General features: G+C 48.5%; 197 protein-coding genes, 5 tRNA genes and 1 pseudogene (1 of these 203 running past the window's edge). 119 read left to right on the top strand and 84 right to left on the bottom strand.

The window, feature by feature from the left end; translation table 11 throughout:
- Nucleotides 1-103: 103 nt before the first annotated feature.
- From DUW71_RS03415 to DUW71_RS03365, 11 genes are all read right to left on the bottom strand, one after another.
- Entirely contained in the window at nt 104-826 is a 723-nt protein-coding gene (locus DUW71_RS03415; RefSeq protein ID WP_199671136.1) for a sensor histidine kinase, read from the bottom strand.
- Nucleotides 827-920: 94 nt separating this feature from the next.
- Entirely contained in the window at nt 921-1352 is a 432-nt protein-coding gene (locus DUW71_RS03410; RefSeq protein WP_119393830.1) for a DUF6691 family protein, read from the bottom strand.
- A gap of 12 nt (nt 1353-1364) precedes the next feature.
- The gene (locus DUW71_RS03405; RefSeq protein ID WP_119393829.1) at nt 1365-1784 is read right to left on the bottom strand and encodes a YeeE/YedE family protein; all 420 of its coding nucleotides are present in this window, start codon (nt 1782-1784) and stop codon (nt 1365-1367) included.
- Between the two features lie 2 nt (nt 1785-1786).
- The gene (locus tag DUW71_RS03400; RefSeq protein ID WP_119393828.1) at nt 1787-2011 is read right to left on the bottom strand and encodes a hypothetical protein; all 225 of its coding nucleotides are present in this window, start codon (nt 2009-2011) and stop codon (nt 1787-1789) included.
- Nucleotides 2004-2894: a hypothetical protein gene (locus DUW71_RS03395; protein ID WP_119393827.1), complete on the bottom strand. Its 891-nt coding sequence runs from the start codon at nt 2892-2894 to the stop codon at nt 2004-2006. Before DUW71_RS03395 ends, DUW71_RS03400 begins: the two co-directional genes overlap by 8 nt.
- Nucleotides 2895-3058: 164 nt before the next feature.
- Nucleotides 3059-3706, bottom strand: a complete 648-nt coding sequence (locus DUW71_RS03390; protein WP_119393826.1) for an MBL fold metallo-hydrolase — start codon at nt 3704-3706, stop codon at nt 3059-3061.
- Between the two features lie 83 nt (nt 3707-3789).
- Nucleotides 3790-4752 carry a 6-phosphofructokinase gene (gene pfkA / locus DUW71_RS03385; protein ID WP_119393825.1) on the bottom strand — a complete coding sequence of 321 codons (963 nt, stop codon included), beginning with the start codon at nt 4750-4752 and terminating at the stop codon, nt 3790-3792.
- A 218-nt stretch (nt 4753-4970) separates the two neighbouring features.
- Entirely contained in the window at nt 4971-5939 is a 969-nt protein-coding gene (locus tag DUW71_RS03380; protein WP_119393824.1) for a calcium/sodium antiporter, read from the bottom strand.
- 165 nt (nt 5940-6104) lie between these two features.
- Nucleotides 6105-6350, bottom strand: a complete 246-nt coding sequence (locus DUW71_RS03375; RefSeq protein WP_119393823.1) for a DUF2798 domain-containing protein — start codon at nt 6348-6350, stop codon at nt 6105-6107.
- 72 nt (nt 6351-6422) lie between these two features.
- Nucleotides 6423-7961, bottom strand: coding sequence for a cryptochrome/photolyase family protein (locus DUW71_RS03370; protein WP_119393822.1), 1539 nt, complete (start codon nt 7959-7961; stop codon nt 6423-6425).
- Nucleotides 7958-9442, bottom strand: coding sequence for an FAD-binding domain-containing protein (locus DUW71_RS03365; protein WP_119393821.1), 1485 nt, complete (start codon nt 9440-9442; stop codon nt 7958-7960). Before DUW71_RS03365 ends, DUW71_RS03370 begins: the two co-directional genes overlap by 4 nt.
- Nucleotides 9443-9813: 371 nt before the next feature.
- Here DUW71_RS03365 and DUW71_RS03355 point away from each other — a divergent pair, with 371 nt between their 5' ends.
- Complete coding sequence (locus DUW71_RS03355) at nt 9814-12354, top strand: hypothetical protein (protein WP_158583850.1); 2541 nt, start codon at nt 9814-9816, stop codon at nt 12352-12354.
- A gap of 231 nt (nt 12355-12585) precedes the next feature.
- The gene (locus DUW71_RS03350) at nt 12586-13962 is read left to right on the top strand and encodes a DUF4397 domain-containing protein (protein ID WP_119393818.1); all 1377 of its coding nucleotides are present in this window, start codon (nt 12586-12588) and stop codon (nt 13960-13962) included.
- A gap of 1 nt (nt 13963) precedes the next feature.
- Here the strand turns inward: DUW71_RS03350 and DUW71_RS03345 are convergent, their stop codons facing one another.
- On the bottom strand, nt 13964-14605 hold the full coding sequence (locus tag DUW71_RS03345; RefSeq protein ID WP_119393817.1) for a YiiX/YebB-like N1pC/P60 family cysteine hydrolase: 642 nt from the start codon (nt 14603-14605) through the stop codon (nt 13964-13966).
- Between the two features lie 212 nt (nt 14606-14817).
- Between DUW71_RS03345 and nrdR the strand changes: the two genes are divergently transcribed.
- Genes nrdR through nusB form a run of 6 tightly spaced genes read left to right on the top strand, consistent with a single transcriptional unit; the run spans nt 14818 to nt 19085 of the window.
- Complete coding sequence (gene nrdR, locus DUW71_RS03340) at nt 14818-15282, top strand: transcriptional regulator NrdR (RefSeq protein ID WP_119393816.1); 465 nt, start codon at nt 14818-14820, stop codon at nt 15280-15282.
- A complete protein-coding gene (gene ribD / locus DUW71_RS03335) occupies nt 15275-16366 on the top strand; it encodes a bifunctional diaminohydroxyphosphoribosylaminopyrimidine deaminase/5-amino-6-(5-phosphoribosylamino)uracil reductase RibD (protein WP_119393815.1) in 1092 nt (363 codons plus the stop codon). Before nrdR ends, ribD begins: the two co-directional genes overlap by 8 nt.
- A 6-nt stretch (nt 16367-16372) precedes the next feature.
- On the top strand, nt 16373-17029 hold the full coding sequence (locus tag DUW71_RS03330) for a riboflavin synthase (RefSeq protein ID WP_119393814.1): 657 nt from the start codon (nt 16373-16375) through the stop codon (nt 17027-17029).
- A 9-nt stretch (nt 17030-17038) separates the two neighbouring features.
- Nucleotides 17039-18154, top strand: a complete 1116-nt coding sequence (ribBA, locus tag DUW71_RS03325) for a bifunctional 3,4-dihydroxy-2-butanone-4-phosphate synthase/GTP cyclohydrolase II (protein ID WP_119393813.1) — start codon at nt 17039-17041, stop codon at nt 18152-18154.
- Between the two features lie 14 nt (nt 18155-18168).
- Complete coding sequence (gene ribH / locus DUW71_RS03320; protein ID WP_119393812.1) at nt 18169-18639, top strand: 6,7-dimethyl-8-ribityllumazine synthase; 471 nt, start codon at nt 18169-18171, stop codon at nt 18637-18639.
- Nucleotides 18636-19085, top strand: coding sequence for a transcription antitermination factor NusB (nusB, locus tag DUW71_RS03315; RefSeq protein ID WP_119393811.1), 450 nt, complete (start codon nt 18636-18638; stop codon nt 19083-19085). The genes ribH and nusB overlap by 4 nt, the downstream gene beginning before the upstream one ends.
- 250 nt (nt 19086-19335) lie before the next feature.
- Here nusB and DUW71_RS03310 read toward each other — a convergent pair whose 3' ends face one another.
- A complete protein-coding gene (locus tag DUW71_RS03310; RefSeq protein WP_119393810.1) occupies nt 19336-21390 on the bottom strand; it encodes a diguanylate cyclase domain-containing protein in 2055 nt (684 codons plus the stop codon).
- Nucleotides 21391-21458: 68 nt separating this feature from the next.
- Entirely contained in the window at nt 21459-24785 is a 3327-nt protein-coding gene (locus DUW71_RS03305) for a hybrid sensor histidine kinase/response regulator (protein ID WP_119393809.1), read from the bottom strand.
- Between the two features lie 106 nt (nt 24786-24891).
- On the opposite strand from DUW71_RS03305, the gene DUW71_RS03300 reads away from it, so the two are divergent.
- Nucleotides 24892-26889: a HAMP domain-containing methyl-accepting chemotaxis protein gene (locus DUW71_RS03300; RefSeq protein WP_119393808.1), complete on the top strand. Its 1998-nt coding sequence runs from the start codon at nt 24892-24894 to the stop codon at nt 26887-26889.
- Nucleotides 26890-27031: 142 nt separating this feature from the next.
- Complete coding sequence (locus DUW71_RS03295; protein WP_119393807.1) at nt 27032-27658, top strand: LysE family translocator; 627 nt, start codon at nt 27032-27034, stop codon at nt 27656-27658.
- On the opposite strand, the gene DUW71_RS03290 is transcribed toward DUW71_RS03295, so the two are convergent.
- The 10 genes from DUW71_RS03290 to DUW71_RS03245 all read right to left on the bottom strand — a co-directional run bounded on the left by DUW71_RS03290 (nt 27645) and on the right by DUW71_RS03245 (nt 36765).
- Nucleotides 27645-28112, bottom strand: a complete 468-nt coding sequence (locus DUW71_RS03290; protein ID WP_119393806.1) for a hypothetical protein — start codon at nt 28110-28112, stop codon at nt 27645-27647. The genes DUW71_RS03295 and DUW71_RS03290 overlap by 14 nt on opposite strands.
- A gap of 94 nt (nt 28113-28206) precedes the next feature.
- Complete coding sequence (locus DUW71_RS03285) at nt 28207-29253, bottom strand: protein-glutamate methylesterase/protein-glutamine glutaminase (RefSeq protein ID WP_119393805.1); 1047 nt, start codon at nt 29251-29253, stop codon at nt 28207-28209.
- A gap of 9 nt (nt 29254-29262) precedes the next feature.
- Complete coding sequence (locus tag DUW71_RS03280) at nt 29263-29748, bottom strand: chemotaxis protein CheD (protein WP_119393804.1); 486 nt, start codon at nt 29746-29748, stop codon at nt 29263-29265.
- Entirely contained in the window at nt 29748-30545 is a 798-nt protein-coding gene (locus DUW71_RS03275) for a CheR family methyltransferase (RefSeq protein ID WP_119393803.1), read from the bottom strand. The genes DUW71_RS03280 and DUW71_RS03275 overlap by 1 nt, the downstream gene beginning before the upstream one ends.
- Nucleotides 30542-31063 (bottom strand): chemotaxis protein CheW, encoded by a 522-nt coding sequence (locus DUW71_RS03270; protein ID WP_119393802.1) that lies wholly within the window; start codon nt 31061-31063, stop codon nt 30542-30544. The genes DUW71_RS03275 and DUW71_RS03270 overlap by 4 nt, the downstream gene beginning before the upstream one ends.
- Before the next feature lie 9 nt (nt 31064-31072).
- Complete coding sequence (locus tag DUW71_RS03265) at nt 31073-32686, bottom strand: methyl-accepting chemotaxis protein (RefSeq protein WP_158583849.1); 1614 nt, start codon at nt 32684-32686, stop codon at nt 31073-31075.
- A 10-nt stretch (nt 32687-32696) separates the two neighbouring features.
- Nucleotides 32697-34931: a chemotaxis protein CheA gene (locus tag DUW71_RS03260; RefSeq protein ID WP_119393800.1), complete on the bottom strand. Its 2235-nt coding sequence runs from the start codon at nt 34929-34931 to the stop codon at nt 32697-32699.
- Nucleotides 34928-35248 carry an STAS domain-containing protein gene (locus DUW71_RS03255; RefSeq protein WP_119393799.1) on the bottom strand — a complete coding sequence of 107 codons (321 nt, stop codon included), beginning with the start codon at nt 35246-35248 and terminating at the stop codon, nt 34928-34930. The genes DUW71_RS03260 and DUW71_RS03255 overlap by 4 nt, the downstream gene beginning before the upstream one ends.
- Before the next feature lie 8 nt (nt 35249-35256).
- The gene (locus DUW71_RS03250) at nt 35257-35622 is read right to left on the bottom strand and encodes a response regulator (RefSeq protein WP_119393798.1); all 366 of its coding nucleotides are present in this window, start codon (nt 35620-35622) and stop codon (nt 35257-35259) included.
- A gap of 12 nt (nt 35623-35634) precedes the next feature.
- A complete protein-coding gene (locus DUW71_RS03245; RefSeq protein ID WP_119393797.1) occupies nt 35635-36765 on the bottom strand; it encodes a methyl-accepting chemotaxis protein in 1131 nt (376 codons plus the stop codon).
- 433 nt (nt 36766-37198) lie between these two features.
- Here DUW71_RS03245 and DUW71_RS03240 point away from each other — a divergent pair, with 433 nt between their 5' ends.
- The gene (locus DUW71_RS03240; protein ID WP_119393796.1) at nt 37199-38650 is read left to right on the top strand and encodes a DUF3360 family protein; all 1452 of its coding nucleotides are present in this window, start codon (nt 37199-37201) and stop codon (nt 38648-38650) included.
- Between the two features lie 31 nt (nt 38651-38681).
- On the opposite strand, the gene DUW71_RS03235 is transcribed toward DUW71_RS03240, so the two are convergent.
- A complete protein-coding gene (locus tag DUW71_RS03235) occupies nt 38682-39197 on the bottom strand; it encodes a hypothetical protein (RefSeq protein ID WP_158583848.1) in 516 nt (171 codons plus the stop codon).
- A gap of 207 nt (nt 39198-39404) precedes the next feature.
- Here DUW71_RS03235 and DUW71_RS03230 point away from each other — a divergent pair, with 207 nt between their 5' ends.
- Nucleotides 39405-39698 carry a ParB N-terminal domain-containing protein gene (locus DUW71_RS03230; protein ID WP_119393794.1) on the top strand — a complete coding sequence of 98 codons (294 nt, stop codon included), beginning with the start codon at nt 39405-39407 and terminating at the stop codon, nt 39696-39698.
- A gap of 119 nt (nt 39699-39817) precedes the next feature.
- Here the strand turns inward: DUW71_RS03230 and DUW71_RS03225 are convergent, their stop codons facing one another.
- The gene (locus DUW71_RS03225) at nt 39818-40135 is read right to left on the bottom strand and encodes a hypothetical protein (RefSeq protein ID WP_119393793.1); all 318 of its coding nucleotides are present in this window, start codon (nt 40133-40135) and stop codon (nt 39818-39820) included.
- Nucleotides 40136-40304: 169 nt separating this feature from the next.
- Between DUW71_RS03225 and DUW71_RS03220 the strand changes: the two genes are divergently transcribed.
- On the top strand, nt 40305-41858 hold the full coding sequence (locus DUW71_RS03220) for a methyl-accepting chemotaxis protein (protein ID WP_119393792.1): 1554 nt from the start codon (nt 40305-40307) through the stop codon (nt 41856-41858).
- On the opposite strand, the gene DUW71_RS03215 is transcribed toward DUW71_RS03220, so the two are convergent.
- Nucleotides 41859-42875, bottom strand: coding sequence for a pyridoxal-phosphate dependent enzyme (locus DUW71_RS03215; RefSeq protein ID WP_119393791.1), 1017 nt, complete (start codon nt 42873-42875; stop codon nt 41859-41861).
- A gap of 447 nt (nt 42876-43322) precedes the next feature.
- Between DUW71_RS03215 and DUW71_RS03210 the strand changes: the two genes are divergently transcribed.
- The 5 genes from DUW71_RS03210 (at nt 43323) to DUW71_RS03190 (ending at nt 47402) form a co-directional block, all read left to right on the top strand.
- Nucleotides 43323-44036 carry a hypothetical protein gene (locus DUW71_RS03210; RefSeq protein WP_119393790.1) on the top strand — a complete coding sequence of 238 codons (714 nt, stop codon included), beginning with the start codon at nt 43323-43325 and terminating at the stop codon, nt 44034-44036.
- A 1-nt stretch (nt 44037) separates the two neighbouring features.
- Complete coding sequence (locus tag DUW71_RS03205) at nt 44038-44886, top strand: hypothetical protein (RefSeq protein WP_119393789.1); 849 nt, start codon at nt 44038-44040, stop codon at nt 44884-44886.
- Between the two features lie 480 nt (nt 44887-45366).
- On the top strand, nt 45367-45675 hold the full coding sequence (locus DUW71_RS03200; RefSeq protein WP_158583847.1) for a hypothetical protein: 309 nt from the start codon (nt 45367-45369) through the stop codon (nt 45673-45675).
- A 184-nt stretch (nt 45676-45859) separates the two neighbouring features.
- Entirely contained in the window at nt 45860-46285 is a 426-nt protein-coding gene (locus DUW71_RS03195) for a hypothetical protein (protein WP_119393787.1), read from the top strand.
- A 139-nt stretch (nt 46286-46424) separates the two neighbouring features.
- Complete coding sequence (locus tag DUW71_RS03190; RefSeq protein WP_119393786.1) at nt 46425-47402, top strand: transposase; 978 nt, start codon at nt 46425-46427, stop codon at nt 47400-47402.
- A 446-nt stretch (nt 47403-47848) separates the two neighbouring features.
- Here the strand turns inward: DUW71_RS03190 and DUW71_RS03185 are convergent.
- The 3 genes from DUW71_RS03185 to DUW71_RS03175 form a co-directional block, all read right to left on the bottom strand.
- Nucleotides 47849-47925, bottom strand: a tRNA-Arg gene (locus tag DUW71_RS03185).
- A gap of 192 nt (nt 47926-48117) precedes the next feature.
- Nucleotides 48118-48558 (bottom strand): NfeD family protein, encoded by a 441-nt coding sequence (locus DUW71_RS03180; RefSeq protein WP_119393785.1) that lies wholly within the window; start codon nt 48556-48558, stop codon nt 48118-48120.
- A gap of 9 nt (nt 48559-48567) precedes the next feature.
- The gene (locus tag DUW71_RS03175; protein ID WP_233546009.1) at nt 48568-49479 is read right to left on the bottom strand and encodes an SPFH domain-containing protein; all 912 of its coding nucleotides are present in this window, start codon (nt 49477-49479) and stop codon (nt 48568-48570) included.
- Nucleotides 49480-49631: 152 nt separating this feature from the next.
- Here DUW71_RS03175 and DUW71_RS03170 point away from each other — a divergent pair, with 152 nt between their 5' ends.
- Nucleotides 49632-50375: a MerR family transcriptional regulator gene (locus tag DUW71_RS03170; protein WP_119393784.1), complete on the top strand. Its 744-nt coding sequence runs from the start codon at nt 49632-49634 to the stop codon at nt 50373-50375.
- Between the two features lie 30 nt (nt 50376-50405).
- Here DUW71_RS03170 and hisA read toward each other — a convergent pair whose 3' ends face one another.
- Nucleotides 50406-51167 carry a phosphoribosylformimino-5-aminoimidazole carboxamide ribotide isomerase gene (gene hisA, locus DUW71_RS03165; protein WP_119393841.1) on the bottom strand — a complete coding sequence of 254 codons (762 nt, stop codon included), beginning with the start codon at nt 51165-51167 and terminating at the stop codon, nt 50406-50408.
- Nucleotides 51168-51312: 145 nt separating this feature from the next.
- Here hisA and DUW71_RS03160 point away from each other — a divergent pair, with 145 nt between their 5' ends.
- Entirely contained in the window at nt 51313-52080 is a 768-nt protein-coding gene (locus tag DUW71_RS03160) for an HAD family hydrolase (protein WP_119393783.1), read from the top strand.
- A gap of 53 nt (nt 52081-52133) precedes the next feature.
- Here DUW71_RS03160 and DUW71_RS03155 read toward each other — a convergent pair whose 3' ends face one another.
- Nucleotides 52134-52931, bottom strand: a complete 798-nt coding sequence (locus DUW71_RS03155) for a YajG family lipoprotein (protein ID WP_119393782.1) — start codon at nt 52929-52931, stop codon at nt 52134-52136.
- Nucleotides 52932-53053: 122 nt separating this feature from the next.
- On the opposite strand from DUW71_RS03155, the gene DUW71_RS03150 reads away from it, so the two are divergent.
- Nucleotides 53054-53464 (top strand): YqaA family protein, encoded by a 411-nt coding sequence (locus tag DUW71_RS03150; protein WP_119393840.1) that lies wholly within the window; start codon nt 53054-53056, stop codon nt 53462-53464.
- 41 nt (nt 53465-53505) lie between these two features.
- Here the strand turns inward: DUW71_RS03150 and pykF are convergent, their stop codons facing one another.
- The 6 genes from pykF to DUW71_RS03115 all read right to left on the bottom strand — a co-directional run bounded on the left by pykF (nt 53506) and on the right by DUW71_RS03115 (nt 59931).
- Nucleotides 53506-54921 carry a pyruvate kinase PykF gene (pykF, locus tag DUW71_RS03145; RefSeq protein ID WP_119393781.1) on the bottom strand — a complete coding sequence of 472 codons (1416 nt, stop codon included), beginning with the start codon at nt 54919-54921 and terminating at the stop codon, nt 53506-53508.
- 625 nt (nt 54922-55546) lie between these two features.
- Nucleotides 55547-56260, bottom strand: a complete 714-nt coding sequence (locus tag DUW71_RS03135) for a response regulator transcription factor (RefSeq protein ID WP_119393779.1) — start codon at nt 56258-56260, stop codon at nt 55547-55549.
- Nucleotides 56245-57318, bottom strand: coding sequence for a hypothetical protein (locus tag DUW71_RS03130; RefSeq protein ID WP_119393778.1), 1074 nt, complete (start codon nt 57316-57318; stop codon nt 56245-56247). The genes DUW71_RS03135 and DUW71_RS03130 overlap by 16 nt, the downstream gene beginning before the upstream one ends.
- Nucleotides 57318-57695 carry a hypothetical protein gene (locus DUW71_RS03125; RefSeq protein WP_119393777.1) on the bottom strand — a complete coding sequence of 126 codons (378 nt, stop codon included), beginning with the start codon at nt 57693-57695 and terminating at the stop codon, nt 57318-57320. The genes DUW71_RS03130 and DUW71_RS03125 overlap by 1 nt, the downstream gene beginning before the upstream one ends.
- Nucleotides 57692-59221 (bottom strand): ATP-binding protein, encoded by a 1530-nt coding sequence (locus tag DUW71_RS03120; RefSeq protein ID WP_119393776.1) that lies wholly within the window; start codon nt 59219-59221, stop codon nt 57692-57694. Before DUW71_RS03120 ends, DUW71_RS03125 begins: the two co-directional genes overlap by 4 nt.
- Nucleotides 59222-59313: 92 nt before the next feature.
- Entirely contained in the window at nt 59314-59931 is a 618-nt protein-coding gene (locus DUW71_RS03115) for a YqiA/YcfP family alpha/beta fold hydrolase (RefSeq protein ID WP_119393775.1), read from the bottom strand.
- Nucleotides 59932-60175: 244 nt separating this feature from the next.
- On the opposite strand from DUW71_RS03115, the gene DUW71_RS03110 reads away from it, so the two are divergent.
- The 6 genes from DUW71_RS03110 to DUW71_RS03085 all read left to right on the top strand — a co-directional run bounded on the left by DUW71_RS03110 (nt 60176) and on the right by DUW71_RS03085 (nt 66328).
- Nucleotides 60176-61060, top strand: coding sequence for a LysR substrate-binding domain-containing protein (locus DUW71_RS03110; RefSeq protein ID WP_119393774.1), 885 nt, complete (start codon nt 60176-60178; stop codon nt 61058-61060).
- A 237-nt stretch (nt 61061-61297) separates the two neighbouring features.
- Nucleotides 61298-61837: a TetR/AcrR family transcriptional regulator gene (locus DUW71_RS03105; protein WP_158583846.1), complete on the top strand. Its 540-nt coding sequence runs from the start codon at nt 61298-61300 to the stop codon at nt 61835-61837.
- A 70-nt stretch (nt 61838-61907) separates the two neighbouring features.
- Complete coding sequence (locus DUW71_RS03100; RefSeq protein ID WP_119393772.1) at nt 61908-62126, top strand: zinc ribbon domain-containing protein; 219 nt, start codon at nt 61908-61910, stop codon at nt 62124-62126.
- A gap of 162 nt (nt 62127-62288) precedes the next feature.
- Nucleotides 62289-63713, top strand: a complete 1425-nt coding sequence (locus tag DUW71_RS03095; RefSeq protein ID WP_119393771.1) for a sodium-dependent transporter — start codon at nt 62289-62291, stop codon at nt 63711-63713.
- Between the two features lie 160 nt (nt 63714-63873).
- The gene (locus tag DUW71_RS03090; RefSeq protein WP_119393770.1) at nt 63874-64473 is read left to right on the top strand and encodes an NAD(P)H-dependent oxidoreductase; all 600 of its coding nucleotides are present in this window, start codon (nt 63874-63876) and stop codon (nt 64471-64473) included.
- Nucleotides 64463-66328, top strand: a complete 1866-nt coding sequence (locus tag DUW71_RS03085; protein WP_119393769.1) for a monovalent cation:proton antiporter-2 (CPA2) family protein — start codon at nt 64463-64465, stop codon at nt 66326-66328. The genes DUW71_RS03090 and DUW71_RS03085 overlap by 11 nt, the downstream gene beginning before the upstream one ends.
- Before the next feature lie 3 nt (nt 66329-66331).
- Here the strand turns inward: DUW71_RS03085 and DUW71_RS03080 are convergent, their stop codons facing one another.
- Nucleotides 66332-66928, bottom strand: coding sequence for an FMN-dependent NADH-azoreductase (locus DUW71_RS03080; protein WP_119393768.1), 597 nt, complete (start codon nt 66926-66928; stop codon nt 66332-66334).
- 119 nt (nt 66929-67047) lie between these two features.
- Here DUW71_RS03080 and DUW71_RS03075 point away from each other — a divergent pair, with 119 nt between their 5' ends.
- From DUW71_RS03075 to DUW71_RS03060, 4 genes are read left to right on the top strand one after another with little or no spacing between them, the layout of a single operon-like run.
- Entirely contained in the window at nt 67048-68226 is a 1179-nt protein-coding gene (locus tag DUW71_RS03075; protein WP_119393767.1) for an ABC transporter substrate-binding protein, read from the top strand.
- A 44-nt stretch (nt 68227-68270) separates the two neighbouring features.
- On the top strand, nt 68271-69872 hold the full coding sequence (locus DUW71_RS03070; RefSeq protein WP_158583845.1) for an ABC transporter permease: 1602 nt from the start codon (nt 68271-68273) through the stop codon (nt 69870-69872).
- Entirely contained in the window at nt 69865-70512 is a 648-nt protein-coding gene (locus tag DUW71_RS03065; RefSeq protein ID WP_119393765.1) for an ATP-binding cassette domain-containing protein, read from the top strand. The genes DUW71_RS03070 and DUW71_RS03065 overlap by 8 nt, the downstream gene beginning before the upstream one ends.
- Entirely contained in the window at nt 70505-71125 is a 621-nt protein-coding gene (locus tag DUW71_RS03060; protein ID WP_119393764.1) for a CDP-alcohol phosphatidyltransferase family protein, read from the top strand. Before DUW71_RS03065 ends, DUW71_RS03060 begins: the two co-directional genes overlap by 8 nt.
- 26 nt (nt 71126-71151) lie before the next feature.
- Here DUW71_RS03060 and DUW71_RS03055 read toward each other — a convergent pair whose 3' ends face one another.
- The 3 genes from DUW71_RS03055 to DUW71_RS03045 all read right to left on the bottom strand — a co-directional run bounded on the left by DUW71_RS03055 (nt 71152) and on the right by DUW71_RS03045 (nt 73988).
- Nucleotides 71152-71379, bottom strand: coding sequence for a hypothetical protein (locus tag DUW71_RS03055; protein WP_119393763.1), 228 nt, complete (start codon nt 71377-71379; stop codon nt 71152-71154).
- A gap of 514 nt (nt 71380-71893) precedes the next feature.
- Complete coding sequence (locus DUW71_RS03050; protein WP_119393762.1) at nt 71894-73105, bottom strand: DNA recombination protein RmuC; 1212 nt, start codon at nt 73103-73105, stop codon at nt 71894-71896.
- 70 nt (nt 73106-73175) lie between these two features.
- The gene (locus DUW71_RS03045) at nt 73176-73988 is read right to left on the bottom strand and encodes a mechanosensitive ion channel family protein (protein WP_119393761.1); all 813 of its coding nucleotides are present in this window, start codon (nt 73986-73988) and stop codon (nt 73176-73178) included.
- A 151-nt stretch (nt 73989-74139) separates the two neighbouring features.
- Here DUW71_RS03045 and DUW71_RS03040 point away from each other — a divergent pair, with 151 nt between their 5' ends.
- On the top strand, nt 74140-74484 hold the full coding sequence (locus tag DUW71_RS03040) for a hypothetical protein (RefSeq protein WP_119393760.1): 345 nt from the start codon (nt 74140-74142) through the stop codon (nt 74482-74484).
- 22 nt (nt 74485-74506) lie between these two features.
- Here the strand turns inward: DUW71_RS03040 and DUW71_RS03035 are convergent, their stop codons facing one another.
- The 4 genes from DUW71_RS03035 to DUW71_RS03020 form a co-directional block, all read right to left on the bottom strand.
- Complete coding sequence (locus DUW71_RS03035; RefSeq protein ID WP_119393759.1) at nt 74507-75670, bottom strand: DUF1302 family protein; 1164 nt, start codon at nt 75668-75670, stop codon at nt 74507-74509.
- Entirely contained in the window at nt 75667-76530 is an 864-nt protein-coding gene (locus DUW71_RS03030; protein ID WP_119393758.1) for an outer membrane lipoprotein-sorting protein, read from the bottom strand. The genes DUW71_RS03035 and DUW71_RS03030 overlap by 4 nt, the downstream gene beginning before the upstream one ends.
- A complete protein-coding gene (locus DUW71_RS03025) occupies nt 76527-78995 on the bottom strand; it encodes an efflux RND transporter permease subunit (protein ID WP_119393757.1) in 2469 nt (822 codons plus the stop codon). Before DUW71_RS03025 ends, DUW71_RS03030 begins: the two co-directional genes overlap by 4 nt.
- Before the next feature lie 164 nt (nt 78996-79159).
- A complete protein-coding gene (locus tag DUW71_RS03020; protein WP_119393756.1) occupies nt 79160-80398 on the bottom strand; it encodes a hypothetical protein in 1239 nt (412 codons plus the stop codon).
- A 177-nt stretch (nt 80399-80575) separates the two neighbouring features.
- Between DUW71_RS03020 and DUW71_RS03015 the strand changes: the two genes are divergently transcribed.
- The 49 genes from DUW71_RS03015 to rplQ all read left to right on the top strand — a co-directional run bounded on the left by DUW71_RS03015 (nt 80576) and on the right by rplQ (nt 115295).
- The gene (locus tag DUW71_RS03015; RefSeq protein WP_119393755.1) at nt 80576-81460 is read left to right on the top strand and encodes a LysR family transcriptional regulator; all 885 of its coding nucleotides are present in this window, start codon (nt 80576-80578) and stop codon (nt 81458-81460) included.
- A 2-nt stretch (nt 81461-81462) separates the two neighbouring features.
- Entirely contained in the window at nt 81463-82371 is a 909-nt protein-coding gene (locus DUW71_RS03010) for a hydrogen peroxide-inducible genes activator (RefSeq protein ID WP_119393754.1), read from the top strand.
- Nucleotides 82361-83323: a biotin--[acetyl-CoA-carboxylase] ligase gene (locus DUW71_RS03005; RefSeq protein ID WP_119393753.1), complete on the top strand. Its 963-nt coding sequence runs from the start codon at nt 82361-82363 to the stop codon at nt 83321-83323. Before DUW71_RS03010 ends, DUW71_RS03005 begins: the two co-directional genes overlap by 11 nt.
- Nucleotides 83307-83969: a type III pantothenate kinase gene (locus tag DUW71_RS03000; protein ID WP_119393752.1), complete on the top strand. Its 663-nt coding sequence runs from the start codon at nt 83307-83309 to the stop codon at nt 83967-83969. The genes DUW71_RS03005 and DUW71_RS03000 overlap by 17 nt, the downstream gene beginning before the upstream one ends.
- Complete coding sequence (locus tag DUW71_RS02995) at nt 83966-84655, top strand: hypothetical protein (RefSeq protein ID WP_119393751.1); 690 nt, start codon at nt 83966-83968, stop codon at nt 84653-84655. The genes DUW71_RS03000 and DUW71_RS02995 overlap by 4 nt, the downstream gene beginning before the upstream one ends.
- 123 nt (nt 84656-84778) lie before the next feature.
- Nucleotides 84779-84863: transfer RNA gene (locus tag DUW71_RS02990), tRNA-Tyr, on the top strand.
- Nucleotides 84864-84872: 9 nt separating this feature from the next.
- Nucleotides 84873-84946, top strand: a tRNA-Gly gene (locus tag DUW71_RS02985).
- 18 nt (nt 84947-84964) lie between these two features.
- A tRNA-Thr gene (locus DUW71_RS02980) sits at nt 84965-85039 on the top strand.
- 83 nt (nt 85040-85122) lie between these two features.
- Nucleotides 85123-85198, top strand: a tRNA-Trp gene (locus DUW71_RS02975).
- Nucleotides 85199-85228: 30 nt separating this feature from the next.
- The gene (gene secE, locus DUW71_RS02970) at nt 85229-85594 is read left to right on the top strand and encodes a preprotein translocase subunit SecE (RefSeq protein ID WP_119393750.1); all 366 of its coding nucleotides are present in this window, start codon (nt 85229-85231) and stop codon (nt 85592-85594) included.
- A gap of 24 nt (nt 85595-85618) precedes the next feature.
- Entirely contained in the window at nt 85619-86176 is a 558-nt protein-coding gene (nusG, locus tag DUW71_RS02965; RefSeq protein WP_119393749.1) for a transcription termination/antitermination protein NusG, read from the top strand.
- A gap of 95 nt (nt 86177-86271) precedes the next feature.
- Nucleotides 86272-86706 (top strand): 50S ribosomal protein L11, encoded by a 435-nt coding sequence (gene rplK, locus DUW71_RS02960; RefSeq protein WP_119393748.1) that lies wholly within the window; start codon nt 86272-86274, stop codon nt 86704-86706.
- A complete protein-coding gene (gene rplA / locus DUW71_RS02955) occupies nt 86706-87401 on the top strand; it encodes a 50S ribosomal protein L1 (RefSeq protein ID WP_119393747.1) in 696 nt (231 codons plus the stop codon). Before rplK ends, rplA begins: the two co-directional genes overlap by 1 nt.
- Nucleotides 87402-87625: 224 nt before the next feature.
- The gene (rplJ, locus tag DUW71_RS02950) at nt 87626-88120 is read left to right on the top strand and encodes a 50S ribosomal protein L10 (RefSeq protein ID WP_119393746.1); all 495 of its coding nucleotides are present in this window, start codon (nt 87626-87628) and stop codon (nt 88118-88120) included.
- An 81-nt stretch (nt 88121-88201) separates the two neighbouring features.
- A complete protein-coding gene (gene rplL / locus DUW71_RS02945; RefSeq protein WP_119393745.1) occupies nt 88202-88567 on the top strand; it encodes a 50S ribosomal protein L7/L12 in 366 nt (121 codons plus the stop codon).
- A gap of 190 nt (nt 88568-88757) precedes the next feature.
- Nucleotides 88758-92840, top strand: coding sequence for a DNA-directed RNA polymerase subunit beta (gene rpoB / locus DUW71_RS02940; protein ID WP_119393839.1), 4083 nt, complete (start codon nt 88758-88760; stop codon nt 92838-92840).
- A 51-nt stretch (nt 92841-92891) separates the two neighbouring features.
- Nucleotides 92892-97091: a DNA-directed RNA polymerase subunit beta' gene (rpoC, locus tag DUW71_RS02935; protein ID WP_119393744.1), complete on the top strand. Its 4200-nt coding sequence runs from the start codon at nt 92892-92894 to the stop codon at nt 97089-97091.
- Nucleotides 97092-97211: 120 nt separating this feature from the next.
- Entirely contained in the window at nt 97212-97583 is a 372-nt protein-coding gene (rpsL, locus tag DUW71_RS02930; RefSeq protein ID WP_119393743.1) for a 30S ribosomal protein S12, read from the top strand.
- Nucleotides 97584-97675: 92 nt separating this feature from the next.
- Entirely contained in the window at nt 97676-98146 is a 471-nt protein-coding gene (rpsG, locus tag DUW71_RS02925; protein ID WP_119393742.1) for a 30S ribosomal protein S7, read from the top strand.
- 18 nt (nt 98147-98164) lie between these two features.
- A complete protein-coding gene (gene fusA, locus DUW71_RS02920) occupies nt 98165-100273 on the top strand; it encodes an elongation factor G (RefSeq protein ID WP_119393741.1) in 2109 nt (702 codons plus the stop codon).
- 30 nt (nt 100274-100303) lie between these two features.
- Complete coding sequence (gene tuf / locus DUW71_RS02915; protein WP_119393740.1) at nt 100304-101497, top strand: elongation factor Tu; 1194 nt, start codon at nt 100304-100306, stop codon at nt 101495-101497.
- A 173-nt stretch (nt 101498-101670) separates the two neighbouring features.
- The gene (gene rpsJ / locus DUW71_RS02910) at nt 101671-101982 is read left to right on the top strand and encodes a 30S ribosomal protein S10 (RefSeq protein WP_119393739.1); all 312 of its coding nucleotides are present in this window, start codon (nt 101671-101673) and stop codon (nt 101980-101982) included.
- Nucleotides 101983-102061: 79 nt separating this feature from the next.
- A complete protein-coding gene (gene rplC / locus DUW71_RS02905; protein ID WP_119393738.1) occupies nt 102062-102691 on the top strand; it encodes a 50S ribosomal protein L3 in 630 nt (209 codons plus the stop codon).
- Between the two features lie 11 nt (nt 102692-102702).
- Nucleotides 102703-103308, top strand: coding sequence for a 50S ribosomal protein L4 (gene rplD, locus DUW71_RS02900; protein ID WP_119393737.1), 606 nt, complete (start codon nt 102703-102705; stop codon nt 103306-103308).
- Nucleotides 103305-103601, top strand: a complete 297-nt coding sequence (gene rplW / locus DUW71_RS02895) for a 50S ribosomal protein L23 (RefSeq protein WP_119393736.1) — start codon at nt 103305-103307, stop codon at nt 103599-103601. The genes rplD and rplW overlap by 4 nt, the downstream gene beginning before the upstream one ends.
- Nucleotides 103602-103614: 13 nt before the next feature.
- Complete coding sequence (gene rplB, locus DUW71_RS02890; protein WP_119393735.1) at nt 103615-104442, top strand: 50S ribosomal protein L2; 828 nt, start codon at nt 103615-103617, stop codon at nt 104440-104442.
- Nucleotides 104443-104463: 21 nt separating this feature from the next.
- Nucleotides 104464-104739 (top strand): 30S ribosomal protein S19, encoded by a 276-nt coding sequence (gene rpsS, locus DUW71_RS02885; protein ID WP_119393734.1) that lies wholly within the window; start codon nt 104464-104466, stop codon nt 104737-104739.
- Between the two features lie 10 nt (nt 104740-104749).
- Nucleotides 104750-105079, top strand: coding sequence for a 50S ribosomal protein L22 (gene rplV / locus DUW71_RS02880; protein ID WP_119393733.1), 330 nt, complete (start codon nt 104750-104752; stop codon nt 105077-105079).
- A gap of 12 nt (nt 105080-105091) precedes the next feature.
- Nucleotides 105092-105778, top strand: a complete 687-nt coding sequence (gene rpsC, locus DUW71_RS02875) for a 30S ribosomal protein S3 (RefSeq protein WP_119393732.1) — start codon at nt 105092-105094, stop codon at nt 105776-105778.
- 11 nt (nt 105779-105789) lie between these two features.
- The gene (gene rplP / locus DUW71_RS02870; protein ID WP_119393731.1) at nt 105790-106203 is read left to right on the top strand and encodes a 50S ribosomal protein L16; all 414 of its coding nucleotides are present in this window, start codon (nt 105790-105792) and stop codon (nt 106201-106203) included.
- Complete coding sequence (gene rpmC, locus DUW71_RS02865; protein ID WP_119393730.1) at nt 106203-106394, top strand: 50S ribosomal protein L29; 192 nt, start codon at nt 106203-106205, stop codon at nt 106392-106394. The genes rplP and rpmC overlap by 1 nt, the downstream gene beginning before the upstream one ends.
- 1 nt (nt 106395) lies before the next feature.
- A complete protein-coding gene (gene rpsQ / locus DUW71_RS02860; protein WP_119393729.1) occupies nt 106396-106656 on the top strand; it encodes a 30S ribosomal protein S17 in 261 nt (86 codons plus the stop codon).
- Between the two features lie 38 nt (nt 106657-106694).
- Nucleotides 106695-107063 (top strand): 50S ribosomal protein L14, encoded by a 369-nt coding sequence (gene rplN / locus DUW71_RS02855; RefSeq protein ID WP_119393728.1) that lies wholly within the window; start codon nt 106695-106697, stop codon nt 107061-107063.
- A gap of 37 nt (nt 107064-107100) precedes the next feature.
- Complete coding sequence (gene rplX / locus DUW71_RS02850; RefSeq protein WP_119393727.1) at nt 107101-107430, top strand: 50S ribosomal protein L24; 330 nt, start codon at nt 107101-107103, stop codon at nt 107428-107430.
- 11 nt (nt 107431-107441) lie between these two features.
- Nucleotides 107442-107981 (top strand): 50S ribosomal protein L5, encoded by a 540-nt coding sequence (rplE, locus tag DUW71_RS02845; RefSeq protein WP_119393726.1) that lies wholly within the window; start codon nt 107442-107444, stop codon nt 107979-107981.
- Nucleotides 107982-107993: 12 nt separating this feature from the next.
- Nucleotides 107994-108299 (top strand): 30S ribosomal protein S14, encoded by a 306-nt coding sequence (gene rpsN, locus DUW71_RS02840; RefSeq protein ID WP_119393725.1) that lies wholly within the window; start codon nt 107994-107996, stop codon nt 108297-108299.
- An 88-nt stretch (nt 108300-108387) separates the two neighbouring features.
- Nucleotides 108388-108780: a 30S ribosomal protein S8 gene (gene rpsH / locus DUW71_RS02835; RefSeq protein ID WP_119393724.1), complete on the top strand. Its 393-nt coding sequence runs from the start codon at nt 108388-108390 to the stop codon at nt 108778-108780.
- Nucleotides 108781-108790: 10 nt separating this feature from the next.
- Complete coding sequence (gene rplF / locus DUW71_RS02830; protein ID WP_119393723.1) at nt 108791-109324, top strand: 50S ribosomal protein L6; 534 nt, start codon at nt 108791-108793, stop codon at nt 109322-109324.
- 15 nt (nt 109325-109339) lie between these two features.
- Complete coding sequence (gene rplR / locus DUW71_RS02825; RefSeq protein WP_119393722.1) at nt 109340-109690, top strand: 50S ribosomal protein L18; 351 nt, start codon at nt 109340-109342, stop codon at nt 109688-109690.
- A gap of 12 nt (nt 109691-109702) precedes the next feature.
- Complete coding sequence (rpsE, locus tag DUW71_RS02820; RefSeq protein WP_119393721.1) at nt 109703-110203, top strand: 30S ribosomal protein S5; 501 nt, start codon at nt 109703-109705, stop codon at nt 110201-110203.
- Nucleotides 110204-110206: 3 nt separating this feature from the next.
- The gene (gene rpmD, locus DUW71_RS02815) at nt 110207-110392 is read left to right on the top strand and encodes a 50S ribosomal protein L30 (RefSeq protein ID WP_119393720.1); all 186 of its coding nucleotides are present in this window, start codon (nt 110207-110209) and stop codon (nt 110390-110392) included.
- Nucleotides 110393-110394: 2 nt separating this feature from the next.
- A complete protein-coding gene (rplO, locus tag DUW71_RS02810) occupies nt 110395-110829 on the top strand; it encodes a 50S ribosomal protein L15 (protein WP_119393719.1) in 435 nt (144 codons plus the stop codon).
- Between the two features lie 4 nt (nt 110830-110833).
- Nucleotides 110834-112186: a preprotein translocase subunit SecY gene (secY, locus tag DUW71_RS02805; RefSeq protein WP_119393718.1), complete on the top strand. Its 1353-nt coding sequence runs from the start codon at nt 110834-110836 to the stop codon at nt 112184-112186.
- A gap of 20 nt (nt 112187-112206) precedes the next feature.
- Complete coding sequence (gene rpmJ / locus DUW71_RS02800) at nt 112207-112323, top strand: 50S ribosomal protein L36 (protein WP_119393717.1); 117 nt, start codon at nt 112207-112209, stop codon at nt 112321-112323.
- Nucleotides 112324-112448: 125 nt separating this feature from the next.
- On the top strand, nt 112449-112805 hold the full coding sequence (gene rpsM, locus DUW71_RS02795; RefSeq protein WP_119393716.1) for a 30S ribosomal protein S13: 357 nt from the start codon (nt 112449-112451) through the stop codon (nt 112803-112805).
- A 31-nt stretch (nt 112806-112836) separates the two neighbouring features.
- A complete protein-coding gene (gene rpsK / locus DUW71_RS02790) occupies nt 112837-113229 on the top strand; it encodes a 30S ribosomal protein S11 (protein WP_119393715.1) in 393 nt (130 codons plus the stop codon).
- Nucleotides 113230-113241: 12 nt separating this feature from the next.
- On the top strand, nt 113242-113862 hold the full coding sequence (gene rpsD, locus DUW71_RS02785) for a 30S ribosomal protein S4 (RefSeq protein WP_119393714.1): 621 nt from the start codon (nt 113242-113244) through the stop codon (nt 113860-113862).
- Between the two features lie 26 nt (nt 113863-113888).
- The gene (locus DUW71_RS02780; protein WP_119393713.1) at nt 113889-114890 is read left to right on the top strand and encodes a DNA-directed RNA polymerase subunit alpha; all 1002 of its coding nucleotides are present in this window, start codon (nt 113889-113891) and stop codon (nt 114888-114890) included.
- A gap of 27 nt (nt 114891-114917) precedes the next feature.
- Nucleotides 114918-115295: a 50S ribosomal protein L17 gene (gene rplQ / locus DUW71_RS02775; RefSeq protein WP_119393712.1), complete on the top strand. Its 378-nt coding sequence runs from the start codon at nt 114918-114920 to the stop codon at nt 115293-115295.
- A gap of 35 nt (nt 115296-115330) precedes the next feature.
- Here the strand turns inward: rplQ and DUW71_RS02770 are convergent, their stop codons facing one another.
- Nucleotides 115331-115984: a ComF family protein gene (locus tag DUW71_RS02770; RefSeq protein WP_119393711.1), complete on the bottom strand. Its 654-nt coding sequence runs from the start codon at nt 115982-115984 to the stop codon at nt 115331-115333.
- A gap of 58 nt (nt 115985-116042) precedes the next feature.
- Here DUW71_RS02770 and bioB point away from each other — a divergent pair, with 58 nt between their 5' ends.
- From bioB to DUW71_RS02745, 5 genes are all read left to right on the top strand, one after another.
- A complete protein-coding gene (gene bioB / locus DUW71_RS02765) occupies nt 116043-117002 on the top strand; it encodes a biotin synthase BioB (protein WP_119393710.1) in 960 nt (319 codons plus the stop codon).
- Nucleotides 117003-117058: 56 nt separating this feature from the next.
- Nucleotides 117059-117307, top strand: coding sequence for a hypothetical protein (locus DUW71_RS02760; protein WP_119393709.1), 249 nt, complete (start codon nt 117059-117061; stop codon nt 117305-117307).
- A gap of 2 nt (nt 117308-117309) precedes the next feature.
- A complete protein-coding gene (locus DUW71_RS02755) occupies nt 117310-118047 on the top strand; it encodes a putative metalloprotease CJM1_0395 family protein (protein WP_119393708.1) in 738 nt (245 codons plus the stop codon).
- A gap of 237 nt (nt 118048-118284) precedes the next feature.
- Complete coding sequence (locus DUW71_RS02750; RefSeq protein ID WP_158583844.1) at nt 118285-118563, top strand: response regulator transcription factor; 279 nt, start codon at nt 118285-118287, stop codon at nt 118561-118563.
- Between the two features lie 66 nt (nt 118564-118629).
- A complete protein-coding gene (locus DUW71_RS02745; RefSeq protein WP_119393706.1) occupies nt 118630-118956 on the top strand; it encodes a hypothetical protein in 327 nt (108 codons plus the stop codon).
- Here DUW71_RS02745 and DUW71_RS02740 read toward each other — a convergent pair.
- Together DUW71_RS02740 and ubiT are read right to left on the bottom strand one after the other, a co-directional pair.
- A complete protein-coding gene (locus DUW71_RS02740; protein ID WP_119393705.1) occupies nt 118951-119325 on the bottom strand; it encodes a gamma-butyrobetaine hydroxylase-like domain-containing protein in 375 nt (124 codons plus the stop codon). The genes DUW71_RS02745 and DUW71_RS02740 overlap by 6 nt on opposite strands.
- A gap of 8 nt (nt 119326-119333) precedes the next feature.
- The gene (gene ubiT, locus DUW71_RS02735) at nt 119334-119678 is read right to left on the bottom strand and encodes a ubiquinone anaerobic biosynthesis accessory factor UbiT (protein WP_119393704.1); all 345 of its coding nucleotides are present in this window, start codon (nt 119676-119678) and stop codon (nt 119334-119336) included.
- Nucleotides 119679-119852: 174 nt separating this feature from the next.
- Between ubiT and DUW71_RS02730 the strand changes: the two genes are divergently transcribed.
- Genes DUW71_RS02730 through DUW71_RS02720 form a run of 3 tightly spaced genes read left to right on the top strand, consistent with a single transcriptional unit; the run spans nt 119853 to nt 122076 of the window.
- Nucleotides 119853-120821, top strand: a complete 969-nt coding sequence (locus tag DUW71_RS02730; protein ID WP_119393703.1) for a peptidase U32 family protein — start codon at nt 119853-119855, stop codon at nt 120819-120821.
- Nucleotides 120818-121657 carry a U32 family peptidase gene (locus DUW71_RS02725; protein WP_119393702.1) on the top strand — a complete coding sequence of 280 codons (840 nt, stop codon included), beginning with the start codon at nt 120818-120820 and terminating at the stop codon, nt 121655-121657. The genes DUW71_RS02730 and DUW71_RS02725 overlap by 4 nt, the downstream gene beginning before the upstream one ends.
- Before the next feature lie 38 nt (nt 121658-121695).
- Nucleotides 121696-122076: a hypothetical protein gene (locus DUW71_RS02720; protein ID WP_119393701.1), complete on the top strand. Its 381-nt coding sequence runs from the start codon at nt 121696-121698 to the stop codon at nt 122074-122076.
- Between the two features lie 39 nt (nt 122077-122115).
- Here the strand turns inward: DUW71_RS02720 and hslU are convergent, their stop codons facing one another.
- From hslU to DUW71_RS02700, 4 genes are all read right to left on the bottom strand, one after another.
- Nucleotides 122116-123438 (bottom strand): ATP-dependent protease ATPase subunit HslU, encoded by a 1323-nt coding sequence (gene hslU, locus DUW71_RS02715; protein ID WP_325048579.1) that lies wholly within the window; start codon nt 123436-123438, stop codon nt 122116-122118.
- Nucleotides 123439-123445: 7 nt separating this feature from the next.
- Entirely contained in the window at nt 123446-123973 is a 528-nt protein-coding gene (gene hslV / locus DUW71_RS02710) for an ATP-dependent protease subunit HslV (protein WP_119393699.1), read from the bottom strand.
- A gap of 74 nt (nt 123974-124047) precedes the next feature.
- Nucleotides 124048-124644 carry an SPOR domain-containing protein gene (locus tag DUW71_RS02705; protein ID WP_119393698.1) on the bottom strand — a complete coding sequence of 199 codons (597 nt, stop codon included), beginning with the start codon at nt 124642-124644 and terminating at the stop codon, nt 124048-124050.
- A gap of 62 nt (nt 124645-124706) precedes the next feature.
- Complete coding sequence (locus DUW71_RS02700; RefSeq protein ID WP_158583843.1) at nt 124707-126866, bottom strand: primosomal protein N'; 2160 nt, start codon at nt 126864-126866, stop codon at nt 124707-124709.
- Between the two features lie 132 nt (nt 126867-126998).
- Here DUW71_RS02700 and rpmE point away from each other — a divergent pair, with 132 nt between their 5' ends.
- The 5 genes from rpmE to DUW71_RS02675 all read left to right on the top strand — a co-directional run bounded on the left by rpmE (nt 126999) and on the right by DUW71_RS02675 (nt 133108).
- Entirely contained in the window at nt 126999-127217 is a 219-nt protein-coding gene (gene rpmE, locus DUW71_RS02695; RefSeq protein WP_119393696.1) for a 50S ribosomal protein L31, read from the top strand.
- A gap of 342 nt (nt 127218-127559) precedes the next feature.
- Complete coding sequence (locus DUW71_RS02690) at nt 127560-128801, top strand: malic enzyme-like NAD(P)-binding protein (protein WP_119393695.1); 1242 nt, start codon at nt 127560-127562, stop codon at nt 128799-128801.
- Nucleotides 128801-129442 carry a SanA/YdcF family protein gene (locus DUW71_RS02685; protein WP_119393694.1) on the top strand — a complete coding sequence of 214 codons (642 nt, stop codon included), beginning with the start codon at nt 128801-128803 and terminating at the stop codon, nt 129440-129442. The genes DUW71_RS02690 and DUW71_RS02685 overlap by 1 nt, the downstream gene beginning before the upstream one ends.
- Nucleotides 129443-129583: 141 nt before the next feature.
- Nucleotides 129584-131368, top strand: a complete 1785-nt coding sequence (locus DUW71_RS02680) for an acyl-CoA dehydrogenase C-terminal domain-containing protein (protein WP_119393693.1) — start codon at nt 129584-129586, stop codon at nt 131366-131368.
- Nucleotides 131369-131377: 9 nt separating this feature from the next.
- Nucleotides 131378-133108, top strand: coding sequence for an acyl-CoA dehydrogenase family protein (locus tag DUW71_RS02675; protein WP_119393692.1), 1731 nt, complete (start codon nt 131378-131380; stop codon nt 133106-133108).
- Nucleotides 133109-133339: 231 nt separating this feature from the next.
- On the opposite strand, the gene hepT is transcribed toward DUW71_RS02675, so the two are convergent.
- The 3 genes from hepT to DUW71_RS02660 form a co-directional block, all read right to left on the bottom strand.
- On the bottom strand, nt 133340-133741 hold the full coding sequence (hepT, locus tag DUW71_RS02670) for a type VII toxin-antitoxin system HepT family RNase toxin (RefSeq protein WP_119393691.1): 402 nt from the start codon (nt 133739-133741) through the stop codon (nt 133340-133342).
- Nucleotides 133734-134123: a type VII toxin-antitoxin system MntA family adenylyltransferase antitoxin gene (mntA, locus tag DUW71_RS02665; protein ID WP_119393690.1), complete on the bottom strand. Its 390-nt coding sequence runs from the start codon at nt 134121-134123 to the stop codon at nt 133734-133736. The genes hepT and mntA overlap by 8 nt, the downstream gene beginning before the upstream one ends.
- A 168-nt stretch (nt 134124-134291) precedes the next feature.
- Nucleotides 134292-135674, bottom strand: coding sequence for a Fic family protein (locus tag DUW71_RS02660; RefSeq protein WP_119393689.1), 1383 nt, complete (start codon nt 135672-135674; stop codon nt 134292-134294).
- Nucleotides 135675-135852: 178 nt separating this feature from the next.
- Between DUW71_RS02660 and DUW71_RS02655 the strand changes: the two genes are divergently transcribed.
- Together DUW71_RS02655 and DUW71_RS02650 are read left to right on the top strand one after the other, a co-directional pair.
- Complete coding sequence (locus DUW71_RS02655) at nt 135853-136887, top strand: P-loop NTPase family protein (RefSeq protein ID WP_119393688.1); 1035 nt, start codon at nt 135853-135855, stop codon at nt 136885-136887.
- 86 nt (nt 136888-136973) lie between these two features.
- The gene (locus tag DUW71_RS02650) at nt 136974-137426 is read left to right on the top strand and encodes an EVE domain-containing protein (protein WP_119393687.1); all 453 of its coding nucleotides are present in this window, start codon (nt 136974-136976) and stop codon (nt 137424-137426) included.
- On the opposite strand, the gene DUW71_RS02645 is transcribed toward DUW71_RS02650, so the two are convergent.
- A complete protein-coding gene (locus tag DUW71_RS02645; protein ID WP_119393686.1) occupies nt 137410-138810 on the bottom strand; it encodes an aminotransferase-like domain-containing protein in 1401 nt (466 codons plus the stop codon). The two genes, DUW71_RS02650 and DUW71_RS02645, sit on opposite strands and share 17 nt — an antisense overlap.
- A gap of 118 nt (nt 138811-138928) precedes the next feature.
- Between DUW71_RS02645 and DUW71_RS02640 the strand changes: the two genes are divergently transcribed.
- A complete protein-coding gene (locus DUW71_RS02640; RefSeq protein ID WP_119393685.1) occupies nt 138929-139810 on the top strand; it encodes a DMT family transporter in 882 nt (293 codons plus the stop codon).
- Here the strand turns inward: DUW71_RS02640 and DUW71_RS02635 are convergent.
- Entirely contained in the window at nt 139786-139986 is a 201-nt protein-coding gene (locus tag DUW71_RS02635) for a hypothetical protein (protein WP_119393684.1), read from the bottom strand. The two genes, DUW71_RS02640 and DUW71_RS02635, sit on opposite strands and share 25 nt — an antisense overlap.
- Between DUW71_RS02635 and DUW71_RS02630 the strand changes: the two genes are divergently transcribed.
- Nucleotides 139969-140484 (top strand): cytochrome b, encoded by a 516-nt coding sequence (locus DUW71_RS02630; protein ID WP_119393683.1) that lies wholly within the window; start codon nt 139969-139971, stop codon nt 140482-140484. The two genes, DUW71_RS02635 and DUW71_RS02630, sit on opposite strands and share 18 nt — an antisense overlap.
- Nucleotides 140485-140521: 37 nt before the next feature.
- Nucleotides 140522-140872 (top strand): DUF3147 family protein, encoded by a 351-nt coding sequence (locus DUW71_RS02625; RefSeq protein ID WP_119393682.1) that lies wholly within the window; start codon nt 140522-140524, stop codon nt 140870-140872.
- A gap of 91 nt (nt 140873-140963) precedes the next feature.
- Here the strand turns inward: DUW71_RS02625 and DUW71_RS02620 are convergent, their stop codons facing one another.
- Nucleotides 140964-141287, bottom strand: a complete 324-nt coding sequence (locus tag DUW71_RS02620) for a glutaredoxin family protein (RefSeq protein ID WP_119393681.1) — start codon at nt 141285-141287, stop codon at nt 140964-140966.
- A gap of 144 nt (nt 141288-141431) precedes the next feature.
- On the opposite strand from DUW71_RS02620, the gene DUW71_RS02615 reads away from it, so the two are divergent.
- Together DUW71_RS02615 and DUW71_RS02610 are read left to right on the top strand one after the other, a co-directional pair.
- Complete coding sequence (locus DUW71_RS02615) at nt 141432-143747, top strand: YgiQ family radical SAM protein (protein WP_119393680.1); 2316 nt, start codon at nt 141432-141434, stop codon at nt 143745-143747.
- A gap of 140 nt (nt 143748-143887) precedes the next feature.
- Entirely contained in the window at nt 143888-144157 is a 270-nt protein-coding gene (locus DUW71_RS02610) for a hypothetical protein (RefSeq protein WP_158583842.1), read from the top strand.
- 172 nt (nt 144158-144329) lie between these two features.
- Here DUW71_RS02610 and DUW71_RS02605 read toward each other — a convergent pair whose 3' ends face one another.
- Nucleotides 144330-144659: a helix-turn-helix transcriptional regulator gene (locus tag DUW71_RS02605; protein WP_119393678.1), complete on the bottom strand. Its 330-nt coding sequence runs from the start codon at nt 144657-144659 to the stop codon at nt 144330-144332.
- A 528-nt stretch (nt 144660-145187) separates the two neighbouring features.
- On the opposite strand from DUW71_RS02605, the gene DUW71_RS02600 reads away from it, so the two are divergent.
- Nucleotides 145188-146348, top strand: a complete 1161-nt coding sequence (locus tag DUW71_RS02600; RefSeq protein WP_119393677.1) for a metalloprotease — start codon at nt 145188-145190, stop codon at nt 146346-146348.
- A 120-nt stretch (nt 146349-146468) separates the two neighbouring features.
- On the opposite strand, the gene DUW71_RS02595 is transcribed toward DUW71_RS02600, so the two are convergent.
- From DUW71_RS02595 to DUW71_RS02575, 5 genes and pseudogenes are all read right to left on the bottom strand, one after another.
- Complete coding sequence (locus DUW71_RS02595) at nt 146469-147566, bottom strand: GNAT family N-acetyltransferase/peptidase C39 family protein (protein ID WP_119393676.1); 1098 nt, start codon at nt 147564-147566, stop codon at nt 146469-146471.
- A complete protein-coding gene (locus DUW71_RS02590; protein WP_119393675.1) occupies nt 147566-149014 on the bottom strand; it encodes a RimK family protein in 1449 nt (482 codons plus the stop codon). Before DUW71_RS02590 ends, DUW71_RS02595 begins: the two co-directional genes overlap by 1 nt.
- 105 nt (nt 149015-149119) lie before the next feature.
- A pseudogene (locus DUW71_RS18040) lies at nt 149120-149293 on the bottom strand (cysteine-rich CWC family protein); the annotation flags it as partial.
- A 109-nt stretch (nt 149294-149402) separates the two neighbouring features.
- Nucleotides 149403-149858 carry an SRPBCC family protein gene (locus tag DUW71_RS02580; RefSeq protein WP_119393673.1) on the bottom strand — a complete coding sequence of 152 codons (456 nt, stop codon included), beginning with the start codon at nt 149856-149858 and terminating at the stop codon, nt 149403-149405.
- Nucleotides 149859-149964: 106 nt separating this feature from the next.
- Nucleotides 149965-151362: a DEAD/DEAH box helicase gene (locus DUW71_RS02575; RefSeq protein WP_119393672.1), complete on the bottom strand. Its 1398-nt coding sequence runs from the start codon at nt 151360-151362 to the stop codon at nt 149965-149967.
- 240 nt (nt 151363-151602) lie between these two features.
- On the opposite strand from DUW71_RS02575, the gene DUW71_RS02570 reads away from it, so the two are divergent.
- Entirely contained in the window at nt 151603-152547 is a 945-nt protein-coding gene (locus DUW71_RS02570; protein ID WP_119393671.1) for a calcium/sodium antiporter, read from the top strand.
- 185 nt (nt 152548-152732) lie between these two features.
- On the opposite strand, the gene DUW71_RS02565 is transcribed toward DUW71_RS02570, so the two are convergent.
- The gene (locus DUW71_RS02565) at nt 152733-152843 is read right to left on the bottom strand and encodes a MerR family DNA-binding transcriptional regulator (protein WP_199671134.1); all 111 of its coding nucleotides are present in this window, start codon (nt 152841-152843) and stop codon (nt 152733-152735) included.
- Between the two features lie 82 nt (nt 152844-152925).
- The gene (locus DUW71_RS02560; protein ID WP_119393670.1) at nt 152926-153840 is read right to left on the bottom strand and encodes an alpha/beta fold hydrolase; all 915 of its coding nucleotides are present in this window, start codon (nt 153838-153840) and stop codon (nt 152926-152928) included.
- Between the two features lie 256 nt (nt 153841-154096).
- Between DUW71_RS02560 and DUW71_RS02555 the strand changes: the two genes are divergently transcribed.
- Genes DUW71_RS02555 through DUW71_RS02545 form a run of 3 tightly spaced genes read left to right on the top strand, consistent with a single transcriptional unit; the run spans nt 154097 to nt 156683 of the window.
- The gene (locus DUW71_RS02555; protein WP_119393669.1) at nt 154097-154378 is read left to right on the top strand and encodes a helix-turn-helix domain-containing protein; all 282 of its coding nucleotides are present in this window, start codon (nt 154097-154099) and stop codon (nt 154376-154378) included.
- Nucleotides 154368-155654, top strand: coding sequence for a type II toxin-antitoxin system HipA family toxin (locus DUW71_RS02550; protein WP_119393668.1), 1287 nt, complete (start codon nt 154368-154370; stop codon nt 155652-155654). The genes DUW71_RS02555 and DUW71_RS02550 overlap by 11 nt, the downstream gene beginning before the upstream one ends.
- A gap of 60 nt (nt 155655-155714) precedes the next feature.
- The gene (locus tag DUW71_RS02545) at nt 155715-156683 is read left to right on the top strand and encodes a hypothetical protein (RefSeq protein ID WP_119393667.1); all 969 of its coding nucleotides are present in this window, start codon (nt 155715-155717) and stop codon (nt 156681-156683) included.
- A gap of 82 nt (nt 156684-156765) precedes the next feature.
- On the opposite strand, the gene DUW71_RS02540 is transcribed toward DUW71_RS02545, so the two are convergent.
- The 3 genes from DUW71_RS02540 to DUW71_RS02530 form a co-directional block, all read right to left on the bottom strand.
- The gene (locus DUW71_RS02540) at nt 156766-157338 is read right to left on the bottom strand and encodes a PIN domain-containing protein (RefSeq protein ID WP_119393666.1); all 573 of its coding nucleotides are present in this window, start codon (nt 157336-157338) and stop codon (nt 156766-156768) included.
- Nucleotides 157338-157790 carry a helix-turn-helix domain-containing protein gene (locus DUW71_RS02535; RefSeq protein WP_119393665.1) on the bottom strand — a complete coding sequence of 151 codons (453 nt, stop codon included), beginning with the start codon at nt 157788-157790 and terminating at the stop codon, nt 157338-157340. The genes DUW71_RS02540 and DUW71_RS02535 overlap by 1 nt, the downstream gene beginning before the upstream one ends.
- 165 nt (nt 157791-157955) lie before the next feature.
- Nucleotides 157956-158816, bottom strand: coding sequence for a YicC/YloC family endoribonuclease (locus DUW71_RS02530; protein WP_119393664.1), 861 nt, complete (start codon nt 158814-158816; stop codon nt 157956-157958).
- A 110-nt stretch (nt 158817-158926) separates the two neighbouring features.
- Here DUW71_RS02530 and rph point away from each other — a divergent pair, with 110 nt between their 5' ends.
- Both rph and DUW71_RS02520 read left to right on the top strand, forming a co-directional pair.
- Entirely contained in the window at nt 158927-159646 is a 720-nt protein-coding gene (gene rph / locus DUW71_RS02525; protein ID WP_119393838.1) for a ribonuclease PH, read from the top strand.
- 53 nt (nt 159647-159699) lie between these two features.
- Nucleotides 159700-160893 carry a GAF domain-containing sensor histidine kinase gene (locus DUW71_RS02520; RefSeq protein WP_119393663.1) on the top strand — a complete coding sequence of 398 codons (1194 nt, stop codon included), beginning with the start codon at nt 159700-159702 and terminating at the stop codon, nt 160891-160893.
- 13 nt (nt 160894-160906) lie between these two features.
- Here DUW71_RS02520 and DUW71_RS02515 read toward each other — a convergent pair whose 3' ends face one another.
- Entirely contained in the window at nt 160907-161659 is a 753-nt protein-coding gene (locus tag DUW71_RS02515) for an exodeoxyribonuclease III (RefSeq protein ID WP_119393662.1), read from the bottom strand.
- Nucleotides 161660-161923: 264 nt separating this feature from the next.
- Between DUW71_RS02515 and pyrE the strand changes: the two genes are divergently transcribed.
- Nucleotides 161924-162568, top strand: coding sequence for an orotate phosphoribosyltransferase (pyrE, locus tag DUW71_RS02510; RefSeq protein WP_119393661.1), 645 nt, complete (start codon nt 161924-161926; stop codon nt 162566-162568).
- A gap of 32 nt (nt 162569-162600) precedes the next feature.
- Here the strand turns inward: pyrE and DUW71_RS02505 are convergent, their stop codons facing one another.
- Nucleotides 162601-163368, bottom strand: a complete 768-nt coding sequence (locus DUW71_RS02505) for a sulfite exporter TauE/SafE family protein (RefSeq protein WP_119393660.1) — start codon at nt 163366-163368, stop codon at nt 162601-162603.
- Nucleotides 163369-163410: 42 nt separating this feature from the next.
- Between DUW71_RS02505 and DUW71_RS02500 the strand changes: the two genes are divergently transcribed.
- The 4 genes from DUW71_RS02500 to DUW71_RS02485 all read left to right on the top strand — a co-directional run bounded on the left by DUW71_RS02500 (nt 163411) and on the right by DUW71_RS02485 (nt 166219).
- Nucleotides 163411-164061, top strand: a complete 651-nt coding sequence (locus DUW71_RS02500; RefSeq protein ID WP_119393659.1) for a DUF4124 domain-containing protein — start codon at nt 163411-163413, stop codon at nt 164059-164061.
- Complete coding sequence (locus DUW71_RS02495) at nt 164058-164906, top strand: DUF547 domain-containing protein (RefSeq protein WP_199671133.1); 849 nt, start codon at nt 164058-164060, stop codon at nt 164904-164906. The genes DUW71_RS02500 and DUW71_RS02495 overlap by 4 nt, the downstream gene beginning before the upstream one ends.
- Nucleotides 164903-165583 (top strand): TVP38/TMEM64 family protein, encoded by a 681-nt coding sequence (locus DUW71_RS02490; protein ID WP_199671132.1) that lies wholly within the window; start codon nt 164903-164905, stop codon nt 165581-165583. The genes DUW71_RS02495 and DUW71_RS02490 overlap by 4 nt, the downstream gene beginning before the upstream one ends.
- Before the next feature lie 75 nt (nt 165584-165658).
- Nucleotides 165659-166219, top strand: a complete 561-nt coding sequence (locus tag DUW71_RS02485) for an NnrU family protein (protein WP_119393657.1) — start codon at nt 165659-165661, stop codon at nt 166217-166219.
- Between the two features lie 2 nt (nt 166220-166221).
- On the opposite strand, the gene DUW71_RS02480 is transcribed toward DUW71_RS02485, so the two are convergent.
- The 11 genes from DUW71_RS02480 to coaBC form a co-directional block, all read right to left on the bottom strand.
- Nucleotides 166222-166983 carry a hypothetical protein gene (locus tag DUW71_RS02480; RefSeq protein WP_119393656.1) on the bottom strand — a complete coding sequence of 254 codons (762 nt, stop codon included), beginning with the start codon at nt 166981-166983 and terminating at the stop codon, nt 166222-166224.
- A 96-nt stretch (nt 166984-167079) separates the two neighbouring features.
- Nucleotides 167080-168450, bottom strand: coding sequence for an NAD-dependent succinate-semialdehyde dehydrogenase (locus tag DUW71_RS02475; protein WP_119393655.1), 1371 nt, complete (start codon nt 168448-168450; stop codon nt 167080-167082).
- Entirely contained in the window at nt 168443-169657 is a 1215-nt protein-coding gene (doeA, locus tag DUW71_RS02470; RefSeq protein WP_119393654.1) for an ectoine hydrolase, read from the bottom strand. The genes DUW71_RS02475 and doeA overlap by 8 nt, the downstream gene beginning before the upstream one ends.
- Nucleotides 169654-170928: an aspartate aminotransferase family protein gene (locus DUW71_RS02465; RefSeq protein ID WP_119393653.1), complete on the bottom strand. Its 1275-nt coding sequence runs from the start codon at nt 170926-170928 to the stop codon at nt 169654-169656. The genes doeA and DUW71_RS02465 overlap by 4 nt, the downstream gene beginning before the upstream one ends.
- Before the next feature lie 86 nt (nt 170929-171014).
- Complete coding sequence (gene doeB2 / locus DUW71_RS02460) at nt 171015-172172, bottom strand: N(2)-acetyl-L-2,4-diaminobutanoate deacetylase DoeB2 (RefSeq protein ID WP_119393652.1); 1158 nt, start codon at nt 172170-172172, stop codon at nt 171015-171017.
- A 26-nt stretch (nt 172173-172198) separates the two neighbouring features.
- Nucleotides 172199-173836, bottom strand: a complete 1638-nt coding sequence (locus DUW71_RS02455) for a methyl-accepting chemotaxis protein (protein WP_119393651.1) — start codon at nt 173834-173836, stop codon at nt 172199-172201.
- Between the two features lie 140 nt (nt 173837-173976).
- A complete protein-coding gene (slmA, locus tag DUW71_RS02450; RefSeq protein WP_119393650.1) occupies nt 173977-174567 on the bottom strand; it encodes a nucleoid occlusion factor SlmA in 591 nt (196 codons plus the stop codon).
- 5 nt (nt 174568-174572) lie between these two features.
- The gene (gene argB, locus DUW71_RS02445; RefSeq protein WP_199671140.1) at nt 174573-175472 is read right to left on the bottom strand and encodes an acetylglutamate kinase; all 900 of its coding nucleotides are present in this window, start codon (nt 175470-175472) and stop codon (nt 174573-174575) included.
- 51 nt (nt 175473-175523) lie between these two features.
- Complete coding sequence (locus DUW71_RS02440) at nt 175524-178019, bottom strand: phosphomannomutase/phosphoglucomutase (RefSeq protein WP_119393649.1); 2496 nt, start codon at nt 178017-178019, stop codon at nt 175524-175526.
- A gap of 62 nt (nt 178020-178081) precedes the next feature.
- Entirely contained in the window at nt 178082-178540 is a 459-nt protein-coding gene (gene dut / locus DUW71_RS02435) for a dUTP diphosphatase (protein ID WP_119393648.1), read from the bottom strand.
- Complete coding sequence (gene coaBC / locus DUW71_RS02430; RefSeq protein WP_119393647.1) at nt 178537-179727, bottom strand: bifunctional phosphopantothenoylcysteine decarboxylase/phosphopantothenate--cysteine ligase CoaBC; 1191 nt, start codon at nt 179725-179727, stop codon at nt 178537-178539. The genes dut and coaBC overlap by 4 nt, the downstream gene beginning before the upstream one ends.
- Before the next feature lie 93 nt (nt 179728-179820).
- Between coaBC and radC the strand changes: the two genes are divergently transcribed.
- The 4 genes from radC to DUW71_RS02410 all read left to right on the top strand — a co-directional run bounded on the left by radC (nt 179821) and on the right by DUW71_RS02410 (nt 183293).
- A complete protein-coding gene (radC, locus tag DUW71_RS02425) occupies nt 179821-180498 on the top strand; it encodes a RadC family protein (RefSeq protein WP_119393646.1) in 678 nt (225 codons plus the stop codon).
- Nucleotides 180499-180598: 100 nt separating this feature from the next.
- On the top strand, nt 180599-181495 hold the full coding sequence (gene rarD / locus DUW71_RS02420; RefSeq protein WP_119393835.1) for an EamA family transporter RarD: 897 nt from the start codon (nt 180599-180601) through the stop codon (nt 181493-181495).
- Between the two features lie 23 nt (nt 181496-181518).
- Nucleotides 181519-183093, top strand: a complete 1575-nt coding sequence (locus tag DUW71_RS02415; RefSeq protein WP_119393645.1) for a VRR-NUC domain-containing protein — start codon at nt 181519-181521, stop codon at nt 183091-183093.
- A gap of 44 nt (nt 183094-183137) precedes the next feature.
- The gene (locus tag DUW71_RS02410) at nt 183138-183293 is read left to right on the top strand and encodes a DUF2256 domain-containing protein (protein WP_119393644.1); all 156 of its coding nucleotides are present in this window, start codon (nt 183138-183140) and stop codon (nt 183291-183293) included.
- Here DUW71_RS02410 and DUW71_RS02405 read toward each other — a convergent pair.
- Entirely contained in the window at nt 183268-185229 is a 1962-nt protein-coding gene (locus DUW71_RS02405) for a hypothetical protein (RefSeq protein ID WP_119393643.1), read from the bottom strand. The genes DUW71_RS02410 and DUW71_RS02405 overlap by 26 nt on opposite strands.
- Before the next feature lie 237 nt (nt 185230-185466).
- Between DUW71_RS02405 and DUW71_RS02400 the strand changes: the two genes are divergently transcribed.
- Together DUW71_RS02400 and hemG are read left to right on the top strand one after the other, a co-directional pair.
- The gene (locus DUW71_RS02400; protein ID WP_119393642.1) at nt 185467-186837 is read left to right on the top strand and encodes a dihydrolipoyl dehydrogenase; all 1371 of its coding nucleotides are present in this window, start codon (nt 185467-185469) and stop codon (nt 186835-186837) included.
- 68 nt (nt 186838-186905) lie between these two features.
- Nucleotides 186906-186926 carry the start of a menaquinone-dependent protoporphyrinogen IX dehydrogenase gene (hemG, locus tag DUW71_RS02395; RefSeq protein WP_158583840.1) on the top strand. The gene runs 507 nt beyond the window's last position, so 21 of the gene's 528 nt are visible here — the first part of the coding sequence; its start codon is at nt 186906-186908; its stop codon lies off the right edge, out of view.

Here is a 186926-nt window from a genome sequence, read left to right as displayed (position 1 = left end):
GCGACGGACATATTGTTCGGTGGTGCCAATTTTTTGAGGATGGCTTCTTTACGTTCTGGTGCGTATCGGTTCATAGTTCTCTCTGCACAGGTTTATGTGAAAACTATGTTGACCTATAGGGATGTTCAACGTCTGCCATTTCTTGTTTGGCTCGCTGAGGATCAGCCTCGATCAGTTTATTGGCAAGTTCAGATTTAATCGCAATAGCACTAAGCGAGTGACCCATTACATCATGTAAATCGCGGGCGATGCGCTCGCGCTCAAGCTGTGTTGCTTGCGATGCCAACGCCGCCTGCGCATGCAATAGCTCATTTTCGGCGCGCATTTTACGAAAGAAAAAGTGCTCGCCCATGCCACCAATCAATACCATTGGCGCGATAAGTAATATGTACACCATAGGCATCTTAGTCCACCAGGCCACTATTATTGTGAGCACGGTAACGATGGCGAGGTTAATAATGGCTTTGCTGGTGCTTTGCGCCCATACCATAAAAGCAACGGCCGGTAGCTGAAAAGCAATGGCGCCCCAGTAGTCCAGATGCCCAAGCAAGCCTATGGCAATCATCAACCAATAGCCCAAGGTGCCATAGCGGCTATCAAGCAGCCAAAACGAGCCAATATAGAGTGGGATGTAAACTAGGCAAAGTGCGGTGCGAAACAATAGTGCCGACCAAGACGAGTCAATAAAGTAGCCAGCAAACCAGAACAGCAAAATGTAAATGAGGAATGCCCAAGCCAAGGCATCCCACAACATAAAGTGGTTGTCGGGTAAGAGTTTTATTCTCAACAGTTTGGCAAGCAGCTGCTTGCTTCGATTGCGCTGCACAATAAGATCCCCAAAACGAAGTGCAAGTATGCAGTATTGGGGAAACAGTGGCTAATCACTAGTGTTCTTGATCAGCCTTTTACCCTGACATTTGTCATGCCGCTGCAGTTGGCTTAAGCATTTGCTTAGTTAGCATGGTTAGCATGACGCCTAGCAGATAAGCCATTAGGCCTAATAATAATGGCAAATTACCTAGCGGGGCTGCAGTAATGGCAGGGCCTGGGCAAAAACCACCAATACCCCAGCCAATGCCAAAGATTGCTGCGCCTGCGATGAGTGGCGCATCAATTTTTTGTTTGGTTGGGAAACGAAAATATTCGCCATAGAGTGGCTTGCGCATGTCTTTCGACAACTGATGGGCAATGGTCATTACGATCAGAGCGCCTACCATTACTAAGCCAAGGGTTGGGTCCCACTGCCCAGTCACATCTAAAAAGCCGATCACTTTTTGTGGCTCTAGCATTTTTGACACAGCCAAGCCGAAGCCAAAAATAACGCCTGCAATAAGTGCAATTAAATTTTTCACTTTTAGCTCCGTTTAGTAATAAAAATATACAGTTAGGGCGGCAGTGCCCATGAAGGTCAGGGTGGCAACGATTGAACGGGTAGAAAATCGTGCTATGCCACAAATACCATGGCCACTGGTACAGCCATTGCCAATTGTGGCGCCTATGCCCACGAGTAAACCCGCTAGCATGACCATGGGTTCATTGGTTAGGGGGGCAACATTCAATGATTCTGTGCCAAAAAAGAGCACATAAGCACCCAAACCCAGCATCAAGCCAATAATAAAACTGACTCGCCAGTCCACTTCGCGTTTTTTCCAACTTAAAATACCGGTGATCATGCCATTGATACCAGCAACATCACCGCGTAAAAGCAGCAACACAGTTGTGGAAATGCCAAGCAAAATACCGCCTAAAAGCGCTTCAAAAGGATTGATTGATACGATTTGCATAATTAGCCATCAGCCTCGGTTGCAAGTTTAAAACAGCATTGGAATTGATTTAGGCATTCACCAGTGTCGAGCTCGATTAAAACTTGCCAAGGGGCATCGTTATCATAGCGAGTGACCTTGCCAAGTAGTGGGGTACTGAGATCGAAGTCTTTGATCACCACTACTCGTTTGTGTAGCCAAGCAGCATTTTGTATTGGCTGGCTTTGATTGGGCGTGATACTAAGCAAGTTGAACCCATCCTATATTGGTGACCTGTTTGCCAAACATCAGCATGGCACTCAAACTTGGTTGCGAAGTGTAGTACTCGATTGCCCGTTCGCTGCAATAGGGTGCAACGGCATCATTTAGTTCTATTTCACTGTTGTGAAAACAGGATCTTTGAACGTAGGGCATTAACAGTGTCTGCTTGCTAAGTTCTGTTTTTACCCAGTCGTATGCTTCACCTAACTCATTTCCCTGCCACACCAAGGATTGCTGGTTATTGCTTTGTTCCACCACAACAAATGCTGGTTTTTTAAAAGCAGGTAGTTTGATGGCTCGACCAACGGTTTTGCTCAGTTGCTTGCTATGTGCAATAGAGAAGTTGCGCGCGCCAGCGCACATCTTTCCCAATGGGGTTGCAGTGGGCTGCGCTGGTTTGGTTTTGCTTAATAACTGGTCAACTAGGGTTTGCAGTACCGATAAGCCGGCGAATGCGGTACCGCTCGGGTGAGACACTGCGCGCACTTGTGCTGCTTTTATACCTTGCTGGCGTAAATAGTCGTTTTTAGCTGATTTAATATTAAGCAAAGCCGACTGTTGATGCTGATACAACTCTGGAAAGGCTGCTTTATTTGGCAGTAGCAGGATATGAGAGCCTTGCTCTTGAAAGTGTTTTGCCAAACCGTACTCGAAGCTTTGATCGAATAATTCGAAGCAACCACTAGCCCGTTTATCTATCTCAGCTGAGGTATAAAACTGATTCAATTGTGCGACGTCACGTTGGTCGCGGCATTGATAGTCATTCCAAGTACACTGACTTGGATGTAGCGCATGGTTTGGCGAGCTAAGCAAACTAGACGGAAGTTCGCTTAACGCATCTGAATGAAGCACATAATTCGCAGTGGTCATTGTTTTTGTTCGCTGTTCGAATTTTGCGCGATATTAACAAAAACCAAACCAACTAATCGTATCAAACTGTAAAAATAATATATCGATAGAATTTTTAGTTATGAAATGTGAGCCAGTGCAAATTGGTACCAGTTGCAATCCCGAATCTATTTATTAGGCGGGACTTAAGATAAGCCTGCCTGCAAAATAAACGGGTTACTGCGGCGCTCTTTTCCTATGGTTGTTGTTGGGCCATGGCCGCTTACCACGGTCGTTTCATCCGGTAGCGTTAATAGCTGCTGTTGAATCGATTGCATCAATTGCTCATGGTTGCCTTGCGGGAAGTCAGAGCGGCCCACACCGCCAGCAAATAGCACGTCACCAACAAATACAACGCCAGTATCTGCATGGTAAAACACCATGTGCCCAGGTGTATGGCCAGGTGTAAAGCGAACCGTTAGTTTTTCTCCAGCCAGTTCAAGAACATCACCATGCTCAAACCACTTGTGCGGGACAAACTTGTCTACTTGCGGCAAGCCAAACATCTGCGCTTGTTGATCTAAGCCTTCTAGCCAGAATGCGTCGCCGACGCCAGGGCCAATGATCTCAACAGCGAACTCGTTTGCCAGTTCAGCACTACCTCCTACGTGATCTAGGTGACCATGGGTTAACCAAATGGCTTTCAGCGTTAGGCCTTGTTCGGCTAACACTTGTTTTAGCACCTGGGTATCACCGCCAGGGTCTACTAGTGCAGCGTCTTTTGTTTGATCGCAATATACAATAGAGCAATTTTGTTGGAACGGGGTGACGGCAATTTGAAGATGTTTAAGCATAAAAACTCTCAACAAAAAAAAGCGCTTCGAGTATCAACTCATCATAGTGATACTCGAAGCGCCTTGGTTTATTCGGTTAATGGTTAGGCTAGATCGTGTGCTAGCTTGTACGAATATTCATCGAAAGGACGGCGCATTTTAGTAATGGCTTCGATGATATCGTGGTGTACTAGCTCACCATTTTGAATGCCAACACAGCGGCCGCCGTGGCCTTCCATTAGCAGCTCAACGGCATAGGCGCCCATGCGAGAAGCAAGTACACGGTCGAACGCACTTGGTACACCACCGCGCTGAATATGGCCAAGTACTGTGGCGCGGGTTTCAACGCCCGTCGCCGCTTCAATGCGCTTAGCGAGTGCATTCACATCACACATTAGTTCAGTAATGGTGATGATTGCGTGCCCTTTGCCTTCGGCCATGTCTTCTTTGATGGTATTAACAAGTTCGTCTTCATCAAATGGCTTTTCAGGCACGACGCAGTATTCGGCGCCTGAGCCGATTGCCGCGGCCACCGTCAGATCGCCACAATGGCGGCCCATAATTTCTACTACCGAGATGCGTCGGTGAGATGAACAGGTATCACGCAAACGGTCGATTGCCTCCAGAACAGTGTCTAGAGCAGTGATATAACCAATGGTGTAGTCGGTACCAGCGATATCATTATCAATTGTGCCTGGCAGACCGATACAAGGGAAGCCTTGCTCAGTGACTGCTTTTGCACCCATATATGAGCCATCACCGCCAATAACGACTAGCGCATCAATGCCATGTTTCTTTAGGTTTTCTACACCCTTTTTTTGCACTTCTTTGTCGGCAAATTCAGGGAAGCGAGCAGATTTAAGTTTGGTGCCACCACGGTTAATGATGTCCGACACTGAGCGGCGCTCTAACTTTTCGATTTGATCGTGCACTAGGCCGTAGAAGCCTTCATAAATGCCGTAAATTTCAATGTCGTTTAGTAGGGCGTAGCGGCCAATTGCGCGTACCGCTGCGTTCATACCAGGCGCGTCGCCGCCACTTGTAAGAATGCCAATTTTCTTAACCATGGGATACCTCAGGTAATGAGTCGGTGCTGAACAATGCTTGGAAGTAATAAAACTACAAGTTCCATACTAAAGCAAAAGAAGATTGCCAAAGCATTGATGTCAGTCGGCTCTATCTCGTAATTTTGCAACAGATTGTACTGAAAAATTGCCAAAGAGTCGCTACCTAGGTCAAACAAGTTGCGGGTTGCCGCACCTTGTTTGACCGAGTAGAGCAGGATTTACATAGAAGTTAAGCCAACCCAGGTCATGTAGCCTGCGAAGGTTACTAGTAGCAAACCGCCTTCAAATCGGTTGATTCGACCTTTGCCTTTTAGGCCGACGGCCATTACGAGCACTGCTAGGGTGATACCAACATTTACTGGTAAGTCTCGGCTAACGAACTCTGGCTCGGTGGCGCCAATTGGGGTAATGACAGCGGCGAGGCCGACTACTGCCAGGGTATTAAATAGGTTGGAGCCAATAACGTTGCCAATAATCATATCGTGCTCGCCTTTGCGAACCGCGGCAATGCTGGCTGCCAGTTCTGGCAAAGAAGTACCAACCGCTAAAATGGTAAGGCCTATGACTAGTTCACTCACGCCAAATGACAAGGCGATAAACTCTGCACCCCATACTAAAACATGGGAACTGCCGACTAGGAGCACCAAGCCAGAAGCGAGCCAAAACCACGCTTTGCCAAGTGTCATATCTGGGATTTCATCAGAGTACTCTGCTTCCACCACATCGCCGGTTCCAGCATCACGAATGCCGGCATAAATTGACCAGCCCATCGTGGCTGCAAAGACTACTAACATAATGACCGCATCGATCCGGCTCACTTCACCATCGTAAAGCAAGCCTGTTGCCACCGCAGTGGCTGCCAATAATAGTGGAATTTCGCGGCGTATCACGCCACTTGCCACTAATAGTGGGGATAACACGGCCGCGGCACCTAAAATGAGCGTTAGGTTGGCAATGTTAGAGCCAAAAGCATTACCTAATGCCATGCCTGGGCTACCATTCAGGGCAGCATTAGCTGATACCGCAAGCTCTGGCGCCGAGGTGCCAAAACCTACGATGATCACGCCAATCAGCAAAATAGGCATGCCCAAATGCTTGGCTACCGCTGCCGCCCCTTCAACAAATTTATCGGCACTCCAAACGAGTATGACAAGCCCAACAATAACGGCGGCAATAGCTAAGAGCATGATATTCCTCAATGATGAAAATTTTCTCGCAAGGTAGCAAAACTGGGCTGATTAGGGTAGGACTTTGCTTGTAAAACACAAAAAAAAGCACGCAACCGAAGTTGCGTGCAACTGACAGATGACTCGTCACTCCGTGACGCGCAATAATACTTACGAGTATTTATCTTAGTTGGATGCTTCTTGATCAATTTGGCGCACGAGTGCTTTGGCTATTTTCATTGCGACGGGGCGAAACACTAGCATGGCGAACAACGCCAGCGGCCAAGCAATAATCCAAGCAACTAACCAGCGCATCAATAGTTGGTTATCAATGCCGGTATTGAGCATGGTGATAATGAGCGTCATAAATAACGCCATAAAACACGACATGAAAACCGAGACGATTAAATGAGTGTGTTTTGGGTGAAACATGGGTAACTCCTTCAACTAGGTGGCTAATCATTCCTTGCAAGTATGACACGCTAGGTGATGCCTTGCTGAGCGCTATTGTTGCATAGTTGGGTAAATAAGGTCGCGTGAAATTTCCTCTACTCGTTGATGGATGTCAGCTAACTCCTCTGGGCTTTTGCGATCAAGGTTCTTTAGGCTAAGTGCCATGCGTGGGTTGTTAGTGAACTTAGCGCGATGTTTGTCTAAGAAGTGCCAATACAACGCATTAAAAGGGCAGGCGTCTGCTTCGGCCGTTTTTTTGACGTTAAACTGGCAGCTTTTGCAGTAGTTCGACATCTTGTTGATATAGTTGCCACTAGCGCAGTAAGGCTTGCTAGCCATAATGCCGCCATCACCCCATAACGCCATGCCTAGGGTATTAGGCAGCTCTACCCACTCATATGCATCAACATAAATTGCAAGATACCAGTCGGTCACTTCCTGCGTGCTCAAACCAGCTAGCAATGAAAAATTGCCAATCACCATTAGGCGTTGAATATGATGGGCATAACCATGTTCTAGTGTGTCGCCAATGGCATGCTTGAGGCAGTTCATTTTGGTGTTGGCGTGCCAAAAAAACTCCGGTAACGGGTTGTCTGCTGCAAGCGCATTGCGGTTTTTGTAGCTTGGCATATGCAACCAATACAGACCCCGCACGTACTCGCGCCAGCCTAAAATTTGGCGGATAAAACCCTCTACGGCATTTAATGGTGCCTTATTTTGTTGGTAGGCCAATTCTGCTTGTTGGCAAAGCACGAGTGGATCGAGTAGGCCCATATTGATGGCCGCAGACAGGCGACCATGGAACAACCATTGCTCGCTGTCGTCCATCGCATCTTGGAAATCACCAAAGTTTGGTAAAAGGTGAGTAAAGAAGTGCTCAGCTAATTGCTCTGCTTGCGCTTTGGTAACCGGCCAAGCAAATTTGTCGAGCCGCCCAGGATGGTGCGCAAACTTTTCATTCACGTCACTAATCACTTGCTGGGTGATTTGATCAGGCTCAAATTCAACTGGGGCTGGCACTTGTGGCTCGCCATGCCAGCGCTTGCGGTTGTTGGCATCATAGTTCCACTTGCCACCAACGGGTTCTTCTCCTTCCATCAAAACCCCAGTTTGGCGGCGCAGTTGGCGATAAAAATACTCCATGCGTAGTTGCTTTTTGCCCTTTGCCCACTCGTTAAATGTTTCTTGTGAACTAATCGCATTGACCACTGGGAAAAAAGTCACCGGCTTTAGCTTGTTGAGCGCTGCTAATGACTGCTCGAAGCGGTATTCGCCACAGTGACATACTTGAATGCTGTCGATGTTATGGTCGTGCTCAGCAATGGCCTGCGCAACCGCTTGTTCAATGCTGCGGATGTTGTCACCAATTTTGAAATAACGGACCTGATAACCAAGGGTTATTAAATGCTCGGCGAAGTGGCGCATCGCAGAAAATATCATGGCTACCTTATGCTTGTGATGGCGCACGTATGACGCTTCGTCATGCACTTCGGCCATTACAATGATGTCTTGGGTGGTGGTATTCGATAGCGCTTTATTGGCTAAAGAAAGCTGATCGCCCAAAATTAGCGTTAACTTTTTTGTGCTCATTCGCTAAACAAGTCCGGTTGCTTGGTATTCGAGGATTTACGCTTGGGCTGGCGTCGCCGACTACCATGTTTTTGATAAACACGGCGGCTAATGCTGCGATCTACTTCGGCGGCTTTTAGTTTCGCACGTGCTTGGCGCGCGCCGATTACTGGATCGATAACAGGTGTTATATAGTGTCCACCTAGCCAAGGTTGGTGGCAAATAACTGCCGGTAGGTGGGCGAGTTCTGGAATCCAGCGTTTAATAAAGTGTGCGGCGGGGTCATATTTTTGACCTTGTTGCACTGGGTTGTACATGCGGTTTGGATTAATACCGGTGACCCCTGATTGCATTTGAATTTGTGACCAGTGAATGCCTGGCTCGTAGTCGACGAATAGACGAGCAAGATGCTCTCCCACTGGCTGCCAAGGTAGCCATAAGTGATAGGTTGCAAATGACGTTAACATGGCGCGCATACGAAAGTTCAGCCAGCCCATGGCAATAAGCGAGCGCATGCAGGCGTCGACCCAAGGCACGCCAGTATTGCCCGTTGCCCATTTCTGAAATACTGCATCATCAAAGCGCCTTTTTAATGCGTCATCTAGTTGTGGGTGCATGGCTTGGCGAGCAAGGCTAGGCTCATCCTCTAACTTTTGAATAAAGTGGCAATGCCAATAGAGTCGCGAGCGAAAGGCGTTACGCTGCCTTTTATGCTGATCTACTGCTTCAAGTCGGCGAATCACTTCTTTCATACTAATGCAGCCATAAGCCAAGTAAGGGCTAAGGCGGCTAGAAAATTCAGCGGCTTTAGCAGGGGAGCCAATGGTTTTTAAATAGCTTGGCAAATTTTGGCTAATAAACTTGTTCAATAAAGCGTCGCCAGCTCCCCGGCCGCCGTGTTGGCGCTGTGGTGCCGGTGTATGGTCATAGCCTCGGGCTATATTTATTTTGCTAGTAGGTAGCTGCAGGTCACGCAAAGTTTTTTGCGCCGATGCGGGCGTTGCAATAGGTGTGTCGATAATGGCCTGATAGTGCTTCAACCAATCATCGCGATTGCTAAGTCGCCTTTTAACGCCAAATTGCCGGTACTCATGCCAAGTAATTCCATGCCGTTTACACCATTTGCTTACATCTATATCACGTTGAAATGTCCATTCGTTACCCGTTTCTTCGTGGCTATATAAGGCGGTAATCTTAGTTTGCTGGTGGATGATGGATAACAGATCATCAGCCTTGCCGCAGCCTATATGTAACGCAATATTCAAATTGGCTAGCTCTGCGTGCAACGCCTTAAGCGACTCGACGATAAACCCCCATTGGCGAGTGCTGGTATCAGGCAGCTGCCAGTAAGCCTCCTCAATGGCATACAGTGCAACCACCGCAATGCCACGCTTGTTTGCATCCATACAAGCCTGTTGAAGTGCTTTGTGGTCATTAACCCTAAAATCGCGTTTGAACCAAATAACGTTCAACTTACGTCCCACCCCATGAGCTTCAGCCATGCCATAAACCTGCGGCGACTAATGCGCAAGTGAATACCATGTAGAACCCGAACCTGTTGTCGATAACCTGTTGCCGATAGGTATACGCAAGTGCTTGGTTTTTTAGTCAAAGATGGTGTTTTAGAGGTGTATTGGAACAGTGTAAGAGGGTTGGCTTGTTAATTGCTTTATGAAAAGCGAAATAAAAACTATGGTGCTTCCTGCCAAAAAAATGTCTGTAATCTAAAAAATACAAAAATTTAACGCGGTTCAGGTCACAAAACGTCAAAAAAGATGAAGTCTTCTTGCAAAGGTAATAAAATGTAATGCCAAACAGCGGTTGTGGCCGAGGTGCCAGCAAATGGGAAGGCAAATGATGGGAGTAGGGTGTAATGAAATATCAGCTTAAATGGATAGCATTAGCGGTATCAGCGGCAACGGTTACTGCATGCTCGGACAATGGTTCAACGACAACGTCGGCCAGTTTTGCCAATCAAACCGACAATGCTCTAATCGTTACGCAACAGCCCAACGGAAGCGTATCGCCAAGCCCATCTGTATCGCCAACAGATACTGCAGAGCCAAGTGCCACAGTAACCCCAAATACAACGGCAGAACCGAGTGCCACAGCATTACCAAGCACTACGGCAGAACCGAGTGCCACAGCATTACCAAGCACTACGGCGGCACCAAGTACCACAGCATTACCAAGCACTACGGCAGTACCAAGTACCACAGCATTACCAAGCACTACGGCAGAACCGAGTGCCACAGCATTACCAAGTACCACAGCATTACCAAGTGCCACTACAGAGCCAAGTACCACAGCAGTACCAAGTACAACTGCGGAGCCGAGTGCTACGACAGAGCCAAGCGCCACAACAGTACCTAGTGCTACGACAGAGCCAAGTGCCACGGCGGTACCAAGTACTACAGCAGTGCCGAGTACCACAGCAATTCCAAGTACCACGGCAGAACCGAGTGCCACTGCAGAGCCAAGTACCACAGCAGAGCCGAGTGCTACAGCAGTACCGAGTATAACGGCAGAGCCAAGTGCCACAGCATTACCAAGTACCACAGCATTACCAAGCACTACGGCAGAGCCGAGTGCTACGGCGGTACCAAGTACCACTGCAGAGCCAAGTGTCACTGCAGAGCCAAGTGTCACAACTGTACCAAGTGCCACTGCAGTACCGAGTGCCACTGCAGTACCGAGTGCAACGGCAGAGCCAAGCCCTACCCCTACACCAGTCGACTCAGATGGTGATGGGCTAACGGATGGCGAGGAAGGTGACATCGGCACAGACCCTAGTCTTCCAGACACCGACGGTGATGGTCTATCAGATGGTGAGGAAGTAGATCTAGGAACTGATCCTCTGGAACCAGATTCCGATGGCGATGGGGTTAATGATGGTGGTGATGCAGACCCAACTGATTCAAACTCTGACTCCGATGGTGATGGCTGGACTGATCTGTATGAGTCAACAATTGGAACGGACCCATTAAACTCAGACACCGATGGCGACTCGGTTACCGATTCAGCGGATGGTAATGATGACAGCGATGGCGACGGTAAAGTTGATGCTTTGGAGTCTAGTGTTGCTGATGCCGATAATGATGGGGTGAGTGATGAGTTCGATCGCGAAGATGCGAACCCAAACAACGACACGGACGCAGATGGCTTAGGTAATCTTAGCGAGACGCAAGATTATGGTACTAACCCTCGCAAGTTTGATACCGACGAAGACGGCGTCTCGGATGGTGAGGAAGTTGCTGATGGGACAGACCCATTAGATGCTTGGTCTTATCGTTTGTCGCGTTTATCCGAGTGTTCGGCGCCCCTTTATCAGCCGGGTACAAACTATGAGCTGAATGATGAAGTTGTGCTCAGTGGCCGAGTCTATGCCTGTATTGATGGCCATCTTTGTGGCAATGATACCTATGTACCTCGCCAAGGTAATGCTGATGCCGAACTAGCATGGCAGGGTATTGGCTATTGTTCAGTGCCAGATACGCAGCAGACCTGCCAAACAGCGCCTGAATATGTAGCAAGCCAGATGTATCAGCAAGGGGATCGTGTGCGAGCCGCGCAAGGTGTGTTGTTTGAGTTGATCGACACAACCTCAGTGCAGGCTCCAAGGTTAACCGATCCAAGTGGAGCGCAAACCGGATGGCAGCGCATTGCGCAATGTGGTCACGCGAAAGCGGTGTTCTGGAATGGCTTGGCGTCAGGGGCTGATTCATTGAATGTTTATATCGGTAGTGGTTACCAGTCGACAGATAGCACCCAGATCGCGCAAAACCTTCAGCCAGGGCAGACTGCTGAGTTGTTCTCGGTCTTTAGCGCTGATGCACTATGGACTGAGTTTAATACAGAGCAAGGGGCGCTAGCGGGCCCTTGGTATAGTGACTTCGGCGCTTCCACTACGCCTCAGCGTGAACAAAGCTTTTATGCCGATACATTTAGCGCACTCTACCAGTTGCCTCGTATCCAGCGCTCAGTTGGTGCAGTCGATGGTAACGCAAGCGCAGGTGGCGAAACTGGTTGGGTGGTGTTTAGTAGTGAGCCGGGCCTGGCACACCCACCAGCAATTCGAGTGTTGAACACGTCTCCTAAGGGTGTGCAACTGGTGTTTGGTAAGCAGGTAGCCGGCGAGTTTCAGGTGCTGTTTGCCTCCGACTCACTATCGCCAACCAGTGTTGACTTCACTGTTATGAACTCAGCCTTGCAATCCTTGGTTGGCGAAGTCGAAGTGCGGGTCATTCGCCAGCAGCGGCGGGTAACAGGTAACCTTCGTGATCAGCAAGCAGAGTTGCCAAATAATCTAGCGAACAAGCAAGCGCTTGCCTCTGCCACAGTCAACTTGGTGAACGGGGATACGTTAATTGTTATTTATGATGATCACCATGGGTTGAACTTGTTTAACAACTAGTACAACTGCGCCACATCACATCAGAGGGCCGCTATGTATATCGCATAACGGCCTTTTCGTTCAGTGATCGGCTGCTACGGTAGCTTTTTAAACCTGGTTTAACTCAATTTTGTACGCTTGCGACATCAGCCTATAAAACATTCATTACGGTTTTTTTCATCAAATCTTAGCAATCCGGCAGCTCGTAACGGCCAAAGCATCTCTCAATAATAACCACGAAGGAGAACAAAGATGCTTAAGTCTAAAATCGCTCTTGCCGTTGCAGCAGCAACCACCTTGGCAGCCTGTAACATGACAGTCGACACAGTTGACGACACCGGCGCCTTGTTAGCAGAAGTCCGTGTTATCCACGCTTCTGCCGATGCCCCTGCGGTCAATGCCTATCTCAGCATGATTGATAATAGTGCTGATGTAGCGAACCTTGACTACGCCGACTCTTCAAATTACATCTCGGTGCCAGCAACGGCGTACCCGGTTAACGTAACTGGCCTTAGTGCTGGCGGTGAAACGGGTGCGGTGATTAGCGTCGATTCGCTACCGCTAGAAGGTAATACCCGCTACGACATCATTGCTGTGGGTAGTGTGGCGAATGGCACGTTAGAGCCTGTTGTGCTGGCTGACTCTGGCAACTTGACCGATGCCAATAATGTTCGTGTTCGTGTTGCCCACCTAGCCGCTGGCGCACCAGAAGTTGATGTGTATGTCACTGCACCAGACGCTGACCTTGCCACATCAACGCCGCTAAACAACAACCCATTGCCGTTCAAGCAAGCGCTAGACGCCGTTGAAGTGCCTGCTGGTGAATATCAAATCCGTATCACAGCTGCCGGCAATGTAGATGCTGTTGTCTATAATTCTGGCGCAGTGGCACTACCTGCTGGTGCTGATCTGCTGGTTGGTGCACTTGATAACGTGCGCTCAGGTGACAGCCCAGTGCAGTTGGTCGCGTTTGATCAAGGCAATGAAATTGACCTCTTTGATACCTCTGCTGGCGCCGACTTGCGAGTAGTGCATAACTCAGTTGATACGCCAGCTGTAGACGTGGTGGCCAATGGTAACTACAGTGCGCCGCTTGTTTCAGGCTTAGGCTTCACTGAAGATGCAGGCTACTTAACCGTGCCAGGCGCAACCTACAACGTGCAAGTGGGTGCAGCAGGCTTCGATAGCGCTGAAGGTGCGGCGATCAATGCCGATCTAACGCTCGCGACTGGAGCAGAGTATTCTGTGGTAGCCGTTGGTCGCTTGGCGAACATTGAACCGCTTGTGCTAGAAGATGATCAACGCACGGTGGCAACACACGCCAAACTGCGTGTAGTACATGGTGCGACCAACGCCGCTGGCGTTGATGTTTACCTGACTGCTGCTGATGACCAAGACATTTCTGACGATGCGCCGGTGCTGAGCGATGTGCCATTCAAGGCAGATAGCGGCTACTTGCCGGTTGCCGGTGGCAACTACACGCTTACCGTAACACCAGCTGGCAGCAAAACTGCTGCGATTGGCCCTGTGCAAATATCGTTGTCGAACAACAATGTCTACACAGCCATCGCGCGTGATGATGGTGACTCGGCGGTCGCGTTAAAACTACTGGATGGTTTTGTTCAGTAAGTTAGGCCAGGCTAGCAGAGGGGTGCTCTGCTAGCACCTGCACAACGGCGATTAAGTTGAACTTATTTGAGTCGGCGAAATCGCCCGGTACTATGGTTCCGTTCGTGTTGAGCGGAACCTTAATGCCATAATCACTGAGCATGTCGCGGGCAAACTCAGAACATATGTATTTATGGTCGGCTTTGTAGTGGGTACGTACCTTCAGGCCTAAACCACGCTTGGCCCAGCGCCCAATAATGCGCTTAATCTCTTGCCAGTCATATGGCGCACCAAGCTTGTCCAGGGCGTTGGCCAGTACCTGCGAATGATTGTCGGCGAGCTGGGTTTTACTTCGAATCACACAGACTGTGCCGGGGTAATGCTTGCCAGCTTGCCCACAGTAGTGGCCAACATAATGGCGCAATGGCACCAAGCGAACACCGCCTAGCGCACCTTCTAATACCATCACCCTTTCTATCTGAGGCAGGCGAACCACTACCCCAACATGTGTCCAAATACTATTCATTCCCCACCCCGTCAGCCTAGCCACTAGTCCTTTCTTGCGGGTCAACAGCAGGTCGCCATTTTCTAGTCTGTTTTTCACTTCCTCAAATGCGATCGGTGGGCAGTTGGGTACTGTGCGACGGCAAATTTCTGTTTGCATGGCTTTAGTCCTTTTGGGTCAGGCGACGCTAGTGTATGGCAATAGACAAGGTTATCCAATGTATTGGTTGGCAACTATGTGTGTAGTGTTGTGGATAAGTGTGCCAGAGCGAGTAAAATCAACTACCAAGACGGTTTCGGTTATTTGCTGACCAAGCGCGCAAACCGGCTTAAAAACAGGTAGAATATTTGCACAGTTCAAGGGATACCCATATGCATTGTCCGTTTTGCCATGCACCTGAAACCAAAGTCATAGACTCGCGGTTAGTCGCTGATGGTGCACAAATACGTCGCCGCCGTGAGTGCTTGGCTTGTGGTGAGCGCTACACAACCTTCGAAACTGCCGAACTTGTGATGCCAAAGGTCATTAAACAAAACGGCACTCGCCAGCCCTTTGATGAACATAAACTCAGAGCCGGCATGCAGCGCGCCCTAGAAAAACGGCCAGTAAGTGTGGATGATGTGGAAGCGTCGATCGACCGTATTAAAGCGCAAATTCGCGCGACCGGAGAGCGTGAAGTAGACTCGCATTTTCTTGGTGAGTTGGTCATGAAGGCGCTTAGTCAACTCGATAAAGTGGCATTTGTGCGGTTTGCTTCGGTCTACCGAAGCTTTGAAGACGTATCCGAGTTCAAAGCAGAAATTGACCGACTAGAGAGCAGCGCGCGCAATGAATGATCAACAATGGATGGCGCTGGCCATTGCCGAAGCAAAACGGGGCCGCTATACCACCAAACCAAACCCTAGAGTCGGCTCGGTAATTGTGCGCAATGGTGAGTTGGTTGGCAAAGGGGCGCATTTGCAAGCTGGCACCCTGCATGCCGAGCGACATGCGCTAGCGGAAGCTGGTGAACGCGCTCGTGGTGCTACGGCCTATGTAACGCTCGAGCCCTGCTCGCACCATGGTCGCACCCCTCCTTGTGCCGATGGCCTAATTGAAGCTGGTGTTGCGCGAGTGGTCATGGCAATGCTCGACCCAAACCCTCAGGTGGCTGGCAATGGCAAAGCGAAATTAGAAGCAGCTGGTATTGAGTGTGTCGTTGGTGTTTGTGAACAAGATGCTTGGGCGCTCAATCCGGGTTTTTTCCAACGCATGCAAACAGGCCAGCCTAGGGTCACACTAAAACTTGGCGCTTCGTTAGATGGCAAAACCGCCATGGCCAGTGGTGAGAGCCAGTGGATTACCGGAGCAAGTGCGCGAGCTGATGTGCAGCGTGAACGTGGCGAGGCAGGCGCCATTCTTACGACATCGGCTACTGTTGTGGCAGATCAGCCCAGTATGGACTTTCGCCCCGAGCAAGCAGGCTTAACAACACCCGAGGCGCCTTGGGTTTATCCAGTGAAAGTGGTGCTAGATAGCCAAGGTAAATTAACCGGCAGCGAAAAAATATTTGCTACTGCTGGCGACGTTTGGCAAGCGGTTAGCGCTCCGAACGTAGACAGTCCAGCAGGTGTTGCTAACCGTTTTATTTGTGGCGGGCTCGATGGTCAAATTGATTTAAATTTACTGCTCGACGAGCTTGGCCGGCAAGAAATTAACGATGTTTGGGTAGAAGCAGGTGCCACGCTGGCCGGTAGTTTGTTAGCGGCGGGTCTGGTTGACCGGCTGGTGCTATATGTGGCACCAAAATTACTGGGTAGTGATGCTCGGCAGTTGTTCCAGTTGCCAATCGTTGAGCTAAAAGACGCAATTGAACTTAATTGGCAGCAAATCACGCAAGTGGGTGATGATTTGAAGCTCGAGTGTACTATTAAGAAATGAGACCCTATGTTTACCGGAATAATTGAATCGGTTGGTACCATCAAAAGTGCACAGCGCACGCCAGCAGGTGATCTGCTTTTGCACATAGAAGTCGGCTCGATGTCGATGGACGACGTTCGCTTAGGGGACTCAATCGCTGTTAATGGCGTATGCTTAACTGTCGTCAAGTTTGATGCACAGTCATTTTGGGCAGATGTTTCGAATGAGACCGTTGCCCATTCAGGATTTGCCCACATATCGAGCGGACAACAGGTAAACTTAGAAAAAGCGATGGCAATGGGCGACCGCTTTGGTGGCCATATTGTGACGGGACACGTTGATGCCCAAGCAACGGTTGTTGCCATCATTGCCGATGCGCGTAGTTGGCGTATCGATTTGCAAGTGCCAAAGGCGTTGCAACGCTACCTAGCGAGTAAAGGCAGTATTACCGTTGATGGCGTTAGTTTAACGGCTAACGAAGTAACTGGGCAGATTGTATCGCTTAACGTGGTACCACATACCGCGCAAGAAACCATCATCATGACTTACAAAGTGGGCGATAAAGTACACGTTGAAGTAGACGTTATCGCACGTTACTTAGAAAAACTAATGCTCGGTCAACAACAAGAGAAAGCGTCTATGCTTTCATCAGACTTTTTGGCTAAACATGGCTACTGGAAATAAGGGTGCAAGGTGGATTTAAATAGTATCGAAGAGCTCATCGCCGACATTCAGCAGGGTAAAATGGTAATCCTGATGGATGACGAAGATCGCGAAAACGAAGGCGACCTTGTCATGGCAGCCCAGTTTGCCACGCCAGAAGCGATAAATTTTATGGCCAAAGAAGCGCGTGGACTTATTTGCATGCCAATGACAGCCGAACGCTGCGACTATCTTGGTTTGCCAATGATGACCGCGGCTAACAACACGGTATATGAAACGGCTTTTACTGTGTCGATCGAAGCGGCAGAAGGAGTCACCACGGGTATTTCGGCTGCCGATCGTGCTCATACCGTGCGCACGGCCATCGACCCAAAAAGCAAACCAAGCGATATTGTTCAACCAGGTCACGTGTTCCCATTGCGCGCCCAACCTGGTGGTGTGCTAGCACGTGCCGGCCACACCGAGGCGGGTTGTGATATCGCAATGATGGCAGGCTGTTTGCCAGCGGCAGTCATCGTTGAAATCATGAATGAAGACGGCACCATGGCGCGACGTCCAGATTTAGAAAAGTTTGCCGAGCAACATCAGTTAAAAATCGGTACTATTGCCGACCTTATTGAATACCGGATGAATAATGAGCACACCGTTGCCCGCGAAGAGCAGGGCATGGTGCAAACCGCATTTGGTGACATGCAGCTCAATGTATACCGCGACTCAGTGCGTAATGGCACTCACATTGCGCTCGTTAAGGGTGAACCAACGCCAGACAAGCCAACCACAGTGCGGGTTCATGTAGCGAAGACACTGAGAGACTTGCTGCACATTAACCCAGGCCAGCAAGCGAGTTGGCCACTGCAGCAAGCGCTAGAAAATATCGCCAATGACGAAGCGGGCGTGTTGTTACTACTCGATGCCGATCAGCCATTGGACTTACAGAGTGAGTTGAACGCGATTTTTGGCGAAAAACAACGAGCTAAAAATACCGCGACCCATGGGTCATATACTCAGATTGGTACCGGCGCACAGATGCTGCGCGACTTGGGTGTAGGCAAAATGAAGCTGTTAAGCTCACCACTTAGGTTTGCTGGCTTATCAGGTTTTGGTTTGGAAGTGGTTGAAAACCAGGCCCACCCAACAACAGATTAATTAGGAAAATAGACATGCAAGTAAAGAAGATTGAAGGTGACTTTTGCGCCAAAGATGCGCGGTTTGCCATTGTTGTAGGCCGCTTTAACAGCTTCGTCGTTGACCACCTTGCCGAAGGTGCGATTGATGAGTTAACCCGCCATGGGGTAAGACCGGAGCAAATCACCGTTGTCAAAGCGCCGGGTGCATGGGAGATCCCACTGGTTGTTCAGCGTTTAGCGCAAAAGAAAGAGTTTGATGCGGTTATTGCATTAGGAGCAGTGATTCGCGGCGGTACGCCACACTTTGAATACGTAGCAGGTGAGTGCACAAAAGCCCTAGCGCAAGTGCAAATGGAGCACGGTTTAGTGGTAGCCAATGGTGTATTAACCGTTGAAAGCATTGAACAAGCCATCGAACGTTCTGGTACTAAAATGGGCAACAAAGGTGGTGAAGCTGCTTTGGCTGCATTGGAAATGGTTTCTGTGATGCGAGAGCTTGCATGATTCGTAAAGTAACGAGTGGACCAACCCCGCAGCAACGCCGACAGTCACGTAAGTTTGCTTTACAAGCCTTGTATCAGTGGCAAATGACCAAAAAACCAGCCAGTCAAATTGAGGCTGAGTTTGTTGCCGACAATGACTTTAGCAAAATTGATCGTGAGTACTTCTCGGAAGTACTTCGCGGCGTGCCGGCGAAGATTGAAGAGTTAGATGGTCACATCACGGAAGTACTCGACCGCCCGCTTGAGCAACTCACGCCGATTGAACTTGCCATTTTGCGAATGGGTGCTTACGAGTTTATGCATCGCATTGATGTGCCTTATAAGGTCATTATCAATGAAGGCGTTGATCTATCTAAGAAGTTTGGTGCCAATGAAGCGCATCGTTATGTAAATGGTGTGCTCGATAAGCTGGCGCATAAACTGCGCATGGCAGAAGTGAAACGCTAGACAAGAAAAAGCCCGCAGGGCATGCGGGCTAAGAGTCAGAGCATTGCAACCAATGAGCTTGGCGTTCAGGGCAGAAGGAGTGCCAAGCTAAAGGGTTTATCGCAGTCTTGAATAGAGTGAACCGAGGGAAGGAGGGCAATCTCGGTGGGCAGACACTGCTGCTCAAGACAAGATCTATATTAATTTAGCCCAGTTTTCTTATACTGACGGGTATCAATTGAATGAAGCCAATTAATTGATGGAGGTCAGATTAACCCTGCGCTGTTGCAATAATCACTCGATCATCACTATTTTTTGCCTGGTACAAGGCTTGGTCGGCAGCCGACATCAAGCGCTGCAACGATTTGCCATGGTTTCCAAATTCAGCCACGCCAACGCATGCCGATACCGACACAACGGATTGTGGCAGCTCAATGGGTTGCGAAATGCGATCCAGCAGACCAGACAATAACAGCTTGGTTTGCTCTGCCGAGCACTTAGGTGCCAGTAAAATGAACTCATCACCGCCGATACGGGCAACTAAGAGGTCTTTCTCTTTCGCCACTTGACGCATTCTTGCTGCTAAAACATTTAACAGTAAGTCGCCTGCTTCATGGCCAAACTGATCATTTATAGGTTTAAAGTCATTTAGGTCAATGTAGCCAATGCTAAACAACAAGTTATCATCGATCATTTGATCAACTTGGCGTTGCAACAATCGTCGGTTGGGTAGCCCAGTTAACTGATCGTGAAGCGCTAAGTGTTCAATGCGCTGATGTGCGCGGTCTAAGGCCGTTTTCTCTGCTTCTAGGGCACGGTTAAGTTGCTGAATTGATTCATGGCGCAAGGCATTGGCTAGTGCTGCAGCAATAAACCCTGCAAGGGCTTCTACCAATTCTACATCTTCGGTGAGATACGCATTAGCATCAGCCGATTGAATTGAGATGACCCCTAAGCATTCCTCACGGTTAATAAGCGGCACGAATAACATGGATCGTGGCAGTCCAATGGTGTTGGTGCCAAAGAAGCTTTCTTTGCCTTGGCCAATGGCGTCGTCTTCAATAATGGTTTGTTGGTTGGTAAAACAATCTACCGCATAAGAATCGCGCTTGCTCAAAGGAACCGCTTGCTCCGGTAGTAGCTGGCCAAAATCCATGGCAAATAAAATATCCAGCTGCGCTTGCGCTTCATTATGTAGCGCAATAAAAAACGCGTCAGCCGCCATATAAGGAGAAATGGCTTGATAGCTATGGCGCAACAAGGTTTGTGTGTCTAGCGTGCCAGTGAGGCCACGCGCCAAACCTAGCACTGCGTTAAGCCTTGCATGTGCACTTTTTAACTCATCATGCGCTTGCTTCTCGGCATTGAAGGCTTGCCGTAGCTGCTCAACACTGTGACTATTCTGACTTAATATCTCGCGGGTACGAATTGACTGCGCAACCTGCCGCTCACTCATATGTTGCGCGGTCTTCATTGCATCGAGTGCTTCGACATGTTGGCCAGCCTCTTCCAATATGTTGGCAAGCTCCAAGTAAAGCACCCTAGCAAACTCGAAACGTTCATGCGCCTCTGCTTGCGCAATTGCAAGTTGGTAAGTGTTAACGCCGGCGGTGTTCTCGCCGCTTGCTACAGCAAGTTTTGCCCGTAAGCGAAGCACATCTGAATCACGCAGTTCTGGTACTGGGCAGGCCTCTAATGTGCTAGCTACCTGTTGGGCTGCATCAATATTGTCGAGTCTTAAATGGCAGTCTGCCAGGGCGAGTAGCGCTTCCGTTTGTACTAATGCATTAGATGTAGAAAGCGCAACAGAGGTTTCTAGGTGGTTGACGGCATCGGCTAGCTTCCAATCACGCAAAGACAACCCTAACAATAGTTCTAACTCAGCGTTTTCTGCAATACTGCTGCTTCGTTCCGACAACGCCAGCAGTGAACGGGCATCTTCTAGCTGACCTGTGACTAAATGCAGCCTAGCTTGGGCAAACACCAAAGCGCGCTTGGCGCATTCAGCGCGAACTTTAACAATTTTTTCTAGGCATAAGCTGGCTTGTTCAAACTCACCGAGTTCGGTTAACACTCGACAGGCGAGTAACTGCTGGCGAGTAAACAAATCTGCTTGTTCAAACTTAGGGTCAATAGGTGTTTGCAAAATAGTTAAGGCTTGGCGCGGCGAGCCAGAGAGAAAGTGTGCTTCGGCTTCTAGCAGGCTAAGCTGTATAGCTTCTGTGCTGCCAGCTTTTTGCGTGGCGCGCTGTTGCCGCGCAAGTGTCAACGCTTCTCTGTAATTTGTCTGTATCAGATCGGATAATTTGTGTTGTTTTTGCGCCATGTCTGATTCCTAACACACTTGCCCTAGTTTGGCGCATTTTTCATGCCTTTGAAACCTGTCGAGATTAATTAATCATCGGTAAACTCTGTAAGCCAGCTTGATAACTGTGTTTTAGTTTCATTAAAGCCAGTAATTAAGCGTTCAAGTGCTGCTTGTTCCTGTTCGCTAGATAATGCAGCCAGATATTGCTGACATAACCATTGTAGCTTTGGCAGCTTAAGGCTTGCCGTTGCCCCTTTTAGGGCGTTCAGGATGTTAATGCGCTCACTGATATCGATAGTGGATTGCAAGACCTCTATCTGCTGCTTGGTATCGTCAATAAACAGCTTCACTAGTTTTTCAATCAGTACAATATCGCCAGTGAAATGCTCCATGAGGTCTTTGTACTGCCAAACACTTGTGTCGATAGCTGAATATTGCTTATTGTCATTAGGTAGCCATTTTGCAAGCGTGGTCGCAAGTTTTTCTGGATCTATCGGCTTACTTAAGTAGTCAGACATGCCAGCATCTAAGCACTTAGCGCGATCGTCTGCCATCGCATTTGCAGTCAAGGCAACGATGGGGACTGACCGGCAATAATCATTGCTCTGTGAACGAATGCTTTGGGTTGTTTGGTAACCATCCATAACTGGCATCTGGCAGTCCATTAGTATTAGATCGTAAGCAGGGTTGGCTTGATCTATCATTTCTAGTGCTTGCTTGCCATTTTCGGCAATGTCACAGGTTAGTGACAGTTGCTCTAGCAGTTTACAGGCGACATGTTGATTAATTTGATTGTCCTCAACCAACAGAATGCGTGCTGGCGTTATCGCAGTAGGGAAGCTTATCTGAGGTTGCGTAATTGTTTTGGCACGATTACTTACAAGCTGCATTGGCACATTCACTGTGAATCGACTGCCTTGCCCATAAGTTGATTGCACCGTGATTTCCCCACCCATCAACTCTACCAATTGTTGACTAATTGCTAGCCCAAGCCCCGTGCCGCCAAACTTGCGAGTGGTAGAGCTGTTGACCTGTGAGAAGCTTTGAAAAAGCCTGTCTAAATCGTTTTCTTTAATTCCAATGCCGGTATCAATGACAGCAATCGAGACCAGTTGCTCATTGTTTTCTTTTGCCTTGGTTGATGCAGTGAGCGTGACGCTGCCTTGATGAGTAAACTTCACTGCATTGCCAACTAGGTTTACCAAAATTTGACGTAGGCGAACCGGATCGGCAATCACGGTAAACGCATTGCCTAGTTGTGAATCTAATTCGAGCGTGATGGACTTGTCTTGCGCCTTGTAGCGCATGCTATTAACAACCTGCTCCAATAACTGGTTTAAATCCACTTCGATTGCTTCAAGTGTAAGCTTGCCAGCTTCAATTTTTGATACATCCAGAATGTCATTAATCAGAGATAGTAGGGAGTCGCCACTTTGTTTAGCAATGGTGATGTGCTCCCGTTGCTCGCCAGTTAACTCTGTTGTTTCAAGTAAGCTGAGCATGCCAATCACACCATTCATTGGCGTGCGAATTTCGTGGCTCATATTGGCTAAAAACTCGGTTTTTGCTTTGCTTGCCTCTAGCGCCTCTTCCTCACGCTGTTTTAGACTAGTAATATCTTGTAAAGCACCTTGTAAGCCTATGGTTCTGCCATGTTCACTTAATGGCGTTGCCGAGATTTTGGCCCAAATCTGCTGCTTACTAAGTGTTTCAAGAGGCAAAACTAGCTCAAACTCCTTGCCGGTTGCCAAGCAGTTCTCGAATGCTTGCCGAACTTCTTCTTGATTCACATTGGGCATCAACTCATTCAAGTCATGAGTAAACAGAGCTTTATCTGATGGCAGTGCTAGAATTCGGCGGAACATACTGCTTACTTCCAAGCGCTCGGTATCGGCGAACCACTTCCAGCCGCCAATCTTTGCCATTTGACCCGTTAGTTTTAGTAACTGCTGGTTTTGCTGCTGCTTGGCTTCAGATTCTTTACGCGGTTGAATATCGATAATGGTGCCAGCCACCAGTTTTGGTTCGTTGTTAGTGAATCGTTCTATGGTCGCACCTTGAACTTGCAACCAGTTCCATTGATTGTCGGCCGTTAACATGCGGAACTCGATAAGATAGCGTTCCGACAAACCATTTAGGTGATCACGCACGACAGGCAAGGTGTCATTCACATCGTCGGGGTGGATGCTCGCTTGCCATTCTTGGAAGCTAATAACGTTGTCATTTGCTGCGCGAAACTTGCTTAGCATTGGCCAAAGTGGTGACAGGACAAGCTGGTCTTGTTTAACCTGCCATTCCCAAACGCCAAGCTGGTTGCTTTCAATGAGGTGTTCAAAGCGACGTTTCTCTCGCTGAGCCTGTTCAGCGTTCGTGCGCGCTTTCGCTTCCAAATTTTCCGTCGCGAGTAACTGAGAGGTAAGCTGCCAGATAGCAGTGAACTCTTGTTGTGATTGCACCTCTTGGTCTGCGTTTAACAGCAACAGCGCACCGGTAAACTCGCCACAATCGAAAAACGGCTGTACCTGAATGCTCTCGATATTAAAACCAAACTTGCTGTGCCAGTGCTGTAAGTTCTGCAAGTGGAGGGCTTGTTGGGAGCTAACAGCTGGCTCAATCTCATCTCGATTGATCAGCTCGAAGCAAAGCGCCCGCCATGCACTAGCCGAGGATTCACTGTAGCTGGCAATTGTTTCCAGTTGCCCACTTTGATGTTTTATGACCAACGCCGCAGCAGGAAGTGCAAGCAACTGTGCAATGTCGGTCACTAAGGGTTGATAATTCATTCGTTCAGTACTGCGACGAATAAACAGTGACTGAGCATTGGATAAAACCCGTAGTACTTGGTTATTTCGCTCTGTCTCTATTTGCTGCGCCGCAAGCGTTTCGTTAGCGCGAACGATCGCTCGGTGGAATGTGTTAGAAATAAAAAATAGCGAGATGAAGCTACCGCAACTAGACACAGTAAATAGTATGACGTCTGTGCGCATCGGCAATGATTTAGCTTGCGTCATGCCTGCGAGTTCAGCGCCCGCCAGCCCCAAAACACTTACCACAACAATCGCTAACCAGATAATCGCTCCTTTAAATGGCAATAAGTGAATAGCGAGGACCGGTAATATTGCTAACCAAACAATGGTGCCGACTGTGATAGACCCTTGTGCTAATACCCCGCTGTAAATCGAAATAAATCCGGTAGCAATAATAAGGTGCAATATGTGTGAGTAACCAAACTGGGCTCGAAACTGGTATAGAGGTATGGCTATGGCAGTTATTAGCGCCAACACTATGGCTCTCGGCAAGTCTTGCTGATATAACGCCTGCAAGGCAAAAATGAACGATGTTAGAATAAAGATCGCGCTGGCACGGTCGAAAACATACTTACGTTGTGGTGACAGTGAAATAGTGTCTTCCATGGAAAATCCCTATTAAGCCTCACGCTTAAGTGTAGACATGTAAAACCAATGAGGAAGATTACGGTTGTGTCGGCTAAGCTTTTGTTAAACGATTTTGGAGTTCCCTATGATGCGTCTTAGTATCGTGCAGCGAGTGCTGTTAGGCTTTACCGCGTTGTTGATCGCGATTGTTGTGCTAGGCGGTTCGGCCTACAACCGATTGGCATCTATTTCAGCGAAGTTGTCACAATCGTATACTGAGTTAATGCCCTTGTTGCTTGCCACTCAAGAGGTACCGGCACAACTAAATAGCTTACAGGGGCTCACAGAAGACTATTTATTGTTAAACGATGCCGACCAGCTTGAAGCACTTAAAGTAGCGCGTGATGAGCAAGCGCAAGCCGCACAGCAATTAGTTAGCCAGCTAGAGCAAGATTTACAACAAGCACTTGGGCGCTCGGTGATCGATTTTTCTGAATTGAATAACCAGCTTGTTGCGGCTCAGGAAGCCTCGACACGGCTGACTGATTTTGCTGACGAGGCGAGGCTATTAGACGAGAGCATCCTGTTAACACGCACCACCTTCTACCGTGTTTGGGGTAGCCTTTCTGTTGACATGCTGCGCTTGCAGCAAAATGCTGACCGCGGTGTCGCGCGCAGAATTAGAGCCTTTGACCGAGCAGGTGCACCAGTTCTGGAGCTATTTGATGAGGCGATTGCGGCTATAGATCGGGAAACATTCGAACGCGCCCTAGCCAACTTACAGAACGCGCTTACTACCATGGATGGTTTGGTTGAACAAATTAAAGAAGACGACGAGCGTGCTGCAACCGCGGTGGGTTCTTATCGTGATCGTTTACGCAGCTACATGGAAGGTGGTGGCAGTTTATTAGACATGCTTAACCAGCGTGCAACGGTAACAGAACAACTTCAAGCCGCTGAAGCTGACTATGAAAGCATTACTCAAGAGATAAGTGAGCGCTTAGATGAGGTTGTGTTAGCCGTTCAGCGCTTTACGGAAACCGAGCAGAGTTCAGCAAGTCAGCTGGTGGTGGGTGCCAACACCTTAATTGTGACCATGATGATTGCGGCGGTGCTGTTCGCGAGCTTAATTGGCTTTGGTTTGGTTCGCTCTATCAGACGTTCTACCGAAGCGACAAGTACCGTGTTAGAAAAAATTGCCGAGGGCAATTTTACCGTCAGCGTCGATACCAGCAGGAAGGATGAGTTTGCCAAACTTGGCATGGTAGTAAATGGATTAACAGAAAAGCTTGCACGCTCGATTGCCAAGGTCGCAGAGGTTGCCGAAACCCTACAGCGTTCAGCTCAGCAAAGCTTGCGTATGGCTGACGAGACCAAAACCGATACGCATGAGCAAAAGCTGCAAGCACAAAGCATTGCAACAGCGATTAATGAACTAGAGTCTACTGTTGCCGAAATTGCCAATGCCTCAAATGAAGCTCGAACTTTGGTTACAACAATGGGCGAATTTGCAGGGGAAGGTCAGCGCTCAATGTCTGCCAATGCAAGAACCATTGGTGAGTTAGACGAACAAGTCGCTTCAGCGAACAAGGTAATGGAAGAGCTAACAGGGCATAGTCAACAAATTACTTCGGTGTTAGATGTGATTAGTGCTATTGCAGAGCAAACCAACCTATTGGCACTCAACGCCGCTATTGAAGCAGCTCGAGCTGGCGAGTCTGGCCGCGGGTTTGCTGTAGTGGCTGACGAAGTACGATCACTTGCAGACAAAACACGTCAGTCGACGGTAGAAATTAAAACCATGATCGACAAGCTGGTGGACTCGTCGCAACAAGTGTCCAAAATCATGGATGTTGCCAGTGAACAAATGCAACAGTGTGTCGCGCAAACAGAAGAGACACAGGGTGCTATTGAAAAAATTAGTAACGCTGTTGGGCAGGTGGAAAATATGAGCCATCAAATTGCTGAAGCGGCGAATCAGCAGACGCTAGCGGTACAAGAAATTAGTCATAATGTGGTACAGGTGGCTGAACTAGCTGACCGGTCAGCTAGCCGAGCAGACGATGGCATGCATGGTAGCGAGCAGGTGCAATCACTCGCCAACGAGCAAAAGCAGTTGGTATCTCAGTTTAAATACGACTGAACCAAACGCAAGGTAAAAGGTTTACAGTTTTCTTGGTGATGGAAATTATTTCTTACGCAGTCACCATGGTTTGCTTTCCTATGTTGAGTAGCAAATAAAGCCTATCTCTATATGCTCACTGCCAAATTATTCGGGGGTGAGCATGGAATTTTCAACGTGGCTGGTTTATTTGGGGGTGATTGTCACCTTGATCGTTATGCCGGGCCCTGTTGCGCTCATATGTATGACACATGGTCTGAAGCATGGTAAACGCAACTCGGTTGCAACGGTGCTAGGTGGCATGTTGGCAGCGCTTTGTTTGATGGCGCTGTCGTCGTTAGGCTTGGGTGCTTTATTGGCTGCGTCCGAACAGTTGTTTACCCTGGTTAAGCTCGCCGGTGCTGCGTATCTCGTTTATTTGGGTGTGCAAGCCTGGCGTTCAAAAGAAGCCAGCTTTCAGGCTGAAACAGTTGCGCCGCAACAGGATGCGAGTATGTGGCAGTTGTTTCGTAAGGGGTTTGCGGTGGGCATTGCCAACCCAAAAGACTTACTGTTCTTTGCTGCCTTATTTCCTAGCTTTATCGATACCAATGCAACGCAATGGAGCCAATTTTTGGTATTATCGTTAACTTGGACGGCCGTTGATGGGGTAGTACTGTTTAGCTATGCCCTGTTGGGCACCCGCATCCAGCCACTGTTGGCCAGCACGCGGCGAATGAAGTGGTTCAACCGCTCCACCGGCAGCTTGTTTATTGCCGCCGGCAGTGCCATTGCTATTACGAGCCGTTAGCCGCAGGCGAGCACTCTAGCGATTGACCACTGGCTGGGTAACTAAGTACAAGGCGGTTTTCAGTAACTGTGATACCTACACTATCAGGGTCTTGTGCAAGCAAAAACTCGGATAAGCTGCTCGCTTCTCGCGAGTCCGGGTTTACTAGGTCTACAACATTTGCTTCATTAATCGAGGTGGTGAGCATACCGTCATTTAGCTCCCATGAACCGACCGTGGTGACTTGTAAATCCATGATGCGTTGCTCGGGTTCCCCTGCTGGGAAAGCATAACTGCGAGCAACACTCAAGTGCTCACCACTGGCGTTATAGGTTTCACGTCGCTCAATAACGAAGGTATTGCCACGATTATTTAGCTCGGTTTCACACAACCAGCTGCCAACGATTGGTGCTGGTTGGGCAAGCACAGCACCGCTAGCAGCTAGGGTAAGGGCGAGGGTCACTACTCTTTTCATACAACACTCCAAATACACTAATGGCGACCAGTGTACCTGAGATTTTGCAAACTAACGTGAATGGCTCACAGTTTGGTCATTCGCAGTTCAGTTATTAAATATGTAGCGCTTCCACCGATTGCATGATGGCATTGGGGACCTTTTTCAGCGGAATAACATGATCTGCGCCATCCAGTGCGATGGCCTCTTTTGGCATGCCAAACACCACACAACTGGCTTCATCTTGGGCAAAGGTTAAGGCACCGGCATTGCGCATTAGCTTAAGCCCACGCGCACCATCGTCGCCCATGCCGGTCAGAATAAAGCCAACGGCATTACTGCCAGCTTGCTCGGCAACCGATTTAAACAAAACATCCACAGACGGTTTATGGCGATTAACCAAGGGCCCGTCTTTAACATGCACTATGTATTGTGCACCGTTGCGATGCAAACTCATATGTTTGCCACCAGGTGCAATGAGCGCTAAGCCAGGCATGACCCGATCGCCATGCTGTGCCTCTTTCACTTGAATATTGCAAAGTTGATCCAGGCGCTGGGCAAACATAGAGGTAAATTTTTCTGGCATATGCTGCACAATCACGATGGCAGGGCTAACACTTGGTAAGGCGGTCAGCACTGCTTCAAGCGCTTGAGTGCCACCAGTAGAGGTGCCGATCGCGATAAGCTTTTGGGTGGTTTGTTTAAGGGTTCTTGGTGCGCTAACCTGCTCGCAAACGGGTGCTCGCCGGCTATTGTGTAGTTTTGCTTTGGCAGCCGCTTTGACTGCCGAAGCAACATCATTGCCGCTGTCTTGCAGAAAGTCTTTCAAACCCGCTTTTGGTTTAGTGATGATAGACACCGCACCAGCTTGCATGGCTGAAAATGTAGTTTCCGCGCCCTTTTCAGTGAGTGTTGAGCAAATCACGACTGGCGTTGGGCGTTGGGCCATGATTTGCTTTAGGAAGGTAATGCCATCCATACGAGGCATTTCAATATCCAGAACAATGACATCGGGCCACTGAATTTGCATGCGCTTCTGGGCGAAAATTGGGTCGGCAGCAGCGCCTAGTACTTCAATGGCCGGGTCTCTTTGCAATTGCTCCGTTAGTACTTGGCGGACAACAGCCGAGTCATCAACAATTAATACTTTTATTTTTCCCATAACCGCTCCTTAGCTAGCCTCTTGATTGCCGTATGACAGCCATACATCACCGCTATCCAAATCGAAAAATAGTTTACGATAGCGGCTACCACCAACGGATGACGATACTAATTGCCAGCCTCTTTGTTCTATTAGTTGTTTACCACAATTAACATTAGCCACAGCGACATTGATCGAAGAGCTAAGTGACTGGTTAAACATATTGCCGCCACCAAACATTTTAAATTGCAGCTCTTCGATGGGCAGTTGATATTGTTTGATTTTATGGTCAAAAAACTTAAAGGCGTCGTTGGCAAAATAACCAGGTGGTAGAGAGCGAACATTGGGTTGTGGTTGGCGGTGGGCCAATAAATAGTGGCACATGCCGCCAAACTTGGTGCTTGGGTGCCATACTGTGACCGCCACGCAAGAACCCAGCAATGTGTAGGCTACATCGGGAGACCTGCCAAAATAGAGGTCGCCGGGATGAAGAACAACATCCGCTTGCGTACGCATTAGCAAACCTGATAGACAGCTGGTTGAACAAGGGTAAGCTGATGCTGCAGTCCATTGAGTGATTCAGCATGCCCGATAAACAGATAGCCGCCTTTTTTTACTTGGCTTACTACATTGTTTAGTACTTGCTGTTTAGTGCCTTGATCAAAATAGATCATAACATTGCGCAAAAAAGCGACATCGAACTGACCAAGCCCATTTTGCGGTGATTTAAGGTTGGCGTGTTGAAAACTGACATGCTGGCGCACGTCGGCATCAATTCTTAACGTACCGGCGGCATTGCCAACCCCTTTTAAACAGTACTTTTTCAGCAGTGCTTGCGGAATCTGGTCACTTGCTTGGATAGGGTAAACACCGCGCCTGGCTTGGGTTAGCACCGTTTGGCTGATGTCAGTGCCAACAACTTCCCAATTAATGCGCTTGTGTACTGCTAGTAGCATGGCAATGCTGTATGCCTCTTCGCCAGTTGAGCTAGCTGCGCTCCAAACGCGCATACTGCCTGTGTGCGTCATCGCTAGTGACTGTAAAAAGTCGAAGTGCTTGGGCTCACGGTAGAAGTAGGTTTCATTGGTTGTTAGTAAATCAATGGCGAGTTGTTGCTCCACAGCGTCAGGGTCTTTGCCAGCAATCAGCTGGTAATAGTCTGAATAGCTAGACAGGTTGTAATGACGTACACGCTTATGCAAGCGGCTACTCACTAGTGCGCTTTTACCATCATGCAACTTTACGCCAGCGTAGTGATAGATAAAGTCGCGAAAAAGACCAAACTCACGCTCCGACAACTCTACGTCTGTCATGCAGTGGCTTCCTGGCGATCCACCATTTCATTGATCATTGCCAACTCTTGGATAGACAGAACTCTATCTTCATCTAGCACAATCACAAATGACCCTTGGCTGAGCTGCACCATGCCCTTAATGAAGTCGGTACGGATATTGGCGCCAAACCCTGGTGCGGGTCGGATGTCTTTGTTCGAGATGTCCAACACCTCTGAAACACTATCCACCATAACACCAATATCTTGGCGTAAATCGTTGTAAGCAACTTCTACAATGATCACACAGGTGCGTTTATCGGCTGGTTTGGCTTTTAGACGAAATCGTTTTGCCAAGTTAATAACAGGCACCACTTCGCCTCGTAGGTTGATAACGCCTTGAATAAACTCGGGCATCATGGGTACGGGTGTCAGTGAGCCATACTCGAGGATTTCTTTTACATTTAAGATCGCCAGGGCATACATTTCATTGTTTAACAAAAACGTTAAATACTGCGCTTGCTCTGGGTTGTTTTCGTGATTAAGAAGTGCCTCAGCCATATCTACCTCCTAGAATTTGACATATTGGTCTTTGTCAGCCTTTTCACTCAACTCATCATTGACTGAACTTGTCGGTGTGTAGGCTGCCGGTATAGCGGTATTGGTTGCTTTGGACTGCTGGCGCGATAAGCGGAAGAACGCCATCAGCTGCTGTAGTTGCTGCGCTTGGCCACTCATTTCTTCAGATGTGGAGGCCAGTTCTTCGGATGCGGATGCGCTCTGTTGGGTTGTGGCATTGAGTTGCTGCATCGCCGAGCCAATTTGTGCCACACCCGTGCTTTGTTCTTTTGACGAGGCAGTAATCTCTTGCACTAAGTCGGATGTTTTTTGAATAGAAGGGACAATCTCGTTAAGTAGCTTTCCTGCCCGTTCGGCTAGTTCAACACTGCTTTGGGCAACTGTACCAATTTCTTGCGATGCGATTTGGCTGCGCTCAGCCAGTTTTCGCACTTCTGCAGCAACGACAGCAAAGCCTTTGCCATGTTCACCGGCTCTAGCGGCTTCGATTGCGGCGTTCAATGCCAACAAATTTGTTTGGTAGGCAATATCGTCAATAATACTGATTTTTTCAGCAATGGTGCGCATCGCAGTGGCTGTTTGGGCAACAGCCTCACCCCCTTCAGCAGCTTCATTGGATGCTTTGCTGGCCATAGTATTGGTTACCGTTGCGTTGTCGGTGGTTTGTTCAATGGCCGCCGACATTTGCTCTACAGCAGTCGTTGTTTGTTCAACATTGCTGGCTTGTTCGCTCGCACCCTGGCTTAGATTTTGTGCTGTAGCCGAGACTTCTTCCGAAGCCGAGGCCAGTGCATCGGAGGCGCCGTTTACCGATGCCACTATTTGCGAAAGCTTGTCGACCATGGTTTGCATGGCGTGTAGTAGGCGACCAAGCTCATCGTTGTTCGTTGTGGTCAATTGGCTCGTTAAATCACCTTCACTTAAGCGTTTTGCCAGCTGCACAGCTTGTTTAAGCGGACCAGTAATACCGCGCACAATGATCACCGAAAGGATCAACGCCATCACTAGCCCTATTACAATCGCCCCTATAGCAATGCTGCGGTTGCGCTGGAAGCCTGCTGAGGCCATTTCGTATTCTTGCCTTGCTACGTCTAGTTGTAGTGCAATGAGGTTCGAAATATGGTCGCTGATCGGATCGATGGTGAGGTATAGCGGCCCGTTGAAGGCATCTAACTTGCCTTCCACGCTCCCAGTTTGTGACTGCAGGAAGTTTCGTAGGCGAGCAATGTCGGCATCGGCTGCGGCAAATAAAACTTCTGCCTCACTGACCATGCGTGCTTCTTCCGCAGTTAACTCAGTGGCTTCGTAAGCTTGCCATTCTTGACGTATTTCTTGTTCGGCAGCGGCAACGTTGTTCAGTGCGGTTTGCCGATCAATCATGCCAATATTAGCCTTGTTGGCCGTGTCGATAATATTGACCGCGTAGGCATCGGCTATCACCTTTAGCCCTCGCAGTGGAATGACGCGGTCTTTATATACCGTTTCCAATCCTTGCGTCGTAGCTTGCATGCCAGTTAAGCCAACTGCACCAATGGCGACGATTAGCGTGCTTAACAAACCAACCAAAATACTGAGCTTAAGTTTAACTGATAAGTCCTTGAACATAATAAGTCCCTCAGTGGGTCGCCAGTTTGTTAACAGGCTTCGAGGCATGCTCGATTAAGCCCTGCACATCTAAAATAAGTGCTACCGCACCACTACCCAAAATGGTTGAGCCGGCAAGTGTTTCAGATTGGCCAAAGATTTGACCCAAGGGCTTAATCACGGTTTGTAACTCACCCATTAGGCGGTCGACAATAATGCCCGCACTTTGATGCCCAGACTGCACGACTACAACGCTCTGGCGTTTTGGCAGGTTGCCGCTGAGATCAAAGGTAGTGCGCAGATCAACAAGTGGTAAAACCTGCCCGCGTAAGTCTATGTACTCGGGGTGATTTTCATTAATATCCAACTCAACGCACTCGCTTACGGTATCCAGTGGAATAACAAAACTTTGGTCGGCAACGCCAATTAAGAAACCATCGATAATTGCGAGTGTGAGCGGCAGTATGATGCGCACTGTTGTGCCTTTGCCCAGGTCACTGTCGACTTCAATACGACCGCGCAGCTCTGTAATGTTGCGTCGAACAACGTCCATGCCAACACCACGGCCAGACAAGTTTGAAACGGCTTGAGCTGTGGACAAGCCTGGCTCAAAAATTAGTTGCAGCAGCTCGTGTTTTTCTAACACCGCCTCTTCGGCGATTAGCCCTTTACTCACCGCTTTGGCTCTTAGTTTATCCACATCAATGCCGGCACCGTCATCGCATACTTCAATAACAATATTGCCTGAGTCGTGGTAGGCATTTAATAGCAGTTCGCCATGTTCAGACTTACCAGCAGCCAAGCGTTTTTCTGGTGTTTCTAAGCCATGGTCCATGGCATTGCGCACGAGGTGCATTAATGGGTCGGCAATCTTTTCTACAACCGACTTATCCAGCTCGGTTTCTGCTCCCATAATGCTGAGTTCCACATTTTTGCCTAGGTCTTTGCTAACATCGCGTACCACGCGTTGGAAGCGCGTAAAGGTGGCACCGATTGCTACCATGCGCAAGTTAAGAGCCGCATCACGCACTTCTTCAAGCAGCGAGTTAACGGCCGCGATTGACTCCAACATGCCTGGATCATTGAGTGCTTGCGCATGCAGCGCGGCACCGGCCCCCGCTGTGACCAGTTCACCAACATAGTTAATCAATAAATCGAGTTTGTCGGCATCAACTCGTAGGCTTTTTTGTTCGCGCGCTATGCTTTCACGCACCTGCGACTGCTTGCGCACAGCCGCTTCTAAAACCGGACTGAGCTGGGTGCTGCTTTCAGTAATAATATCGCCTATTGGCACGGCTTGTTGATTATCACTTGATGTATTAGCGTGTTGTGCTTGTTGCTGCAGTGCGGCAGCTAGTTCGCGCTTGGTTAATGCGCCACACTCAAGCAAGATTTCTCCAATCTTCAAGTCGACATCCGGCATGGAGTTGATTAACTCAATATACTGCGACAACGTGCTGTGTGGCGGAATAATGGTGATGTCGCTATCTTCTTGTACAAACTCGAATACGTCTTCTATTTCTTGTTTGGCGGCTTGCGAGTCTAGGCGAATTTCGAAGCCTAGGTAGCAGGATTCGGCATCATAGTTATCAAGGGTAGGGAAGTGGTCCGCTAAGGTGCGAATTTGTTTGATTTTCCCCAACTTACTTAGGTAGCTGATAAAGGATAGTGGGTCCATGCCGTCACGAAACGAGTTAATGCCAAACCTTAGGGAGATATGCCAAAGGTCGTTTTTGACATCCTGATCGGCCATGCGCTCTACATTGGCACGGGCTTCATCTTCTTCCGTTAGATGTTGCACATAGCGCTGCATCGCATTGGAAGCCAAGCTAGTACTGGCTTGCACTTCCTCTTCAATTGACGCTGACGGCGGGGCTTCAGTTGTAGCCCCCAGATAGGCGTTAAGTTCCTTAAGCAGCGACTTCCCCAGTTCGTGGTCGGCTTGATGGGCTTCCTCTTGTTCTGCCTGCAACAGGCTTTGTATGTGATCGCGGCAGCGAAAGAGTAGGCTAACCAGTGCACTTGAAACGTTTAGTTCATGGTCTCGAAGTTTATCCAATACGTTTTCAACAACATGGGTAAACTCAACGATATCATCTAACCCAAAGATACCAGCGGAGCCTTTGATGGTATGAGCAGCTCGAAAGATAGAGTTGAGCAGCTCATCGGACGCATCTTGCTCTAGCGCCAGCAGGTCGTTCTCCATTTCATCAATTAACTCATTGGCTTCGCTGAAGTAGGTTTGTAGGGCGGCTTCCATACTCATTGCGCACCTCCGGTCAATACAATTGGGTCTTCAAACCAGCGCACTAGGTCTAGTTGGTCGAATACTTCAAGCACGGCTTGGCTATGCTCAACTATGGTGAGTTTGGTGGCTTGTTGGCGGGATTGCTGGCGCATGAGCATAAGTAATTGCACGCCACTGCAGTCGAGCTCGTTCACCTCCGACAAGTTAATTTCTAAGTCGTAGTCTGGTGATAGTTGCGGTAATAGTGCATCTGACACGTCTTTTATTTGATAAATGGTCAGATCGCTTTGTAACGCTACCGTACGCTTGTCTCCTGCTTCTGATATGGCCAGCATGTTGCCTCCTAACGCACAAGTTTGCTTACTGCGGCAAGCATTTGTTGCGGTTGAAATGGTTTAACAACCCAAGCTTTGGCGCCTGCGGCTCTACCTTGCTCTTTTTTACTTTGCTCAGATTCCGTGGTGAGCATAATGACTGGAGTAAACTTGGTATCGGGGCGCTTTTTAACCTCTTTTAGCATGGTGATGCCGTCCATATTTGGCATGTTGACGTCACTGATGATCAAGTTCACTCGGTTTTTATCAAGCTTCACTAGGGCATCTTTACCATCGCAGGCTTCCACCACTTGATAGCCGGCACCGGTCAATGCAATGCTGACTACCTGCCTAACCGAAGCAGAGTCGTCGACGATTAAAATAGTTTTTTGCATACTAGGCCCTTCCTAAAAAAAAGTGATTTCTTCAGCCGCTGGTTTAGAAACTGCGCGCCCGTCATGTGTGGCGTGTTGTTCAACCATGGTGTAGCGTTGGCGCATTTGTTCTAGCCAGCTAGCGCAGTCAAATGTTTGCCATGCATACTCGTTCTTTTGTTCAATCAGTTGTGCTAACTCTGTTTGACTTTGGTCTACTTGCGCTAGCACTTGTGAAATTCGATCTTGGTACTGCAAATCCACCATCATTTGTTCAATTGACACACTGACGCTCTGAGCCTCATGTTCTAGCCGCTGTTGATTGCCGGTAATGTCATCTGCCATGTCTTTGAACTTGTGTATGATTGTGTCCATCGTTGCTTCAACATGGCTAATTAACTGCTTTTCTTCTTCGGAGCTGGTGGCGACTGATTGGTTTGTTTTGGCGACTGCGTCGTTAACACCACTTACCTTGGCCGTCATCTGGGTTGCGGTGCTCCTAGCCCGCATCGCTAAATCACGGACTTCGTCGGCAACCACCGCAAACCCCCTGCCCATTTCACCGGCGCGGGCGGCCTCGATCGAAGCATTGAGAGCAAGTAAGTTGGTTTGATCGGCAATGCCAACGACCTGGTTGGCCATGCTAGTTAGCTGCGAGGTGTACTCATCTAATGCTTGTAACTCACTGAGAATTGACTCGCGCTTTACTTGCGATTGCGATAGTTCACTAATGGCACTTTGTAATCGGGCTCGGCATTGCGAAATGTTGTGCACAATCTGCTGCTCACTGTGGGCGTTGTCTTGGTTAATGCTGGCCCGCAGCTGTTGAACGAGTTGGGCAAACTGTGCTGACAAATCATTGGCGGCCTCGGTGCTGTGATCGACACAGAACTTAATGTGGCGTGACCAAATATTGAGCGACTGCTGAGTTAGGTTAAGTGCAGGGTGTTCGGTCTCTGCTGCGACCACAGGTTCAACCGTTGGTGTTGGTTCTTCCGGTGCTATCCAAAGTTGGTAAACAGCCATAAGAAGCGCCAATGACGCCACACAGGCAATCAGCCAGTACACTAAACCGCTAAAAAATAAAGATGAGCCTAACAAGCCAATGAAGCTGATTAGTACCACCAGTAATTGAATGCGTTTACCCGTTGCGGAGCTCTCCATACCTCTTGTCCTAGCAATCCAAAGTAACTGCAGTCTAGATAGCGGGTTGGCGGAGTTCCAAAAAATAATGTGTAAAAAATAGTCAACGCAAGCAGACAGCAACTCTAGCACTGATCACTCAGGCAAGCAGCGTTGATTGGTTTGAGCTGATTGGTCTGCAACAAAACGTCAGCTTTTCGGCCGAAGTTAGTACTTGCTGTCATTAAACTGCAATATCTCTTGTGACGGAATCGACATATTTATCGCGAGCAGCAGACCAATTGTGTGAGTAGAATACGCATCCGCTGACATACATCAGAGAATTGGTATGTCCCTTGGTTCTATAGCGATTAATTTATTGTTCAGTTTTGAAAAAAACTAGATGATGCGCGATGGAAACTAACTTTAGGTTAAGTTCGCCCTGATAAGGGAGCGAAATAGTATGAGGCTGTCTATGCAAGACGAACAATTGAGCTATCAAGAAGCGCATCGCCCTGCGAAAGAATTCGCCAGCCGGCAAGAATATCTTGAACACGAACTGGAGATTATGCGCCCAAAGCGTTGGCGCTTAAACCTACCTCAGCGTGACTTTCGAATTGAACTAGAAGATTGGGTGCCTGCACTAGCGGCAACCATTGGTAAAATTGTGATGGTTGCAGCCATGGTAGCGGCGTTTGCTGCTCAGTTTGGTTTGTCGCCAGAGTTTGTTGCAGAGAACGTGCGCTATGAGCTGCTTATCGCAGGTTTATTGTTTGTGGTGCTCTTCTCGGCATTTTTAATTCCAACCGCCAACCTAGCCGGTACCCACGGGCCAATGATTCCGCTCATTCCATTAATTGCCGCAGCCGGTGGACACCCACTCGCATTGGGCTTAATGGTTGGCTTTTTCGGATTGATTCTGGCGGCAACAAAAGGTGGCTCAAAGCTGGTCAAGCTGACTGGTGAGGGCACCCGTGGTGGCTTGCTGATTTATCTGGGTGCAGTTGGTTTGATTGGCCAAATTAGCAAATTTAATGCATGGGGTGAGAGCATTGGCATGGCTTACATTAGCTTTGCGGTCATTGTTATCACCATTCTGCTATATGCTTACCTTGCACGTATTAAAATGCGTTGGTTAGCCATTCCGTTATGCTCGGCCATTGCTGGTATCGCAGCGTTCGCCATGGGTGCGCCATTTGAGTTTGTCACCGAGCCTGGCTTGCCAAATATGAACCCAGCCTATTGGTGGGGTGACAACACTGGCTGGCAGCTTGGTTTACCAACGTTTGAGCAGTTTGTTGCGGTAGCGCCGTTTGCTATCTTGGCTGTGGCGATGTGGTCGCCAGACGTATTAGGTCACCGAGTATTCCAAGAACTGAACTATCCAAAAAAAGCGACCAAGGTATTGATGAACCCAGACGATACCATTGCGGTTGCCTCGGTTCGCCAAATTGTTGGTGTGAGTTTAGGTGGTGGTAACCTTGCGTCATCTTGGGGCACTTACATGATTCCAGCCGCGATTGCTAAGCGCCCAATTCCTGGCGGTGCGGTGCTAACGGGCGTGCTTTGTATTGCTGCCTCAATTTTAGGTTTCCCAATGGACCTAGCAATGTGGGAGCCAGTACTGCGCGTGGCGCTAATTGTGGGTGTGTTCTTGCCGCTACTTGAAGCGGGTATGCAGATGATGAAAGAGTCGAAGAATGCCGACAGTGCTGCCATCTGTATTGCTACATCTACAGTGGTGAACCCAGTGTTTGGTTGGGCAGTGACGATGTTCCTAGACAATACGGGTATGATTGGAGACAAAGAGCGTGCTAAGTCTTTGCCTGTGTTAGACCGGTTGGTGATTCCAGGCTTAACAGTATTTATTTGTGTGGGTGCATTGGCGCTGGTAGGCCAGCTACCTGGTATTCCTTCATTGCTATAAATGATGCGAGTAAATAGGCTGCTTCGGCGGCCTAATTACTTTCAGCCACAGCACCCTTGAGTGCTTCAATTTGCTTTTCCCACAAGCGTTCTTGGCGTTTCGCCACAGCATCTAGCACGGTAGATGCGTAGTCGCCATCTTCTTCTTTTATGCGAACCATATGAAAGCCGAAATTTCTGGCATTGGACTCAAGTACCTTGTCGTCATCGATATGAAAATCGATGTCGTAGCACTGTGGCATTTTGGTTGCCACCTTGTGCAAGCGCTCTTGAAAACGGCGTTCGTGGTCATACTGATTAATAATGAAATCGAGTTTTAATCCATAACACTTGAACAGTGTTTTGATGTAGTGCTTGCGTCGATACGAGGTCGTGTAAACGCCAATACTATGGCCCTGCTGACGTAATTGCTGAAATAGCTCCAACGTGCCTGCACGAAGCGGCTCATTGAGCCACCAACGCAACAAACGTGGAACACGATTTCGCTCATCAGCAATATGTGGCTGATGGCAGATCACGGTATCATCGAGGTCGAATGATATGCGCATTGCCAATCCAGTAAAAAAATTTTCCGCCGATAATACCACTGTTCGGCTGGTGAGAGCCACAAACCAGGTCGCAATCGCATCGCAACCTATTTGCAATAGCCGCCGGGGAGCGCGAGCGCTATACTATAGCTAGCTGCAACTAGTGAGCTTGCTCAATGGTCGAGGCAGCAATTTAAAATAACAAGAAAGGAGTGATTAATTTACACAGTGGACATTCAATACCCGCACGCCCCGTGGACCATGCGCTGGTTCACCCGCAAAGCAGACATTAACCTGCTAAAACCCAACCCGCTCGATGAAGCGACCACAGCCCCTGTGGGTGCCATTATTGGCCAACACGTGCATCACTACATCACCAACAAAAAGTTCTACGAGCCAATTACCGTGCGCCGCCGCGTAGAGGAAGGCTTCGATGGCTATGAGATAGTAAATGGCCACCACCGCTGGCATGCCGCTAAAAAAATGAACCTAAAAATAGTGCCGATTCATATTGTTAATTAAAATTCATATAAATCGCTTTTTTTAAAAAAATTACAAGAATTTTCCGTAGGCTTTACAAGCCAAAGGCTTGGGAAACAAACAATACTAGGGAAACAAAAAATGCTTGGGCAGCAAAACTGCTAGCTTAGAAAGCCAGTAACCATCGCAATTAAAACTGGCCCTCCCAAGGCAAAGCTGATCCAGTTTTCACGCTGGCGTTTTGCATGCTTAATGACCTTGTCGTCGCTTAATGGTTTGGTTTTTATATATTGCCAAAGGTGAGCATGTAACCAACCGTTGCCTCTACCCTGAAGCGATGCCTCCGTGATTACCTTCTGCCATGCTTCGGGGTAGGAACTAGCAAAATAATCAGCGAGCTTTAGATTGATAGACCTAACCCTAACGACTGTAAGCACCCAGATTACGCTGGTGGCGGCGAGATAAACTAAAATAGCCATAGATTTCATCCGATGAAATGAGTGGCTATGCACTTTACCCGCGTAGGGTCGACTGTGCCAGTTCGTGCTCTGGTTCCAGGCTTGATGAGCGGTTTATTTTTAATATCGTCATTATCCAAGCCTAATCCTTTGCTAAGCTTTTATAACTGCTAACAAACGGGTTGTGGCCATGACAATCGTACGCAAACTTACGCTAATTTTATCCAGCTTGCTGGTCATTATCGCGCTGCTTGGTGCCATAGTGCTGGGTGTCATTAATGTATTTATTGCTTCCATCAACTTCTATTCCAATGAGTTGATGGCAACCGAAGTGCATGTTCGCGAGGTGAAAATTGCTGCTAGTGAAGCGGCGATTGCATCTAGCCAGGGTGCACCCTCTAACCAAATTTCTCGATACCTGATAACGGGCGATGAAAGTTTTGCAGCACTTGAGACAATCTATCGGGAAGGTGAGGCGGCATCACAGAACAGAATCCAAGCATTTGAGGCCGCTAACGCCCAATGGAAAGAGTACAAGCAGGCTGTTGCCGGGCAAGATCAAGCGACGATTTATCAAACACTAGATACCCTACAAACCTCTATTAACACTTTAAAAGATTTAAATAGCGCCCTAACCTTAGCTGCCGAAGAGGCGATTGATGGCGAAGTAGCTCGCTTTGGCAATGCGGTCACTGTAATAGTATTGATTGCTTTTATTGCTGCAGTGCTGTTGTCCATTTATTTGCGTAGAGCGCTTAAAAAGGGTGTGAACGGCTTGGTGTTACCCATCACCAAGCTCGCAGCCGGCGACCTAACGGTACACTTCGATAGCAAAAGAAAAGACGAATTTGGAGAGATTGCCCGCCACCTTGATACTCTAACTGCTTCGTTACGTGATTCCATGCAAGTAATACTAGAACAAATGCAAAGTTTGTCCGGCATGTCTTCAGGGTTTAAATCCACTAGTTTGGCGTTTGTTGAGCGTGCCAAAGATCAGCATGATCGCTCATCGCAAGTGGCGGTGGCAATGAACGAAATGGCCTCTACCATTAAAGAGGTTGCTCGCAATGCAGATATGTCGGCCCATGAAGCAAATAGCACTGATGACATTGCCAAGCGTTCTATTGCCGAGTTAACTCGGTCAAGCGAGTCGTCAGACGCACTCAAAGCCAGTATGTCGAATATTGGCAAAGTGATGGATGAGTTAAACAGCCAGGTAGCCGAGATCACTTCGGTAATCGATATTATTCAAGGCATTGCTGACCAAACTAACTTGCTGGCACTTAATGCCGCCATTGAAGCAGCACGGGCAGGTGAGCAAGGTAGAGGCTTTGCCGTGGTAGCCGACGAGGTGCGCACCTTAGCCACTAAAACTAGTGAGTCAACCGCTAACATTATTGGCGTTATTGATGAGCTCAAACGTAAATCCGATTCCTCTCAAGGTTTGGTTACTCGTTCGGTTGAAGACGTTGAAAACAATAGCAAAGCAATACTAGTGATTAGCGAATCCATTGAAGAAATGGTGCGACAAATTAGCCATATCAATGAACTGGCAACGGGCATCGCCACTGCCACCGATGAGCAAAGCGCTGTGGCGGAAGATATGAATCAAAATATTACCGGCATTAGCAACCTAACAGAGGCCACCTCTAACGACTCGTTAAACATGGCAACCGAAATGGAAAAAATCGACGGCATGGTGACCCTTATCCGCGACCAGCTTAATCGGTTTGTCGTGCGTTAACTACCTAGTAGTTGACGCCACTTGCTGTAGCGCTTGCGATCTAGCTAAAAAGTCACTCATGCGTGAGGCATCACAATTGCTGCCACTTAAAACAGTGACCACGGTTTTGCCGGCAATTTGCTCTGTTAACTGGTCGAGTGCTGCTAACGCTAAAGCACCTGATGGCTCGGCCACGATGGCATCCTGATTAAACAGCTCAACCAGCGTTTGACTAATCTGGGCGTTGGTGACGGTAAGTGCTTGGTGCATATTGCGCTGGCAATAGGTAAAACATAGCTCACCCTTGCGCCTAACGGCAGTGCCATCGGCAAAGGTATCAACCGTTGCAAGCGTACTATTTTTACCGAGTGCTAATGAATTCTGAAACGATGCTGCCCCCTCTGGTTCTACCAAAATAATCTTGGTGCTTGGGCTTAACTGGCGAAACACCTCGCTGCACCCGGCCGCCAAACCCCCACCGCCCATAGGTAGTACTAAATAGTCGATACTGTGCTGTTGATGCAGTATTTCGAGTGCTAGGGTGGCTTGCCCGGCAATCACTCTTGGGTCGTCGAAGGGGTGGACAAAGTAGGCATTCTGGCGCTTACAGTAGTCTAACGCTTGTGCTTTGGCGGCATCAAAATCATCGCCAACGAGGCAGAGCTGAACATATTCGCCACCAAAGTGCTTCACTCGCTCTACTTTCTGCTTAGGCGTATTGATTGGCATAAACACTGTGCCTTGGCGCTCAAGTAAGGCGCAAGCAAACGCAAAGCCTTGTGCGTGATTACCGGCACTGGCGCAGACCAAGCTGCCCAATTGCGGCAGCTGCAAAATAGCGTTTAACGCACCACGGATTTTAAACGAACGAACCTGCTGTTGGTCTTCGCGTTTAATCAACACCTTTGCACTATAACGCTGGCTATAGGCATGGTGGTGTTGCAAATCACTTTCGTGCACATAGGCACTGATGCGAGCCTGGGCACGCAGAAAGTCGGATAGTTGTAGCGGCGAATAATGCTGTGCAGTAAACGTCACGGCTCATTTTCCTTTCAAAAATTCGCCGCCAACCGATACAAAAAAACCGCCAGCGGCGGTTTAATTGTTGTATACGACAACCTCCGCCTAGTGGTGGATAATTGCCATCATAATTCGTGCCACAGCAGAAGCGCTTACAGCAGTAGCAAAACAAAATTCACTCATCTTGTGCGCTCCTATGTGGGTGGATTCAACTTAATAAAATACTCGCAAAGACTGCGATAAGCCCTATTGTTGGCGAAAAACTATGCAGCGTCAAGCGCTTTCCTGAGGCTGGACACCCACCTATCTGAGGCTGGATATCTGAGGTTGGACACCCATTAGTTACAAGTCTGGCAACCTTAGAAAGTAGTGGGTGTCCACATAACTTCCACATAACTTTTACCAGAGCTTAACAAAGCATTAAAGGCAGTTAAAAATGGAGAGGTTCCTGACTTTGATGCTGTTATGGAAGAGTTGCGAGCAACTGAGCCGGGTCGCGAGTTATTGGGCCACGCTGCAAAAAGTGAGTTTGCGCAGACCTATATTGCTAACTCGACTGACTTGCTATTAAACGCAGGTAATGCATTAAGAGTGAGCGTTGCAGGCGGTGCAGAAACAGCGGTGAAGGCTGTTTCAGGGCGATTCCCCGGCGCTAGAAAAGTCGTAGATTTAATTGCGAACTATGCTAACGATCAGTTATCAAATGGGGGAGATAAGTCTAAGTTGGCTGGCATGATGGCCGAATTTGCTGCAGGCACGGCAATTTCAACCACAGGTTTGTTTGCCGAAGTTGGATCAGCTCAAAATAAATCTAATTGGGGGGTTGATTTCTTAACGAAAACTCACGACGGTGAGTGGGTGTCTTGGGAAATGAAAGCCAACACTTCTGGAATGAGCCGCAACCGTACCGATGCATCTGGTACAATGCGCTATGGTCAGCGAGCTGGCGCGACAGCTTACACCAACCAAAAGCTTGGTGAAGCGACCAGCCGTTACCGCAACTGGAAAAACACCGACGAAAGCACAATCGAGTTTGCTGAGCGGGTTCTGGATGAACAGGCAGATTACAATAGAGATCATCGCCGAGCTGAAGACCATTTTGATGGTTTTGTTGTGCGCACCAAAGATGTATTAAACGAAAATGGCAAGCTCAATACCACAATTAAAGCGTGGAAATAATATGGACAAAAAACTCAAAAAGCTGATAGATGAACAAGCATCGCATATAAACGAACGCTTGTATCAGGGTTCTTTGGAAAGAGCCAAGTCACTCAAAGCTAAGGCGCATAGCAAACCAGGATTGGTTGGTCGCGAGTATGCGACAACTGCAAGTGCAACAGCTCGTTTATCTAAGAGCTTATTTATGGTGGCTGCAGCTAAAGGGCCTTGCGTTGAAGGCATACAAGAGTTTGTCTCTGGTATGCTTACGACCTTTGTTGCCGACCAAACTGAGCGCTTGAACGACGCATATTATTATGAAGCCATCAAAGATGAGTTTTTGGTCAATCATTGGTTGCTAGCGCTGTACTTTGGTTATCAAAAGGCCGAGGTGTTTTACCGGGAAAAACTAAAAGCATTTTTAGCCGAGCCATTGGAAAACAGCCAGTTTAGTTTTCCCGAGCAGTACGACCCTATCTACTTCGCTTTTGTGCATAACATGCTGGCCAGTGTCGACAATCAACAACTCACCCTGGTGCAGCCTGGTTTTGCCTATGATGAGTTTTTCAGCCAACAGGTGCCGCTAGACGCCCTGCAAAAGCTGATGGACATTCACGTGCAGCGCGCGTCAAAGGGGAAAGGGGCCAAAGATCCGTTGGAGTACAATCCATGGACGGCCTTCCCGTTAGAAGTGCTCGCTTGGTACAGAGTGGCACAGCTAGCTGGCGTAGAGGTGAAACTAGATGACAGCTACGCCAGTCAGTATATACAGGTGCCTTTTGAGCTAAAAATCACCAACAAAGATTGCCTGCACTTATTGGGTGATGTATCGGAACTGATCGGCTTCGATGTGGTAGAGCGGTATCTTTAGAGGAAGGATGATGCAGGACACCCACCTCATCATCTAGGTTAGTCATCAGTCAGATAAAGGCGGCAAGCTTTCGAGCTTAGCCGCCTTTTCTTTTGCTTGTTTACTGGCAATTACAAGGGTTCACACTTGTTATGTTTAACTGATGCGCTGTATGGGTTGCTGGCAACACACGGCAAGCTAGATCGGTGTGCTTGAATGCCGATAAGAGGCGATTGGCAGGGTGTAACTCAATAGATGGCTCAGTGTTTTAATCGGCTTGGGCCTTTTCATCTACTGAGTGCTGTGACTTGTAGCGGCCTTCCCAAAATCTACCTACTTAAGCTGGACACCCATCTGTTGCAAGCCTGGTAACCCTAAAAAGTAGTGGGTGTCCAGATAACTCCAGGTTTGTTTGCCGAAGTCGGATCAGCTCAAAACAACTCTGGGTGGGGTGTTGATTTCTTAACGAAAACTCATGACGGTGAGTGGGTGTCTTGGGAAATGAAAGCCAACACTTCTGGAATGAGCCGCAACCGAACCGATGCATCTGGTACAATGCGTTATGGTCAGCGAGCTGGCGCAACAGCTTACACCAACCAAAAGCTTGGTGAAGCGACCAGCGGTTACCGAAACTGGCAAAACACCGACGAAAGCGTACTCGAGTTTGCTGCGCGGGTTCAGGTTGAACAGGAACTTTACAACAGGAATCATGGCCGAAGCTTGAACCACTTTGACGGTTTTGTTGTGCGTACCAAAGATGTGTTAAACGAAGATGGCAAGCTCAATACCACAATTAAAGAGTGGAAGTAACATGGACAAAAAACTCAAAAAATTAATTGATACGCAAGCTGCGGACATAAACGAGCGTTTTTATCAAAAGTATAAACTCGGACACCCATCAGTTACGTGTTTAAAACGTGCGAATCAGTAATGGGTTTGCTGCTTGCCGGCGTCCAGCTAGTTGGTTTCCGCTAACTGACCTCAAGGAAGGATAATGAACGCTCAATCAAACGACGCTTTAAGCACTCTCTCTCAGGAATGGGTGTTGCTGCAGCATCAATTTGATAGCTATGAAAAGCACAGTTTGTATATAAAGTTTGTGGCGTTGGCTTTGTTAACGACAGGCCTATTGAGTGGTTTAACTTTGTGGTTGCTAGTGCCAATTTTGGCTATTGTCTGGTTGCTGGATGGAATTTGGAAAATCTTTCAATCGCGCATTGAAGTTCGGTTATTAAAAGTCGAGCAAGCGTTTCGTCAACAAGAAGTTATTACTGCCTGTCAGTTTAACCGCGAGTTTCTCAACGAACGGCAAGGCTCGGTGGGGCTAATCTTTGAATACTTAAGAAGTTCACTGCGCCCAACAGTTGCCTACCCACACGCTTTGTTGATTGTTTTGGCGATTGCATCAATCTGGTTGTGAGCTGCTGAGTTTCTATTTAGCAATACGCTCTGGTTGTCACTTTCTAAGTGTGAGAGGCTCGCCTGAGGCTAAATTTGTACTGTTTTTTTGACCAGTATTGGTTCGTGGACTACCTTTAACTCACTAGGAGGTAGCCGCCATGACCATTGCACGATCCCAAATCATTCAGTTGGCCGAAACGCTTTTTTATCATTGCGTGTCGCGCTGTGTTAGGCGAGCATTTTTATGCGGTGTTGACCAGGTAAGCCAGCAATCCTTCGAGCATCGCCGTGCTTGGCTAATTGAACGCATACACCTACTGGCCAGCGTGTTCACCATCGACGTGGCGGGCTATGCCATTATGTCTAACCACTACCATCTAATTTTGCATGTGAATCATGCCGCGGCACAAGCGCTGTCTGATCGCGAGGTGGCTGAGCGCTGGCAGGTGTTGTTTAAGGGCAGTAAGGTCGTCGATCGATATTTAGCTGGTGAAGAAGGCGTTGCTGAACTAGCGCAAGCGACACTCGCTAAATGGCGGGCACAGTTGTTTGATATTTCTTGGTTTATGCGCTGTTTAAATGAAAACATCGCTCGCCGTGCCAATGCTGAGGACAACTGCACCGGCAGGTTTTGGGAAGGCCGGTTCAAATCACAACCACTTTTGGATGAAAAAGCGCTGCTTGCAGCCATGGTTTATGTCGATCTGAACCCGATTCGTGCCGAAATGTGTAAGAGCATTCCCGAAAGTGAGTTCACCAGTGCCTACGAGCGTATTCATGGCAAACCGTGTGAAGATAGCACTGGCGCAAGCAAGAAGCCGCTAATGAGTTTTATCAGCACAGATAGCAACCTCAATGAAGCATGTTTGCCATGCACTCAAGCGCAATATTTCGAGTTATTGGATTGGTCGAGCAGGGTTGTTAGAGCAGACAAAAAAGGTGTTATATCCATTGAGCAACCTCCGCTGTTACAACAACTAGCCTTTAACCAAAACCAATGGCAAATACTGTGCACAAGCCTTGGCAAGGTAACTCATGGTGCGATCGGTGCACTAAATCAAGTTGAACACTTTCACCAAAGCCGAGGTTGCAAGCGACGACCCCGTACCGACGTGGTTGTTCAGCTATTTGGTTGACTAAAAGTTTCCAATCTATAAACCCCTTCCATCGGAAATCAATTGATATCCGATGAACTGCTTCGCCTTCACTCTTGTCAATTATCCATTCTTCTTTAAATTACAGTGATTTTCGATCACGAGTTTTTCCTTACCGTTCTTGCTATGGGTTTGTGAAGCGTTATTCTCTTGGCATCTCTTTGAAGTCAGCGCGATAACTATGGCTACCTATTAAAAAGAGCTGCTCCAAGTTAAAAGACTAGTGGCTGTCCGGTTTAAAAAGGCACGTTAAAAGTGTTTGATCTGGTAAGTGTGCTTGGTACTAGGCTGCTGTGAAGCTGATAAGTTGGCAAAATACTGCTGTGAGTTGGTTTTTGCGTATGCTTTGTAAAAACTCATAGAATCATTCAATAAAGGAATAAAAAGATATATATTTCGAGTTTTTGGAAATAAAATATATTGATAGCTGGCGCACCCTACAGGATTCGAACCTGTGACCTTTGCCTCCGGAGGGCAACGCTCTATCCAGCTGAGCTAAGGGTGCGTGCAAGATGGGGCTTAGTGTATTGCCTTCAATCGTGAAAGTCTAGGCAGCTAAGTGATTGAGCTGCCTAGGTTTTTTTGCTGGCCTTCTTGTTGTATCTGCCGCCTTCGCCAAAAATTCCAGTCGAGCGGTGGCTGTCCAATTAAAAAGTCCAAATAAAAGAAGGGTGGCTGTCCCCGCAAGGAAGGAAAGTCAGTCGGCTGGCTCGACAATCAATAAGCTTGCGTCTTCGGCGCCCGTTACCTTTACTTTGCTGCCTTCGGGTAGGTCGGGGCCGGTTACGAACCAATTGGCGTCGTTTATCCGAATTTTGCCACGCCCATTGTCGATGGCTTGGGTAAGGGTGGCGGTGCGTCCTACCAGTTGTTCAGCGGGGCGGTTAAGGTTCGGCTGTTGCGACTCGCTACCATGGCGCACAAAGTACTTCCAAATAAGGTAAGCAGTAATGCAGGTGCTTACCGCGAATACCACCAGCTGGCCAATTAATCCGATACCAGGAAAGATTAGGGTAATCACGCCAGTGGCGAAGGCACCGGCGCCAATGCCTAATAAGAAACCGCCAGCGCCAAGCATTTCTGCAATCATTAGCAGCAGGCCAGCGCCTAACCAGTATAAGTAGCTTTCTATTTCCATTGCCTACCCTTACTTTTTAATGCCGTTTAGCAGTTCGCTTATGCCACCTAACGAACCCATCACATTTGATGCTTCTAGTGGCATAAAGACAATTTTGCTGTTGTCCGACGAACCAATATTATTGAGTGCTTCGACGTACTTTTGTGCTACAAAGTAGTTCACAGCGTTCAGGTCGCCTTTGGCGATGGCTTCCGATACCGTGTTTGTTGCATAGGCTTCTGCTTCGGCTTGGCGTTCACGCGCTTCAGCTAATAGTACAGCTTCCTGCTTTTCGGCCTCAGCACGCAGAATTTGCGCTTGCTTGTCACCATCTGCTTTTAGAATTTCAGCCCGTTGGAAACCTTCCGCTTCCAAAATATTGGCACGCTTTTCACGCTCGGCTTTCATCTGATTGGCCATGGCGTCAACTAGGTCTTGCGGTGGGGTAATGTCTTTAATTTCAATACGGGTAACTTTTACACCCCAAGGGTTGGTCGCTTCATCGACAATGCCCATAAGTTTTACGTTAATTTCGTCGCGCTTAGATAACATGGCGTCTAGTTCAATAGAGCCCAGCACGGTACGAATGTTGGTCATGGTTAGGTTGCGAATGGCGTTATCCAGCGAGTCTACTTGGTAGGCTGCTTTGGCGGCGTCTATTACTTGAAAGAAGCACACAGCATCTATGGTTACCATGGCGTTGTCGGCGGAAATCACTTCTTGCGGCGGTATGTCTAACACGCGCTCGCGCATATTGATCTTAAATCCTACACGATCAATCACCGGCACAATCATGCCAAGGCCTGGCGGCAGAGTTTTGGTATATTTACCAAAGCGTTCTACGGTCCACTCGTTCGATTGAGGAACGAATTTTACTGCCATCATTACCAGAATGATGGCGAAGGCGACGAGTATTGCAGCAACAATTAGCGAGGTAGGCACAGTGATTTCCTTTTTCTGTTGGTTGAAAGATGATCATGCTTGCCAGCTGCTATTTTGGCAAGTAAAACCCAAAATTTTACTCGCAGCCTTGACCTTAACGTAGCGTGATAGCTCAAGCTTGCTTTCGACAGTCTAAATGTGTGGAGATAATCATGCGCTATAGCATTCAGCAGTTGGCAGAGCAGTTAGGTATTAGCCGGCGAACGTTGCAGTACTACGACGACATAGGCTTGCTAAAGGCTAAGCGCCAATTAGATAACCAATACCGGTTTTATAACCAAGCTGATATGCAGGTGTTGCAGAAAATTCTGCTACTGAAGCAAGCTGGATTGTCGTTACAGCAGATTGACGGTGTACTGAACGATGAAAGCTTATTGCCAGAAATGTTAATGACTCAGCAAAGTAACTTGGCGTCAAAACAGCAAGAGATCTCCATACAGCAGCAGGTTGTTCAGCAATTAATATCACAGACTATGGAGCAAGTTATGGCGAATAGTATTTGGCAACCATTGAGCGAAGCCGAGCAACAGGCTTATGAGCAAGAAGCGAAACAACGTTGGGATGCGCAGTTAGTTGAGCAATCTAACAACCGCTGGCGCGCCTACAGTAGTTATCAGCAACAGCAAATATTGGCTGAAGGTGAAGAGATTTACCATGCTCTAGCAAAGTTGGTGAACGGTGAGCATGACACCCCCGAAGTGCTAGCAGTGTTGCAGCATTGGCACGAACATTTAAAGAACTTCTATGAGCCATCACAGGCGATGCTATTAGGCTTAGCGGAGCTTTATATGGATGACGAGCGCTTCTACAAAAACCTCAGCAAGTATGATGAAAAACTACCAGCCTTTTTAGCGCAAGCCATACCCGCTTATGTTGCATCGTTAAATATTGACTAATAATAAGGCGCTCATTGAGCGCCTTAACGTTTAACCTTGCTGGTTATTCCACTCAATACACTCAGCTAATGTACAGCCTTTACCGCCAAATATGTCTAATGCCGAGCCAATGGTGAGGTCCACCTTGCCGCCTGAGAGTTCGTCTACCAACTTTAGGTCATCAACATTGCGTGCGCCACCAGCGTAGGTCACAGGAATGCTGCAATGTTCGCCAAGCATTTTGACCAAGTCCTGATCTATTCCCGCCTGCAAGCCTTCTACGTCGGCGGCATGAATCAAAAACTCACAGCAGTGTTCAGCAAGTTGGTTGAGTGTTTCAGCATTGACTGGCGTACTGGTTACGGTTTGCCAACGGTTCGTCGCAATAAACCAACCAGCGCCTTGGCGGCGGCAAGACAAGTCCAATACTAGTTTTTCACGCCCGGTAATGGCTTTAATTTGTTCTAGGCGCTGCCATGAGAACTCATCGTTTTCAAATAACCAGGAAGTTACGATCACTGCGCTGGCACCGGCTGTTAGGTAGTGCTCGGCGTTGTCCGCGTTCACACCACCACCAAACTGTAGGCCATTCGGATAAGCGGCTAACGCATGCAGTGCTGCCGTCTCATTACCCGGCCCCAAAGCAATTACATGGCCGCCAGTTAACCCCTGGTTCCGATACAGTTCGGCATAATAGGCGCTGTCGTAGTCACTAACAAAGTTGGTGGTTGCGCCATCGTCATTGAGTGTGCCGCCAACAATTTGTTTTACTTGGCCATTGTGCAGGTCAATGCAAGGTCGAAAACGTGTCATATCAATGTGTCCTATCCAGTTACCGCCATTGTAACGATTTGCACTGCGCTCAGCAGCCATAGTTTTGCTGGCTTAAGCTAAACTATCAAATCGTCAAAATGAGTTGCTAATCTGCATTAAGCACCTAACCAGTTAGAGGAAGTGAATGAATAGCGAGCAAGTAAGGTTTGTGTTTACCGATGTAGGCGATACGTTGCTGCGCAATGGCCAGCTATTACCAGAAGTACTAACCGCGATGTATCAGCTATCACAACAGGGCATCGTTGTGGTACCGGTAACGGGTGCTAGTGCTGGTGCCGGTGAGGCCATGATTCGCCAGTGGCCGGTTAAATTATTGATCGCCGAAAATGGTGCTGTGGCCTACACCCAGAACAATGGTGTTGTCACTCGTCATTCCTGGCTACCTTTGGCCGAGCTGCAAGCTCAACAACAAGAAGTGCTAGCGATGATTGCTAATGTAGAGCCTCGTCTTGCACTAGCGAGTGACCAGCCATTTCGCTTAGCCGATGTAGCCATTAATGTTGCGCAAGATAACGCCAGCCTTGATGCCGAGTTAATTAATCGGGTGGTTGCGGCAGTTAATGAAAGGGGCTGGCAGTATGGCTTGAGCAGTATTCATTTAAATATTTGGCAAGCCAACTACAATAAGGCGCAAGCCATTGTGCGCTGGATGCATGATTTGCTTGGTGTCGACCAAGATGAACTGGCGCTTTATTCGGCTTGCATTGGCGACTCGCCGAACGATGCCGCCATGTTCGCTCGTATTCCTCGTTCATTTGGTATCAACGGTTGGCAGAATCATCGTGAAGATTTTACCGACGAGCCAGCTATTACGCTTGGCAATGGTGCCGGTTGGGGCTTTGTTGAGCTAGCGCACAAGTTGTTGGCGGTGGACTATTGGGATGAAGAATAAAAAAAGCCGGCCCAAGTAGGCCGGCAAAACGGAAAGGCAACAAGACGTCTAAATTACTCTTCTGCTAACTCAAGAGAATCTTCAATGCGATTTGCGATAACATCTGCAACGTCATTGTTGTCACCCTTGCTATCGATCACAATGGCACCAGCAGCGGCAAGCGCTACTAGGTCTATGTCATCGAACAGCCCGGTAAGGTCGAATGTCACACTCAGGTTGGTCACTGAGTCGGCAGTCAACACTAAATCGTTGGCCAAGCTTTGCTCTTTTTCAAAATCTTCGTCTAATAATACTTCAATTGCATACTCTTGTGCATTAATGTCGGTATAGGTACCCACTAGGTGCACGCTGTAACCTTGGCGCAGCTTGTCATCCGCAGCAAGGTCGCCACCAAATGCCGCCCAATCCACTTCGGTCACTGGATCAACGTCGATTTCAATTTCTTGGTACTGACCGGCAGCAATTTCGGCAGTCGCCAGCTCTGGCGTTAGTGTTTGGCTGATAATATCGGCAATAATTGGGCCTTCAAATGCCAACTCTAGTTCGTCTTCTTCATTGGCATCGTCATCAGCTAGGTCATCGTCATCACGTTCGCTGTCTAGCTCAATCTCTTCTAGAACAAAGCGCGCTTGGCTAAGGGCTACTGTGCCAGCCGCTTCGTTATTATTTAGCACTTCAATTGCCATGGCATCCTGAGCGGCTTCAAGGCTGTTGGCTTGCAAGCTTCGGGTTTGGGCCGCAGCTGACTGAACTGTGCCGCTTACGGTCAGGTTTACATTGGCCGTGTTACTGGTGCTATTACAGCCTGCAACAGCGAAAGCAAGCGCAGTGGGAATCAATACTTTTTTCATGATGTCATCCTCTTGGAAAGTTGTAGGCTTACTGTAGCGACTGCAACCTTGCAGCAACCTTACAGATAAAAATGATAAACTGGCCACATTGTTAAAAGTGAGTTAGCGCCATGTTATGGGCTATGATTTTTCTATTTATAGTGGCGTTCGCGGCGGCATCATTGTTGCCACTGGGCTCGGAATGGGCAGTGATTGCAGCGCTAGAGTTGGCTTATGCTGCGCCGGTAATTTGGTTGGTGGCAACGGCAGGCAATGTGGCCGGTGGATTAGTGAATGCATGGCTAGGGCGCGAGTCGCTGCGGTGGCAGCATAAATCTTGGTACCCTGTAAAGGGTAAGCAGCTAGTAAGAGCGCAAACTTGGTTTGGCCGTTATGGGCAGGCAAGTTTATTGCTTGCTTGGGTGCCAATTGTTGGTGACCCTCTGGTCGTGGTTGCCGGTATGATGCAGCTGGCGTATTGGCGGGTGCTGGCTTGGCTAATAGTAGCTAAAGGCGCCCGGTACGCGGGGCTGATATGGTTATGGCAAGCATGAAAAAAGGGCGCTCAGTGCGCCCTTAATCGTATTATCTGCAATTAGATGCGGTGTACAGATACAGTGTTAGTAGAGCCTTTAGCTACCAACGCACCCGATACAACAACCATCTTGTCACCAGCTTTCACAAAGCCTTCAGCTTGGGCGATTTTCTTCGCTTCTGCATATAGCGCTTCTTGATCAGCGAACTCGCCAACTAGCTTAGTGGTAACACCTTTGGTTAAGCAAAGTTGTTGCTTAGTCTTCTCGTTCGTTGTTAACGCTAAGATTTGTGCGCGAGGGAAGTACTTACGTACCGACTTAACCGACTTACCACCAAAAGTAGACACAACAATTAGGTCGGCTTCTAGGTCACGCGCCGTTTCAACCGCTGCTTTACATACAGTTTCAGTTACCGCTAGCGCGCCGCTGAAGTCTTCAACGTGTTTCGGGCTGCGCTGCTTCATTGCTTCGTCTGTGCGAGCACAGATTTGCGCCATGATTGCTACCGTTTCTGCTGGGTATTTACCTTTTGCAGATTCACCAGAAAGCATTACAGCGTCGGTGCCATCAAGGATCGCGTTGGTTACGTCACCTGCTTCCGCGCGAGTTGGACGTGGGTTCTTGATCATAGAATCCAGCATCTGAGTCGCTGTGATCACTGGCTTGCGAGCAATGTTACACTTACGGATCATCATCTTCTGGGCGAAGATTACTTCTTCCGTTGCAATCTCTACACCTAGGTCACCACGAGCAACCATGATGCCGTCAGATGCTTCAAGAATCTCGTCGAAGTTATCAACGCCTTCTTGGTTTTCAATCTTAGAGATGATCTTGATGTTTTCGCCGCCGTTCGCCGCAAGCAGTTCACGGATTTCATTCACGTCAGAGGCTTTACGGATGAAAGACGCGGCAATGAAGTCTACGCCTTGCTCACAACCGAAAATCAGGTCGCCTTTGTCTTTGTCAGACAATGCAGGTAGCTGAACGCTAACGCCAGGTAGGTTAACGCCTTTTTTGTTACCTAGTTCACCAGTGTTTTCAACACGGCAGATCACGTCTGTGTCAGTCAGTTCAGTAACCGTTAGGTTTAGTAGGCCGTCGTCTAGCAGTACTGTGTTGCCAACAGACAAGTCTTTTGGAAGGTCTGGGTAAGTGACGGCTACACGAGTTTTGTCGCCAACAACAGTTTGGTCAGTTGTAAGCGTGAACGTTTGGCCAGCTTCTAGCAGTACGTCACCGTCTGCAAGTTGCATTGTGCGGATTTCAGGACCTTTGGTGTCTAGCAAGATAGCAATGTTCTTGCCAGTTTCAGCGGCTAGTTCACGAACAGTTGTGATGCGCGCACCGTGCTCATCAAAGTCGCCATGAGAGAAGTTCAAGCGCATTACGTTCATGCCGGCATCTACCAGCTTACGCATGTTTTCTTTAGCTTCTGAAGCCGGGCCGATCGTACATACAATCTTAGTCTTTCTCATTTTGGGTCTCCTTGGAGGAAAATGCCATGGTCCAACCCATCACAATGAATAGCGGTGCCAGGAGAGAGTCAGTATTCTGGTTGTGCGCTTGCGTTGTGGCTGGCTGGAGTAGGTTAGCGTGGGATTCTTTCAAAGCGGTAACGACAGGGGTGAATAATGCACTGGCTGCATAATTATCTTTAATAATGTGATTAGGCCAAAACATTCGTTGCATCACGCAGATCTTGCTCGTCGTCACTAATGGGGCAACTATGGCTCGTTTTGTTGGCCATGTTGCATTGGTTGTCAGTAAGTTTACTACAAAACTGGGCAGTAATAGTTTGACATAAACCAATCAAATTTACTGTCTATTGCCATGCTCAGACTAAATGCCAGTAGTACCAATCTAGTTCAGTTCGAAAAGAATTGGTATCACAAAGTGCTAGGGCGTCAGCGCACGTCATATAGGCGGGCGAAGTGTAGGGTCTTTAAATGGTATTGTCCAGTGATCTTGCGCAAGGTTTTCACCGTAATGCGGCGAACCTTGCGCAATCTATCAAGTAGCGGGCAGGCGTCGATTATGAAAACTGTATTGAAAGTTTTTTACAAACTAGTTCGTATTGGTTTAGCGGGCATTCTACCCGCATTAATCGTCTAGTGTTGTGCGCAATACATAACCACGGCTGCGAACGGTATGGATGCGCTCGGCTGAGTCGAGGTGTTTGCGAACTTGTGACACTAAGATATCAATGGCACGGTTTAAGCCGTCATATTCAATGCCTTTTACCAAGCGGAACAAGTCTTCACGCGTGATAATGCTGTCTGGTTGCTTCATTAGTGCTTCTAATAACGTCAACTCAGGGCCTGTAAGCGGCAGCATGCGGTCATTGAGCCAAGCGCGGCGCAACGTTGGGTCTAAGCGAATTGGACCAACAGTTAAGTCGTTGCTCTCATTGTCATCGTCACTGCTTGGTGCAATGCTTGAACGGCGCAATAAAGCGCGAACATGTGCTTGTAAACGGCGAGGGTTGACTGGCTTGGTTAGGTAGTCATCGGCACCAATCTCAAGGCCAAGAATTTCATCAAGCGGATCGGTGCGAGCCGTCATCATAAGTATTGGATTACTAAAGTCTGGGCGCAGTCGGCGGCATACGTCCATGCCATCCATACCCGGTAGCATGATGTCGAGAATGATTAGCGCCGGCTTTTCGCGCTCTACCGCTGCCAGCACAGAAGGGCCGTCGGCAACATGCTCTACGGCGTAACCGCAGTTTTCAAGAAAGTCTTTTGTAAGCTCTGCTAGCTCAAGATCATCTTCAGCTAGTAACAGGCGTCCATACTGCATCATCGAGTCTGCCATGTTAACGATATCCAATACTGTTGTTCGATAGAATAGTTATACTGCCAGCCAGCCTGAACAATCAACTGTGGTTGAAGTTGCCAGCCGGCAGACGCATTTGCCCACCAATTCCTTTTGGATCCGTCATCTAAGTCTGTTGAGCCATCAAATGGGACTGGCCAGCGCAAGCCGCCCGACCAGGTAAACCTGTTTATTCGCCCAGATGCTTGCCCGTATACAAAGTTAATATAGTCGCTAAGTTCATCTCCTTGTAGTTGTGCGTTCAATCCTAGGCTCAATTGTTGGTTGTTTACCCTAAACGCGCGAACTTGGCCATTTACCGTGATTGGTGTAGCGGCTAACTCAGCTCCACTATCAGTGCCGGTTGATTCAGCATTGCTATCTGAGTTGAGCGTGTAATGTGCGCTTACTTGCAATAGCTGAGTTCGCCCGTATAGGGAAATACTGTTGCCACGGTTAAACGATGAACTTTCAGAAACCTGCAATGCGGAAGCAAACCTTGCTTCGACTTCCCAATCGCTCTGTTTACAAACTGTACCTAAACTCCAGCCAGGAGAAGGAAGTTTCGTGTTGCTATCGTGTTCATCTTCTGCGGCAATGAGACTCGAGTCCGCTTGGGATGTGCGCCATAGCTCATTCTCAAGGTGAAGTTCGGCGCTCGCACTCAGGCGCAGGCCGCCATTAAAGCAACGTCCAAGTGGCAGGGTCGCGGCCGCATTTAAGTAGCTATGGGATTGGCCAGTGTTGGGAATCTCTTGTTCTGTTTGTTCAAATGTATGGAACAACCCCTGATAGATGGTGATCCGAGCGGTCATGCTTTGCTGCTTGGCTAGGTGGCTCTCGGCTGTTACCCGCAATAACTGGGCGTTGAGTTGCACTGATTCCGGCAAGTCTGGCAACGCCAGCACAGCGTCAATTAAGGCGATTGCTTGGCGAGGGTCTTTACTAACTAGCGTTTTCGCCTTGTCTAGATACTCTGGCCCAGGCGTTTGTGCTGCGGCTATGCAAGTAAGGCTAGCTAAAGCTAAAACAATGAACGCTCGACTAACACGAAACACTAGTTGCTCCCCTTCGGCGGAATAATAGTCACTGGTGGTTGGCCAGCAGGTGGTTGAATAGGCTGAATAACATTGTCTTGTTGGTTTAACTGCTCAAGAGTGTTGTTCAACACAATATCCCAAGCGTCTTGGCCAATAATAGGCGCTAAATCCAAATCTATCGACTCGGCCCATCGTTGCGCCCACTCTGGGTTGTCTAATACCCAGGTGCGAAGTGCTTCTGGATCTGCTAATGCTTCAACCAAGCTAGGTGGTAGCTTATCATCAAGCGTGTTGTTGGTATCTGACATGCTTGGCAATGTCGCCCAATCCCCCCAATCATTGGCGAGGACATTAACACTCAAAATAAGCACGAATAGAGCGACTAAAAACTTCATGCGCTACCCTCTAAACTTTCGGGTAGCAGCCATACTGCTTTAGCGCCTTGCCATTGCGAGGTTTCAAACCACAGGTCGCCGTGATGCCATAAGGCAATGCGATGGGCGATGCTCAAGCCTAGCCCATGCCCGCCGGTGCCACGCTGGCGTGATGGATCAAGACGAAAGAAAGGTTGCAGTACTTGCGCTCTTTGTTTTTCCGGAATGCCTGGGCCATCGTCTGAAACACTTAGCAGCATTGTGCTTTCATCAAAATCTACGGCCACTTTGCTGTGGCAAAAGCGCAAGGCATTGGAGAACAAGTTGCTCAATAGTTTGCTCGCTAAATTACGGTCGAGCTCTATATAGGTTGGTTTTGGAACCTGATTAATAAACTCAACTGATGAGTCATTGTGATGCTGTGCTTGCCACGTCACTTTGACCAATTGATGTAGCTCCACGGTTTCAGGCGTTAACGGTGCATGAGTTGGATGGTCTTTGCCGTACTCTAATAATTCGTTTACTAACTGAGAGAGCGACTGGAGGTCTCGCTCTAAACCATCATAGGTCTTATCTGCTACTTGACCTTCGATGGTAGCCAAGCGAAATTGCATACGTGCAAGGGGGGTTTTTAACTCATGCGACACCGCGTGAACAAGGGTTCTTTGCGCATCGAGGGCGCCGATAAGGCGATCAGCTAAGCCGTTAATCGCAACCGCCATATCGTCAAGTGCATCAGCCTTTTCTACAGGCAGGCGATGATCCATGTCGCCTCGGTCAATTTCGCCAACACTGTCTGCCATGCGTTGCAAACGCTTCTGCAATGGTAACAAGGCCGGCCAGGTGCCTAGTGCAGTGACGAGTATCACGACAAGAACCATCAACAATGCCAGCTCAAGTGGCACGGCAACGAATGTTGGTATAGGGCCGTATATTAAAGCAGTGCGATCGGTAGGTGTTGCAATGGCTTGGGTTGACCTGTTGTCACCATTATTAGTTTGCCGTGTGAGTACCTTATTGCGGCTTAGCTCGAACTTCTCCGAAGCATCTAACTCTAACGACGCCACATCTTGTAGCTGCAGTGGGTAGTGCATCAACGCTTGTAGTTCACTAAAGCGCTGCTCACGCATACTAGTTGGCACCTGGCTAATGTCATTAATAATTAGCAATACGGAAAGCTTGGCTGCAAGTTGATCGAAGCCATTGACTTCTGCGGCAACCGAATACCCTTTGTAGCGCGCCACGGCAACAGCGTTATCTTGCTGCCAGTTGTGGGTAATGCTCACACCGTCGGTTTGCTCACTTTGGCTGAAGGTAAGGGGGACTGGCATAATAAGACGCATTTGCTCGGCGAAGAGAGGCCGGCTTGACTCTGGAGTGTTGGCGTAACCCTGCGCCAGAATCATCATTGGCCCAGCCAACATGTTGTTGGCAAGCTTGCCAAAACGATAGTTGTTAAATGCTTGCACGCCTCCCAGCACCAAGCTCACCGTGATAAGCAGTGTAACGAGAATGGTGATGTATGAGCGGAAGAATAGTTCGCGCATTAACAAATCGGCTAGCTAGGGTCGGCTAAGGATACCCCAAGCTTAGCCTCGACCCTATCGCCTAGTTATCAATTTGAGTTAGCTTATTGTTGTTACTGTTCTTTGAAGGCTAACTTGGCAATTTCTTGACACGCCCAGCTTAAATAATCGGATTGACTTCGATTAGTGGTCGCTCGGGGTTTTAGGTCGTGATTCGCTGCTTCCAACCAGTGGATGTCCACGTTGATCAACTCGCCTGATAAACCAGATACTTCTTCTTTTGCCCCCATGTTGTCGAGGCTGCCTTGGAAGATCGTAACCGATGCGCCGTCGCTCTTTAGGTGTGCAATCCGGTCATCTTGAATGGTGCGGCCTATCGCATGGAATGGATAGCCTAATACCGCTGATTGCATGTTATGAGTACGGCCGACCATCGTTGCTAACCGGCCGCCCATGGACTTGCCTACCAGTAGGCTTGGTTTTTTATCGGCGTCTTGAATAACTTGCTCAAACTGTTCAATCAATTTTGGTAGGCGCTCTGGTGGGCGCTTGCGACCGGATTCTCTAATTTTTGTCATGTAATCAAACTCGAAGCGCAGAACTTGCAGGTTTAATTCCACTAGCTTTGCACTAACTTCTTCCATGAAATCTGAGTACATGCCCGCGCCGGCACCATGAGCGAAGATGATGAGCGGGGATGAAGCATCGCCCGTCTTTACAATTTGTGGCATGGGTCACCTATGTTTATTTTTATTGTTTGCCCATCCTTAGAAGAACCTACTACTTCACGCTAGCTGTTGCGCTTTGGTTCCCTTGCGTGGCGAATTAATCTCAGGCACACGCAAACTTTATGTTAGGTTACAGTGGATTGATGGTAATTAGTTGTGATCTTGTTAGCAATTGGACTTTTGCAAAAAAGAACATATCAGTTAAGCTTTGGTGAACGCTAACAATAAAAAGTAAAGGGGCGGTTAAATGCATATCACACTGCGACAGTTGCAAGTCTTTTTGGCGATTGTGCATGAGGGCTCGCTCGCTGGCGCGGCGGAAGCTCTCCATCTTACAAAACCTGCGGTCTCAATGGCGCTTCGCACGCTTGAGGGTGGTTTAGGGCGACCACTATTCGATCGTGTACGCAATCGCTTGCGGCTCAACTCAAATGGTCAAGCCCTCCTACCGATGGCTGACGAGATTATTACTCGGGCAAAAAGTGTCGAAGCACTGTTTGATTCTGAAGACCTCGTGTCGACGTTGAACATTGGTGCCAGTGTAACCATTGGTAATCACTTGCTGCCAAAAATGCTGGTAGCAGCTCGGGGTCAATCGTTGCGGTTGTCCGCTTCAATTCGCAATACATCGGCATTAGTGGATGCGATAGAACACTTTGAACTCGACTTTGCCTTAGTTGAGGGGTCGGTTTCATCTGAGTCAGTTGTCGTTGAGCCTTGGCGCACCGATCGCATGTGTGTTGTGTCTGCAACCGATCACCCTTTGGCCACGCTTTCTCATGTGGGACCAGAAGATTTGGCCGACAATGATTGGATTCTACGTGAGTTTGGCTCTGGTAGTCGTGAACAGTTTGACCGCTTGCTAGCGCCAGAACTGCCTAGTTGGCGCCATTGTCTAACACTTGAAACCTCTGAAGCCATTATTAATGCGGTAAGGGCTAATCTAGGTTTGTCATTGCTCAGTGAGATTGCCGTAGCGGATGCGATAGCGCAAAACTGTTTGGTGAAATTGCCGATGCAAGCCTTCCCAGATCGACAATTGTCTTTGGTGTATCACAGAGATAAGCACATGACCCCAGCGCTACAGAGCGCCCTGTCGTTTTTCCGAAACTGGCAAATTAGTCAGTCTTGAGCGTGAGGCCTCACTTCGAGGCCTGTATATCTGGAAGAACTTGCTAAAACCTAGGTCGAGGCTAGGCTTATCTTGTAACAAATTATGAATTCATTCATTCATGTATTTTGCTGTAAAAAATGAATTACAGTTTGTTTGCAAATAATCGATTCGAATACTGTACTGAACCGTTTTAATTCACCCTTATATCCAGTGATTGTTTCCATAACTTGGTATTATATGCGTTTTGGAGGTGCTATGAACGGTCACGAAAGAAGAAGTCTACAAACTCGAACCAAGCTGTTAGATACCGCTGTTGAACTATTAATTGAATATGGTTATGCCGGTGTGACATCACCCATGTTGTGTGAGCGTGCTGGCATGACACGAGGGGCGCTGCACCATCACTTTCCCGAGGGTAAACAAGCACTTTATACTGAGTTGCTGAAACAAATCCTCACCAATATGGAATTGTCTGAGCTGCCAGAGGAACCGGTTTCAAGGCTGCGCGAGCTGCTTTTTGCGCTACAGAAAGAGCAGCGTGAATATCACTTTATTTTCTTGGAGCTGGTACTTGCCTGTCGCAGTGACACCAAACTACAAAAGCTCGCGTGGCCAACTGTTGATGAAGGGCTAAACCACATTTTAGGAAAGGCGCGCGGTAATCAAAATGAAGAAGTGCTCATGCTTCTGATGATGCTGCAGGGTGCAGCGCTGCAAGTGTTGTCGAACTATCGCAACGATGATGCCATTTCAAATGCCTTGAATCTATTTCTTGAAGCAACACAAAAATCTTGATGCGAGTCAGGGCGGATTATTCTGCTTTGGGTATGCTTCGTAGCAGACCTTTGAAGTATGGAGACATCGCATGAATCAGTGCCCTGACTGCAAAACCGAGCTTGAATATCAAGATGGCAATTATGCCTGTGCTAGTTGCCAAACCCTCTTCAGTAAACATGCCTTTTGCGACACCTGTGATTCAGAACTAGAGCGCCTTGCTGCTTGTGGTGCAGTGAGCTACTTCTGCAAACCTTGCAATCAGCTGAAATCTAAGTCGACAGCGCGTTACGAGTTTCGACCAGTTTAATCAAACAGAAGCCCAATAAGGCGAGTCGCGAGCTCGTCACTGTTTATTAGCATTAGCGATATCAGAAATATGTCCAAAAAGATAAGTTAACACTGTTCTCGATTTTCCTGTCATTGTTGCGTTACACTTCATTTGTCGTTCATAAAACATCGAAGTGGAAAAATGCAAAATAATAATATCTGGTCCCATCGATGGACCTTTATCCTGGCAGCTGTGGGCTCGGCCGTTGGCCTTGGTAATCTTTGGAAGTTTCCATACATTACCGGCGAATATGGTGGGGGTGCGTTTGTACTCGTTTACCTCGTAACAATCGCCTTAATCGGTGTGCCGGTGTTCATGGCGGAGTCGTTACTTGGTCGTAAATCTCGAAAATCGCCGGTTGATGGGGTAACCAAGCTTGCCAAAGAAAACGGTGCTACGCCGCTTTGGGGTGGGGTAGGGATTATGGGTGCCTTTACTGGTGTTCTGATCCTTAGCTTCTACTCCGTTATTGCTGGTTGGGCTATCCACTATTTCATCCGTTTTGCTACCGGTGCTTTGGTGGGTATCGATGCCGATGCTGCCGGTGCCGAACTTGGCAATCTATTTGCTAGTCCTGTAAACCTAACCATCTACCACACCCTATTTATGGCCGCGACCATGTTCATTATTGGCCTAGGGGTTCATAAGGGCTTAGAGCGTGGTGTTAATGTACTGCTGCCATTGCTGTTCGTGATGCTCATTGTGGTGGCCATTTACGCCGGTATTAATGGCGACTTTGGCGCCGCAGCCAGCTTCCTATTCTCATTCGAGCTGTCTAAGTTGAGCTTAGAGGGGTGGTTAGCAGCATTAGGCCATGCTTTCTTTACGCTATCACTGGGTATGGGGTCTATCTTTGTTTATGGCTCTTACATGTCATCTGAATCATCGTTAGCGAAAACTGCGGTAACCGTGGCGGTTCTCGACACTGTGGTAGCCCTTATTGCTGGTTTGGCCATCTTCTCATTGATTTTTGGCAATGGTTTGGAAGCGTCGCAAGGCCCTGGGTTGTTGTTCGTATCGCTGCCGCTAGCGTTTGCTGAAATGCCAGGTAGCGCATTCTTTGGTGCCTTCTTTATGGCATTAGTGTTGTTTGCTGCACTAAGCTCGTCGATCTCAATTCTTGAACCTATCGTTGCCTTCTTTGTAAGTAAAGGCGTAAATCGGGTATTAACTACCTTGGTTGTGGGCCTCTTTGTTTGGCTTGTGGGTATGTTGACAGTCTTCAGCTTTAATGTGTTGGCTGGCTTTACACCAATCGGTGAGTGGACGATGTTTGACATCTTCGACAAGCTGACTTCTAACGTTACCTTACCACTTGGTGGTGTATTGTTGTCACTATTTGCTGCTTGGGTGTTGACCAAAGAGACACTCGTTGCACAAATTCCAAACGATACCGTGCGTATGATTTGGATCGCGCTAGCACGCTTTGTCGCACCACTAGGTGTAACCTTTGTCATGCTTAAAGCGCTTTCTGTACCTATGTTATGGGCATTGGTTGCCGCCGTGGCATTTGTCGCCTTGGTGTCTGTTGTACAGGTTAAAGCCGGTGCCGCTCGACAAGCCTAACAAGCTACTGTTTGAGTGGATTAAGGGAGCCTAGGCTCCCTTTTTTGTTTTTACCTGGTAAGAAAGGCGTCTTGTAAACCGAATAGAGAATAATGCGCTCAACCATTAACAAAAGTACACTAGGCTCTATATACAACCAATTTTGGTAACTGTTCCTGTTATGAAGTCCATTTTATTGATACTGGCTCACCCTAGACTTGATGAGTCGAGAGTGAACTGCCGGCTGGCCAAGGTAGCCAGCCAACTTGAGTTTGTCACCCTTGTTGATATCGCTGAAGACTATCCAGACGGTGTCATTGATGTCGACGCGCAACAATCTCTGCTGACTCAACACGACATTGTTGTGTTTCAGCACCCCTTGTATTGGTATGCCATGCCGGCGCTAGGTAAACAGTGGATGGATACCGTCCTCACGTATAATTGGGCGTATGGGCCAAATGGCGAAGCGTTGAAAGACAAACTTTGGTTGTCGGCAGTATCGACCGGTGGTGGGCAAAGATCTTATGCACCAGATGGCCGTCATCGCCGGCCAACCGTAGATTATCTACTGCCTATTAAACATGCCGTTGAACTGTGCCAAATGCGATGTTTACCCCCTTTTATTGTAAATGGTGCGCACAAGCTAGCGCATTATCCGAATGAAAATCTTTATGTAGCGGAGCAATACCGCAAGCTGCTGTTTGATCTAGCAACCGGCTGGCTACCAGATAGCTCAATTAATAGCATTGAACCAGAGTGGGAGGTGGTACATGGCCGGTGAAGCTTCGTTAATGACCGACGCCTTTGTTTATTTGTCGGCGGCAGTAGTGGCGGTACCCATAGCCCGCCATCTGGGTTTTGGCTCGGTGCTTGGCTACTTGGGTGCGGGGGTGCTCATTGGTCCATGGCTATTAGGTCTAGTGGGTAACGACCAGGATGTTTTGCATTTCGCCGAGTTTGGCGTGGTGATGATGCTCTTTCTGATTGGCTTGGAGCTTAACCCCAAACGGTTATGGCACATGCGAGGGCCCATACTTGGCTTAGGTGGCGTGCAGGTTGCTGCAACAGGGTTGGCACTCATTGGTATAGCCATGTTATTTGGCTTGTCTTGGCAAACAGCACTGGTGATTGGCATGGTGTTGTCATTGTCTTCTACCGCCATTGTGATTCAGTCGTTGCAAGAGCGCGGCTGGCTAAATGAACCAGCAGGTCAGAATGCATTTTCGGTATTGTTATTCCAAGACATTATCGTCATACCGTTTATCGCCTTAATTCCACTGTTAGGCGTTGCCTCAGCAGTACCAGATGGCGGTCTTAGCGGTTGGCAACAAGCAGCAGCCGTGGTGGCTGTGGTGGTTGGCCTAGTCGGATTTGGTCATTTCTTAACACCGCCAGTTTTTAACTTTATTGCCAAAGCGCGCATTCCCGAAATCTTCACGGCATTGGCACTATTAATTGTGGTGGGTGTGGCGCTGCTGATGCAGAAAATTGGCCTGTCACCGGCGCTCGGGGCATTCCTTGCTGGCGTCGTATTGGCAGAAAACGAGTATCGCCATGAGATTGAGTCGGACATTGAACCGTTCAAAGGGTTGTTGCTTGGGCTGTTCTTTATATCCGTTGGCGCGAGCATTAACTTTGGCTTGATTATCGAGCAGCCATTATTAATTGTTGGTTTGGCACTTGGTTTGATGCTGCTCAAAGGTGGCTTGTTATGGTTTATTGGTGCCAAGTTAAGCTTTCGCGAACGTACCTTGTTTGCCTTGGCACTCGCACAGGGGGGTGAGTTTGCCTTTGTGTTGTTGGGGTATGCCCTAACGGCTCAGGCAGTAACCCCGCAGCTGGCAGAAATTCTTATTGCTGCGGTAGCAATATCTATGCTGCTCACACCACTTATTTTGCTGGTCTACGAGCGCGTATTAATGCCAAGATTTCGCTATGACGATGCTGACAGTGGCGAGCTAGAGCACGCCGAGCCTACCAATGAGGGCAACCCTGTATTAATCGTTGGTTTTGGTCGTTTTGGTCAAATTGTTGGCCGTATGCTGATGGCGAACCACATCCCGGTTACGGTACTGGATGACAGCCCAAGCCAGATTCGCTGGCTGCGCAAGTATGGTTTTAAGGTGTTCTATGGAGATGGCGGGCGCACTGATATTTTGCACTCAGCCGGTGCCCACGAAGCCAAGACCATTGTTATTACAGTATCGGAAAATGAGCGATCGCTAGCGATTGTGAAAACGGTGCAAAAACATTTTCCACATTTGCAAATAATGGTGCGGGCAACCGACCGTGGTCATGCCTACGACCTGATTAAAGCTGGAGTCGCACCAGAGAATCTGATTCGTGAAACGCACTCTTCGGCGGTCGATTTAAGTGTTGGCATACTTCGACAATTTGGCATGCGCGGACATCAAGCTTGGCGGGCCGGTCAGCTGTTTAAGCACTATGACAACGGCATTTTGGCTGAAATGGCGACGATGCGTGATGACGAGCAAAGTTATATCACTCGCTCGCATCAGCATCGTGAAATGCTTTCGAAGACGCTCAAAGAAGACAGTGACCATAGGGGTGATTTTACCGATCACTCATTTGAGCAGCCTCGCAATAAGCCAGCCCCTAGTGAGCCGGCCCAATAAGCATTATGCAAGCGCTTCGTCGATGGCTTTATCAGCTTCGGCAAGCGCTTTTGCTTTGTGTTCTTCAGAGATGTTCAAGCCTTCCGCATAAACAAACTGCACACTGGTTAACCCAAAGAATGGGAAAATGGTGTTGATAAAGTTTGTTTGCGCATCAGTGCTGTTACCTTTGTGGAAACCACCACGAGCGGTTGCAACATAAACAGGTTTGTCTGCTAAAAGGCCTTGTGGGCCATTTTCGGTGTATTGGAAGGTCACACCTGCACGCGCTACGAGGTCAACCCATGCTTTTAGCTGGGCAGGGATACTAAAGTTGTACATTGGCAATGATAGTACTACCGCATCAGCACTGCGCAGCTCTTCGATTAATGTATCCGACAACTCAACGATGCTGTTTTGTTCAGCTGAGCGTTCTTCAGCAGGTGTGTTGAGCGCAGTAATAACTGTGGCATCCAGCATTGGTAGTTGACTTGCTACCAAGTCACGCTCAATCAGTTCTACACTGTGTTTAGCAGACAGCTTTTCGATAATGCTGCGCGCTAAACGGTTCGACTGAGAGTTGTCACCAAAAATACCATTGCTTAGAAATAAAACTTTCATAGATGTTTTCCCGTATTCCAAAGTGTTCTGTTACGGTGCGTAATATGAAGTAGCTCGCTTGCCATTGATAGCAAAGCGTTTTCAAAGACTTATTCAAAATATTTGATAAAGGATCAAAGATGAAAAATTGGATTGCTGCAGCAGGTTTGGCCACTGCAACATTGGCAGGTGCACAATGGCAAGAAACATTAGACGCGGCGAAAGGGCAAACCGTCTATTTTAATGCTTGGGGCGGTTCACCATTGATCAATGAATACATTGATTGGGTCGGTGAGCAGGTTGAAGCACAGTATGACATTGAATTGGTGCATGTGAAAGTTGGTGATATTGCCGATAGCATCAGCCGTTTGTTAAGTGAAAAGGCCACCGGTGCACAAGGCAGCATTGATCTGATGTGGATAAATGGCGAAAACTTCGCCAATGCAAAAGCCAACGACCTGTTGCATGGACCATGGGCGGAAGAGGTACCGCACTATAGCTTGCTCGATTTGCAGAACAAAGCCACGTTGACCATTGATTTTTCGGTACCAACCGACGGATACGAGCTGCCTTGGGGTATGGCGCAGTTGGTATTTCAATATGATTCAGAGTTCGTTAGTGAACCGCCAACATCAATGGCGCAGTTGTTAGCCTTTGCCGAAGCAAACCCTGGACGTGTGAGCTATCCACAACCGCCAAACTTTTATGGCACCACCTTTCTGAAGCAAGTTGCCTACGAGACCTTAGCCGATACCAGTGTTTTGCAACAGCCGGCTTCGCAAGTAGACACCGAACAAGTTTTGGCGCCAGTTTGGCAGTACCTAGATGCGCTACATCCACACTTGTGGCGAGGTGGCGAAGCGTTTCCTGCTAATGCGCCACAAATGAAGCAAATGCTTAATGACGGTGAACTGTTGTTATCGTTAAGCTTCAACCCAAACGATGCACAAACAGCGGTGAACAATGGCGAACTGCCCGAGTCGGTACGCAGCTACATTCACCAAGGCGGTACCATAGGCAATACGCACTTTGTCGCGATTCCTTTTAACGCTCAGAGTGAGGCTGGCGCGCAAGTGGTTGCCAACTTCTTGATTTCACCACAAGCCCAAGCGCGCAAAGCCGATACACAATATTGGGGGGACCCAACTGTGCTAAATGTTGCTGACTTGGATGCCGCGACTAAGCAAGCGTTCAACAATATTGAAGTAGGCCCAGCAGCGCTGACATCAGAAGAGTTGAGCGCAACCTTGCTTGAGCCCCATGCAAGCTGGGTAGAAGTACTAGAGAGCCAATGGGCTGAGCGCTATCTAGTGCGATGAACGTGCCTGCACGGCTATTTTCTAGCCTCTTTTGGGCAGCGTTTTTGCTGCCTATTATCTCCGGGGTTGTGTTAACGCTATTGCCAGCATTTGGCTGGTTGCCGGTGCTGAATCAGCAGCAACTTGGATGGCATATCTGGCAGCAGCTATTCATCCAACCAAGTTTTTGGGCGGCAAGCGGTCTAACTTGGTGGTCTGGCTGGCTTGCAACCTTGGCAAGCTTATTTATCGCGGCGTTGTTGCTGCAATATGGTTTTGCCCAGCAAAGGTTTGCCCTGTTATCACGCTGGCTATCGGCCATGTTAGCGGTACCGCATGCCGCCTATGCCCTTGGTTTATTTGCTTTACTGGCCGCAACGGGGTGGCCTGCACGCATATGGGCGCTTGGGTCGGGCGAGCAGCTGCCGCCACAAATAGCGCTAACACAAGACCCATATGGTTTGTCGTTAGCCCTTACCCTAGCTCTGCGAGAAGTACCCTTTTTGTTGCTGATGGCACTCGCGGCGTTTCGTACACTGAACTTAGCACCGCTGCTGCGCCAGGCTAGGCTGCTAGGGTATGGTGAACCGCAAGCATTCTGGCCGGTTGTTGTGCCACAGCTACTACCTGTGCTGCGCTGGCCAATAATGGTGGTGTTGGCCTACAACCTGGGGGTCGTTGATGTTGCGTTAATCACCGGGCCAAGTTTGCCACCAACACTGGCCGTTATGGTGCATCAATGGTTTGTTGATCCAGATTTAACCATGCGCCTGGTCGCCGCAGCAGGAGGCATCTGGCTGACGCTAATGATCATGCTCGCCTGTGCGTTATGGTGGGGCATCGAAAAGTTGATCATTGCTATCTGTATGACAAGACAATGGCCACGCCAAACGTTTGGTTTTGCTTGGTTAGCCAAGTTAAGCAGTATCCTACTATTAACAGCCTGGTTATTAGGGGCTGCTTGGTTGCTGTTCTGGGCATTTGCTCGGCGCTGGCGCTTTCCAGATTTATGGCCAGAGCAGTGGCAACTGCGCAGCTGGCTGCGCACAAGCAGCGACTGGTGGCCGGCGCTGGTTGACACGCTAGTGGTGGGGGTTGCCAGTGCTACCCTAGCCCTAGTGCTGGTGATTGGGCTGCTAGAAGGGGTCGGGCAACTAAAGCGTTGGCAACGACCATTGCTGTTTGTTCCCCTTATCCTTCCACAAGTTGGGTTTTTATTTTTTGTACCTGGCATGCTAGCAAGGATTGGTATTGGCTATGGCTATGGTGCTGCCATTACCTTGCACTTGTTGTTTGTATTGCCCTATAGCTATTTGCTGCTTGAACGAGCTTATTTGTCACTCAATCTGCAATATGAGCAGCATGCATTGCTGTTATCTAAATCGCGTTGGCGCGCGCTATGGCGGGTAAAGTGGCCGCTATTAGCGCCAGCATTTGCTAGCGTTTTTGCCGTTGGGTTTTCGGTATCCGTGGCGCAGTATCTTGCCACCTTGTATGCATCGGCTGGGCGCATAGAAACCATTACCACACTAACCGTATCGGCAGCTGGCGGCGGTGATCGACGTTTAATTGCGGTGTTTGCCCTGCTGCAATGGCTGTTGCCGTTTTTAGTTTTTTTAGTAATGGCTTGGGTAAGCCATTGGCGAAGTAGGTGGCAACGTGCATAGCCTTGAATTACAAAATGTGACCACTCGAATTGGCGAGCAAGCGTTGTTTTCTGCCGTATCACTAACTGTTGCTGCTAGCGAAGTGGTTGCGGTCATGGGTCCCTCTGGCGTGGGGAAATCGACCTTGCTGAATCATATTCTTGGTATGCTCCCGGCAGATATCACCGGCGAAGGCAGTGTGTTATTGGATGGCGTAGATATAGGCAAACTAAATACCGAGCATCGGGGTATAGGGTTAGTTGCCCAAGATGATTGGTTGTTCCCGCACATGACAGTGTGGCAAAACCTCAAGTTTGCTCAGCCCAAGTCGATGAATCGCCAAGATGGCCAAGCTCAGATTACTCAGTATTTGTCTGAAGCTGGATTGTTGGGCCTAGAGAAGCACTTGCCTAGCCAGTTGTCGGGCGGGCAACGCCAGCGCGTTGCGGTACTTAGAATGTTAATGGCACAACCAAAGGCTGTGTTACTCGATGAGCCATTCTCGAAGCTAGATCAGCAGTTACGGAGAGACTTTCGCCATTGGTGTTTCTCGGTTCTGGCCGAGCGCTCATTACCGGCGTTGCTGGTAAGTCATGACCCGCAAGATGTAGCGGGATTACGTTGTTGGCAATTAGACAAAGGAGATTGGCACCATGCTTGATCGTTATATGTTGCCACTGATCAAACGGCCGGCTCACTGGTTAGCGAATAAGCTTGCTAAGCGTGGCGTAAATGCCAACCAGGTAACCGTGGTTGGGTTCGTGGTGGGTATGCTTGCCGTGCCCTTGTTAGCCTGGCAATGGTATGAACTGGCACTGATTGCCATACTATTTAATCGAGTTGCCGATGGCGTAGATGGTGAACTAGCAAGACTATTTGGCGCGACGGATGCAGGCGCCTTTTTAGATATCACACTCGACTTCATCTTTTATCAAGCGGTGATATTTGGTTTTATTTTGGCATCGCCAGATAACCAGATTGCTGGGGCACTTTTGATGTTGTCGTTTGTTGGTACTGGCATCAGCTTTCTTGCTTTTGCCATTATTGCCGAACGGCAGAATATTAGTTCTGTTGTTTACCCTAATAAGGGTATTCATTATTTGGGTGGGTTAGCTGAAGGGACAGAGACAATTGCTTTTTTTATTGCGTTTTGCCTCTGGCCTCAGCTATTTCCACAGTTGGCAGTGCTGTTTGCCATCATCTGTTTTATGGGTGCAGCACTGCGCATTGTGTACGGGTATAAACAACTTAGTTCCCTCCCCGTCGAGGATTAAGGGGTGGGGGCTTGCGCCCCCTTGTATTACCGCCTAAGTCGTTGCGATAACGACTCTATATCACTAGTTCGGCGTACATCGCTCAAGCCTATATCTTGATGCAGTTGCGGCGGAATAGAATTTCTTAGTTCAGCCAGCAAACGACGCTCGCGACGCACTTCACGTTGTTCTGCAAGATGAGTTTGCACACGTGACAAAGTAGTACGCAGTTGCGTGCTAAAACGAGAAGTTGTAATAGTTAAACGTGCCAACATAATAAGTCTCCAAATAATTAAGAGACCGTGCACACTAGGAAAGATATAAGAAATAGAGATATTTTGTATCAAACCGTACAGTGCGCACGGTTTGATTTAAGGGTATCAGATCAACCGAAACGCAATTGCAATGCCGTTATTCGCGCGGTAGCACGTAGCGGGCATTTGATGGAAGAAATTGCGTTTCATAGATAGGTATTCCTTATCGGTTGAAATATGTGCATAACCTTATGCACGAGGGGCAGTATAGGGAGTGATCAATTGATTGCAAGAAAAAAGTTAAGAAAATATTGAAAACTAAGAAATATATTCTTAATGCTAACCATTAGGATGGTACTTTTTACCCACTGAGATAGGCAAAAAAATGCACGCCTAGTTGGGCGTGCACTGAAATGGGGAAAAGCAATCATTAGAACTGAAGGGTAAATCGACAGCATTTCGCGATCACTTGCGAAACCTTGTTGGCCACCCTAGGCTGACTTTTCGTAAAAAATTGTATCTGATTGATTAGTTTTTATTCATGAATTGTGTCGCAATTTCGCACGCTCTTAGCAACTTCTTTGTGATCAATCATTTTTTTGGGACGCACCCCCATTTTTAGTAGATCCTCACTTTGCTGCAGTACATTTCCAGGGCCAGTTGTTAGCGTTCGCATGGCTTGTTGGTAGCCCGATTGTGCATTGTCTAGCTGTTGGCCTACACGTTGTAAGTGCTCAACAAAGTTTCTTAGTTTGTCATAGAGTTTGTTAGCACGTTGCACAATGTGCTGGGCGTTGTCGTTTTGTTTGCTCAGTTGCCACAACGCTGCAGCGGTTTTTAAGTTAACCATTAAGCTGCTAGCACTGGTTAACAGCACTCGTTTACTAGCGGCGTAATCAAAGAGGGTAGGGTCTTGGCTGAGCGCATGGTGCAAAGCGGGCTCGATGGCGAAAAATAATAATACATAATCGGGCGCGTTAATCGATTCAATCTGGCTATAGTCCTTCTTCGCTAAATCATCTATGTGTTGTCGAACTGCTTGCACTAAAGCTTTGCTATCCGTCTCGGCTTGTGATGATTGAAACCTATGCCAGGCAGCAAGCGACACTTTTGCATCAACAATGAGTTGCTTCCCTTGCGGCAGATAAATTACGGCATCTGGGCGGAGGTGCCTGCCATCTTGCTTAAAACTGGCTTGCAAGCTGTATTCGCGCTCAGGCGTTAACCCGCTTGCTTCAAATATCCGTGCAAGCACTAGTTCGCCCCAGTCACCTTGCTGCTTTTGACTGCCGAGTAGGGCGCTGGCCAGTAGTTGCGCATCTTTGCTAAGTTGCTGGTTTAGGCCATGGAGTTGGCGAATATGTCCCACGAGCGAGGCTCGTTCTTGGGTGTTCTGTTTGTCCAACAGGTCGACACGCTGGCGAAATTGAACCAATTGCTCTTGCAGTGGCGATAGGGTGAACTGTAGCTGTCGATCGGCTTGCTGTTGTTGCTGCTGGGCGAGTTTTTCTAACTGTTCGGCGAGCTTATTTTTGCTTTGCTCAACTAGGGCAAGCTTCTCTTGATGGTGTTGCTCGGTTAGTTGAATTTGGTGTTTGAGGGCGCCATTTTGATGGGCATATTGCTCAAGTCGCTGCCATAGGTGTCGGCTATCCGTGCGTGCTTTCTGCCATTGCCAAACAATGACGATAACGGCTGCAATGAGCGCAGCGCCGAGCACTGCGATGATCATATGTTCTTCTGTCATGGAAACTGCCAATGGTGATTGCACATACAGTATTGCACAGAGTCACCAAAGGCAGCAAAAAAAGCAACGCTTACTGCTGAATGTGAACATCCATTTGTGGGAATGGGATCGACACACCCGCTTCGTCGAAGCGAAGTTTTACTTGCTCTTGCATATCAAAGAAAAACGGCCAGTAGTCGCTCGATTTCACCCATGGGCGCACGACAAAGTTGACTGACGAGTCTGCTAGTTCAGATACCGCAACAACATAAGCAGGATCTTTCAGCACTCGTTCGTCATTTTCTAACATTTCGCACAATAGCTGTTTGGCTAGTTTTAAGTCAGCGTCGTAGCCAATGCCAAACACCATGTCAACGCGGCGAGTATCACGCGCACTGAAGTTAGTGATGTTGTTACCGAAGATATTGCCATTTGGCACTATGATTTCGCGGTTGTCGACTGTGCGCATAATGGTGGTAAGAATCGAAACTTTCTCAGCAACCCCTGTCGCACCGCCTGCCTCAATGAAGTCACCTTCTTTAAATGGACGGAACAAAATCAGCATAAAACCAGCAGCAAAGTTCTTTAGTGAGTCTTGCAGCGCTAAGCCTATGGCTAAACCTGCCGCACCAATGAGTGCAACCAGTGACGTGGTATCAACACCTAATGGCTCAAGGGCAGCTATGATCACAATCAGTATGAGTACTGCACTGAGAATGCTGGTGATAAAGCCAATGATCATGGTGTCTAATTTTGAGCGTCCAAGTACCTTTTCGGTGACTCGAACAATGCCTTTGGCAACTAAGCGACCAATAAAAAAGATCACTAGCGCCATCAGTATTTTGCTACCCCAAGGGAGTAGAATGTCATTGATAATTGCCTGATAGTCGATATTTTCCAACATATTGCCTCCTTCTGTGGATGCGCGCAGTGTAAATCAGTTTTGTGATTTAGTCGTGAAGCTTTTGCGACTTTTGAACCTCAAGCCTATTTGCTAGAGGCCGATATAAATCAGCATAAGCAATGCTATGTTTTGAGTTGAAAGCAGGTTTGTTATGTCGTCACATGTATTTGAAACATCATTTGATTATTTGCTAACCAGTGAGTTGCAGGTTGTAGCGGATAAGATGATGTGTCGGCGCTGGGAGGAGAGGCTGCTCGGCCCATCACCAATCGCAACCTATCAACTTGTGGCGAGGCAACAACTCACACTAAGCCAATTGCTGCGCTTTCGCCATCAAGCAGTTAAGGCGTTCCAGCAACGCAGTGCTTGGTTACCTTATTTGTCAGATATTCAGCTATTGCAGAGCATAGGCTTTCACGACTTGCCAGAGCATATTGACCGCTTGATTATGCACACGGCGTTGCAGCGCGCAGAGTTGTCCTGGCGCTGCTTATAGAGGTTCCCTTTAAGCTGACTGGCTAGAACTGCTGCTCGAATACCAAAAAGCCAAATGGCTGAACCTCATCAGCGAAGTTGCCGCCTACCCCTAGTTGCCAATTAGCACTGTCTTGCCACTTATGTTGCACGCCCGCAAATGCGGTTTGCAGTTCGGTGTCGCTAGCGGTGAGTGCGCTAGAGAGGGTGAATGTTTCGTTAACAAATGATTTACTCCAACGAACACTTGATTGCAGTGCATGGTCAACCTTGTCCTGCATAGTTAAGTGCGTCGCAGCGGTAATTGAACCAATAAAGCTCGTTGCATACTCCACACTGATGGCAACATCGTTTTGGCTGTTAGTACCTTCAACAAAAGTACTGGTGCTATCGGCTGCCAATAGTACGCTGCCTAACGCCATGCTTGCACTGCTGCCAGCAAGCCATTGTGCTTCAGGGCTTAACATTGCTGGTTGGCCATTGACGATGGCCATGCTTGGTTGGTTAGGGAAGAACTTGCCAACATACAGCGAAATATCGGCACCGACTAAACGGTAGGTTGCTCGCACCCCAAACTCTTGTTCAGTAATTTTTTCTGCCTGGGCAAAGGGGTCGCCGGGCAGGGCATTGTATTCAGGTTTTAGGTTGATAAAGCCCTGCAATTCAAACTGCTCGGTAAAATAGCTATTGGCCGATAGCATCCATTGACTGACTCGGCTTGCCGCTAAGTTAGTGCTGTAGTTGGCGGCATTGTTAGGGCTAGCAATATCGAGCACGGGCGTGCCTGATACTTCGCCCCAAGCAATGTTTTGCAGCCCTATGCGAGTTTTTACAATGCCCAGCGAATGCTCATAATGCAGCTCACTTAGTTGGGTATTAGCACTAAATAGCGTGTTGTCTTGGCGGCTATCACCAAAGGCTAAACTGGCTTCGCCATTTATCGTGAAATAACCGTTATCGCCAACAGCGCGCGCTTGCTCAAAAGCGAGATAAGCTTGGTTGGCTAATGTCGAGAACTCGTTGCTAGGCAAATTGGTGCCAGCAAATCGATAACCAAGCGTGTAGATGGCACTATCAAAGCTGTCACTTGCAGCGGGCGCGATATCGAAGTCGGCGAAGGCTTCCTCAGTGCTGAACTCAAAATCATCCAAGGCGTGCGCACCAAAACTGGCGCACAATGCCAAGGTTACCAGTGTGGACCGCTTCATTGAGAAATTCCTTCCGCTTGTTGGCGCAATGCATCTAAGCCCGCCTCGCGAAAGGCTCTATCGGTTAATGCGCGCTGAGTTAAGAACTGAGCATCGGCATCAATGCCGGGGGCAATAGCATCTAGCTTCATATTGGATAAGCGGTTGGCCACTAGGTTCAGCACAGTGATCGAGCGCGCCATCCAAACACCATCTACCTGTTCAATGCTCGCCATTTGAAAGCGCTTCACTTCATTGTCATCACGAAATGCCGAGCCTTTCATCACAATAAAGCGTTCTTTGTCGATCCAAAGCAGTTCTTTGTCATAGTTGCTGCTGGCAGCAAACTCGGGTTTGGCAATCGATTCAATCACCCATGCCGCACGGCCTTGGAAGTTGGTTTCTTCAACAATGCGGTAGTTGTACTCATCAATATTGCCGGTTTCTTGGTCTTCGGTGGTGAATTCGCTGCCAAAAATGCTAGCAGGCTCATCGTCGCTACCAGACCCCGTTGCAATGCGCTTAACTTTGTCGAGTGCCGACAGATACAACCAGGTTTCATCTGTTTTACTGGTGTCGTCATAGTTATAACTCAGCATGCCAATGCCTTGCTCCGAGGCAGGCTGGCGCACAATCATTAATGACCTCGTCGAATCGCCAAGATCCATGCCAACGGTTTCTAGGGTTTTAATGCGTGGCTGTTCTACGCAGCGCACACTGCCATTACTTAAACCAAACTTGCAGCTGGTGAGGGTCATTTGCACAAACGATGATTCCATCGTTTGCGCCGACTGGTCATCAACTTTTTTCATGATTTCCGTGGCGGTCATCGCGCTAGCGGTGCCAGCTAGCAAGGTGCTCAATAGTATTAATTTTTTCATGATGCAGTTACTCCGTTTGGCTTTTTCACGCCAAAGCGTGGTTTAAATATGCGAATCAGGGCGGGAATTAGGTACAGGTCGTTGGCGAGCGCAACAAACAAGGCCATGGCGGCAAAACCACCTACCTTGGCTAGCCCGAGATAGGCTGAACCGAGTAGAACGGCAAAGCTAATGCCAAGGATAATAGTGGTAAATGTCACTGCTTGGCCGACCTCTTTTATTGTGTGGCGCAGTGCGACTTCTTCCTCCTCCCCTTTTAGCAGTAGGTTGCGGTAGTGGGTGATAAAGTGAATGGTATCGTCGACAGCAATGCCGATGATAATGGGCACAATCATTAGTGTGTCGCCATCCATTGCAATGCCAAACCAGCCTGCCACGCCAAATATCGACAATGCCGGTATCAGGTTGGGAATAATGCCTATCAGGCCTGCTTGAATGGAACCCATAGAAACAATCATCACGGCCGTAATAAGTAATAGGGCGATCGTTATGCCCCGGAACTGCACGTCCGATAGCTGCTGGGTGAAGTTCATCATCATCGCAAAGGTGCCAGTCATCTGAACTCTTGTGTCTGGATAGGCTTCATATACAGGCGCAAAAGACTGCGCTATCAGTGCATTGATTTCATCGTTAATGGCAGCATATTCCGATGAGCCGGCGTTGCGCATAGAAACAGAGATATGACTGCGGCTGTAGTCGTCAGAAACGAGTTGGCGGCGGCTGTCGGGGTCGGATGAGTCAAACAAATATAACAACTGGCTGGTCACTCGAGCATCTGCTGGTATCGATTCACCAGCACCAGTTAGCAAGTTGTGGTTGTAGCGAACAATATCGGCCAGCGAATAGGTGCGCAGAATGTACTCAGGGTAATTTGCCTCCAGTGCTTTTTGCAGTTGCCACATGGCATTGAGTACAACTGGGTCTTTCAGCCCTTCGGTCGCAACGGTATCAACCATAACAATCATGTTAGAGGTGCCCATCATGTTCTCGTCGATCACACGATAGGTTTCTTTGATTGGGGTGCCATCGCGGAATAACGCCATCATATTGGAGTCAATCTTAATGTGATTAGCACCTAATAGGCTGGCAATAAATAGCGCGGCAAAACCTGCTACCCACAACCAAGGGCGTTTTTTGGTAGCGTTTGGAATGTTATCTAAAACGGCTTGGATTTTACCGTGCTCAGCTTTTTTTACTGATTTGGCAGGGTGCCACCAATGCATCAGCACAGGTAGGACAAATGCGGTGAAAACAAGTGCAAGCGTTACACCCATAGCACCCAATAAACCGAACTCAACAAATAGGCTTAATCCAGATAGCGATAGCGCTAACATGCCGGCGGCTGTCGTCAATGTCGTTAAGACAATGGCTAAGCCGGTTTTTCCCCAAGCATGACTCATTGCTTTATCGTGCGGCTCGCCCTCACGTCTGTAGAACAGATAGGCGCTCATAACATGTACACAATCGGCAATGCCAACAGCCAGAATGAGCATGATGGCAAGCGTGATCATGGTGGTCATCGTCATGCCAGCCCAGCTGGCGATACCAATGGCCCAAATGCTACTTAAAATAATCGCTAGTATTGGCCAAACAACGGCTGAAGCAGTGCGCAGCAACCACCACAACAAAGCAATTACTAAGATTAGCATTAGGCCCACAAGCATCATTGCTTGATTCATTACGGCAAAGGAATCAGCTGTCAGCGCTGGTGTGCCAGATTTATAGAACTCAAAGCTGTCGTACTCAGGGCTTTCCAAGATGTCATCTAAAGCCGCCATAATGTCGAGATAACTGAGAAAGTCGACGTCCTCAAATTCAACGGTTCGCACCTCGGCGCTGGTATCTACGGCAAGTGAGAAGTCAGCAAAAACATCATCTGAAATCGCTGCACCTTCTTGCGCAATGGGAATGACACCAAAATCAGTTTTGATGGTAAAACCACCATATTGGTAATCCGAGGAAAAGTAGGCCAGCTCTAAGCCTGGTTGTTGATTGGCGAGCTCGCGAATACTGCTGGTGTCTGCCGGAATTGACTCAGGTACCAAATCTTGGGCGATTAATGAGCCGTCTTGGTCCACTTGCGCCTTGATGGTGGTTAACGAGTCAATATCAACCGCTCGTGGTAGCTCCTTCGCCGCAATGGCTTGTTCAATTTTGTTGGTCAGCTGGCGCAGCGTGGCGAGCGATGCGGGCGAAAATACATCACCATCAGCCGGTCGATAAACGATGAAAACGCTGTCATCCGAGCCAAATTGGCTGCGAAACTCATCCAAGGCCGCCTGGGCAGGGTCGCCTTCATCTAGCATGCCTTCAAAGCTTTGATCAAAGTTAAAGCGCGTACCTATGCCAACTAGCATGAGTACAGTGCCTAACATCGTGATGCTTAATACCCACCAGCGTGCTTTGATCATGCGATCGGGCAATAAGTGGAAGAACTGGTTAATTGCGATAAATAGCTGATTCATGGTGCACTACCTGTGCCGCTTAATAGAAGTAGGTTAAACCTTTCGATTTGTTCACTTCAATGTAGGTGGCTAAGCAAAAGTTAGGTAGTGATTAATGTCATGAATAAAAGGTGAAAAAAAAAGCGACCCAAGGGCCGCTTTTTCGAAGAGACGATAGATAAATACTAACGGCCTTGCTCAGCCATCATTCGGCCAAACGTTTGCATGCCGCGACCGCATTCGCTTGGTGCTTGGTCTTGGTACCAGTCAGTTACCCAAAAGCGGTCGTCTGTGCCGTTGTCGCGCGGCACGCGGTGGGCACGAATTGGCACCTGGATAAATCCACGTGACGGATCGGCTTGGAACTGACCAATCATGCGTTGCACGGTTCGGTTTGGCACTAGCGTATAGAGTTGCCCATTAGAACAGCTAATTAAGTTCAACTGGCCTTGTTGGCCGTTCTCGCCTGGGCGAGGGAAGAAAATACCATCAAAGCGAGCCAGAGGGCCATCCAATGGGAATGCGTTCAACTTGTTGGCGTATTGGCCCATGTAAAAGTTGCCGTCGGCAGCTTGTACTGTTAACAACTCGCGGCCAACTTGACGCAACGTTGTTGGTGGTTTGGCAAAGCTAAACAAGTTGATGGTTGCGCCATCGCGTTGATAGTTGCCCTCATCAGCACTTTCTTCCTCGGTATTTGGTACCCGAGTAAAGCGGCTAAATTGTCCGTTATCATAAAGGTGTAAGCGTACTTGCGAACGAGTGCCATCAGGCTCGATTACATCACCGTAATAAAGTGTCTCTAGCTCTGTTGCTTCTGTTGGCGACCAAGCCAGTAGACGTAGTGTGTTGCTATTGGTTGAACCCAATGAATACGCAAATGCACCTTGGGAGTTCGACAAGAACACCGTTGCTCGAACACTTTCAGTTGGACGCAGTACGCTAAATGACTGTGGCAAATTGATGTTGCGAATATCGAAATGATCGATAGATACAATTTCATTCGACACGTTGTATTGCATGATTGTGGCAAATTGCGCGTCTTCTGGGCCTCGGTACCTACCCATGCTCACGTGGATAAGGGTGCCACCTACAGAGCTGCGTTCATATCTGCCACTAAGAGGTGTATTGCCACCAATCACCATAACGCCATCGCTGCTTTCTACGCTGAGCGATTGCGTCGTTGAGCGATTGTCACGCGTAAGATAAGTCACTTCCAAGCCACCCGCGCTATTGCGCCAGGTTTGGCCATAGTAAGGCTTCTCTTGTTCTTGATCATTTGTGATGAGTAACTGGCCGCTAGACAATAAATGCAGCACCGTACCACTGTCGGTGTTTTTCCAGCTCCCTGACTCGGCTGTGTTCGCCGAGGCGATTGCAACTGCGCTCAGGCATGCAAGAAATACCAATAGCCAACGCTTCATGTGTACACTCTACCTCCGTGGATGACGCACACAAGATAACGAGATTACACAAATTGGCAATGGTTAATCGAAAATAGAACAGTGTTAGGTTGTTATTTTGTGAACTAACGTATCTATAATTTTATCTGTATATTAATACGTGTTTGAAAATGATTGCCGCAAAATTTGGAACGTTCAATGCAATTAGATGATTTAAAAGTATTTTTAGCCGTTGTGGAAACTGGTTCCATGACCGCCGCCGCAGATTCTCTCGGCGTTCCAAAATCTACGGTCAGTCGCCGCATTGCAGCGCTTGAGGAGGATTTGGGGTTGCAGTTGTTAAATCGAACGACTCGCAAGCAATCTTTAACTGAATCGGGTGAGCGACTGCTGCAACGAGCTCAGCCTCTTGTTGCTGAACTACAAGGCTTGGATGAAGAGCTAATTGATTGGCATTCAGCACCCCAAGGGCCGTTGCGAGTGCAGCTGCCACTCGACTTCTTTAGTGATGAGGTTGGGCAAATTATTGCGCAGTTCGTCAAAAAATATCCAAAGGTCCAACTCTGTTGTACGCACTCCGCTAGCCATGATTTAGATAAATCGGCAGGCTTTGATGTGGTGTTCGTTTTACATGCGCTACCGTTGCCAGATTCAGATTGGGTCGCCAAACCACTGATGAGCGTGCCAATGGGCTTGTTTCATAGTGTTAGCATGCCTGATCGGCATAATATTACCTGTGCTGATCTGATAAATATGCCGTGTATCGCAAGTGGTCAAGAAACCTATTGGCCCTTTAGAGGAGAAGAGGGGCCTAAATTGGTGCCGATTCGACCTGTGGTAGCGGTTAATAGCCCTGAACTTGCACTCCAGGTTGCTCTTCAGGGAGCAGGTGTTGTGCGCATGCCAGTTTATTTAGCACACCCATGGGTAGTAAAAGGGCGACTAAATCGTGTAATTACCCGCGATGCGCTGCAGGCGCAGACGTTGTCGGTATGTTATCAAGGCCGGCAAGTTCCGCGCCGTGTAAGGCTTTTTATTGAGCACTTTCAACAATCAATCAGTAATCTCTCGGCTCAGGTGTAACCGTGCGCGCATTACCTTCTACAAAGCACTTAAGATATTTATTGGCCCTTTATGACTTTCGTCATTTTGGCAAGGCTGCTAGCGAATGTGCGGTCTCTCAGTCGGCTTTTAGCTTGGCGATAAAAGAGCTTGAGCAAAGGTTGGGAGTACAGCTTGTTGATCGTACCAATCGCTCGCTCACGTTTACCGAGGTGGGTGAGCAGGTGGTTATCAGTGCAAGACGTAGTTTGTCTGAGCTAGAAAACCTTGCCGATATCGCCATGGCTCATCAAGATCCACTAGCGGGCTCGTTGAAATTGGGTGTAATTCCTACCATTGCGCCATTTGTTTTGCCGTATGCGGTGCAGTCGATTCGCAAAGATTATCCAAAATTGCAGTTGTATCTGGTCGAAGATCAAACTCAGGTGCTGTATGAGCAACTTATGGCTGGCCAACTAGATTTATTGATGCTCGCCCTGCCTATGCAGCTTCAACATACCGAGACGGTTGTGTTGTTTCGCGACTACTTCCATCTAGTGTGGAGTGCTGAGCGCAAGCAAGCACCTGATGAGGATGTTCAGTCTTGGCCTGATAGCTCAATCCTATTATTGGAAGATGGTCACTGTATGCGTGATCATGCACTCGATGCTTGTCAGCTATCGGCAAGCGAAAAGGTATCTCGGTTTGCCGCAACAAGTTTAACAACACTCATGCAGATGGTTGCGTCTGATTTGGGCGTTAGTTACTTAACGGACATGTCGGTTAACTCAAGCTTTACCAAGTCTTTGCCGCTGCGTTCTCGCCCCGTTGAACCGCCTGCTTATCGAGAGATAGGTCTTGTTTGGCGTAAAGGTAGTGGCAGGGAACCAGGTTTTCGCCAGCTAGCTGAACTATTGGCGAATATAGATGGAGATTTATTAAATGACGCCTGAGCAAGTATTAGAAGTGCTGCGCGATGGTCGCTATCACTCCGGCTCAGAGATTGCCAAACAGCAAGGTGCGACGCGAGCCCGGGTTTGGCAGTGCATTGAGCAGCTGCAATCTTGGGGAATTGAGATCTGGCGGGTTCGAGGAAAGGGCTACCGATTAAGTCCAGATATGGAGTTGGTTGAACGAAGTGCGGTGCTAGCTTTGCTCGAGGGCGTAGCGCGAGAGCAGTTGAAGCTTGCTGACTTTGCCTTGGATATCCCGTCCACGAACAGTCATTTATTGGAATGCCCAAGTGTTGATGGCTACAGCTTGATGTTCGCTGAGCACCAAAGTGCTGGCAAGGGTCGTCACGGTCGTGTTTGGAAGAGCCCGCTGGCGCAAAATCTTAGTTTTTCAATTGCTAAACAAGTGGATCACTTATCAGCCATACAGGCGCTGTCACTTACCGTTGGGCAAAGTGTTGCTCAGGTATTACGAGACATGGGTGTGCCGGTGCAGCTTAAATGGCCAAACGATGTTTACATCGATGGTAAAAAAGCCGCTGGTATTTTAGTGGAGCTTAAAACCATGGAGGATCGCTCGGCTAAGGTTGTCATTGGTGTTGGGGTGAACGTAAATGCTAGTTACAAGGCTGAGGACATTGCTCAGCAATCAACGCACATCAACGAATGGTTGGCCAAGCCAATAAGCCGTACTGAGTTGCTGGCAAAGCTCCTCAATCAAATTATTGCCGATGTTGACGATCACCTAGCTGGCGGCCGAGAAGCCTTGCTAAAAAAATGGAGTATCTTTGACTGGTTGCATGGTAAAGACGTGAATCTGCTAAGAGCAGGTGAAGTGGTGGAGTCTGGAAAGGCTGTCGGTTTAGACGACCTAGGTTCATTATTAATAGAAAACGATGACGGAGAAGTAAGTGCGATTGCGCACGGAGAAGTAAGTGTTCGACCAAAATAAAACTTCGCCAGTGTTTGTTGATATTGGTAATACGGCAATCAAAGCGCGCTATCAAGGAAATACAGCTAATTACAGTCAAGAAGAGTTGTTAAAAATAGATTTCGCTGTTGTCGCCAATGTTCGAACGAATCGTTTTGTTACGCCTGAGCACTGGTGTGAGGTTGGCGTTGTTGATTGTTTCGCCGGATTTGAAACTTGCTACGATCGGGTAAGCGATCTTGGGGTCGATCGCTGGTTGGCAATGCTTGCAATTGCACCTAGGTTGCAGCAAGGGGAGTGTTGCATATTGGTTGATGCTGGCACCGCCATAAAAATTGAAGTGTTTACTCGCGATAAGCAACTGGGCGGATTTATCTTGCCTGGTATTCAACTTGCTCAGGATGCGTTGTTTACTAAGGCTGATAGGCTAAACCAAGCAAGTTTTGATGGCACTATGGCGCTAGGTCAGAATACGTTAACGACCATTGGCCGGGCGATGCCCGCGGCAGTATTGGCTTTAATTGAAAAACTTGTTAGCCAGTATAACCCAGCTCTGCTTGCTTTAACCGGAGGTAATGCTGACGTATTTGTGCCGCACTTGCCATCTGCGCAAACATACGACAATCTAGTCTTAGATGGGCTAGAGCTTTGGTGGGCAAAGCAATGAAGTGGATCGTGTACGTATTGCTGGCAGTTAACTTGGCGTACTTCGCCTCGCAAACCCTATTGGGTGGCAAAAGCTCTACACCAGCAACGGCTGGTGTGCAAGCGAGTATTGCGCAAGATTCTTTGGTGCAGCGGGTCGAGCGGTCCGCACCTGAGCGCAGTGTGCCTGCTGCGACACCTTCGATCGATGCCACTAGCTCAAATGCGAGCTCAAATGCAGGTGATGAGCAGTGTACGTTTATTTCGCGTGTAGCTGGTGCGCCCGGTGAGCTTCGTATTTGGCTGCAGGAGCAAGGTATTGAGGCAGAGTTTATTGAAATTGAGTCGGTGATCGGAACTGACTTTCTGGTTGTGATGCCGCCACTTGAGTCTTATGAAGCAGCCGTTGCGATGCGGTCAGCGTTATCTGAGAGAGGTTTTGACTCATTTTTAATGGTTGATGACTACGAGAATGGTCTATCCTTAGGGTTCTTTTCGCAAAAGAATAATGCAATTAATTATATTGCTAGGCTCGACAACAATGGTTTTAAAGCAGAGTTGCTAGAGAAAGAAAAACGAGCAACGGTTGCTTGGTTAAAGTTAACGGCCAGTGAAGCTGTTGAATATCGTCGCGTGGCTGCGACAGCTCAGCAAAAATTTGGCCAAATTAATTTGCAAAGAAATTCTTGCCAAAGTGTTGCATTCTGAAATTAGCTGTGTAGAATGCGCTCTCGTTGTCAGGCAACGGCCAACTCAATGAGTTAAGTGCTTGATATCAAAGGAAATTGTTGACAAGTTAATGGACTTAGCTACAATACCTGTCGACCCTGTGGAGGGGTTCCCGAGTGGCCAAAGGGAGCAGACTGTAAATCTGCCGCTATATGCTTCGATGGTTCGAATCCGTCCCCCTCCACCACTTTCTTCCGCGGGTATAGTTCAATGGTAGAACCTCAGCCTTCCAAGCTGATGGTGCGGGTTCGATTCCCGCTACCCGCTCCAGAGTTTCTATCGTATTTTGCTTGCGTAGCTCAGGGGTAGAGCACTCCCTTGGTAAGGGAGAGGTCGTGAGTTCAATTCTCACCGTAAGCACCATTTCAAAATTTGTGGAATGGGTTGTGTTAAGGGCTTGATTAATTGTTGATAGCCATTTAAACTCCGCAACCCATTGCGAATGTAGGCCAGTAGTTCAATTGGTAGAGCGTCTGTCTCCAAAACAGAATGTTGGGGGTTCGAGTCCCTCCTGGCCTGCCACTCTTTAGATGTTGTCCCAGGGATATATGCATGAATGCGAAAACCAAAACACAGGTTCCTGCTTTGGACTGGTTTAAGTGGTTTGTAGTTGTTGCGCTGATTGCAGCGGCGGTTGTTGGTAATGCAATTTACGATGAGGTTGCATTGTTGGCCCGTGTTGCAGGCGTGGTAGTGTTGGCCTTGATTGCGGTTGCCATTGCGATGACAACGGCAAAGGGTCGTGAAGTAAATCAGTTACGCAAAGAAGCGTGGACTGAAGTGCGCCGAATGGTACGCCCAACGCGCCAAGAAACAATGCAGACTACATTGGTAGTGATTGCATTTGTTCTGGTCGTTGCTTTAGTGCTGTGGCTGGCTGACTCTATTATCAGTTTCCTAATTTCATTGGCGATCTAAGCGACTACGGCAAAGGCGAAGGCAATGTCTGAGAATCAAACAGAAAGCTCAATGCGTTGGTATGCGGTGCAAGCGTTCTCTGGTTATGAGAAACGTGTGCAGGCGTCATTGTTTGAGCAAGTCAAGCTAAAAGGCCTAGAGGCTGAGTTTGGCGAAATTTTAGTACCGACCGAAAGCGTAATTGAAATGCGCGACGGTAAAAAGCGTAAGAGCGAGCGCAAGTTCTATCCAGGTTATGTGCTGGTAGAAATGGTGATGACTGAGGAAACTTGGCACCTAGTGAAGAGCACGCCGCGAGTGCTGGGCTTTATTGGTGGTCGTCCGGATAAGCCAGCGCCTTTAAAACCGCACGAAGTTGATGCGATTTTAGCGCGTGTTCGTGAAGGCGCTGAGAAGCCTACGCAGAAAACAATTTTCGAGCCAGGTGAAGTGGTTCGCGTGACCGAAGGTCCGTTTGCTGAGTTTAACGGCACAGTTGAGAAAGTGAATTACGAGAAATCTCGTATTCAAGTGTCGGTATCGATCTTTGGTCGAGCGACACCGGTAGAATTAGAATTCACTCAGGTTGAAAAGACTGTTTAAGTCATCAATTTGAGTAAGCGTGGCGCTGGCAAAGTTTGTCGGCGCTTTTGTACGTCGGGGAGCCGCAAGGCGTTTGAACCCAAGTTGAGGTAACTATGGCTAAGAAAGTTGACGCTTATATTAAGCTGCAAGTAAAAGCCGGTCAGGCAAATCCATCTCCACCTGTTGGTCCTGCTTTGGGTCAGCACGGTGTAAACATCATGGAATTCTGTAAGGCATTTAACGCACAAACACAGCAAATGGAGCCGGGTCTTCCGATTCCAGTTGTAATTACAGTTTATGCGGATAAAAGCTTTACGTTCATCACCAAAACTCCGCCTGCGTCGATCCTGCTTAAAAAAGCAGCCGGCATCAAGAGCGGTTCTGGTGAGCCGAACAAGAACAAGGTTGGCACCGTTACTCGCGCGCAATTAGAAGAAATTGCGACCACTAAACAACCAGACTTGACTGCAGCCGATATGGATGCAGCTGTGCGTACGATCGCTGGTAGCGCTCGTGCAATGGGTCTGAACGTTGAGGGTGTTGAATAATGGCTAAGCTAACTAAGCGCGCTAAAGCGATTGCAGAAAAAGTAGACAGCACAAAAGTATACGGCTTCGAAGAAGCAGTTGCGTTGCTGAAAGAACTTTCTACAACCAAATTTGAAGAGTCTGTTGAGATTGCAATCAATCTTGGCATCGACGCTCGTAAATCAGACCAAAACGTTCGTGGTTCTACTGTGCTACCTAATGGTACCGGTAAAGTTAACCGCGTTGCTGTGTTTACTCAGGGTGAGAACGCTGAGAAAGCAAAAGCAGCTGGTGCTGACGTTGTTGGTATGGAAGATCTTGCTGAGCAGATCAAAGGCGGCGACCTAGACTTCCAAACCGTTATTGCTTCTCCGGATGCAATGCGTGTTGTAGGTCAGCTAGGTCAGGTGCTAGGTCCTCGTGGTCTAATGCCTAACCCTAAGGTTGGTACTGTATCAGCTGATGTTGAGACTGCTGTGAAGAACGCTAAGGCCGGTCAAGTTCGTTTCCGTAACGACAAAGCTGGTATTGTTCACGCTGCAGTAGGTAAGTTGAACTTCGAAGCAGGTGCTCTTCAGCAGAACGTTGAAGCCTTGCTAACAGAAGTTAAGAAGCTGAAGCCAGCTTCTGCTAAAGGCATCTACATCGCTAAAGTTAGCGTGAGCTCTACAATGGGCCCAGGTCTAACTTTGGATCACGGTGCGCTTACTTTCTAAGAATACTTTGGGACTTGCGCAAGCAAGTTGTCAAAGACCGTAGGTGGCAAGTAGTTTGAGGTTTTATGAATCGATGACGGCTGCTTGTCTTAATTTCCTACGCAGACGGTGACCCAAGCACAAATTATTTGAGCTGGACCTGTTGCCGTAAATGAGAACAACCTAGCAGTATCGGGTTGTAAATTGGGCGGCTCCATTAGGAGTCATAAATCGGGAGATTTACAGTGGCACTGAATCTCGAAGGCAAAAAAGCGATTGTTGCTGAGGTAAACGAAGTAGCAAAAACCGCTCTGTCAGCTGTTGTTGCCGACGCGCGTGGCGTTGAAGCGAATGACATGACTACATTGCGTCGCGAACTTCGTGAAGCCGGCGTATGGACCAAAGTGGTTCGTAATACGCTTGCCAAGCGTGCAGTAGAAGGCACTGACTATGAGTTGCTAAGCGACACATTTGTTGGTCCTACACTAATCGCATTTGCAACAGATCACCCAGGTGCGGGCGCCCGTATCCTGAAGGACTTTGCAAAAGGTAACGACAAACTGGAATTGAAAACTGCCGTATTCGAAGGCGAAGTTACTCCAGTTGAGTTGTTGGCAAGCCTGCCAACTTACGACGAAGCAATTGCAAAGCTGATGAGCGTTATGAAAGAAGCTTCAGCTGGCAAACTTGCACGCGTATTGGCCGCAGTTCGCGATCAAAAAGAACAGGAAGCTGCGTAAGCAACTTGGTAGATTTACCAATTGCGGCGTAGTATTAAAAAGTTTCACAAGGCCTAGCCTTAATAATTTGGGAATAGACTCATGTCTCTGACTAAAGACGATATCATCAATGCAGTTGCCGAAATGTCTGTAAAAGACGTTGTTGAACTGGTTGAAGCAATGGAAGAAAAATTCGGTGTATCTGCTGCAGCTGCAGTAGTTGCAGGCCCTGCAGGCGGCGAAGCTGCTGAAGAGCAAACTGAATTTGACGTTGTACTAGTAGAAGCTGGTGCGAAGAAAGTTAACGCTATTAAAGCAGTTCGTGAAGTGACAGGCCTAGGTCTGAAAGAAGCGAAAGCTGCAGTTGACGGTGCACCTGCTACGCTTAAAGAAGCTGTATCAAAAGAAGAAGCTGAAGAAATCAAAGCGAAGCTTGAAGAAGCTGGCGCTAAAGTGGAGCTCAAGTAATCTCCATGCAGCTTTTTACAACCAAATAATGTGGTTGTTGTTATTGGCTGGGGGAATTTTCCTCCGGCCTTTTGCCGTTTATACAAAAGGTACAAAGGGCAAAAACGGGTCAACCCGTTCAAACTGGGTCTAGCCCACATGAGTTGAAGGGTCGTTGACGACCTTAACAGGATCAAGCTGGGGAATGCTGATGGCTTACTCATACACTGAGAGAAAACGCATCCGTAAGGATTTCGGCAAATTGCCGCCGGTCATGGAATTGCCATACTTATTGGCTATTCAACTCGATTCATATCGAGAGTTTCTGCAAACCGATCAAGAACCTGCGGCGAGAAACGACGTTGGTCTTCACGCTGCGTTTAAGTCAGTGTTTCCAATCGAGAGTTACTCAGGCAGCGCTGCACTGGAGTACGTTAGCTACCGCATGGGTCAGCCGACGTTCGACGTAAAAGAGTGTCAGCAACGCGGTGTGACATACTCTGCACCACTGCGCGTAAAAGTACGTCTAATTATTTACGATAAAGACAGCCCTGCGCGTGCAATCAAAGATATTAAAGAACAAGAAGTGTTCATGGGCGAAGTGCCTCTGATGACCGAAAACGGCACTTTTGTGGTAAACGGCACTGAGCGTGTAATTGTTTCTCAGTTGCACCGTTCTCCTGGTGTGTTCTTTGATCATGACAAGGGTAAAACTCACTCTTCGGGCAAGCTATTGTTCTCGGCTCGCGTGATTCCTTACCGTGGTTCATGGTTGGATTTTGAGTTTGATCCTAAAGACAACGTATTTGTTCGTATCGACCGTCGTCGTAAATTGCCTGCAACCATTCTGTTGCGCGCACTCGACTACAGTAACGAAGAGATTTTAGACTTCTTCTTTGAAACCACTCGTTACACTAAAACGGGCGAAGGTTTCGAGATGGAGTTGGTTGCTGAACGTCTAAAAGGCGAATCGGCAACATTTGATATCAAAGACAATGATGGCAACGTCATTGTTGAATCTGGCCGTCGTGTAACAGCCAAACACGTTCGAGACTTGAAAAAAGCGAATGTGGATAAGCTACAGGTGCCGGAAGAATATGTAATTGGCAAAACGCTGGCCAAGGACATTATTGATTCAGCTACCGGCGAGGTAGTGGTTGCGTGTAATACCCAAATTACGACTGAAGTGCTAGAGCAGCTAGTTGCTGCGGGCGTTAATAGCTTTGACGTGCTGTACACCAATGATCTAGACCGTGGTGCTTACATCTCGGATACTTTGCGCCTAGATCCTACTTCTACGCGCTTAGAAGCACTAGTAGAAATCTATCGCATGATGCGCCCTGGTGAGCCGCCTACACAAGATTCGGCGGAAGCGCTTTTTGCCAACTTGTTCTTCTCGGATGAACGCTACGACCTGTCTAACGTTGGTCGTATGAAGTTCAACCGCCGCCTAATGCGCGATGAAGAAACGGGTCCAGGCACGCTGACCAAACAAGACATCATGGATGTGTTGAAAACATTAATCGATATCCGTAATGGCTACGGCACGGTTGATGATATTGACCACCTTGGTAACCGCCGTATTCGCTCAGTGGGTGAAATGGCTGAGAACCAATTCCGTGTTGGTTTGGTTCGTGTTGAGCGTGCGGTACGTGAGCGTCTATCTATGGCCGAAAGCGAAGGCCTAATGCCACAGGATCTGATCAACGCCAAGCCGGTTGCCGCAGCGATCAAAGAGTTCTTTGGTAGCTCGCAGTTGTCGCAGTTTATGGATCAGAACAACCCACTGTCGGAAGTAACGCACAAGCGTCGTGTATCGGCATTGGGCCCAGGTGGTCTAACGCGTGAGCGCGCAGGCTTTGAAGTACGTGACGTACACCCAACACACTATGGTCGTGTGTGTCCAATTGAGACCCCAGAAGGTCCAAACATTGGTCTAATTAACTCATTGGCAACTTATGCGCGTACCAACCGCTTTGGTTTCCTTGAGACGCCTTACCGCAAAGTTGAAGACGGTAAAGTAACAGACCAGATTGAATATCTATCAGCAATTGACGAGCTACAGCACGTTATTGCTCAGGCTAACGTTAAGTTAACTGAATCAGGTGATATTGCTGAAGACCTCGTGCAGGTTCGTGACCAAGGTGAATTCACCATGGCGCCAAAAGATCGCGTTCAGTATATGGACGTATCGCCTCGCCAGGTTGTATCGGTTGCGGCAGCATTGATTCCATTCCTCGAGCACGATGACGCCAACCGCGCATTGATGGGCTCGAACATGCAACGTCAAGCGGTACCAACGCTGCGCGCTGAGAAGCCAGTAGTAGGTACTGGTATTGAGCGAGCAGTGGCAGTGGACTCGGGTGTGTGTGTCGTCGCTAAGCGCGGTGGTGTAGTTCACAGTGTTGATGCTAGCCGTATCGTAGTACGTGCAAACGACGACGAGACAGAAGCTGGTGATGCGGGTGTAGATATCTACAACCTGACCAAGTACACCCGTTCGAACCAAAACACCTGTATCAACCAAAAAGCTTTGGTGAAGCAAGGTGACCTTGTTGTTCGTGGCGATGTAATGGCGGATGGTCCTTCTATCGACATGGGTGAGCTAGCGCTTGGTCAAAACATGCGCATCGCGTTCATGCCGTGGAACGGTTATAACTTTGAGGACTCGATCCTTATATCTGAACGTGTTGTTCAAGAAGATCGCTTCTCGACGATTCACATTCAAGAGTTCACCTGTACTGCACGTGACACCAAGCTTGGGCCAGAGGAAATCACTGCTGATATCCCTAACGTTGGTGAGTCTGCACTGTCTAAGCTGGACGAAAGCGGCATTGTTTATATTGGTGCTGAAGTAGGCCCTGGTGACATTCTTGTTGGTAAAGTAACGCCTAAGAGCGAAACTCAGCTAACACCAGAAGAAAAACTATTGCGTGCCATCTTTGGTGAAAAAGCGTCTGACGTAAAAGACTCGTCAATGCGCGTAAAAGGTAGCACTCGCGGTACGGTTATCGACGTGCAAACCTTTACTCGTGATGGTGTGCAGAAAGACCAGCGTGCACTAGATATCGAAAAAGCTGAACTAGATAAGTTCCGTACTGACCTGAAGATTGAGTTCCGCATCATTGAAGATGCAATTTACTCACGGCTACAGTCGGCACTGGTTGGTGCAGAGGTTGCCGGTGGTCCTGGTATCGCCAAAGGCGACAAGCTAACCGAGCAGTACCTTGAAAACCTAGATCGTAAAGAATGGTTCAAACTGCGACTAACGGATGAAGCACTAGCCGAACAGCTAGAGCTGAGCCAGAAGAAGCTAGAAGAAACCAAAGCTGAACATGAAGAGCGCTTTGAAGACAAGCGTCGTAAGCTGAACACTGGCGATGACCTGCAACCAGGTGTATTGAAAGTCGTTAAAGTTTACGTTGCGGTAAAACGTAAACTTCAGCCTGGTGACAAGATGGCAGGTCGTCACGGTAACAAGGGTGTTATTTCACAAATTGTTCCGGTAGAAGACATGCCTTATGACGCCAATGGTAACCCAGTAGACGTGGTGCTTAACCCGCTAGGTGTACCATCGCGCATGAACGTTGGTCAGATTCTGGAAACGCACCTAGGTGCTGCTGCGATGGGTCTAGGTGACCGTATCAATGAAATGATCCGCGACCAGAAAGAAGTAGCCGAGCTGCGTGAGTTCCTAGACCGCGTGTACAACACCACTGCACCTGGTTTTAACAAAGCTGATTTGGACTCGTTGAACGACGAAGAAGTCAAAGAGCTTGCTAATAACTTGCGCAAAGGTGTACCTGTGGCGACGCCGGTATTCGACGGCGCGAAAGAATCGGAAGTAAAAGATCTTCTTGAGTTGGCGGGACTGCCTCGCTCTGGTCAAGTACAGCTTACTGACGGTCGCACTGGTGAAGCGTTCGATCGTGAAACCACTGTTGGCTACATGTACATGCTGAAGTTGAACCACTTGGTAGACGATAAGATGCACGCTCGCTCTACCGGTTCATATAGCTTGGTTACTCAGCAGCCACTAGGTGGTAAAGCAATGTTTGGTGGTCAGCGCTTCGGTGAGATGGAGGTGTGGGCACTAGAAGCTTACGGTGCCGCCTTTACCTTGCAGGAAATGCTTACTGTTAAGTCGGATGACGTCAACGGTCGTACGAAGATGTACAAGAACATCGTTGATGGTGATCACCGTATGGAACCTGGTATGCCAGAATCATTTAACGTACTCGTTAAAGAGATTCGCTCACTGGGTATCGATATGGAACTGGAAAACGAACAGTAATACGGACCGCGGGCGGGCAAAGCCCGCCTCTCATAGTTTTGGAGTGAAAGCATGAAAGATTTGTTAGGTCTATTAAGACAGCAAACAAATGCAGAAGAGTTTGACGCGATCCGTATTGGTCTAGCGTCGCCAGAGATGATCCGCTCTTGGTCATTTGGTGAAGTGAAGAAGCCAGAAACCATCAACTACCGCACGTTCAAGCCTGAGCGTGATGGTTTGTTCTGTGCTCGTATTTTTGGTCCTGTGAAGGACTACGAGTGCTTGTGTGGTAAATACAAGCGCTTAAAGCACCGCGGTGTAATCTGTGAGAAATGTGGCGTTGAAGTAACACAGACGAAAGTTCGTCGTGAGCGCATGGGTCACATTGAACTTGCTGCACCGGTTGCCCACATTTGGTTCCTAAAATCATTGCCGAGCCGTATCGGTTTGATTTTGGACATGACGCTTCGTGATATTGAGCGCGTTCTTTATTACGAGAGCTTTGTGGTAACAGAGCCTGGCATGACTACCTTAGAAAAAGGCCAGCTCCTAACCGACGAAGAATACTATGATGCGATCGAAGAATTCGGTGATGAATTCGAAGCATTGATGGGTGCTGAAGCGGTAAAACGTTTGCTTGCCGACCTAGATATGGAAGGTGAGATTGAGCGTTTGCACGAAGAGATTCCTGCAACCAACTCAGAAACCAAGATCAAGAAGCTATCTAAGCGCCTTAAGTTACTAGAAGCCTTCCACCGTTCGGGCAATGATCCTACGTGGATGATCATGACAGTACTACCTGTACTGCCACCAGATCTTCGTCCGTTAGTACCGCTTGAAGGTGGTCGTTTTGCGACGTCTGATTTGAACGATCTATACCGTCGTGTGATCAACCGTAACAACCGTTTGAAGCGTCTACTTGAGCTTGCCGCCCCTGATATTATCGTGCGCAACGAAAAGCGCATGCTGCAGGAATCGGTTGATGCCTTGCTAGACAACGGCCGTCGTGGTCGTGCGATTACTGGTTCAAACCGTCGTCCACTTAAATCACTGGCCGACATGATTAAAGGTAAACAGGGTCGTTTCCGTCAGAACCTTTTAGGTAAGCGTGTTGACTACTCTGGCCGTTCAGTGATCGTAGTAGGTCCATCACTTCGCCTGCACCAGTGTGGTCTGCCGAAGAAGATGGCACTTGAGCTATTTAAGCCATTCATCTACAGCAAGCTGGAGCTACGTGGTCTAGCGACAACGATCAAAGCTGCTAAGAAGATGGTTGAGCGCGAAGAGCCAGTAGTATGGGATATCCTAGACGAAGTCATTCGTGAGCACCCAGTACTATTGAACCGTGCACCAACGCTGCACCGTTTGGGTATCCAGGCGTTTGAACCGGTACTAATTGAAGGTAAAGCGATTCAGTTGCACCCGCTAGTGTGTGCGGCTTACAACGCTGACTTCGACGGTGACCAAATGGCGGTACACATTCCACTGACGCTAGAAGCTCAGTTGGAAGCGCGTGCGCTAATGATGTCGACCAACAACGTACTCTCGCCAGCCAACGGTGATCCAATCATCGTACCTTCGCAAGACGTTGTATTGGGCTTGTACTGGATGACTCGTGATCGTGTGAACGATAAAGGCGAGGGCATGGTATTTGCCGATGCGCAAGAAGTAGAGCGTGCATACGGTGCTAAGCAAGTTGGTTTGCAGGCCAAAATTAAAGTTCGTATTCGCCAAGTAGAAATTACTGACGAAGGCGAGCGCATTGAAAAACTGTCGCTTGAAGAAACGACTGTGGGCCGTGTGTTGTTATTCAACATCTGTCCAGACGGTATGCCATTTGACATGGTGAACCAGTCGATGACTAAGAAAGCCATCTCTAAGCTGTTAGATGTGTGCTATCACCGTGTGGGTCTGAAAGAAACGGTTATCTTCGCCGACCAAGTAATGTACATGGGCTTCCGTTACGCGACGCGTTCGGGTTCATCGATTGGTGTGAACGACTTCGTTATTCCAGAAGCGAAAGCGTTAGAGCTTGAAAAAGCCGAAGCGGAAGTGGCGGAAATCGAAGACCAGTTTGCATCGGGCTTGGTAACACGCGGCGAGAAGTACAACAAAGTAATCGACATCTGGTCTCGTGCCAACGAGCAGGTTGCTAAGCGCATGATGGAAAACATCGGCAAAGAAGCTGTTGTTGACCGCGAAGGCAATGAAACAGAGCAGAAGTCGTTTAACTCAGTATTTATGTATGCCGACTCAGGTGCGCGTGGTTCTGCAACGCAGATTCGCCAGCTTGCAGGTATGCGTGGTCTGATGGCTAAGCCGGACGGCTCGATCATCGAAAACCCGATTAAAGCGAACTTCCGTGAAGGTCTATCGGTAGGTGAATACTTCATCTCAACCCACGGTGCGCGTAAGGGTCTTGCCGATACAGCACTAAAAACAGCGAACTCTGGTTACCTAACGCGTCGTCTGGTAGACGTAGCGCAAGACTTGGTAATTCGCGAAGTCGACTGTGGCACCGAAGATGGCGTGCTGTTAACGCCAGCGATTGACGGTGGTGACATCGTTGTATCACTAGGTGAGCAGATTGTTGGTCGTGTACCAGCCGTAGACATTGTTAAGCCAGGTACTGACGAAGTCATCGTGCCAGCTGGCGAAATGATGGATGAAAAGACCGTTGCGCTTGTAGAAGAGTCTGGCGTTGACGAAGTGCTCGTACGCTCGGCAATCACTTGTGAAACACGCCATGGTGTGTGCTCTAAGTGTTATGGTCGTGACCTTGCACGTGGTCACCTAGCGAACATCGGTGAAGCGGTTGGTATTATCGCAGCTCAGTCGATTGGTGAGCCTGGTACACAGCTAACGATGCGTACGTTCCACATTGGTGGTGCGGCATCGGCAAGCTCAGCGGTCGATAACGTTTCAGTGCGTAATGGCGGTAAAGTTCGTTTCCACAACATTAAAACGGTTGAACGTGAAAGTGGTGAGCTAGTAACCGTGTCGCGTTCTGGTGTGCTGGCGGTAACGGATGAACAAGGCCGTGAGCGTGAGCAATATAAACTGCCATACGGTGCAGCGCTTTCGGTGAAAGATGGCGATGCTGTAGAAGGCGGCCAGGTAGTGGCCAAATGGGATCCACACACCTCACCAATCGTCTCAGAGTCGACTGGTAAGGTGACGTTCGTTGGCATGGAAGAAGGTATTACCATCACCAAGAAGATGGATGCCATGACTGGTATGTCTACAATTGAAGTCATTCCATCAAAAGAGCGTTCATCTGCGGGTAAAGATCAGCGTCCAATGCTCAAGCTGGTTGATAGCAACGGCGAAGACGTGATTGGTGCTAATGGTCAGCCAGCGCAGGTAGTGTTGCCAGATGGTGCAACATTGAACCTAACCGACGGTGCTATGGTGAAAGTGGGTGATGTGCTGGCACGTGTTCCACAAGAAAGCTCAGGTAACAAAGATATTACCGGTGGTCTGCCACGTGTTGCTGACTTGTTCGAAGCGCGTAAGCCGAAGGAGTCAGCCATTCTTGCTGAAATCAGCGGTGTGGTGTCATTCGGTAAAGAGACCAAAGGCAAGAAGCGCTTGGTTATTACGCCGAAAGAAGGCGATACCTATGAAGAGCTAATTCCTAAATGGCGCCAGATCAACGTATTTGAAGGCGAGTCGGTAGAGAAGGGTGAGGTGATCTCTGATGGTCCACTAAACTCTCACGACATCCTGCGTGTACGTGGTGTGGAAGCCCTAGCGAAATATATTGTTGCTGAGATTCAGGAAGTATATCGCTTACAGGGTGTACCGATTAACGATAAGCACATCGAAGTAATCGTTCGTCAGATGTTGCGTAAAGTTAACATCTTGGATCCAGGTGATACCGCCTTCATCCAAGGCGAGCAAGCAGAATACGCTGCAGTGGTTGAAGAAAACCGCAAGATGGAAGCGGAAGGCAAAATGCCGGCTCGCTTCGAGCGTCAGTTGCTAGGTATTACGAAAGCGTCTTTGGCAACAGAATCATTCTTGTCGGCGGCATCGTTCCAAGAAACGACTCGCGTACTGACGGAAGGTGCTGTAACCGGCAAGCGCGATTACCTACGCGGCCTGAAAGAAAACGTAGTAGTGGGTCGTTTGATCCCGGCAGGTACTGGTTTGGCATACCACAATGAGCGTCGTAAGAAGAAAGAACAGCGTGCTCGTGGTGCGGATAAACCAGCAGCAATGTCGGCGTCGGATGTCGAAGCTGCACTAAGTGAAGCGTTGAACAAGTAATAAAGTTGAACGACTTCTCTTGACTAAATTTTCGCCGGTACATAGAATCCGCGGCCTCATGCTGCGGTTTCTTTTACCGGCGTGAATATTGAAGCAAAAAAAGAAGTGGAGAAAGTCTTAATGGCTACTATTAACCAGCTGGTTCGCAAGCCACGTAAGCGTAAGGTTGCTAAAAGCGACGTACCTGCGTTGGAAGCTTGCCCTCAGCGTCGTGGTGTATGTACTCGTGTATACACAACTACGCCTAAAAAACCTAACTCGGCACTACGTAAAGTATGTCGTGTACGCCTAACTAACAAATACGAAGTAACTTCGTACATTGGTGGTGAAGGTCACAACCTACAAGAGCACAGTGTTGTACTGATCCGTGGCGGTCGTGTAAAAGACTTGCCAGGTGTTCGTTACCACACAGTTCGTGGTGCATTGGACTGTTCAGGCGTTGCTGATCGTAAGCAAGGTCGTTCTAAGTACGGCGCAAAACGTCCTAAGTAATAGTTCAGTAGCACTACTCGATAAGAGTAAGGCCGAACGAATGTAATTGTTTCGGGTTTTCCTGAAGACCTAAAGTTTTAAAGGGGCTTATCATGCCAAGAAGAAGAGTTGTCGCTAAGCGCGAAGTACTGCCAGATCCTAAATTCGGTAGCCAGCGCCTGACTAAGTTCATCAACCGTCTTATGGTTGATGGTAAGAAATCTGTTGCTGAGCGTATTGTTTACAAGGCGCTTGACAAAATTACTGAGCGTTCTGACAAGCCAGCGTTAGAAACGTTCGAAGCAGCACTTGAAGCGGTTGCACCGCTTGTAGAAGTTAAAGCACGCCGTGTTGGTGGTGCAACTTACCAAGTGCCTGTTGAAGTTCGCCCTGCTCGCCGTGAAGCACTAGCTATGCGCTGGATTGTTGAAGCGGCTCGTAAGCGTGGCGAAAAGTCTATGGATCTACGTCTAGCGGGCGAGATTGCTGATGCTGTTGAAGCTAAAGGCGCGGCAATCAAGAAACGTGAAGACGTACACCGTATGGCGGAAGCTAACAAAGCTTTCTCTCACTACCGCTTCTAATATTCAGAGGACTGACTCGTGGCTCGCAAGACCCCAATCAACCGCTATCGCAACATCGGGATTTGTGCGCACGTTGATGCTGGTAAGACGACAACAACGGAACGCATTTTGTTCTACACAGGTTTGTCGCACAAAATCGGCGAGGTACATGATGGTGCGGCGACGATGGACTGGATGGAACAGGAGCAGGAGCGTGGTATTACCATCACGTCTGCTGCAACCACCTGTTTCTGGCGCGGCATGTCACAGCAATTCGATGAGCACCGCATCAATATCATTGATACACCAGGGCACGTAGACTTCACGATTGAAGTTGAGCGTTCTTTGCGTGTGCTCGATGGTGCGGTGGTTGTGTTGTGCGCCTCTTCAGGCGTACAGCCACAAACCGAAACGGTTTGGCGTCAAGCCAACCGTTACGAAGTTCCGCGCATGGTGTTTGTCAATAAAATGGACCGCACCGGTGCTGACTTCCTTCGTGTTGTTGACCAGATGAAACAGCGTCTGGGTGCGAATGCAGTTCCTCTACAATTGCCTATTGGCGCTGAAGATGATTTCAAGGGCGTGGTTGATCTAATTAAGATGAAAACCATCCTTTGGAATGAAGACGACCAAGGTATGACTTTCGAATACGGTGACATTCCTGCCGAAATGCAGGCGTCTGCCGAAGAGCATCGTGAACAACTTGTCGAGGCAGCTGCCGAGGCGAACGATGAGCTAATGAATAAATACCTGGACGAAGGCGAGTTAACCGAAGACGAGATCAAAGCTGGTTTGCGTGAGCGTACACTAGACAATGATATCGTTCTGGTTGCCGTTGGTTCAGCGTTTAAAAACAAAGGTGTGCAGGCTGTACTAGATTATGTAATCGAGTATTTGCCGTCACCGACAGAAGTAAAATCTATTCAAGGTCACTTGCTAGATAAAGACGAAACGGTTGCAGAGCGTCATGCAGACGATGAAGAGCCTTTCTCTGCGCTAGCATTTAAGATCGCTACCGACCCATTTGTGGGTACGTTGACGTTTGTGCGTGTTTACTCTGGTGTGCTAAATACCGGCGAAGCTGTTATGAATACAGTGAAAGGTAAGCGCGAGCGCATAGGTCGTATGGTGCAAATGCACGCTAATTCTCGTGAAGAGATTAAAGAAGTGCGTGCCGGCGACATTGTAGCGTTGATTGGTCTAAAAAATGTTACCACTGGTGACACCTTGTCCGACCAAAACAATCAGATCGTACTTGAACGAATGGACTTCCCTGAGCCAGTGATTCAGGTTGCTGTTGAGCCTCGCTCTCAAGCAGATCAGGAAAAAATGGGTGTTGCGCTAGGTAAGCTAGCTCAAGAGGATCCGTCTTTCCGTGTTCACACCGACGAAGAAACTGGCCAAACGATTATTGGTGGTATGGGTGAACTTCACCTAGATATCATTGTTGATCGTATGAAGCGGGAGTTTAAGGTGGAAGCAAACATTGGTGCGCCGCAGGTGTCGTACCGCGAGAAGATTCGCAAAGTATGCGAAATTGACTCTAAGTTTGCTCGCCAGTCTGGTGGCCGTGGCCAATATGGCCATGTAAAAGTTAAATTTGAGCCGTTCGTGCCGGAAGAGTCGACAGATGATTCTTTGATCTTTGTTAATGAGATCGTTGGTGGAACAGTTCCAAAAGAATACATCGGTTCTGTTGAAGCGGGTATCCGTGAACAAATGCAGAATGGTGTACTCGCGGGTTACCCGCTCCTGGGTCTGAAGGCTACTTTGTTTGATGGCTCATATCACGATGTTGACTCAAGCGAGATGGCGTTTAAGATTGCGGCATCGATGGCGGTGAAAAAGCTATCGGAGCAAGCGGATCCAGCGTTACTTGAGCCAATGATGAAGGTTGAAGTTGTCACTCCTGAAGATTACATGGGTGACGTGATGGGTGACCTGAACCGTCGACGCGGTACTGTATCCGGCATGGAAGACAGTCCGAGTGGCAAAATCATTGACGCGGAGGTGCCGCTAGCTGAGATGTTTGGCTATGCAACCGACTTGCGTTCGATGTCACAAGGTCGCGCATCTTACACGATGGAATTCGCTGCTTATGCTGAAGCGCCGAACAACATCGCTGAACAAGTTATTAAAAAAGCCTAAATGGTTAGCGCTAACTAAAGAGGAAATAAAATGGCTAAGGCTACTTTTGAGCGTAACAAACCGCACGTTAACGTTGGTACTATCGGTCACGTTGACCACGGTAAAACTACCCTAACTGCTGCACTTACTCGTGTATGTGCTGAAGTTTTCGGTGGCGAAGCACAAGCTTTCGACCAAATCGACAACGCTCCAGAAGAGCGTGAGCGTGGTATTACAATTTCTACTGCTCACGTTGAATACGATTCAGAAGCGCGTCACTACGCACACGTTGACTGCCCAGGTCACGCTGACTACGTTAAGAACATGATTACTGGTGCTGCTCAGATGGACGGCGCTATCCTAGTATGTTCTGCTGCAGACGGCCCAATGCCACAGACTCGTGAGCACATCCTGCTTTCTCGTCAGGTTGGTGTACCGTACATCGTAGTATTCCTAAACAAAGCTGACATGGTAGACGACGAAGAGCTACTTGAGCTAGTTGAAATGGAAGTACGTGACCTGTTGAACGAATACGACTTCCCAGGTGATGACACGCCAATCGTTATCGGTTCTGCACTGATGGCACTTGAAGGCAAAGACGACAACGAGATGGGTACTACTGCAGTAGCCAACCTTGTTAAGACTCTTGACGAGTACATCCCTGAGCCAGAGCGTGCGATTGACCAAGCGTTCCTAATGCCAATCGAAGACATCTTCTCTATCTCTGGTCGTGGTACTGTATGTACTGGCCGTGTAGAGCAGGGTGTGATCAAAGTTGGTGAAGAAGTTGAGATCGTTGGTATCCGCGAAACTCAAACTACTACCGTTACTGGTGTAGAAATGTTCCGTAAGCTTCTAGACGAAGGTCGTGCTGGTGAGAACATCGGTGCACTGATCCGTGGTCTGAAGCGTGACGAAGTTGAGCGTGGCCAAGTAATGGCTAAGCCAGGTTCGATCACTCCTCACACTAAGTTCGAATCAGAAGTTTACGTTCTGTCGAAAGAAGAAGGTGGTCGTCACACGCCATTCTTCAAAGGCTACCGTCCACAGTTCTACTTCCGTACAACTGACGTAACTGGTGCTTGTGAGCTTCCAGAAGGCGTAGAAATGGTTATGCCTGGTGACAACGTGAAAATGGTTGTTACGCTAATCAACCCAATCGCGATGGACGAAGGTCTACGTTTCGCGATCCGTGAAGGTGGCCGTACTGTAGGTGCGGGCGTTGTTGCTAAAATCATCGAATAATTCGATTAGCAATAATACTTTACGCAAAGGGGTGCTACGGCACCCCTTTTTAGTCTGTGAGGGTGTGCAAATTATGGTCAAAAATGTTTGACCAATGAATGAGCATCCTATACACTGCGCGTCCCTTTAACGGGATACCCATTGCTGTTTAACAAAGCTGGAGTTTTGGTCAAATGCAGAACCAGAAGATCCGCATCCGTTTGAAAGCGTTCGATCACAAGTTGATCGACACTTCAACGCAAGAGATCGTAGAAACTGCCAAGCGCACTGGTGCGCAGGTACGTGGTCCTATTCCACTGCCAACGCGTAAAGAGCGTTTCACTGTATTGGTTTCACCGCACGTTAACAAAGACGCGCGTGATCAATACGAACTTCGCACTCATAAGCGCATGCTTGACATCGTTGAGCCAACTGAAAAAACAGTTGAAGCACTTATGAAGCTGGATCTTGCTGCTGGTGTAGACGTTAAAATCGGTCTTAGCTAAGCGCAGGAAAAAGCTTGATGTAACACCCGAATAAGGTGGCCATAGCGGGTTGTAGCCCCGTACATTAAGAGGAAATATTATGTCATTAGGTCTGATTGGCCGTAAAGCTGGCATGACTCGCGTCTTCACAGAAGACGGTGCGTCGATTCCAGTTACGGTAATCGAAGCAGCGCCTAACCGCGTTGCACAAGTAAAAACAGTTGAAACCGACGGCTATGACGCTGTGCAGGTAACAGCTGGTTCAGTAAAAGCAAGCCGTGTTAGCAAGCCTGTTGCAGGTCACTTTGCTAAAGCTGGCGTAGAAGCTGGTTCAGTTACCGGTGAATTCCGTGTATCTGGCGCCGAGCTAAAAGCTGGTGATACGGTTTCTGTAGAAATCTTTGAAGCTGGCCAGATTGTAGACGTAACAGCTACATCTAAAGGTAAAGGCTTCCAAGGTGCTATCAAACGCCATAACTTCAGTGGTCAAGATAACACCCACGGTAACTCTCTATCTCACCGTGCACCTGGCTCTATTGGTCAGTGTCAAACTCCTGGACGTGTATTTAAAGGCAAAAAAATGGCCGGTCAAATGGGTAATAAGCGTGTAACCACGCAAAACCTAGAGATCGTTCGTGTAGATGCCGAGCGTAACCTGTTGCTAGTTAAAGGCGCAGTTCCAGGCGCACCAGGTGGCGATGTTGTCGTAAAACCAGCGGTAAAAGCGTAAGGAGTTAAGGTATGAATTTGAATATCGTAGGCTCTGGCAATACCGTTGAAGTTTCTGACGCGACTTTTGGTCGTGATTTCAACGAAGCGCTGGTGCATCAAGTAGTTACAGCTTATTTGGCAGCTGGTCGTCAAGGTACCAAAGCACAAAAGAACCGTGCAGCTGTATCTGGTGGCGGTAAAAAGCCATTCCGTCAAAAAGGCACTGGTCGTGCACGTGCAGGTACTATTCGTAGCCCTATTTGGGTTGGCGGTGGTAAAACATTCGCTGCAACGCCACGTGACTTCTCTCAGAAAGTTAACAAGAAAATGTATCGCGGCGCGATTGCATCAATCTTGTCTGAACTAGTTCGTCAAGAGCGTCTGATTGTTGTAGACGAAATCACTGTTGCTGAGCCAAAGACTAAAGCCTTCGTTGCTAAATTGAACGAGCTAGGCGCGTCTAACGCTTTGATCATCACTGATTCAGTAGATGAGAACTTGTTCCTGTCTTCACGTAACGTGCCACACGTATTCGTAACTGACACTGTTGGTGTAAACCCAGTGAACCTAGTTGCACACGAGAAGGTTCTGGTTACGACTGAAGCTCTGAAGAAAATCGAGGAGTCGTTAGCATGAACCAACAGCGTCTATACAAAGTTCTGCTTGGGCCTCACATCTCTGAGAAAGCAACCATCGTAGCTGATGGCAGCAACCAAGTTGTATTCCGCGTTACGCCAGATGCAACCAAAGAAGAAATCAAAGCAGCTGTAGAAAAGCTATTTGAAGTGAACGTAGTGTCTGTTCGCACTTTGGTGCAGAAAGGTAAAACTAAGCGCACTATGCGTGGTGTTGGTAAGCGTAACGATGTTAAAAAAGCATACGTGCGCCTAGCGGAAGGTCAGGAAATCGACTTCCTGAACTTTCAATAATCGGAGGTGAACCATGGCTATTCAGAAGGCTAAACCAACTTCAGCCGGTCGCCGCCATGTAGTGTCGGTTAAAAACGACGAACTACATAAAGGGCGCCCGTTTGCAGGGCTAGTAGAAAAAGGTCGTAAGACTGGTGGTCGTAACAACAACGGTCGCATTACTAGTCGTCACATTGGTGGTGGTCATAAGCGCCATTACCGTTTAATCGACTTCAAACGCAACAAAGATGGCATCCCAGGTGTTGTTGAGCGTTTGGAATACGATCCGAACCGTAGCGCACACATCGCACTGGTACTATACCGTGATGGTGAGCGTCGTTACATTATTGCTCCATCTGGTCTAAAAGCCGGCGATCCAGTTATTTCTGGTGAAGGCGCGCCAATTAAGCCAGGTAGTGCAATGCCGTTGCGTTCAGTACCGGTAGGTTCGGTGATTCACTGTGTTGAATTGAAACCTGGCAAGGGCGCACAGCTTGCCCGCTCAGCGGGGGCTTCAGCACAGCTAGTAGCACGTGAAGGTGCTTACGCCACAATCCGTCTGCGCTCAGGCGAGATGCGTCGCGTACTGGTAGATTGCCGTGCAACCATCGGCGAAGTAAGCAACAGCGAACACAGCCTACGTCAACTAGGTAAAGCTGGTGCGAGCCGTTGGCGCGGTGTGCGTCCATCAGTTCGTGGTGCTGCGATGAACCCGGTAGACCACCCACACGGTGGTGGTGAAGGTCGTTCATCAGGTGGCCGTCATCCGGTTACCCCATGGGGTGTACCGACCAAGGGTTATAAAACTCGTAAGAACAAGCGTACCGATAAGCTTATCGTACGTCGTCGTTCTGCGAAGTAATTTAGATAAGAGGAATAGGCTGTGCCACGTTCACTGAAAAAAGGTCCTTTCGTCGACCTTCATCTGTTGAAGAAGGTGGAGACTGCAATTGAGAAAGGTGAAAAGCGTCCGATCAAAACTTGGTCACGTCGCAGCACCATCTTCCCTGACTTTGTTGGGTTGACCATTGCAGTCCATAACGGACGTCAACATGTGCCTGTGTACATTACCGAAGATATGGTTGGTCACAAGCTCGGCGAATTTGCCCTGACACGTACGTTCAAGGGTCACATCGCCGACAAGAAGGCGAAGCGCTAAGGGGAATATGATGGAAACACAAGCTGTATATCGCGGTGCCCGTCTTTCAGCCCAGAAAGCTCGTCTGGTTGTTGACCAAATCCGTGGCAAATCGGTAGCGGACGCGTTAGATATTCTAACGTTCTCACCGAAGAAAGGTGCTCAGATTGTAAAGAAGACTTTGCTGTCAGCTGTAGCTAACGCAGAGAATAATCACGGCGCTGACATCGATGAGCTGAAAGTTTCAGCAACATTCGTTGACGAAGGTATGACTATGAAGCGTATCCGCCCACGTGCCAAAGGCCGTGCAGATCGCATTCTTAAGCGTACTTGCCACATTACGGTCAAGGTATCCGAGTAAAGGAGATTCCAAATGGGTCATAAAGTCCACCCTACGGGTATTCGCCTCGGCATCACCAAAGACCACAACTCTGTGTGGTATGCCGATAGCAAACAATACTCTCAGAAGCTACTGAGCGACATCGAAGTTCGTAGCTACTTAGAAAAGAAACTAGAGAAAGCATCTGTAAGCCGCATCGTTATTGCGCGTACAGAAGGCAACGCTAAAGTTACTATTCACACTGCTCGTCCGGGTATCGTGATTGGTAAAAAAGGCGAAGACGTTGAAAAGCTACGTCAAGATCTGGCTAAGCGTATGGGCGTTCCTGTTCATATCAATATCGAAGAAATTCGTAAGCCAGACCTAGACGCGAGATTGGTTGCGCAAAACGTTGCTCAGCAGTTAGAACGCCGCGTTATGTTCCGTCGCGCTACTAAGCGTGCCGTTCAAAATGCTATGCGTGCCGGCGCTGAAGGTATCAAGATCCAGGTTTCTGGTCGTCTAGGCGGCGCTGAAATCGCACGTGCTGAATGGGTACGTGAAGGTCGTGTACCATTGCACACACTGCGTGCAGACATCGATTACAACACTTACGAAGCTCACACCACTTACGGCGTGATCGGCGTTAAAGTGTGGATCTACAAAGGTGACATCCTTGGTGGTATCGATGAAGTACGTGCGCAGGCTGCTAAAGCTCCGAAAAAGAAATCTTCGAAGTAAGGAGTTAACAGATGCTGCAACCTAAACGTACAAAATTCCGCAAAGTTCAGAAAGGCCGCAACCGTGGTCTTGCTCAACGCGGTACCAAAGTAAACTTTGGTGAATACGGTCTAAAAGCGACTGGTCGTGCACGCATTACGTCTCGCCAGATCGAATCTGCTCGTCGTGCGATTAACCGTTGTGTTAAGCGTGGCGGTAAGATCTTTATCCGTGTGTTCCCTGACAAACCGATCACTTCTAAGCCATTAGAAGTACGTATGGGTAAAGGTAAGGGTAACGTTGAGTACTGGGTAGCTGAAGTTCGTCCAGGCAAAGTTCTGTACGAAATTGAAGGCGTATCTGAAGAGTTGGCTCGTGAAGCATTCTCTTTGGCTGCGGCGAAACTACCTGTTTCGACCACCTTCGTTAAGCGGACGGTAATGTAATGAAAGCACAAGAATTACGTGAAAAATCAGCTGAAGAACTAAATCAGCTGTTGCTGGACAAGCTTCACGAGCAATTCAAGCTGCGTATGCAGTTGACGACTCGTCAGCTAACGCAGACTCACTTGCTCAAGCAGGTCCGTAAAGATATCGCACGTATCAACACATTGCTGACAGAAAAGGCAGGTAACTAATATGGCTGAGCTAAAAGGTCGTACAGTGACTGGCCGTGTGGTCAGCAACAAAGGCGATAAGACCATCGTTGTTACTATCGAGCGTCGTGTTACACACCCGATCTACGGTAAAATCGTTAAGCGTTCAACTAAGTTGCACGCCCATGATGCCGAGAACGCGTGTAACGCAGGTGACTTGGTAACAATCCAAGAGTGTGCCCCAATTTCTAAAAAGAAAACGTGGACACTGGTTTCTATCGACGAGCGCGCTGCGAGCATTTAATGCTCGCGTTGCCCGCGTTACAATTGGGAGTTTGAGAAATGATTCAAACGCAAACCATTCTGGATGTTGCGGATAACAGCGGCGCGAAAAAAGTACAGTGTATTAAAGTACTTGGTGGCTCGCATCGTCGTTACGCGCGCATCGGCGACATCATTAAGGTGTCGGTAAAAGAAGCAATCCCTCGTGGCAAGGTCAAAAAAGGCCAAGTTATGGATGCGGTTGTGGTACGTACTAAATCAGGTGTACGTCGTCCGGATGGCTCTATCATCCGTTTTGATGTAAACTCTGCGGTTCTGCTTAATGCAAACCACGCGCCAGTAGGTACTCGTATTTTCGGGCCTATCACGCGTGAACTACGTACAGAAAAATTCATGAAAATCATTTCCCTGGCGCCGGAAGTACTGTAACTCAGTGCTAGACGGTAGCAGGAAGTGGAGATAAGACATGCGTAAATTTAGAACTGGTGACGAAGTGATCGTTATCGCGGGAAAAGACCGCGGTAAACGTGGTACTATCACCAAAGTTATTGCCGATGACACTAAAGGTCCTCGCTTTATCGTATCTGGTGTAAATCTTGTTAAGAAGCACCAGAAGCCAAACCCTCAGTTTGGTATTCAGGGTGGTATCGTAGAGAAGGAAGCATCAATTGCTGCTTCTAACGTTGCGATCTTTAACCCGGAAACTGGTAAAGGTGACCGTGTTGGCTTTAAGGTTCTTGAAGATGGCAAAAAAGTGCGCATCTTTAAGTCAACTCAAACTCAAGTTGGCGCTTAAGGAGCAATACGATGTCGAGATTGAAAGAACTCTACAAAGCTAAAGTTGTTGCTCAGCTGACTGAAGAGTTTGGCTACAAGAACGTTATGGAAGTACCAAAAATCACCAAAGTAACCCTAAACATGGGTGTTGGTGAAGGTGCGGCTGATAAGAAGCAGGTTGAAGCGGCTGTTGCAGATCTAGAGGCCATCACTGGTCAAAAGGTTGTAGTAACAAAAGCACGTAAATCTGTTGCAGGCTTCAAAATTCGTGAAGGCTGGCCAATCGGTTGTAAAGTGACGTTGCGCGGTGAGCGTATGTGGGAATTCCTTGACCGTTTGGTTGATATCTCACTACCTCGTGTACGTGACTTCCGTGGTATTTCACCAAAGAGCTTCGATGGTCGCGGTAACTACTCAATGGGTGTTCGTGAACAGATCATCTTCCCGGAAATTGAATACGAAAAAGTAGACAAGATCCGTGGTTTAGATATCACTGTTACGACAACCGCTAACACTAACGATGAAGGTCGCGCTCTGTTGAAGGGCTTGGACTTCCCGTTCAAAGGTTGAGGATAAGCTACCATGGCTAAGAACAGCATGAAGGCGCGTGAAGCGAAGCGCATTAAAACTGTCGCAAAATACGCAGAAAAACGCGCTGAATTGAAAGCAATCATTGCAAATCCTGCAACTTCAGAGGAAGATCTGTGGGCTGCGCAAGTTGCGCTTCAAAAACTGCCACGTAATGCAAGCCCAGTTCGCTTGCAGCGTCGTTGTCAAGTGACTGGTCGTCCGCACGCGGTTTACCGCAAGTTCGGTCTGTCACGCATCAAGTTACGGGAAGAAACCATGAAAGGTAACGTCCCAGGCTTGAAGAAAGCAAGCTGGTAATTACTAGCTTCCGTTTAAGCAAAACGGACAGGGCCGGGGTCATCGTACCCCGGCTACCGCGTTTCTGCTGAATTAATGAGGTTATACAATGAGTATGCAAGACACTCTTGCGGATATGTTCTCACGTATTCGCAATGCTCAGCGCGCAGGTAAAGCGGCTGTAGCTATGCCTTCTTCTAAAGTAAAGGTGTCAGTAGCTGAAGTTCTTAAGAACGAAGGTTACATAGGCGAGTTTACTGTTGAAGGTGAAACTAAGCCGGTATTGTCTATCGATCTGAAGTACTTCGAAGGCAAACCAGTAATCGAATCGATCAAACGCGTAAGCCGCCCAGGTCTACGTCAGTACAAAGGTGCTGATGAGCTACCTAAAGTATCTGGTGGTTTAGGTGTAGCGATCATCTCGACTTCTAAAGGCATGATGGCTGATCGTGATGCGCGTAAACAACGCATCGGCGGTGAAGTGATCTGCGAAGTATTCTAAGGAGGTCAAGATGTCTCGCGTAGCAAAAGCCCCGATTTCTCTACCATCAGGCGTAGAAGTTAAAGTCGACGGTCGTAACGTTAAAGTGAAAGGCGCTAAGGGCGAACTTGCTCTTGAATTGAATGCCAATGTAGACGTTGCAATTGAAGAAAATGTATTAAGTGTTAGCCCTCGTGACGGTGCTAAGTTCTCTCGTGCAATCGCTGGTACAACTCGCGCCCTGTTGAACAACATGGTGACTGGTGTATCTGCTGGTTTCGAGAAGAAGTTGCAGCTAAACGGTGTTGGTTACCGTGCTAAAGCAAGCGGCAACAGCGTTAACTTGTCTCTTGGTTTCTCTCACCCGGTTGACTATGCACTGCCAGAAGGCGTGACTGCTGAAACACCAAGCAACACTGAAATTGTTGTGAAGGGTATCGACAAGCAGAAAGTCGGTCAGGTAGCGGCTGAAATCCGTGAGTTCCGTCCACCTGAGCCATACAAAGGCAAAGGTATTCGTTACGCGGATGAATACGTTCGTCGTAAAGAAACTAAGAAGAAGTAAGGTAGGGCATAGAATATGAACGCTAAAAAGCAAGCACGTATTCGTCGTGCGACCCGCGCCCGCGCTAAAATTCGTGAGCTTGGTGAAGTTCGTTTGTGCGTCAACCGTACTCCTCGCCATATCTACGCTCAAATCATCTCAGCTGAAGGTGATAAAGTATTAGCGACTGCGTCAACAGTAGAAAAAGATCTACGTGCTGATGCAACAGGCAACATTGAAGCGGCCAAGAAAGTAGGTGCATTGATTGCTGAGCGTGCGAAAGCTGCTGGCATCGAAAAAGTTGCATTTGACCGCTCTGGTTACAAGTATCATGGTCGTGTTCAAGCGTTGGCAGATGCCGCGCGTGAAAGCGGTCTGCAGTTCTAAGGGGTCGTGATCATGGCGAATAACGAACAACAGCAATCTGAATTGCAAGAGAAGTTAGTCCAAGTTAACCGCGTTGCTAAAGTGGTTAAAGGTGGTCGTATCTTCGGTTTCACAGCTTTGATGGTAGTTGGCGATGGCAATGGCCGCGTTGGCTTCGGTCGTGGTAAAGCGAAAGAAGTACCTGTTGCAATTCAAAAAGCAACTGATCAAGCGCGTCGTAACATCATTAATGTTGCGATCACAAACAACACGCTTCAGTACCCTGTAAAAGCACGTCACGGTGGTTCTAAGGTCTACATGCAGCCAGCATCGGAAGGTACTGGTGTAATTGCCGGTGGTGCAATGCGTGCGGTTCTTGAAATGGCTGGCGTACAAAACGTACTGGCTAAGTGCTATGGCTCAACAAACCCGATCAACATCGTTCGCGCGACGTTCAAGGGCTTGCAGCACATGCGCTCTCCAGAAGGCGTTGCAGCTAAGCGTGGCAAATCTGTAGAAGATATCCTGGGGTAAGTCATGGCTAACAAAACATTGAAAGTCGAGCTGTTTCGCAGCCCTATCGCTACTCAGCCTAAGCACAAGCTATGTGTAAAAGGTTTGGGTCTTCGCAAAATTGGCCAAGTACGCGAACTTGAAGACACGCCATCAGTACGTGGCATGATCAACAAAGTTAGCTACATGGTTCGTGTAGTAGGAGAGTAATGATGTTTTTGAATACTCTTAGCCCTCAGGATGGTTCTAAGCCGTCTGGCAAGCGTGTTGGCCGTGGTATTGGCTCTGGTCTAGGTAAGACTGGTGGTCGTGGTCACAAAGGTCAAAAATCACGTTCAGGCGGTAAAGTACGTCGTGGTTTTGAAGGTGGTCAGATGCCACTACAACGTCGTCTTGGTAAGTGGGGTTTTACCTCGCGCATGGCGGCGACAACTGCAGAAGTTCGTTTGCACGAACTTGCTCTTGTTGGCACTGATGTAGTAGACCTAGCTGCTTTGAAAGCGGCTGACATTGTTAACGAAGCAACTAAGCGTGCTCGTGTTATCAAGTCAGGTGAGCTGACCAAAGCTGTAACAGTTAAAGGTCTGAAAGTGACTAAAGGCGCTCGTGAAGCAATTGAAGCTGCGGGCGGCAAAGTAGAGGAATAATTCAATGGCTAAGCAAGGATCACAACCAAGTGGTCAGCAGGGTGCCGTATCAGGCGAGTTAGTATCTCGTCTGTTGTTCGTACTCGGTGCATTCTTGGTATACCGTATTGGCGCGCATATTCCGGTTCCTGGCGTTAATCCAGAGTCAATGAGCCAGTTTTTTGAGCGTAACTCCGACACCATCCTTAGCATGTTTAACATGTTCTCAGGGGGTGCTTTGGAGCGCATGAGTATCTTGGCGCTCGGCATCATGCCGTATATCAGTGCTTCGATCATCATGCAGCTGCTAACGGTAGTGAGTCCGCAGCTTGAGCAATTGAAAAAAGACGGTGAGGCCGGCCGACGTAAAATGACCCAGTACACGCGCTACGGCACGTTAGTACTGGCCATAATCCAGTCGTTTGGTATCGCAGTGGGTCTAGCTAGTCAGGGCATCGCTTTCTCGAATGTAGATGGTGTTGTTGGTTGGGACTTCTACTTCGTAGCAGTTGTAACGCTGTCTAGCGGTACCATGTTTATGATGTGGCTAGGTGAGCAAATCACCGAGCGCGGCATCGGCAACGGTATTTCAATGTTGATTTTCGCTAGTATCGTGGCGAGTCTTCCGTCAGCGATCAACCAAGGTTTCACCTTGGCCCGCGAAGGATCAATCAACTACCTATTGTTGTTAGGTCTAACCGCATTCGCTTTTGTTGTGGTGATGGTGATTGTATTTATCGAGCGCATGCAGCGTCGTATTACAATTAACTACGCCAAGCGTCAGCAAGGCCGGGTTGCGTTTGCGCAGCCTAGCAGCCATTTGCCGCTTAAACTCAACATGGCGGGTGTGATCCCAGCGATTTTCGCATCTAGCTTACTATTGTTCCCAGCTTCGGTTGGTAACTGGTTTGGCAATAGCGAAGGCTTAGCTTGGATGCAGGATCTAGCAGCGCTGCTCGCTCCGAATCAGCCACTTTATATCGTGCTGTTCTCGGCGGCGATCGTCTTCTTCTGTTATTTCTATACTGCTGTCACTTTCAATCCTAAGGATATTGCTGAGAACCTTAAACGTTCTGGAGCATTTATCCCAGGTATTCGTCCGGGTGAGCAGACGTCACGCTACATTGATGGTGTGACAGCGCGTCTAACGTTCTTTGGCGCGATATATATCGCGGTAGTGTCTTTGGCGCCACAGGCGCTGGTTGTGGCCGCAGGTGCGCCATTCCAGTTCGGTGGTACGTCGGTGTTGATTGTTGTAGTAGTGGTCATGGACTTCATGGCACAGGTGCAGAGTCATATGATGAGCCAGCAGTATGCTTCGCTGATGAAAAAGTCGGGTCAGAAAGGTATGGGCGGCGCTGGCGGTTTGCTTCGCTAATAGCCCAATAGGAGATTGCAATGAAAGTTCGTGCATCGGTTAAAAAAATGTGCCGTAACTGCAAAGTTATTCGTCGTAACGGTGCAGTGCGCGTGATCTGTCCTACAGATCCTAAGCACAAACAAAGACAAGGTTAATTGTCTTAGGCTACTTGATTTTTTTTCGAGTAGCCTTTATTCTTTCGCGCCCTTCATGAACGCGAAAGTTATTTTGTGAGTCGTGAAGGCTCGCTGAAGATATTCCAAGTGAACGGAGTAAATAAATGGCCCGTATAGCTGGTGTCAACATCCCTGACAACAAGCACGCGGTAATTTCGCTAACATACGTATTCGGTGTAGGCCGTACACGTGCGAAAGCGATCTGTGCTGCTGCAGGTGTTGCAGAGACAACTAAGATCGGCGAACTAGATGAAGCCACTTTGGACGTATTACGTACAGAGGTTGGCAAGTTTACTGTTGAGGGTGACCTACGTCGCGAAGTTCAGATGAACATCAAACGTTTGATGGATCTGGGCTGCTACCGCGGTATTCGTCACCGTCGTGGTCTACCATTACGTGGACAGCGCACTAAGACAAACGCGCGTACTCGTAAAGGCCCAGTGAAACCTATTCGTCGCTAAATTTTAACTATTTCTTTATAGGAAATCGAAGATGGCAAAGCCAGGTACGAACCGGTCGCGCAAAAAGGTGAAAAAGCAGGTAGCTGACGGTGTTGCACACGTCCATGCTTCTTTCAATAACACCATCGTGACCATCACGGACCGCCAAGGCAACGCCCTGAGTTGGGCAACAGCTGGTGGCTCGGGTTTCCGTGGTTCTCGTAAGAGCACCCCGTTCGCAGCACAGGTTGCTGCCGAGCGTGCAGGTCAAACCGCACAAGAGTACGGTGTCAAGAATCTTGACGTACGTGTAAAAGGTCCTGGACCAGGTCGTGAATCGGCGGTTCGCGCACTGAACGGCTTGGGTTTTAAAATCCAAAGCATTTCAGACGTTACGCCTATTCCACACAACGGCTGTCGTCCACCTAAGAAACGCCGCGTATAAGGAGTCGGATTCATGGCACGTTACCTTGGTCCAAAGTGTAAATTGTCTCGCCGCGAAGGCACTGATCTTTTCTTGAAGAGCGGTGTTCGCGCATTAGACACAAAATGTAAACTGGAAGCTGCCCCAGGCCAGCACGGCGCGCGTCGCGGTCGTTTGTCTGACTACGGCCTTCAGTTACGTGAAAAACAAAAGGTTCGTCGTATTTACGGTGTGCTTGAAAAGCAGTTCCGTAGCTACTACAAAGAAGCTGCGCGCCTAAAAGGTGCGACAGGTGAGAACCTTCTGAAATTGCTGGAAACACGTTTAGACAACGTTGTTTACCGTATGGGTTTTGGCTCAACTCGCGCAGAATGCCGCCAGTTGGTAAGCCATAAAGCGATTCTGGTTAACGGTAATGTGGTCAACGTACCATCTTACAATGTTAAGCCGGGTGATGTCGTTTCCGTACGTGAAAAGGCCCAGAATCAATTGCGTGTTGCCAACGCGCTTGAGCTGGCTGCTAACCGTGCTCCGGTAAACTGGGTAGAAGTTGATAGCAAGAAGAAGACTGGTACTTTCAAGGCTGCGCCTGAACGTATCGATCTGCCAGCAGATATCAACGAAAACCTGATCGTGGAACTCTACTCCAAGTAATAACACTGCTTAATTTAGGGGCATCTATGCAGCGTTCAGCAAATGACTTTCTGAGTCCTAAACACATTGATGTGAAGGAAATCAGCAAAACCCACGCAAAAGTGACACTTGAGCCACTCGAGCGTGGCTTCGGTCACACGTTAGGTGCGGCATTGCGTCGTATCTTGTTGTCATCCATGCCGGGTGCAGCAATCGTTGAAGTTGAGATCGAAGGCGTTCAACACGAGTACAGTGCGCTGGAAGGCGTGCAGGAAGATGTACAAGATATCCTGCTAAACCTTAAAGGCGTTGCGATCAAACTCTTTGAGCGCGAAGAAGCGACGTTAACACTCAGCAAGCAAGGCGCTGGCGCTGTAACAGCGGGTGACATCACTACCGACCATGGTGTTGAAGTGGTAAATCCTGAGCATGTTATTTGTCACATGGGTGACAATGGCAAGCTGAACATGACCATTAAGATCCAAATGGGTCGTGGTTATGTTCCTGCAGAAGCCCGCAGTGTTGGTGAAGATGAGACCCGAGCTATCGGAAAACTGCAGCTTGATGCATCTTTCAGCCCTGTTCGCCGTGTAGCGTACGTGGTTGATAGTGCACGTGTCGAGCAACGTACAGACCTCGACAAGCTAATTCTCGACATTGAGACAAACGGTACCATCGATCCTGAAGAGGCTATCCGCCGTTCAGCAACCATTTTGCAGCAACAGCTAGCAGCTTTCGTCGATTTCGAAAGTGAAGCGGAAACTGCAGAGGAAGAAGAAGAAGATCAAATCGATCCAATTCTACTTCGTCCGGTCGACGACCTTGAGCTAACAGTTCGTTCAGCGAACTGCTTGAAAGCCGAGAACATTTACTACATTGGTGACCTGATTCAGCGCACCGAAGTAGAGCTGTTGAAGACTCCTAACCTAGGTAAGAAGTCGCTAACAGAAATTAAAGATGTACTCGCGTCTAAAGGTCTGTCATTGGGCATGGTGCTAGAGAACTGGCCACCAGCTAGCCTGAAGAAAGACGATAAGGTCCTGTCTTAACCTGATTTTCTGGGTAAGGAATGAACAATGCGTCATCGTAAGAGTGGTCGCCACTTTAACCGTACGAGCGCTCACCGCAAGGCAATGTTGAAAAACCTTGCCAATGCACTGGTTGAGCACGAAGTAATCAAGACGACACTGCCGAAAGCAAAAGAGCTTCGTGGCGTGATCGAACCTTTGGTTACAAAAGCAAAAGTAGATTCAGTTGCTAACCGTCGTTACGTTTTCAACGCAACACGTGACAAAGCAGCTGTAGGTAAATTGTTCACCGATCTAGGTCCTCGCTACCAAGATCGTCCAGGTGGTTACGTTCGCATTCTAAAATGCGGCTTCCGCGCTGGTGACAATGCACCAATGGCTTATATCGAGTTCGTTGATCGTCCAGTTGAGTCTGACGACGAATAATAAGCTTTAAAAAGCCCGCTTCGGCGGGTTTTTTATTACCTTCCTGTTTTACATAGCGCTACCGCGTCTACCGTTTTAACACCATGTCTTTTTAGCACTTTAGCGATTTCGTTCATCGTTGTGCCAGTTGTAGTGACGTCATCTAGGATCGTTACACGGTCTGGTGCGGGTTTACCTAACCATTTAAAGCTGCCTGCTAGTTCGCGCTGACGTTCCTTTTTAGTTAGTCCCTCTAGGGGTTTACGATGCGCCCGTGTGATCAAGGGCACGCCTGCATGACGATCAAATATTTGTTTAGTGTGGTCAAAACCACGTCTCATTCGACGACGCCAGTGAGTGGGGACTGTCATCATATGTTGGCCATCATCGATTTGGTCGCAAAGGGCTTGTGCGAGCCATTGTAAAGTGGGTAGTGCTGCATGGTTTTTATTGTATTTGAAGTCACGGATAAGCTTTGCTGTAACGCCACCATAGTCATTCGCTACTAATGTCCTGTCTATCGCGTCATGGTAATCAACTTGTTCACACTGAGCGCCTTCCGTGGCCAAAGCTAAACCGCAGATCTCACATCTAGCTGTGTCCGTTGCCAGTAGCCAGTCTTTGCATTGTTGGCAGGGGGTGTTGTTGTGCGAATCATTACCGCAGAGGTGGCAAGTAGAGATTAAAAAGTAACCAGAAGTAAAGTTCATTGCTATGATTGCTAGTTAGCTCTGTATATTGTTTGGTTTTTTTACAGGGTAGTGAGATATGTTGAATAAAGCTAACGTTCGCGAGCTATTTGAGTTGCCATTTCCAGAGCTGGTATATCAAGCTATGTCTATTCATAGACAGAACTTTGATCCAACGGAAGTGCAAACGAGCACGTTGATGTCTATCAAAACGGGTGGGTGTCCGGAGGACTGTGGTTATTGTTCGCAGTCGGGGCATCATGATGCGGACTTAGAGCGTCAGCGATTGGCAGCGATTGACGAGGTTGTTGCTCAGGCGAAACGAGCGCAAGAAACTGGGGCAACACGTTTTTGCATGGGTGCAGCTTGGCGCGCGCCAGTCAAACGTGATTTTCCAGCAGTGTTGCAAATGATTAAGGAAGTCAAAGCACTCGGCATGGAGACCTGTGTAACCCTTGGTATGTTAGACGAATCGCATACCGAAGCGCTCAAAGAAGCCGGGCTAGACTACTACAATCATAATGTTGATACTTCGGAATCCCATTACAAGAACATTGTTAGTACGCGAACCTATAAAGATCGCTTAGATACATTAGATAAGGTTCGCGATGCCGGCATAAAGGTATGCTCGGGTGCTATTTTAGGCATGGGTGAAACTAGGCAAGACCGTATCGAAATGCTGCACACGCTAGCTACGCTGCCCTCTCAGCCTGAGAGTGTGCCGCTAAATCAATTAGTACCCATTCCGGGTACACCACTAGAAAATGCCGAACCCGTGACCGAACTTGAGTTTTTACGCACCATTGCGGTGGCGCGAATCATAATGCCAAAGTCCTATCTCAGGTTATCTGCTGGGCGTGAGACAATGTCGGCTGCATTGCAGGCCACAGCGTTTAGTTTGGGCATTAATTCAATCTTTTACGGCGACCAGTTATTAACCACCTCTAATCCAAACACGGTTTCAGACTTGGAGCTTTTCAAACAGGCTGGTATGAAAATTAAACAGCCTGAGTCGCTTTATTACGAAGCAGCCAGTTGATCAAAAACTAGTCAGATGTGCTATACTTTAGTCGTAAGCCTATATTAGGAGGCATTATGATTAATGATGTGATGAATACAGGTGTATTTGCTGTTCAGTCTGGCACGCAAAACCTTGATGCATCTGCTACCAAGTTGAATCAAGCGGTTGCGGCGACGTCTGCACAACCTGCTAAGGATACTTCTGTAACTGTCGCTTCAGCTGCTGTCGAGCAACAGCAGGCGCTATATCAAGTGCAGGCAGGTGCTAAAGTTGTTGAAACCGCAGATAAGGCAATCGGCACCTTGGTAGACGCGAAGGTGTAATCATGGCTGCCATTGCAGGTCCATCTCCTGTTGTGGCTGTACCGCTAACAGCGCTACAGCAAGTGGAGGCGGTGCGTTCTGGCGATCGCTCCGAGACAGCTCGTGCCATCGAAGAGAGTGAATCGACAACCAAAGCTAAGGGTGCCGAAGAAGAACGCTCAGAACAGCAGGACGATAATCGCCAATCTCGGCAGCGAGAGAATTCGCTGTCTGAGATAGAGCTTCAGCAAGTACAAGAGCTGTCTCAGCGCGATCGAGAAGTTCGCCAGCACGAACTCGCCCACCAAGCCGCTGCCGGTCAATACGGTGGTTCGATGAAACTCGAGTACACCATTGGCCCAGATGGCAAGCGCTATGCGGTAGCAGGGTCTGTGCAAGTAGACCTGTCGCGCGAAGCAACCGCCGAAGAAACCATAGAAAAAGCCGAACAAATTCAGCGTGCTGCAATGGCGCCATCCGAACCGTCATCGCAAGACAGAATGGTAGCGCAACAAGCGGTAATGATGGAAATGGCTGCTCGCGCAGAGCTGCTAAGAGAGGATAGGTTAGAGCAAGAAGCGTCTCGCGAAGAGGCTAGTGAGGAGCTAACCGAGCAGGCGGAAGCTGCAGAAGATCAGAAAGATGACTCCAGTCGCGAGTATCAGCAGCGATTTGATCAGCTAACTGAGACGCTGTTGGCATTAGAGAAATATCGCGACGAAATTGATGATATTTCAGAACGATTTCAAGCCATTGCCTAGTTAATAGCTGGTAAATTCCCTATCGCCGTTTAAGGCGCTATATCCCAAATAAACGCCCGTAAACTGCCTTTCGTCATCCGGCAATCAAACGTACAGAATTGTCGTTATTGTTGGCGATAGTGAATACTAGAGTTATGTGACCATTTTTAGTTCAATTTCGGTCATGATGCTATCTGGTAAAGGGTTAGTGGACAAGTAAGATTATCCCTAAGGGTAATAACTAAAGGAGAACAGGACGTGTCCCTTATTAAGCTTACAGCACAACAAGAAAAGGTTTTTCGACAGCTCGTGTCTGGTCAGTCATACCGTGACATCGCCGAGTGCCTAGAGATTTCCGAAAGTACCGTTAAATACCACGCACGTAGAATTTATAAGTCTATGGGCGTCTCTAATCGTGCAGAACTCGCTGCCCAGTTAATGGAAGTCATGCTTGATTCTGGCTGGTTAGACAAGCAAATCGTTCGACAGCGGCGCACAGGTGCGAAACGCCGGATATCTGAGTCTGTACCTGCGTAAAGCGTAAGTTGCCATAGGCGCCTGCCACTTCGTATACTGAAGGGGTTCTTCTAATAGGAGTGGCTTGTGCCGTCACATCATTATTCCAGAATCGCCAGTATTGTAGGCATACTTCTTGGTGGCTTTATATATTGGTGGTTAGCGTCGCTTGCGCTGTTTGCTGCGATCGTTGTTGCCGCGATATTAACGGGCATCTATTTAGACCGCAGGCTACACAGCCTGATCATCCTCGTGATCGCCAATACCTTGGTGTTTGCAAGCTCGGCAGCGGTCATACTTTTAGGCTGGGGCTATCAATTTGGCGCTACAGCTTGGTGTCTCATTCCGGTTGTTGCGCTCTTGGTCGATACCGCTATCTATGGCAGTCGTGGCGATCAGCGCAACGACTCATAGATTAGTAATATTGATAAATTTCGGCTCTCGGCTTGCGCCTTGGGCCGCTAGTTGCGCTTCGTATTCTGTTTGATAGTCCTGTTGCTTGCTAGCAAGATCGTACAGGTACTCCCAAGAATACAAACCACTATTATGGCCATCGTCAAAAAAGATTCGGATGGCGTAATTTCCTACCGGCTCTATTTTGCTAATACCTACGTGGCGTTTGCCAACAGGAAGCTCCCCGCCTACGCCGCCATGACCTTTTACTTCGGCTGATGGCGAGTACACGCGCAGCAGTTCAAAGCTGATGGCATGTGTTTCACCAGCAAAGGTTAACCACATTAGTTTGTCGGCTGACTTAACTTTGATATCGGTAGGTGCTTGCATAACAAACCTCAATGGCGATCGAATAGCTGATAACTGAGGTCACTTAGCCAGGTTTTCAAGGCCAAGCCAAGTTCAGTGTCACCATGGTAATAAAATTGACGCTGAAAGAATAAACCATCCGCATCGCATTCGCTCTGTAACATGCTCAACACCCCTCGGTAGCTCGCACCTAGTGTTACATCAGTATGGCGTGGTGTACCCATGATGGTGTTGCCTTGACTTGTGCGGCACAGGTAAACAGGCGTGGGGAAATAATCGAACTCTATGGCTATCCAGCGATTATGAATGGCGTAGGGTTCACTGCGTTTACATAGTTGGTTGAACAATAACACGGCCAGACGTTTATGCAGCATATAAGCCTCCTGCTAAAAGCACAGCTTAATAAAACTATCTGAGGTGCCACTTGCCTTAAATCAACACGCAATAAGAGCTTAGGTTAGAACATAAGTAGGAACTATGAATAACGTTCTCTACTACGTAAAACGCCATAAGCAGCCTTGTGCTAGTTTGGTGTTCGAGGTAATGCAATGGAAGTACTATGTCCTGCCGGCTCCCCAACAATGGCAATGGCTGCCTTCGAAAATGGCGCCGATGCCGTGTATGTTGGTGTCTCTGGTGCCACCAATGCTCGCAACTTTGCTGGCGCAGGCTTTAGCTATCATGATATCGAAGCGCTCATTCAATATGCCCATCAACAGGGCAAACATGTGCATTTGGCAGTCAATACGTTTGCCAAGCCGGGCGAGGAAGCAAAGTGGTATCAAGCGATTGAGCAAGCCATCTCATTCAATGCTGATGCACTCATTTTAGCCGACCTCGGGTTAATGGCCTACGCGCGCACTTTGAGTGATAGCGTGGTGTTGCATGCGTCAGTTCAGGCATCGGCTACCTCGGTTGCTGCTGCTAAGATGCTCTATGATCAGTTCGCCATTGAGCGGGTTGTGCTGCCAAGAGTGCTATCGGTAAAAGAGATCGCACGTATGCGCAAGGCTTTACCCAGTGCACTAGGCATTGAAGTGTTCGGCTTTGGCTCTCTGTGCCCAATGGTTGAAGGGCGCTGCTATTTAAGTGGCTATGCAACAGGGAAATCTCCAAACAGCTATGGTGCCTGCTCACCTGGGAAATATGTGTCTTGGCAGCGCAATGGAGAGCAGACTGACTTGCGGCTCAATGGTGTGCTGCTAAACCAGCTAGATAGCAATACACCTGCCCCTTATCCGACCCTCTGCAAAGCCAACTATAAAAATGGCCATGCGATTTGTAGCCCAGAAAGCTTGAGTACCGCAACGCTCATTGATGAGTTGCGAGACGCTGGCGTGTGCTCATTAAAGATTGAAGGGCGCCAGCGTGGACCCGTTTATGCTGGCAAGGTGGCGCGATTTTGGCGCGACCTTGTTGATGGGCGTTGCACGCCTAATCAGGTTGACCAGCAACTACAAAAGTTTGCCGAAGGCAGCCAGCTGACTCAGGGTGCTTACACCGAGGGGTGGCGATGAGGCCGTTTACATTAGCGCCGATTGCGTTTGCCTGGTCGGCAAGTGAGTTGATGGCGCTGTATAAATCGGTCGCGCATGATCCAAGGTTTACCCGTATATATATCGGCGAGGTCGTGTGTCGTAAGCGTGGGATTTTATCATTCACGCAATGGCTTGCGATTGCAGAGCAGTTGCAAGCCGCAGGTAAAGAGGTTGTATTCTCGCTGCCGTGGTTAATTAACTCTGCTAGTGATGAGCACTATGTGGAAAAGGTGTTAACGCATTGGTCTGGACCAATTGAGGCAAATGATTTGACCGCGGTAGCAGCCGCTAGCGCAGCTAGTCGTCCATTTGTCGGCGGTAATCAGTTGGCAGTATATAACTCTGCTACGCTATCTTGGCTAATGGGGCAGGGGATGACCGTCTGGTCTCCACCAGTTGAACTAGGCAAGGCATGGCTAGAAGGGTTGCTCGCCAATACACGAATACCCCATGTGGAGCTGTTTGCTTTTGGCCAGCAAATGTTGGGTATTTCTGCCCGCTGTATGCATGCACGCAGTGCTGGGCTAAGTCGCGCCAACTGCCAACAATTATGCTTAACTAAGCCAAGCGAAATACTAAAAACGCGCGAGGATCAGGCGCTTCTGGTTGCCAACGGACATACAATAATGTCTTCTGGTGAGTGCAATCTACTTGCGTTAGAATATTCAATGCCTGAGTATATAGGTAGTTTTCGAATCAGCCTGTCTAAGCCAGAGCAGTTTGCAAAGTTAGACAGTTTTCAGCGCCAAATGCAGCCAAACCAAGTAAATGGCTTTTGGTTCACAAAAGCAGGCATGGTGAGCGCCATGCAGTAAAACAAAGATTTACGCCAGATACTGGGGTAGAGGGAAGTATGCCAGAAGTAGCGAATTACGCTCAGAAATTATTGATGGCTACCAAGGCAATGATTGCCGCGGTAGAGAATCCACAAACTAAGAACAGTTGGGGCATTTCGGTGCACTCCGATAACCCAAACGACGCCAAGCAGTTACCGCATGTTGCTTGGTTTGATAGCCGCCAAGAAGCGATTGATTTCTTAGTAAATCGATGTGTCTGGGTGTTCCCATCACCCGACCCGGACGAGCAAGCAGAAAGTGCCAGTGTTTATGCCAATGTTGCAGCGCGCTTAACCGAACGTTTGCAGGATGAGTTATTTGAACTTGATGAGTTGAATGCGCTCACGCGAGGGTTATTCAAAGTAACCTGGCTTGGTTACAGTAAGCGTAATCGATAACAAAGCTGGCGCTCGCCAGCTTTGCCGTGGCATGGTCACTTAAAGAATAAAATGACTCAAGTCTTCATCTTGGGCAACATCGTTTAGGCGTTTGCTAACAAAAGCAGCATCAATGGTCAGATCAGGTGAGTTACTGGCCAATTCCGACGCATCGTAAGAGACTTCCTCTAACAGACGCTCAAGTAGCGTGTGCAAGCGGCGAGCACCAATGTTCTCGGTCTTCTCGTTGACGCTAAACGCAATCTCGGCGACCTTGCTGATACCATCGTCAGTGAAGTTGACGTTTAGGCCTTCTGTGCTCAACAAGGCTTTATACTGCTCCACCAAGCTAAACTCTGTGGCGGCAAGAATCTTCTCAAAATCACCTGGCGTAAGTGCTGACAGTTCCACTCGAATTGGTAAGCGGCCTTGTAGTTCTGGAATAAGGTCGCTTGGCTTAGAAAAGTGAAAAGCGCCTGAAGCAATAAACAAAATATGGTCGGTTTTGATTTGACCGTATTTGGTATTAACGGTAGCCCCTTCAATCAGTGGCAATAGGTCGCGCTGAACGCCTTCTCGCGATACGTCGCCACCGCCACGGTTGTCGTTTTTAGCAATTTTGTCGATCTCATCAATAAACACTACGCCGTTTTGTTCGGCAGCCTCAACCGCTTGTGACTTAATGTCATCCTCGTTGACTAGTTTGGCTGCTTCTTCTTCAACCAATAACTTCAGCGCATCTTTCACTTTCAGTTTCTGAGATTCTTTTTTATCGCGCCCCATAGAAGAAAACATGTTTTGCAGCTGCGACGCCATTTCTTCCATGCCCGGTGGGGTCATAATTTCCACACCCGCTGGCGCTTTTGAAATCTCGATCTCAATTTCTTTATCATCGAGCTCGCCTTGGCGCAGCTTTTTGCGAAACACTTGGCGTGTGGTGCTGTCGGCAGTCTCTTCAGCATCGCGAGCTGGTGGTAGTAGCGCATCAAGCACACGTTCCTCGGCAGCATCTTCGGCGCGATGTTTATTTTTGCTGATGGCTTGCTCGCGGAACATTTTAACCGACGTTTCTACTAGGTCGCGAATAATGGTTTCCACATCACGGCCAACGTAGCCGACTTCAGTAAACTTTGTCGCTTCTACTTTGATAAACGGCGCATTAGCAAGCTTGGCTAGGCGGCGAGCAATTTCGGTTTTACCCACGCCGGTTGGGCCAATCATCAAAATGTTCTTTGGGCTAATTTCTTCGCGCTGATGTTCTGGCAACTGCATACGGCGCCAGCGGTTACGCATTGCAACCGCAACGGCACGTTTAGCGCTGTCTTGCCCAATAATATGTTTATCCAGACTGTGTACAATTTCTCTTGGCGTCATCGACATAATAAAAGCCTTACTTAGCAGATAGCGTTTCAACGTTGTGGTTATGGTTGCTGTATACGCAGATGTCGCCAGCAATGGTGAGTGACTTGTGCACAATGTCTGTCGCAGACAAGTCAGTATTGTCATATAGAGCGCGCGCAGCAGCTAAGGCAAAGTTGCCACCAGAGCCAATCGCAAGTACGCCATATTCTGGTTCTACGACATCGCCCGTACCACTGATGACGAGTGAGGTTTCGGCATCGGCGACAATAAGCATGGCTTCAAGTTTGCGCAAAGCACGGTCCGAGCGCCACTCTTTGGCTAGCTCGACAGCCGAGCGGGTAAGGTGGCCTGAGTGTTTCTGCAAATGGCTTTCGAACTTTTCGAATAAGGTAAAGGCATCGGCCGTGGCGCCAGCAAATCCGGCCACTACTTGGCCTTGGTAAAGGCGGCGAACTTTACGAGCATTGCTCTTCATGACTGTTTGGCCAAGTGATACCTGGCCATCACCGCCAAGGGCAACTTCGTCACCCTTACGCACACATACAATCGTGGTCATAATCTATTCCTCTTGACTATGACCTAGTTATTGGGGGGATGCTTTGGCTTTTCAACCTTGGCTAGGGTACTCGGTTAAGGTACCCGCCTGGTAAGCGGTTGGATGTCGAGCTCAACCAAACGGTCTTTAACCGAGTTGGCGCGTGAGCGGTTATCAAGGGGGCCTACCACTACACGGAACCACTCGCCGTTATCGGTGTTGATAGCATCGACCGTTGTTTCAGTTAAGCCGTTAAGCAGTAACTCGGCGCGCATCCGGTCGGCATCGGCTTGATTGCGAAAAGACCCAGCTTGCACCAACCACTTGCGTGTATCGGCAGGTTTGGCTTCTGTGGCGCTTGTCGTATTGGTCACCTGAATCTTGTTAACATCTACCTCTTCGTCTTTTAATACTTGGTAAAAGCTTAACTCGATATCACGTTCTTGCTTTTGTTCTTCGCTTAACTTTTCTACGGGTGCTTGCACCGCGGTTATATCCGCTTCTTTCACCTCGGGTTTAGGCGCTACGCTAACCGGCGCGGTAGGGCGCTCTGGCGTGTTCTGGTACAAATACCAGCCACCCGCAACGGCCAACAATACAATAATTGCAATTAAAGCAGATAAAGTGCCACCACCACGCGACCGCTTGTGCGGCATGATTGGGGGTGGTGCTTGAGCGAAATCACGAGGCAAGGTTCACTTCCTTAGTATGAACAACTTCACAGTATGTTCTTATTTTGGCGCAAAAATGAGATTTAGCCAACATCTATTGGGTCTACATCTATGCGCCAGCTTGCTTGCTTCGTGTCCATGTTTTGTAACAATGTGCGGCAGTAGCGTAACCAACGGTTTAGTTCGCTGCGCGACTCAGCATGGAAGTGCAAAAGCTGGCGGTATAATTTGGCTCGTTTTGCCATGGTAGCCGGTACTGGGCCAAGTACGCGAATGTTCACTTGTGCCTCGGTTAACTGAGCGACCAACTGGCGCAAAACTTGTGCAGCTTGCCAGTCATGTGGTGCGTCGCAGCGAATGATGGCGTGCGAGTGATAGGGTGGCAGCAATGCTTGCTGGCGCTCATTTAGCCAATGGCGGGCACTGCCCAAATAACCAAAGTTGATTAGCTGGCTGAAAAACGGGTGCTCAGGGTAGCGTGACTGGACTAATACTTCACCATGGCGCTCGCCACGCCCGGAGCGGCCAGCCACCTGTGTTAATAGCTGCGCCATACGCTCGCTAGCACGGTAGTCAACGCCCCAAAAACCAGCATCGCCATCGGTGACCACGACTAAAGTAATATTGGGAATATGGTGGCCCTTGGCCAGCATTTGTGTGCCCACAATTAACGCCGGCCCCTTCTCGGGTACATCGGCCAGTAGCTTGGCTATGCCACCTGGTTGGTTTGCTGTGTCGCGATCGATGCGAATAATAGGTGTGTTGGCAAACTGCTGTTCTAATATATCGGTTTGCTTCTCGGTGCCCAGCCCTAGGCCAACAAGCTCCGGGCTTTGGCAAGATGGGCAATGTTGCGGTTTTGGGTGTTGCCAGCCGCAATGGTGGCACTTTAATTGGCTACTGTGTTGATGCAGTACCAAGCGTGCATCGCAATTAGGGCAGTCGGCGAGCCAGCCACAACTTTGGCACATCACACTTGGTGCCCAGCCACGGCGATTTAAAAACACCATCACTTGATTGCCATCTGCGAGGTGTTGCTGCATACGCTTTAGCGTTCGCTCTGCTAACCCAGCGGTCAGCTGAGCGTGGCGCATATCAACCATTTCGATATTAGGAATTTGCGCGCGACCAGTGCGTTCAGTTAGCTGGTGCCAGTGAAACTTTCCTGACCAAGCATTGTTTAAGCTTTCTAAGCTTGGCGTAGCTGAACCTAGCAACACTGGTATGCCATCATCAAATGCACGCTTAATGGCCACATCACGGGCTTGATAGCGAATGCCATCTTGCTGCTTGTATGAGGTGTCGTGTTCCTCGTCAACGATTACCAAGCCAAGGTTGGCCAGTGGTGCGAACACTGCCGAGCGCGTGCCTAGTACAATGTCTACCTTGTTGTGTTTAACAAATAACCACTGGTTTAAGCGCTCACTATCGCTCAGGCCTGAATGCAATACAGCAATCGGGCGGGCAAATCGCTGTTGAAATCGGCGCACCGTTTGTGGGGTTAGGCCAATTTCTGGAATTAACACCAGTGCTTGTTTTCCGGCTGCCAAGCAGCGCTCAATAAGCTGCAAATACACCTCGGTTTTACCACTGCCGGTAACGCCGTATAAAAGGTGGCAGCCTGGTTGTTCTAACTTAATGTCGTTCAGTACTGTCGCCTGTTCGCGTGATGGCGTTAATTTCTCTTGTTGCTCGCCGTGCCATACACTGGGTTCATCATCTAGCTTAAGGCGCTCAATGCAGGCTCGTTTAATTAAGCTGTTAATGGTTTGGGTGGTAAATCCGTTGAGCCGAACTTCCGACATGGAAAGCTGCTGGCCATCACTTTCTGCAAGTAAATCCAGCAAGCGCTTCTGTTTACTGCCGGGTACGTTTTCATGCTGGCAAAGTTTTAGGTAAGTACTCTGGTTGGGTTCGCTAGAGTTATCTTGGCGCAAGCGATTTGGCAGCATGGCAAACAATACTTCGCCCAAGGCTTGCTGGTAATAGTTGGCAATCCACCTCGCGAGCGCTAGCTGTTGGGTTGAAAACACCGGCTCTGGGTCGAGGACCTGCTGTACATGCTTCAACCGTGAAAACTTTGATTCATCTACTAGCCCCGTAATGACCCCAACAAGGGTTTGATTGCCGCGCCCATAAGGGATGACGACCCGTTGACCTACCTGAACGTCGCTGGGGGCTAGGTAATCGAAGCTTTGGAACAAAGGTCGATTGATCGAAATTTCTGCAATGGTTGAAGTCAAAATACTTTGTCTATTAGTTGAAAGCTGATAAAATCCGCCGCCTTGTAACCAATGACTGATATCTCAGTCAGAACCGATGCGGTGCCAAAGCAAAGTGCATTTGGTAGCGGCGTCACGAATAGGAGCATTCTAATGCAAAAAGGTATCCACCCAGAATACAATGAAATTACTGCAAAGTGTTCTTGCGGTAACGAAATCAAAACTCGCTCTACCAAGGGTTCAGACATGTCACTAGACGTATGCTCTCAGTGCCACCCGTTCTACACTGGTAAGCAGAAAATTGTTGACTCTGGCGGCCGTGTTGATCGCTTCAACAAGCGTTTCGGCGCTCGTAAGCTGTCTTCTAAGTAATAGTCGACCTAAGTCAATAAAAAGCGCCTTTCATGGCGCTTTTTTTGTTTTCCCTCTCGCCTAATTGTAACGCTTCATTACAATACTCAACCCTCTCTCCTTTGCAGAAAAGCCGCAATTTGCAGCATTGATAAGGTTGTTGAGTTGTTACTTAATGTAATTAAGTCGCTCATTTTGCAAACTTTGCACTAGCCTAAGTCGTATGGCCAATAAAAGGCCAATTTTCTGTTTGTTACACATATCGCAATGTAAAAGGAGCCTACAAAACTCGGCAAAGCTCTGGCTGTTTAATAACGCACGAGTTTAAGGTTCCGCTAGGCGAGCCAGAACTAGGATGACATTATGTCGGATCTAAATAAAGAAGCGCTCCATTATCATGCCGAACCAACACCCGGCAAACTAACGATTGAAATTACCACACCTACGGCCACATCACATGACTTAGCCTTGGCCTATTCGCCTGGTGTAGCGGCACCAGTAAAAGAAATTGCTGCCGATGAAGAAAATGCTTTCAAATATACAATGAAAGGTAACCTTGTGGCGGTCATTTCCAACGGCTCAGCCATTTTAGGTTTAGGTAACCTAGGGGCGCTGGCGTCTAAACCAGTGATGGAGGGTAAGTCACTGTTATTTAAGCGTTTCGCCAACGTCGATTCGATAGATGTAGAAGTAGAAACCGAAGACGTCGATGAGTTTGTGCGCACCGTTGAGCTGATCCATAAAACCTATGGTGGCATCAACTTGGAAGACATTAAAGCGCCAGAGTGCTTTGAAATTGAAAAGCGCTTAAAAGCGTTGTGCGATATTCCGGTTTTCCACGATGACCAGCACGGTACTGCTATTGTTACCCTGGCTGGCATGCTCAATGCGCTTGAGTTGCAAAACAAAAAAATTGAAAACGCCAAGTTGGTCTGCTTGGGTGCTGGCGCGGCAGCTATTTCTTGCTGTCGCTTATTAGTACTAGCGGGAATGAAAAAAGAAAACATCTATATGCTCGACCGCAAAGGTGTCATTCACACCGGCCGAGCCGACCTAAGCGTTTACAAAGCAGAGTTTGCCAACGAAACCACTAAGCGCACGCTAGACGACGCCATTGCCGGTGCCGACGTATTTTTAGGCTTGTCTGGACCAGACCTGCTTACAGCCGAGCAGCTCAACACCATGGCCAACCGACCAATCGTGTTTGCCTGCTCTAACCCCGATCCAGAAATTGCTTACGACGTTGCCATGGCAACCCGTGATGATTTGATTATGGCCACTGGCCGCTCAGATTACCCGAACCAAGTAAACAATGTGCTCGGCTTCCCGTTTATCTTCCGTGGTGCTTTGGATGTACGTGCCAAGGAAATTAACGACGACATGAAGCTAGCTGCTGCCAGGGCGTTAGCCGATTTGGCTCGACAAGATGTACCAGAAGAGGTTAAGGTCGCCTACGGCGTTGAGCAAATGGCGTTTGGTCCTACCTATATTATTCCCAAGCCATTAGATGCTCGTTTATTGAAAGTTGTTGCAGGTGCAGTAGCGCGCTCGGCTCAGGAAACCGGTGCGGCGCGTGCGCCATTGCCGGAAAAATATCGAGAATAATGAAAACCATAGCACTTTGGGGAATTCGCTTAACAACCGTTGCTTTACTCACAGTGCTTTTCATAGATGGCTGGTTTGAGTGGCGCTACCAGCCAGCCATCACCTCTTCAGGCCAACCTACACCATTCACCTCTGATGTTGCACTGGTACTTGGCACAAGCAAGTTCTTAGTGGGCGGTGGTATTAACCAGTATTATCAAAATCGCATTAATCGCGCCGCCGAGCTATACCAAAGTGGGCGCGTGAAAATATTATTGGTAAGTGGCGACAATGGCACGCTGGCTTATAACGAACCTGTGCAAATGCAGCGCGATCTAATGCGCTTAGGTGTACCCGAGTCTGCCATCGTGCTCGACTATGCCGGTTTTCGCACCCTCGACTCTGTTCAACGAGCCCACAAAGTATTTGGCCTAGATCACATGCTGGTCGTCAGCCAACCCTTTCACCTGCCCAGAGCCCTTTTTCTGGCTGAACAAGTGGGCATGCAAGCCCAAGGCGTTGCCGCGGCCGAGCCACACTGGTGGTGGAATGCCCGAGTGCGCCTGCGTGAAGTGCTGGCGCGCAATGTTGCCATTTTAGACACCCTAATGGGCAGGCAGGCTAAATTTGTTGGCCCTGCCGAGCCAATCGAACTGCCCTAGATAGATTCCCTTTTTTCACTAATTGATGTTCATTTGAGAATTTATTTCCGGTAATGATACATTGCTGAAATAATTGGGCTGATCAAAAAAACACCTCCTATTGTTCAAATGTTAGGTACAACATGTTGCCCGGAGGCCGTTATGCCAGCTTACAAAGCTCCTATTCGTGATTATCAGTTTGTATTGTGGGAATTACTCAACAGTGAAGAGCACTATCAGGCCCTAGGGGCCGAAGATGCCACGCGCGATATGGTGGATGCCATTGTGCAAGAAGCCGGTAAGTTCTGCGAGGAAGTACTGTCACCCCTTAATGCAGTGGGAGACGAGCAGGGGTGCAAGTTTAATGACGGCGTGGTGACCACCCCAGACGGCTTTAAAGAAGCCTATCAACAATGGGTAGATAGCGGCTGGCCATCTTTGGCAGCTGAAGAAAAGTTCGGCGGCCAAGGGCTGCCTGAATCAATCGCCAATATCGTGTCCGAAATGGCAGGCGCAGCAAACTGGGCGTGGGCCATGTATCCAGGGCTTAGCCATGGCGCCATTAATACCCTAGAACAGCACGGCACCGACGAACAGCAGCAGCTGTATTTGCCAAAACTTGTAAGTGGCGAGTGGACGGGCACCATGTGCTTAACCGAACCGCACTGTGGCTCAGACCTAGGCCTACTTAAAACCAAAGCCGTACCCAACGACGATGGCAGCTATGCCATTACCGGCAATAAAATTTATATCTCGGCAGGCGAGCACGATATGACCGACAACATCGTGCACATTGTACTAGCCCGACTACCCGATGCGCCGGCGGGCACCAAGGGTATCTCGCTATTTATCGTGCCTAAGTATGTTCCAAACGAGGCAGGCGAGGTTGGTGAGCGCAATGGTGTGGTTTGTGGCTCTATTGAAGAAAAAATGGGCATTCATGGTAATGCCACAGCCGTATTAAACTTCGACGAAGCCAAAGGCTGGTTGATCGGGCCACCAAATAAAGGCCTCAACTGCATGTTTACCTTTATGAACTTCGCGCGTATTGGCACCGCTATTCAAGGGGTGTCGGCTACTGAACTAAGTTACCAGGGTGCACTGGCATACGCCAAAGACCGCCTAGCCATGCGGGCACTAAACGGCCCAGCCATGCCAGACAAACCAGCCGACCCAATTATTGTGCATCCAGATGTGCGGCGCATGCTATTTACCCAAAAAGCCGTTGCCGAGGGGGGGCGTGCCATGCTGGCCTACGCCAGTCAGTTTGTTGATATTGTCCGCCAAGGCGGCGAGAACGCCAAAGCCGCCGACCAGTTGCTGTCGGTGGTTACACCAGTCGCAAAAGCATTTTTGACCGAGCTGGCTGTAGAAACCACTAACCACGGGGTGCAAATTCATGGTGGCGCTGGTTTTGTTAAAGACTACGGCATGGAGCAAATTGTTCGCGATACCCGCATTTCCACCATTTATGAAGGCACTACGGCCATTCAATCACTCGACCTGCTAGGGCGCAAAATTCTAGGCAGTAACGGCGCCTTGCTTAAAGTGCTCGCCAAAGAGATTGAAGGCTCTATGAAAGTGATGAGCCAAGACTATGCCATGGGTGAGTTTGTTGCACCGCTTGCCAAGCGGATGAAAGAACTAGAAAGCATGACCCAAGCCCTTGGCATGAAAGCCATGACCGACCGCACCGTAGTTGGCGCTGCGGCCTATGACTATATGATGTTTGCTGGTTATGTATTGCTTGGCTGGTTCTGGGCCCGCATGGCGCAAGTGGCACATCAAAAACTGGCCGAAGGCGATAGCGAAGAAGCCTTCTACGAAGCCAAAATTAAAACGGCACGCTTCTATTTTGAGCGCATGTTACCGCGTTGCAGTGCCCATCGTTATGGCATCTTGGGTGATCCAGATACGCTCACGTCAATGGCGGATGATAACTTCTAGGGGGTTGTTATGGCGGATTATGTGCCACCACTAAAAGACATGCAGTTCATCTTGCAAGAGGTGCTGGGTGCAGAAAAAAACTGGCAGCAACTAGGGCTCGACGTCACGTTAGAGGACGCTGGCGCCATTCTAGAAGAAGCCGGTAAACAAGTAAGCCAAAGCTGGAGCCCTCTGAACCGCAGTGGCGACGAGCAAGGGTGTCATCATCAAGGCACCGCCGTTACCACTCCAAACGGCTTCAAAGCTGCCTATAAAGACTGGGCCGAAGCAGGCTGGATTGGCTTAATAGGCAAACCCGAGTACGGTGGCATGGGCATGCCGAAAATGCTCTCGGCCCTGATTGAAGAAATGATTCATGGTGGCAATACCAGCCTAGCCTTGTATCCACTACTCAGTGCCGGTGCCGCCTTGTTGCTTGCCTCGCATGCTAGCGAAGCGCAAAAGCAGCAATACTTGCCGCTGCTATACAGTGGTGAGTGGAGTGGCACCATGTGCTTAACCGAACCGCATTGTGGTTCGGACTTAGGCATTATGAAAACCAAAGCCGAGCCAGATGGTGATACGTATAGGCTCACCGGTACTAAGATTTTTATCACCGGTGGCGAGCATGATTTAACCGATAACATCATTCATTTGGTGCTGGCCAAACTGCCCGACGCCCCAGCCGGAACACGTGGTATCTCGCTGTTTATTGTGCCGAAAGTATTGGCAAACGGTGAGCGCAATCAGGTGTTTTGTGGCTCGATCGAGCACAAAATGGGCATTAAAGGCTCAGCCACCTGTGTGATGAACTTTGATGGCGCCGAAGGCTACTTGGTTGGCGAGCCTCATCAAGGCCTGAAATATATGTTCACCATGATGAACTACGAGCGGGTATCAATTGGCTTGCAAGGACTAGGGCTTGCCGAGCGTGCTAATCAAATTGCGCTCGATTACGCTAGTGAGCGCTTACAAGGGCGCAACCCAGCAGCCGCTAGCCAACCAAACAAACCAGCCGACCCAATAGTGGAGTTGCCTGACGTGCGGCGCATGTTATTAGACGTGCAAGCCTTTGTGGAAAGTGGCCGAGCGATGGCAGCCTGGGCTGGACAATGGTTAGACATTGCAAGCTTTAGCACCGACGACGAGCAAAAAGCCAAAGCCAATGGCTATGTGGCGCTGATTACTCCTGTGGTAAAAGCCTGGCTCACCGACCGTGGCTTCGATGCCTGTGTTACCGCGCAACAGGTTCTGGGTGGCCATGGTTATGTAGCAGAATGGGAAGTAGAGCAGCTTGTGCGTGATGCCCGCATTGCTCAAATTTATGAAGGCACCAATGGTATACAAGCGCTGGATTTGCTTGGCCGCAAGGTTGTCGCCAATCAAGGCAAATGGCTGCAAACCTGGCTAGCCGATGCTCGAGTCATTGCAGCAGGAGTGGACGGTGAGCGATTGCGCCATACATTAAAACTAGTGGAGCAAGCGGCCGACTTTGTACTGCAAAGCCAGCGCGACCAAGCCGTGCTAGTCAATGCCGTTGCCGTCGACTTCTTGCGCTTAGTTGGCCTAGCGATGGCCGGTGAAATGTGGCTGCGCATGCGCCATGCCGCCAATAGCGATAGCGAGTTGCACCATCACAAACGCCAACTGAGCAACTACTTCGAGCGCCGCTGGCTCGTAGAAGACGACGCCATCTTCGCTCGCATCATGGCCGGCCACTGCGTCATCACCGACTGCGACCCAAGAACAACACCGAGGTAGCCGTCACACCCACCCCGCGACACCCCCTTCGTCACACCCGCGAAGGCGGGTGTCTAGCCTTAGTCATTCAAACCCTAGGTTGCACGGCCACGGTATTTTGTGGCCGGGCAACAGTCATTCCCGCGCAGGCGGGAATCTAATTACCATATTCAAAAAAGCAAATTAGACACCCGATAAAAACACTCGGGTGTGACGCAGGGTTTTGTTTCCCAAACCTGCGGTTTGTGAAACCTACTTAAGCTTATCCACCGCAAACTCAATCAACGGCCGGTGAAAACCTTGTTTAATCACCGCCACAATACGTTGGCGATCTAGGTTCAAATAGTCGTGTACCAGCGCATTACGCATACCCACAACTTTTGTCCAAGGAATATCAGTGGCGTCTTGCCCGAGGCTCTTTAGTTTATCAAATGCCTGCCGTGCTTCGTTTGGCACCACAACGCCCTGCGTTTTTAACGTTTGTTTGGTGATGCCAATACAAGCTTCAACGATTAGCTGTAAATTTCGTTCGGCAGCGCGATATTCAATGCTAGATAGGTACCCCTTCTCTTTCAGCGCAGCGTCTAGCTCGGCTAGCTCTTCGGCAATGGTGGCTACTTGCTCTTGCATCGCTGCTTTATAAGCCTCATCCATAGTGCTTCCTATGATACTGGTAGTCTACCTCCCACATGGAGGTGATTTTGTTTTCAGTGCGGGCCACGCGAAGACCATTGCTCGAATACAGCAGCTTACCGGTAGTGATAATTGAATAGGCTAAGGGCAATGGCACATGATCAATATCGGCAATGCTTAACGTGAATTCTGCTAGCCCTAGTTCCTGCTGCCACTCGAGCGCTAGTGTTTCGGGTCGTAAACGTCGCTCAAGCTCATCTTCAATAAATGAATCAAAGGCCACTGCAAGGTCATAATCACTATGCTCGCTTTCAGTGCCTTTAGCCCGAGAACCATAAAGCCATAGGGCGACAATATTGTCGTCTGCTTCAGCGAGTTGTAAGCATTGCTGTTGGATATCCATCTCGAACCACTTGATCAACCAATATCTAGCAGTTTACTGGTGTTACCAAGGTTTCACCAGTGATAGGCAAGGCTCGATTGAGTCACACCCGCGGAGGCGGGTGTCTAGCCTCAGTCATTCAAGCCGCAGGCTCCACGACCGCAATGAGCGGTCGGGCAACACTTAACGTTACAACCCACTTAACTTCCATTTTTCATACTGCGACGGTCGCAGGCCATAACGCGCTAGCACGCCTTCGTGCAAACTGCGCAGCTCGGCAATAACTAATGCTCGCACGCTATCTTGTTCGCTAGTTGGTATTTGCTCTGCGACTAGCTTTTCAACCAACGCTAGGCCTTCCTCTGGCTTAGTGCTATCACTCGACTCGGCCAGTAACACTACCTCACGCACTGTTTGTTTAATGAAACTGCGCCACTTTAAGCGCAGTGGATCGGGTTCACTGAGGCCGCGTTTGATCGATATATATGCCTTAGTCGAACGTTCGTAGGCCCACACATACAGATCCCGTAGCAACTCGATGCGGGTCATCTCATAGATACCCAAAGTAGCGCGGCTATAGGCTGCTTCCGGTACATCAATAAAGGTAAGCGGGCATAGGTTGGCTTTAAACAATGGCAAGTTGGCCATTAAGCGCGATGTGCGTTTGTTGATATCGGCAAAGGGTTGCAAATAGGGCAGGTGCACCATTAGAAAGAACGATTGTTCAAATGGGTCGGTGATCAGATTGGCTTTGCCGAGCAACACTTCTAATTGATGTTCAATTTGCTGCGGCGCCGATAACGGCCGATACACGCTTAAGCCTTTATCAACCGCGTGCTGGCGAACACGCCCTTCGTCTTCCATATCGGGTAGTAAGTTTTCGGCAAGCGTGGCATGCAGGTTCAATAATGTGTATCTGTCTATGCCCACATCTGAAATATTCTCGACCAAGAGCTCAATGGCAGACTTATGGTTCAAAATCATCTGAGTTTCGATACTGGCTTTGCCAGTTGCAGCGTTGCCTTGCTCGATTAACTTTACGGTATCTAACCTTGAGTAGGTGTTGCCCTCTAGGTGGCTCGATGCCCAAGATAAATCAATTAACAGCCTGTTTAATACAGCTCTGCTGTAGGTACCCGCAGGTTGTTCAACGGCACTGGTTTGCCCCATTTTGTGCAACTGGCGCCGGGTTGGCTCGGGCAAATAATAAGTATGGTTAGGCTGATAGTCCGCCAAAAATTCAACTTGGTAGCCAACTGGTGTTCTGCCTTGTATAGGGCGTTCGATATACGCCGCAATGTCTTTGGCATCCAGCGAAATAGGAATGCTATCAATGTTGTAGGCGCTTAACGTTGGCTCAGCTATTGTCTGGCTGCCTGCTTGAAACTGGGCAAAGTACTTGCGTGCTCGGCCTTCGCCAAAAGCGACCACTTTATTTTGCTCAATTAATTGTTTGATATGGCGTTGTACCGTGCGCCTTGCCATGTTCGGTTGCAGCAATAGTAGCTCATCAAGGCGAATGCCCTGCTGATGTTGGCGAATAATATTGAGCAGTAGGGTAAGGCTATCCATTATCAACTCGCTGGCGCAGTTATTACGCTAATTATGGCGCAGCTTTATAAACTGCGCCAATGTGACTACTGCTAGCTTACACAAACCTGACAGCGCCCCTCACGATTGCGTCAGAGAGGGTTAGATAAAGTTGTGTTTATTGAAGCACACAACCTAATTTAGCCTTGCAGGATTTCTCATGAACGGATCAATTTTTGCTGGCGCCAAGCGCGCTTTTTCTACTCGCAATGTACCTGCCTCAGACTTCGCTGGCCTGACGACAGATGCGCAGCCAAAAGCCGGTGACCTAGTGCTGGCTCGTGTTACCGAGATTGGTCACCACACAAAAATTGAGCGCCCCGATGGCCGTAAAGCAAAAATGTTTTTGGGTGATCTTATCATCGTGGCCTATGGCAACCGTTACGCACCAGATCAGTTTGAATCTGAGTTACCTGAAGATTTAAGCCCTTGTCATTTGGTTGCCGCCGGGGGCATTGCCTCACGAGCACTAGCGTGGCATGACCGTATTCTGAAACCAACCAGTATTGAGCCGGTAGGTATGATCACTAACCAAGAAGGTGAGGTGATTAACCTGCGTCACTATCAAGTAGAAGACAAGCCTGCAGCGTTTAAGCGCCCAAATATTTATCTGGTAGCTGGCACGGCGATGAATGCCGGTAAAACCACCACAGCTGCGTTTTTAATTAATGGCCTTAAAGCCGCAGGCCAGTGTGTGGCGGCACTAAAGGTTACCGGCACTGGCGCAGGAGGTGATTTATGGCTCATGCAAGACGCGGGTGCTGACTTCGCCCTCGACTTCACCGACGCGGGCATGGCAACCAGCTACCTAGAAGATATCGACTATGTAAAACAAAGCACGCGCAAGTTAGTTAACTTTGTTGCCAGCCAGGGTGTGGACAGCATTGTGATTGAAGTGGCCGATGGTTTATTGCAGCGAGAAACGCATGCTTTGTTGATAGACGAAGACTTTAACAAAATGGTCGACTGCGCCATTTTTACAGCCCGCGATGCTATGTCGGCGATTGAAGGCGTGCGCTGGTTAGGTCAGCATCACTACCCAGTTGCCTTTGTTGGTGGGGTTATCAGCCGTTCACCACTAGCAAGGCGCGAAGCAGAAAGTGCCATTGGCTTGCCAATTTATGGCTTAGAACAGCTTGTAGACCCTGAGATGATTTTACCGGCATTGGGGATGCAGCTAAGCAAATCTGCTTAAGAAGCAATAATCAAAACCACTAGCCAATTTCGCTGGATTGCAAGCTTAGGTAGACTGTAGGTATAACTCTACATGTGGACAAGATCATGGCAAATTGGCTGGTAAAAACAGAACCCGATGCTTACTCGCTTGCAGACCTAAAGCGCGAGGGCACTACCCGCTGGGATGGCATTCGCAACTACCAAGCGCGTAACTTTATGCGTGATGATATGCAGGTGGGTGACCGGGTGTTTATTTATCACTCAAGTTGCAAGGTGCCGGCTGTAGTGGGCATTGCCGAAGTGGTGAAAGCTGCCTACCCAGATCCTGCTCAGTTTGATGTCAGCTCGAAGTACTTTGACGAAAAAGCGACCGAAGACAAGCCGCGCTGGGTGTGTGTCGACATTGCCTATCGTTCAACGCTTACAAAGCCGGTAACGCTAAAGCAGATTAAAGCCGACGAGGCGATTACCGAGTTGGCACTTAAAAAGTCAGGACGGTTATCGGTGATGCCAGTGACGGATGCGGATTGGCAGCAAATTATTAGCCTAGCTCAATAAGTGCCTGCACTAGGTTGGCCAAATCATCATGCAAACGGTTGCCATTAAACTCGTCGCTAAGCGCCCAACCAAAGTTAATTCGACAGTAGTTCTGATACTGCTGGCGCGTGGTAAAGCGACTGCCTTGGCGCAGGTTAAATGGCAAGTCTTTGAGCGGCAATTCGTTGAGTGGCTTCTCGTTAGGGGAGTAGCGCGCTTCTATCCACAAAACCGTGCCGCCCTCAGGCAAACTAATACGAAAGTTATCGGGTAAATTCTGCAGCAAATACTGGCGGTATTCGGCCATGTTTTGCTGCAATTTGCTGCGTACAGATGACAAGTGGCGCTGATATTGGCGGTTGTTGATAAAGTTCGACAGTGCCGCCTGCATTAGCAGCGGTGGTTGGCTAAAAATGGGTGCCGCCACTTCGATGGCCTGCTGTTTAAACTGGCCTGTTGCACACCAACCAACGCGAATACCTTCACCCAAACTTTTGGCCATCGAGCCGCACCAGAGCACATAACCACTGTCGTCCCAATGTTTAATCGGCAGTGGTTGCTGCAAATAGCCCAGCTCAAAATACACATCGTCTTCAATAATAGGGCACTGATACTTGGCGGCCATTTGTGCCAGTTGCTGCTTTTGCTCGGTTGGCAGACTAATGCCCAGTGGGTTTAAGTGGTTGCTGCTAAATAACCCAGCTTTAATCGCGCCACTGCTCATCAGAACTTCTAATTGAGTCAGATCTAAACCATCTTGTGTGCAAGGCAGCTCAATCACCCGCCGATTCTCTTGCGCCAAAACTTGCAACAAACCATCAAAACAAGGTGAGCTGACAGCGATGGCATCACCGTCTTTGGTGCAGCTTTTTAGTGCCAAACGCACAGCATCTAAGCAGCCGGTGGTAATCATTAGCTCGTTAGGATCAATGCTTAGCTCGAATTGCTGCCAATGATGACTAAGGGTTTGCCTAAGTTTATCCAGCCCTAAAAAATGTGGCTGACGGCAAAGTTCGGTTAGCTCATTGGCGCAAGCTTGTTTCATCGCTTGGCGAAAGGCTGCTTCAGGAAACCAGTTTGGCTGGGTACGTGAATAACCAAACGGATGCTCGTCGCTCAGTGCCCAAGGATGCTGCACCGGCTCGATTTGCTGAATGCGCCCAGTGAACTTAGGTGTTGAAGGCAGGCGCTCATTGTTGAGCGGTAAGCTAACAAAATAACCCGAGCGGGGTTTTGCCACTAACCAGCCTTGCTGTTCAAGGTGCTCATAGGTATTGCGAGCCGTGGTCAGACTGATATTGAACTGCTGACACAGCTTGCGCAGCGACGGCATCTTGCTGCCATAGGGCAAAGCTTGTTGCTGAATCTGACCGAGAATCTGACTGGCGACCTGTGGATATTTCACTTTAGCTGATTTCCAGGACTGTTGAGCTAATCTGTTATCTAAAAATATAATAAAAATGTGTCTGTTATCTAAATAGAGGCTAGCCGATCATATCTGTGTTTTCAACAGGAGGCACAGAATGGCTAATCGTGATTTTTTGATACTCATTGCACTGATGTTTTTATGGGGTGTGAACTTTATTGCCATCAAAATTGGTGCCGATCAGTTCGACCCTCTGTTATTAACCGCGCTTCGCTTTACCTTTGCGGCCTTGCCGATCATCTTTTTTATCAAACGACCAAAGGTGCATTGGGGCTGGTTGTTAGCCTATGGCACGACATTCGGCTTGGGTGTGTGGGGCATGATGGTTTGGTCGATCTCGCTGGGGCTATCTGCCGGCATGGCTGGTTTGTTGCTCGATATGAGCATTGTATTTAGCCTAGTGCTGGCAGTGTTTGTATTAAAAGAAAAAGCCGGTTGGCCACAGTGGGCCGGTGTGGCCCTGGCAGTTGTTGGTTTATTAATGGCGTTGCAGGTGCAAGATGGTAGCGTGCCATTAGCAGTGTTGCCGTTAACCCTAATCGCGGCGCTTAGCTGGAGTTTGATGACTCTAGTTGTGAAGCAATCTGGTACCAAAGATGTGTTTGCTTTTAGTGTTTGGGGCATGGCAATGGCCGCAGTAGTTTTATTAATTGCTGCATTCACAAGATCTGGTACCGATCTGTTTAATGCACAGTTGCTAGCGCAGTTTAACAAAGGCGTTTGGTTCTCGATTTTATTCCAAGCCTATCCAACCACCTTGCTGGGTTACTGGGTTTGGAATCGCATGACGCTTAAATATGGCGTAAGCAAGGTTTCAATGTTCCCCGTGCTCACGCCAGTGTTTGGCATGCTGGCCAGTGTGGTGATCTATGGTGAGCAAATCGATGCATGGAAGATCGCCGCTTTTACCATGATTTTAACGGGCTTTGCTTGTTATCAGTTTCGTCCGACCCGTTATTCGCTCAGCAAAAGCTCATAAGTATGGCACTGAACCTTGCGTTGGAACTCGGGCAGTTTCACGTCTGAGTTCGACTCGTCCTGTTCGAGTTCATCTAGTTCGGCGTGCCATTGCACTTCGGCAGGGTGCAGGCTATTGCTGGCTAACTTTGAGCCTGCAGGTAGGTCATAGCTATACAGATGCCAGTAACTATGCACTTTGCTGAAGCCTTGTTGATTGCTGGTCAGCAGTTCAATTTAAACCTTAGTGAAGGCAAGCGTCTGTTTGGCTTAGCAGCGCATTCTTCCATTGGCAGCATTGGCTTATTGCTGGCGCTGTTGTTCTTCGCCAAACGTTTTATTTTGCGCCACAAACGACCGCATGTGGAACTGCCGCTAATGCAAAAACTGATGGCGACCGGTGCGCAATTAAGTTTGTATTCTCTCGCGATATTAGTGCCTGCGACTGGCCTACTAGCTGCGATTTATTCACCCAATGCGGTGAACTGGCTTGGTTTTATCAATATTGCGCAGTTTGCCAATGAGCAGAGCTACCAAACTTGGCGCAACTGGCACGAGCTCAGCACCTTTACCGTACTAGCGATTTTGAGCGCGCATGCGGGTGCGGCGATGTACCATCATCTGATTAAAAAAGACGCTGTACTAAAAGCCATGCTGGGAGAGAAGCTGGCAGCAAAAATTAAGTCTTCAGGCTAAGCTCAGCTATGAAGATTAACCAAGTGAGCGCCTGATCATGGGGTGGATCATCACCAAATTTGCCATTACAGCAGCGCTAATTGTGCTGATCTCTGAAGTGGTGAAACGCTCCGATAAGCTCGGAGCGCTTATTGCTGCTTTACCGTTAGTGACAGTACTAGCCATGCTATGGATGTATATCGAAAAACAGCCAATGGACAAAATTAGCCAGCACGCTAGTTTGACCTTTTGGTACGTTATTCCAACCTTGCCAATGTTTTTGCTCATCCCTTGGCTGCTGCCGAAAGTAGGTTTTTGGTGGGCGCTCTCGGCAGGTGCTACCACCACTATGCTTTCTTTTGCCATCGTCGCATTCGTAGCAGGACGCTTTGGCATTGAGCTTTGGTGACCATACTGTTGAATAGGAACTAGCTGTCATGCCCGATTGCTTTTATCGGGCATCTAGTTGTGAGATTAGAAGTTTGTAAATACAGCGACTGTTAAATATCTAACTGCCGCTCAATCTCTGGCAAGTTGTAGCCATAAACAATATGGTTGTTAATAACAGTTAATGGCACACCTTGGCCACCCATTTGCTTGAAGCGATCCAGGGCATTGGCATCCTGCTCAATATCGAACTCGACATAGTCGATATTGTTTTCCTCAAAGAAGGCGCGTGTGCGGGCACAATAACCACACCAAGACGTGGCATATAGCTCAACTGCTGAGCTGGTCACCATTAGGTTTTCGCGGTCGCTGGCTGGGGCTCCAGCGCAGGCCGAAAAAGTTAAAATGGTCGCAAGAATTAACCATAGTTTACGCATAGTGTTGGCCCTTTTGGTGTAGAATGCCGCGAATAAATTGGTGCTATTGAATAAGCATGACAAATTTCATGGGTTTCCACCATAGGTGAAAGCACGTAGCGCTACGCAGCACCAGTCAGAGCAGAAGAGTATAACGAGTATCCTATGGCCACTAAGCAGTTTCCTAAAAAAGCCCCTGATTTGTTCCGGTATCCAAAGTACTGGGCAAGTTGCTTTGATCCGGCACCATTTTTGCCGATGAGCCGAGAAGAAATGGATCAGCTAGGCTGGGATGCTTGCGATATTATTTTGGTGACTGGCGACGCCTACGTTGACCACCCAAGTTTTGGTATGGCCGTGGTGGGTCGCTTACTCGAAGCTCAGGGTTATCGGGTTGGCATTATCAGCCAGCCGGATTGGCATAGTACCGACGACTTTATGAAACTGGGTGAGCCGACCATTTATTTTGGTGTTACGGCTGGCAACATGGACTCCATGGTGAACCGATATACGGCTGACCGTAAAGTGCGTAACGACGACGCCTACACCGCTGGTGACATTGGTGGTAAACGGCCAGATCGCGCTACCTTGGTATATAGCCAAAAGTTGAAAGAAGCTTATCCAGATAAACCAGTGGTGATTGGTGGTATTGAAGCGAGTTTGCGCCGCACGGCGCACTACGATTACTGGACCGACAAGGTTCGTGGCTCATACCTTGCCGATGCCAACGCCGATATCCTGCTTTATGGTAATGCCGAGCGGGCTTTGGTTGAGGTCAGTCACCAGCTAGCGCATGGTAAGCCGGTTGAGCAACTCAAGCATATTCGTGGCACGGCTGTTGTACGCAAAGACGCGCGCGAAGAGCTAGATGATAGCTGGTACGAGGTGGACGCGAGCCGTATCGACTGGCCGCAGAATATTACTGGTTGGGTCGACTCGAACCCGTACGAAAGCTGCGCTAAAGATGATGGCACTCAGCCGTTGCATATTTTGCCACTACCGCTGCAACGTGAGTTAGATGCTGCGCCCGAGCAAACCTATATTCGCCTGCCGAGTTTTGAAAAAGTACGCAACGACCCAGCGCTGTATGCCCATACCTCGCGCATGGTGCACTTAGAATCGAACCCAATGAATGCGCGCTCGCTAGTACAAAAGCACGGCACGCGCGATATCTGGATTAACCCGCCAGCCATTCCGCTAACCCAAGCCGAGATGGATGGGGTGTTTGATTTACCCTACGCACGCGTTCCGCACCCGGTATATGGCAAAGCCAAGATTCCTGCTTTCGACATGATTAAGACCTCGGTCAACATCATGCGTGGTTGTTATGGTGGCTGTACCTTCTGCTCGATCACCGAGCACGAAGGGCGAGTGATTCAAAGCCGCTCGCATGATTCGATTGTGCGTGAAGTAGAAGCCATTCGCGACAAGGTGCCAGGCTTTACTGGCAGCCTTTCGGACCTTGGTGGCCCAACGGCTAACATGTATGAAACCAACTGTAGCGACCCAGAGATTCACGCCAACTGTCGCCGCCTAAGCTGCTTGTTTCCAACGGTTTGTAGCAACCTAAGCACCAGTCAAAAAGCGACGACTGAGCTGTACCGTAAGGTGCGTAAAACCGACGGCATTCACACGGTGAACATCGCGTCGGGTGTGCGCTACGACTTGGCGGTAAAAGACCCTGAGTATGTGAAAGAGTTGGTGCAGCACCACGTTGGTGGTTATCTAAAGATTGCCCCTGAGCATACCGAAGAGCGACCGCTGAGCATGATGATGAAGCCAAGCACGGAGAGCTACGAAGAGTTCGAGCGCATGTTTTATCAGTTCTCTGAAGAAGCAGGCAAAAAGCAGTATTTGATTCCGTACTTTATTGCCGCCCACCCAGGCTGTGAAGACGAAGACATGGTAAACCTAGCGTTATGGCTAAAAGAGCGCGACCTAAAGGTAGACCAAGTACAAACCTTCTACCCAACGCCAATGAGTATCGCCACGGCGATGTACCACACCGGCAAGAACCCACTGGGCAAGGTGTCGTACAAGTCGGGCAATATCAACACAGTGCGCGATGCGAAATCGCGTACCGTGCAAAAGTCGTTGCTGCGCTACCACGATCCAAAAGGCTGGGAAGCCATCCGCGATGCACTAAAAGCCATGGGCAAACAACACCTTATTGGCAATGGCAAAAACGCCCTAGTGCCAGCAGAGGATGCTGACGATTTAACTGGCCGTCATCCCCGAGCCCCGCACGATCGTCATCCCCGAGGTAGTAATCGGGGATCTAGTCGCGACCCAAACAAACCAATGGCCCGCGGCAGCAAAGACCACATGGGGCGTGATAAAAAGCGTAATGAAAAAGGCGGCGTAGGTCGTACGAATGCTCCGCATTCGGCCGACAAGTCTGGTGCTAAAGCCAAGCCATTCGGTAAACCAAAGAGCAAACCGAAAAGCAAAAAACGCCAGCAGTCGAAGAAGCCGAAGTAGCTCCTAATTGGAGTGGCAAACTTTAGAATGGCGACCTTCGTGTAGATTGGCAAATCATGTCGCGTGTTTTAGCGACATGTTTGCCAACAATTACCAAGCCTGCTTTAAACCCTCAATCACGAAAAACAGATTCTAAGCTAATGACGAGAACAGTAACCATCACTCACCGACAAGCCCAACTAGTACTAAAACATGGCTATTTTGATGACAAATCCGAAAAGTCAGCAGTTGAAGCCATTCCCAAAGGCCGAGGCTATTACGAAGTAGAGCTGTCAGAGTTTACCTGTGAGAATTTCATCGCCGATTTAGTTCACTACGCTAAACGGCTTAGGAGCGAGCGTAGTCTTGATGAAATCGACCGGCTTTGCGATGAGCTTGAGGGATTTAAACGTAGCGTGTTTATTGAGTAAACTCGATGGCGTGGCTGATTTTTCGCAGCTTCAACCGGTTTATCAATTAGCGCTAGGCAGATAAAGAAAACCCCAGCTCTTGGCTGGGGCGAAATTCATAGGTCTTTGCGAGTGGTCGTAAGCCATGCTCATTGTATCCAAACGCCAACCTTGTAAATAATCCTAAGCTCATTTATTTGAGTGGTAAACCCTCATTGAGTGTTTGGGATGCGTCCGTGCGAACGACTTTTTCACCAATTTGGCGATGAATAGGCACTAGGCCAGGCCTTAAACCAAATGGTTTAAATACTTTGGCAATTAGTGCTGTGCTTGGTGAGCCTTTGTCGTTTTCTAAATCTGACAATGCTCTGCGACTTATTCCGACGAGCTCGGAGAACTGGGTTTGGTTGTAGCGCAGCACCTGCTTTCGTAGTTTTAGTAACAGTTCGCCTTGAGTTGCCTGCCCGAGCAAGTGTTGAGTCAACAACTCTATTAACATGGCTTGGCGTTCAGATGCATTCATAGCAACCCCCACCGCGTTAGCTTGTTTTCAATGTATTGGTATCCCAGTACCGGCATATTTAAAATTCGTTCAGGTACGCCATTCCTAGCTAGCAGCTCGGGTAGGTTGAGTAACTGCTTGGCAGTGGCTTGCAGTGTTTACAGGGGCTGCGGCGACCGTGGCTTGGCTGTTCAATTTTGAGGGTTGCCGTGTCTTTCCAAGTGCCTTCAATTAGTGCTTGTATCGTTAATTGCCTCACTAGGCTCTCTTGTTAGCAAGTGTGTAAAATATTGCTCAATTATAGGCATTTATTCGATATATGAGCAAATTTATGCACATTAATTGAATGCTTTTTAAGTTTTGAGCGCTTTTATGCACATTTCTTGGGTGAGTGGCAGCAAACCTAAGTAACACTTGAATGGTGTGAAAGCGCATAAAACTACAGGTTATCTTTTATGCACTCATTTGGGCAGCGACTCAACAGTTGGTAATGGATAAGCAAGCGAGATGAAATCATAATTAGCGCGAATTAAGGCAATGGACTGTTTTATGCTTTCTCCTACCCTTCGTACCCTGGCTACATTTGAGCTCAACGGCCATCAATATGAGTTTTGTTGTAATGATTTTGGCAAAGAAATATTGCTGCGAGAAGGTGTGCCTGTGGCAGGCAAACGCCGGTTGCTTACCTCTGGCCATTTCTATTTTCACTGCCCACAACAAGGCGGCTGTGTTTTTCACTGGCAGCTAAAAACAAATGTTCATCTTGTAGAGTATAAGGTCACGAGTTTTGGTGTCGAATTGCTTTCTGGAATGGGGCGCTACGACATAAATATGCCCATTTGGCATAGAAGTAGAGTGCAGGACTTAGATAACAAGGCATCAGCTAGAGCCAAGCAAAAAGCAGAATTAGCAAGCGATGCTCCAAACGCAAAGCAATCGACAAATCAAACCTCTAAATTCAGCAATATTGCCATTGTTGGCTTAGTTTTTACCCTCTTCAAAAGTGCTGGTGCAATGAAAGCAGCCCTTGCGGGAACGGCGCTGGCTGGCTGGAGTTGGCTATTTAGTTTCGAATTTGCCATCGGGTTAATTATTGTCTTGTTGATCCACGAGTACGGTCATATTTGGGCAATGCGCCGTGCCGGTTTGAAAGTGAAGGGCGTATTTTTGATCCCATTCCTCGGTGGTGTGGCGGTGAGTGAGCGCACCAAAACCAATTGGCAAGACTTCAAAATTGCCATTGCCGGACCATTTATTGGTACCCTGGGTGCCATTGTTTGTTGGCTGCTATGGCTGCAAACCGGCAACGAGTTCTTTGCCCTGCTGTCAGCACTTGGGTTGTTGATTAATATTTTTAACTTGTTACCCATTGTGCCGCTCGATGGTGGGCAAGTGGTAAAAGCGGCTGTGTTTAGCTTAAAGTCTGATGTGGCTCGCTATGCCATGCTGGCGCTGAATGCTGTGTTGGTGGTTGCTGCTTTTTATTTTGGCTTCTCTTTGTTGGGTTTCTTCGGCATTTTGGGCTTGGTTGATTTGTTGTTTAGCAGCAAAAAAGAGCGTAACAAACATCAGCCCATGAGTAATACAGGTATTGTGATGACGGGCGCGAGTTATTTAGGGTTAATTGCTGTGCTGGTATGGCTATCCATAGAGATGGCCGCCACCGGGGTGCCCGGCACCGACCTACCGAAAATCTTTTTGCAGTCGTAAGGTAACAACGAACAACTGTATTGGTTTATTTGCCAGTGATGTGAATGCCCTCCTAAACATTGATCTGAGTGATACTGCTTGTTCGGTTGATTATTCGGGTGAGCTAGTTCAATTCTGCCCCTAGCGCCGTTTTATCGCGATGGCCGTACGTAGTTTATTGCGGCCAAAGGCGCTCATGCTGTCAAAGCGGCTGCGAGCAATGGGCATGTGCTGACAATCAAGTGGAGTTTGATGATCGCCTACATCGGGGTCGTGCACATAAATGCAATGCTCGTCGATATGGGTGACACAAACCCAGTGTGGTGCTTTGCGTTTATCTAGTTGATAAGTGCTAATGAGTACGAGCACGCTTGCACCATTGCTGAGCTGCTCGCTAATCCAGTCAATACTGGGGGCACTGTAGTCTAACTGAACACCTGCGCTGTTCATTTGTTGCAAAAACTGATGGTGCACACGTGTCATCACCGCTTTTTTATGCTCGCTGCGCACCCCTTCAACAAACAATGGCACACTTGAGCTAACTTTAACGCTGGCAGTAAAGCCTCTTTGTACCGCCGCGAGCGCTAAACCAAAAGGATGCGTGCCACCATGGCCGGAGGTCATAAAAATGGTGGTGGCCGTGCGCCAAATAGCGAGCTCTTCTTCAATGCTAATTTCACTCGCCGAGTTTTGGGCAGACATCGCCATTAACAGCGAAGCTGGGCCACAGGTGAAGTCGGTGGTTTGGGCTACCCAGGCGGGTGTTTGCATTGGGGTGAGCGGCTTACTGCGCCAGATGTTTTTCTGCATCCGCACGGCGTCATCATGATCTTGGTAATAATCTTGATACTCACCAAACTCGCTGTAGCCCAGGTGTTTGTATAGCTTAATGGCGCGAGTATTCTTTTTGGCCACTTCCAAGCGCATATAAAGCCTACCTGCATCCACGGCCTGCGCCTCAAGCTCGTTGATAAGGGCAGTAGAAATGCCTTGCCCTTGCATGCTTGGTAATACCGCGATCGAATACAGGCGTGCCAGCGTGGTACCACGCTGCTTTATTGCCAATGCATATCCAGCCACTTGGTTTTCAAAAAGCGCCACACAAAAAATACCTGCGCCGCTCTTTAGCCAGTGTTGAAAGCTGCGCTTTGATAGCCTGTCGGTGTTGAAGCACTCTGCTTCAATGGCTAATAGGGCCGGTAGGTGGCTGCTGTTTGCTGCCACCAACTGTAGCGTCATTATTGCTTGCCACGCGCTTCAAGGCGCTGTTGGAACTCGGCCATAATTTGCATGTAGAGCTCGTTGCCTAGGTAGGCGTCTTCTACGTGATGCTCAATGCTTGGGTTGTCGTTCACTTCCAGCACATACGGTTTGCCGTTTTTTACCTTAATGTCCACGCCATATAGGCTTTTACCAATCACGTTACAGGCGCGAATGGCGACATCGAGCACCGACTTTGGCACCTCAAAGGTTGGCAGGGTTTTGAAGCCACCGCTGTTGCCACGTTTTACTTTGTGGTTATAAATTTGCCAGTGGTTGCGCGCCATTTCATAGCGACACGCATATAAAGCTCGACCATTTAACACGCCAATGCGCCAGTCAAATTCGGTGTACATATACTCTTGCACCAGTACCAAAGCCGAGACCGAAAACATATCGTTTAGGTGCTTGGCTAGCTCCTCGGCGTTATTGGCTTTATACACGCCACGCGAGAAGGCGCCTTCAGGTAGTTTTAATACCATAGGGAAGCCAAACGTTGCTTCTAGCTCGGCCAAGGTGTCTGGTTTGATTTCGTGCAGAATTTGGGTTTTTGGCGTTGGCACGTTTTGATAGCTAAAGGCATCGTGCAGGAACACCTTGTTGCAGCACCGCAAAATAGACTGCGAGTCGTCAATTACCACCAACCCCTCGTTTTCTGCCGCAATCACCGTGCGATACGTTGGGTGGTCAATCGCGGTGGTTTGGCGTACAAATAGGGCATCAAAACGAGACAAGTCAGCTAGGTTGTCTGGTGTCACGAGCGATGCATTGATCGACATTTTGCGGGCGGCTTTTACAAAAGCCTTTAGCGCTTTGGCGTCACTTGGTGGATCTTGCTCGGCTGGGTCGACCAATATCGCCATTTCCCAGCGCATAGGTTTGCGCTGTGAATGGGTTGGCCAAGTTTTAGCGGTGAACGCCTCTAATCGTTGCCAAAAACGCTCACTTTGCTCAGCTGATAGCTCATTCATCGACACGCGGCGAACACTTACTTTTTTAACTGGCGAGTCAGGTTCACTGACCCACTGCCACTTCAGTAGTGGGGCTGGGAACTTTTGAAATACCGCCTGCGACACCTTGGCATCGCCTGCATCGGGTTCGCCAAAAAATACATACACCGGTTCGCTGCTGGTTTGTGGCACCGCCAGTGCTGTGACATCGAGCGTGGTAGGGCTTTCGTCGGCCGACTTCCTAAGGCTGTTAATCACTTTCAGAGATGGCATTACTTTATGCTGGCGCGCTTCGGCGAGTAGCGAACAATAATAGCCCTGGCTTAGGTAGTGCTCGGTATCGCAAAGGTTGATTACCTTGGTACTCGGCTCGTCTTTTTTAGGGTAAGCCTTTAAGTAGGTAGCAAAATTAAGCACCGAGTGTTGCAACGATTCAGGTACGTTTTCGGTATCGGTAACAATAAGGGTTTTATGCATGGGGGGTGTATGAAACTCCAACAAGGAAATGCTAAAGCTAGCGTAGCAGATATACGCTTTTTTTTGCGTTGCGCAATCTATTTTTGTTGGGTGAGGTGAGAGCGGTTAAGCCTGATAACACTGTTGGCTATCCTTTAATGCTTTGAGCGCTTCTAGGCATTTGCGGCATAAACAATCGGCATAGTGGTCGCGTACCACTTGCCGCTGTTCGCCGTTAAGGCGAGTGCCATAACACTGGCATTGCTCTATGTTGTCCACATTACAAATAAACTCAGCGTTGCAGCGTGGGCAGTTTTTTTAGGCATTTACAGTGCCGTGTATAAAAAACAATAAATAGTCGATTTTTACGAATAATAAATCGCAATAAATCAACTTTAGGGAATAAAAATTATGAGCTTTCTAGGTAGTCTTTAAGCTGTTCTAGCAAGTTCGCATCGGAGCGCTGCATTACTTTCACCATTACCCTAGCGACTAGCTTCTTAATAAAGCTCTCAGTTTCCACTCTTGCCTGTAGGCGCACACGGCAGCGTTCTACACCAATGGGCTCAAAAATAAACCGATAGTAGGACTTCATGCCGCTAACGTTGGCTCCCGCGCAGTGCACATAGGGTGGCTCAGCATAGGGTGGCGACACCTCAAAAGCGGTTAGCTCCATGGTGTGTTGGCGTTTACCTTCGGTACGCGTTTCTATCCATTTATCACCAGTTTGCAGGCGCCCTTCAAATTTGGGCTCAATATGATCGATTGCCGGCACCCAGTCTTTGGCTTGCGATAAATCGCAGGCCGCTGCAAAGGCGACTTTTGCATCCACATTTATATCTATTTCATCATCCCAACCAATCATGATGTGCCCCAATAATCTGCCCTAACAGGTTAAGTATAGATTGACCTAGCCTGTCGTGGGCAGAGAGAAGAAAATGCCCAGCATTCACTGGGCATTTTTTATTGGCTTAATTAAATTGTTTAGCAGGGCGCTTGCGCGGTTGGCGAGCCGCTTTAGGGGCAGCACTTGGCGCGTGGTTGCCTGAGCTGGCACCGTCACTAGTATTGCTCGGTTTACCTGGACTAGGCTTGCGGCGGCGCTGCGGGTTTGCTTGCACAGGTTTTTTACGCGTGGCCTGTTGTGGCTTACTATCTAGCTCGCCCGCATTAGCTTTGGGTTTTTTCGGCTTTTTAGCTTTTTTGGGTGGTGCCAGCTTAGATTCTGGTACCACTTGGTTTGGCTCAAAGCCTGGCTCGATATGCCGCGGGATAATCTTCTGGATTAAACGTTCTATATCAAACAGCTCTTTTGTGGTTTCTTGTGTTACAAAGCTTAGCGCCTTGCCTGTCGCACCAGCGCGGCCAGTACGGCCAATACGGTGAACATAGTCTTCGCTAACGTTTGGCAAGTCGAAGTTCACTACCTGTGGCAGCGCTTCAATATCTAGACCACGGGCAACAATATCTGTTGCGACCAGCACATTGATGCGGCCATCTTTAAAGCCTTGCAGCGCCTTGGTGCGAGCATTCTGGCTCTTATTGCCATGAATGGCAGCAGCATTAATTTTGGCCTTTTCTAGGTCATTTACAATGCGGTTAGCACCATGCTTGGTACGGGCAAAAACCAGCACCTGTTGCCAGTCTTGGCTTTTGATTAGGTGCTTAAGCAGTGCTGTACGCTTAGATTTATCGACTGGATAAATGGTTTGTTCAACCAAGGTGGTAGTGCTGTTGGCTGGTGCTACCGATACTTCCACAGGGTCGTTAATCATACCTTTTGCCAGCGCTCGAATGTCTGGCGAGAAGGTTGCCGAAAACATCAAGTTTTGGCGCTGCTTTGGCAACTTGTTGATGATCTTTTTAATGTCGTGAATAAAGCCCATATCCAACATGCGGTCGGCTTCATCCAATACAAAGACTTCTAAGTTGTCGAACTTCACGGCACGTTGATTGTGCAGGTCGAGCAGGCGCCCTGGCGTGGCAACTAGCACATCGCAACCACGACGAAGCTTCATCATTTGTGGATTAATTTTTACCCCACCAAACACAACTTGCGCGCTCAGTGGCAGGTGCTTGCTATAGCCACAAACATTTTCCCAAACCTGATTGGCTAGCTCACGAGTAGGGGTAACAATTAACGCACGCACTTGGTTGGCTTTTGGGCGTGGGCCCTTGCTTAGTTTTTCTAAGATTGGCAGGGTGAAACCAGCAGTTTTACCCGTACCCGTTTGCGCTGCAGCCATGACATCGCGGCCGTCTAATACAGCTGGAATGGCTTGAGCTTGAATAGGGGTTGGCTGGGTATAGCCTTGGTCAACAATGGCTTGTTGAATTGGAGCAGACAGATTTAGATCAGAAAAATTCATGCAGTTCTCTGGATGCACAAAGGCAAGCTACGTGTATACGCAGTAAAAGCGAATGCCATCCTAATATGAGTTAAAGGAGTGCAGTCGCTTCGGTTTGAACTGTGCAAGCACACTCAGGTAGAACAACTGCCGGCTTGCTATCGCAATTGAGCAAGCTGGCGCACTATGGCGGTTTCAATCATACAAAGCAAACGATTTGTTGTTACAAAACATCAAGCACAAAGGATTAAGGGGCAGAAAATGAACGTTATCTATTTATTGGTAGGCATAGGATTGCTTACGTTGGGCGGTGAGGCGCTGATTCGAGGCGCACTGGGTATTGCACGCAAGCTTAATGTGTCGCCAGTACTAACCGGCTTAGTTATTGTTGGGTTCGGCACCTCTATGCCCGAGCTTGTGGTGTCTTTAGATGCGGTGCTAAGCGGTCAGCCAGACATTGCCGTGGGAAATGTGGTCGGCAGTAACATTGGCAATATTTTACTCATCTTGGGCCTTTGTGCACTAATCACGCCCTTGGTGACGACTACCTCGGTACTTCGCCGGGATGCCACTATGATGTTAATTGCAAGCGCACTATTTATGTTGTTGGTAGCAGGGGGCGAGTTATTGCGTTGGCACGGCTTTTTGTTCCTATCAACACTAGGTGCTTATTTATGCTGGGCGTACTTAAGTGAGCGCAAGCTTGTTGCAGCCACTACAGCGCCGTTGTCGGTACAGGAGGCCTCGGAGATTCAAGCTGTGCCGGGAGCGGGCAAGTCAGTTGTTTATCTACTGATTGGACTGACGCTATTAATTGTTGGGGCGCGAGTACTATTATTGGGTGCTGTGGCGCTGGCGCAGGCGTTTGGCGTGTCGGAGGCAGTTATTGGGTTAACGGTGGTAGCGGTTGGCACCTCGCTACCCGAGCTAACCGTGTCGATCATTGCGGCCATACGTCGCCATGCCGATGTAGCGGTTGGTAATATTATTGGCAGTAATATTTTTAACTTACTGGGCATACTTGGGGTAGCAACCGCTGCTAGCCCTTTGATGGTTTCACCGCGTGTTATTGCATTTGATCAATGGTTCATGCTGGGGGCATCGGTAGTGCTGGTGGGTTTCTTGTTGACCGGTAAGCGCTTAAGCCGATTAGAAGGCTGCGTGTTGCTAGCAGCCTATGTAACTTATATATGGCTTAGTTTTTAACCTGTATAATAAACATTTGGTAGCCAAATTCGCCTTAGCAAATTCGCCTAAGTAGTTGCCGTATATGACTAGCTCACGTTTTATAACGGCAACGGCTTGTGAGTTTAGCATTCTTTTAGCGACAGTCCCGCAGCTTGCAACTACTGCAGCGGGCTTACACGTTGCACGTCTTTGTCGCTATAAACTCAATTACCATTCTCAAGCAGCTTGCCCGGTAGCAGGCCTTGTTTTTCGTAATACAGCAAAGCCGTGCGCGATAAGCCAACACGCTTTGCCAAGTCAGAAATTTTCAGCACAGATGGGTACCAGTTCCAAGGCTTTATAGTGGTAGCCTAAACTATAAAGCCGTAGACAGGTCAACTTTGCTTGTAGGGCAGGCTAAAGGAAGTTTTTTATAGCCTGCAGTGTTTCTTCTGGGGCATCCATAAACGGTAGATGATGGGCCGAATCGATCACCACAAAGTCTTTCGGCGCTGCCAGCGTTTCATAGGCTTGCCGCATGTAGGAATACGGTGTGATGCTGTCGCGCCCGCCAGCAATGAACAGGGTAGGTATTTGCACACTAGCAGGGTTAACCTCAATTTGGATGAGTTCGTGGTAAGTAGAGGAAACGATAGAAAATATTTTCTGTTGAATTTGCTCAGGATTCGCGTCTGGGGCTACTACTGGCAGTATTTGTTGCATGACTTCCTGCATTGAAAAGTCACGGTCGATCCCGCCGTTTGCAGTGTTACTGTATTGGGTGTATTGCAGGTAATCAGCAAAATTATTGAAATCAAGTTTTGCGATCTCTGCAGCGCGGTCAGCAAAACTTGCTTGCGTGACTAACTTACTCGCTGCCAGCATCTTGGGCATACTAAAGCCCGAAGCAATTATTATTTGTTTGTCAATTAGCTCAGGATATTGAGCGCTGACCATATTGGATAAAATGCCACCCCATGAGTGACCAATGAGTGTTGTTGAGTTCACTCGATAATCGCTGCGAACTTGCTCAATGACCCCTGCAACGTCACCTGGGTATTTTGTAAGCGTTTGATTGCTGGTGGTCGATTTCCCTGCACCCCGTTGGTGAATCGCTAATACCCTGTGGGTTTTGGCGAGCTCGTCAGTTAGCGCTGATTGCATTGGGTATAAGCCAAACTCAGCATTGCCAGGGCCACCGTGCAATAAAACGATGAGTTCATTACCAGAGCCAGAGAGCTCGTAATAAATATTGGCATCTTCCAGTTGTAAAAATTCAGCACTGGCTGCAACGGGGAGGGCAAGTGCCGTGGCAATTGTCACTAGTTTCATAAGGAATCCTTGTTGTGTTGTTGGACACAAACAAGGTAGCAACTCATTGGTGATCTCCAGATGAATGCTAGATAGAGTGAACTCGGTTTTGATTGGAATTGTTCAGGTTGTTTTTGGCATGGTGCCGAGAGCATTATGCTATTGGTTTGCGAGCACCTACAAGGCTAAGTCTTACAATGACAAATAGATATAATATTGTCCAAAATATCGTTATATAGGCTACAATGGACATTATATTATCTATTTTGGTCTTTCTATGCTCCAGCTTCTCGATGCAACTGATGTGCAAAACCAATTTGCGGCGTTCATCCAGCAACGGCGAAAAGAAATGAAGCTTTCTCGCCAGGCATTGGCCGAAACATCGGGTGTGCCTGCGCCAACCATCAAACGTTTTGAATCAACTGGGCAAATATCACTTCGTCAGTTATTGCTGCTTTGGCAGGTAGTCGATGAGTTGCCAAGAATTGCTGCATTAGCGGATGCATCAAGTAAAACAGACCTACCCAAATCATTGGATGAGGTGATCAATGGCATTTAGTCCGGTTTCTAAGCTAGCTGTCTATCGTACTTTGTCATCGGGCAATAAGGTTCTGCTAGGCGAGTTAGCGCAGAATCGCCAAGGTGTGTTTTTTCAGTACGATACTGACTATCTCAACCAATATGGCAATGCTTCACCTTTTACAATCAAGGCAGATACCTCCATTCAGCTAGCTCCCCCTCAGCCACACCTGGGTCTTCACGGTTTGTTTGGCGACAGTATGCCGGATGGCTGGGGCATGCTGCTGCAAGATAGAGCTTTTCGCCAAGCAGGTGTGTTACCACAGCTTGTTACTGCAATGGATCGGCTAGCTTTTGTTGGTGACCATGCAATAGGGGCTTTGTCTTTTAGTCCAGAAAGTTCCTTTCGCTTGACCGATGACGATGACGTAAATGTCTTTGAACTTGGTCAGCAAGCGCAGTCAATTTTTGATGGTCAAACCGATGAAGTGCTAGCCGCATTAGTAGCAGCAGGTAGCTCTGGTGGTGCACGACCAAAAGCACAACTCTATTGGTCACGTGAAAATACCAATAGCTGCAGTACTAGGCCTAAAAAAAATGATGATGCTTGGATCGTAAAATTTACCTCGGCAAACCTAGCCTTGGGGCACCAAGAAGGTATTTGCGAAGCCGTTTACCTTAAGTTAGCGGAAAAAGCAGACCTAAACCCACCAGAGTTCGACTTATTATCTACACCAAAAGGCAACGATGCGCCTGCATGGTTAGCTGTAAAGCGTTTTGACTTTATCAACAATGGTACAAACCCTAGTGGTCGGTTGTTAATGCATAGTGCCTGTGGACTTTTGGATGCTGACTTCCGATCGCCAAGCCTAGACTATGAAATGCTAATCAAAGCAGCCGGCCAGCTATGTAAGTCGCCAGCAGCAGCGAAGCTTATATTTCGCCGTGCCATATTTAACTTATTTGCCAGCAACCAAGATGACCACAGTAAAAACTGGGCATTTTTGCAAAACGACAAAGGGCAATGGCAGCCCGCGCCGTTCTACGATGTGACCTTCAGTCCGCATCCATTTAACGAACATGCAACAGCTTTTTGTGGATATGGCAAAACACCGCCCTTGAAGGTAATTCAGAAGCTGGCGAATAGCGCAGGTTACAAAAACTGGCAACAAGCACAGATTGATATCCAACAAGTTGTTGATGTGGTTGCTACATTTTCGCAGGTCGCTTTCGAGCTAGATGTCGAAAAGAAAACGGTTAAAGAGGTGCAAGAAGTGCTGGATCAACGCCGGCATGAGAATAAACATTTGTTATGACCGGCGATCTGTTAATGGACGTTATTTATTAAAGTTTGATCATCAGCCGGAAGGGCAAAAATGAGTGAGTTTCTTTTTTATAAGTTTGGTTGCCAAGACCGTTTGTTAAGCCCTGAGCAACTGGACGAATTAGCTAGCCTATCAAGCCGTGCTGATATTACTGCCGAGTCTTTTGAAGTGACTTATAACTACAGTGAGTTGAATGCAGATCTAGCTCAGTTAGTACTCGACTACTTTGACGTTGGGCTTTATTACGCAGATTGGGGTGAAGTGTATTGTTATCTCAAGTTGCCGCTTGGCACTTTAAAGGCTTATATATTTGCTTGGCCCGACTATGAGCTAGAAATAATCGAGACGGGCGAGTGGCAACTAGTTTGCATTCAACTGGAAGAGTGCGACTGCTACCAAGAAGACCCTGAAGAGTTATATGAGCATGCATGCGACCTACTTAACGAGCTTCGCAGTGGAGACCTGCGGTTGCTCTACCTATTGTGGGCTCGGCACTTCTACTTAACTGAAGAAGTTAATGACATACCCTTGCACGGGCACGACTTTGGCAATCTTACTGACGCGCAAAAAGCCTTCATGCACTTGTTTGACGTGCCAGCCCACTATGTTACTGCCATGCAAATAATCAATGACAACGGCGCTCAGGGCGACGCAGTACCAATGTTAAGCGTTGAGTTATTTAGCGCTAACCTAGCTGAAGCAGAACAGCGCTTTATTAGCGAGCAAAAACTAGAAGAAGAACAGCAGCAGCTTATTGCTCAACAACTGCTAGAGGTAAAACTTCGCGACTTTTATCCAGATCGCGCAGATATATGGCAGCATGCAAATGAGCAGGCAAATCTTGGCAGAGCCAATGCCTACGATAACGCCGCATCTAACCTATTATTGCTAGCGCAAGCCTATCAATTACACGGCAATGAAGCCGAATTTAAGCAACTATGGAATGAGTTTTATGGCAAGCACAAACAGCGCCGAGCCTTAATGAAAAGAGTGCCGGAGCTGCTGAGTGATTGCACTTGAGGCATTTTGGGATAGGCTAGGGTTACTCTTTTCTGCGCATAAAAGTGTGCTTTGGTCTGAGAGTTGGGTGGAATGGCTTTGATTAAATCATCAAAGTTAATGGCCGCAATTTTGAGACTGTTTCAGGCAAGCGCTGTTTTAACAACAAATCTAAGTATTCATCAGCGGTGAATGGAGGGTTTTTCATTGCGCTACGGTGTTTACGCACAGCATCTAGCACGACGCCAAAATTCAACTCAATTAAATCTGAGATAAAGTCGTCAGGGTGAATCGCCTTCAAGTTGTATTTAGCCAATGAGCCTTCAGGGAAGTCTTTCAGGTTAAATGTCACAATTGCCTCAGCTCTTGTTTGCACTGCAGCAGCGACAACATGGCGGTCATCCGGATCAGGAAGCTCAACTGAGGGAACAAGGCTTTCATAGCCTTCGACCAAACAGCCTGGAACATGCCGATTCATTAACGCGCGAACTTTATCTAGCTGCGCTTGGCTCAGGTCGGGGCGGTTCTTTAGTAGATTTCTAATCCATTCATCATGTATTGCTTCTGACCAGCGAGCACGAAACTGTCCGCTAAGGGCTAAGTACATTAGCAAGCTGCGAAGCGGTGCCAGATACATAACGCATGCGTCATAAACAAGCGTGTAGTTAGAACTCATTAGTAACCGAGCTCTAGTTCCTGATCTAGATCGGTGAGCTTAGATAATGTAATTAAGCGAGCTTGTTTTAAATTCTCTTGATACTGGTTCAAGTCGGCAAATCGTACCTTGCGGCGATTACCTGCGCGATGAAACGGAATGTCACCATCATCAAGCAATTTAATCAGAGTTGGACGAGAGATATTGAGTAAATCCGCAGCCTCTTGGGTCGTCAATTCTGCATGAACTGGTACAAGTTTGACTGTATTGCCTTCGCCGAGTTCGGTTAGTACTTCGACCAACATGCGCAATGCGCTAACAGGCATGTTCACTAAATGTGAATCACCACTTTGGTCCTGTACTGATAAAGTTTGAACTGTTGCTTTAGTTTCTAAAAGTGCCGCAAGTTCTTGGCTGCAGAGTTTTGCCAGTGCCGCTTCTTCAGCTGAAGGAAGTTGATTCTGTGTTTGCATTGAGCATTCTCCTGTTATTTTATATTCGAATTATTCGCAATACTTACCGAAAATGCAAGCTTTTCGAAATATTCGAAAATAAAGTGCAAGAAGAATAGATGAACTTTGGTAACTAGATGCCCGCCTTCGCGGGCATGACGTGCTGACACAGTAAGTCAGGCTAAATTATTCGATGTTTTGAATCTGCTCACGCATCTGCTCAATTAGTACCTTTAATTCAACCGCGGCTTTGGTGATGTCTTCACGGATGGCTTTGCTGGCTAGGGTGTTGGCTTCGCGGTTGAATTCTTGCATTAAGAAGTCGAGCTGGCGGCCCACTGGTTTTTTGCTGTTGAGAATGCGGCGGGCTTCATTGATGTGCGCATGCAGGCGGTCTAGCTCTTCTGCTACGTCCATTTTTTGGGCTTGTACGGCTACTTCTTGGGCAAAGCGTTGCTCGTCAACGTTGTCGGCAAGTTCGGTAATACGATCGCGCAGTTTTTGCTGCCAAGCGCCGAGTGCTTCAGGTAGAACTTTCTGTACATAGTCGGTGTGCTCGGCAATGCCGTCTAAACGCTCAATAATGGCGGCTGCCATGGCATCACCTTCGCGCCCCCGTGCTTCAATTAGGCTATCGATTGCCGCTTCAAATGCACTTTGGGCACCGGCCAATACTTCGTCCATGTCGACTTCGGCTTCGCTTAGTACACCTGGTTGGCGCAGTACTGTTAGCGCATCAGGGGCAGTGAGCTGGTCGTTGCTGGCTAACACTTGGTTGATTTGGCTGTTTAGCTGGCCTAGCACGTCGGTATTAATTTGTTGATCTTGCCCAGGTTGGCGCTGATAGCGCAGTGTTACTTCTACTTTACCACGCGCCAGTTTCTTTTTAAGGGTGCCGCGCAAGCTGGCTTCAATGCCTTGGTAGGCATCTGGTAGGCGGAAAAACATTTCTAAGTAGCGGCTGTTGACCGATTTTACTTCCCAAGTGAGCGTCACGCTTGGTAGGTCGATGCTGTGGCGAGCAAAAGCCGTCATACTTTGAGTCATGTTTTTTCCTTTAAATTAGCAAGCTTGGTTTGGGTACGGGCATTGTAACCTTTATACTGCCTGCCATTATACAGCGTCTAAAAATTCAACGTCTAAAAAAAGGTGAGCATATGCGTCCTAGTGGCCGAGCATTAGATCAACTGCGTGATATAACGATTGAGCGTAATTATACCTGTCATGCCGAGGGCTCGGTGTTGGTGAGTTTTGGCAATACCAAGGTTATTTGCACGGCCAGTGTTGAAGAGAATGTGCCACGCTTTCTAAAGGGCAAAGGTCAAGGCTGGATTACTGCCGAATATGGCATGCTACCTCGTTCTACGGGTTCGCGCATGATTCGCGAGGCGGCAAAGGGTAAACAGCAAGGGCGCACCGTTGAAATTAGCCGCCTTATTGGCCGCAGTCTTCGTGCGGCGGTTGACCTTAAAGCGCTTGGGGAAGTAAGCATTACCATTGATTGTGATGTGATTCAGGCTGATGGCGGTACTCGAACTGCCGCTATCACGGGTGGCTGTGTGGCGCTGGTGGATGCACTACGCCACCTGCAGCGCGAGAAGGTCATTAAAACGGACCCACTTAAGAGCATGATTGCGGCGGTTTCAGTGGGTATTTACAATGGCGAGCCAGTGCTGGATTTGGATTACCCAGAAGACAGTAACGCCGAGACTGATATGAACGTCATTATGAATGCCGATGGTGGCTTTGTTGAAGTGCAAGGCACTGGTGAAGATGGCACCTTTAGTCGTTCACAGCTCAATAGCCTGCTTGATTTGGCCGAAAAGGGTTGCCAATCTTTAATTGAATTCCAACTTACAGCCTTAGCAAAAGATTAAGCGTTTCTGCTGTAATTTACTATGCTTCACATGCAAGACTGTGGAGCATAGCCATGAAACCAGCCGATCAACATCCAGATGAATCCTTGCGCCTTGCTGCCCTGCTGCGCTACGAAGTTTTGGATACCGAACATGAGCAACATTTTGATGAGCTCACCGAGCTTGCCAGCCTAATTTGTGGCACGCCCATTTCATTGATTAGCTTGGTTGATAAAGACCGCCAATGGTTTAAATCAAAAGTAGGTCTTGAGGCTGATGAAACGCCCAGAGACATAGCGTTTTGCTCTCATGCCATCTTGCAATCCGATGTGTTCGAAGTGCCAAATGCCAAGCTGGATGACCGCTTCCACGACAACCCGTTAGTAACGGGTAATCCAGACATTCGCTTTTACGCCGGTGCGCCACTAGTTACCTCGGATGGAATGCCAATCGGTACACTATGCGTTATTGATCAACAGCCGCAAGCATTAAACGAAATGCAAAAGCGAGCCATGCAAATTATTGCGAATCAGGTAGTTAACCAGCTCGAACTTCGGTTGCACAATAAACGACTCACTCAGTTAAACAACGAGAGCGAAAAGCTGTTTTCGTTGATTGCCCATGATCTGCGGTCGCCATTTAATGGCATTTTAGGGCTAACTCAATTGCTTTCCGATGAGAATAATCAATTTAGCGCGCGCGAGGTTGCCGACTTCTCAAGGCAAATTTTGAGCTCTTCAACGCAGGTTTATCAGCTGCTTGATGAACTATTGCAATGGGCGCAGCAGCGCTTGTCTGATGACAAGATCGATCCGGGTATTCATCAACTAGTCTTTTTAATCAAAGATGCCGTGCAGACAGTCGATGCTGCCAAACAGGCAAAGCAGCAAACCATTAACCTTGAACTGGATAACCCCGGCATTCAAGCCATGTGCGATGCGGTAGCAACCAAAACAGTTATCCGCAACCTGTTGAGCAATGCTGTTAAGTTTTCACCTGTTGAGTCCACCATAACCGTTTCTGTTGATGCTAAAGACGAGCAAGTAGTGATATCGGTAGCCGATCAAGGCAGGGGTATTGACGAATGTGTGCGCCAGGGCTTGTTTAGCCAAAATGTTACTAGTCAACTTGGTAGTAAAGGTGAGAAAGGCATTGGTTTAGGTTTGCGCCTAAGCGCTGAGTTGGTGCGCCGCCAGGGGGGTAACATTTGGGTGGCCAAAAGTGATGCCTCGGGCACCACTTTCTCGTTTTCTCTACCTAGTGCCTAACAAATTTGGTGACTTAATACAGCTCTAGGTCGTATGTCACTATTAACGGATGGTGCTCAGAGAGCCCTGCTTCTTCGTCGAAATAGGCATCCAACACGGTCTCAGCGATGTCGGGTGTGCAAATTTGGTAATCAAAACGAGCGGCACGGGCGCCTTGCTGCCAACTGAACTGATCTTCCGATGGCTCCACTTCGCGCATGGCATCGGAAAAGCCCAGCGGCCCAAATAACTGATCCATCCAAGCACGCTCTTCAGGTAAAAAACCAGCGATATCTTGTGCTTGCTGCCAAGCTTTTACGTCGATGGTTTGGTGCGCCATGTATAAGCTGCCGGCAAAAATGTAGTTGCGCCGTTTTCTCTGCGTGCGCTTGAAGTGATGCATGAAGCGTTCTAAATAAACTGCTTTGCGTTCAGCGCTCGCTTGCTCAAAGCCGTGTGGGAACAGCATCGAGGCAACACTAAAACCGCCAAAGTCTGCTTGGATAAAGCTGCCTTCTTGGTCAACATCGAAGCTGCCAATACCACGAATAATGGCTTTGGGTAGCACTTGTGTAAAAATTGCTACGCCACCTAAATCTGCTGGATCAGACTCAAAAAAGTAAGCTTCGTAGCCTTTTGGCTCTAATACCGCCTTGGGTAACTTATATTCCTGCTCGCGAATGTCCTGCAAACAAATAATGTCGGCGTCTTGTTGCGCTAGCCATTGTTCAAATCCATTTACTAAGGCGTTGTCGAAGCCATTTAGATTCAGCGATGCAATCTTCATGATAGTGAGTCGTGATCTCTTCAAGTAAAAGTTGGCGCAAATAGTACTACCGCAACCTTGTTCGTAACGGTATGTTGCGTCCCTAGTTAAGTGTAAGCCGATATCCGGTATAATGGCAGTCACTGCTACCAAAACCGGCTGCTACCAGCTAGGGTTTTGATACAACAAGCAGGATGGCGGCAAAGTGTAGTCATTCTGCAAGTAACCTCAAGAGAATAGACGACAAAAACACAATTAGTTGGTGTTTTATTTGGAGAACCCTGCATGCAAGCATACCAGCAAGCCTTTATTGAATTCGCGGTTGAAACTGGCGTACTAAAATTTGGTCAGTTTACGTTGAAGTCTGGTCGAGTCAGTCCGTACTTCTTTAATGCTGGTTTGTTTCAAGATGGCGCATCGTTATCAAAGCTTGGTGACTTTTATGCGCAAGCACTGATCGCTAGTGGTATTGAGTCTGACGTACTATTTGGGCCAGCCTATAAAGGTATCCCGCTGGTGTCGGCATTGGCGGTATCTATGGCAACACAGCATAACCAAAACTTACCATGGGCGTTTAACCGCAAAGAAGCAAAAGATCACGGTGAAGGTGGTTCTTTAGTGGGGGCGCCACTAGAAGGCAAAATCACCATCGTTGACGACGTTATCACCGCTGGTACTGCTATTCGCGAAGTAATGGCCATTATGGCTCAGCAGCCTAAAGCGCAGGCTGGAGCTGTGTTGGTCGCTATCGACCGCCAAGAAAAAGGCCAAGGCGACAAGTCTGCCGTGCAAGAAGTTGAAGCTGAGTTTGGCATTCCAGTTGTGTCAATTGTGTCGTTAACCGATGTATTAACTTGGTTAGGTACTAAACCTGAGTACAGCGAACATATGGAAGCGGTTGCCGCTTATCGTGAACAGTACGGTATTTAACTAGTTGCTTATTGGGTGGCGCTAGCCACCCTTTAACCAAATACGCGCCACAATAACGATGCGCCTGTGGCGATGGTGACCAGCTCAAATAATCGTTTAATTCTCTTATTGCCAGCCTTGGGAGCTAAATGCGCACCAAGCCAACCGCCTAAAAAACTAGCGGCAATAAGTGGCATTAACCACAACCAATTTATCTCGCCTTGCAAGCCAAGTGTGACGGCACCAGTACCGTTCCATAACAGGCCTACCATGACCATTGTGTGAGCAATGGCATGTTGATAATCTAAACGCCACCAATAAATTAGCCACATGGTCACAAATAAGCCAGTTCCTGAAGTAAGTGAGCCGTTTAGTACTGCAATCGTAAACAATACTGTGCTACCTATAAGGGTATGGCGCAGGGTAAAGCTAACAGGATTATGATGTTGGCCAAGTGAAGGCTTAACCATCGAATAGATGCCCAGCGCTAATGTAAGTATGCCTAGCGCGGCTGTCGCCCATAGTTCAGGCACGGCAAGGATGATATTGGCACCCAGAATAACGCCTGGAATGCCGGCAAGCATTAGGGTTAGTACTAAGGGTAAGTTAATCTTGCCGCCGCCAAAATGTTTAATCGAGGCACCAACGCCAAGAAATACACTGGCGGCTTTATGCGTAGCCAGGGCAATGGCGAACGGTTGCCCTAAAAAAAGCAACAGCGGTAGCTGCAGCAAGCCAGCGCCGCCACCTGCTAAACTAGATAGTGTGTTGGCAGCTAGAGAAACAATGAACAGAACGAATAGCTCGAACAAAACAAGCATACCTCATAGAATGGGGCGAAGAATTAGGCGCGGAGTATAGCAATGAATTGGTTACGGCCTGTAACGGTATTTATAATGCTTGTCACATTAGCAACAGCGGCAACGGCACAACGCTTTTACCGCTATGTTGATGCGAGTGGCAATGTTGTATTGGCATCTACCGTTGAGCCCGAGGCCATTGAACGCGGCTATGAAATTTTAGATGCGCAAGGTCGCGTAATAGAAGAAGTGCCAGCGGCGCTGAGTGATGAACTATTGCGAGATCAGCTATTAGCTGAGCGCCAAGCTATTCTGCAGAAACAGCGCGATGATGAACTAAGAGCGCTGTATTCAACCGGTGAAGACGTTGAGTTTGCTAAACAGAGTGAATTGGCCCAGCTCGAACTTGTGATTAATAATTTGCACGCGCGCATTACTCGTTTAACGACCGAGTTGCAAAACCAGCAGCAACAAGCTGCGTTAGCTGAACGTCGTGGGCAAGCAATTACAGACGAGTTGCAAGCCGAGCTAGCGTCGCTAGAGGCGGCGATTAAAAGTACTGAGTCGGAAGTAGCCTTAGCGGAGCAGGAGCGCGATAGTATTGCGGCTCGATTCGACGCTGATAAGGCCCGCCTTGAATATATTGTTGAGCGCGAACGGGCGGCCATTGAAGAAGCCAAGCGCCAGCTAGAAGCTAGGAAACAAAGCCAGTGATTGGGCTGCTGCCGAGCGCTGCGTCCAACGCCTGTCATACCAAGGACAGAGGAGTAGGGCTGGGTGTTAGGTGGTTGTTTATCGGTTTGCTGTTGCTCGCGTGTAACCTATTTGCTGCGCCCAAAGCTGATCTTGACCCATATTGGAATGAGCAAGGTCAGCAGGCCCAGCCAGATGTCGCAACCTGGCAAGCCTTTCTTGATAATTACCTAGTAAAAAAAGGCCAGCATTATCTGGTTGATTACCGCCGCGTCAGTACCTCCGATCGCCAAGCACTGCAGCAATGGCTATCTGTGCAAGCTAGCATTAACCCACTGCAGCTAGCTCCAGATGCTCAGTTCGCCTATTGGGTGAACCTATATAATGCGCTTACGGTCGATTTGATTTTGCAGAATTACCCACTAGAGAGTATTCGAAACCTCGGCTGGTTTAATTCTGGGCCTTGGAATAGAACCGTTATTCGCATTAATGATCGTGATTTATCGCTGAATGATATCGAACACCGGATTTTACGCCCTATTTTCAACGATCATCGCATCCATTTTGCCGTTAACTGTGCTGCATTAGGCTGTCCAAACCTACAACCGAAAGCTTTCACCGAAAACGCTCTAAACTCTCAACTTAGCGAAGCTGAGCGCGCATTTGTTAATAGTGAAAAAGGCGTTGCCAAGGTATCGGCAAAACGTTGGCGCTTGTCGAGTATCTTTGATTGGTACCTAGAGGACTTTGCTAGCAATGAGGCAGAACTGATTAAATACTTAAATCCGCTATTGAATGAAGCCATTGCTAGTGATGCGCGTATTGACTACCACTATGATTGGCAACTCAACGAGACGCAACCTTGAAAACTAAGCTGATTTTACTTGTTATGATTGCCTCGGCAATTGCCCTGTTTTTTATCTTTGGCGGTCATGAGCAACTTACCTTGGCTAATATGCAAGCCCAACAGTTGCGCTTGCAAGAAGCTTATGCCAATCATCCAATGTGGTTTATCGGCGGTTATTTTGCAGCATACGTACTTGTGGCTGCATTGAGCTTGCCAGGTGCTTCCATTATGACATTGCTTGGTGGTGCCTTGTTTGGTTTGGTGACTGGCGCTGCCATTATTAGCTTTGCCAGTAGTATGGGGGCAACGTTGGCGTTTTGGTCATCGCGTTATATTTTGCGTGACACCATCGAGAAAAAGTTCGCCAAACAGTTAGGCAAAATCCAGCAAGGGGTGGCAACCGACGGTGCCTTTTATTTGTTTTCTATGCGCTTGGTTCCACTTTTCCCATTTTGGGTTGTCAATCTTGTATTTGGCTTAACCCGCTTACCAACCTGGCAGTTCTATTTGGTGTCGCAGGTGGCCATGTTTCCCGCCACGCTGGTATACGTGAATGCTGGCACTCAGTTAGCACAGTTAGAAAAACTATCGGATATCCTTTCCCCGTCGCTCATTGCTTCCTTCGCACTGTTAGGGCTCTTTCCATTGTTAGCGCGCTGGTTACTCAGGTTGCTGCGCAGGGCGCCAGCAGAATAAAACCTTGATTTGGTGCAAGCCATTTTCTTAACAATTGGTTAGTCTAATTGAGTATCCCATCGCAAGGAGTTGCATATGGCACTGCTGATTGCCTCAATGGCACTGTGGATTTTGGCTCACTCAGTTAAAACCTTTACCCCAAAACTTCGGCAAACGCTTGAAGATCGTTATGGTGAACCTGTGAAGGGGATTCTGGCGCTTGCGATTATTGCCTCGGTAATTGGTTTGATTTTTGGCTGGCGCGCAAGCGAACCGGTTGCTTTGTTTTCACCGTTGTTGCCTACCTGGCTGGTGGTAAGCATTGTATGGCTTGGCATGGTGAGCTTGGTGAGTAGTGGTAAACCCGTGCATTGGGGGCGCTTCTGGCATCATCCACAATTATACGGCGTGGCGCTATTTGCTATGGCCCACTTTTTAGGCTCGGGTTCGCAGCGCAGTCTAGTGCTGTTTGGCGGTTTAGCACTTTGGTCTTTGGTGTCTGTTGTTGCCATTTATCGTCGTGATGGCAAACCAGAGGTGCCAGCGCCAACCATGCAAGGCTCAGCCCAAGCACTGATTGGCGGTAGTATTTTTACCTTTGTATTAGCCGCTACCCATCAATGGTTAAGCGGCTATACACTACTTGAGCTGTGGTAACCCTATTGGCATTGGACTTGGTTGTTGTTGTAGTTAATGTTGTAACCAGCTAGGTTCCAGCCGCATGGGAAATACATTTTGTTGCCACTACCGGCAATGGTAAGGCTATTAGGTTGCTGAGCGCCTGGGCCAAAGAAAATGGTGTTGTTTTCACCGTTAACCGTTAAACGGTTGATTACCGCCGTTTGAATACCATTGCCTGGTGTGGTGTCTCGCACGTCAATTACATGGTTTACGCCAGAGACCAGTACCTCGTTCATCGAAACCGGTGGCTCGGCAATCAATCGGTTAGACAGGTAGCCATTGCCACCACCATGTGCTTCTACTCGATTAATAAAGCCGCTGTTGGCCAAACGAATTTGGTTGCCGTGGCCGCCTATTTTGGCTGTGCTTATGCTTGAACCGCTGGCAAAGTTAACCTGGTTGTTTTGGTTTTCCACCACTAGCTCCAACGGTGCATTGGGTGCATTGAACCCCAAAACGATAGGGCCACATAATACTTGCCCAGCACTGTTGCGAGTGTTGTAGCTGTAGGGTGGCATGGGTGCTTCATTGGCAGCACAAACACGGCCCACTACTTGCGCAAGCGAAGGTTGGGTAATGACAACTTGCTGGTTATTGTTTGGCAGTGGTACGTAGATTGGGTTAACCACTTGCCCACCTGGACCATACTCAATAGAGGCGGTGCCGGGGGCTTCAGTGCAAGCCTGTAAGAAAAAGGGTGCCAGTGCGGCAAAAAGAACAGAACTAGTTAAGCGTTTCATAGGGCAGTACCTCCATGGGGCGTATTGTATGAACTGCCTCATGAAGGTCTGCGTGATGGGTCGCACTAATACATTAAGTTACGGTATTGTTTGGTTTTAGTTAATCTTAGGTCCCACCCAATACTGCTTTGCGTTGACAAACTCTTTAATACCATGCGGCCCAAGCTCACGGCCAATGCCCGAGCGTTTAATGCCACCACTTGGCAATCTAGGGTCGGTTTTAACAATGCCGTTAATTGCCACCTGCCCACTTTGCAATTGTTTGGCAATAGGCAGTGCACGATTAGTTGAGCCCCAGACTGAAGCGGCCAATCCGTAAGGGGTATTGTTAGCAATGCTTAGGGCGTGGTCACTGTCTTTGGCTTTCATTACCACGGCAATGGGGCCGAAGGTTTCTTCACAGGCGCCTACCATGCCTTCTTCAACGTCTACCAATAAGGTGACGGGGTAGAAATAACCCGTGCCGCTTGGCAGTTCGCCGCCAAGTAAGCAACGAGCCCCGGCTGCAATGGTTTCTTGTACTTGTCGATGAAGGTTATCGCGTAAATCGGCGCGAGCAATTGGGCCAATATCTGTTGTTGCAAGGGTAGGATCACCCAGTTTTAACTTCGCCAACCTTGTTTTGAGTAGCTCAATAAACTGATCATAAACACCGGCTTCAACAATGACTCGCTTGGCTGCAATACAGCTTTGGCCAGCGTTGATAATGCGTGACAAACAGATAATGTCGGCAGCGGTTTCTAGATCGGCGTCATCTAAAACAAGTACAGGGTCGGAGCCACCCAGCTCTAAAACAGAATGTTTAATTTCGCTGGCAGCAATACTAGCCACCTGACCACCACCTCGCTCTGAGCCAGTGTAGGATACCGCTTGCACCCTAGGATCACGAATGACAGGTTCAACGTCTGGCGTGGCAAGCGGTAGGTTTTGCAATATATTCGCTGGCGCACCAATTTCCTCAAATAATTGGCCGATCGCTTCGCCACAACCTGGTACGTGTGGGTCATGTTTGAGTAAACAGGTGTTACCTGCCATCAAGGTTGGTGCACAATAGCGAAAGGCCAGCCAGAAAGGCGCGTTCCACGGCAGTATGCCTAGTACAATGCCAAGTGGTTCATAGCTCACGTAACTACTTGTGGCATCAGACTCGATGACTTCGTCGGCAAGGTAGGCCTCGGCGTGTTCGGCATAATGCTCGGCACACCAAGCGGCTTTTTCAACTTCGCCATACGCTTCTTTAATGGGCTTGCCCATTTCTTCGGTCATTAGCAGAGCGTAGCGCTCTTTATGCTCGCGCAGGTGTGCTGCGGCTTTGTGCAATATTTCGGCGCGCCCGCTAAATCCAATGGCCTGCCAGTGCGACTGTGCGGCTTGAGCTTTGGCAAGTATCGCTTCAACCTCGTCAGTGGTCGCTGTGGCCACTTGGCGAACAACTTCTTCAGTGGCAGGGTTGACTGCTTTAAGCATTCTTCTTACCTCCTTTGCCAGACTTTTTCTTCTCTACACCATGCTCGGGTTTCACGACAAAGTTTTCTTCCATATCGAAGAAAGACTTACAGCCATCGCCAGTGACATAAATGGTGTCGGAAATGCCTGCTGTTTTGTCGCCATCAATGCCCCACATCCACGGAATGATGTGGAACGTCATACCAGGGCGTAGTACTGAGCTTTCACCTTGTTTTAGGCTAATGATGTAGCCTTCATCCCAACTTGGTGGGAAGGCAATGCCAATGGAATAGCCCGAGCGAGTAATTAAGCGGGCCCCTACGTTGTTGTCGGTGATGATATTTCTCACTAGGTTGTCGGCATCAGAAACTGTCAGGCCGGGTTTGATCCAACGTTTAACCTCCTGCAAGGCAAACTTCATCCGATCCTGGGCATGCGCCATCGAAGTGCTCAGTTCACCTAGTACGGCAGTGCGCATCATGGCTGTGTGATACCGGCGATAACAGCCGCCAACCTCTAAAAATACGTGCTCGCCGGGTTTTACCGTGCGGCCTTCCCAAGTTGCGTGGCCGATCATTGTGCGTGGACCAGATGTCACATAAGGCATTACCGCAGGGGCCTCACCACCGGCTCGAAACATCGCAGCACTGATTTCGGCGGCAATTTCGTTTTCAGTGATGTCAGGGCGAATACAGTCTAGGCCTGCTTGCATGCCAGCTTGTGTGGCGATCGCCGCGCGCTTCATGATGTCGATTTCAGCATCAGACTTGCACATCCTGCCTTCCTCAACAATTCCAAAGCAGTCGACTAGCTGCCCTTTAATAAAGGTCGTGTGCACAGAATCCTGGTGATAAGCTGGGAAGAAATAACTATTGCGCTCATAACCTACACGTTTACTGGCCAAGCCAAACTCGCGCAGGGCTTCTACGAGCATTTGAATGGCATCACCCGTATCAGGGTAGGGGCGAGTGCGTTCAACCCAAGTGCGGGCATGCACATTCGACTCTTCCATGGCACGGGTAATCATAAAGGGTTCACCGTCGAGTGGCACCACTAATGCTTGAAAGAACGAATAACCGGTTGTTTGGTAATCGGTTAGATACATTAGGTTTTCTGGGTCGGTAATCACCACGGCGTCTAATAGCCGGTCGGCCATGCGCTCCCGAAGCGCGGCTAGGCGCGCTTCATACTCAGAAAATGGAAACGTCATATCATCGCGTTGTCTCATTGCATCGCCTCCTTGGCGCTGCGCACCGCTTGCTGTAACTTGGCTAAGCCCTCTTCAAGTAACTCTGGCTCAATGGTGAGTGGTGGTATCAACTTAATGACCTGGCCAGAATCGCCACAGGCGCCCACTAACAGTCCAGATTCAAACGCTTTGGCGACAGCTGCTTTAGCAAGTGGTCCTTCACGCAGGTCAATCGCTTGCATCATGCCTTTGCCGCGCACCTGCCATTCTGGATGCTCATCTACCAACTCTTGCAACGCTTTGCGCATCACTTCACCATTGGTTTTGACTTGTTTGAGTAGTTCGTCGTTGTCGAAGTAGTCCATCGCAACGGCACCCGCCACAAACGACATGCCTTGGCCACGGAAGGTGCCAGTGTGCTCACCGGGCTGCCAATGCTCGTCGTGCTCTGGTTTCACTAGGTTCATGGCAAGTGGTGTGCCATAGCCACCAATGCCTTTGGCAAGCGTTACAATATCCGGGTCTAGTCCCATGCCATCGAAACTGAAGTAGTTACCAGTTCTGCCACAGCCTGCTTGAATATCATCGATGATAAATAGCGCGCCGAGTTCATGGGCAAGGTCTTGTACTGCCTTGAGCCATTGCGCACTGGCAACATGCACGCCGCCTTCGGCTTGAATGGCCTCTACCACAAATGCCGCTGGTTTGCTCAAACCACTAGCGGGGTTGAGGTACTGTGCGCGCAAGCGGGCAACGGTATCTATACTGCAACCCATATGACAGCCAACGCACGGTTTTTCACAGCCAAACGCCTGGTGGCGAACGTGCGGCAGTGGCACGCCGGCAGCGTTGCGGAAATAGCCATTGGCTGTAAGTGCCAATGAACCAAGGGTCATGCCATGAAAACCACCCGAGAAGGCCACAACCTGCTCACGGCCGGTCACACGGCGGGCTAACTTCAATGCAGCTTCCACCGCATTGGTGCCAGTTGGCCCCATAAACTGCATTTTATGGGACATGTTGCGAGGTTTGAGAATGGTATCAACAAATCTCTGAATGAAGTCGCGCTTTGCTGTTGTGTAGGTATCTAGGCTGTGAACGACACCATCATCGTTAAGAAAATCGATAATGGCCTGTTTCATTTTAGGGTTGTTATGACCGAAGTTTAGTACGCCAGCACCAGCGAAAAAGTCGATATAGTTCTTTCCCGCCTCGTCTGTCTGCACTGCGTTTTTAGCCGACTTAAAAACTGTTGGATAGACACGGCAGTAGCCGCGGATGTTTGATTCCCATTGCTCAAATAGCTGCATAATGGCGCCTCCAATAGACATAGTCGCTGGTTAAGCGATGACTTGATTGCGCTAATAACAACTCACCTGGTGGTGAATATTAGGCTCTAACTCGCAAGTGGTAATCCCACTAGACTGCTGAAGACTTTAACCACATCGCTTATTAGGCGATCGTTGAAGTCATAGTTTGGACTATGGCAAGGGGTGTCCCTGTTACCATCGTCGGCCCCGACGAGTGCAAACGCACCGGGTATTTTTTCAAGGTAGTAGCTAAAGTCTTCGGATGCCATGATTGGCAGTGACAAATTTTGCGTTTTGGTATCTGGGCCGTAGAGGTTGGAGAGTGTTTGGCGCATATTTTCGGCCTGCGCCGAGTGATTGACTGTGACGCCATAGCGAGGTTGGAATTCAACCTTAGCCTCACAGTTATATGCACGAGCAGTCGCTGTGCAAATCTCTTCTATATGCTGGTGTAATTGTGCGCGTTGGCTTACTTGTGTTACACGGTAGTTGCCCGCAATGTGTGCTTTGTCTGGAATAACATTGATGCCCTCACCAGATTGTAAGCGAGTGATGCTAAGCACTGTGCTGTCATGCGCCGGCGTGCGGATGGCAATGACTTGCTGTAAGGCTTGCACGCTAGCGCTTGCTGCTAACAGAGCGTGGCGTGATAGTTCCGGTTGGCTAGCGTGGCCACCCGAGCCGATGATGTCACAAGTAAAGGTGCCGTTGCCTGCCATTACAGGGCCATCTGGACAAGCAAACTGACCATAGCTAATTGCTGGCCAGTTATGCCAGCCGTAGATTTCATCAATGCCGTCCAGCGCACCATCATCGATCATAGCTTTAGCGCCATGCCCACCCTCTTCGGCGGGTTGAAATAGCAAGCTAACCGGGCCACTTAACTGCGATTCATGCTGCTTTAGCCAAATAGCTGTAGCAAGTAGCACAGCGGTATGGCCGTCATGACCACAAGCATGCATGACATTGTCATGCTGGGAGCACCACTCAACGCCAGACGATTCACTAATGGGTAGAGCATCCATGTCACCACGTAAAGCAATATGCTTGCCTGATGCGCCTGAATTAAGGGTGGCAACCGCACCAAACTTGGCCGCTGGTCGCCACGTTATGTCGTACTCGCTTAGTTTTTGGCGAATATAGTCACCTGTTTTTTGTTCTTGCCAGGTGAGTTCGGGATGTTGATGCAAAAAGCGGCGCATACGCACCGCTTCTTCTACTAGTTGTTCGAAGGTGAAGTTCATTGGTGGATAATCCCCCTATTAGTTCCTTACACCCGAAAGCGATTCACTCGCTCGCTCAACTCGTGGTTGACTGACCCTAACGTGCCGCAGGCTGACTCGGAGCCTTGCACTTCATGAACAAGGCTTTCTGCCCCCTGTGCTATTTCTTGTACGGAACGATTGATGTCTTCGCTCACTGCATTTTGTTGATTCGCAGCCGTGGCGATCTGGGTGTTCATTTCATTAATGACTTGAATCGCCTGATTGATCTTATCGAGTGATTCTACCGCCGAGGCAATACGGTCGTAGGTGTCGTCACTTTGTGCTTGGCTGCTCGACATGGTTGATACCGCTTGCGCAGAGGCTTTTTGCAGCTGCTCAATCATGCCTTGAATTTCACCGGTAGACGTCTGAGTTTTACTTGCCAGAGACCGTACTTCATCGGCTACCACCGCAAAACCGCGCCCCTGCTCACCAGCTCGGGCGGCTTCGATGGCTGCGTTGAGTGCAAGCAGATTTGTTTGATCTGCAATGCCGCGAATCACTTCTAGAATGGACACAATTTGCTCAACCGAGCCTTCCAACGAGTTCGTCACTTCTGCAGCTTGCTGAATTTGTTGTGACAAGGATTGCATCGATTGTTGTGCATCAACAATGGTTGCTCGCGCGGAATCGGTTTCAGTTGTCACTGATTGGCTTGAATCGGCGGCATCATTTGCACTGACAGCCACTTGGTTAGCACTAGCTGCTAGCTCATTAATGGCGGCAGCAACTTGTTCGTTTTGGCTTTTTTGCTGGTCGGCAACCTGCATCAAAGATTGGTTAATGGCAATGATATTATTGGTTTCGGTGTTGCTCGCTTTGGCCGACTCGGCGACTTGCTGAATGGTGCGTTGTATTCGCGCAACAAACTCGTTAAAACTTTTGGCAACACGATTAATCTCGTCTTTGCCTTCAATTTTTAGCCGTTTGGTTAGATCAGCATCGCCTGATGCAATATCCGCTAGTGCTTTTTCTAGTCGGTTTAGCGGGCGTATGGTTACTTCACTGAGAATATACAAGCCTGCTACACCTAAAATGATGGCAAGCCCCCAGCCCCAGGTTACCCGGCGTGTGGTTTGTTGGCTAACCGCTTGTAGTTCGTCCTGAGTGATTTGAGCGACTTCACGAATGGTAGTGATGGCCGCTGCTGAACTAGTTTGTGATGCTTCGTATAGGGTTTCTTGTTGCCCGCTGGACATATAGCCAAGAAATGCTGATGGATTAAACTCAGCAAAAAAAGTATCAAAAAATTCAATGTAAGCTTGCCCAGCGGCTTGTGCATTTTCGATTGTGGCACGCTGATTAGCGGTTAGGTCTTGGGGTAGGCGGCTGAGTAGTTCATAGCGCCCCAAAAAGCCGCCACGCAGCTCCATGTACTTGCCTTTCTGTTGACCGAATACAGCTTGGCTGCTGTAGTCCATCAGCACGACATCATAGGTGTCGCGTATGTCGGCTGCCAGCTTTTGTGATTCGGTCAAGCCAACCATCGCGGGGGACAACTGGCCACTGACTTTGCCGCTCAGCGCACCTTGCACGCTGAATGTCTGCAATACCGAGGCAAAAACAACTGAGACAATAAGAAGAACCAGAATAACAGGGAGAGCAAATTTCCAGCGAAAGCTGATGTTTTGCATAAATGACATTGTACTGCTCCTTTACGCTAAGCGGATACCTAATTAGGTATAGCCGTTATCGGCAGGAGTGCGACAAACTTAACAGTGTAACAGAGAGAAAATTACTTAATGGAAGGGAATGCGAGCGGTTTTACCGCTCGCGCATCAAACTAGATGAGCAGACTCAGCTTTTGCCATTGCTCGTTCCACATTTTGCTTGGCGCGTTGTCGCGCTGAAAACGACTGCGAACGAACTGTTGAATCCTACCTTCCACTACTGCTAGTAACAGGTTTGCTGCTGGGGTAGGGGGCAGCTCGGCATGATGTTTTGCTAGTTGAGCTTCTTGCATTACTTGTTTTATCTGTACTTGAATGCGGCCAAACATCTGATTCATTTGCTCATGCAGGCGCGGATGCTCACCGGCTAATACATCACCGGTTAATAGCCTACACATGCCAGGGTTGCGCTCGGCGAAAGTGAGTACCACCAATAACATCTGCTCAACTTTGTCTTTATGGCCTAAGTTTTCTTCAGCACGAATTTGGTTGAAGCGGCTGAATATTGTCTCTTCAACAAAATCCATTAGCCCCTCAAACATGCGAGCTTTACTTGGAAAATGACGATAGAGTGCTGCTTCCGATACGCCAACTGCTTGAGCTAGTCGAGCAGTGGTAATGCGGGCACCAGGCTCTTGCTCAAGCATCATAGCGAGGGCTTGCAGAATTTCTTCGCGACGCTGTGGTTTTTTTTGCTTTGTCATAGGGCTCAATTGTGTTTGGTAATCAGTGTGCCGACCCCTTCGTTAGAGAATATCTCTAACAAGGTCGCATGTTCTAAACGGCCATCAATAATGTGAGCACTATGCACGCCCCCTGCAACCGCTTCAAGCGCACAGCCAATTTTCGGCAACATGCCGCCGTAAATGGTGCCATCGGCAATTAACTCGTTGACTTGCTCTGGTGTTAAACCTGTTAGCACCTTGCCGTCTTTATCTTGCAAACCAGATGTATTGGTTAGCAGAATCAGTTTTTCGGCTTGTAATGCTTCCGCTACCTTGCCTGCCACCAAATCGGCATTAATGTTGTACGAGGCACCATCTTTACCAACCCCTACAGGTGCGACAACCGGAATGACATCGGATTGCAGCAGCAAGTTCAGAAGCTCAGTATTCACATGCTCCACCTCGCCAACGTGGCCAATATCGATAATCTCAGTTTTGTCGGTTTCTGGCGTGCGCTGGGTAACGTTTAGTTTTTTAGCTTGGATAAGATTGCCATCCTTGCCGGTTAAACCAACGGCTTTGCCATCGAACTGGTTAATTTGGCTAACGATTTCTTTGTTAACCAAACCACCTAACACCATTTGCACAACGTCCATGGTTTCCGACGTGGTTACCCGCATACCTGAAATAAACTCAGACTTGATGTTCAATCGTTCAAGCAGCGAGCCAATTTGAGGACCGCCACCGTGTACCACAACTGGGTTAATGCCTACGGTCTTAAGCAATACCATGTCGCGGGCAAAACTAGCTTTTAGATGCTCGTCTACCATGGCGTTGCCGCCATATTTCACAACAATGGTTTTACCAGCAAATTTTTGAATATAAGGTAAGGCTTCACCGAGTACCTCGGCAAAATTAAACGCGGTTTGGCGGTCGAGTGGCATAGTATCCTCTATACGCAAATGCAATGCGGGCGCCATTATAGCGCCCAAATCTTAGAAGGGTAATGATATATCGGCTTTTATCCGGCGAATTTGTTTGCTGACATCCTCTTGAATGCGCTTGAGTGCTTCCTCAGTATCGGCTTCAAATCGGCAAGTAATGGCCGCAGTGGTGTTGGATGGTCGAACAAGGCCCCAACCATCAGCAAACTCAACGCGCACGCCGTCAATGGTGCTTATGCGAGCATTTGGCAAGTCTGAAATTCGCTCGGCTAATTTTTCCACCAAGGTGAATTTTTCGGTATCGGCAATCGGGATAATAATCTCAGGGGTACAAGGGTCGTCCGGGAAACCTGAGAACAAAAAGTCGGCATCCATTTCAGATTGACTGACTAGCTCAATCAAACGGGCGGCAGCGTATATGCCATCATCAAAGCCGTTCCAGCGGTCAGCAAAGAAGAAGTGGCCGGTCATTTCGCCACCCAAGGTTGCTTGGGTTTTCTGCATTTGTTGCTTAATAAGAGAGTGACCAGATTTCCACATGATTGGCTTACCACCAAAGCTGTCAATCATGCCAGCTAAACGGCGCGAGCACTTCACATCATAAACAATGGTGGCATCGGGTGTTTGTTTGAGAATTTGCTTAGCAAACAACGCCAGCACTCTATCCGACCATATATAACGACCTTTGCTGGTAATGACCGCCATACGATCGCCATCACCATCAAATGCAATGCCTAGGTCGGCTGCATTTTCTTGTACGCGTTTAACCAGTTCAGTGAGGTTATCAGGCTGGCTAGGGTCCGGGTCGCGCAATGGGAAGTTGCCGTCTACTTGCTCGCCAATCATGCTTACCGCACAACCTAGCTCTTTTAGAATCAGCCCTGCAAATGGCGCGGTGGCACCATTACCGGCATCTACCACAACCTTCAATCGGCGGTGGACAGAAATATTGTCTTTAATCGCTTTAGCATAATCGATGGCGATATTGTGTTTGCTAACCGAGCCTTTACCTTGTGAAAAATCTTCGTTGCTTGCTCGTCGCCACAGATTTTGTATATCCATGCCACTGAGTGAACGGTTGCCAAGTACAATTTTAAAACCATTGTGAGCGACTGGATTGTGACTGCCGGTGACCATTATACCGGCACCAATTTGTAAGTGCTTGCTAGCAAAATACATCATTGGGGTTGACACCATGCCTAAATCGATCACATTGATGCCTGTTTTTACCAGGCCAGCAATCAGGTTTTCATGCAACGCTGGCGAGCTATTGCGGCCATCACGGGCAACCACTATTTTTTGCTGGTTTAGGTCAATCGCTTCGCTGCCCACGGCAAGGCCAATTTGTTCTGCAACCGACTCATCAAGGTTTTCGCCGTAAATGCCACGAATGTCATAGGCACGAAAGATTTCCGGCTTTAGTGGGGTACGTTTTTTCACTGTTGGCGTAGTGTTTACAGGTGCTTCACCGGTTATGGCAGACATCAAATCAGCATTCGGTAGGGTGTCGTCACTTGGTTGCAGATCGATATCCGCTTGCTCTGGATTTACTGGCGTGCTGCCCTTTTGCATGGCCTGCGCTGTTTGTTTGGCTAAGTTAGCAAATAGTGCCAAGGACAACTTAGGCGACGGCACTCTCCGTCCTTCCACGGCAGACTGCAACCAACCAGCTAGTTTGTCGGCATCTGATTGTAGCCTGGCTTGCAGAAGCAGGCCCGCTGCCGCAAGTATGATGCTGATAAGAATGGCTGCAACAATCATAGGGAGTTGCAGCGTTAGTGGCGCGAGCTCGGCGGAGCGTGAAATGAGTGGTGATGGCAAAAACTCTAGTTGCCATTGAGGGTTGCTAGTAGGCAGTGATGCTTTAGCCAAGCTGCCTTGGCCAGCACTAAATAGTGTTAATGGCTCAACTTGGGGGAGTCGCTGAACCAAACTAACGGTACCAAAGTTAGGGTTCTGCGCTTGAATATAATCGCGTAGGCGGTCACTTCCACTAACAACTTGAATGGCACCAATCACTTGACCTGAGTTGTCACGTACACTAAATGCCCAGTTCAATAGCAGTCGGTTTTGGAAATTGAAGGCTTCGGCATCAACGTTTTGTCCACGTCTAGTTCGATTGACTAGGTCAATACTCGCAAAGGTAAGTGGTGGCGTTCGAGCCGAATTAGGCGTTAGCTGTTCCATGCCGTGAATGCTAATCGTAACAATCTCATCACGTTGTGAGCGAATCGCACGTTCTGCTTGTTCAAAATCGCCGCGGTTACCTGATTGAATGGCCGTGCGCACCATTGATAATTGTGCTAGCTCGGCAAAGTCTTCCCGTTCAGCTTGATAGAGGGCGTCGAATCCCTTTTGCACAGTGTTGGTCCAGTTTTCAACGACCACAGACTGAGTTTGTTGATTGGCACGCACTAGTACGGTTGCCGATAGCCACCAAGCAACAATAGCAAGCACAGCAATGGACAGCACGATGGCAGCAGCAATGAAGTTTATCGACTTCGCCTTCCCGTGTTTTTCTTCGCCTGTATCGCGCTTGCCTTTCATTTTATCTCCTATCCATTCTTAGCATGCTTAAGTAAAGCATATCGGCATTTTATTAAGCTTATTTAGTGACTGCCAGTATGGCCAAAGCCACCTTCACCACGCTCGCTTTCAACAAACTCGTTGACCAAGTTAAACTCGGCTTGCACTACCGGCACAAAAACCAGCTGTGCGATGCGCTCGCCGACTTCGATGGTAAATGGCGTATTGCCGCGGTTCCACACCGAAACCATCAACTCGCCTTGATAGTCTGAATCAATTAAACCAACCAGATTACCTAGCACAATACCGTGCTTGTGCCCTAGTCCGGAGCGCGGCAGTATGGTGGCGGCAAGATTAGGGTCTTCAATATATATGGACAGGCCAGTCTTTACCAAGTGTGTTTCACCAGGACTAACGGTTAGTGCAACCTCTAGGGCGGCGCGTAAATCGATGCCAGCACTGCCTTGGGTGGCATAGGTTGGCATAGGTATCTCGTTACCGATACGCGGGTCTAATACTTTTAACTGAATTGCTTGCTTCATAGTGTTTGCTCTATTAAAAAATCAATAATCTGCTGGCCAATTTTTTGCTTACTGGCTTGGGATAATACCTTTTGGCTGCTATGACCAATGATGGTCACTGCGTTGTCGTCAGCATTCATCGCGATGCCAGGTTGAGAAATGTCATTACAGACAATCCAATCTAGGCCTTTGCGCTTTAGCTTCTGTTCACCATATTGCAATAACGCTTCACTTTCGGCGGCAAAACCAACCACTAAGCTTGGTCTCTGCGGGTGCTGGCCGACGGTGGCTATGATGTCTGGGTTTTTTACCAGCTGCAGTGATAGTTCATCCTCAGCGCCTTTTTTCAGCTTCTGCTCGCTTACTTCAGCAGGCCGATAATCTGCTACCGCAGCACAGCCAATAAACCAATCGCAACTAGCGAGTTTATCTTGCACTGCTTGCAGCATATTCAGTGCGCTTGTGATAGCGACTTGCTGCACACCTGCAGGAACAGGTAGATGCCCTGGGCCTGTGATCATGGTGACCTTTGCACCAAGCCTCAACGCGGCACTGGCTAGCGCGTTGCCCATTTTGCCAGAACTATGATTGCTAATGAATCGCACCGGATCCAATGCTTCGCGGGTTGGCCCTGAGGTAATCAGCAAGTGTTTACCAGCTAATTTTTGGGCTGGCTGCAAGGCTTCAACAATGGCTTCTGGTTCCAGCATGCGGCCAGCGCCGACTTCGCCACATGCTTGTTCGCCTGCATCTGGGCCAAGCCATTGCCAACTCGGATACATGGCCTGCAAGTTTTTAATATTGGCTTGGGTGACCGGTGCTTGCCACATTTGCTGGTTCATTGCTGGCGCAATAAATACTGGCTTGTTGGTGGCAAGTATCAGGGTTGGCAGCAACTCATCTGCCATGCCGGCGTTTAGTCGAGCAATCAAATTGGCGGTAGCGGGTGCCAAGACGATATGTGTTGGCCAACGAGCCAGTTCAATGTGACCCATGCCAGCTTCTGCGGCAGGATCCAGCAGATCAGTTGCCACTGGGTTGCCGCTTAACGCTTGTAAGGTGAGTGGCTGAATAAAGGCTTGCGCACCTTGAGTCATAACCACTCGAACCTCGGCGCCGGCTTTTTTGAGTAATCGCACCAAGTGTGCGGATTTATAGGCAGCGATGCCACCGCTGATTCCAACTAGAACGCGTGCATTGTGCAACATAACAACGCCCTCATGAGCAAACTGTAAAATTCTGCCTAGACTACCAGATACCGCGCACAAGCGTCAGCGCTATGGTCAACTCAAGGAGGAGTAATGCAAATTAATGAAATGCCGGCTGATCAACGCCCACGAGAAAAACTCTTAATGCATGGTGCCGCGCATCTAAGCGACGCTGAGTTGCTAGCTATTTTTCTGCGAACCGGATTGAAAGGATGCTCTGCTATTGAACTAGCTGAGCAAATTATTGACCACTTTCAAGGCTGCACTCGCCAATTGTTAACTGCCCATCGGCAAGCGTTTGATGACATTGCTGGTATTGGTGATGCCAAGTATGCTCAGCTGGCTGCCGTGGTCGAGCTAGCAAAGCGTTACCTGCGCGCCGAGCTTAAACACGGTCAAGCCCTCACATCACCGCAAGCAGCGGAAGAATTTTTATTAGCAGAGCTGCGCGATGAGCCAAGCGAAGTATTTGCCTGTATTTGGTTGGATAACCAAAACCAAGTGATCACCTTTGAACGCTTGTTTCAGGGCACTATTAATGCCGCTTCTGTTTACCCTAGAGAGGTGGTTCGACAAGCCATTGCGCACAACGCTGCTGCCGTTATTTTTACCCACAATCACCCATCAGGGCTTGCCGAACCTAGTGATGCCGACAAGCGGCTAACCGATCAATTAAAACAGGTGCTGTCGGTAATTGATGTGCGGGCATTGGACCATTTAATTGTGGCAGGCGGGCAAGTGGTTTCGCTGGCGCAACGTGGATTGATGTAATGCTTGCTTAACGCTATTTCTTGGCGGCAGTGCGCGCCTTGGCTGCGAGTAAGATGGATAAATGGTTAGACTTGCCGCTTTCTTTTGGTGCGAGCTTGTTATGCAGTCTAATCATGCCACTTCTGGCGTTTTTTTCGCTTTGTCTGCCTATGTTCTTTGGGGCGTGGCACCTGTCTACTTTAAGCAGCTGCCAAGCTTAGCCGCGCCTGAAATTGTACTGTATCGAGTGATTTGGACCGTTATTTTCACTCTGGCTTTGGTTGCACTCATTCGCCAGCGCCATGCTGTTGCAGCCGTGCTCGCAGCACCCAAAACATTAATGATTTTATTTGGTTCAGGCTTAGTGATTGGGGCGAATTGGCTGATATTTATCTGGGCGGTAGTGAATGAGCAAATGGTGCAGGCGAGTTTGGGTTACTTTATTAACCCGCTCGTGAATGTGTTATTTGGTTTGATTTTTTTCAGTGAGCGTCTGCGCCGCATGCAGTGGCTTGCGGTTGCTATTGCCACCATCATGGTTTCGGCGCAGGTCATCGCCTTTGGGCAAGTGCCATGGATCGCACTGGCGCTTGCCGTGTCGTTTGGTATCTATGGCGTGCTGCGAAAACACATTAGTTTGCCAGCCATTGCCGGGTTGTTTTTAGAGTCGTTAGTGTTGCTGCCCTTTGCCTTGGTTTATCTTGGTTATTTGCTCGCGTCGGGTACCATTACGCCTCTCAACTCAGGTGCAGAACTAGCGCTAACCGCCGGCTTAGGCGTGGTAACCGCTGCCCCGTTGTTGTTTTTTACCGCAGCAGCGAGCCGTATGCGCCTAATCACGCTGGGCTTTTTCCAATATATTGGCCCTAGTTTAATGTTTGTGATTGCAATTAGTTTTTATGATGAGCAGGTTACAGCGGGTGAGTGGTTGTCGTTTGCTGCCGTCTGGTTAGCACTGATGATTTATACTTGGGACAGTTGGCGAGCACAACGCGAGCGTGTAGCCTTGCATTCATAGTTAGTGGATATTGAGAGGTGGGCATGCAGCCAGCGTCGATTGAAGATGCTAAGTACTATTGGCGCAATGCCTCGTTACTCATAGACTGGGTGTGGCAGCATTATCAACCTTTGCTTTCTGCCGATGCCGTGGCTTTTTATCAATCTTGGTGCCGATTGTCCGACGATGAGCAGGCGCTACTGATTCGAATGTTAAGCCGCAAAGGTGACTATTTTCGCCAAAGTCAGCTGCAATATGATGAAATCTCGGCCTTCGATTTATCTGCCAGTCAGCTTGTTGCCAGCGACTTGATCGAAATGGATCCGGTGGTCGAAGCAGAGTGGTTGGCTAATTTTGCTACCGTCACTGAGCTGTCTACGTTGGTAGGTAAGGCAAGAAAATCTGCGATGGTCGAGGCGGCGCTTGTAAGCCTTCCCAAAGAGACCAAATGGTCGTTGTGCTTTTCATCAAACTTATTGATACAGCTAACCTGTCGGCCTGCTTTTGATCAGTTTCGCCTGCTGTTTTTTGGCAACTTACGCCAAACACTCAGTGACTTTATATTCGCCGAGTTAGGCGTGCAGCAGTTCCTCCCTATTTCTGTTGACCACCTCTGCCTTGCCTTCTCTGACCGTAATAGTGTCGAGGCTGCATGGCAAACGCATTTACTCGGCGAGGCCTTAGAAGCCGGCACACTTAGTAAGTCTTGGCTAGAAACTGTTCCTGAATCGCCTGCCTGGCTGGTTGCACGCTATAAGCGCCGTTTGTTTCAGCTTGGTCATCAGTTTGAACGCCAAGGAAACCTAGACGATGCCATTGATTGCTATTTAGTTGCCGACACTAGTGACGCGAGGATTCGCCGCTTGCGAGTGCTTGAGCGGTTAAAAGAATTTGTGGCGGCAGAGCAACTATGTGCGCAAATGCTGTTGCATCCAAAAAACGAGGCTGAACTAGATGCTGCACAAAAGGTGGCAAAACGCTTGCGCAAGCACGGTTTTAGCCATCATATCGAGGCTACAAATTTTCGCCCTACCATGCAGTCTCTGGTGCTTCCCGAGCGGCCAGAGCACTTAGAAATAGGCGTTGCCCAAGCGTTAGGGCGTGACGTGTATTACGTCGAAAATGGGCCATGGCAGACTTTGTTCTTTTTAACCTTTGCCCAAGCCATACTTGCCCCGGTACAAGGCGCTTTTTTTCATCCATTTCAGCGCCAACCCATGGACTTATACCAGGAAGACTTTGTTGAGCGCCGCCAGCACGAAATGCAAGCAGGCTGGCAGTTGCTAGCGAGCGAACAGTGGCCTCATACCATAAATGAGCGCATGGTTAGCGCTGAATATGCTGCGTTGCGTGCTATGGCCGCTCCCGTATCGAACGAGTTTGTTCGTGAGTTTGTTGCGCAAGCGCCGCGCACTTTATTCGAACGGGTGTTTCAGCGTATGTGGTTCGACTTGCGACGTAATCGCGCAGGCTTTCCCGACCTGATTGCTTTAAATCCAGTGCGTTTTTATGAAGTAAAAGGGCCAGGGGATCAGTTACAGCCACATCAGCGTGCATGGCTAGGTGAACTTTCTGAATTTGCTGAAGTAGCTGTGCTTAGTGTTAGCTTTAAGATGTAATCGCGCGGCGTAATCGCAACCTATAAAGCTTGCGTAGTATAGGCATGGCTCATAAAAAACTACATTTACCCGAGAAAACTTGCTTGCAATGCCAGCGCCCATTTACTTGGCGAAAGAAATGGGCGCGCGATTGGGAGCAGGTTAAGTATTGCTCCCAGCGCTGTAAACGAGAGGCTAAAGCTTCTGGTAGCGCAAAATAAACGGCTGATCGCCACTATATAGGCAATCAAATCCGGCATTGTAACGGTTAACAATGGTGCACTGGTCATCACCTAATGGTTCATCACAGCTGTCGCCTTCACAGGCATTAATGTCGCTAAACTTCAGCTGCAAACCGTTGTGTTGCCACTGGTAGACTTGCGCGTAATCACCATTTTCATAACGCCCATCACCGTCTGGAGCTAAGGTTTCTGTACCCGCTGGAACCCAAGCACAATCGGAAGTCATCTCACTCACTTGGTAGTTGCCAGCGTAGTTTTCTATGATTGCTCTTGGAGCGTTATCACCGCTTGTGGTGGCTTGCGTCACGATGCCCTCATCAGTAATTTGCACAATGGCCGAGCTAGTGCGTCCCATGCGCCGCAGTTGCTCCGACAGTTGAATGAAGTCATAACAAGTGCTGGCATCATCTAATGGCAGTGTTTTTGACATCATATCTACCAAATCGGCCGACTGTTGGTGGTCAAAGTGGAACTGAGTGATCGCTGGTGCTAATTCTGCCGTTTTGATCGATTCGGTATCCGGTGTACCCAGCGTGATCAGTAAACGGTCGCCGAGCAGTTCTAATTTAGCACTGCGGTTAGCAACTAACTCATTGGCTGGAATGCTGACTTCACCAGTTGGTGATTGGCTCGACAGTATTGGAATATCCATGCCAGTAAACAGGCCAAGTGGCGCTAGGATATTACCAAGACTATTGCCTACCAATGTGAGTGTGGCGTGCACTTCATATTGGCCAGTCTTAAGTGGTGTTACTTTTTCTAGATTGATTTGCAAGCCCTCTATGCCTTGAACAAATGCAGTTGCTGAAGCAATGCCCAGTAGCGCTTGAGGATCAAACTCAGCTCTGGCCTCTTCTAATGCTTCACAGGTGTAAGGTTGGTTAACAAAACGTTTAGTGATGGCATTTAGCACTGGTGCAATTTGCCCAGCGTTGAGACCCCAGCCAATGCTAGCAATCCCTTGTTCATGCTGTGGTAGCTTGCCTTGTAACAGTGCAATTTGTGACAGCAGATCACCGTCAGCAAACTCAAGAATGGTGCGGTTAATCGCACTTTCTTGGTTTAGTGTTGTGTTGCCAGCGATCAATCTTGGAACACCAGCGATGAGCGCTTTAACATCTTGCTCGCATTGCAAAAAGGCTTCATCGTTAAAGTCGTCGGCATCGGCAATATCTAGGCTAATCATGTCTTGACCTAGTTTGCTCGCACTGCCTAACCAAAGCTGTTCGGCAAGTAAGCGGAAGTCAGCTTCAAACGCCACGCCAACAAAGTCATTATCTCGCATTAGTTTCTGCAGACGGTTGCTGGCGCTCAATGGTTTAGGTTTAACAAGCAATAGTTCTTTCAGGCGAGCATCGGCTCGTTGTGTGAGCCCTAGGCTCCATACCACCTCAAAATCGTTTACTGCTACATCAACACTAATGCCGTCTTGCTCCTCAAGTATCAGTCGATAGACTTGGTAACCCTCTATCGGCTCTAACGTCGTGAAACCGGCTTCATTTAGCGTATCAAGTAAGTCGCCTGTTTTTGCCAGTTCGTAGCGCATGACTGGGTGTAGCCCATCGAAGTAAAAGGCAACAAAACTATCATCTTGCATCGAGATAGCATGGCGCTTTTCAGGTACGTAAATCGCGTCAATCGTGCGAGTAAGTAGCACCTGTAAGGCATTCGCTAACTCGGGTGCTAATTCGGCGGTTAATAAGGTTTGCAGCTCCGCAAGGTCTTGTGTTGGGTTGCTATGCGCTAGTGATACATCTGGGTCTAGTTTGCCTGCTGCAAGCAAGGGCGTGTCGGCGGGCACACGTTGTTGAATCTTTTTGCTGGCATCATCGCCTAATAGTCCAAATAAACTAAAATCTGCCAAAACGCTGCTAGTCATCACTAGGCTTATGGCGAAAAGAATTGAGGCTCTCACGGTTTTTCCTTACTCACGCTGAAGTAGTAAAAGACTAACATATGTGTAGGTGTTGGTGGGGAAACTGACCAAGCGCATTCATCTGTGTATCAGGTTCGGTAAATTTTTCCTTAAGTTTTCAACTGAGTTCTAGTTTTGTTTTGAAAAACCGGATGATTTCATATTTAAAATCAAATTTTCTAATGTTCTTTGTGTAACTAATATGTGTCGCAAATTAATCATTTGTGGAGTTATGTAATGAAAGTAGAAGTAGCTGTCATCGGCGCAGGCACCGCAGGCTTAGCAGCATACCGTGAGGCAGCAAAGCACACCGACTCAGTTGTGCTAATTGAAGGCGGCCCGCACGGCACTACTTGCGCCCGTGTTGGCTGCATGCCATCCAAATTATTGATTGCTGCAGCGGATGCCGCGCATGAAGTGAAAAAAGCCGACGAGTTTGGTGTTCGTGCCACAGTAGCAAGCATCGATGGTAGGGATGTCATGCAGCGGGTACGCAGCGAACGTGACCGTTTTGTTGGTTTTGTTTTAGAAGGAGTCGACAACATTCCAGAACATCACAAACTGCGTGGCTATGCTCAATTTATAGACGGTAACCGTTTGCAAGTGAACGAGCAAATCATTGAAGCTGACCGTATTGTGATTGCAACCGGTTCTTCGCCCGCCGTGCCAAAGCCTCTACAGGCAGCTGGCGACAGGCTAATCATTAATGACAATGTTTTTGATTGGCAAGACCTGCCTGAGTCGGTGGCGGTATTTGGCGCCGGCGTGATTGGTCTGGAACTTGGCCAAGCGCTGGCGCGGCTGGGTGTGCGCACGAAGTTATTCAGCATTGGCGGTTTTGTTGGTCCCTTAACCGACCCAGAAGTGAAAGCCTCAGCCTTGGCTGCGTTGCAAGATGATTTCTACTTTGATCCTGATGCTCGCACCGAGGTTCGCCAAGACGGGGATCAGGTGATTGTGCGCTATCAGCGCGATGAAGAATGGCATGAGGAAGCATTTGACTACTTGCTGGCGGCAACTGGGCGTAAACCAAACCTTGATAAGCTAAATTTATCTGCCGCTGGCATTGAGCTCGATGACAAAGGCATGCCTGCTTATGACGCTGATACACTGCAAATTGGCAAGCTACCGATATTTTTAGCCGGTGACGTAAACAATGATCGACCACTTCTGCATGAAGCTGCTGATGAAGGTGTCATCGCCGGGCGTAATGCCATTAGCTACCCGTTAGTGCAAGGCCAGCCTCGGCGCACGCCAATTAGTGTAGTGTTTAGTGACCCGCAAATCATGATGGTAGGGAAAACCTACGCTCAGATCATTGACGAAGATGTGGCGATCGGACAAGTCAGTTTTGCTAACCAAGGGCGTTCACGCGTCATGCTAGTTAACCAAGGCATGCTGCGGGTTTATGGCGACCGTCACACCGGCAAGTTAATTGGGGCTGAAATGGCAGGTCCTTCCGCTGAACATATTGCCCACTTGCTATCCTGGGCGATTCAACAAGGGCAAACGGTTGAACAGTTGTTGCGCATGCCATTCTACCATCCCGTAATTGAAGAAGGGGTTCGCACGGCACTCAGAGATTTAGCGCAAGCGCTAAAAAACTGATGTAGGTCGATGCTTTTTTCTGGGGGTTTGCTGCAATGGTGGCAAGCCCCTTTTTTATGGACGTTTCCATGCCCGTTATTACCATTTGT

It is taken from the genome of Salinibius halmophilus, assembly GCF_003577475.1.
Taxonomy (GTDB): Bacteria; Pseudomonadota; Gammaproteobacteria; order Pseudomonadales; family Natronospirillaceae; genus Salinibius; species Salinibius halmophilus.
Note: the sequence above shows the minus strand (reverse complement) of the source record. Positions and strands in the feature narration are given on the sequence as shown.

Coding starts and splice junctions, on each gene's coding strand:
- DUW71_RS03405 (WP_119393829.1), bottom strand. CDS start 1,784: ATGCAAATCGTATCAATCAATCCTTTTGAAGCGCTTTTAGGCGGTATT.
- DUW71_RS03395 (WP_119393827.1), bottom strand. CDS start 2,894: ATGACCACTGCGAATTATGTGCTTCATTCAGATGCGTTAAGCGAACTT.
- DUW71_RS03390 (WP_119393826.1), bottom strand. CDS start 3,706: ATGCTTAAACATCTTCAAATTGCCGTCACCCCGTTCCAACAAAATTGC.
- pfkA (WP_119393825.1), bottom strand. CDS start 4,752: ATGGTTAAGAAAATTGGCATTCTTACAAGTGGCGGCGACGCGCCTGGT.
- DUW71_RS03380 (WP_119393824.1), bottom strand. CDS start 5,939: ATGCTCTTAGCTATTGCCGCCGTTATTGTTGGGCTTGTCATACTCGTT.
- DUW71_RS03375 (WP_119393823.1), bottom strand. CDS start 6,350: ATGTTTCACCCAAAACACACTCATTTAATCGTCTCGGTTTTCATGTCG.
- DUW71_RS03370 (WP_119393822.1), bottom strand. CDS start 7,961: ATGAGCACAAAAAAGTTAACGCTAATTTTGGGCGATCAGCTTTCTTTA.
- DUW71_RS03365 (WP_119393821.1), bottom strand. CDS start 9,442: ATGGCTGAAGCTCATGGGGTGGGACGTAAGTTGAACGTTATTTGGTTC.
- DUW71_RS03355 (WP_158583850.1), top strand. CDS start 9,814: ATGAAATATCAGCTTAAATGGATAGCATTAGCGGTATCAGCGGCAACG.
- DUW71_RS03350 (WP_119393818.1), top strand. CDS start 12,586: ATGCTTAAGTCTAAAATCGCTCTTGCCGTTGCAGCAGCAACCACCTTG.
- DUW71_RS03345 (WP_119393817.1), bottom strand. CDS start 14,605: ATGCAAACAGAAATTTGCCGTCGCACAGTACCCAACTGCCCACCGATC.
- nrdR (WP_119393816.1), top strand. CDS start 14,818: ATGCATTGTCCGTTTTGCCATGCACCTGAAACCAAAGTCATAGACTCG.
- ribD (WP_119393815.1), top strand. CDS start 15,275: ATGAATGATCAACAATGGATGGCGCTGGCCATTGCCGAAGCAAAACGG.
- DUW71_RS03330 (WP_119393814.1), top strand. CDS start 16,373: ATGTTTACCGGAATAATTGAATCGGTTGGTACCATCAAAAGTGCACAG.
- ribH (WP_119393812.1), top strand. CDS start 18,169: ATGCAAGTAAAGAAGATTGAAGGTGACTTTTGCGCCAAAGATGCGCGG.
- nusB (WP_119393811.1), top strand. CDS start 18,636: ATGATTCGTAAAGTAACGAGTGGACCAACCCCGCAGCAACGCCGACAG.
- DUW71_RS03310 (WP_119393810.1), bottom strand. CDS start 21,390: ATGGCGCAAAAACAACACAAATTATCCGATCTGATACAGACAAATTAC.
- DUW71_RS03305 (WP_119393809.1), bottom strand. CDS start 24,785: ATGGAAGACACTATTTCACTGTCACCACAACGTAAGTATGTTTTCGAC.
- DUW71_RS03300 (WP_119393808.1), top strand. CDS start 24,892: ATGATGCGTCTTAGTATCGTGCAGCGAGTGCTGTTAGGCTTTACCGCG.
- DUW71_RS03295 (WP_119393807.1), top strand. CDS start 27,032: ATGGAATTTTCAACGTGGCTGGTTTATTTGGGGGTGATTGTCACCTTG.
- DUW71_RS03290 (WP_119393806.1), bottom strand. CDS start 28,112: ATGAAAAGAGTAGTGACCCTCGCCCTTACCCTAGCTGCTAGCGGTGCT.
- DUW71_RS03285 (WP_119393805.1), bottom strand. CDS start 29,253: ATGGGAAAAATAAAAGTATTAATTGTTGATGACTCGGCTGTTGTCCGC.
- DUW71_RS03280 (WP_119393804.1), bottom strand. CDS start 29,748: ATGCGTACGCAAGCGGATGTTGTTCTTCATCCCGGCGACCTCTATTTT.
- DUW71_RS03275 (WP_119393803.1), bottom strand. CDS start 30,545: ATGACAGACGTAGAGTTGTCGGAGCGTGAGTTTGGTCTTTTTCGCGAC.
- DUW71_RS03270 (WP_119393802.1), bottom strand. CDS start 31,063: ATGGCTGAGGCACTTCTTAATCACGAAAACAACCCAGAGCAAGCGCAG.
- DUW71_RS03265 (WP_158583849.1), bottom strand. CDS start 32,686: ATGTTCAAGGACTTATCAGTTAAACTTAAGCTCAGTATTTTGGTTGGT.
- DUW71_RS03260 (WP_119393800.1), bottom strand. CDS start 34,931: ATGAGTATGGAAGCCGCCCTACAAACCTACTTCAGCGAAGCCAATGAG.
- DUW71_RS03255 (WP_119393799.1), bottom strand. CDS start 35,248: ATGCTGGCCATATCAGAAGCAGGAGACAAGCGTACGGTAGCGTTACAA.
- DUW71_RS03250 (WP_119393798.1), bottom strand. CDS start 35,622: ATGCAAAAAACTATTTTAATCGTCGACGACTCTGCTTCGGTTAGGCAG.
- DUW71_RS03245 (WP_119393797.1), bottom strand. CDS start 36,765: ATGGAGAGCTCCGCAACGGGTAAACGCATTCAATTACTGGTGGTACTA.
- DUW71_RS03240 (WP_119393796.1), top strand. CDS start 37,199: ATGCAAGACGAACAATTGAGCTATCAAGAAGCGCATCGCCCTGCGAAA.
- DUW71_RS03235 (WP_158583848.1), bottom strand. CDS start 39,197: ATGCGCATATCATTCGACCTCGATGATACCGTGATCTGCCATCAGCCA.
- DUW71_RS03225 (WP_119393793.1), bottom strand. CDS start 40,135: ATGGCTATTTTAGTTTATCTCGCCGCCACCAGCGTAATCTGGGTGCTT.
- DUW71_RS03220 (WP_119393792.1), top strand. CDS start 40,305: ATGACAATCGTACGCAAACTTACGCTAATTTTATCCAGCTTGCTGGTC.
- DUW71_RS03210 (WP_119393790.1), top strand. CDS start 43,323: ATGGAAGAGTTGCGAGCAACTGAGCCGGGTCGCGAGTTATTGGGCCAC.
- DUW71_RS03205 (WP_119393789.1), top strand. CDS start 44,038: ATGGACAAAAAACTCAAAAAGCTGATAGATGAACAAGCATCGCATATA.
- DUW71_RS03200 (WP_158583847.1), top strand. CDS start 45,367: ATGAAAGCCAACACTTCTGGAATGAGCCGCAACCGAACCGATGCATCT.
- DUW71_RS03195 (WP_119393787.1), top strand. CDS start 45,860: ATGAACGCTCAATCAAACGACGCTTTAAGCACTCTCTCTCAGGAATGG.
- DUW71_RS03190 (WP_119393786.1), top strand. CDS start 46,425: ATGACCATTGCACGATCCCAAATCATTCAGTTGGCCGAAACGCTTTTT.
- DUW71_RS03180 (WP_119393785.1), bottom strand. CDS start 48,558: ATGGAAATAGAAAGCTACTTATACTGGTTAGGCGCTGGCCTGCTGCTA.
- DUW71_RS03170 (WP_119393784.1), top strand. CDS start 49,632: ATGCGCTATAGCATTCAGCAGTTGGCAGAGCAGTTAGGTATTAGCCGG.
- hisA (WP_119393841.1), bottom strand. CDS start 51,167: ATGACACGTTTTCGACCTTGCATTGACCTGCACAATGGCCAAGTAAAA.
- DUW71_RS03160 (WP_119393783.1), top strand. CDS start 51,313: ATGAATAGCGAGCAAGTAAGGTTTGTGTTTACCGATGTAGGCGATACG.
- DUW71_RS03155 (WP_119393782.1), bottom strand. CDS start 52,931: ATGAAAAAAGTATTGATTCCCACTGCGCTTGCTTTCGCTGTTGCAGGC.
- DUW71_RS03150 (WP_119393840.1), top strand. CDS start 53,054: ATGATTTTTCTATTTATAGTGGCGTTCGCGGCGGCATCATTGTTGCCA.
- pykF (WP_119393781.1), bottom strand. CDS start 54,921: ATGAGAAAGACTAAGATTGTATGTACGATCGGCCCGGCTTCAGAAGCT.
- DUW71_RS03135 (WP_119393779.1), bottom strand. CDS start 56,260: ATGGCAGACTCGATGATGCAGTATGGACGCCTGTTACTAGCTGAAGAT.
- DUW71_RS03125 (WP_119393777.1), bottom strand. CDS start 57,695: ATGAAGTTTTTAGTCGCTCTATTCGTGCTTATTTTGAGTGTTAATGTC.
- DUW71_RS03120 (WP_119393776.1), bottom strand. CDS start 59,221: ATGCGCGAACTATTCTTCCGCTCATACATCACCATTCTCGTTACACTG.
- DUW71_RS03115 (WP_119393775.1), bottom strand. CDS start 59,931: ATGCCACAAATTGTAAAGACGGGCGATGCTTCATCCCCGCTCATCATC.
- DUW71_RS03110 (WP_119393774.1), top strand. CDS start 60,176: ATGCATATCACACTGCGACAGTTGCAAGTCTTTTTGGCGATTGTGCAT.
- DUW71_RS03105 (WP_158583846.1), top strand. CDS start 61,298: ATGAACGGTCACGAAAGAAGAAGTCTACAAACTCGAACCAAGCTGTTA.
- DUW71_RS03100 (WP_119393772.1), top strand. CDS start 61,908: ATGAATCAGTGCCCTGACTGCAAAACCGAGCTTGAATATCAAGATGGC.
- DUW71_RS03095 (WP_119393771.1), top strand. CDS start 62,289: ATGCAAAATAATAATATCTGGTCCCATCGATGGACCTTTATCCTGGCA.
- DUW71_RS03090 (WP_119393770.1), top strand. CDS start 63,874: ATGAAGTCCATTTTATTGATACTGGCTCACCCTAGACTTGATGAGTCG.
- DUW71_RS03085 (WP_119393769.1), top strand. CDS start 64,463: ATGGCCGGTGAAGCTTCGTTAATGACCGACGCCTTTGTTTATTTGTCG.
- DUW71_RS03080 (WP_119393768.1), bottom strand. CDS start 66,928: ATGAAAGTTTTATTTCTAAGCAATGGTATTTTTGGTGACAACTCTCAG.
- DUW71_RS03075 (WP_119393767.1), top strand. CDS start 67,048: ATGAAAAATTGGATTGCTGCAGCAGGTTTGGCCACTGCAACATTGGCA.
- DUW71_RS03060 (WP_119393764.1), top strand. CDS start 70,505: ATGCTTGATCGTTATATGTTGCCACTGATCAAACGGCCGGCTCACTGG.
- DUW71_RS03055 (WP_119393763.1), bottom strand. CDS start 71,379: ATGTTGGCACGTTTAACTATTACAACTTCTCGTTTTAGCACGCAACTG.
- DUW71_RS03050 (WP_119393762.1), bottom strand. CDS start 73,105: ATGACAGAAGAACATATGATCATCGCAGTGCTCGGCGCTGCGCTCATT.
- DUW71_RS03045 (WP_119393761.1), bottom strand. CDS start 73,988: ATGTTGGAAAATATCGACTATCAGGCAATTATCAATGACATTCTACTC.
- DUW71_RS03040 (WP_119393760.1), top strand. CDS start 74,140: ATGTCGTCACATGTATTTGAAACATCATTTGATTATTTGCTAACCAGT.
- DUW71_RS03035 (WP_119393759.1), bottom strand. CDS start 75,670: ATGAAGCGGTCCACACTGGTAACCTTGGCATTGTGCGCCAGTTTTGGT.
- DUW71_RS03030 (WP_119393758.1), bottom strand. CDS start 76,530: ATGAAAAAATTAATACTATTGAGCACCTTGCTAGCTGGCACCGCTAGC.
- DUW71_RS03025 (WP_119393757.1), bottom strand. CDS start 78,995: ATGAATCAGCTATTTATCGCAATTAACCAGTTCTTCCACTTATTGCCC.
- DUW71_RS03020 (WP_119393756.1), bottom strand. CDS start 80,398: ATGAAGCGTTGGCTATTGGTATTTCTTGCATGCCTGAGCGCAGTTGCA.
- DUW71_RS03015 (WP_119393755.1), top strand. CDS start 80,576: ATGCAATTAGATGATTTAAAAGTATTTTTAGCCGTTGTGGAAACTGGT.
- DUW71_RS03005 (WP_119393753.1), top strand. CDS start 82,361: ATGACGCCTGAGCAAGTATTAGAAGTGCTGCGCGATGGTCGCTATCAC.
- DUW71_RS02995 (WP_119393751.1), top strand. CDS start 83,966: ATGAAGTGGATCGTGTACGTATTGCTGGCAGTTAACTTGGCGTACTTC.
- secE (WP_119393750.1), top strand. CDS start 85,229: ATGAATGCGAAAACCAAAACACAGGTTCCTGCTTTGGACTGGTTTAAG.
- nusG (WP_119393749.1), top strand. CDS start 85,619: ATGTCTGAGAATCAAACAGAAAGCTCAATGCGTTGGTATGCGGTGCAA.
- rplK (WP_119393748.1), top strand. CDS start 86,272: ATGGCTAAGAAAGTTGACGCTTATATTAAGCTGCAAGTAAAAGCCGGT.
- rplA (WP_119393747.1), top strand. CDS start 86,706: ATGGCTAAGCTAACTAAGCGCGCTAAAGCGATTGCAGAAAAAGTAGAC.
- rplL (WP_119393745.1), top strand. CDS start 88,202: ATGTCTCTGACTAAAGACGATATCATCAATGCAGTTGCCGAAATGTCT.
- rpoB (WP_119393839.1), top strand. CDS start 88,758: ATGGCTTACTCATACACTGAGAGAAAACGCATCCGTAAGGATTTCGGC.
- rpoC (WP_119393744.1), top strand. CDS start 92,892: ATGAAAGATTTGTTAGGTCTATTAAGACAGCAAACAAATGCAGAAGAG.
- rpsL (WP_119393743.1), top strand. CDS start 97,212: ATGGCTACTATTAACCAGCTGGTTCGCAAGCCACGTAAGCGTAAGGTT.
- rpsG (WP_119393742.1), top strand. CDS start 97,676: ATGCCAAGAAGAAGAGTTGTCGCTAAGCGCGAAGTACTGCCAGATCCT.
- tuf (WP_119393740.1), top strand. CDS start 100,304: ATGGCTAAGGCTACTTTTGAGCGTAACAAACCGCACGTTAACGTTGGT.
- rpsJ (WP_119393739.1), top strand. CDS start 101,671: ATGCAGAACCAGAAGATCCGCATCCGTTTGAAAGCGTTCGATCACAAG.
- rplC (WP_119393738.1), top strand. CDS start 102,062: ATGTCATTAGGTCTGATTGGCCGTAAAGCTGGCATGACTCGCGTCTTC.
- rplD (WP_119393737.1), top strand. CDS start 102,703: ATGAATTTGAATATCGTAGGCTCTGGCAATACCGTTGAAGTTTCTGAC.
- rplW (WP_119393736.1), top strand. CDS start 103,305: ATGAACCAACAGCGTCTATACAAAGTTCTGCTTGGGCCTCACATCTCT.
- rplB (WP_119393735.1), top strand. CDS start 103,615: ATGGCTATTCAGAAGGCTAAACCAACTTCAGCCGGTCGCCGCCATGTA.
- rplV (WP_119393733.1), top strand. CDS start 104,750: ATGGAAACACAAGCTGTATATCGCGGTGCCCGTCTTTCAGCCCAGAAA.
- rpsC (WP_119393732.1), top strand. CDS start 105,092: ATGGGTCATAAAGTCCACCCTACGGGTATTCGCCTCGGCATCACCAAA.
- rplP (WP_119393731.1), top strand. CDS start 105,790: ATGCTGCAACCTAAACGTACAAAATTCCGCAAAGTTCAGAAAGGCCGC.
- rpmC (WP_119393730.1), top strand. CDS start 106,203: ATGAAAGCACAAGAATTACGTGAAAAATCAGCTGAAGAACTAAATCAG.
- rpsQ (WP_119393729.1), top strand. CDS start 106,396: ATGGCTGAGCTAAAAGGTCGTACAGTGACTGGCCGTGTGGTCAGCAAC.
- rplN (WP_119393728.1), top strand. CDS start 106,695: ATGATTCAAACGCAAACCATTCTGGATGTTGCGGATAACAGCGGCGCG.
- rplX (WP_119393727.1), top strand. CDS start 107,101: ATGCGTAAATTTAGAACTGGTGACGAAGTGATCGTTATCGCGGGAAAA.
- rplE (WP_119393726.1), top strand. CDS start 107,442: ATGTCGAGATTGAAAGAACTCTACAAAGCTAAAGTTGTTGCTCAGCTG.
- rpsN (WP_119393725.1), top strand. CDS start 107,994: ATGGCTAAGAACAGCATGAAGGCGCGTGAAGCGAAGCGCATTAAAACT.
- rpsH (WP_119393724.1), top strand. CDS start 108,388: ATGAGTATGCAAGACACTCTTGCGGATATGTTCTCACGTATTCGCAAT.
- rplF (WP_119393723.1), top strand. CDS start 108,791: ATGTCTCGCGTAGCAAAAGCCCCGATTTCTCTACCATCAGGCGTAGAA.
- rplR (WP_119393722.1), top strand. CDS start 109,340: ATGAACGCTAAAAAGCAAGCACGTATTCGTCGTGCGACCCGCGCCCGC.
- rpsE (WP_119393721.1), top strand. CDS start 109,703: ATGGCGAATAACGAACAACAGCAATCTGAATTGCAAGAGAAGTTAGTC.
- rpmD (WP_119393720.1), top strand. CDS start 110,207: ATGGCTAACAAAACATTGAAAGTCGAGCTGTTTCGCAGCCCTATCGCT.
- rplO (WP_119393719.1), top strand. CDS start 110,395: ATGTTTTTGAATACTCTTAGCCCTCAGGATGGTTCTAAGCCGTCTGGC.
- secY (WP_119393718.1), top strand. CDS start 110,834: ATGGCTAAGCAAGGATCACAACCAAGTGGTCAGCAGGGTGCCGTATCA.
- rpmJ (WP_119393717.1), top strand. CDS start 112,207: ATGAAAGTTCGTGCATCGGTTAAAAAAATGTGCCGTAACTGCAAAGTT.
- rpsM (WP_119393716.1), top strand. CDS start 112,449: ATGGCCCGTATAGCTGGTGTCAACATCCCTGACAACAAGCACGCGGTA.
- rpsK (WP_119393715.1), top strand. CDS start 112,837: ATGGCAAAGCCAGGTACGAACCGGTCGCGCAAAAAGGTGAAAAAGCAG.
- rpsD (WP_119393714.1), top strand. CDS start 113,242: ATGGCACGTTACCTTGGTCCAAAGTGTAAATTGTCTCGCCGCGAAGGC.
- DUW71_RS02780 (WP_119393713.1), top strand. CDS start 113,889: ATGCAGCGTTCAGCAAATGACTTTCTGAGTCCTAAACACATTGATGTG.
- rplQ (WP_119393712.1), top strand. CDS start 114,918: ATGCGTCATCGTAAGAGTGGTCGCCACTTTAACCGTACGAGCGCTCAC.
- DUW71_RS02770 (WP_119393711.1), bottom strand. CDS start 115,984: ATGAACTTTACTTCTGGTTACTTTTTAATCTCTACTTGCCACCTCTGC.
- bioB (WP_119393710.1), top strand. CDS start 116,043: ATGTTGAATAAAGCTAACGTTCGCGAGCTATTTGAGTTGCCATTTCCA.
- DUW71_RS02760 (WP_119393709.1), top strand. CDS start 117,059: ATGATTAATGATGTGATGAATACAGGTGTATTTGCTGTTCAGTCTGGC.
- DUW71_RS02755 (WP_119393708.1), top strand. CDS start 117,310: ATGGCTGCCATTGCAGGTCCATCTCCTGTTGTGGCTGTACCGCTAACA.
- DUW71_RS02740 (WP_119393705.1), bottom strand. CDS start 119,325: ATGCAAGCACCTACCGATATCAAAGTTAAGTCAGCCGACAAACTAATG.
- ubiT (WP_119393704.1), bottom strand. CDS start 119,678: ATGCTGCATAAACGTCTGGCCGTGTTATTGTTCAACCAACTATGTAAA.
- DUW71_RS02730 (WP_119393703.1), top strand. CDS start 119,853: ATGGAAGTACTATGTCCTGCCGGCTCCCCAACAATGGCAATGGCTGCC.
- DUW71_RS02725 (WP_119393702.1), top strand. CDS start 120,818: ATGAGGCCGTTTACATTAGCGCCGATTGCGTTTGCCTGGTCGGCAAGT.
- DUW71_RS02720 (WP_119393701.1), top strand. CDS start 121,696: ATGCCAGAAGTAGCGAATTACGCTCAGAAATTATTGATGGCTACCAAG.
- hslV (WP_119393699.1), bottom strand. CDS start 123,973: ATGACCACGATTGTATGTGTGCGTAAGGGTGACGAAGTTGCCCTTGGC.
- rpmE (WP_119393696.1), top strand. CDS start 126,999: ATGCAAAAAGGTATCCACCCAGAATACAATGAAATTACTGCAAAGTGT.
- DUW71_RS02690 (WP_119393695.1), top strand. CDS start 127,560: ATGTCGGATCTAAATAAAGAAGCGCTCCATTATCATGCCGAACCAACA.
- DUW71_RS02685 (WP_119393694.1), top strand. CDS start 128,801: ATGAAAACCATAGCACTTTGGGGAATTCGCTTAACAACCGTTGCTTTA.
- DUW71_RS02680 (WP_119393693.1), top strand. CDS start 129,584: ATGCCAGCTTACAAAGCTCCTATTCGTGATTATCAGTTTGTATTGTGG.
- DUW71_RS02675 (WP_119393692.1), top strand. CDS start 131,378: ATGGCGGATTATGTGCCACCACTAAAAGACATGCAGTTCATCTTGCAA.
- hepT (WP_119393691.1), bottom strand. CDS start 133,741: ATGGATGAGGCTTATAAAGCAGCGATGCAAGAGCAAGTAGCCACCATT.
- mntA (WP_119393690.1), bottom strand. CDS start 134,123: ATGGATATCCAACAGCAATGCTTACAACTCGCTGAAGCAGACGACAAT.
- DUW71_RS02660 (WP_119393689.1), bottom strand. CDS start 135,674: ATGGATAGCCTTACCCTACTGCTCAATATTATTCGCCAACATCAGCAG.
- DUW71_RS02655 (WP_119393688.1), top strand. CDS start 135,853: ATGAACGGATCAATTTTTGCTGGCGCCAAGCGCGCTTTTTCTACTCGC.
- DUW71_RS02650 (WP_119393687.1), top strand. CDS start 136,974: ATGGCAAATTGGCTGGTAAAAACAGAACCCGATGCTTACTCGCTTGCA.
- DUW71_RS02640 (WP_119393685.1), top strand. CDS start 138,929: ATGGCTAATCGTGATTTTTTGATACTCATTGCACTGATGTTTTTATGG.
- DUW71_RS02630 (WP_119393683.1), top strand. CDS start 139,969: ATGCCAGTAACTATGCACTTTGCTGAAGCCTTGTTGATTGCTGGTCAG.
- DUW71_RS02625 (WP_119393682.1), top strand. CDS start 140,522: ATGGGGTGGATCATCACCAAATTTGCCATTACAGCAGCGCTAATTGTG.
- DUW71_RS02620 (WP_119393681.1), bottom strand. CDS start 141,287: ATGCGTAAACTATGGTTAATTCTTGCGACCATTTTAACTTTTTCGGCC.
- DUW71_RS02615 (WP_119393680.1), top strand. CDS start 141,432: ATGGCCACTAAGCAGTTTCCTAAAAAAGCCCCTGATTTGTTCCGGTAT.
- DUW71_RS02610 (WP_158583842.1), top strand. CDS start 143,888: ATGACGAGAACAGTAACCATCACTCACCGACAAGCCCAACTAGTACTA.
- DUW71_RS02605 (WP_119393678.1), bottom strand. CDS start 144,659: ATGAATGCATCTGAACGCCAAGCCATGTTAATAGAGTTGTTGACTCAA.
- DUW71_RS02600 (WP_119393677.1), top strand. CDS start 145,188: ATGCTTTCTCCTACCCTTCGTACCCTGGCTACATTTGAGCTCAACGGC.
- DUW71_RS02595 (WP_119393676.1), bottom strand. CDS start 147,566: ATGACGCTACAGTTGGTGGCAGCAAACAGCAGCCACCTACCGGCCCTA.
- DUW71_RS02590 (WP_119393675.1), bottom strand. CDS start 149,014: ATGCATAAAACCCTTATTGTTACCGATACCGAAAACGTACCTGAATCG.
- DUW71_RS02580 (WP_119393673.1), bottom strand. CDS start 149,858: ATGATTGGTTGGGATGATGAAATAGATATAAATGTGGATGCAAAAGTC.
- DUW71_RS02575 (WP_119393672.1), bottom strand. CDS start 151,362: ATGAATTTTTCTGATCTAAATCTGTCTGCTCCAATTCAACAAGCCATT.
- DUW71_RS02570 (WP_119393671.1), top strand. CDS start 151,603: ATGAACGTTATCTATTTATTGGTAGGCATAGGATTGCTTACGTTGGGC.
- DUW71_RS02560 (WP_119393670.1), bottom strand. CDS start 153,840: ATGAAACTAGTGACAATTGCCACGGCACTTGCCCTCCCCGTTGCAGCC.
- DUW71_RS02555 (WP_119393669.1), top strand. CDS start 154,097: ATGCTCCAGCTTCTCGATGCAACTGATGTGCAAAACCAATTTGCGGCG.
- DUW71_RS02550 (WP_119393668.1), top strand. CDS start 154,368: ATGGCATTTAGTCCGGTTTCTAAGCTAGCTGTCTATCGTACTTTGTCA.
- DUW71_RS02545 (WP_119393667.1), top strand. CDS start 155,715: ATGAGTGAGTTTCTTTTTTATAAGTTTGGTTGCCAAGACCGTTTGTTA.
- DUW71_RS02540 (WP_119393666.1), bottom strand. CDS start 157,338: ATGAGTTCTAACTACACGCTTGTTTATGACGCATGCGTTATGTATCTG.
- DUW71_RS02535 (WP_119393665.1), bottom strand. CDS start 157,790: ATGCAAACACAGAATCAACTTCCTTCAGCTGAAGAAGCGGCACTGGCA.
- DUW71_RS02530 (WP_119393664.1), bottom strand. CDS start 158,816: ATGACTCAAAGTATGACGGCTTTTGCTCGCCACAGCATCGACCTACCA.
- rph (WP_119393838.1), top strand. CDS start 158,927: ATGCGTCCTAGTGGCCGAGCATTAGATCAACTGCGTGATATAACGATT.
- DUW71_RS02520 (WP_119393663.1), top strand. CDS start 159,700: ATGAAACCAGCCGATCAACATCCAGATGAATCCTTGCGCCTTGCTGCC.
- DUW71_RS02515 (WP_119393662.1), bottom strand. CDS start 161,659: ATGAAGATTGCATCGCTGAATCTAAATGGCTTCGACAACGCCTTAGTA.
- pyrE (WP_119393661.1), top strand. CDS start 161,924: ATGCAAGCATACCAGCAAGCCTTTATTGAATTCGCGGTTGAAACTGGC.
- DUW71_RS02505 (WP_119393660.1), bottom strand. CDS start 163,368: ATGCTTGTTTTGTTCGAGCTATTCGTTCTGTTCATTGTTTCTCTAGCT.
- DUW71_RS02500 (WP_119393659.1), top strand. CDS start 163,411: ATGAATTGGTTACGGCCTGTAACGGTATTTATAATGCTTGTCACATTA.
- DUW71_RS02485 (WP_119393657.1), top strand. CDS start 165,659: ATGGCACTGCTGATTGCCTCAATGGCACTGTGGATTTTGGCTCACTCA.
- DUW71_RS02480 (WP_119393656.1), bottom strand. CDS start 166,983: ATGAAACGCTTAACTAGTTCTGTTCTTTTTGCCGCACTGGCACCCTTT.
- DUW71_RS02475 (WP_119393655.1), bottom strand. CDS start 168,450: ATGCTTAAAGCAGTCAACCCTGCCACTGAAGAAGTTGTTCGCCAAGTG.
- doeA (WP_119393654.1), bottom strand. CDS start 169,657: ATGAGACAACGCGATGATATGACGTTTCCATTTTCTGAGTATGAAGCG.
- DUW71_RS02465 (WP_119393653.1), bottom strand. CDS start 170,928: ATGCAGCTATTTGAGCAATGGGAATCAAACATCCGCGGCTACTGCCGT.
- doeB2 (WP_119393652.1), bottom strand. CDS start 172,172: ATGAACTTCACCTTCGAACAACTAGTAGAAGAAGCGGTGCGTATGCGC.
- DUW71_RS02455 (WP_119393651.1), bottom strand. CDS start 173,836: ATGTCATTTATGCAAAACATCAGCTTTCGCTGGAAATTTGCTCTCCCT.
- slmA (WP_119393650.1), bottom strand. CDS start 174,567: ATGACAAAGCAAAAAAAACCACAGCGTCGCGAAGAAATTCTGCAAGCC.
- argB (WP_199671140.1), bottom strand. CDS start 175,472: ATGCCACTCGACCGCCAAACCGCGTTTAATTTTGCCGAGGTACTCGGT.
- DUW71_RS02440 (WP_119393649.1), bottom strand. CDS start 178,019: ATGAAAGGCAAGCGCGATACAGGCGAAGAAAAACACGGGAAGGCGAAG.
- dut (WP_119393648.1), bottom strand. CDS start 178,540: ATGAAGCAAGCAATTCAGTTAAAAGTATTAGACCCGCGTATCGGTAAC.
- coaBC (WP_119393647.1), bottom strand. CDS start 179,727: ATGTTGCACAATGCACGCGTTCTAGTTGGAATCAGCGGTGGCATCGCT.
- radC (WP_119393646.1), top strand. CDS start 179,821: ATGCAAATTAATGAAATGCCGGCTGATCAACGCCCACGAGAAAAACTC.
- rarD (WP_119393835.1), top strand. CDS start 180,599: ATGCAGTCTAATCATGCCACTTCTGGCGTTTTTTTCGCTTTGTCTGCC.
- DUW71_RS02415 (WP_119393645.1), top strand. CDS start 181,519: ATGCAGCCAGCGTCGATTGAAGATGCTAAGTACTATTGGCGCAATGCC.
- DUW71_RS02410 (WP_119393644.1), top strand. CDS start 183,138: ATGGCTCATAAAAAACTACATTTACCCGAGAAAACTTGCTTGCAATGC.
- DUW71_RS02400 (WP_119393642.1), top strand. CDS start 185,467: ATGAAAGTAGAAGTAGCTGTCATCGGCGCAGGCACCGCAGGCTTAGCA.